Raw genomic sequence first — 229,571 nt, forward strand, 5'->3', positions numbered from 1 at the left:
TCCGTCTGATCTTCATGGGCACGCCCGATTTCGCGGTGCCGACGCTGCTGGAACTGGTGGCCCATGGCCATGAGGTCGTGGCCGTGTACACCCGCGCGCCGAAGCCGGGCGGGCGGCGCGGCCTGCAGTTGCAGCCGACGCCGGTCGAGCAGGAGGCGCGCCGCCTCGGCATTCCCGTGCTGACGCCGAAGACGCTGAAGACGCCGGAGGCGCTCGAGGAATTTCGCGCGCATGACGCGGATGCCGCCGTCGTGGTCGCCTATGGCATGATCCTGCCGCAAGCCATCCTCGATGCACCCAGGCTCGGCTGCTTCAACCTGCATGCTTCGCTATTGCCGCGCTGGCGCGGCGCCGCGCCGATCAACCGCGCCATCATGGCGGGCGACGCCGAAAGCGGCGTGATGGTGATGAAGATGGATGTCGGCCTCGACACCGGCGACGTCGCGATGGCCGAGCGGCTGTCGATCTCGGACAGCATGACGGCATCCGACCTGCACGACGCGCTGGCGCCGCTCGGCGCCGATTTGATGGTGCGCGCGATGGGCGCGCTGCAGCGTGGCGGGTTGCAGCTGACGAAGCAGAGCGAAGACGGCGTCACCTACGCCGCCAAGATCGAGAAGGCCGAGGCGCGGATCGACTGGAAGCAGCCGGCGCATGCGGTGCTGCGGCACATTCACGGGCTTTCGCCGTTCCCCGGCGCCTGGTGCGAGCTCTCAGGCGAGGGCGAGCCGGTGCGGCTGAAAATCCTGCGCTGCGAACTGGCGAAAGGTGCGGGCGAACCGGGCGACGTGCTCGACGACAATCTTGCGATCGTCTGCGGCGATGGCGCAATCCGGATCCTCGAATTGCAGCGCGCCGGCAAGGCGCCGATGAAGGCGGCGGATTTTCTGCGCGGCACGCCGCTGAAGCCGCCGGCGCGGCTCGCCTGATGCCGCGCTACAAGCTCACCATCGAATATGACGGCACGCCGTTTTCCGGCTGGCAGATCCAGGACAATGCACCGACCGTGCAGGGCGCGCTGGAGACGGCGGTCAAGGCGATCTGCGGCGAGTACGTGCGCGTCCATGGCGCAGGGCGTACCGATGCCGGCGTGCATGCGCGCGGCCAGGTCGCGCATTGCGACATCGCCAAGCATTTTCCGCCCGGCCGTTTCCGCGACGGGCTGAACGCGCATCTGCGGCCCAATCCGATCGGCGTGCTCGCAGCTGACATCGTGCCCGACGATTTCGAGGCGCGCTTCTCGGCGATCAAGCGGCACTATCTCTATCGCATCACCAACACCCGCGCGAACCTCGCGCTCGACGTCAGTCGCGTCTGGCGCGTGCCGCGCGCGCTCGATGCTGACGCGATGCACAGCGCCGCGCAACGGCTGCTCGGCAAGCACGATTTCACCACCTTCCGCGACACCGAGTGCCAGGCGAAGTCGCCGGAGAAGACGCTCGATCAGCTCGACGTCAAGCGCGAGGGCGATGCGATCAACATCGTGACGTCGGCGCGCTCGTTCCTGCACAGCCAGGTGCGCTCGATGGTCGGCTCGCTGGTCTGGGTCGGCGAGGGCCGCTGGAGCGCGGACGATCTCTTTGGCGCGCTGGCCGCCCGCAACCGTGCCGCCTGCGGCCCCGTCGCGCCGCCTGAGGGGCTATATCTGGTGCGGGTGGACTACTAGCGGCCCCAATCCCTACTGTGCATGGGGTTGTTTTCGATGTTCTTGTCCAGCCGAGCGGCTGGATCACGCGAAATACCTGTCCAGCACGCCCCGATAGATCCGCGTCAGCTTCTCCAGATCGGCCACCGGCGTGCGCTCGTCGATCTGGTGCATGGTCTGGCCGACCAGGCCGAATTCGATCACCGGGCAATAGCTCGAGATGAAGCGCGCATCCGAGGTGCCGCCGGAGGTGGACAGCTCCGGCTTGCGGCCGGTGACCTCCTCGATCGCGGCGACCGCGAGGTCGGTGAACGGCCCGGGCTGGGTGACGAACACGTTGGAGTTCGACGGTTGCCAGTCGATATGGGCGCGGATGCGGTTGCCGCAGGCCTTCGCCAGTCGCGCGTCGACCAGCTGCCGAAGGCTCTCCTGGGTGTGGTTGTCGTTGTAGCGGATGTTGAACTTCGCCCGCGCCTGGCCGGGGATCACATTGCCCGCGGTGTTGCCGACATCGACCGTGGTGAATTCGAGGTTGCTGGCCTGGAATTGCGCGCTGCCGTGATCGAGCGGCTCGTCGCTCAGCGCGACGATCAACCGCGAGATATCAGGCACCGGGTTCGAGGCGCGGTGCGGATAGGCGACGTGGCCCTGCACGCCATCGACGATGAGCGTACCGGATTGCGAGCCGCGCCGGCCGATCTTGATCATGTCGCCGAGCACCTCGACATTGGAGGGCTCGCCGAGCACGCAATGATCGAATTTTTCGCCGCGCTCGGCGCACCATTTCAACAGCTTGACGGTGCCGTTGATCGAGACGTCTTCCTCGTCGCCGGTGATCAGGAAGGAGATCGAGCCGTTTGCCTTGCCGGCATGATCCTGCAGATATTGCAGCACCGCGGCGACGCTGCAGGCGATGCCGCCCTTCATGTCGACGGCGCCGCGGCCGTAGAGATAGCCATCCTTGACCTCGCCGGAGAACGCACCGAGCGTCCACGCCGCTTCATCGCCGGGCGGCACCACGTCGGTGTGGCCGGCGAAGGTGATGTGCGGCGCCGAAGAGCCGATGCGGGCATAGAGGTTGTCGACATCGGCGGTGCCGGGCTCGGAGAAGGTCACGCGATGGACCTCGAAGCCCGCGGTTTTCAACAAATTTTCCAGAACGCCAAGCGCGCCGGCGTCGGCCGGGGTGACGGAGGGACAGCGAACCAGATCGCGGGCAATCGAGACAGCATCACTCATGCGCCTCGCTTAACACGTCGCACCGCGGGTGGACCAGCTTTGTGCGGCATCATTCGAGCTCGCTCTGCCGATCCCAGCCCTGCCTGGAGCGCGACCCACTGTCGCGGTCGCCACGTCTCCGCACATGAATTTTTCCAAGCGGATTGGGACCATAGCGATTGGGGTAGCGAGTGCCAGGCAGAAAGGCGAGCGCGATGAAGCCCCAGAGATAGAGCACGGAGACGACCGCGCCCGCGGCCATCACCCAGTAGGAATCATTGGCGTCAGATGGAATTTGGTTCGATCAGTCCCGCAGCAGCTCGTTGATGCTGGTCTTGGCGCGGGTACGCTCGTCGACGCGCTTGACGATCACGGCGCAGGCGGTGGCAGGGCCCGGCTGGCCGTTCTTCAGCGGCTTGGCCGGCAGGGTGCCGGGAACGACGACGGCATATTCCGGGACCTCGCCGACGAAGATTTCGCCGGTCTCGCGGTCGACGATCTTGGTGGAGGCGCCGAGGAACACGCCCATCGACAGCACCGCGCCCTTGCGCACGATCACGCCTTCGGCGACCTCGCTGCGCGCGCCGATGAAGCAGTCGTCCTCGACGATCACGGGCTCGGCCTGCAGCGGCTCGAGCACGCCGCCGATGCCGACGCCGCCGGAGATGTGCACGCGCTTGCCGATCTGGGCGCAGGAGCCGACCGTCGACCAGGTGTCGATCATGGTGGCTTCATCGACATAGGCGCCGAGATTGACGAAGGAGGGCATCAGCACGACGTTGCGGGCGATGAAGGCGGAGCGGCGCACGATCGCGCCCGGCACGGCGCGGAAGCCGGCGTCGCGGAAGCGGTTCTCGCCCCAGCCCTCGAACTTCGAGGGCACCTTGTCCCACCACGATGCCGTGCCCGGGCCGCCCGCGATCTGTCCCATGTCGTTGAGGCGGAACGAGAGCAGCACCGCCTTCTTCAGCCACTGATTGACCTTCCACTTGCCGCTGGCCTCGCGCTCGGCGACGCGGGCCTCGCCCTTGTCGAGCAGCTCCAGCGCGTGGTCGACAGCCTCGCGGACCTCGCCCTTGGTCGAGGTCGAAATGCCTTCGCGGGCGTCGAACGCGGTGTTGACGGTGGTTTCGAGGGCGGACAGCGACATCGGGACAATCCTTGGGCGTATCGGGGATATGACGGGAATTTTGCAGGGCTTTTTCGGAATTTGGGGCCATGGAGTCAAGGCAAACCCCACCGTCGTCCCGGCTCCCGTGCGCAATTGCGCACCAGGCCGGGACGACACCCGTTGAGAGACTATGGCTTCCGATCGAGCCGCTGCAAGAACCCGGTGAGATCGTCCGTGACGTGGTCGACATAAGCGGCGTCGCGGCCTTCGAGCTCCCAGGTCTCGCGCACCACCTCCTGGCTGCCGTCGGGCACGACCAGCACGGTGGTCATGCCGAGTTCATGCGGCACCACCAAATTGCGCGCGAGGTCCTCGAACATCGCAGCCTTCGCCGGGTCGACGTCGTGGAGCCTGAGGAACTTCTGATAGGTCTGCGGCGCAGGTTTCGGCTCGAGATCGGCGGCGATGATGTCGAACACGCCGTCGAAATGGTGGCCGATGCCGAGCCGGCCCAGCACCGCATCGACATGGTCGACCGAGCCGTTGGTCAGGATCAGCTTGCGCCCCGGCAGCTTGGCGATCGCAGCGCCCATCGCCGGATTCGGCTGCAGCGGCGAGTGGTCGATCTTGTGCACATAGGCGAGATAGTCGTCCGCCTGCACGCCATGCTCGGTCATCATGCCGCGCATGGTGGTGCCGTAGCGCAGGTAATAGTCCTTCTGCAGCCGCCGTGCCTCCTCGGGCGAGATCTTCAGCCAGTTGCCGACGAACTCGCCGATCCGCGCATCGACCTGCTGCCACAGATTGACGTGATGCGGGTACAGCGTGTTGTCGAGGTCGAACACCCAGGTCTCGACATGGCCGAAGCTGCGGGGAGTTTTAGTCATGGCTCTCTCAACGCGTCGTCCCGGCGCAGGACGGACCCATACGCCGCGGCGGTAATCGGGGCCGGGGTGCGCGTTGCCTTTCGTTTTGGGGTTATCGCCGGTGAACAACACGTGGCGTAGTGGTTATGGGTCCCGGCCTGCGCCGGGACGACATCGATATTTGCAGCGTGAGCATCTTCATCACGGCATCGCAAAGCGCAGCGTCTTGCCGCCGCTGGTCATGTCGACGGTGGTGAAGCCGAGCGCGGTGAGGCCGCGGGTGGCGCAGTCGCCCTGCTCGTTGACCTCGAACTTGCTTTCGCGGGTGCAGAGCTGGACCGCGCCGCCCCAGTTCAGCGGCTTGTCCTTGACGCGGATGGCGCGGTTGTCGCCGTCGACGGCCTCCGCGAAGGAATAGATCTGCTTCGGCGTGCCCGACACGTCGGGATGCAGGCACTTGCCGGGGTCGATCCGATACCAGCCGCGGCTGGTCACCATCTTGCCGTCGTCGGTCGCAACCGCGGCCATCACCTTGTGCGGCGTGTCGTTGCACCAGGTCAGCCCCGTCGGCGAGGGCTTCTGCACGGCATCGACCATGGTGGCGAAGAAGTTCGGCGACTGTACGATGTCGCTGCCGAGCCCGCGGCTCCTGAGGAATGCCGACAGCGCGCTCTGGGTCTTCGGCCCGTCGACGCCGTCGATCGGCGCCGCATCGTAGCCCGCGATCACCAAGAGGCGCTGGATGCCGGCGAGCCGCGCCTGCTCGTCGTCATACTCGCTGTCTTCGGCGAGATAGGCAACGAGGTTGCCGTCATCGGTCTGCGTCGGCGTGATCTGGGTGAACTGGGCCGGTGTCTGGCCGGAGCGGCATTGGCGCGCGGCGGCGATCACGAAATTGTCCTGCGCGACGCAGAGCGTGTCGGTGCCGTTCTGCGGGATCGGCGACGCGCCGTAGACGCCGAGGGCGCGGGCATTGAGCAGCACGCGGTCCGCGGTGAGCGCGCCCTGCACCACGACCCGGCAGGTCGCGGGATCGATCCGGAACCAGCCGCGGGTCGCCGTCGCGGCCTTGTCGTCGATGCCGATCGCGGCCTCGATCACATAGCTCATGCGATTGCACAGCTTGAGATCGGCATGCGCCGGCGCCGCTGAGAACAGGAACGACACCAGCGCGGCCGGCAGCGACATCGCGAGCCGCGCCGGCGGCGTTCGGCGAGCTATCCTCGCCGCGCGTCCCGCGATGACGACCTCGTCCGCCATTACTTATGGATCAGCGTGCCGGTGCCCTGGTTGGTGAAGAGCTCGAGCAGCACGGCGTGCTGCGTCTTGCCGTCGATGATGACGACGCCCTGCACGCCCTGTTCGAGCGCATAGATGCAGGTCTCGACCTTCGGGATCATGCCGCCGGAGATCGTGCCGTCGGCGATCAGCTTGCGGGCTTCCTTGATCGACAGGTCCGGAATCAGCTTCTTGGACTTGTCGAGCACGCCGGGCACGTCGGTCAGCAGCAGCAGGCGCTTGGCTTTCAGCGCGCCCGCGATCGCGCCGGCAAAGGTGTCGGCGTTGACGTTCAGCGTCAGGCCGTCCTGCGAGGTCGCCAGCGGCGCCAGCACCGGGATCAGCTCATAGCCGATCAGCTGATTGAGTAGCGTGAGATCGACCTTCTCGGGGTCGCCGACGAAGCCGAGATCGACCGCCTTCTCGATGTTGGAATCGGGATCGACCATGGTGCGCGTCGTCTTCGACGCCTTCACCATGTTGCCGTCCTTGCCGGAGAGGCCGACGGCCTTGCCGCCGGCTTCGTTGATGTAGCCGACGATCTGCTTGTTGACCGAGCCCGCCAGCACCATCTCGACGATCTCGATGGTCGCGGCATCGGTGATGCGCAGGCCGGCCGCGAATTCCGACTGGATGCCGAGGCGCTTCAGCATGGTCGCGATCTGCGGCCCGCCGCCGTGCACGACCACCGGATTGATCGCAGTCTGCTCGAGCAGCACGATGTCGCGCGCGAACGCCTTGGCGGTGTCCTCGGCGCCCATGGCATGGCCGCCATATTTGATGACGATGGTTTCCTCGTCATATTCCTGCATGTGCGGCAGCGCCTCGGACAGGATCCGGGCCTGATCGAGCGGGCTGATGTGCTGGTCGGTCATGGAGCTGGTCTCACGTCAGCGGAGGGACGGGCGCGGTTCTATCTGATTGCCGGGCAGGGCGCAAAGCGGGAGAGGTATTCCGGGCGACGGATCAACGCTTCGGCCACATGGCCGAAACCGCCAGCACCAGCCAGCTCAGGATCAGCAGCGTTCCGCCTGATGGAGCCGCCATCGGAAACAGGCCATGGCCGCCATATTGGCGCAGCACCAGGTCGCCCGCGAACAATGACGCCGCGATGACGAAGCCTGCCGCCGCCACGATGCCGAGCTTTGCATGGATGATCGCGCGCTCCGCGACCGCAATGGTCGCGATGGTGGCGGTGGCATGGAACAGCAGCATCGAGGATGCCGCCGCCAGCCGCGATGCGTCCGGCAGATGGGCCGCGGCCGCCGCCAATATCACGCCGCACGCGCCCATGATGGCGGCAAGGCCGATCAGGAGACGGGATGCGCCGTTCATCGGCGCCGCTCCTCGATCAGGCGCACCATGGCGGCACGCAGCTCCGGCATGCCGTCGCCGGTGCGCGACGAGGTCACCAGCACTTCGGGGAACGCGGCGGGATGTTTTGCGAGCGTCGCGATGGTTTCGGCGGTGACGGTCTTGAGTTCGCCGGCCTTGACCTGGTCGGCCTTGGTCAGCACGACCTGGTAGCTGACCGCGGACTTGTCCAGCGTCTTCAGCACGTCGAGATCAACGTCCTTGATGCCGTGGCGGGCGTCGATCAACACATAGACCCGCGCCAGCGTCGCGCGCCCGAGCAGGAATTTGTGGATCAGCGCCGTCCATGACGCCACCTTGGTCTTTGGCGCCGAGGCGTAGCCGTAACCGGGCATGTCGACGAGACGAATGTCCGCGTTTTCCGGGCCCTCGAAGAAGATCAGTTCCTGGGTGCGGCCCGGCGTATGCGAGGTGCGAGCTAGCGCATTGCGGCCGGTCAGCGCGTTGATCAGGCTCGACTTGCCGACATTGGAGCGGCCGGCAAAGGCGACCTCGAGGCCGGCCATCGGCGGCAGCGTCTCGATCGAGGGCGAGGCCCAGATGAAGCGCCAGTCGCCGGCGAACAGCTTTCGCCCCTGCTCGATCAGCTCCGCATCAGGTTCGGCGGTCATGCGAAGGATCCCATTTTATCGTGGCCAGGCGAAAGCCCCGGGCGCAGCTTTGGCGTAAGACGACCCGGCCATCCCCGTCAACGTTTTGCCGGCCGCCAAATATGTCGATGCCCGGCACGAGGCCGGGCATGACGCAGTGATAGAGCGGGCGCAGGAAGCTACGTCGCCTTCTTTGTCTCAGTCGTCACGCTTTTTTTTTGAAACGTCGACTTCAGATTGTCGAATAACTCCACCTTGACGCCGTTCTTGCGCATGATGAAGCTCTGCTGCAGCACGGAGAGCGTGTTGTTCCAGGCCCAGTAGATCACGAGACCCGCCGGGAAGCCGGCCAGCATGAAGGTGAAGATCAGCGGCATCCAGTCGAAGATCATCTTCTGGGTCGGATCCGGCGGCGCCGGGTTGAGCTTCATCTGCACCCACATCGTGATGCCCATGATGATCGGCCAGATGCCCATCACCAGATAGGCGCCGAAATGCGGTCCGAGCAGCGCGATCGGATCGAACGGGATCAGCCCGAACAGCGTGAACAGATTGGTCGGATCGGGCGCGGAGAGGTCCTTGATCCAGCCGAAGAACGGCGCGTGCCGCATTTCGATGGTGATGAACAGCACCTTGTAGAGCGAGAAGAACACCGGGATCTGCAAGGCGACGGGAAGACAACCGGCGATCGGGTTGATCTTCTCCTTCTTGTAGATCTCCATCATCTCCTGCTGCTGCTTCACGCGGTCGTCAGGATAGCGTTCCTTCAGCGCGGCCAGCTGCGGCTGCACCGACTTCATCTTCGCCATCGAGGCGTAGGACTTGTTGGCGAGCGGGAAGAACAGCAGCTTCACGATCACGGTCACGAGCAGGATAGCGATGCCGAAATTGCCGACCAGGCGATAGAACCAGTCGAGCGCCAGGAACATCGGCTTGGTGATGAAGTAGAAGTGGCCCCAGTCGATCAGAAGATCGAAATGGTTGAGGCCGAGCTGCTTGTTGTAGCCGCCGAAGCCGACCAGCGGGAAATTGAGGCCGACCGTGGCGGCCTCCTTCGCGCCGGCGAACAGCCGCGCGTTGGCAACGCCGGTGCCGCCGATCGGAATGGTCTGCGCGCCGAGCATGTAGTCGGCCTGGTAGCGCTTGTCGCCGGTGGTGAAGCGGGCGGTGTCCAGCGTCGCATTGGTTTCCGGCAGCAGCGCGGTGGCCCAGTATTTGTCGGTGATGCCGAGCCAGCCGTCGGTGACCTTCGAGAACACGATGCCGCGCGAGTTTCCGCCGGTCGGGGTCTTGGCCTCGTCGAGGTTCTTGTAGGTGAATTGCTGCAGGCCCTGTTCGCCGAGATAGCCGATCGGGCCTTCGTGCAGGATCGCGTAGCCGGAGACCGGCGGCTTGCCGCCGCGCGAGATCAGGCCGAACGGATACAGCGTCACCGGCGCGCTGCCGAGATTGTTGACCTCATCCTTGATGCTGATGAGGTAGCGATCGTCGATCGAGATGGTGCGACGGAAGGTCAGGCCCTGGCCGTTGTCATATTTCAGCGTCACCGGGGTACTTGGCGACAGGCTGTTCGAACCCTCCTGCTGCCAGACGGTTTCGGCGTTCGGTGTCTTCACCGACGAGCCGTTGGCGGTCAGCCACAGGAACTCGGCATAATATGGCTCGGCGGTGCCCGACGGCGACAGCAGCACGACGGCCGGAGATGTGGGGTCGACCGTCTCGCGGAACTGGACCAGCGCCAGATCGTCGATCCGGGCGCCCTTCAGCGCGATGCTGCCGATGATGCGCGGGCTCTCGATCTTGATGCGCGGGCCGGCCGCGAGCACCGTCTCGCGGCTCGCCACTGGAGCGTCGGCAGCGGGCACCGCGGCTGTCGGTGACGGCGTCGCGGAGCTTCCGGGAGCGGCGCCGGGAGCAGCACCAGGGGTCGCCTGCGGTGCCGGCTTCAACGGCTCGGCCTGGCGCTGCGCCTCGCGCTGCTTCTCCATCTGCGGCACGTTATAGAAATATTGCCAGGCGATCAGGACGAGGCCCGACAGAATGACGGCGATGATCGTATTGCGGTTGTCGGACATCTCTTAAGGTCTCGTCATTCCATTCGGATTGGGAGCGCTCTTGTTACCCGCCTTGTTGGTACCCGTCCTGGGCGCGGGCCGGTCGAGGCGGCGCAGCGCCGACCGCAGGTCGTCAATCATGGTCGCAAAGTCGCGGGTCAGCGTGTCACGACGGCCGACTAGCACATAATCATGGTGCGGCCGCATGAATACGGCATCGACCCGTCTTATCACTTCGCGAAGCCGGCGGCGGATGCGATTGCGCTCGGTCGCGGTGCCGTTCTTCTTGGTGACGGTATAGCCGACGCGGATCGGGCCCTGATCGTCGCGACGGCGGCCCTGCAGCACAAAAGCTCCGGTATTCGCCCGTGCGCCATTGGCAACGGCGAGGAAATCCGCCCGCTGCCTCAGCCGATCCATAATGGGTATCTCCGGAGAGGAGACGTCCGGGCTCAGGCGCTCAGGCGCTTGCGGCCACGCGCGCGGCGCGCAGCGAGGACCTTTCGGCCGCCGGCCGTGGCGAGACGGGCGCGGAAGCCGTGACGGCGCTTGCGCACCAGTTTGCTGGGTTGATAAGTCCGCTTCACGGGTAATTCTCCGCTGACCGGGCAATTTGCCGTTGTATTGAGATGGAGTCCGATGATGCTGGCAGGCCCAAGCGAGCCGATTACGGCCCCAAATGAGCCGCCCCCGGTCAAGAACCGGGCCATCGCGGACAGTTGGCGCGGCTTATAAGGGAGCGCCCTGTTTTCGTCAATGTCACAGGGCGTCGCAAAGAGGCTTCTTTGAAACGTCGCAATTGGGGCGAATATAACTGTTTTCACGGGGTTTTTGACGGTGAGGAGCGCTTTGGGGCGTTCGGGGAACCGCCGACATTAGCGATCCGTAATTTGACCGGCTTGGGGGCCGGACCGCATCTTCCGACCCCCAAGCCAAACAAGGCCTTATCTTGTGGCTCTAACTGACGATCAGGCGACTGCGCAGAAGCAGCGGCCCAAGCCGCCCCTTCGGCTCGGGCTGTCCGGCAAGCTGTTGCTGCTGACGATCCCCCTGGTGATGATCGCCGGGCTCCTGATCTACGTGCCGGCCATCGCCAACTTCCGGATGAACCGGCTCAATGACCGCCTGGCCGCCGCCAACACCGCGGCGCTGGTGCTCGATGCCGCCCCCTCCGGCCTGGTGCCGGATTCGCTGGCGCGGCAGATCCTGACCAGCATCGGCGCCCGCGCCGTCGCCATCAAGCTCGGGCAGCAGCGCCGCCTGCTCGCCAGCGCCGACCTGCCAGCCGCGATCGACCATGATGTCGACATGCGGGCCATGACGGTGTGGTCGGCGATCGTCGATGCCTTCGAGATCATGCTCGAACACGGCGACCAGACCATCCGCGTGGTCGGACCCGCGCCGGGCCAGGCGCAATTCATCGAGGTCGTGATCGACGAGAAGCCGCTGCGGCAGGCGATGTACCGCTTCTCGCGCAACGTTCTGGTCGTCGCGCTCCTGATCGCCGGCCTGACCGCCGGCCTAGTCTACCTGGCGCTGCATTATCTGTTCGTGCGCCCGATGCGGCGGCTGACCGCTAGCCTGGTCGGCTTCCACGAGAATCCGGAGAGTTCGGCGCGAATCATCGTGCCCAGCCAGCGCGGCGACGAGATCGGCGTTGCCGAGCGCGAGCTGTCGGACATGCAGCGCGACCTCGTCTCGATGCTGCATCAGAAGAGCCGGCTTGCCGCGCTCGGGCTCGCCGTCTCCAAGATCAATCACGATCTGCGCAACCTGCTGGCGTCCTCGCAACTGCTGTCGGACCAGCTCGCCAGCGTGCCCGATCCGCGGGTGCAGCGCTTCGCGCCGAAGCTGCTGCGCTCGTTGGAGCGCGCCATCGCCTTCTGCCAGTCGACATTGTCCTATGGCCGCGCGCAGGAGGCGGCGCCCGACCGCCGTGTGATCATGGTGGAGCCTGCGGTTGCCGAGGTGCGCGAGTCTGCCGGGCTTGCAACCGATGTCTCGATCACCTGGATCAGCGCGATCGAGCGCGGCCTCACCATCGACGCCGATCCGGACCAGCTGTTCCGCGTGCTGCTCAATTTGGTGCGCAACGCGACCCAAGCCCTGGAAACCCGGCAGGACAGCGATGGCGGTGCCCAGCAGATCCGCATCACCGGCCGCCGCGAGGGGACGGTTGCGATCATCGAGGTCTCCGACACCGGCCCCGGCGTTCCGGCCAAGGCGCGCGAGCATCTGTTCGAGGCGTTCCAGACCTCGGGCCGTCCCGGCGGCAGCGGGCTCGGCCTTGCGATCGCCGCCGAGCTGATCCGCGCCCATGGCGGCCATATCCATCTGGTCGAGGGCACCATCGGCGCCACCTTCCGGATCTCGATCCCGGATCGCCCGGTGGAACTGCTGTCGGTCCGCAGCGAGCGGGCGAGGGCCTGAGGCTGTCCCGGTATTCCGGGGCGGCTGAAACCGCCGCCGAAATTGGCGTTTCCAGAGCTTGCCAACTGGACCGGGAGCCTGTAGCTAGAGCGCTCTTTCGCGACGTTCCGGGGCTCCCGGAGCCGTGCGGGCTTAAGCCTGACCCGCGAAAATGCGCCCGTAGCTCAGCTGGATAGAGCATCAGACTACGAATCTGAGGGTCGGACGTTCGAATCGTTCCGGGCGCGCCATTCGCCTTTGTTTTCATTGAAGTTTCGCGTCGCATGCCGCGCTGGTCGAAGCGACAGCTACGCCATTGATCGCCAACGTCGGGCTTGGCGCGACGATCAAATGCTTGTGCGGCGCAATATACTTTATTGCAATGCAGCAAAATGCAAATACGTGTGCTGCTCGAGTCCTTATCGAGGAGCCTTCAAGTGATCAAGATCTCTCTCTCCATCATAGCCGCTACCCTTGCGATCGCGAGCGCGACGGTCGCATCCGCTGCGGAGCGTCCGACTTTCGAAGCCGCGGGCCTGCCGATCTCGCCGGTGCAGGCTGGTGTGCTTGGCGGCGCCAACGTCCACGAGCAGGCGCCGGTAGCCGCGACGTCGGCCACTCCACATCAGCTCAATGTTCTGACGCCGCGAAGCAAGATCACGACCGCGCGGGCTTCCGTCCGGACGGACCGCTCGTTGCACTGACTGTCATAACCGGTCCGCCGCCAGAAAGCCCGCGACAACGTCGCGGGCTTTCTCATATGCGAGCTTGCGAAACGCTGCAGACGTCGCCGGCGCGGGTGATGGTGCGGGGCACTGCCCCGTAAAAACCCTGCTTGCGCTCGTCGGACCGTTGAGAAAAAATAAGGTCTTTCAGCCTATAAGCGGCAGAACGTCTTTATTTATTTTGTCTGTCCATTTGAACCGGCGGGTCATCCGTCATGTCGAGCGAGATCTCAAACGCCGTCTTGTTAGCGGCGATATTTCTGGGGGTCATCTACGGCAGTCGCATCCTCGAAAAGAGGTGGCCCATTGCCGATGTTTCCCGCGCCGAGTTTCGCGATGATTGGCTAGCCGTTATCGTAAGCGTCGGGTTGGAGCACATGCTGGCCCCGATCGCGGCGATCAGCGCGGGTGCAATAGCGAGCTACGCCGGGGTCGGTTGGATCAAGCTGCCGACCGAAGGTTACTGGTGGTACGCCTCCCTCGCAATCGTCGTGGTGGCGCTCGATCTCTACAAATACACATTCCATCGCCTCCAACATGCGATCCCCTTTCTTTGGGCGATGCACTCGTTCCACCACAGCGCGAACGGCATTACCTTCATTACCGGCGCCCGGCATTTCTGGTTGGAGAGGGTGCTGTCTGACGCCTTTCTTCCTATTCTGGCGATCCTGTTTCGGATCCCGCCGGATATGGCCATTGCCGCGGGATTTATCTTCTTCGTCCCCGATGCGTGTGCGCATCTCAACGTCCGCATCCCGCTCGGTCGGTTTGTGACTTGGATCAACAATCCGCAATGGCACCGGATTCATCATTCGATCCATCCCGAGCATCGGGACAAGAATTTTGCTGCCTTCCTTCCACTCCTGGACATTCTGTTCGGCACGGCGTGGGTGCCAAAGCCGGACGAGTATCCTGCGACAGGACTTGTGCCTGCTGAACGGGTGGACATCATCAATAGCGTGATCTGGCCGATCCGGCATCTTCGGCATGGAGAGTCAAAGAATGAACTGGGTTAAAGGTCTGTTGCTGTTCTTTGCCTTGCTCCTGGGGTACGCCGACCTCGTGTCGACGAATGTGATTTTGACTCTCGGCTTGGGCGAGTTGAACCCGTTCATGCATCTGGCCCAGACATGGTTCGGCGCATGGTGGCTGGTCCCCAAGCTCGGTCTCACGTTTGTCCTGACGTGGTTACTTTGGCGCAGCAACAACGTCTACAACATCGCTCTCGTCGTCGCCTTCTGCTGTACGCCCGTCCTGAATAATCTCGTCATCATCGCGGGTACGAACTGAGCCGGCCACTTCGTCTCGTTGCCGGAACCGGCGAAGCGCTCGTCCGTCGCATCTTGCTGCAAGCACAATCAAACAGAACCGCGCGCGGCGCGGGAAGATCCACTCGCTCAGGCAGCACGATGATGACAGCGAAATCCGCCGGCGTTGCTCGCCCCGGCGTTGCGGTGGTATGGTTCGGGCATTTTAGAACAATAAGAGCTTTTCCATGGGTAATATTGACGGGGTGCAACCTTGTGCGCCCGGCTTGGTTTCAGTGCTGGCCGCACGCGCGTTCCCTCACCGATATTCTGAAGCCGCAGAAGCCAAGAGCCTCTGGATCGTCATCGCCACGCTCACCGGAGTTGCCGCCGCCGGGCTCGTTCTGTCGGGACTTCGGGTCTCATTTAACCCTGCGATCGTCGTCGGCTTCCTGGCATTGGTCGGCCTCAATGTGGTCTACACCAGGATCAGGCCCAACAGACGCATCGCGTCATTTGCCCTCACCTCCGCGCAGCTGGTTGCGTTCACCAATGTCGGAACTGTTCTCAGCTATCTTGCTGCGTCCGCCGGATTTCCTCTGGTCGACAACGCTCTCGCGGCGACCGATTCCGCGATCGGCTTTGATTGGCTCGCATACTTCAACTGGGTGAAACTGGCGCATCCCAACATCGGCTGGTCGCTCGATATCATCTACGATACGCTCTTCATTCAGTTCGGCATCCTGCTGGTCGTGCTGAACACAATTGGAAAGCTCGAAAGGGCAAGACAACTCACCTGGCTCTTCGTGCTCACGCTGCTGATGATCCTACCGCTGTCGATGCTGCTGCCCGCGGAGGGAGCCTGGGCGCATTACGGTGTGTCGCATTTGACAAGCGCCTATTACCTTGCTGACTTCTATGCGATCCGCGACGGATCCATGAGAGTCATCGATCTGTCCAGGATCAACGGCATCATTCAATTTCCTTCGTTCCATGCAGCGCTTGCACTGATCCTCATCCTGTCGAGTCGGGGCACTTTACTGTTCGCCGTCTTTCTCCCGCTCAACGTTCTCATCATCGTATCAGCGCTGACCGCCGGCGGTCACCATCTGAGCGATATTGTAGTCGGGCTGTCCACCGTGCCCGCGGCCATGCTCGTGTTGCGAGCCCGAAAACTATCGTTCTAGAGCATGATCCGGAAAAGTGCGAAGCGGTTTTCCGAAAAGATCATGCTCAAACAACAAGCTAAAGCGCGATGACGATTCAACCCAATCTCATCGCGCTTCAGCCCTCAATGGATCGCCGCGTACATGATCTTCTCCTCGGTCGCCTCGACCGCGGAGAATTCCTCGACCACCTTGCCCTGGCGCGAGACCAGGATGCGGTCGGAGAGGGCCATGATCTCGGGCAGATAGGATGAGATCACCACCACTGCCTTGCCTTCGTCGGCGAGCTGGCTGATCAGCTCGTGGATCTCGACAATGGCGCCGACGTCGACGCCGCGGGTCGGCTCGTCGAAGATGATCAGCTCGGGCTCCTGCACCAGCGACTTGGCGATCACCACCTTCTGCTGGTTGCCGCCTGAAAGCTCGACCACCTTGGCCTCGTCGCCGATGGCACGGACCTTCAGCCGCTGCGTCCAGGTCTTGCCCACCGTGTTGGTTTCGCGCCGCGACAGCAGCATTCGGCCGGCGGGAAACTTCGAGAGCAGGCCGAGATAGATGTTGCGGGCGATCGAGGCGGTCTCGAAGAAGCCCTCGACCTTGCGATCCTCGGTGACATAGGCGATGCCGGCCTTCACCGCCGGCGCCGGAACCCGGTAGCGCACCGGCTTGTCGTGCAGCAGGATCTCGCCGCCGTGGAAGAAGTCGCGCTTCAACACGCCGGATACGATCTTGAAGGTTTCGGTGCGGCCTGCGCCGACCAGGCCGAACACGCCGGTGATCTGCCCGGCAAACACCGACAGCGAATTGTTCTTCACCATCGGCGCCATCTTGAGGTTCTGCACCGTGAGCACGCGCGCGCCGGCGGGCCGGACGCTGGCCTTCCTGGCGCCATACAGCGTGTTGGAGAGGTCGCGTCCGACCATCGACTGCACGATCGCGGCCCGATCGAACTTCGCCGCATCGTCGGTGACGACGTGCTTGCCGTCACGCAGCACGGTGATCCGGTCGGCGAGCAGCAGGGCCTCTTCCAGCGCATGCGAGATGAAGATGATCGAGACGCCGCGTTTCTTGAGGTCACGGACGAGGTCGAAGAAATACTTCTTCTCTTCAGGTGTCAGCGATGCGGTCGGTTCGTCGAAGATGATGACCTTGGCCTTGTGCAGGACCGCGCGCGCGATCTCCACCATCTGCTTCTTGGCCGCGCCGAGCCCGCTCACGGTCGCAGTCGGCGTCACGTCGAAATTCAGCGACTGCAGGAATTGCTGGGCGGCGATGTAGATGCCGCGCAGCCGGTTGTAGAATTTCTCCTGCCCGAGAAACAGGTTCTGCGCCACGGTCATGGTCGGCACCAGGCTGTTCTCCTGGAACACCATGGCGATGCCGAGATTGCGGGCCTCGAGCGGCGTGCGCGGCGCGACGTCGGAGCCGTCGACCGTCATGCTGCCCGACGTCAATGTCACGACGCCGGCCATCACCTTGGTCAGCGTCGACTTGCCGGCGCCGTTCTCGCCGACCAGCGCATGGATCTCGCCGCGGCGAAGGTCGAAGTCCACGCCCTCGATGGCGGGCACGCCGGCGTAAAGCTTGGTGGCCTTGCGCAGCGAAAGCACGGTGTCGCTCATGAGCCGACCTCCTCGGCAAGCCCGGCGAGGGGCAGTTTCAGCACGCGGCCCGGTCCCTTGGCGATCAGTACGAGGTCGCTGCCCAGCTCGAGCGCCGCGACGACGCCGTGATTGCTGCCGTCGACCCGGCTGTGCAGCGAATAGAGCGGCTTGCCGTCTTCGCCCAGCCGGATCACGAGGCCGTAGGAACGCGGCGGCGCCCACGGCTTGATGACGCCCATCGTCTTGATGTGCGCGCCCTGCATCGGCTCCTTGAACGAGAAGCCCGAGCGCAGCCGCGGCGCCACCCAATAGGCGGGATCGATCTCGGCCATCATGCGGCGCCGGTAGGCCGGCTCGCGCAGCACGAATTCGATCAGCTGGGTGCGTGCGGTGAACGCCGTGAGCCAATAGCCGCCGCCGGTGGCCTTCGACAGCCGCGACGGATAGACCGGCAGGTGGCCGAGCACGACCTGCGGCGGCCTGCCATCCGCAACAAGCACGAGGCGATGCCGCCAGCTCTCGCTGACCAGGACGCCATCGCCGCGCGCGCAGGCGCCGAAAGCGTAGCCGAGCTTCGAGGCCAGCGGCTTCACCGATCGGGTCCTGGGATCGAGCCGGAACACGCGGCCGCTCCGGTTGAGCTCCATCAGGTCGCGCGCCCAATCGTCGACGCCGCAAGTTGTCGAGCCGTCGGTCGCGATCAAGGCTCCGTCGTCCGCCAGCGTCAGCGCATTGATCGCATTGAAGGCGGCGTCGCTGAACGTCACGCTTGGCTCGCCCGATGAGGGATTGGCGTAGAGGCGCACCTCGCGGCCGCCGAGCGCGACCGCGAGGCCGCCGTCGGCGAGCGCACAGAGCGCCGAAATCGGTCGCTCGAAGCTGCGCAACTCGGTCGCAGCGCTGCCGTCGAGGCGCAGCAGGCGCCGGCCGTCGGCGACATAAAGGTTGCGGCTGTCGGTTGCGAGGTCCTCGGGCGCCTCGCACTCCAGCAAGGTGGTCGCGGCTTCCAGTTTCTGGTTCGGCTTGAGCGCGCCGTCGAATGACGGCACGGTGATGGTGGCCTCGCCGCGGCCGAGAAAGCGGTTGGCGAATTCCCTGACGGCCGCGATCACGACGCTTTCCCCCAGCGCTTGTCATACTGCACGAAGTTCGGGTCCGCGTTAGTCAGCTTGTAGCGGCCGATCCGGTTGTTCATGATGCCGCCGAGATAGAGGTAGCCGCGATGCTCGCGCATCGAGGTGATCATCGGATGGTTCTCGCCGCGCAGGTCCCAGAACGATTCGAGGATCTTGCCCCGCTCGTTGAACTTGACGACGCAGCCGGTGTTGATGTTCGGGAACAGCCATTCGTCGACCGGGACGCGCTTGGCCATGCGGCGGCGGAAGCCCGGCATCTTCCAGGCGAGGTCGAGCGAGGGGCTGCGCATGCCGACCAGCGCCAGCCAGTAATTGCCGTCGGAGGCGAGGTTGATGTTGTCGGGATAGCCCGGCAGATTGTCCATCACCACCTCGACCTGGCCCTTCTTCGGTCCCGCGAACCACAGCCGCTTGATCGAGCAGCCGAAGGTTTCGGCGAACAGGATCGACTGGCCGTCGCTGGCGACGCAGATGCCGTTGGGGAATTTAAGGCCGCGCAACGCCGTATGGGTGGTGCCGGTCTTGGTGTCGTAGCAGATGATGCGGCCGTTGCCGCGCGCCTCGAGGCCGTCGATCGGCCATTCGTCCATCTCATAGCGCACGGTGGCTTCCGAGAAGAAGATCAGGCCGTCGTCGGTGATGTCGAGGTCGTCGGCCAGCCGCAGCCGGCTGTCGTCGTTCACCGAATGCATGCTGCGATTGGTCTCGTCGGTCGCCTTCTCCACGGTGCCGTCGGGCGTGATCCGGTACAGGCCCATGCCGCCGATGCAGACATAGAGATTGTCCTGGCGGTCGAACGCCATGCCGAGCGGCTGGCCGCCGATATGGGCGAACACTTCCATGCGCTGATAGTCGGGCGCGAAGAAGCGCATGATGTCGCCGTGGCGCGAGCCGGCGTAGAGATTGTCGTTGCGATCGAGGATCACGTCCTCCGGCGCCTCGATGCGGCCGAGACCGATCAATTCGACGTCGCGCAGCTTGTCGTTCTGCTCGAACGGGCCGCCCTGGCCGATTTCGGTGGCCGGGGGCGGCGGCAACGCGTGATAGGTCGGCGCGACATAGACCTTGCTGATGATGCGGGTGCGGTTCTTCTGCCAGCGGATGTCGACCATCGCGGCGATCAGCAGGATGCCTGCGAGCGCCATGCGGTTGATGCCGCCGCGGGCATTGAGCGTGGTCAGGCCGTTGGTGATCAGGAGCACGATCAGAACGCCGACCAGCGATTTGGCGACCGAGCCCTTGCCACCGCCGAGCGTGATGCCGCCGAGCACGGTCGCGGTCAGCACGATCACCTCGAGGCCGACGCCGATGTCGCCGCCGACGGTGCCGAGCCTTGCCGCGAAAAACAGCGCGGCGATGCTGGTGAGCACGCCGCTCGCGACATAGCACAGCGCGATGGTGCGGCGAACCGGAATACCGGAATTGTAGGCCGAACGGCGCGAGCCGCCGATCGCGGTGATGTGCCAGCCCGGGCGCAGCCGCGTCATGAAGATATGGCCGAAGATCGCGATCGCGATGTAGACCAGCGCGACGCTCGGAATCCCGAACACGTCGCCGCCGCCGATGAAATTCCAGGACGGGATGTCGGGAAAGGCCGCGGCGATCGAATTGGAGTAGCGCTGGATCAGGAGATCGAACGCCGAACGGTAGATGATCAAGGTGATCAGCGTGGTGATGAAGGCACGTAACCGAAGGTATCCGATCAGGACGCCGTTGACGGCGCCGAGCAGCGCGCCGCAGAGCAGGGTGGCGACCACCACTGCAGGCACCGGCCAGTTCAGCACGTCGAGCAGATAGAGCGCGCAGAAATCCGTCAGCGCGAAGATCGAGCCGACCGACAGATCGATGCCGCCGACGATGACCACCAGCGCCATGCCGAGCCCGATGAAGCCGATCTCGCCGGCCTGCCGCGCGGTGTCGGCAAGGCTCGCCGGCGACAGGAAGTGATCGATGGAGCGGCTGAGCGCGAAGCCGACGATCAAGAGCAGGATCACCGGAATGGCGGTCTCGGTCCAACGCTTGGACAGGATCTCGCCGAGGAGATGATCCGGCCAATAGCGGTAACGCAGGCTCGTCAGGGTATCGCGCATCGGCATTCCAGCAGGGCGTTGGATTTTGGGAGATCGACGTCCCAGGCGGAGCGCGCCCGGGACGTCAAGCGGACGTGGCCGGGCTATTTCTTCAGGTCGCTGAGATTCCAGCACGCGGTCTGGCTGTCCGCGTTCTCCTTGGTGATCGGAATCAGGGTGGTGTATTCCGAACCCTTGATCGAGCCGGCCTTCGCACCGGACGACAGCAGCCATTTGATGGTGCCTGCCATCTGCGCGGCCTGGGTCGGCACGTCGTAGCTCAGGTTGAGATCGAAGGCGCCGGACTTCACGAGTTCGCAGGCGCCCTTGCGCTCGCCGCCGCCGGAGGTGGCGACGAACACCTTGCCGGTCAGGCCGGCTTCCTTCACAGCCGCCGCGGTGCCGATGTCCATGCCGTCCCAGAAGCCGACGATCCCGCAAAGATCGGGATTCTGCTTCAGCACCGTCTGGGTGATCGCCTTGGCCTTTGCCGCATCCCAGTCGGCCGCCTGGCTCGAGACCACCTTGACCTCGGGATGCTTGGCGAGCACGTTCTCGACGCCCTTGAGCGTATAGGCGCTGGCCGCCGCCGACAGCGCGCCCTGCACGATGGCGATCTTGTTCGACTTGCCCTGGCAGGCCTTGACCACGGCTTCAGTGTCTTTCTCGCCGATCTCGATCCAGTTGGCGCCGACGAAGGCCGAAGAGCGATAGGCCGATCCCATGTTGATCTGGATGACGTAGATGCCTTCGTTCTCGGCCCGCTGCAGCAGCTTGGCGTAGGTCTGCACGTCCGGATTGTGGATCACCATCACGGCCGGCTTCTCCGAGATCAGCGAGGTCACCGCCTGCGCGCCGGCATTGGTGTTCCAGTTGGGATCGCGGATCTCGAACTTGACGCCGTAAGGCTCGAGCTCCTTCTTCATGCCGGCGTACCAGCCTTCGGTGAGGTCGAAGTTCATGGCGACCGGAACGTAGGCCACCGTCTTGCCGGCGAGCGCCTCCTTGAACGGCTTCTGGAACGGCTCGTCCAGGCCCTGCTGGGCCAAAGCGGGTGCGGCGATGGCCGCTAGCCCGAGCGCTGCGGCGATCACCTTGGCAGTCCTGACAGCGTATTTCATTGCTTCCTCCTTGGTCGTGATTGATCGTTCTTTGACTTGGTTCAGATATCGCCCTGCTGTGCGGTTTCTTCGTTGCGCGGATTCAGGAATGAATCCGTGATGACGGCGAGCAGCAGGACGACGCCCTTGACGAGGTTTTGTCCGGCGTAGGAAATGTCCATGATGGTCATGCCGTTCAGCATCGTGCCGATCAGCAGCGTTCCGATGATGACGTTGAGCACGCCGCCGCGGCCGCCCGACAGCCCGATGCCGCCGAGCACGACGACCAGAATGACGTCGTAGATCAGGGTCGAATTGAAGACGCGGGTCGGCATCGAGTTGACCGACGCCGCCATCACCAGACCGGCAAAGCAGCCGATCAAGGCCGCGACGACATATTGCAGCACGATGATCGGCCGCGAGGGGATGCCGGTGACGCGGGCCGCATAGGGATTGTCGCCGATCGCGTAGATATAGGCGCCCCAGCGGGTCTGGCGCAGCAGGAAGGCGACCACTATGCAGGCGATCGCGAACATCACGATCGAGGTCGGGATACCGAGGATGGTACCTTGTCCGAGCCGCTCGAAGCCTTGCATGCCGTCGCTCCACTGCACGACGTCGAGTTGAAACAGCGCGGCCTGTCCGAGGCCGGCGAGCAGCAGTCCGGTCGCCAGCGTCGCAAACAGCGAAGGGACCTCGGCGTAGGCGATCAGCCAGCCATTGACCAGGCCGAAGGCGATCGTGAGCAGCACGGCCGTCAGCAGCGAGGCCGGCAGCGAGTGGCCGTTCTGCACCATCTGCAGCACGAGCCCCGGAGGGACCGCGAGGGCTGCGATCAGCGAGATGTCGATGCCGCGCCCGATCACGACCAGCGCCATGGCGAGCCCGAGGATGCCGAGCACGGCCACGTTCTGCAGCAGCGTCAGCATGTTCTCGGGCGTCAGAAAGCCGCGCAGGAAAATCGAGAACGCCAGGAAGAGCACGGCGAATACGGCGAAGACGATCTCCTGTTGATTGAATCGCAATCGCTTCATTGCCTCGTCCTTCCTGCTGCTATGGCCGCGCCGTCGGCCTGGATCTCGTGCGGGAGCCGGTCGCGACGCGGCTGAGCCGCGTCCGGCCGGCGACCGCGGCATCGACGAAGGTGCCGACGGCGTTGATGTAGGCCTCGATCGAGGTGCCGCGTCTGCGGTACTTCGCGCGCTTGACGTACCAGTCCTGCAGCAGCGGCTTGATCAGCGAGGCCGTCAGCGTGACCTGGTCGATGGCGAACACGCCGCTGGCGACGCCTTGTTTGAGGACGTCGGCGATGATCTTCTCGGTCATCACCTCCATCTCGATGGCGCGCTGGCGCTCCGCGGGCGGAAACGACTTCGCTTCCATGAAGGAGAACACGAACCAGGGTTGCATCGCCTCGCTCATGCGAACGTGGGTGGCGATGATCCAATGCAGGTGCTTGCGTGCGTCCTGCTGCACGCTGGCGGGCGGTGCGGTGAGGACCTCGGCGGCCGTTTCGGCGACCTCGCCGAGGATCATCGACAGCAGTGTCGGCTTGCTGTCGAAATAGGTATAGAGGCCGCCCATGCTGAGGCCGGACGCCTCCGCGAGTTGGCGCAGCGTGGTGGCGTGAAAGCCGTGCTTGTTGGACAGGGTGAGCGTCGCGCCGATGATGCGCGTGAGGTTCGGAACGGCGAGATGCGACTTCTGGACCCGGATGGAATCGCGATGACGTTCGAGAATGCGTGCGCAAAGCACGTCCATCGCGAACGCATTCGTCCCCGGCCGCTGACGCGCGAGACCCACGTTGCCTCCCTGGCTATGTCCCCGGATCATTTCATTTGGTTGCCGATCCGGGCCGGGCTTTGCGCCCTTGCTCAATTCCTAGCCCACGAACCGGCGTTCGGAAAAGGGGGATGATCAATTTTTCTGAGAGAGCGCTCGCTCGTTTTTTGGCCCGCGCCGCGTCGCTTGCCTGGAGCCCGGCGCCGCTCCGGCGCTATTCGGGAACTTTTCGCGCTGAAAGGTCAGCACAAATTCCGGCACTCCAGCCGATCATGTTGCCGGTTAGAAGGCCGTCACATTCCAGATATAAAGAACGCAGGCTCGCCGGCCCGGAAGGTCAACCCGCACAGACTGGCCGAATTTCACCCACGATCACTTTGGGCCGAAGCAAGGTTATGACGGCAGTTGGATCATATGGTGCGCGCGGCGGCGCTGCGATCGGCGCTGACGCTCCGAGGGCCTCCGCAACGTCGCGGTATCTGCTCGGGATTTGTGCTGCGCTGCTGATCGGCAGCATCTGCGCGGTTGCCGCGCAGCAGCGCGACACCATCACGGCATCCGCAGCGATCGAATTCAATATCCCGTCCCAGCAGCTTGCGAGCGCGCTGCAGGCTTACGGCGAACGCACCGGCGTGCAGGTGCTTTACGAGAGCAACTCGGCAACCGGCCGGAAGTCGGCGCCGGTCGAAGGGACTCTCACGCCTGAGGAAGCATTGAACCTGCTTCTGAAGGGAACCGATCTGAAGGTCCAGTACATTCGTCCGGATGCCATCACGCTTGCTTCGCGCGCCGCGCGCGCCGACCATCCGCCGGCGAGCCCGCTTGCGACCGCGGATCTGTCGCTCGGCACGCTGCAGGTGCGTGCGACCAGTGACGGCAACGACACCGGCGCGCTGCGCGACTACAGCGAAAGCCTGCAGCTCGACCTTCAGAAGGCGTTGCAGAAAAATATCGGGTCCCGCGGCGGCAGCTATCAGCTCGTTGTCGATCTGTGGATCGATCCAACGCGCACGATCCAGCGAACCCAGCTGTTGCGATCGACCGGCGATCAGAACCGTGATGCCGCCGTGACCGCGGCGCTGCAAGGATTGACCGTCAGCCGAACGACGCCTGCGAATGCGCCGCAGCCGGTGCGGATCGCCATCCGGGTGAAATCGTTCCAATGAGTGAGAACGACACCGGCGGAGCGGATGGCGTGCGGGGCTTGAGGCCGATGATGCTGCTGTTTCATCCCGAGGATCCGAGCGCGTGGACCCCGGGCGAGGTGCTGCGTCTGCTCCTGGTGCCGGCGATCGCAGCCCTGTTGTTCGTCGGGGGAATTTACTGGATCCGGTTGCAGCCGCCGGCTGGACCGGCAAGCCGGGAGCAGAGCTCGATCGTCCAGGTTCGGTTGCTGCCGAGCCCATCGCCTGCGCCGATTCCGGTTGCGCCCGTGTCGCAGCCGCAAACCGCGACGCTCGCGAGCCGGACCGAGGTGTCGCTGGACAGCCCCGATCCGCCGCTCGACAACCTGACCGCGGCCCCGGCGCGGGAGCCGATGCCGGCGGAGCCGGCCGTGCCGAGCCTGCGCCCGACGCCGTCGTCCGCCGATCCGCAGCCCCGCCGACTATATCTTCCGTATCGCGATCAACATCGCCCGGGATCGCCAGAAGGCGCAGAATCTCCGCGTCAGCGCGGCCGAAATCGATTCATTGCTCGACGTCAGCGACGACGGACCGAGCCCGGCGAGAATCGTCGAGGCCCGCTCCGATATTGATGCTTTCAAGCGGGCGCTGGCCGAATTGCCGGAGCGGCCGCGCGATGTGCTTTATAGTATTACGATCGAGGGACGGACGCCCAGCGATGTGGCAACCCGCCTCGGTGTCAGCGTGCGAACGGTGGAAAGCGATTTGAAGTTGGCCCTGAGCCATTGTGCCGATTGCCTCGATTATACTCTGATCCGTCGTCTCGGCGGTCCTCGTCCCCGTACGTGATCCTGCCGCGGCCGCGACGCGCGTCGTCACGCGGAGCCGGCCGTCGAGATTTGTTGCCGGAACTATTTCCAACAACTGCAGGCGCTTGACCTGAAATCAGGGGGCACAAGCTGCAGGATTTTCAACCTCTGTTCTGCGGGATAGCGGGCTTTCCGTCGTCTATAGGGTAGAGAGCGATCTCATAAGGACCGTTTGGGTGCCTGGGAAAGGTTCGCCGGAAGTGTTGCGCCGCTTGAAAACACGTGCAGACTTGATCGGCCTGGCATGCGATCGCCGCGCGGCCTCCCGGCGCGCGATGGGGCGCAAGCTGCGATTACCGGATGTTTCTGCTTGCATTGTGCGCAACGGCCGATTGCGGCAGCCCTGCTGCCGTCGGAATCGTCTATATAGCCACCTTCGCTATGTGCTCGACGCGATCGGGAGGTTGAGGTTGGCGAGCAGGGTGATGAGCAATCCGTCGTGACCGAGCCGACCCGCACTTCCGGGCCCGATCCGTTGCTGGATGAGGCGCTTGACTGGGTTGTTCGGCTGAAGGCCGGCGCGCCGACCCGCGCCGACGTCGACGCGTTGCAACGCTGGCGCGCGCAAAGTCCCGACCACGAGGATGCTTTCAGGGCGGCTGCCCGGCTGCTCCGCAGCGCCAGCGCCGCGGCAAAGGAACTCGCCGATGAGCAGGCCGCCGCGGCCCCCGTGGCGGCGTTGCCGCCCCGGCCGTCACGCCTCTTGACACGCCGCATCGTGTTCGGCGGTGCGATCGCAGCCGCAGCCGGCTACGTGATGATCCGCCCGCCACTCGACATGTGGCCGTCGATCGAGGAACTCTCGGCCGACTACCGGACCGCAAAGGGCGAACAGCGCAAGGTGATGCTGGCGCCGGACATTTCGGCTGAATTGAACACCCAGACCAGCCTGGCGCTGCGACCCACGCCGAACGAGACTCGGGTCGAGTTGATTTCGGGCGAGGCCTCGGTGGTCGCGCGAAGGTCGTCGTCGACGCCGCTGGTGATGCTGGCGCGCGACGGGCGCGTCAGCGCGCTGCAGGCCGATTTCAACGCGCGCTGCCTCGATGGCGTGGTTTCGGTGACGTGCCTCGACGGCATCGTCACCGTCGAGCAGGACAGCCGTTCCGTGCAGCTTCGCAGGGCCGAACAGGTCACCTATTCGCGCGCGGGCCTGCAGGCATCGCTTCCGGTCGACGCCAAGCAGGTCGCGGCCTGGCAGACCGGATTGTTGATCTTCCGCGACCGGCCGCTGGCGAGTGTCGTCGACGAAGTGAACCGGTACCGCGCCGGAAAGATCATCATTACCAACGCGGAACTGAAACGCCGGTTGGTCAACGGCACTTTCCAGGTCGACAAGCTCGACAATTTCGTCGCTCAGGTCGAGCAACTGTTCGGCGCGCGGATCACATCGCTGCCCGGCGGTGTGGTGCTGATGAGTTGACCTGGAGCGTTTTCGAACGAAGCCTGTCCCGCACTTGATGTAGGATGGATTCCGGTTCGCGTGAAGAAGACGCATCAGAAAGTGCATTAGTCCCGTTCGCTGCAATCGAAGCGCGGTTAAAGTCGAACGAATCGGCGCCGTGCCGTTCGATCTCCTAACAAAACAAAAATTTCTTTTGCGCCGCCGCAGATTCTTTTGCGGGTTTGCGTTCGCCCAATCGTCTTCTGAGTAAGGCGTCGTCATCGCGGCCTTCCTGTCGCGATGGCGCGCGTCTGCGCGAAGTAAGTGGGACGTCTGTGCGTAGTCGAAGAGATCATCGGGTTTTCGGGCATCGTCAGCGATGTCGGATCGGGTTGCGGGTGTCGGCTGCGGCGCTCACCGTGGTTGGCTCCGTGGCAGCCATCGTTCCGGCGCGTGCGGCAAAGGAAGCAGCGAAAGATGCGGCTACGGCCGCAGCGCCGGCGGCGGACAAGCAGCCGGCGCAGGCGAATACACCGGCGCAAAAGCCGTCGGCGCCGCTGCAGCGCTTCGACATCGACGACTTCGCCGTGCAGGGAGCCGATAGGCTGCCGCAGGTCGAGATCGAGGAGGCGATCTATCCCTTCCTCGGTCCGGGCAAGACCTCGGAGGACGTCGAGAAGGCGCGGGCCGCGCTGGAGAAGGCGTATCACGACAAGGGCTTCCAGACCGTCAGCGTCGCGGTCCCGCAGCAGAACGTGACGGGCGGTGTGGTCACCCTCAAGGTGACCGAGCTGAAGGTCGGGCGGCTGCGGGTGAAGAATTCGCGCTATTTCGATCTCGACCGGATCAAGGACAGCGCGCCTTCGCTGAAGGAGGGCACCGTTCCCAATTTCGGTGACGTCACCAAGGACATCGTGTCGCTCAACCAGTGGCCGGATCGCCGCGTGACCCCGGCGCTGCGCGCCGGCGTGGCGCCGGGCACCGTCGACGTCGATCTCAATGTCGAGGACAAGGCGCCGTTCCACGCCAGCGTCGAAGCCAACAACCGGCAATCGCCGTCCACCACGGCGAGCCGCGTCTCCGCCACCGTGCACTACGACAACCTGTGGCAGCTCGGGCATTCCCTGAGCTTCACCTATCAGGTCGCGCCGGAGCGCCCGAGCGATGCCGAGGTGTTCTCCGGCTCCTACATGGCGCGGATACCGAAGGCCGATTGGCTCAGTCTGCTATTCTACAGCGTCAAGTCGAACAGCAATGTCGCGACGATCGGCGGCACCAACGTGGTCGGTCCCGGCACGATCATCGGCGAGCGCGCCGTGATCACGCTGCCGACACGCGAGGGTCTCTTCCATACGCTGTCGGTCGGCATGGATTACAAGCATTTCGACCAGACCGTGAAGCTCGGCACCGACGGGTTCTCGTCACCAGTCACTTATTATCCCGTCGTCGCGACTTACGGGGCGACGTTCCAGGAAGAGAAGTTCACGACGCAGTTCAATGCCGGCGTCACCTACAACATCCGGACGCTGAGCAGCCCGTGGGACGAGTTCGACGCGAAGCGCTTCAAGGCTTCGCCGAGCTTCACCCACCTCAACCTCGACGTCTCGCATACCCAGGAGCTGCCGGAAGGGTTCCAGCTCTACGGCAAGGTGCAGGGCCAGATTGCCGACGGCCCGCTGGTCTCGAGCGAGCAGTTCAGCCTCGGCGGTCTCGATACCGTTCGCGGCTACCTCGAATCCGAGGTGCTCGGCGACAACGGCGCGGTCGCCAATTTCGAGCTGCGCACGCCCAATGTCGGCGGCATGCTGCAAGGCGAGCTCAGGAGCGAAACCGGCGACGGCAAGCCGCGCTTCATCACCTTCAACGATTGGCGCTTCTTCACGTTCTTCGATGCCGGCTACGCGTCGATCCAGCAGCCGCTGCCTGATCAGCAATCGTCATTCGTCGCATGGAGCTACGGCCTCGGCACCCGATTCAAGACCTTCGAATATTTCAACGGCATGGTCGCGCTTTCGGTGCCTGGGGTCGCTCAACAATACACGCACGCAAACAGTCCGCGCGTGAACTTCCGAATCTGGGGTGAATTCTGATGGGGATGGGTCTTACTCTCGAGCGGGGCATGCTCCGGCCGGCGCTGCGCCGAGGCATTGCGAACGCCGCGACGGCATTGTTGTTCGGGCTCGTCGCCCTGGTGGCGTCGCTCGCGCCCGCCAATGCGTGGTGGAACGACGAATGGTCGCTGCGCAAGAAGATCACGATCGATGCCAGCGCGTCGGGCGCCAACGTCACCGATCCGATCGGCGGGGCGGCGGTGCTGGTGCGGCTGCATGTCGGCAACTTCCGCTTCAGCTCGGCGAAGGACGACGGCAGCGATCTGCGGTTCGTCGCCGGTGACGACAAGACGCCGCTGAAGCATCACATCGAGAAGTTCGATTCGCTGCTTGGCGAAGGCCTGGTCTGGGTCGCGGTGCCGAACATCGCGCCGGGCGCGCGGACCGATATCTGGCTCTATTACGGCAACAAGAAAGCGCTCGCGACCAGCGATCCGAAGGGCACCTACGATCCGGATACCCTGACGGTCTATCACTTCAACGAGCGCGGTACGCCGGCGATCGATTCCTCGGTATGGGCCAACAACGCCCAAAGCGTCGGCCAGCCGGCGGACGGCTCGCTGATCGGGACCGGCTTGCGGCTCGACGGCCGCGCGCCGGTAACCGTGCCGGCCTCGCCGTCGCTCGCGTGGCCGGATGGTGCTGCGCTGACCTGGTCGGCCTGGATCAAGCCGGCCGCCTTGCAGCCCAACGCCGCGCTGTTCAGCCGGCGTGACGGCGCCAACGCGCTGGTGGTCGGTGTCGACAACGGCAGCCCGTTTGTCGAAGTCACCAATGCGGGCTCCGTGCAGCGCTCGAGCGCCGGAGCGCCGGTGGCGGCCGGCAGCTGGCATCATGTCGCCGTCGTTGCCGGAAACGGCCAGGTCACGCTCTATCTCGACGGCGTATCCTATGCCGCGCTCAGCGCGAGCCTGCCCGCCCTCAATACCGTTGGCCTGATCGGAGGAGACTTGTCGACCTCCAGTGCCTCTCCGATCGCGCCTGCGACGGCCCCGTCCGCAGCAACACCATCAGTGCCCCCTGATGCGCCGGCTGCGGACGGTAGCGCCGCGCCCGCGGCGACGCCGGATGCGGCGGCAACGCCGGCACCGGCGCCTGTAGCCGCCGCGATGGCCGGCTTCGTCGGCGATATCGACGAACTGCAGATCAGCAAGGTCGCGCGGCCCGCCGGACTCATCAAGGTGATGGCGATCGGGCAGGGGCCCGACCAGGCCAAGCTGATGGCCTTCAGCGTCGACGAGGAAACCACAAGCTGGCTGTCCGGCTACTTCGCGGTGATCCTGAAGTCGGTGACGCTCGACGGCTGGGTGGTGATCGGCATTCTCTTGATCATGGCCGCGGTCAGCTGGGTGGTGATGTTCGACAGAGCCTCGTATCTCAGCAAGCAGGCCAAGGCGAATGCCCAGTTCATGAAGGGGTTCCGCGAGATCGCGGCCGATCTCACCATGCTGGATCGCGGCGATGCCGACGACATCTCGACGTTGGGCGGACGCCTCACCGAGGCCGACGCCAAGATGATGCGCTCGTCCTCGCTCTACCGCATCTACCACATCGGCGCCGCGGAAATCCGCCACCGCTTCAGCAACTCGCAGCGCGCGCCGGTGCTGTCGGCGGTCTCGATCGCGGCGATCCGTGCGGCGCTTGACTCCGGCGTCGTCAAGGAGATGCAGCGCCTCAACCGCCTGATGGTGGTGCTGACCATCGCGATCTCCGGCGGACCGTTCCTCGGCCTGCTCGGCACCGTGGTCGGCGTCATGATCACCTTCGCGGCGATCGCGGCGAGCGGTGACGTCAACGTCAACGCGATCGCGCCCGGCATCGCCGCGGCGCTGGTCGCAACCGTCGCCGGTCTCGGCGTCGCGATCCCGGCTCTGTTCGGCTACAACTACCTGATCTCCCGGATCAAGGACCTGACCAACGATATTCAGGTCTTCGTCGACGAGTTCGTGACCAAGATGGCGGAATTCTATTCCGCCGACCGGCCGGACCCGAGCGAACACCGCATCGCTGCGGAGTAACGGCCATGCAGATCCAGGCCGACTCCAAGCCCTATGACGACATCAACATCACGCCGATGCTGGACCTCGCCTACGTGCTGCTGGTGATCTTCATCATCATGACGACGGCGACCGTGCAGGGCCAGAAGGTCAATCTGCCGAAGGCTTCGGCGGCGCCGAGCCTTGCGACCCAAACCACCAAGGCGATCACGGTCGCCAATGACGGCAAGATCTTCCTCGACACCATACCGGTGACCCTGGCCGAGCTCGAGCAGCGGCTGATTCAGCAGAAGGCGCTGACGCCGGAATTTCCGGTGGTGCTGCGCGGCGATGCGCAGGCGCAGTACCAGAGCGTGATGGACGTGTTCGATCTGCTCAGCCGTATCGGCCTGAGCCAGGTCGGGCTCGCCACCAAGCCGCTCGTGAAGTGAGCCAGTCGGGAAGCGACGCCATGATCACGCAGCCATCACCTTTCCCGCTGACCGAGCGCAGGACGCTGCGGTCGTGGCTGAGCGGCATGATGCGATCATTCGATCACGGCTGCGGTGCCGCGGACGTCACGCGCGCCGAGCCCGTTTCACAGGTGTCGATCCGCGCCGGTATTGGCGCGGAGCTCCCCGTGTTGCCGGTCGCCCCGGTTGGGCGCGAAAAGCCGCGCGGAGAGGTGGTGGCATTTCCCGTTCATGGCGAGGCCCTGCTGGTCAAGCTCGCGGATGTGCTGCGCCGGCACGTCGCAGGCCGTGGGCCCGCCGACAACCCGCTGCGGCTGACGATCTCGCGATGCCCGTGGGCCCGCCTGTCGATCGACGCGATGGCCTATGTCGACTATTTGAGCGAGGTCGAGACCTTTCACGCAGCGATCGAAGCAGGCCCCGACACCAAGGTCATCCTGAAGACCACGGACTTCGACGCGCTTGCCAACTTCGTCATGCAATACGTCAATGACAGGCTGCTCGACCGCGCCTCGGTGGAGGCCGCGCCATGAACGCGCCGATGCGGGACCAGAACGCGCGTGCCGCGCCGCCAGTTGACGATCACGATGTGGCCGTCGCGCCGGCAACAGCCGCGGCGTCGCCGACCGCTGCCCGCAACACGGCCGCCCGGAAAGGCGAGCGCAGTGCACTGCTGCGCTACGGCGCGGTGGTGGCGGTGGTCGCGCTGTTCCTTGGCGGCATCGTCTATTTCCTTTTCGGTCACGACGATCTGCCGCCGCCGCGTCAGGTGCGCGATCTCACCATCGTCAATGTGACGCTGCCGCCGCCACCTCCGCCTCCGCCGCCACAGCCGCAGCCCGAGCAGAAGATGATCGAGCAGCCCAAGATGGCGGAGCCCGAGTTCAAGGAAGAGAAGCCGGTCGACAAGCCGAAGGACGAACCGGCCAAGGACGCCAAGAGCGACGAGCCGCCCGGTCCGCTGTCGCTCGATGCCAAGCCGACGGGACCCGGCGATCTGTTCAATCTCGGCGGCAAGCCCGGCGGCAACCCGTATGGCGGAGGCGGCGGCGGTGGCAGCCGCTGGGGTTGGTACACCACGATCATCACCTCGCAGGTCGAGGCGGCGATCCGTGCCAAGCCGAAGACCCGCAACATGGCGACGCAAATCCAGGTGCGGCTGTGGGTGGATGGCTCCGGCCACGTCACCCGCGTCGTCCTGACGCCGTCCTCCGGCAATCCGGAGATCGATGCGGCGCTTCGCAACGAGGTGATCGGCAGCCTGACGCTGCGCGAGCCGCCACCCAAGGACATGCCGATGCCGGTGGTCACGCGCGTCACCGCGCGACGGCCGAGCTGACGAGACCGACTGACGAACGACCAACCTTCGAAATTCAATGTGCGAGTGAGAACTGGGGGACTGATGTTTAAGAAACGAGCTCACGCAGAATGGCGCGCGTTGCCGCTTGCGGTGTCGCTGAGCGCGCTCGCCTGCGCAACGCCGGCCGTGGGCCAGACCGCGGACCAGGCTGCCGAGCAGGGTCCCGCCGCCGCGGCGAAGCGGACCGATGCAAAGAAGCCGAAGGTATCGAGCGCCAAGCCGACATCGTCGAATGCCACCGTCAACCTCGTCAATCTGCTGGTGCAGCAGGGCGTCCTCAAGGAGGAGCAGGCCCAGGCACCGATCAAGCAGGCCGAGGACGAGGCCTATGTCTCCCGCCAGGCCGCCAAGGACGCCACGACCAAGGCCGACGACGCCACCAAGGCCGCAACCGCCGCCGCAGCAGCGGCACAGCCGCCCGGCACGCGGCACGTCACCTACGTTCCCGAAGTCGTCAAAAGACAGTTACGGGAAGAGATTAAGCAGGAGGTGATGGCCAAGGCGCAGAAGGAAAACTGGGCGTCGCCCGGAACCTACCCGGAATGGGCGCAACGCATCCGCTTCTACGGCGATGCGCGCGTGCGCTATCAGGGCAATTACTTCCCGGCCGGCAACGACCAGGCCGGCGCGGCCAACTACAACGCGATCAATACCGGGCCGCCGTATGACATTTCGAGCACTGCGTTTGGTCCGACCTACGACGCCACGCAGGATCGCAACCAGTTCCGCTTCCGCGGCCGGCTCGGCATGGAAGCGGACCTGCTGTACGGGTTCACTGCCGGCCTGCGCATCGCGACCGGAGAGAACAGCTCGCCGGTGTCGACCAACCAGACCCTTGGCGGCGGTGGCGGCAACTTCTCGAAGTATGGCGTCTGGCTCGATCGCGGCTACATCAACTGGCAGACCTGGGGCGACGACCTGAGGATCTCGGCGGGTCGCATCGACAATCCGTTCTGGTCGCCGACCGATCTGGTCTGGTACAAGGAGCTCGGCTTCGACGGTTTTGCCGTTCAGGCCAAGCACGAGGTTTGGGAAGGCTTCACGCCGTTTGCGGTGGGCGGTGCGTTCCCGATTTATAACACCGATTTCAATGCCGGCAGCAATCTACCGGCCGATCCGAGCAACCTGAACTCGCCGCCCAGCAAGTTTGCCAGCCACGACAAGTGGCTGTTCGGAGGCCAGGTTGGCTTCAATGCCCGGTTCAGCCCGGAATACTCATTCCGGTTCGGCGTTGCCTTCTACGACTTCGACAATGTTCAGGGCCAGTTCTCGAGCCCCTGCAGGGTCTCGTCCGCATCCGACGTCTGCGACACCGACCTGACCCGGCCGTCCTTCGCGCAGAAGGGCAATACCTATTTCCCGCTGCGTAACATCATCGCCGATCCTCCGGGCACCGGTAACAATGGCGGCACGATCAACCAGTTCGAATATTTCGGATTGGTCAGCCAATATCGGCCGGTCGTTGTCAGCGGACAGCTCGATCTCGGACAATTCCATCCGACCCACATCGTGCTCGACGGCGAGTATGTCTACAACACCGCGTTCAGCCGCTCCTTCATGAACGCGGCCGCGGCAACCTACGGGGTGCTGATGAACAACCGCGGGCCGAGCCCGGATAGCGGCACCACGCCCGGCCCGTTCAACGGCGGCAATCAGGGCTGGCTCGGCCGGGTCACCGTCGGCAACAGGGAGATCAAGCATCTCTGGGATTGGAACGTCCACGCCGGCTACAAATACCTCGAATCCGACGCCACCATCGACGCGTTCGCGGACTCCGACTTCGGCCTCGGCGGCACCAACCTCAAGGGCTATTTCGTCGGCGGCAATGTCGGTCTCGGCGAGAATGTCTGGGCGACCTTGCGCGGGATGAGCGCCAACAGCATCGCCGGCAGCCCCTATGCCGTCGACGTCCTGCAAGTCGACCTCAACGCGAAGTTCTGACCATGCGCATCGCACTCTTCGTCCTGATGATGATCGGAGCATTGAGCTCCGGCACCGCGTTCGCCCAGTCCGAGACCGACCGCCTGCGCGACGCCTTGCGCAGCGCGACGGCGCAGACCCGTGCGCTGGAAGACCAGCGCACGGCGTTGCAGGCCAAGGTCGCCGACGCCGATCGCGAGAAGGCGGCGGCCAAGAAGGAGGTCGACGACCTCAAGGCGCAGCTGAAGAAAGCCGACAAGGAGCATCGCGACGCCGTCGACGAGTTCAATCAACGGCTCGCCGAACGCGATGAGACGCTGGAGAAGTGGAAGTCGGCTTACGAAGAAGCTGCCACGGTCGCCCGCACCAAGGACGCCGAGCGGGCCAAGTTCGAAGGTGAAGCCACCGCCTACAAGGCCAGCACCAAGAGCTGCATTGCCAAGAACACCCAGCTGATCAAGGCCGGCAAGGAGATGGTGCAGCGCTACAAGGACCTGACCATCGGCGAGATCGTGGTCTCGCGTGAGCCGATGATCCAGCAGCGCCGCGTCGAAATCCAGAATCAGCTGCAGGAAAGCCAGGACAAGTTCCTCGATCAGAAGGTGAATCCATGACGACCGCCCTTACTGTGAAGCCGCTCCGGTCGATCGGTCTCGCCGTCGCCGTCGCAGCTTTCGTTGCGCCGCTCGATGTCTCGGCGCAGACCCAGGCTCCCGCGCCGCGCGCCGTGCAGGCTCCGGTCAGGAAGCCGCAGCCACAGCCCGCCGCGCAGGCGCAAGCCGCCGCCACGCCCGCGCCGGTCGCGGCTGCGCCGAAGCCCGCCGCGCCCGAGAATGTCATCGCGCGGGTCGGCGAGACCAACATCTCGGCCGATGATCTCCGCAGCTATGTCGCAGCCCTCGCGCCGCGCGAGCAGGCTGCGCTGGCCAAGGATCCGGCCATGCTCAGCCAGGCGGTCCGGCTGCTGCTCGCCAACCGCCTCGTGCTGCAGGAGGCGGTGGCGAAGAAGTGGGATCAGCAACCCGCCGTCGCCGCGCAGCTCGACCGGGCACGCGAGGGCGCGGTGGTCGAGCTCTACCTGCAATCGGTGTCGACGCCGCCGGCCAATTTCCCGAGCGAGGACGATTTGCAGAAGGTCTATGAGGCCAATCGCGCCGCATTCCTGATGCCGCGGCAATTCCAGCTCGCGCAGATCTTCGTTGCCGCTCCGAAGGAGGGCGACAAGGCCGCCGAGGACAAGGCGAAGCAGGAGCTCGACGACGTGCAGCGCAAGCTGAAGGCGCCGGGAATCGACTTCGCGGCGATCGCGCGCGGCGACAACAACGCCGCCAAGGATGCCGGCGACCTCGGCTGGGTTGCCGAGAGCCAGATCCGTCCGGAGATCCGCAACCAGGTGATGGGGCTCGCCAAGAACAGCGTGTCCGAGCCGATCAAGCTCGACGACGGCTGGCACATCATCAAGCTGCTCGACACCAAGGCGTCCTATACCCGCACCTTGCCGGAAGTGCGCGACCAGCTGGTGCTGCAGATCCGCTCCGAGCGGTCGAACATGATGCGGCGGGCCTATCTCGCCGAGCTGCTGAAGCAGCATCCGCCCGTCCTCAACGAGCTTGCACTGTCGAGCCTGCTCGACGCGTCGAAAAAGTAATACGGAGATAAAGATGTCCGGGATCATCACCAAGCTCACCATCGACGGATTGCGCGACAGCTTCCAGAATGTCGGCTATCGCGTCGAAACGCTGACCGATCCGGTCGCCAACACGACCTATCTGCGCTCGGCGACGGCGGGGCTCGGCTTCGAGATCCGTCCAGGAAACCAGATCGTCGGCGAGGAGCAGAGTTTTGTCGACGCCACGCTGGTCACCACGCTTCAGGTGCAGGGCGAGCTGCCGCTCGACCTCGTCAATCGCTGGAACACGACGCGGCGGTTCGGGCGGCTGCAGTTCAGCCAGCCATTCCTGATGTTCTGCCTCGATGTCTCCGTGGCCGGCGGCGTGGCGCCGAACTTTGTGCGGGCGCAGATCGAGGTCTGGGACCGGCTGGTTCAGGAGCTGATCGCCTATCTGCGCGAGGAGCTGCCGAAGATCGCCGCCCGCAATGGCGCGGCGGCTGGCCCGCAGCCGGGTGCGCCGACCCAGCAGCCGGCGCATGAGCACGCCGCGGAAGCGGGGGCAGTTCCCACCATCCAGTAGGCCGCGCGCACGGCTAGCATCAGGGCCGCAATCGATCCATGAATGACGGTGCCTCAACAATGAAGGAGGGCAGCAGCCGATGGCGGAAGTTGCTTGATCCTGCTCGTCACCGGGGCAGCCGCCTCGCAGCCGGCGGTCTTGTGCTCGCGCTTTGTCTTGTCCAGCCCGCCCATGCCGAGGGAGAGAGGCCGGCGTCGTCATTCAGCACGCGCTTTGCCGCTGTCGAGTCGGCGGACCCTTCAGCCGACGCCACGGCGAAGCCGCCGGCCGAGGCGACGGCGAAGCCGGCCGCGCCTGCCAAAGATGCGGCGAAGGACGCCGGCGGGAAGACACTCCTGCCTCCGTCCGTGGGCCAGCCCGCGGTGTCGGACGCGCGCATGCGCTATCGCGCGCTGATCGAGAAGGAGGCGGCGGGAAGCGGGCTCGCGCCCGAGATCGCCGAGGCGGTGATGGGCGTGGAGAGCGGCTACAATCCCGACGTGATCGGCGGCGTCGGCGAAATCGGGCTCATGCAGCTGCTACCGTCGACCGCGCGCATGCTCGGCTTTTCCGGCTCGCTTGCCGAACTCGCGATTCCCGAAAACAACATTCACTTGGGCGTCATGTATCTTGCGCAGGCATGGCGCCTTGCCGGCGGCGACCTGTGCACCGCGGTTATGAAGTACCGCGCCGGTCATGGCGAGACTCGCTTCTCCTATCTGTCGGTGAATTATTGCGTGGCGGTGCGCGCCCGGCTGTTTGCCCGCGGCTTTCGGGTGATCGGCACCGTACCGGTCGCGACCTTCGGCGAACCGGGCCGTGCCGGCGGCGGTGGCGGCGGATGTGGCCGCAAATGCCTCGGCGGTGGCGGACGCAGCGGGCGCGTCGATCTCGTCGCGCTCAACACGCGGCTCAACGCGCTTGTGATCCAGGCCCGGGGAGGGAAATAGCAAGGCTGTGCCGCCCGAATTCATATCGCTACCTTGATATCCTCGCTTGATATCTGTCCTTGATATCCGCCCTTGGCTTCCTATCGTTTGAAACAATTCTGGTTCTGCAAGGAGCAGTACCGATGAAAGTGATCATGTTGGCGATCGCCGTTGCCGGATTGTCGGCGATGCAGGCGCAGGCGCAGACGCAGCAGCACACACCGCTGCCGGAAATTGTCGTCGGCACACCGCCGCCGGCGCTCAACCTTAACCGCGACACCAGTGGCGGCATCGGCCGGGCTGCGGCAAGAGGTAGCGGCGCCGGCGCGCCCGCCGAGCGCTGCGGCGATGCGGCCTCGCTTGGCTGCATCAACGAGCGGTTGAAGAAGCAGGTCGATCAGGTCAATCCGCCCGTCACCAACACGCCGCCGATCGACGCGAAATCGCAGGACCTCAAGGTGGGCGTGGTCAACGTCCCGGCGGTGCAGCAGCAATATGGCCGCAACTTCGGGGTCTCGGCGTTTCCCTATCGCCCGCCGGCACCCGTTTACAGCCATCGATAACGTCAGCGAAGACACCGTCCGTTTCGCACAGATCGTGACGCCGTCACATTTCTGACGATGGGCATATGGAAAATAGAGAGAGCAACGGTTTGCTGATTCCATGCGAAAATCTGACGTGACGTGCCCCCATTGCCAGGCCGGCTATCGCCGGATCGAATTGACGTCGAAGGGCGGCATCGCCGGCGAGTTTCGATGCCTGGTGTGTGACCAGTTGATCGAGCTGATGGACGGTTCGACCGACGTCGCCTTTCGGCTGACCGTGCAGCCGGGCAAGACGTCCTACGCGTATTAGATCCTTTTCCGCTCCGGATGGATCGGAGCGGGGCTCGAGATTCTTGTTTGCTGCTGGCCACACGTCCTGGGGGGCCCTTATTCCGCCCGCGGCAGGCTGCCATGGCCGGCTTCGGCGGTTGTCCGCGACAGCATGCCGAGGGCCACGATCGCGGCGGCAAAGCCGGCGGCGGCGCCGACGCCGAGTGCCCAGCGCGGGCCGAGGTGATCGGCGACCCAGCCGACGATCGGTGCGCCGATCGGCGTGCCGCCCAGCGCCACGCCGAGCCGCAGCGCCATCACCCGTCCGCGCATCGCAGGCTCGGTCGAGAGCTGCATCAGCGCGTTCGAGGTGTTGGTGACGGTCAGCGCGGCGACGCCGATCACGACGAGCGCGGCGGCGAACAGCCAATAGCTCGGCGCCAGTGCGGCGAGCGTGCAGCCGAGGCCAAAGATCGCAGAGCCCAGCATCAGGGAAGAGAATCGTGGCTGGTCGCGGCTCGCGGCGAGCAGCGCGCCCGACATCGTGCCGAGCGCCATCACCGAGGACAGCAGCCCGAAGCCGCGCGCATCGGTGTGGAACACGCCGACCGCCATGGTGGAGATGAAGATCGGAAAGTTCAGTCCGAAGGTCCCGATCAGGAATAGCATGATCAGCGTCGCCCGCAGATCGGGGCGGGACCACACGTAGTGGAAGCCCTGCATGACGCTGCCCTTGGTCGGATGGGCGCGCGCGTTCGGACGCAGCTCGGAGGTGCGCAGCAGGGTCAGCGAGGTCAGCACCGCCAGGAACGATGCGCCGTTGAACAGGAACGCCCAGCCGGTGCCGACGGAGGCGATGATGAGGCCGGCGACGGCAGGGCCGATCATGCGCGCGGCATTGAACGAGGTCGAATTCAGCGCGATCGCGTTCGACAGGTTCGTGTCGCTGACCAGCTCGGCCACGAAGGTCTGGCGCACCGGCGCGTCGAGCGCTGCCGCGCAGCCGAACAGGAATGCGAACACATAGACGTGCCAGAGCTGCACCAGTCCGGTGACGGTGAGAAGTCCGAGGACCAGCGCGAGCGCGCCCATCGTCGCTTGGGTCGCCATCAGCAGCTTGCGCTGGTTGAAATGATCGGCGGCAAAGCCGCTCCACGGCATCAGCAATAGCTGCGGGCCGAATTGCAACGCCATCACGATGCCGACGGCGGATGCGCTATGCTGCGTCAGCTGGGTGAGGACGAGCCAGTCCTGGGCGGCGCGCTGCATCCAGGTGCCGATGTTGGACACCAGCGCGCCGGCCGCCCAGACACGGTAATTGAAGCTTGTGAGCGATCGAAAGACGCGTCTCATGGTCTCTGTGGTTCATTTCCGCCGTGAAACCGTCCGAACCGCCGCGCCAGCAACAGGCCGATCAGCAGGCCGCCGAGACCGAGCGCTGCGGCGTCGCTTGTCGTTCTCAAGCCGAAGTCGCCGACGCGGCAGACCAGGAGATATCCGACGGCGAGGTTGAAGAAGCCCCACACGATGTTGACGGTTGATGACGACAGGCCCTCGCCGGGCGGCTTCGCGAACGGGCTCTGGAACGGTTCGCCCATCATGCCGGCGACGACGTGGGGGATCGCGTTGGTGAGGAAGGCGCCGCCGAAGAAGTAGGCGACGAGGTCAAGCCAGTTCATGCGCATTGGTCCTTTCAAGCAGATCGATGATCGCCTGCGTCGAGCCGGTTTCGCCGAGCCGCGGGAACACCTGTTCGATGCTGTAGTCATGTGCGTTCGGCCGCGCATCGGTCATGGCGTCGATCGCAAGCGTGACGTTGAAGCCGGCCTCATAGGCCTGCCGTGCCGTGGATTCGACGCCGGTGCCGGTCGCAACGCCGGCGACCACGACCTGCGTGACGCCGCGGGCGCGCAGCTGCTTCTCAATATCGGTGCTGGCGAACGCACCCCACGTTCGCTTGGTCACGACGATGTCGCCCGGCTGCCGGTCGAGCTCCGGAATCAGATCGGTCCAGCCGTCGGGAAGTTGTCCGCTGTGGCGCGGCCGCTCGGTTCGTCCGGGTGCCGTGCCGTCGACATTGACCAGCGCGATCGGCAGTCCATGCCGTCGAAACGCATTGACGAGGGCGCAGGCGCGAACCACGACGTCTCCGAACGGATGCACGAACGGTGCGCCGACGAGCCCTGATTGCAGATCGACGACAATGAGGGCGGTGATCGGATCGAGCGTCGTGAGAGCCATGATCGCTTCCTGTTTCCACAATTGCGCGGCGCGGCCGGCATCAATCCGCGACCAGCCGCTTCAGCAGGCCGACGGCGGCGGCGAGTTCATCCTGCTCCCGTGCCGATAGCCGCGTGGCGATGGTGCGCGACAGCCAGTCCTGCCGCGCGGCGCGGCCGGTGCGCAGCCGCTCGCGGCAGGTATCGGTGAGCGACATGATGGTTTGCCGGCCGTCGTCCGGATCGGGCGCGCCGCGCACCAGACCCGCGGCCTCGAGCGCTGATATCGCGGAGCTCATCGACTGCGGACGCATCCCTTCCGACCGGGCCAGGCTGGACACGGTCGCGGGGCCGTCCCTTTCGAGGCGCAGCAGGACCGCGACCTGGGACGGCGGAAGATCCTCACGCTGCCCCTGCTCACGCAGCCGGCGCTTCAGCGTTCCAATCAACAAACGAAGATCCTCGGCGAGCGCCGATGTGCGCGCTGATCCGTTAGGGGCCGCTGAATTGTTCATGCCGGTCACGCTGCCATGTATGAAGGTAAACTGTAAAGATTGTCTTCGCAGATTACCTTCATATTCCCGTGATCGTCAGCGCGTGGCAGAGCATTGTTGGACGATGTTTCAAACTCTGAACCGCAGCTGAACTCGGTTCTGGTGCGCATCACATTGGATTTGGTTGCCATGTTGCGCGCGTTTGTCGATGACTGCGCCGGCGCTCACGACGCGGCGTCTCGTTCCCGCGGTGGTTCGCGGAGTTCTTTGGAATGAAGTTTGATGTTCGTTTAACGGCGATTGGCGTATCGATCGTCCTTGCTTGCCTCGCGCAGCCGGCGGCGGCCCGGACATGCGAGGCTCCACCGGCGCTGACATCGGTCGATCCGCCCGGCTTCTACCGGGATGCAGGCGGTTACGCGGAAGCCATCAAGCCGCTGCATGCGTTCATTGCGCATGTCAACAAGGCCGCCGATGAACGCGATCTGGATTGCGTCATGGACTTGCTCGCAGGCTGGGCCAGGGCAAGTGCGCTGCTGACGATCGGCGCGAATTATCAGGGCGATTTCGAGCGCTCCTGGGCCGGGACCGATTTCGCGCTCGCGTTGCTGCGCTTCCCCAACGCGTCGACCAAGGCCGATCATCGTTTCCAGCAGATCAAGCCGTGGCTGATCCGGATTGCCGAGGAAACCCGCGATGCCGATCGCATCGACCACCTTGGCAACAATCTGGTCTATTGGGCCGGGCTCGATCTGATGTCGATCGGCACCCTGACGGATCGCGGTGATCTGGTCGATGCCGGCATTTCCCGGGCGCGCCAGGGCATCAGGGACATCGGCGCCCACGGCGAATTGGAACGTGAGTTGAAGCGTGGCGAGCGCGCACTGCACTACCACAACTTTGCGCTGATTCCGCTGGTGTTCTGCGCCGAACTCGCAAGCCGCCGGAAGGTCGACCTCTATGCTGAGAACAACGGAGCGATCCGTCGGCTCGCCGACCTGATCGTTCGCGCGGTGCAGGACGAGCGCAGCTTCGGCGCTCTCACCAACGTTCCGCAGCAGCTTTTCCCCTGGACGTTCCAGGGAGACCTTGCCTGGATGGAGCCGTATTACGCCCGGTTTCACGATCCGCGCCTGCCGGCAATTCTCAGCTCGAGAAGGCCTTTGAATAATCCGAGGCTTGGTGGCAACGTGACGGCGACCTGGGGCGCGCCCCTGCCGGGCTAGGTTCGGTCGGAGGTGCGCCGTACCCCAATGACGCGTGCTATTCGCTCTCGCTGACCGCCGGCGCCGCGTACATGTCCCGTGCGCGCTTGGTCACCGCCGCATAGCGCGCGGTCGCGCTGAGGGTCATCAGGCCGGCGCGCACCAGTCCCAGGATGGCGCGGCGTGAATGGAACGGGCCGGTCTTGCTCGCGGCATATCCGCGCGGGTAGAGCTGCAGGCGGCCGGCGAGCGCTTCCTGCAACGCCACCTTCTGGGTCGCGCTCAGGCGCCGGCGCCGCGCAGGTTTTTCCGCTTCCGCCAACATGAGCTCGATACCCAACGATTTCCGTGGCGCGGTCTTCATTGTCAGCTCACACTCCGGCCGACTGGCGTGACCTTCCGCGAGGCGCGGCGCCCGGCCGGCATCGCCATGGACGCCGGCATGTGGCACATCATGGCTTGCGCTGTTGCTCATTCGTAAGACAGAACCGCATTTCGAGCGGCGGCGGCATCTGACGAAAGTCAGGATCAGTTATGACGAAAGTCATATTCGTTTACGGCCGCTGCCGGCTTACGCCAGAGTGGGCTGCTCGCTGAGTTGATGGGCAACGCATGATCGATTTGAGCGTGGATTTGCTTGCGGCCGCAGGAGCCGACGTCATCGGTCTCGCCGTCATCGGTGCCGACCGAAGCATGCAGCGGAAGATCGGGCGGCTGGTCGAATGGCTTCCCGCGATCGGCGTCGATTGTTGTGAATGCATGCTGCTGGTCGGCATGGAGGCCGAGCTGGCGGCGCTTGCCGCAGGCCAGCGGGACATGATCGCACTGGCCGGTGTCCGCGGTGCCTCGCCTGACATCGCGCAGCCGATGACGGCGGTCGTGCTGTGGAACGGCGCGCAGTCGCATTACTTCGTCATCGCCATGCCGGACTTCGCGGGGCGTCAGGTCGAAACGCTGCTCGGCAGCGAGCGCCGGGCCCGCCGCCTGATGGAGCAGCAGCTCGAGGCGGCGAGCGCGGAAGTGCGTTTTGCCTCGCTGGCGCGGACGCGGCTGCGGCTGGCGCGCGACCTGCACGATACGCTGGTGCATTCGATCGTGGCGCTGCTGACCCAGATCAGGCTGATCAGGCATTATCGGTCGGCCGACCCGGCGCGCGTTGCGGACAGCCTTGCAACAGCCGAAGACGCAGCCGCGAGCGGCCTCTCGCGTGCCCGCGAGGCCATCGATCGCCTGCGCACGCCCGACGATTTGAAGCTTGATCCCGATGTCGAGGGACTGCTCAGCGACTTCGCCGCGCGCAGCGGCGTCAGGGTGTCGATCCAGATCGACGAAGAGGCGCGTCCCGGCTTGCGCGATTGCGGCTTGACGGTTCAACGCATCCTCAGCGAGGCATTGCGCAATGTTCAGGCGCATGCGCAGGCGCGCCGAGTCTCCTTTCACGCCTTCGAAGCGCCGGCCGCGGTCGGTCGCAAGCTCGTTGTCGAGATCCGCGACGACGGTCGCGGCTTCGATCTCGCGGTGCCTACTCCCGGACATTTCGGATTGATCGGGATGGCCGAATTTGCTGAACTCGTCGGCGGAAGCTGCGCGGTGGAGAGCGCGCCCGGACAGGGAACGCTGGTCCGGATATCGCTCCCCGTGGCGGTGCCGCCGGCAGCGTCTGCCGGCCTGCTGGCCGATTGATGTCGTTGCCGCCAATTCAAGACCTTCGAGAGGATGACTGAAGCCCGTGAGCAGAATTGAGAAGGTGCGGGTGCTGATCGCCGAGGATCAGACCCTGATCAGGGAAGGTATCGCCACACTGCTTGCCCAGCAGAACGACGATTTCGAGATCCTTCCCGGTGCGTCCGACGGCGAGCAGGCCATCGAATTCGCGCGGCGCTATCGGCCGGACGTCATCCTGATGGACCTGCAGATGCCGCGTGTCGACGGCATCGCGGCGACCCAGCGGATCCTGCGCGAGCTGCCGCAGACCCATATCGTCGTGCTGACGACGTTCGAGACCAACGATCTGATCTTCGAGGCGGTCAGCGCGGGCGCCAAGGCGTATCTCCTCAAGGACGCCAGGATGGAGGAGATCGCATCGACCATCCGCGCGGTGATCAACGGCCAGTCCGGGCTTTCGCCCAGCGTCGCCGCCCGCATCCTCGACGAGTTCAAGCGGCTGCGCGGCCCGCGCGTCTCGGCGAAACTGCCGGTCCGCGACGGGCTGACGGCGCGGGAAAATGAAATTCTCACGCTGATCGTCGAGGGCAAGAGCAACACCGAGATCGGCGAGCGGCTGCATTTGGCCGAGGGCACGGTGAAGAACTATGTCAGCACCATCCTGGAGAAATGCCAGGTCAAGAACCGTACAGAACTGGCAATAAAGGCAATAACTTACTAGAAATAATTGCCCCCAATCACGCACCACGCGGTTGATCGGGCTGAGATTGCTCGCGTTTCTCTGGGCCGCGCCGACAAAATTGGCTATAGGATTGTTCCGGATTTGCTTTTTGACACGGCAGGTCCGGACTACGCGGCTTTGACTAAACAGGGAATGACCATGAAGGGTATCGAGCGCCAGACCAAGGATACGGATGGACTGGCAAACGCGGCGGCCGGCAACGGCGCGGATGCCGCGGCGCATGGCATGGCGGCGATCGATCAGGTCCGCGATCTCCTGTTCGGCGGCGCGCAACGCTCGATTGAGACCAATCTCTCGGGTCTGCGCGAGGAGATGCAGGCATCGCTGAAGCAGATGCAGGCGGACTTCAACAACGAGCTCACCGCGCTGCAGGCGCGGCTCTCCGACCTCGAACGCGATACCGAGCAGAAGCGCCTCGACTCGCTGAAGGATGTCGGTGCGGCCATCACCCAGCTCGGCGCTGCGATCAGCGGATTGGGATCCGGCCGCACGGGCAAATAGTATGGCAGCCGCTGCCGGCAAGAACCGCGAGATCGAGCAGCTCAAGACATTGCTGTTTCAGCCCGAAGCGACGCGTCTGACGTCGCTGGAGGCCGACCTCGACTCGCTGCAGCGCTATGTCGGCAACGCCGATCGCCTGGAGACGGCCACCGCCGGCATTCTGGTCGAGGCGCTGGAGCGCGCCGAAGTCAACCGGCCGCGCGAACTCGCCACCGCGATTGCGCCGGTCGTGGTCTCCGCGATCCGCAGCGAGATCAAGAATTCGCGCGAGCAGATGATCGAGGCGCTCTATCCGATCGTCGGCCGGCTGGTCAGCGCCGCGGTCGCGAACGCGTTCCGGGAACTGGTTGCCTCGCTCGAGCAGCGCATCAATGCGCTGACCTCGGCGCAATTGTGGGTCGGGCGGGTCAAGTCGCTGGTGACGGGACGTCCGATCAGCGAGTTCGTGCTCGCCGACAGTCCGCCGCAGATCAACCGGCTCCTGATCATCGAACGCGGCAATGGCCGCCTGATCGCCGACTGGAAGCGCGAGGCGACCGTAGACGAGCGCGCCGACCTGCTCAGCGCCATGGTTGCGGCGATCCTCGAATTCTCCGTGCAGGCGCTGGCCGGCGAAGGCAATCTGCAGACGCTCGATTTCGGCGGACGGCAGCTCGCGCTGCGCGCCTCGCCCCGCTTCATCCTGGCGGCGGAGTGCCTGGGACCGCTACGCCCCGCCGACAATGCCAGGATCAATTCGCTGTTCTTCGATGCGATCGAGCGCATCGACCGCGGCGCGGATTGTGATGCGCCGATGCTCGCCTCGCTCGCAACCGCGATCGAGACCGACGACACGCCGCGGCGGATCGCGAGCCGGCGCGGCAAGGTGATCCTGTTTGCCGTGCTCGCCGCTGTAGCCGCGCTATTGCTCTATTTTGCCGCGACCACGGTGACGCGCGCTCTTTTGGAGCGGCGGACCCATGCCGCACTGGAGCAGCTCGCCGCGAAGCAGCCCTTGCTCGTCACCTTCCCGCTGCGGCTCGACTTCGATCACGGCAGCCGAAGTGTGGCCGTCTCGGGCATCGAGCCGAGCCGGTTGGAAACCGCGCCGTTGATCGACGCGCTCGCTGCGGCCGCGGCACCCTACAAGGTGGTCGACCGCATCGGACTGGTGTCCACGCCGGAGCAGGCGGCGGCATCGCAGGCCGGCATTGCAGGCCTGCAGCAGAGCCTGACGCGCCTGCAGGCGAGCCTCGACCAGACGCTCGAGGCGATGGGCGCGCAGGCGAAGTCGGGCGACCAGAGATATGCCGCGCTGACCGCGCAATATGACAAGCTCGGCGAGCAGTACGCGAGGTTGAGCGAGCAAGCTGCGAAGCTGCAATCCGTGGCCGACGGTCCGGCGGCGCGGCTCGACCGCTTCATCGCCTCGACCGCGATCTTCTTCGTCAACAATTCAGACGAATTCCTCGACAACGACCAGGCCGAGCAGCAGCTGCGCGAGCTCGCCGGGCTGCTGACGAATAATGATCTCAGGCTGCGGATCGTCGGCTACGCCGATCAGAGCGGCACCGAAGGCACCAACAAGACGCTGGGGCGCAAGCGGGCGGAGCAGGTGCAGCGCAAGCTGACCGCGCTTGGGGTCGATCCGTCGCGGCTGATTTTGGTTTCGCGCGCTGCGACGATGCCGATCACCGACCGGCTCGACGCGACCGTCGGCGGCAACCGCCGCGTGGCGTTCGAGACGGTCTACCGAGGCGAAGTGGCCCGCTGATGCTCACCGCAAAAGTCATGCTGCTCGGCGATATGGGGGTCGGCAAGACGTCGATCCTCTATCGGCTGATCTACAACCGGTTCGAGGGCCAGTATAAATCCACGCTGGGCGTCGAGATTCTGAGCCATGACGTGGTGCCGGCGGACGGCAGCGATCCGATGCGCCTCGTGCTGTGGGACACCGACGGCGATTTCGGTACGCAGATTTTCGACACCGTCTATGTCACCGGTGCATCCGCTGCCATCATCGTGTCCGATGTCACGCGGCCGCAGACCGTGACCCGCATGGTCGAGCTGGTCCGCGGTTTCGAGGAGCGATTCCCGGGCCGGCCCTACCGGGCACTGCTCAACAAGATCGACTTGCCGGAGGCCGCCGGCAGCGCCGGCGCGATCGCCGGGCTCGCCAAGTCGAGCGTCAAACCGGTCAGCGCCAAGACCGGCGTCGGCATTGCCGAAAGCTTCGTCGAGCTGGCCCAGACCATTCGCCGCCGTCAGCTCTAGATTGTTGTTTTGACGCGTTTTCTTCACGCGAACTGGTGTCCACTTCGCTCGAAAACGCTCTAGTTCACATAACTCCGCACACGTTTGTGTCAGCCGCCCCGACTTCTCGGGGCTGGCGAATCGGGCCGGGACGGCTGACTTCATCGCACGTGGGGCGTACGATGAAACGCGCTCGACGTGCGGTGCAGGACCGCACGATTCTCTCTCCAACTGCACCACGCCGTCCCACACTCCGATAGTGACGATGGTCATCTTCCGCTCGGTCAATGGCCTGCCTATCGTTCACTCGTCACTGGAACCAGTCACGGGACCAACGGTGTCCCGGGCGCACGGAGTGAGAGATCATGAGCATTTTTGGAAGCATCATGGGTGCAATCTTCGGCCACGGCGCCCAGGCCAAAACCGTTGATACGACAGCGACGGCAGCACCCGGTGCCGCACCGGCATCGACGTCGACGTCTGCATCTGCATCGCCGGCAGCCGGCACATCAGCGGCGCAGACGGTCGACGTCGCGGCGATCGTCGACAAGGCGGCGGCTGCCACCGGCGAGAAGCTCGACTGGCGCACCTCGATCGTCGACCTGATGAAGGCGCTCGGCCTCGACAGCAGCCTTGCTGCGCGCAAGGAACTCGCCAAGGAGCTGCACTACACCGGCGATACCAACAACACCGCCACCATGAATGTCTGGCTGCATCAGCAGGTGATGGCCAAGCTCGCCGCCAATGGCGGCAAGCTGCCGGCCGACATCAAGACCTGATCACCGTCTTGAGCCGTGCGCGGCGTTCGCGTCGCGCTCGGTTCCGAACGATGCGTACCGCGTGAGGAGCAGTTGCGATGACCTCATCTCATCTTGCCGTCCTGAACAGGTTGCGGACCGGCGTCGTTGCCGCTTCGATCGGCGCGGGACTCGGCCTTGCGGCAATGGCGCTGGGCATCACCGTCGCCCGCGCCGACAACGCCGGCGACGAGCCGCAGCCGGTGCACGCGAATGCCAGTGTGCAGCGCGCCGCGCAGACCCTGCCGCCGGCGCGGGTCATCCTGCCGGCGCCATGGGCGCAGGCCGCACCCGCGCAGCCGGTCGCAACGTCAGCGAAGCCGTCGGACCACAAATAATTTCGCACCTTCGTTGCGGCCGGCAATCCACGCATTGCGTGACGGTCGCGGCGAGTGGCCCGCACACCGCCCGGCTCTGGAGCCTCACCATGCCAGAACAGGTCAAGCTGCCCCGAAAATTGTCGCAAGAGCCCAGCGCTCCGCCGTCGTTGCGGCCGAGCCACCGGCGGATCATCGAGGAGCTCGATCGCTGGGCCAACAGCCCCGGCCTGCAGCCGCCGAGTGACGGAGAACAGCAAGCCGCCGACAAGCGCCCGCGCAAGTGAGCGTGCCGCTTCATGGACCCGCATCGCCGAGGATGCGGGCCCAGTGGGGCCGTCTTCAATCAGTTGAACGGCACGCGCGCCCTGGCCGAGAACGTCCAGATCCGGGCCGTGCCGCCGAGCCCGCCATACTCCGCGCCGAGACCGAGCATCATGCCGCCCGCGAGCCTGGCGTTCAGCCCGCCGGTGACGCGAGCTGACCAGCCCTCCAGCACCAGCGTCGGATTGACCGGGATGCCGCTCACGGCCAGTGCCGCGGCATCGTCCCTGCTGAAATAGTAGTCGCCATAAACGCCGAGATAGGGCGAGAGCACCGCGGCGTCGGTCGTTGCCAGCGGATAGCTCAGCTTGACGCCGCCGGATGCGCGGCCGGTGACAAAGTCACGCGCCGTCTGCAGCGTGCCGAGCGTGTCGACATAGGCGTTCTCATGCTCCCACAGAGTGTAGAGGCGCGCGGACGGCTCGATCAGCAGGTTGCTCATCTTGTAGCTGGCAGTGAGCCCGGTCGCGAACATCCAGCGGTCGCCGTTGAAACTGCCCTGCGCCGTTCCGGCCACGCCATTGTAGCCGATCTGGGAGAAGGTCACGGCGGCGTCGTAGCGCAGCGTCGGCGTGATCATCCAGCCGAGATAGGTCCCTGCGGTCCAGCCGTCGCCGGTGAGCTTTCCGTTGATGTCCTGGGCCGTGTAGTTGAACGTCTCATAGCCGGCGACCGCGCCGACCAGGAGGTTCGGCATCGCCCGGTAGGTCAGTCCCATCAGGGCATTGAGCTGGTTGCCGTAGATCGACGAACCTGTTGTCCCGATGCCCGGCGAGGTCGGCGACGACGAGCGGTCGATGCCGCTGCCCCTGACATCGATCCAGAACAGCCAGTCGCGCGGTTCACGATTGATCGTCGTTTGGGTTTTGGGCGCCGCCTTGGTCGGCCTCTGCCGATCGATCGCCGCAAAGGCATTGTCGATTCGCGAATTGCCGCCGCTGCGCGCGCCCGAATTGCGATCCGAGGCGTAGGCACCACGATTCTCCGTGTCCGTCTGCGCCACGCCGTTCTCCGGATCGGCTGCAAAGTTGAAGCGCATGCCGGCGCCGCTCGGCGTCATGAAGCTGCCGCCTTCGCTGAACCCTTCCGAGATCGCGTTGTCGATCGCGCCCGAGATTGCCTGCCCGGAGTTCTGCGCCACCAGCTTGGTGATGTCGATCTGCAATGCACGCAGCTTCACGCTGTCGGCCGGGACGTTCACGCTCTGCGCCAGCGCCGGCGAGGTGTTGGCGTTGAAGGCGCCGCTGCCGGCATAGCTCGCCGTGATGATATGGCTGCCGATCTTGAGGGTCGAGATCGAGAAGCTCGCGGTGCCTGCGGCGAGCGTCGCGGTCCCGATCGGCGATCCATTGTCGCTGAAGGTCACTGTGCCGGTCGGCGTTCCTGCTAAGGCGGTGACGTTTGCCGTGAAGGTCACCGATTGGCCAAAACTGCTCGGATTCTGCGACGAGGTCAGCGCGGTCTGGGTCGTCGTTGCGGCTGCGAAGGTGAAGCGGTCCGCCGCTGATGTCGCTGATGTCCCGACTGCCGTCGTCACCGTGATATCCACCGCGCCGCTGCCTGCAGGCGAGATCGCGGTGATCGACGTTGCCGAATTGACCGTGAAGCTTGCCGCATTGGTCGCGCCGAACTTCACCGCTGTTGCGCCGGTCAGGTTGGTGCCGGTGATGTTGACCGTCGTCCCGCCGCTGGTCGGGCCTGCGGTCGGCAAGATCGACGTTACCATCGGCGCGGACGCGATATAGGTGTATTGATCCACGGGAGACGTTGATGATGTCCCTGACGGGTTGGTCACGGTGACATCGACCGTGCCGGTCCCTGCCGGCGCGACTGCGGTGATCCGCTCGCTCGAGTTGACGACAAAGCTCGTTGCGTTGACGGCGCCGAAGCGCACCGCGGTGGCAGTGCTGAAGCTGCCGCCCGAGATGATGACCGTGGTGCCGCCCGCGGCGGGACCTGATGTCGGGGAGATCGAGGCCACCGCCGGTGTTTGCGCGCTGGCCGCGGCGACCGAGCCGAACAACGCGGCGGCGATCAGGACGAGGCAGCGTCCGGCGCGTTGCGCGATCGCCGTCGACGGCAGTCCGTTGCGATGTTCGGACGCAAGACGCGAGGTGACGAAGCGGAAACGAGTCCGCGCAAAGTTTGCAATCGGGAACAAAGGCAACCCCCGTCGCGCCGGCCTGCAGCAGGCGGCGCACATCCCAAAAAATACGGGTTTGTTGTAGTACGCGGCTCGCGGAGCACGTCGCGGAATCTCCGCGCGCATCTGCTTTTGGTGACGCGCCGTTGCCGGGCCGCTACGTCATTGCACAATTTGAGAAGGAAGTAGCGCGCGAGGTTGCCGCGATCAGGCGATCAATCGGCGGATCATTCTCATTCAGCGCGTGCAAGGTGGGCGATCCATTAAGCATGCGCGTTGATCGCTGGTCGAGGCGTGACGGTTGCTGCCGGAGCGGCGGCTACGGCCGCCGCGCCGTTGCGATCAGTGCGGTCGAGGGAATCGCGAAGGTGTCTCCGACCCGCCCTCGCTCGATCTCGCTCCGGAATGCGCGCGCAACGGCGGCGCTCTGCTCTGGATCGAGCCCGCTCCAATGCGGCATGAACTCGAACAGTTTGTCGACGTCGGCAGGATTGGCGACGTTGAGCTTGAAGTCGTGGGTGATCTCGGCGACGATAGGATCGCAGAAGCCGGCCGCGACGACCGCCGCACTGAGGCGGCCGGGATCGGCGAGTTCGGCGAGGCCCGTGCACGGCATCGGCGTGACGTTATCGGGATAGAGTCGCCGGATGATCTGCGAGAGCAGGAGATACACGGCGGCGCCGTCGGCGCTCTTCCAGACCGCAATCGCCGCCGATCCGCCCGGGTGCGTCACCCGCGCCATCTCACGTAGTCCGGCGCGCCAATCCGGAAACAGCATCACGCCGAAAACGGACACCGCTGCATCGAAGGCCGCATCCGGCAAATCGAGCGCCTGCCCGTCCATCTGTCGCGCCGCGATATTCGCCACATCATGCGCGCGGACCCGTGCCACCATGCCGGCCGAGAAGTCGATCGCGGTGACGTCGGCGCCCCTGCGCGCGGCCGCAAGCGCCGCGGCACCCGTACCGGTGGCGACGTCGAGCACCTTCGATGACGGGCCGATCGGGAGCATCGCGACCGCGGCCTCGGCGAAGTGTGTCGTGAACGGCTGGGACTGCGCCTCGTAGGTCGCGACCATCTTGTCCCAGTGCGCGGGATCGTTGAACGGAAGGCGGCTCGCCTGTTCACTTTGCTGCATGAATCTGGTCCTCGAGGCTTTGCTTGTGTTTGGCAAGCCGGCGCTTGAAATCCTTCGCGAGCGCGTCGAGCGTCACCGCGCCGAGCCGCTTCAGGAAGATCGCCTCGACCTCGCGAAACGTGCCTGACAGCGCGTCGTTGACGGCCTGTTCGACCAGGCAGCCGGGATTTTCCGAGCGATGGCCGATCGCGACGATCGTGGGTGCGCCGACCGCGCGATAGATGTCGGCGAGCGTGATGTCGGCGGCATCGCGCGCGAGCGTCCAGCCGCCGCCATGGCCCTTCTCGGAGCGGACCAGTCCTTGCTCGCGCAGGCCGGCCATCACGCGGCGGACGACCACCGGGTTGGTGGCCATCGCGTGTGCAAGTTGCTCCGACGTGACCGGTTCGCCCGCTCCGATCATGTGGAGCAGGCCATGCAGGACACCGGATAGACGGCTATCGCGTATCATGTAACTTCATATGTTACATGATAGGTCAGGCGTCAAGAGGGGCGATGGCGGGCGTCATCGCTCCTGGTCGCCCTTCCACCTCCCCTTGAAAAGGGGAGGTCGCTTTGCTCGGCAGAGCAAAGCGGGTGGGGATCAACTCTCTCCGAGAGCAGCGGTGCGTGTGGCTGACCCTCATCCCGACCTTCCCCCTTCGGGGGGAAGGAGAAAAGATCAGGGCCTGCACCCGGGTCATGCTTCTTCAATCGGGATTCGCGTGCCGGAATTCGCTACGCCGCCCGTTTAATCCCCATCGGGGTCTTGACAGGCGAGGGCGGTATCGTGGGCAGTGTGGCTGTTGATCGGATGTTGCTGGATGCGGTGGCGCATTATGGTGCGGGCCGCGCGACGGAGGCCGGCATGCTGTGCGGCGACATCCTCACCGCCGATCCCGACCATGTTCCGGCGCTGCATCTGTCCGCCGTCATTGCCTTCGTGACCGATCGCGCCGCGGAAGGCGCGGTGCTGCTGAACCGGGTGTTCAGCCTCGATCCGCATCACGGACCGGCGTTCGCCACGCTCGGCGATGCGCTCGCCGTGAAGGGCGAGCACGAGGGCGCGGTGGCGGCGTTCCAGCGCGGCATCACATTGCGGCCGAAGGATGCCGGCCTGCACATCAAGCTCGGCGTTGCGCTGTGCGAGCTGTCGCGCTTCGACGAGGCCGAGGCGGCGTTTCGCCGCGCGATCGCACTCGATGGCGGCCTGACGCGGGCGCGGTTCAACCTGGCCGTTGCGCTGGCCGGGCAGCAGCGCCCGGTCGAGGCGGAGCAGGCCTATCGCGAGGTGATCGCGCGCGATCCCGCCTATCGCGGTGTCTGGCTCAACCTTGGCAATGCGTTGACCGATCAGAAGAAGCACGACGCCGCCGCCACCGCCTATCGCCGCGGGCTCGCCGCGGATCCCGATCATCCCGGGCTGCATAGCGGCCTCGGCGCGGCGCTCTACCGCCTGGGCCGGCTGGAGGACGCGGTCCTGCACTATCGCCGCGCGATCGCGCTCGACCCCGACAATTTCGCGCCCCGGCGCCTGCTGGCCATGGTGCTGCACGAACTGGGCGAGCGCGAGGAGGCGGTCCGCGTCTATCGGCAGGTCTCGGCCCGCGATCCGTCCGATCACGTCATCCTCAACAATCTCGGCGCCTGCCTGTTCGAGCTCGGACAGGTCGATGACGCCATCGCCTGCGCCGAGCTGGCGCTGGCGCTGGCGCCGGACTATGCCGCCGCGCACACCAATCTTGGAATCATCTTCGAGGCGCAGAACCTGGTCGAGGCCGCGGTCGCGGCGCATCGGCGCGCCATCGAGCTCGAACCCAATTACGCCAAGGGCCATGCCAATCTCGCGGTCGCGCTGCGCAATGCCGGCGAGATCGATGCCGCGCTGGTGGCCTCGCGCCGGGCCATCGCGCTCGATCCCGAACAGCCGCTGGCGCATTACAACCACGCGCATTTCCTCCTGATGAACGGCGAGTTCGAGGAGGGTTTTGAAGAATATCAGTGGCGCCGCAAGACCAAGATGCTGAGCGAAGGCGATCCCGTGTTCGACGAGCCGGAATGGCAGGGAGAGCCGCTGGCGGGACGCACGCTGCTGTTGTTTGCCGAATACGGGCTCGGCGACGCCATCAATTTCGTCCGCTACGTGCCGATGCTGGCGGGCAAAGGCGGCCGGATCATTCTGCAGGTGCAGCCGGCGCTGGTCTCGCTGCTGCGGCCGATGCTGCCCGATGTCGCGGTGTTCGCCCGCGGCGAGCCCTTGCCGCCATTCGACCTGCAACTGCCGCTGCTGAGCCTGCCGCGGATCTTCCGCACCACCGTCGAGACCATTCCATCGGCGGTCTCCTACCTGCAGGCCGACGCCATCAAGCTCGCGCGCTGGCGCGAGGCGCTCGCCGGCGTGTCCGCGCTGAAGGTCGGCGTGGTCTGGGCCGGCAATGCCAGGCACAAGGGCGACCGCCAGCGCTCGCTGCCGGCCGATGCCGTGCTGCCGCGGCTGGTCACACCTGGCGTCCAGCTCTACAGCCTGCAGAAGGAGCCGCGGCCGGACGATGCCCCGGTGCTGCGGCGTCTTGGTGCCGATATTGTCGACCTCGCGCCGACGCTCGGCGATTTTGCCGACACCGCCGCGGCCGTCTGTGCGCTCGATCTCGTCATCGCCGTCGACACCTCGGTGGCGCATCTCGCCGGCGCGCTGGGCCGCCCGGTCTGGATGCTGTGCCCCTATGCGCTCGACTGGCGCTGGCTGCGCGATCGCGCCGACACGCCCTGGTATCCGACCATGCGGCTGTTCCGCCAGGACAGACCGCAGGCCTGGGAGGGCGTGCTGACGCGGATGGCCGACGAGCTCGCGCGCGTCGCACGGGGGGAGCGGCACCTGCTGCTGCCGCCGGCGACGCACCGCTGACGACGAGCCGAGCCTCCCGGCCAGTCACCCCGCGCTCATCCCCTGCGCGCCGCCGAGCAGCTTGGCATTCAGCTGCCCGCCGTCGAACAGCATTTCACTGACCGCGCCGTCGAGGTCGGAAGTGGTGACCGCACCGCCACCGTTGCTGACGATGCTGGCCTGGGCGAGACGGCGCATCAGCTCCTTGATGAAGGCGGCGCTGACGCCTTCGGTGCGTCGCACGGCCTCGTCGATGACGGGCTGTCCGAGCGGCAGGCCCTTGCCATAGAGCCGGATCAGCTTGCCGCGTCCGGTCTCGTCGGGCAGCGGCACCTCGATCGCCTGGTCGATGCGGCCGGGTCGGCCGGCGAGTGCACTCTCGAGCTCTTCGGGGCGGTTGGTGGTCAGCAGGAACAGGATGTCGCAATCCTCCTTCAGGCCGTCCATCTCGTTGAGCAGCTTGTTGAGCAGGGATTCCTCGCACGGCCCGCCCATGTCCTCGCGGTCGCGCGCGATCAGGTCGACATCCTCGATCACGACCATGGTCGGCTGCAGAAGGCGCGCGAGGTTCATATAGGCGCCGAGCAGGCCGACCTGTTCGGCGGTGATGATCAGCGTGGTGTGATCAGGCAGGTTGGTGGCGAGATAGCGAATGGTGTGGGTCTTGCCGGTGCCGGGTGGGCCATAGAGCAGGATGCCCTTGCGGGTCGACTGCCCGAGCTTGCGCAGCAGATCGCGGTTTTCGACAAAGCCGAGCACGTTGCGATCGAGCAGCCGCAGCGTCCGTTCCGGCAGGATCACATCATCGCGTGCAACCGTCGGCAGGCGATGCACGGTGACGCCGCGCGAACGGCCGCGATAATCCGAGCCCCCCTCGAGCGAGAGTATCTTGCCGCGATAGGATCGCGCTGCATGTACGGCAGCTTCCAGCGCGGCAAAGGTCGGCTGCACGAAGGCATCGCCGGCCGTGCCCGCCGGCAATGCGATCTCGATCCGGACTGCGGGCTCGCGGTCATATTCACGATGATAGGTCAGCAGCACGGCGTAGCGTAACGTGCCGGACCGGCACAGCCACAAACCGTTGACGAGACATTTCACCGGCTCGGGCTCGCCGATATCGACGTCCTGATACTGCGGCGGCGCGATCGCCGGCGCATTGCGGCTGTCCTTCATCAAGGACGCAAATCCAATCGTCTCGTAACGATATTCCTCGTGGATGCCGAAGAAGTGGATCGGGTCGGCGAGCAGTCTGTCGATCGCGACCTGAACGTCGGCACGCATGTGGCCCGGAAACTGGCGTGCCCGCGTTACGATCAGGTTGCGCGGCACGCCGGCGAAATGCCAGTCGAGCGCAACAAAGGCGTATCGAAACTCTTCGCTCGGCAATTCTTCCGAGCTGCGTCGCGCGGCGAGCAGGCAGTCCCTGCACAGCGAGGCCGTCGTGCCGGAGAGAATAATCTCCGTCACGGCCTTCGGGGCTTCGCAGAGGTCGCAGGGGCGGCTGGCATCGGCGGATTCGCTCGTGATCATCAACGGGTGGCCGTTGGAGCGGATCAGCCACTTGGCGCTGTTGAACATGGCCCGTGCGACGGCGCCCGGATACGGGCCGCACGGAATGGCGCCCCTGGTCTCGATCAAGGCGGCGGTCGCGATGGCTTCCTGTTGGGACTTCCCGAAAACCGTGCGCAGGAGGTCCTGCACGAATTCCAGCGGCGTCTCGCCGTCGTCGTGGATGAAGAGCTGGACCGGACCGTCATCGGCAAAGACGTCGTGCATAGGACCTCCGAAACGCAACTGGGACCGAAAGAACAAAATAAGAACATCATGGCGCGCCCTGCACGTCAAGCGAAAGATTGTCCCGCCTCAGCCCTGGCGTGTAGCGCGCAGATCGGCCCGCTCGGCCGAGAACGACCTCCATGCGTAAACGCCGCTCAACACCTGTGACGATCGTGTTGCGGCAAATGCCAAGAGATGGTCGTCGCGGCGGCAAACTTCCGACACATCATCAAGGCGAAAAGGGCTATCCGACATGGCGCGAGCGCGAGAGCAGAGTCCTCCCGGGGATCTGCGGTCGCGCAATTATTTTAATAAGAGGCCCTCGTGTCGCACAAACTTCGCTTTGCGCTTCTCCTCATCCTCGCCCTGTTCGTCTCGCCCGCGCTCGCGCAGCCGGTCGCCAAGCCGGCGCCGCCGCAACCCAGTACCAGCGACGCATTGACGCCGGAGCAGGCGAAGCGTGCGCTCGAGACGCTGCAGGACGACAAGAAGCGCGGCGAGATCATCAACACGCTGCGCGCCATCGCCAATGCCTCGCCGCAGGCGGCCGCGCAGCCGGCGCCCGAGCAGCATTCGCGGATCCCGCTCAGTGCGGACAGCCTCGGCGCGCAGCTTCTGCTGATGGTCTCGGAGCAGGTTGGCGAGATGTCGCGCGAGGTCGCCGACGTGGCGCGCACGCTGACGCACTTTCCGGCGTTCTATTACTGGTTCCTGCGCACCGCCAACGATCCGGCCGCCTATGGCCTCATGATCGACATCGCCTGGAAGCTGGCGCTGGTGCTCGGCTGCGCGCTGGCAGCCGAATGGGTGGTGTTCCGTTTGATCAAGCGGCCGGTTGCGTTCCTCGAAGCGCGGCTGCCGCAGACCGCGCGCGTGCCGGTGCAGGCGCTCGCCAGCGCCGATCCGCCGTCGTCGGTTGCCGACGTCACGCCGGAGGGCGATCTGTATCGCCGCCGGCTCAGCCTGGCGCGGGCCTGGCAGTCGCTGGTCCGGCTGCCTTTCGTGCTCGGGCGCCTCGTGCTCGAGCTGCTGCCGGTGGTCGTGTTTCTCAGCGTGGCCGCCGCGCTGCTCAGCACCGAGATCGGCAATCAGTCGACCACGCGGCTCGTGATCCTCGCGGTGATCAACGCCTATGCCTTCTCGCGCGCGCTGATCTGCGCGGTGCGCGCGCTGGCCGGCCCGTTCGGCCTGGTCCGCGTCCGTGCCGAGACCGCGGCCTATATCGAGATATGGGCGCGGCGCATCGTCGCCGTCGGGGTCTCAGGAATCTGCCTAGCCAATGTCGCATTGCTGCTTGGGCTGTCCCACGCCGGCTACGCCGCGCTGCTCCGGCTTGTGATACTGGTGGTGCATCTCTTCATCGTCGTCATCATCCTGCAATGCCGCCGGCAGGTCGCCGACGTCATCCGCGCGCCGGCCGATCGCACCGGCCTCGCGGCGCGGACGCGCAATCGCCTCGGTTCGCTGTGGCATGTGCTGGCGATCGCGCTCGATCTCGCGCTGTGGGCGGTGTGGGCGCTCAACATCCGCAACGGCTATTCGCTGCTGCTGCAATATTTCGTCGGCACCGTCGCGGTGCTGCTGGTCATCCGGCTCGTCACCATGGTGGTGCTGAGCCTGATCGACCGCGGCTTCCGCATCAGCCCGGACCTGATGCAGCGCTTCCCGGGGCTGGAGACCCGCGCCAACCGCTATCTGCCGCTGCTGCGCAAGGTGGTCACGGCGGTGATCGCCCTGGTCGGCTTCGTCGCGCTGCTCGAGGTCTGGGGTGTCGATGCCATCGTCTGGTTCTATGGCGGCCAGATCGGCTCTCGCCTGATCTCGGCGCTGATGACGATCGGCATTGCCGCGCTCGCCGCGGCGGTGATCTGGGAAGTCGCCAATGCGCTGATGGACCGGCAGATCGACACGCTGTCGCGCGAGGGGCATTTCGCCCGCGCCGCGCGCCTGCGCACCTTCCAGCCGATGCTGCGCACCGTGCTGTTCTGCATGATCGTCGCGGTGGTCGGGCTCACCGCGCTCAGCGAGATCGGCGTCAACGTCGCGCCGTTGCTCGCCGGCGCCGGCATCGTCGGCATCGCGATCGGCTTCGGTTCGCAGAAGCTGGTGCAGGATCTGATCACCGGGCTGTTCCTGCTTCTCGAGAACACCGTGCAGGTCGGCGACACCGTCACGGTGTCGGGCCTGTCGGGCGTGGTCGAGAATGTCTCGATCCGCACCATGCGGCTGCGCGCCGGCGACGGCTCGGTGCATATCGTGCCGTTCAGCGCGGTGACGACGATCACCAATGCCAGCCGCGGCGCCGGCAATGCCGCGGTCAGCGTCAACGTGTCCTACAAGGAGGACACCGACCGCGCCGGCGAGGTGCTGAAGGACATCGTCGCCGGGATGCGTCAGGAGACGGCGTATCGCGCGCTGATCCGCGGCGATCTCGAATTGTGGGGCGTCGACAAGGTCGACGGGTCGGTCGTGACCATCGTCGGCCAGATCCGCTGCACCGACGGCGGCCGCTGGTCGGTGCAGCGCGAGTTCAACCGCCGCATGAAGCGGCGCTTCCAGGAGGAAGGCATCGAGATCGCCTCGATGGGCCAGACCATCCTGATGCAGCTTCCCGCGCCCTCCGAGCCGGATTCCAACAAGCTGCCGCGCCGCGCGGCGGGCTGATTTGCGACACCGCGTTGCGTCTCATCGTTGCGACACTGTCTCGCGACGGTGAGACGGCAAGGGCCTCGCCGGGCCCGAGGCATGGCTTGCACCTGACCGAAAACGCCGCCTTTCTCCTCCTCTCCCGCGATTTCCACGGCTGGCACAGCGCTTGCTCAATGCATCTTCGAATGCGCGGCAAGACGCATTGCATGACTGAATCTCAAGCGAAAAGGAAACGCACATGGAGCTTGGCTACTTCACCATGCCCTCGCACCCGCCGGAGTGCGGACTGAAAGAGGGCCACGACTGGGACCTGCAGACGCTGCGCTGGCTCGACGAGCTCGGCTATCAGGAGGCCTGGATCGGCGAGCATCACACCGCGCCGTGGGAGCCGCACCCGTCACCCGACCTGCTGGTCGCACAGGCACTGCTGCAGACCAAGAACATCCGCATCGGGCCCGGCGGCTTCCTGCTGCCGTATCATCACCCGGCCGAACTCGCCAATCGCGTGGCGATGCTCGACCATCTCTCGAACGGGCGGCTGAACTTCGGCGTCGCCGCCTCGGGCCTGCCGAGCGACTGGGCGATGTTCAATGTCGACGGCATGTCCGGGCAGAACCGCGACATGACCCGCGAGGCGCTCGAGATCATCCTGAAGATGTGGTCAGAGCCCGCACCCTGGACGCACAAGGGCAAGTACTGGACGGTGTCGAAGCCGGACACGATGTTCGACTTTCTCAAGCCGCACATCAAGCCCCAGCAGGCACCGCATCCGCCGATCGGCGTCGCCGGCCTGTCGAAGAATTCCGACACGCTCAAGCTCGCCGGCGAGCGCGGCTTCATCCCGATGAGCCTCAACCTCAACCCGGCCTATGTCGGCAGCCACTGGGACTCGGTGGAAGCCGGCGCGGCCAAGACCGGCCGCAAGCCGAGCCGCAAGGATTGGCGGCTGGTGCGCGAGGTGTTCGTAGCTGATACCGATGAGGAGGCGTGGAGGCTGTCGACCGGCGACATGATGGGCCGGATGATGGGCGAGTATTTCCTGCCGCTGCTCGGCCACTTTGGTTTCAAGGACTATCTGAAGCACGCGCCCGACGTGCCCGACAGCGACGTCACCGTCGAATATTGCGCGCGCCGGAATTGGATCGTCGGTTCGCCCGCGACGGTCACCGAGAAGATCGAGAAGATCTACCGGGAGGTCGGCGGCTTCGGCGTGCTCTGCGTGTTCGGCTTCGACTACAAGCACAAGCCGGAAGCCTGGCGGCACTCGCTGGACCTGCTCAAGAACGAGGTGATGCCGCGGCTCAAGCATCTCGGCGCCGAGTTCGAGAAGGCTGCATGACAGATAGGCGGGGTGCGGGGCTTGCCTCGCACCCTGCCTCGCATATGTTTGAGGAAATTGTTTCGGTTCAGGGTCAGGGCATGACGGTCGACGCACAGAGTTTCAAGCAGGCGATGCGGCATTGCGCAGGCGCAGTGGCGCTGGTGACGGTCGGCCGCGAGCCGGGGCAGCGCACCGGCCTGACGGTGACCTCGGCCTGCTCGTTGTCGGACAATCCGCCCTCGGTGCTGGTCTGCGTTAACCGTAATGCCAGCGCGCATGAGCGCATCCGCGCCGAGCGCCATTTCGTCATCAACTTCCTGAACGAGGACCACGCGCTGCTGGCGCTGACCTTCTCCGGCCAGAAGGGCGTCAACGGCGACGACCGCTTTGGCTTCGGCCGCTGGACCACCGGCGCCACCGGCGCCCCGGTGCTGGAGGATGCCGTCGCGGCGTTCGATTGCGTCCTGGCGCAGGAGCTCGAGACCAAGACCCATTCGATCTTCATCGGCGAAGTCCAGCATGTGCGCGCCGTGACCACGGTCGATCCGCTGATCTATCTGCGCTCTGGCTTCCAGAGCGTGCGCAACATCCATGACCCGGTCGTGCTCGGCGACCTCGACGCGCGTCGGGTCAGCTGGAACGAGTTTTCCTGAAGCCGCGACGAGCGGCATGGCTCCCGAGTCAATCAGCACTGCTGACCAATCCTGATCAATTTGACGAACGCGCCATCAACGCGAGCGGCATGATATAATTGCCGTCGCGCATGCAAGAGCGATCGATACGGCGGCTCGAGTTCTTCAACTCTCCTCGTCAGCTGCACGTCCGCGCGATCTCGCTTTGCGAGCCCGCAACGTTCGTCGATATGTCGATCAACCGCTGCGCTCGTAGCGCTTGCCGCCGGCAAGCTTGAAGCACAAGTTCGTCCCGAGATCGCCAGATCTCTGGTCATCGACAAGGGAGACCAAATCATGAAGATCGTTGTGATCGGCGGCACCGGACTGATCGGCTCCAGGACCGTTGCCATTCTGCGGCAACGCGGCCACGACGTTGTCGCCGCCTCGCCGAAGAGCGGCGTCAACACCATCACCGGCGAGGGGCTCAAGGAGGCACTGGCCGGCACGGCTGTCGTGATCGACCTGGCCAATTCTCCGTCATTCGAGGACAAGGCGGTGATGGCATTCTTCGAGACTTCCGGCCGCAACCTGCTGGCGGCGGAGAAGCCGGCCGGCGTCAAGCACCATGTCGCGCTGTCGATCGTCGGAACCGACCGCACGCCCGAGAACGGATACTTCCGCGCCAAGGTCGCCCAGGAGAAACTCATCGAGGCGTCCGGCATTCCCTACACCATCATCCGTGCGACGCAGTTCATGGAATTCATCGGAGCCATCGCCGATGCGGGTGCAGTTGGAAACACCATCAGGCTCTCGCCCGGCCTATTCCAGCCGATCGCGGCGGAGGATGTGTCCGCCCTTGTGGCCGATGTGGCGCTCGAGGCGCCGCACAACGGCATCGTTGAGATTGCCGGACCGGAACGCGCGCCGTTCAACGAAATCGTCGCCCGCTACCTGAAGACGATCGGCGACCCGCGTCAGGTGGTGCGAGACCCTGATGCCCTCTACTGGGGCGGCCGGGTCGAGGAGCACTCGCTGGTGCCGTTGGGCGAGGCGCGCCTCGGCCGCATCGATCTGAACGAATGGCTGCGCCGCTCGCGGCCGACAGCCTGACGGCAACTTCTATTTGAGCCACACCAGCAGCGGGACGGGCGCGCGGCCCTTGCAGGACAGCGTGCCCTCGTAATTGTGCGTCTTGCGGGCGCTGTAGGTGCAGGGCGCGCCGTCCAGCACCAGTTCGGCCGTGACCTGCGAATCCGTGCCTGTGAATTGCAGCTGGATCTCGCCGGCGCGTTCCTCCGGTCCGTCCTGCGTGCAGATTCCGACATGCTTCATCTTCAGCGGCCCGGAGAATTGCCTGGGCGTCCCCGGCGCGCTTTCGGTGAGATGCCCGGTCAGCTCCCATTCGCCGAGCACGCCCGCCTGGCCGAGGATCTCCATCGCGCCAAGCGACAGCACGTGGCAAAGAGACAGCGCAACGGCGCCGAGCAGCGCCGCTCCACCGTTGCGCCATGTCGTCAGCGCCATCACAGCTTGCTCCCGGTTGTCTGGCGCAATTCGATCAGCTCCGGCCTCGACAGATCCGCATCCGCAGTGAGCCGGGCGATGTGATCAGCACATTCCCGGGTCTTGGCCTGATCGCCGGTCGCCCTGGCGCTCTTGATCATCCCGACATAGGCCGCCAGCCGATTAGGCTCCTTCTTGAGCACGGCCTCGTAGGCGGCGAGCGCGTCGGGGGCCTTGCCGCGATCGAGCAGCATCGCGGCGTAGAGCTCGCGCGCGGGCGCGAGCGGTCCCGGGGTGACGGGATGCTTCTCGGTATTGTCTTCCGCCTCCGCGGCGGCATTCATCGCGCCGAGCGCCTCGTCGTATTTGCCTTCGGCGTACAGCACCCAGGCGCTCGAGATCTGCTGCTGGATGTCGACGATGTTGGACCAGTAGGCGTCCTTCGCGTCTTTCAGCTTGTCGCGCAGCTCGGCGAGCTTGGCGACATCGGCCTTGGCGGCTGCCGGATCACCGGAGCGTGCGGCGCCGACCGCCCGCGCGAAATAGGTGATGGCGTCGGCATAGGCGTATTTGGTCGGACGCACTTCAAGCGCGGCGGCTCCCTTCCAGTCGCCGCGTTCGAACACATAGCGGGCCTGGCTTGCCGCCACCGCGTAAGGCCCGGCGAACCGATCTTGCTTGAACTCGATCTTGCCGAGCTCGTCGACCACCGCGCGGGCCTCCTTGTCCTGGCCCAGTTGCAGGTAGGCGTAGACCAGATAGTCCATCGCGTGCGCCTGGTCTTGCTGTTCGCCGTCTTCCTTGGCGATGCGCGCGGATTCCTTGTTCGAGGCGATCGACTCCTTCCAGTAGCCGACGCGCGTGAAGATGTGCGACGGCATGTGCTGTGCATGCGGCGCGCGTTCGGCGATCTTGGCATAGCGCATCGCCGCGGGGAGGCCCTTCTCCGCGAGCGCCGGATAGTCGTAGAGATGGATCAGATAGTGGGCGATGCCGGGGTGCTCGGGCTGGCGCTTGAAGATCGGCTCGAGCAGCGCCGCGCCCTTCAGCTGGTTGGCATAAGTCTTGTCGGTAGGGGATGCCGCGACGTTGAGCGTGATCGCATAGGCGATCTGGGCCTCGTCATCGTCGGCATAGTGCGTCGCGACCTGCTCTTCGGCCGCGAGGAATCTCTGCACGCGCGTGCGGTGATCGACCTTGTCATAGTCGACATACATCGCGGCGATCGCGTCGACGTATTCTCGCTCGCGCGGGGTGTTCGCACCCAGCGCTTGGCCTTTCTTCACGGCTTCGAGGCCGAGCGGAAGGTTCTCCGGCGGCGGCGGCCCGTGCGGATTGTAGAGATAGCTGAGCGCGATCCCCCAATAGGCGATGGCGCATTGCGGGTCGGCCTCGAGCACCTCCTCGAAGGTGCGTCGCGATGCGCTGTACCAGAACGAATGCTGATACAGCATGGCGCGATCGAACGCCTCCTGCGCTTCCGGTTTGCAGGATGTTGCAAAATGGACCTTGCCCAATCGTTGTTCAGTAGAATCCGAGGCGGCAGGCTGCGAAATGGTCGCGGCAACCAGGCCAACGACCACAGCGAAGGGAAACCGTGTCATGGGACCCGCTCCGTGGCGTTGAATGAAAGGCGTACGATAACACCGTTCCCGCGCGGCCGGAACAGGAGGTGCGCTTCCGGTCTAGCTGTCCAGCTCGATCCCTAACGCCTTGATCTTCCGGTACAACGTCGCGCGGCTGAGCCCGAGCGCCTTGGCAGCGTCCGTCACTCTTCCGTCATTGGTGTGCAATGCCTCGACGATCGCGGCGCGATCGGCCGCCGCGTGATCGGCCCCCACGTTGCGTGCGCCGAACGGCGGCAGGTCGAGATCGGCCTCGGTGATGACGCCGCCCTCGGCGGTGGCACCTGCGAGCCGCAGCACGTGGCGGAGTTGGCGCATGTTGCCGGGGAACGGATAGGCCGCCAGCTGGGTCCAGGCATCCGGCGCGATGCGGCAGTGCGGCGCCTCTTCGTCGGCGATCTGCGCGATGATGTCCCTGCGGTCGGCGCGTTCGCGCAGGGCGGGCAGCCGGATCTCCATGCCGCGCAGCCGATAATACAGGTCGGAGCGGAAGCTGCCGCCCTCCGCCATCCGCGCGAGGTCGCGATGGGTGGCGCTGATCAGGCGGATGTCGACGGCGACCGGCTTCAGTGCACCGAGCGGCCAGACCTCGCGGTTTTCCAGCACGCGGAGCAGTCGCGTCTGTAGCGCAAGCGGCATGTCGCCGATCTCGTCGAGGAACAGCGTACCGCCAGAGGCCTGCACGATCAGCCCCTTCGATCCCTCGCGCCGAGCGCCGGTGAAGGCGCCGGCCTCGTAGCCGAACAGCTCGGCGTCGATCAGGCTCTCCGGCATCGCCGCGCAGTTCAGCGCGACATAGTTGCGACCGGCGCGGTTGCTCGCCGCGTGGATGGCGCGCGCGAACACGTCCTTGCCGGCGCCGGTCTCGCCCCGCAGCAGGATCGGCAGATCGAGATTGCCGACCGTCATCAGCCGCTTCACGCCCTTGATCAGCACGGGATCGCGGCCGGCGAGCCGGTGCAGGCCGGAAAACTGTCCGGCCGGCGTTTCGCGCGATGGTGTCGGCAGCGGGCGGGAGACACGCGCGCGCACCGGCGGCGCCACGCGGCCGCGGCCCCATGGCGTGCCGTCGGCCCGGCGCAGCGTGACCGGTTCGTCCGCGGCCCGCGTCGCGCGATCGTCCAGTTGAATCAGATGCGACAGGTCGATGCCGTCATCGATCATCGCATCGGTCAGCCCGAACTCGCCGCGCGCGGTGCGACAGGCGCCGACGACGCGGCGGTCGTCGTCATAGGCGAGCATGCCATGGCCATCGCCGGGCAGCGTCGCGATCCATGAGGCGCGGTAGCGCCGGCGGAAGAACGACTGCTCGATCCGCCGCGTCGCCTCCGCGGTGACGGCGAGCGCCAGTTCATGCGCGCTTCGGCCGAGATCGCTGCGGCAGGAGGAGATGTTGACGGCGCCGGCGAGCCGGCCGGCATGGTCGAACAGCGGCGACACCGCGCAGGTGAACATGTGCCACTGCTCGCGGAAATGCTCGTCGCCATGCACGATGATCGGCCGCTGCTCGGCGAGCGCGGTGCCGAGCCCGTTGGTGCCCTCGAAGGTCTCGGCGAAGTTCGAGCCGGTGTAGATCTTCCACTCCAGGAACATCCGCGCGTAGTCGCCTCCAGGCAGGCGGCTCACCAGCATCGTGGCGTTTGGATCGGCGAGGTTGACGCAGTAGCCGGAGTCGTGGAGTACGCGGGCAAGGTCCTCGAGCTCCGGGATCGCGACCTGGATCAAATCCTCCATCGGTTCGGCGATGTGCCGGACCTCGGCTTCGGTCAGGGTCTGCGGCGGTCCGCGCCGGGCCGGATCGAGGTTGTGATTGACCACGCAGCGCCGCCAGGACGCGGCAATCCGCGCCTCGGTGTCGACGCCGGCCACCTGATTGGCCGCCGATAAAACACGGGCGACGTGATTTGAGGCCGAAAGATTGGCCATCCAGAGGTCTCCACCCCTAATTTTCCGTGAAGTCTCGCACCCCGACAGCGAATGTCAATTGGCCGACGGGGTCGCGGGGAGGGGGCCTTGGGGTGGGAATATCAGCCGAAAATGCGGTGCCTGGACGGACAGGCGCGCGGCGCGGTCAATGATTGGGACTGGCACAGCCCGGCAGGCGACCTCCTGCCGGGCTGTGCCATCGGCGCACCCGAGGGCAGATCGGGCCGCTCAATGATCGGTGATCGCAGCCGCCTCGAGATGCGATTGCAATGGAAACTGGATCGATGGAGGGAGCGCATCCCGGCAGAAGCGGGCGAAGGGCTGGCGCCTCTAGATGTAACGGAGCCTCGACCAGGCCAGGTCGATCAGCGTCGCGATCTGCCTGGATTGATCCAGCAGAGCCTTCCGGCTCTCCGAGTTTTCAATCCTTTCAATCATCGTGCACGTGCGTGCGTGATTGATCTGCAGAGCGAAAACAACCTCCTGGAGCGCTTCGCGGGTCTGCTGCGCTTTCGAGGCCCATCGCTCGGGCGAGGACGCCTCCACAGTCAGGGCGATCGCAGGTTGGGTGTGTAGTTCGACGCCGCGCGTTCGACGCTTGTGCGTTTGAAAGCTTACGATGTTCGACATTCTGCCAGCTCCGGAATGAAATCATCGGTCATCGGAAAACGATCTAACCGGTCCGGCCCTAACCGTTTGGTCAACCGACCTATCGGAATTCAGTAAGATCGAAAGACTTTAATGTTGGCTCGATCGGCAGCCCGTGCCTTGCGCAATCGGGGGTGCGGAGGACCTCAAAAGCCAAAGTCTGCTCCTGGGTCTTTCACCATCGCTGCCTTGAACGCTTCAGCGTTTCAGACGGCAGTTCTCCGATCACGCGCAAATACTCCGAAGCAAAGCGACCCGGACTCTGGAATCCGCACTTCAAGGCGACGCCGGTAACACTCGTCTGCTCGTTCGGCCATCTCAGAAACTCGGCCGCGCGCTGAAGTCGCACGTGCTTGGCAAACTGCCCCGGCGATGCACGACCTGCCAGGGCGAACTCGCGAAACATCGTCCTGACACTGACATTGGCCAGCCGGGCGAGGCTCTCGATGTCGATGGGCTTGTCCCAATTGGCTTCGATGAACGCCTCGACCATGTCGACAACTGCGCGGTTGGCACTCGACGGTTGACGTTGCAATTGGTCCGAAAAATTATGTCTGTGAGCGAGCAAGAACTTGAGGATGAGGTTTCGCTCCATCTCGCAGAGGACGACAGAAGAGTAATCGGCGCCGAACCGCTCAAGCTCCTCTGCAAATCTGAAAACGTCGTGGCGAAGGAACGACATGTGCGCAGGGTCCGGGTTGTCGCCGGCAAAGACCAATTTCCGGTCGCTTGCATCGCCCAGAAGGTTCTTGAGCGAGCGCTCAAGCGCCCCTGCATCAATCCTGATGACGAGTTGCCTGTAGCCAGGGGAGAAGTCGAGCCTCAGCCGTGATTCCGCCGAGATGAACGGACTCCATGCGCCAATCGGCTCGCTCGCGTTCGCTGTGCTGAAATTGGCGGACCCCTGAATGGAAAAGAACTGACGCAGCAGATCCGCCTCGGGAAACGATAGCGACGCCGCACAATCGTAGGAACAGAAGGCCGCGCCGATGGACGTCAGGCGCACGTAGTTGGCGTGGATTCCGAAATCGTGGTCACGGCAATCGAAGCCGGTTGCACCAAAGGCCGTGAAAAGCCGATCGCGCGCAAACTCGCTGTCACGCGACCTCACCACTGGATATCGTTCAAGATACGCAGCGCCAGCCAATTCGAATCCCTCGTCCGGACGAGCAAGTTTACGACAGACTCTCGATTATATCACTAACTATCGAAGGGGCCGGAATCTCGGCTGAAAGTACATCCAGTGCCACGATAGCCGGAAATTGCCATCCGGGGGTCTTGCGAGTTGGCACTACCCGGACAAACCAGTGAGCAACTCCATTGTCCCTCATCAAAGGCCAAGCGACCAACGCTCGGGGGCATGATCGATTGTGGTCAGGGCGGAACAAGAAGCTAAAGCGCGATGACGATTCAACCTGATCTCATCGCGCTTTAGAGGCGGTCATCCGGCGTCGATGCGGCTGGCAAGAATCGTACTAAAGGCGGATTAAGCCCGTTTGCGTATCTCTCGCGCCATGTACGCGGAGCTTCAGCTCATGTCGCTATGCAGATATCCATGGAAGCCGGGCTAGGAGGCTACGATGCCTGTCCGTTGGCTGACCCCATCACCGATCCTGTGCGTCGAGCGCTTCGGCAGCTTCGACGAATTTCGTCCCAACGATGTGCTTGGCAGGATCAACAGTACTCCGCTGCATTCGGAGCCGATTTCGGTTTCGCGCAGTGTTCTGGCGCTTCCAGACTGCCTTCTGGTGATGCAACGGTCGTTCGCCCGGCGGATGGAAGGCAACCTGGGAGCCGGTCGCGGCGTGGGGCTCGTCGTTCCGCTGGCATTCCATGCAACGATGAACGGGAGCGAGGTCGGCGATACCACGATTGGCGTCATTCGTGGCCAGGCGCCCGCGGATGTCGTCGAACGGCACGCAAACACCTATCTGATGCTCCGCTTCGGGTCCGATATGAGAAATCGCGGCTGGGCCGACTTCGATGACGGAATCGAGCTGTTCAGGCTGGCGCCGGGGAAGATGCTGGCGCTGCGGTCGGCAATTCTGGACATGTTCTGCCTGGCGTCGGACTGCCGGGATCTCCGGCAATTCGAACTGCTGAGCGGACACATCCAGGAGACGCTGATCGCCGGGCTCGACAGCGTTTTCGTCCAGGACAGCGTCAGGCAGGCGCTGCCCGGTTCGTTCGACCGGCATCGGAAGCTTGTCGAGCGCCTTGATGAACTGGTGGCCGTGGCCGGCGAGGCCGATCTCTACAGCAGCAGCCTCGCACAGACGCTCGGCGTCTCCGTTCGGACGCTCCAGACCGCTGTGCAGCACGTCTGTGGTGTGAGCCTGCATCAACACCTGCGGTCGAAGCGCATGTGGTCCGTCCGCAAGCTGCTGGTCAAAGGCAGCCCGCTTCTCACCGTGACGGCCGCTGCGCATGCCAACGGGTTCTGGCATATGAGCGACTTCGCCAGATGCTACGGCAAGGCCTATGGCGAGATGCCGTCGGAAACCCTCGCGCGGGCGCGCGGCTTCTAGTCAACGGACGCTGCCGCCGGCGTTCGGCCTATCTTCGCTTGATCGCTTCACCTCACCCGCCGTGAGCAGCACGAACGAACGGCCGGCCACCTTGCAGGTGCTGTCGAACGCGAACTGCGCGCCCGCCGGTTGCTCCGGCGCATTGGTATCCACGAGCAGCGACCACTGCTGGCCGGCGGACGTCGGCGGCAGCTTGAAGTCGACCTCGCCCTCGTAGCTGTTGAGGATCACAAGCACGGTGTCGTCCTCGCCCGCGCGCGCGATCGCGGTCTTGCGGGCGCGGCCGTCGAGCACGACGCCGAAGCATTTGATCCAACCGGTGGTCCAGTCGGCCTGCGTCATCTCCACGCCCGAGCTGTTGATCCAGACCACGTCGCGGATCTCGAGCTGGGAATCGCGATCGCCGGAGAGGAAGCGGCTGCGGCGCAGGATCGGATAGTCACGCCGCAGCTTGATCATCCGCTTGGTGAAGGCGAGCAGTTTGTTGGCGTCGTCGGAAAAATTCCAGTCGAACCAGGAGATGTCGTTGTCCTGGCAATAGGCGTTGTTGTTGCCGCGCTGGGTGCGGCCGAACTCGTCGCCGCCGAGCAGCATCGGCGTGCCCTGCGAGGTCAGCAGGGTCGCCAGCATGTTGCGCTTCTGGCGTTCGCGCAAAGCCCGGATATCGGGGTCGTCGGTCGGGCCCTCGGCGCCGCAATTCCAGGAGTGGTTGTCGGACGAGCCGTCATTGTTGTTCTCGCCGTTGGCCTCGTTGTGCTTGTTGTTGTAGCTCGCCCAGTCGTTCAGCGTGAAGCCGTCATGGGCGGTGATGAAGTTGACGCTGGCCCAGGTGCGGCGACCCTCGCGGTTGAACAGGTCGTGCGAGCCGAGCAGCCGCGGCGCCAGCGCGCCGGGCGCCGCCTCGCCGCGCCAGAAATTGCGCACGGTGTTGCGGTACTTGTCGTTCCACTCCGCCCAGCCGGGCGGAAAGCCGCCGACCTGGTAGCCGCCGGGGCCGCAGTCCCAGGGCTCGGCGATCAGCTTGACGGTTGCGAGCAGCGGGTCCTGGTTTACAGCCTTCAGGAAGCCGGACTGCTCGTCGAAGCCATAGACCTCGCGCGCCAGGATGGTGCCGAGATCGAAGCGGAAGCCGTCGACATGCATGTGGCCGGCCCAGTAGCGCAGGCTGTCCATCACCAGCTGGATCACCCGCGGATGCGACAGGTTCACCGTGTTGCCGGTGCCGGTGTCGTTGATGTAGTAGCGCCTCTTGTCGGGCAGCAGCCGGTAATAGCTCGCATTGTCGATGCCCTTGAATGACAGCGTCGGGCCGCGTTCATTGCCTTCGGCGGTGTGGTTGTAGACGACATCCAGAATGACTTCGAGGCCGGCGCCATGCAGCCGCGACACCATCTCCTTGAATTCGCGCAGGCTGTTCGGCACGTCGGCGGCGTAGCGGGGGTCCGGCGCGAAGAAGCCGATCGTGTTGTAGCCCCAATAATTGGTGAGGTGCTTTTCCAGCAGGTTGCTGTCGTTGATGAAGGAATGCACCGGCAGCAGCTCGACCGAGGTGATGCCGAGCGCCTTCAGATGATCGATCGCCGCGTTCGTGCCGAAGCCCGCGTAGGTGCCGCGCAGGTTTTCAGGGATGCCCGGATGCTGCCCGGTAAAGCCCTTGACGTGGGTCTCGTAGACGACGGTCTCGTCCCAGTGCACGTCCTGCCGCTGCGCCTCCTGGACCCAGTCGAAGTTGGGATCGACCACCACGCATTTCGGCATGAACGGCGCGCTGTCGCGCTCGTCGAAGGTGAGATCGTCGCCGGTTTCCATCTTGTAGCCGAACACCGCCGGATTCCAGGTAAGGCTGCCGGCATGGGCACAGGCATAGGGATCGAGCAGCAGCTTGTTCGGATTGAACCTGTGGCCGCCGTCGGGCTGGTAGGGGCCATACACGCGATAGCCGTAGAACGTGCCGGGCTGTACGCCGTTGATGAAGCCGTGAAACACCTGGTCGGTATATTCCGGCAGCTCGAAGCGATGGGTCTCGCGCTCGCCGTCGAACAGGCAGATCTCGACCTTGGTGGCGTTGGCGGAAAACACCGCGAAGTTGGTGCCGTGGCCGCTCCAATGGGCGCCCAGCGGATAGGGCAGCCCTTCCTCGATCACGAAATCGGACATCGGTCCCCCCAAGCCCTGGAACTGACAAATCAACCTGCAACAAACGCCGCCGCGCGGAAAACGTTGCATTGGCCAGTTTAGCGGCAGTTGTCATGGATCGTGTGACGCAAGGCAGGGCCTCAGCCTGGTGGCGCTGGGCGTTTCGCAGCGGTTGGATCTTTTGCGATGCCGCCTGCGTGCGGCCCGCCTGTCCTTCTTTAACGGCGTCACGCGCGATCGCGTCGATCTCATCGGACGCGAGAATCGCGCTGGGACCTTTCGACATGATCGGCTTCTCCGTGTCGACGCTTCGGTTGAGAGGGAATGGGTGACCGTCTCAACGAGCGAGACTACATCAATTTCATGCCCTTGAAGCTCGCATGCCCGTTCTTGCCGACGATGATGTGATCATGCACGGCGATCCCGAGCGGTTTTGCGATCTCGACGATTGCTTTCGTCATCTGGATATCGGCCTGCGACGGGGTCGGGTCGCCGGAGGGATGGTTGTGCACCAGGATCAGCGCGGTTGCCGACAATTCCAGCGCGCGCTTGATCACCTCGCGGGGGTAGACCGGGGTGTGATCGACGGTGCCGGTCTGCTGCACCTCGTCGGCGATCAGCTGGTTGCGCTTGTCGAGGAACAGCAGGCGGAACTGCTCCTTGTCGGCGAACGCCATGCTGGTGCGGCAATAGTCGATGACGTCGTTCCAGGACGACAGCGCGATGCTGCGCTTGATCTCGCCCTTGGCGATCCGGCCCGCTGCCGCGGCGAGCAGCTTGAGTTGATGGATCGAGGCATCCTTGACACCGTCGACCTCGCGCAGCCGCGCCACCGGCGCATGCACGACCTCGGCGAAGGAGCCGAACTTCTTCAACAGCGCCTTGGCCAAGGGCTTGGTGTCGCGGCGCGGGATCGCGGCGAACAGCGCCATCTCCAAGAGCTCATAGTCGGTCAGCGCGTCCGGCCCGGCGGCGTAGAAGCGCTCGCGCAGCCGTTCGCGATGGCCGTGATAATGCGGCGTCTCACTGGTGTCGTCGTTGCTGGCGTCGGGTTTGGCGGGCATCGGCCACAACCATGCCGTGCCTGCCGCGTTTTGCAAGGGGCGATGCAATGTCCCGGTTTGCCACCGTGCGGCGGGCGAATTACCGTTACCTGCAACGTTCAGGATCGAAGAGGGGGAGGGCGGCGTGACATCATTCAAGGTGATCCGCTCGCGCGCCGAGAAGCGCAAGGGCGGGCCGAAGGCGCTCGAGAAACTGCTGCGGCCGCCGGCGGGCGCCAAGGCGCTGGCAAAGCTCGGCGACGACCGCGTGCTGGCCGAGATGACCAGGCGCGTGTTCTGCGCGGGCTTCGCCTGGAGCGTGATCGACGCCAAATGGCCTGGCTTCGAGGACGCCTTTCTCGGCTTCCAGCCCGCCAAGCTCGCATTCAAGCCCGACGAATATTGGGAGAAGCTGACTGGTGACACCAGGATCGTGCGCAACGGCGCCAAGATCATGTCGGTGCGCGACAATGGCCGCTTCGTGCAGGAGATCGCGCGCGAGCACGGCAGCTTCGGCAAATTCCTCGCAGCGTGGCCGTCATCGGACGAGATCGGGCTGCTGGATCTGCTGACCAAGCGCGGCAGCCGGCTCGGCGGCAACACCGGGCAGATGCTGCTGCGCTTCCTCGGCTGGGACGGCTTCGTCACCTCGCGCGATGTCGTCGCCTGTCTGCGCGATGCGGGCCTCGATATTGCCGAGGAAGTCAAGTCGAAGCGCGATCTCGCCAAGGTGCAGGCGCAGTTCAACGCCTGGGCGGAGGAGACCGGGCTGTCCTATCTGCATCTGTCGCGGATCTGCGCGATGTCGATCGGAGAAAACCATCCGCCCGAGGAGATTGAGAGGCGTACGCGGAGCGATTATTGATCAGGATGCTGCCGGTTTCTGGGTTGCAATAGATTTGGTGGCTTCGATCCCTGGTTCGAAGTCCAAATATTCAGGCGGACGGTGGGCTAATCGAGCACGTTTGATTCCTGCCTTAACGAACTCTTCGATATGTGCCGGGACGAGGTGGAGGCGTCCCAGATCTCGGCTCAGGGTTTGTTGCAGGCGCCGTCGCGTCAGTTCGTCGTTCACCCCGAACCGATCGAGATAGAGGTCGAGAATGCGCTGCTTGTCGGCTTCACTTGGATAACCCATCCGGATATGCGCATCGAACCGTCCCGCACGCTTGGCCAGAGCTTCGTCGATGGCTTCCGGATGGTTTGTCGTGGCGATCGTGACGATGTCGTCGTAAGCGGAGCCTCCCGACAGCACCTGAAGCAGTTCGCCAGTGAGATCGTCCTTGCTTGTCGCTGCGTAGGAGTAGGGATTTTGTCGGCTCTTGGTCATCAAGTCGAGGTCTTCGAGGATCACGACAGCCGGCGCCAATGTTTGAGCGAGGTGGTATACCGCCCGAATGTGTTCGACCGCCTCCACGATGAGCACGGTGGCTTCACCGGCGATATCGTTGACAAAGCACTCGATCGCCGTGGATTTACCGTCACCGGGCGGTCCGGACAGCAGAAGTCCACGCTTGATGGTCAGGCCTTCGGCCTTCAGCATCTCGCGATTGCGGATCGACGCAGCGATGAAATCGAGTTCGGCGCGAACGTGTTCGTGCGGAACGACATCGTTCCAGGAGCGGTCGGACATTTTCGAACGGACAGTCCGCAGGTCACGGTTGATCAGCACAACCCGGTCCTTGAAGGGATTGGACTCCAGCAGCAACTGGCGAACGGTCGCGACGACAGCACTCTCGTCTTCCTCGCGATAGACCAATCCGACGCTGTCGAGCGGGGCTTGACCGAGCCTGCGCTCGCCCATCTGGACCACCAGCATGAACTGCGCGCCGGTTTCGGGAACCGTACCTCGAAACACGGTCCGTGGCCGGATCACCTGCAACTCGCCGTCGATGGTGAGTGTCACCTTGTTTGCCCGCCAAGCGGGGATGACGGCGCTCCGCTCTGCGGAGCCAAGGCCCGGAAGTTCGCTGAGCCACATCCATCCTGGCAAATCCGACAGTTTTCGCGTCAGAATCGCAATCGTCGCGTCGTTTGTCGACAAAGAGAGCGTGTTGGCATCGCTACTGCCGCAGAAAATGCGAAACAGCGTCGAGTAACCGATCTGCGGCGTGGCCGCGCGCTTGATCTGCTTATGCTGGGCAACAATGTAGCCCAGCGCGGCGGACATCGTGGCGAAGCCCTTGATCGTGTCTTCCGGGATATCGGCGAGCAGCTGATCCTTTAGCGTCAGCGAGGCCGCCGCCGATTCGGCAAACAGTCGCCTGATTAGTGGGCTGGTGGCGACGGCTGCGCCTTCCGAGACTTCATAAACGCCGTGAACGAATTCACCGTCGGCATCGGTGCCGTAAACCGTCGCAGTGACATTCAGCGTCGAGGCCAGGATTTCCGCGGTCTTGCGTGCTTCTGTCGTGCCCTTGGCGGATCGCTCCTCCACGACCGGCTTGCCAGCGATCTCGGAGTTACATCTGACGACGTATTTCTGTCCGACCGACGACCGCTTTTGCTCAACCTTGAACCACATGCCCCGACCAGCCCCCGACGCGCCAGCCATACCCGGCACACGCAGTTTTTGTATCAGGCAACCGCTGCGTGTTCTAGGTCGTGTGGACACTTACCGCATCCAAAGGACGATGGCTGCGAGAGTGACGACGGCGCGATAATTTCGGGCGGTCTTTTCGAAGCGGGTTGCGACGCGGCGGAACTGCTTGAGCTTTGAGAAGCAGCATTCGACGAGGTGACGCTGGGCATAGAGGTGCTTGTCCAGCGGGTATTTGAGTGCGCGTGACGGGTTGTTGGGGATGACGGCGAGCGCGCCCTTGGCGGCGATGGCTTGGCGCAAATGATCGGCGTCATAGGCCGTATCGGCCATGACGACCTCGGCAGGTAGTCCCTCGATCAATGCGGCAGCTTGCGGTGCATCGCCCTGCTGGCCTGCGGTCAGCGCGAACCGTACGGGACATCCCAAGCCACGAACGGCCATATGTATCTTGGTGCTCAGCCCCCCGCGCGAGCGGCCGATCGCCTGATCTTCAGACCCCCTTTTTTGGCGCCGGCGGCGTGCTGATGCGCCCGGACGATGGTGGAATCGACGATCAGATATTCGAAGTCCGGATCATCGGACATCGCCTCGAAGATCCGCCACCAGACGCCCTTGATGCTCCATCGACTGAAGCGCCGGAACACGCTGTTCCAATCCCCGAACGCCTCCGGGAGATCACGCCAGGGAGAGCCCGTGCGAACAATCCAAAGTACACCTTCCACGAACATCCGATTGTCGCGCCCAGTGGAGCCCTTCTGGTCGGGGCGACCTATGATCAGCGGCGCCATCCGCTCCCAAGCCGCGTCGCTCAATACCAAACGGTCCATCACACCCAAGACTGCCTCCCCAAAAGCAGTCTTGAATCTGATTTGCGCCTAAAAGGGAATCCTTAGAGTCCACACCACCTAGCTCGGGTGGTTTGCTCGGGGCCTCAATGAGGGCGTTAAACCTGAACCCAGGGCTTCTCGCCATGGCGCTCGGACAGCGTGAAGATCTCGACGCCGTCGGCGGTGACGCCGACCGAGTGCTCGAACTGCGCCGACAGCGAACGGTCGCGGGTCACCGCGGTCCAGCCGTCGGACAGGATCTTCACATGCGGCTTGCCGAGATTGATCATCGGCTCGATGGTGAAGAACATGCCGGGCTTCAGCGGAGCGCCTTCGCCGGGGCGGCCGATATGGATGATGTTCGGCTCGTCGTGGAACAGGCGGCCGAGGCCGTGGCCGCAGAAGTCGCGCACCACGCTCATGCCCTGCGGTTCGACGAAGCTCTGGATGGCATGGCCGATATCGCCGGTGGTGGCGCCGGGCTTGACGGCGGCAATGCCGCGCATCATCGCCTCATAGGTCACCTCGATCAGCCGCTCGGCCTTCCGCGCGATGGCGCCGATCGCATACATGCGGCTGGAATCGCCGTACCAGCCGTCGACGATGAAGGTGACATCGACATTGACGATGTCGCCTTCCTTCAGCGGGCGGTCGCCCGGCATGCCGTGGCAGACCACGTGATTGATCGAGGTGCAGGTCGAATAGCGATAGCCGCGATACATCAGCGTCGCCGGATAGGCGCCGTGGTCGAAGGCGAACTTGCGGACGAAGTCGTCGATCACGGAGGTCGGGACGCCGGGCTTGACGATGTCGGTGAGTGCGTCGAGGCATTTCGACACCAGGGCGCCGGCCTTGCGCATGCCGGCAAAGCCGCTCGGTCCGTGCAGCTTGATCTGGCCGGTCTTGCGAAGCGAGGTGTCGGTGGCGTCGATATAGCTCATGGTCGGGATGTTTCTGCGGGCAAGGGGCTGATTTCAGGCCCTAATTTAATGATCGCCGCGCCCGGCGCAAGCCAAGGTTGGGCATGGGGACAATGCTCAAACGGCTTGATTTTCCGGGCCAAATCCGGAACAGCCGCGGCCGCTTGTCCGAAAAGGCCGTCCTGAAGCGCTAGCTGGAGACCTCGACCGCGCTCTCGACCGGCAGCGCGCCGCCGCGGATCCGGAGTTCCCGCACCGGGTAGGGCACCTTGATGCCCTGCTGCTTGAAGGCGTCCCACAGCGACAGCATGACGTCGCTCTTCACACCGTCCATTCCGTCGGGATCGGCGATCCAGAAGGTCAGCGAGAACTTCATGCCGAGCTCGGCGAATTCGGTCAGGATGCAGTTCGGCGGCTTGCCCTTGAGCGCGCGGGCGTGGGCCGTAGCGGTATTGATCGCGAGCTTGCAGACCAGCCTCGGATCGGCGTCGTAATTGGCGGCGAAAGCGATCTTCACCAGCGTGTTCTTGTCGGTGTAGGTCCAGTTGGTGACCTTCTGCGTCACCAGGTCCTCGTTCGGGATCAGGAACTCGCGGCCGTCGCCGGCGGCGACCGAGATGTAGCGGGTCTTCATCGCGCTGATGCGGCCCTGGCTGTCGCCGATGGTGACGAGGTCGCCCGGCTTCACCGATTTGTCGACCAGCAGGATGATGCCCGAGATGAAGTTGGCGACGATCTTCTGCAGGCCGAAACCGATGCCGACGCCGACGGCGCCGGACAGCACCGCAAGCGCCGACAGGTTGATCCCGACGGCGCTCAAGGCGATAGCGACCGCGATCACCATCAGGCCGATGCGAATGATCTTGACCAGCAGCACCTGGATCGACGGGGTCAGGTCGGTCGAGCGGGTGATCTGGCCGTCGATGAAATTGCTGGCGATATTGCTCAGCCACAGCGCCAGGATCAGCACCGCGCCGGCCTTGATCAGCAGCAGCGGCGTCAGCCGCAGACCGCCCACGACGACGGCGAACGAATCCAGCGTATCGGCCGCCCAGTCGAGCTGGCCGACGATGCTGAGGGCGGCGACCACCCAGGCCGCGATCGAGACCAGTTTGACGATGAAGGCGTTGTCGATCACCGAGGTCACGAGGCGGATCACGAGCCAGGCCAGCGCCAGCTTGGCGGAGACCGCGATCAAATAGCTGCGGCTCGGCCAGGTCGCGTGCCACATCACGATGCGCGAGATCACCATCAGGATCGCGAACACGGCGGTGGAGGCGCTCGATACCATCACGCGGGCAAAGTGCCGGAGCGGCAACGGCCAGCGGCTCGCCAGCGACGACATGTTGACCCGCGCATGAATGGCGGTATCGGCGGCGTAAGCGAGGCCCGCGGCGGCGAGGATGATGCCGAACTGCAGGTAGAACCAGGGCGAGGCGATCTCGGCGCCGACCGAGTGCGCCGCCATTTGGATCGATTCCAGGACGTCCTTCCAGCTCATGTCCATCGGCAAAATCTCAACTTGAAGCGCGGGTCAGGCAAATGTGATTCGAAGGTACGGCGAGAATCCCACAAAGGCGCGCACGCGACCATCGATACACCACAGTGTGGAGGCGACCTAGAGCTCACGAGACCGGGCACATTGCCGCTTAGGACAGAAATCGGTTGGCGTCCCAGTGTGGCGACGATAAGGATGCAATTGCAAGTATTTGAGACCTCCAAAGGCGCATGGCATCCCTCGACTCCGTCAGTATAGCGATCCTGCTCGGTGCGGTGCTGGTGATGGCCGGCATCCTGTCCAGCCTGCTGGCGCTGCGGTTCGGCGCCCCCTTGCTGCTGGTGTTCTTGCTGGTCGGCATGCTGGCGGGCGACTCCGGCCCCGGGCGGCTGCAGTTCGACGACGTCCGCACCACCTATCTGGTCGGCTCGGTGGCGCTCGCGCTGATCCTGTTCGACGGCGGACTGAAGACGCGGTTTGCCAGCATCCGCACGGTGCTTGCGCCCTCGATGATGCTGGCGACCGCCGGCGTGCTGCTGACCGCGCTGATCACGGCGCCGGTCGCCCGCTATGTGCTCGACCTCAACTGGACCGAGTCATTGCTGGTCGGTGCCGTCGTGGCCTCGACCGACGCCGCGGCGGTGTTCCTCCTGGTGCACACCCAGGGCCTGCGCCTGCGCCCGCGCGTCGGCGCGACGCTGGAGGCGGAATCCGGCACCAACGACCCGTTCGCGATCTTCCTCACTTTGATGCTGGTCGAGTTCATCTCGGTCGGCCAGAGCTCGGCTTCGCACATCGCGATGGAGTTCATCCAGGAAGCCGTGCTCGGCGCCATCATCGGGGTGATCGGCGGCCGGCTGGTGGTGATCGCGCTGAATCGTGTCGCGCTGCCGCAGGGCCTGCATGCGCCGTTCGTCACGACCGCGGCGCTGGTGATCTTCGGCGGCTCCCAGATCGTGCATGCCTCGGGATTCCTCGCGGTCTATCTCGCCGGTATCATCATCGGCAACCGGCCGACCCGCGCGCATAATTCGGTGGTGACGTTCCTCGACGCCGCGACCTGGCTGGCCCAGATCGTGATGTTCGTGCTGCTCGGCCTCTTGGTGTCGCCGCATCGCCTGCTCTCCAGCGCCGGCGGCGCGGTGCTGGTGGCATTCGCGCTGATGCTGGTGGCGCGGCCGCTGGCGGTGCTGATCTGTCTCGCGCCGTTCAAGTTCAACTGGCGGGAGAAGGTCTTCATCGCCTGGACCGGGTTACGCGGCGCGGTCGCGATCTTCCTGGCCTCGATCCCGATGCTGGTCGGCCTCTCGAAGGCCTATCTCTATTTCGACGTCGCCTTCGTCGTCGTCATCATCTCGCTGCTGCTGCAGGGCTGGACGCTGGCGCCGGCGGCACGGCGGCTGCACGTCGCGCTGCCGCGCGCCGAACGCGGCCCGCGCCGCGTCGAACTGGATCTGCCCGGGCAGCTCGAGCAGCAGCTGGTCGGCTATCCAGTGCGGCCGAAGAGCCTGTATTTCCGCCGCGGCCTGATCCCGTCCTGGTCGAAGCCGACGCTGGTGATCCGCGACGAGCGGATCCTGACGCCTGTCGAGGCCGATCCGGTCGCGCCCGGCGACTACATCTACCTGCTGGCGCCGCCGGAGCGCGCCGAGGCACTCGATCGCTTCTTCGTCGACATGGCGCCGTCGAGCGCGCCCGATCCGCATCTGCTCGGCGACTTCATGGTGTCCGGCGAGCATACGCTCGGTGAGCTCGCCGAGATCTACGGCGTCAAGGTCGACGAGCACCAGGCCAGGCTGACACTGGCGGATTATTTCGACATCAATCTCGACCGCGCGCCGAAGGAAGGTGCCGAGCTCGCGCTCGACGAGATCGTGCTGGTGGCGCGCAGCATCAGCGGCGGCCGCGTCAATGTCGTCGGTCTGCGCCTGCCGGAGGAAGAGGAGGAGGTCGCACCACAGACGCGGATGCAGACCGTCCGGCGCAAGCTCGCCGATATCTGGGCATCGGTCGCCGGCGTCTGAGCCGCGCCGGTCACTGCTTGCGCAGGAAGCTCGAATCCGGTGCGAACTTCTCGATCATGTCGGACAGGACGTCGTCCGCCGGCGAGCCCGGCGGGGCCTTGGACGCAGCGTCCGGCTTCGGCTCGTCCTTGAACTTCTGGCCGGAAATCTCGGCCAGCGCCGCGAGCAGTGTCTCGTCGAGATTGTCGGCCGGTGTTTTTGCCGGCAGCGTGTTGGCGGGCGGTGGCGCAACGGGCTTCGGCGGGGCGACGGCGCGGATCTCGGGCTCGCGCTGCGGCGGCGTTGGTTCCGGCTCCGGCTTGAACGTGTCCGCCCGTCTGGCGGCGGTCTCGCTGACCGCGGCGATCAACGATGCTTCGAGGTCGGCGGGCGTCTCGGTCGGGACCGGGGGCGGCTCGGCGGGCTTCGCGTCCCGGCGTGCACGACCGAACAGCGGTTCCCGCTGGCTCGCCGGCGACGGCCGGCTGTCGGTGGCGTTGCCCGGCTCCTTACCGAGCTCCCTGGCAGGCTTGAAGAGACCGGCGCGTTCGGCCGCGATCCTGGCGGAAGCCTGCTCGACCGTGGCGAGCAGGGACGCTTCCAGCGCATCGGCGGAATTGCTCGGCGAAGCCGCTGGCTTGGCGGCAGGGGCGGCCACCTGCTCTGGCTCCGGCCGGGGCGGCAGCGGCGGTGGCCGCGATCCTTCGACCGGCGTGGGTGGCGGCGCCGGCTGGCCGTCGCGGGCGTGCGCGATGATGCCGTCGACGATCGCGCCCAGGCGGCTCTTGTCGGGGGCGGCGAGATAGCTGGCCGCGAGCTCATCGACATATTGCGGGCCGTAATCGGCCAGCACCTTGGCAAGCTGGGCGAGATCGGGATCGCTCTCGACCAGCCGGCGCCAGGCCTGCCGGTCATAGGGCGCGTCGCCGTTCTTGTCGGGCCAGGCCACCCGGCGCGGCTGGCGCTGCGGCCCGGTGTCCCGACCGGTGTCCCGACCGGTGTCTTGGCCAGTGCCTTGGCTGACCGGCTCGAGGGTCGGCGGCTGCAGCCCGGCACTGAGGCGCGGCGGAGTAAATCCGCCGGCCCCGGCCGGCACGGCGTCATCGCCGGGGCGTCGGCGGCGCTCGGCGACCTGCAGCGAGATCAGGCCGATGCCCATCAGCAGGAAGCCGAGCGCGGCCCACGAAATCGTGGCGCACAGCAGCCCGCCGATCACCAGCAATACCCAGCCAGTCAGTCGCAAAGTGCACCTTTCCCCATGCCCGATCGGATGTCCCGATCCGAGCCTAGCAGACAAGATGGGCTATCTTATGCCGACTTTCGGAAAAACGGCCAGCTACGCGCCGCCCGTCAACACCTTAACACCGCCGAACGCGGTGACCTGGCCGCGGCGCAGCATCACGATCTGGGTGGCGAGCTGGCGAAGCTCGGCGGCGTCGTGGCTGACATAGACCATCGGGACGCCGGCCTCGTCGCGCAGCCGCACCAGGTAGGGCAGGATCTCGAGCTTGCGGCTCTCGTCGAGCGCGCCCAGCGGCTCATCCAGCAGCAATAGCCTCGGCTTGGACAGCAGCGCCCGGCCGAGCGCGACGCGCTGCCGCTCGCCGCCGGAGAGCTTTCCGGGGCGCCGGTCGAGCAGGGCGCCGATGTCGAGCAGGTCGACGACGCGCTTGTGTAGCGCAGGATCCTCGGTGAGGCCGTTCATGCGGCGGCCGTAATCGAGGTTCTGCCTGATATCGAGATGCGGAAACAGCCGCGCGTCCTGGAACACGTAGCCGATGCGGCGGCGCCAGGTCGGGACGTGAATGCCGGCTGCGGTGTCGTCGACCGTCTCGCCGTCGATCACGATGGTGCCGCGATCAGGACGAACCAGCCCGGCGATCATGTTGATCAGCGACGTCTTGCCGGCGCCGGACGCGCCGAACAGGCCTGTGACGCGGCCCTCGCTGCTGAACGACGCCGCGAGCGAGAACTCTCCGAGCTGCTTGGTGATGTCGACGCGCAGCATCGCTATTGTCCGTGCAGGCGCGCGGTGGCGCGGCGTGCGAACACTTCGGCTGCGACCAACGCACCGACCGCGAGCACCACCGAGATGATCACGAGCCGCGCTGCGGCCGTGTCGCCGTCGGGCGTCTGGATCAGCGAATAGATCGCCGATGAAATGGTCTGGGTCTCGCCGGGGATGTTGGAGACGAAGGTGATGGTCGCGCCGAACTCGCCGATCGCCTTGGCGAAGCCGAGCACCATGCCGGCCAGCACGCCCGGCAGCGCGAGCGGCAGCGTCACCGTTGCGAACACCCGCCAGGGCGCGGCGCCGAGCGTCTCGGCGGCCTGCTCGAGGCGGCGGTCGACCGCCTCGATCGAAAGCCGGATCGGGCGCACCAGGAGCGGAAACGACATCACGCCGCAAGCGAGCGCAGCGCCGGTCCAGCGGAACGCGAATACGATGCCGAGATGATCGGCGAGCCAGCCGCCGACCAGTCCGCGCTTGCCGAAGGTCAGCAGCAGCAGATAGCCGGTGACGACGGGCGGCAGCACCAGCGGCAGATGCACGGCGGCATCGAGCAGCGACTTGCCCCAGAAATCGCGCCGCGCCAGCAGCCAGGCGACCGCTATGCCGAACGGGGTCGCCACCAGCGTTGCGATCACGGCGACCCGCAGCGACAGCAGGATCGCCGTCCATTCGGTCGGCGAGATCTCCAGCACGTGCTTACGTCGTCGGGCTGATCAGGAACTTGAAGCCGTACCTCTCGAGGATCGTCTTCGCCGCGGAAGAACGCAGGAAGGCGAGATAGTCAGCGGTCTCGGGCTTGGCGGTCGTGGTCGCCGCAACCGGATAGATGATCGCGGGATGGGTGTCGGCCGGGAAGGTGCCGACGATCTTGACGCTCGGCTCGACCTTGGCGTCGGTCGAATAGACGATGCCGAGCACGGCTTCGCCGCGCGCCACCAGCGTCAGTGCCGCGCGCACGCTCTCGGCCATCGCGAATTTCGGCTCTGCGGCCTGCCAGGCGCCGAGCTTTTCGAGCGCGGCCTTGGCGTACTTGCCGACCGGCACCGCCTTGACGTCGCCGGTTGCGATCTTGCCGTCGCCGGCGAGCTTGGCGAGATCGAAGCCCGGGCCGATGCTGACATTGCCGATCATGGAATCCTTCGGCGCGATCAGCACGATCGAGTTGCCGAGCAGGTTGACCCGCGTCGGCTCATTGATGGTCTTCTGCTTGATCGCATAGTCCATCCAGTCGGTGTCGGCGGAGACGAACACGTCGGCCGGCGCGCCCTGCTCGATCTGTCTTGCCAATGCCGAGCTCGCGGCATAGCTGGCGCTGATCTTGACGCCGGTCTTGGCGGTGTAGGCCGCATCGATCTCGTCGAGCGCGTTCTTCATCGAGGCGGCGGCAAAGACGGTGAGCGTCTTGTCTTCGGCGCTCGCGGGCGAATGGATCGCGCCGAGCAGGATGACGAAGGCAGTGAAAAGTCCGGCAAGTCGTGACATGGAAGCGCTCCGTGCGAGCTCGCGCGCAAACGGGCGCGCGCGAATCAGGCGTTGGGTGGGTTCTGGGCGCGACGGACGGAAGCGCTGTTCCGCGGGTCTCCGAAGGACTTACGGTCCTCAGGGATATCGCGCTGCAAACATAGCAGGCTGGGACTTACGGTAAAGGCGACCGTTTGTCTAACCGGTCGTCCTATTCGTCCGACGGCTGGATCGCGATCGACAGCGAGTTCTCTTTTGAGCCGCTGACCTGCAGCACGAAGGGGCTGGCAGCGAGGTCATATTTCATGGTCTTGCGGATGCCGTCGCAGTCGGTCGCGCCGCTGAACGCCTTGGGCTTCAGGAAATGGCCGTCCTGCACCAGGTCGACCCAGGCCCCGGCCGACAGGCTGACGGTGTAGAGCCCGGCCTTCGGTGCGGCCTTGAAGCTGGCGAACCCGGCGAAGGTGCCATCCTTCGGTGCACGCTCCGGCGGGCTCGGCAGTTTGGCGTCGCCGGGCGCGACAAGCGCCAGCGTGATGGCGGTCGACGGCAGCGCGGCCTGTTCGCTGCCCGAGGCAAGCCTGGCGCGATCGGGCGCGGCGAGCGCGGCGCGTGCGCGGTCGATCGACCATTTGAACTTGTCGCAGCCGCTCGGCTCTTCCGCCGCGAAGGCGGGAACTGAGGCAAGCAGGAGCGCGATGCGGCGAGGAGCGATTTGCGCATGACTGGTCCAGTGCAATTGTGACGGATGAAACTAGATCAGCGGCCCCGATCCATCGCTCGAACGCGCTTACGGCGCGACGACGCGAGATCATAACGCAGTTCAAGCCGGCCGGAAAAGCCGCCTGACAAAGATGTTATTGCTCTGAATATTACTGCCTGGCGTCGGCTGCGTTCAGCACCGTCTTGCAGGCCGCCGGCATCTGCGCCAGCGTCATCGGCGGGCGCGGTTTCGGCGGCTTCGGCGGAGGCTTTGGATGCAGCACCGAGTCCTTGAACCAGAAGGCGAGATCGGACGGCTTGCAGCCTTCGCCCTCCGATTGCGGCTTCTGCCCCTCGCATGCGGGGCTGCCGGACGGACACCGCATGCGGATGTGGAAGTGGTAGTCGTGGCCCCACCACGGCCGGATCTTCGACAGCCAGCTGCGGTCGCCCTTGGCCTCGCGGCACAGCGCCTTCTTGATTGCGGGATTGACGAAGATGCGCTGCACCGCCGGCTCCCGCGCCGCGTCGCGGAGGACCAGAACATGACCGGGCGTGAAGACGCGCGGATCGATATCGAGCCGGTCGTCGCGCACCATCATCACCGCCGACATCTCCTCGCGGTCCTCGCGCGACAATTTGCGATCCGGCATCGGCGTCAGCCAGATGTCGGCGTCGAGCCCGATCTGGTGGCTGGCATGACCGGAGAGCGCGGGACCGCCGCGCGGCTGGCCGATATCGCCGACCAGGATGCCCGGCCAGCCGGCGTCTTTGTGCGCGTGAGCCGCCAGCCGCTTCAACAGCGCGATCATGTCGGGATGACCCCAATAGCGGTTGCGCGACAGGCGCATCACCTGCCAGGTGTCGCCGTTGAGCGGCATCTGCGCGGCGCCGGCGAGACAGCCCTTGGTGTAGCCGCCGATCGATTGGGTCGGCAGCGCCGCCGGCAACACCTTGCGCGCGAACAGCTGCTTCGCCCCGATCTTCGGATCGTCAGGGCTGGCGAGCGGCGGCAATGGCTGCGGATTGAGCGAGCCCTTGTCCTGCGCACGTGCGGAGATGGTGCAGGCGACGAGGGCGGAGATCAGGAGCGGGATCAGACGCAGGCGGGATGTCATTCGGATCACTCTGTCTGCGCAAGGCTAACATGGATTCGAGGCAGGCCAACCGCGCTTTCATCCCATTTGCTTGATCGCCCACAAGGCGGGTCCAAGATGACCCGCGGCTTGCCGGCTCGCATGTGATCCACGCCACTTTACAAGCGCGCCGCTCGCGGCATCATGCGCGCATAATTTCAGGGCAGGCGTGATGACGACGAGCGTATGTTGCGTACGGCTGGCATGTGCCGCCGTGATTGCCGCGTCGACATTGGCACTCTCTCCGGCGCAAGCCGACATCGTCGTTCACATCGATAAATCAGCAGCGCATGGCGGTCAGCGTCGACGGCGCGATGCGCTATAACTGGCCGGTGTCGACCGGGCGCCGCGGCTACGGCACGCGGATCGAGATCACCAACTGGTGTCGCAGCACGGCGTGAATCCGGTCGCGCCTTTACCGCGTGATAACCCTGTCACACGCTGGCAAACATTGATGCGCTTGCCGCGGTTTCGGCGCATTCACTGTGCAGGCCGATGTTGGTTTACCCTTCCTTCACCACGCTCCGGCGCTTCCACGCTGCAAATCTGCGCGCAGCGACGCTTGCGCAGCATCAGCCCCTCGCGTTTGGCGTGAACTCGCCCGCAAAGCAGGCAGTTACGGCTTTCTCAGGCAGCGCAGCTATTCGCCGAGAGATACCAATTTTTCAGACACTTATCGCAGAAGTGTCGTCGAACTGGAATGCGCGTGGGGCGTGCGATACCGATGATGCGGCCGAAAAAGATCAAGAAGCCGAAACAGGCCAAACTGTCCGGTCCTCGTGGCCGCCGGGTGAGGCCGATGCCGACGATGTCCGGCAGTTCGCGCCGCACCGCCGTCGAGATCGGCGAACTGGTGCGCCAGCGCGCGCAGGCCGATGCCGCGATCGCCGAGGCCCGGAAGTCCAATGCGCGGCTGCGTGAGGCGATCGACATCCTGCCGCAAGGCATCGTGTTCCTGGACGCGGAAGGCCGCTACACCCTCTGGAACAAGAAATACTCGGAAATCTACAAGCGCAGTTCCGACCTGTTCGAGCAGGGTGCGCGCCTGGAAGACACCATCCGCGTCGGCGTCGCGCGCGGCGACTATCCCGAGGCCGCCGGGCGCGAGGAAGAGTGGATCGCCGAGCGGCTCGAGAGGATGTACCGGCCGGGCGAGCGGCACGAGCAGGTGCTGGCCGATGGCCGCGTGGTGCTGATCGAGGAGCGGCTGACCTCGGATGGCGGCATCGTCGGCCTGCGCATCGACATCACCGAACTGAAACAGCGCGAGGCCTCGTTCCGCCTGCTGTTCGACGGCAACCCGGTGCCGATGATCCTGTGCGCGCTCGACGGCGAAAAGATCCTCGCGGTCAACGACGCCGCGATCGCGCATTACGGCTATGTCCGCGCCGAATTCGAGAAGATGACGATCAGGAGCCTGCAGGCCTTCGACGCCGAGCTGCCTTGGGCCGCAGGGCGCAGCAGCGACGAGCAGGCGGCGCGGACCTGGAAGCATGTGCGCGCGGACGGCACGCTGATCGACCTGGCGATCTATTCGCGCCAGCTGATGCATGGCGACCAGCCGGCGATGCTGCTCGCGCTGATGGACATCACCGAGCGCAAGCGCGCCGAGGCGCGGCTGGCCTTCATGGCCCAGCACGACAGCCTGACCGGCCTGCCGAACCGCAATCTGCTGCGCCAGCAGATGGAGGACATGCTGCAGCACACCCGCCGCTCGACCGACAAGGTCGCGGTGCTGATGCTCGGGCTCGACAATTTCAAGGCGGTCAACGACACGCTCGGCCACGGCATCGGCGACAAGCTGTTGCGCGGGGTCGCCAAGCGGCTGCGCTCGACGCTGCGCGAGGAAGACGCGCTGGCCCGGCTCAACTCCGACGAATTCACCATCGTGCAGGGCGGCGTGATGCGGCCCGAGGACGCGGTGCTGCTGGCGCGGCGGATCCTGGATGCGATCGGCGAGCCCTATCTGCTCGATGGCCATTCGGTGGTGGTCGGCGCCAGCATCGGGATCGCCATGTCGCCCGGCGACGGCGAGGATTCCGAGAAACTATTGAAGAGCGCCGACATGGCGCTGTCGCGCGCCAAGAGCGAATTCCGCGGCACCTTCTCCTTCTTCGAGGCCGAGATGGATGCGCGCGCGCAGAGCCGCCGCAAGATCGAGATCGATCTGCGCGGCGCGATCCAGAATGAAGGCCTGCGGCCCCATTACCAGCCGCTGGTCGATCTCACCAGCGGACGCATCACCGGCTTCGAGGCCCTGGTGCGCTGGCCGCATCCGGAGCGCGGCATGATCTCGCCCGGCGAGTTCATCCCGGTGGCCGAGGAGACCGGCCTGATCAATCCGCTGGGCGCGCTGATGCTGCGTCGCGCCTGCATGGACGCGGCGCAATGGCCCGACGACGTCCGCGTCGCGGTCAATCTGTCGCCGCTGCAATTCCGCACCGGCAACCTGCTGGCGCTGGTCACCGACGCGCTGCGGCAATCCGGCCTGCCGGCGCGCCGGCTCGAACTCGAGATCACCGAGACGCTGCTGCTCGAGAAGAGCAGCCAGGTGCTGGCGACGCTGCATGCACTCCGTGCGCTCGGGGTGCGGATGTCGATGGACGATTTCGGCACCGGCTATTCGAGCCTGAGCTATCTGCGCAGCTTTCCGTTCGACAAGATCAAGATCGACCAGTCGTTCGTGCGCGACCTCGGCGCGAACCCGGACGCGCAGGCGATCGTGCGCTCGATCGTCAGCCTCGGCGTCGGGCTCGGCGTCACCATCACCGCGGAGGGCGTCGAGACCGAGGCGGAGCTGAGCTGCCTGCGCGCCGAAGGCTGCCACGAGGGCCAGGGTTTTCTGTTCAGCCGTGCCCGGCCGAACGCCGAAGTCATCAGCCTGCTGAAGGCGCAGCGCGTCGCGACGGCGGCGTAGCGAAGTCGCCGCCACCGCGTCATTGCAATGAGCAGGAACGGCGTCGAAAGTTCACCTCTCCCTTGGGAGAGGTCGATTTGCGCAGCAAACCGGGTAAGGGGTTACGGTCTATCGAAAGAGCAAGAGCCCTCACCCGGATTGCACCGAACGATGCTTCGCATCGCCGAGAGCAACCCGACCTCTCCCCGACGGGGAGAGGTGAACCGAAATCGCGGCAAGCCGATTCAACCAAAATTCATCCCGCTCTAGTTCGACGCGCCTGTCTTCCGCCTCAAGTGATAGGTCAGCGCGAGCGCCACGCAGTGGCGCAGCGCCGCCTCCGGAAGCTTGCCCGCGACGTCGAGCAGGATCGCGCGGTTGCCGCTGTAGCTGAGCTCGGGATAGAGCTCGCGGAAGGTCTCGACCAGATTGGTCTGGCAATGGAAGTAGACCGCGACCTGGTCGGCGGCGGGCTTCACCTGATCGATCCGGATCGTGCTGCCGCTGCCGGTCTCCGGCGTGAGGTAGCTCGGCTGCCCCCATTTCAGCGTCTCTTCCAGCGCGCCGACGCCCCCCGTGGCCTTCGCGGTGTCGAAGATCAGCCGGCGCAGCGCCAGCAGCTTGGCCTTGATCGGGGCAGGGTATGCGTCGAACAGCGCATCCGCCGCTTTCGCTTGCGGTCGTCGTGAAGCCTTGCTGGTCGATGTTGCCGGCTTGCGCATGGAGGGCTCCGCGAGGACGACGTCTCGCGTCAATCTACCATAGCGCCTTGAAAGTCACGTGGCCCGCCGCTCAGGCCGCGTTGCGCAGACCGGCGAGGAACGTGTCGACGCTGTGCGACAGCGCGGAGGCGTGATCGCCGAGCTGGCTGGAGGTATCCAGCACGTTGCCGGTGAGGGCGCGGGACTGGCCGGCGGCTCCGCTGGCGCCCGCGATATTGGCGGAGACCTCGACGGTGCCGGAGGATGCCTGCTGCACGCTGCGGGCGATCTCCCGCGTCGCCGAGTCCTGCTGCTCGACTGCGGCCGCGATCGCGGTGGCGATGCCCGAAATCTCGCGGATGGTGCCGCTGATGTCGCCGATCGCGCTGACGCAGTTGCCGGTGGCGGACTGGATCGCGCCGACCTGGCCGGCGATCTCGTCGGTCGCCTTCGCGGTCTGGCTCGCCAGTTCCTTCACCTCGGCGGCGACCACGGCAAAGCCGCGGCCGGCCTCGCCGGCGCGCGCCGCCTCGATGGTGGCATTGAGCGCCAGCAGATTGGTCTGGCTCGCGATCGCGCTGATCAGGCGCAGCACGTCGCCGATCTTCTCCGCGGAGGCGGCAAGGCTCGTCACCATCTCGGTGGTCTCCATCGCCTTGGCCACGGCATTGTCGGCGACGCGGCTGGAATGGGTTACCTGGCGGCCGATCTCGGTGATCGAGGAGGCCAGCTCTTCGGTGGCGGCTGCGACCGCATTGACGCTGGCCGACGCCTCCTCGGACGCGGCGGCTGCCGCTGCGGTCCGTTCGGAGGTGCCGTTGACGCTGGTGGTGATCTCGCCCGCGACGCGCTGCATGGCGCTCGACGACTGCGCGACGGCGGCGACCATGCCCTTGACGTCGGCTTCGAAGCGGTCGGCCATCTGCCGCTGCAGCGCCTGCTTGTCGGCCTCCTGTGCATCGCGCAGCGAGGAGGTTTCGAGCATGCCGCGGCGGAACACGTCGACCGCCTTGGCCATCGTGCCGAGCTCGTCGCGCCGCTCGCTGCCGGGGATCGTGACGCTGGTGTCGCCGCTGGACAGCCGGTTCATGACCGCGGTGATCGCGGTCAGCGGCCGTGACAGGCCGCGGCCGAGCAGGAACGCGAGCAACACGGCCGCGGCCAGGATCGCGACGGTGCCGAGGATCAGATTGCGCTGCGCGCTCGCCGCGGCGGCTTCATAGTCGCTGGTGTCCTTGATGATCTCGAGCACGGCGACCGGCTCGCCGGCATAGTTTTTGATCTGCCCGAGATAGAGCTCCACCGCATGGCCGTCGAGCTTCGCATCGCGCAGCAGGGCTGCGCCGTTCATCACGCCCTTGAGCTCGTCCTGGGTCGCGACCACGGTGTCGCCGAAGGTCGAGGACAGCCGCCTGAAGCCCTTGCCGTCGAAGGAATGCACGGCGAGGTCGATCCCGAAGCGCTTCTTGGCGCGGTCGACGAATTCCTTGCCGAAGGCGGCGCCGACGTCGACATTGGCGATGCTCTTGCCGTCGCGGATGATCGGGGTCATGCCGAAGATGCCGAGTGCCTCGCGGCCAGGCTCGACGCCGACGATCGATCGGCCGCTCCTGATTGCCTCGACCACGGTCGTGCGGCGCCCGGATACGTCGTCGCCGAAGACCTTGGGCGCGTGCACGCGATAGAACGACAGCGCCGGGGGTGTCTGGAAGGTAATCAGCGGGATGCCCTGCGCGATCAGTGCCTTGTTGGCATCCCCGAGCAGCGCCGCAAGGGCGTCGCGATCGTTCCTGACGATCGCGTCGCCGACCGGCGGTAGCGCCGCGATGGCGGAACTGACGGCCAATGCCGCGCGACCTTCGTACTCGATCGCTGCAATCACGCTGTCATATTGCAGCTTGAGCTGCTGATCGAGCGCGAGCCGCGTCAGCGTGCGCTGCTGGCTGATGCAGAAGCCGCCGAGGATGGCGCAGGCGACTGCGACGGTCAGCGAAATCGCCAGGATCAGGCGGGCGGCAATCGATCGAAGCTTGAACATGGTACCGGTGGAACTCCAGGCATTAGCGGCGGGCGGAAAGTCTCAGAAAAAGCTTAACAACCGGATGTTGTTGCCGCCGGTATTCGTGCCGCGATCATTGCGGGCGGTGCGACTTTCGTACTGTCCGGCTAAAGCGCAATGAGATTGGGTTGAAGCAGTCGGACCGCAGACTCGCTTCGCCTCTCCCGCTTGCGGGGGCGGTCGAGACCAGCGAAGCTCGCTCTTAGGCCGACGCGCCCCGAGCGACGCGGAGCGTCGTCCGGAGCGCGGCGGGTGGGGCTCTCTCCACGATGGCATTCGCGGCGCTACCCCCAACCCCAGCCCTCCACGAGCGAGAGAGGAGCGCATCGTCCTCGCGGTCGTTAGGGCGCGTACTCATAAACGCCAGCGGGCCGATGTCCGCTTCCGGAGAATAAGCAGACACCGCGAAGCCACCTTGAAATCGGTCGAGAATGACCCAAGGCGGAAGTCGCAATCGCTTCACTCAAAATTGAGCACTCGCGCTAACGGTTGACGACGCAGTCTGTTGCAACCTAATGCTACCTATCGATGCTTGCGCCGTACACAGGTTACTCATGAGCTTGGCTCGTAACGTAGTTCTTACCGCGGTTCTTCTCGCCATGAGCGCAGCGGCAATATTGTTGTTCTTTACTCCTCCGGCTGCATGTCCCGGATGGCATTTGCGAGATGCAGTCCAGACGTCACTTTGGCTTATGTTGGCTGGGGTGGACCGGTCCGACGCTGGCGTTCGCGTGCTTCATCGTTCTTCGCTGGGACTGGTGCATAGAAAAGTCCCTAGAAAGAACGACTAAGACGAACGAACAGTTCTTGGTGCCCGTACCGTACATTCTGACATGTATGTGTATTCTTTCCGCCGTGGTCGCTCAGCTTCCTCTATTTCAGATCATTGATTGTGCGACCAGATGAGCGGTCTCCTGTCAGTCCGCTATTGGCCCTTCTCGGAAGTGCCGCGCTGGCTATTAAAGGTCCGGTGCCGGGAGTGAAGCGGACGTCGCGATCGCGCGTTCCGACTTCCGAATTTGACCCATATGCGACATCAGCCCAAAGCGGAAATGCGGTCTGAATTACCTACTGCTTTGGGACAGCTTCATTCGGTGTCCGACGACAATTCCCAAAATAATGCTCGCAAGCAAGAACAGCGGTGAAGCGAGCACCACCAGAAAGAGGGAGTCCGGGGAACTGTTGTAATCCGTTCCAAGGGTACCGTAGCTAAAGTACACCGCCAAAGTAGCCAACAGCACCATCGCGGCGAACGACACGACTGTAGTCCCGCATCCTACGGCAACTCTCATCAACCAAGTCGGCATGCAACACCTTCAAAAAGGCTGCCTCAGTTGGCGGCCTCTTTCATATCAGGTCAAGCCCGCGATGTCGCATGTGGCCCATAGCTGACGGTCTGAATGACCTTCGAGAACGTCCGCTCTCCGAAGTGAACCGAAGTCCCTGGATTCGGTCGCGATCGACGGCTTTTGACCTAAAGCAGGCTTCCTTCTCAATGCGGCTAGCCGCAATCAGTCCTTCGCGATTTGCGTGTGAACGAGCCTCGAACATTGACCTCTCTATCGTTCGTGGGATCAATTCCTTGACGCGTAGATCGGCCTTGAGACCCCGCGCCGACCACCGTAGAGTTGAAGATCTGCAAACCAGCGACGAGTTGCGAGCTCAGCGTAGGGGAAATTACTGCGTCTAAAACTGAGAATAGCTCTTCCTGTTGGCTCCTCGCATAGGTGACATCGTCATGAGCATGGGTCTAGACCGCAAACCGCGGGTACGCCGGACGACGCCGCCGTCGGAAAGTGTCGTTGCGAGCTGGTACGGGAACGCCAGTTTACTCGATAGCTACAGCATCGACCTGGGTGCATCGGAACAGCCGAGCATGCGCGAACTAGCGACGCGGACACTCGTCAATCCACCCGCGTGGCAAAAGGGGTTGATCGCGCTGCGCGACGCCATGGTTACGCCCTTTGGCATCAAAACCTCCGATACCGTCAGGACGTTCCCGGACAGCCATGAACGGGTGGACTTCTTCCCGGTGCACTGGGAGGGCAAGGACGAAATTGTGCTCGGTACGGATGATCGACACCTGGACTTCCGGCTATCGCTGCTCCGGCGCCATTCTCCAACAGGCACGTTGCTCATCGCGACAACCGTTGTGCACACCCACAATGCCCTGGGCTTCACCTATCTCAACGCGATCAGGCCTTTTCATCACCTCGTGGTCAGGGCCAACCTGGCGCGCTGTGCACAAACATAAATGCAGTAGAGCTGTATGGCGGATTCATGAGCACACGCCCGGGTTCAATCTGACGTCATCCCGCTCTAGGTCGTGTGGACTCTAGGGATTCCCTTTTAGGAGCAAATCAGATTCAAGGCTGCCTTTGGGGAGGCAGTCTTGGGTGTGCTGGACCGTTTGGTTTTGAGCGATGCGGCATGGGAACGAATGGCGCCTCTGATTATAGGTCGGCCTGACCAGAAAGGCTCGACCGGGCGCGACAATCGGATGCTCGTGGAAGGCGTGCTTTGGATCGTTCGTACGGGCGCTCCCTGGCGTGATCTGCCTGAAGCATTCGGGGACTGGAACAGCGTCTTCCGTCGCTTCAGTCGTTGGAGCCTCAAGGGAGTTTGGTGGCGGATCTTCGAGGTGATGTCCGATGATCCGGACTTCGAATATCTGATCGTCGATTCCACCATCGTCCGAGCCCACCAGCACGCTGCCGGGGCCAAAAAAGGGGGTCTGAAGATCAGGCGATCGGCCGCTCGCGCGGTGGTCTGAGCACCAAGATTCACATGGCCGTTCGGGGCTTGGGATGTCCCGTACGGTTCACGCTGAGCGCAGGTCAGAAGGGCGATGCGCCACAAGCGGCTGCTTTGCTCGAGGGATTACCAGCCGAGGTCGTCATGGCCGATACAGCCTATGACGCCGATCATTTGCGCCAAGCCATCGCCGCCAAGGGAGCACTCGCCGTCATCCCCAACAATCCGTCACGGGCACTCAAATATCCGCTCGACAAGCATCTCTATGCCCAGCGTCATCTCGTGGAGTGCTGCTTCTCAAAACTCAAGCAATTCCGCCGCGTCGCAACCCGCTTCGAAAAGACCGCCCGAAATTACCTTGCCGTCGTTACCATCGCAGCCACCGTCCTATGGATGCGGTAAGTGTCCACACGACCTAGCGCGTCGTCGGCGGAGCGGAGAGATTGCCCGAAAGGATCGCCTTGCCGGCGTCCTCATACTGGGTGTCGCGGGCCTGGATCTGCTGCGCGATCGCATGCATGTCACGAAACCGTCGCTCGAACGGATTCTTCGCAAACACCGCCGTGGCCCCCGACATGTGATAGGTGATGTCGACCACCGCGGCGGACTGGTGGATGGTCCAGGTCGAGGCGATGCGGATCGCGATGCGATGTGCCTCGCTGATCGGATCGCCGCGGGCGAGATCGCTCCAGACATCGTGGGCGGTCGCATACAGATAGGCGCGCGCGGCGCGCAGGCTCGCCTCGGTGCGGCCGATCTGGCCCTGCACGGCGTTGTTGTCGCGCATCGCCTTGAGGCCCTGCGGGGTCTTAGCCCGCGCGAGCTCGGTCGCCGCATCCAGCATGGCGCGGGCGACGCCGAGCGAGGTGGCGGCAAAGCCCATGCTGAACACCATGTTGGTCGAGAGCTTGTAGAGCGGCCCCGGCTCGCGGCACGCGGCCGGGTCGTCGCGCAACGCGGCGAACTTTTCCGGAATGAAGAGGTCGTCGACCGAATAGGAATCGGTGCCGGTGCCCTTCAGGCCGATCACGTCCCAGACGTCGTACATCACAGCCTGCGATACCGGAAACAGGATGGTGCGGATTTCCGGCGAGCCGTCGGCCTTCTTGCGCGGTGAGCCGTCGGCCTCGACGACGCGGACATGGGCGCCGAGCCAGCTTGCCTGCCGCGAGCCGGAGGCGAAATCCCAGCGCGCACTGGCGCGGTAGCCGCCGGGCTCGGCGCGCACCTCATGGGCGATCGCGCCCCAGGCCAGGATGCCGGGCGCGGTGTTGAAGATCGCGTTGGCGGCGTCGGGCTCGAGATAGGCTGCGGTCATGGCGCAGACGCTGCACTGGCCGAGGCACCAGGCCGTTGAGGCATCGGCCTTGGCGATCTCCTCCTGCATCTGCATGAACGCGTCCAGCGTCGCCTCGGCGCCGCCGAAGCGCTTCGGCAGCAGCGCGCGATAGAGCCCGTTCTCGACCAGGGCCGCGGTGACGGAAGGCGTCAGCCGCCGCGTCCGTTCGATCTCGTCGGCTTCGCTCATGATCAGCGGCGCCAGCGCGCGCGCCCGCTCGACAAGGTCTACTCCCTGCGGCTTGTTCATGCGTGTCCTCGGCGCCCCTTCTGACGTTCTTGTTGGGCGGGGCAGGCGATGGTGGCCCATCCGGCAGGAGAGGGCAAGGCGGGGCGGCGCTGGCGCAGATCAGCTATCCATCGCGGCCGCGCGCGCGATCGACCCATGCATCCGCGCTCAGGCGGCGGCGCGGCCGAGATCGAGCGACGGCTGGCGCTTGGTCGAGAAACTCAGCGCCACCGCGACCGCGGCAAGGCCGATCGCGAAGGAACCGGCGTGCAGCCACGTGTAGCCATGGAACGTGTCGAACACGTATCCGCCGGCCCACGGCCCGAGCGCCATGCCGAGGCTCGCAAAGGCCGACACCGCGCCGAACACGGTGCCCATGATGCGCGCGCCGAAGAACTCGCGCACCAGCACGGCATAGAGCGGCATCACGCCGCCATAGGCGAGGCCGAACACCACCGACAGCGCGTAGAACTCGCCTAGCTGCGCCACTGCGAGATAGGTCGCGATCGACAGCGCCTGCACCAGAAGGCCGCCGACCAAAACCGGCTTGGCGCCGAGCCGGTCGGCCAGCACCCCGAGCAGCAGGCGTCCGCCGAGCCCGGAGAAGCCGGCGAGGCTGTAGACCGTGACCGCGGTGAGCGGCGCGATGCCGCACACCATGGCGTAGGACACCATGTGGAAGATCGGGCCCGAATGCGCCGCGCAGCAGGCGAAATGGGCCAGTGCGAGCGTGATGAATTGCGGCGTGCGCAGCGCCTGCGCCACGCTCCATTCCGCTTGCGGTGGATTGCCAGCCGTTGGGATCGCGACGGTCGTTCCCTGCGGCGCCGGGCGCACCAGGAACGAGGCGGGAATCAATAACGCCCACGCGGCGATGCCGATGACGAGCATCGCGAAGCGCCAGTCATAGGCCGTGATCAGCCAGCTGGCGGATGGTGCGACCGTCAGCGGCGAGACACCCATGCCGGCCGACACCAGCGCGACGGCGAGGCTGCGATGATTGTCGATCCAGGCGCTCGCGAGCGCCATCATCGGCGCATAGAAGCTGCCGGCGGCGATCCCGATCAGCACGCCGAAGCAGAGCTGGAATTGCCACAGGCTCTGCGCCTGGCTTGCCGTCACGAGGCCAAGCCCGAGCAGCAGGCTGCCCGCCAGCACCACGATGCGGGTGCCGAAGCGGTCGGACAGCGCGCCCCAGGCGAACGCCGCAAAACCCATGCAGAGGAAATCCAGCGTCGCGGCGGCCGATACGCCGGCACGCGACCAGCCCATCGCATCCGAGATCGGCTGCAGGAACACCGCGAGCGACAGCATGGTGCCGAAGCCGACGCAGGTCATCAGCGCGCCCGCGCCGACGACGACCCAGCCATAGTCGAACCGAGCGTCCTTGCTCATGCGCTTCCCCGTCTGCGCGGTTCTTGTTGGTCCACGCTTGCCGGGATGGTGGCGCATCCGTCCGCCGCGGGCAAGCTCGCTTGCTCGTGAGCGGATGTCGCGCCGCGCATGGCTCGAAGCTGTGCGCGCGCAGGTCAGCCAGGGTTTGGGGTCTGACGGAGAGGGCCGGCGGTCAGGCTAGCCGCAGTTCCAGGCGCGTCCGATCGGCGTCCAGCTCCAGCACGGGCCGTAGCTGCCACCATTGTAGCGCCCGCCGCCATGGAAGCCGGGCCGGCCGAAATAGTGCCAATCGCCGCCATACCAATATTGCGGCGAAAAGTCCGGGTAGCCGCGGGCGGCGCCGCGCGGACCGAGCACCGGAATGGTCTGGTTGGGCGGCTGCCGGTAGCCGGGCAGGAAGCCATAGCCATGCCAGCGGGCGGTCTGCCGCTTCTTCGAGGAGGCGGCAGAACTCAGGTCCGGCTGCAGCAACGCGAGGATGACGATCGAGAGAGACAGGATGCGCAACATGATGGGAGCTTAGTCGGGCCGCTGCGCCGTGGCGATTCAAATCATGGTGCGTTTTGTTGCCGGGACAAGAATGGGCAACAAGCGCGCCTGCGACAGCGTGTCAGCTATCGGGCTACTTTGCATGGGGTTGTTTTCGAGATTTTCGATTAGGGCCGGGCCGGCGTGGTTGTCGTCAAGCCGGCGACAGTCCGTGTCGTCGCCTCAGCTGTCCACCTTGAGCGCGGCGATGAAGGCTTCCTGCGGGATGTCGACCTTGCCGAACTGCCGCATCTTCTTCTTGCCTTCCTTCTGCTTCTCCAGAAGCTTGCGTTTGCGCGTGATGTCGCCGCCGTAGCACTTCGCGGTGACGTCCTTGCGCAGCGCGCGGACGGTTTCGCGCGCGATCACCTTGCCGCCGATCGCCGCCTGGATCGGGATCTGGAACATGTGCGGCGGGATCAGCTCCTTCATCTTCTCGACCATGGCGCGGCCGCGGCCCTCGGCGCGGGTCCGATGCACCAGCATCGACAGCGCGTCGACCGGCTCGGCGTTGACCAGGATCTGCATCTTAACCAGGTCGGCCGGCTTGTAGTCGGTCAGATGATAGTCGAACGAGGCGTAGCCTTTGGAGACCGACTTCAGGCGATCGTAGAAATCGAACACCACCTCGTTGAGCGGCAGGTCGTATTTCACCATCGCGCGGGAGCCGACATAGGTGAGCTCCTTCTGCGCGCCGCGGCGGTCCTGGCACAGCTTCAGCACGCTGCCGAGATATTCGTCGGGCGTGAGGATGGTGGCCTCGATCCACGGCTCCTCGATCTCGGCGATCTTGACCACGTCGGGCATGTCGACCGGGTTGTGGATCTCGAGCTCGGTGCCGTCGGTCAGCTTCATCTTGTAGATGACGCTCGGCGCGGTCGCGATCAAATTGAGGTCGAACTCACGCGACAGCCGCTCCTGGATGATCTCCAGATGCAACAGCCCGAGGAAGCCGCAGCGGAAGCCGAAGCCGAGCGCAGCGGAGGTTTCCATCTCGAAGGAGAAGCTGGCGTCGTTCAGCCTGAGCTTGCCCATCGCCGCGCGCAGCGTCTCGAAATCGTCGGCGTCGACCGGGAACAGGCCGCAGAACACGACCGGGATCGCCGGCTTGAAGCCCGGCAGCATGTCGGTGACCGGCTTCCTGTCGTCGGTGATGGTGTCGCCCACTCTCGTGTCGGCGACTTCCTTGATCGCCGCGGTGATGAAGCCGATCTCCCCGGGGCCGAGCTCCTCGACCTGCTGCATCTTCGGCGTGAAGAAGCCGACGCGCTCGATGTCATAGGCAGCGCCAGTGCCCATCATTCGGATGCGGCTGCCCTTCTTCATCACGCCGTCGACGACGCGGATCAGGACGACCACGCCGAGATAGACGTCGTACCAGCTGTCGACCAGCAGCGCCTTCAAGGTCGCGTCGCGGTCGCCCTTCGGCGGCGGCAGGCGGGTGACGACGGCCTCCAGCACGTCGGGCACGCCGAGGCCGGTCTTGGCCGAGATCATCACGGCGTCGGAGGCGTCGATGCCGATCACGTCCTCGATCTGCTGCTTGACCTTCTCGGGCTCGGCCGCGGGCAGGTCGACCTTGTTCAGGACCGGCACGATCTCGTGACCGGCGTCCAGCGCATGGTAGACGTTGGCGAGCGTCTGCGCCTCGACGCCCTGGCTGGCGTCGACCACGAGCAGGGAACCCTCGCAGGCCGCCAGCGACCGCGAGACCTCGTAGGCGAAATCGACATGGCCGGGCGTGTCCATCAAATTGAAGATGTAATCCTTGCCGTCCTTGGCGCGGTAGTTCAGCCGGACGGTCTGCGCCTTGATGGTGATGCCGCGCTCGCGCTCGATATCCATCGAATCGAGCACCTGCTCCTTGCCCGCCATTTCGCGATCCGACAGGCCGCCCGTCATCTGGATCAGGCGGTCGGCAAGGGTCGATTTGCCATGGTCGATATGGGCGACGATGGAGAAGTTGCGGATGTTCGAAATCGGGGCAGTTGTCATGGGGCGCGGGATAGCATCCGCACCCCCGCGCGGGCAACCATATTGCGGTATTTTGCAGGGGTGTGACGGCGAATCACGGCCGTGTTTCAGTCAGATCCGCCATGATCGATTTTAGGGCACGTTTCTGCTAGGTCTTTCGGCCCAAAACCGTGGACCTGACGATGCGCTGGACCCTTCTCGCCGTCGGATTGCTCGCCGTGTTGTTCGCAGCGCCGGCGGCCGCCGACAAGCGTGTCGCGCTGGTCGTCGGCAATTCGACCTATCAGAACGTGTCGCGGTTGCAGAATCCGAAGGACGATGCAGAGCTCCTGGCCGACACGCTGCAGCGGCTGGGCTTTGCGCTGGTCGGCGGGCAAGCCCAGGTCGATCTGGACAAGGCCGGTTTCGATGCCGCGATCCAGCGCTTCGGCAGCCAGCTGATGGGCGCGGACGTCGCGCTGTTCTATTACGCCGGCCACGGCATCCAGGTGCGCGGAACGAATTATCTGGTGCCGGTCTCGGCGAACCCTGTGCGCGAGGTCGATGTCGATTTCCAGATGGTCGATGTCGGCCTGGTGCTGCGGCAGATGGAAGGCGCGGGCACGCGTCTCAACATCGTCATCCTGGACGCCTGCCGGAACAATCCGTTCGGCGGGCGCGGCTTGCGCGCCGCCGACGGCGGCCTTGCCCAGATCCGCGCGCCGGAGGGCACGCTGTTGTCCTACGCGACCCAGCCGGGCAACGTCGCGCTCGACGGCGATGACGGCCACAGCCCCTACACGCGCGCCCTCGTCGACACCATGCAGAAGCCCGGGCTCGACGTGCTGCAGGCGTTCAATCAGGTCGGCCTCGTCGTCAAGCGCGCGACCGGCAGCGCGCAGCAGCCCTGGGTATCGACCTCGCCGATCGACGGCTCGTTCTATTTCGCCGGCAACGCGCCGGCTCAGGTTGCAACCGTCGATCCGCCGGCAACGGCGATCCGGCCGCAGCAAAGCCTGCCGCCGCAAAACGTGCCGCCATCGGCACCGCCGGTGGTACGAACGCAATCGGACTTCATCATTGCGGATTCCGACAGCCGCCTGCTGTCGGAGAGCGATCTCAGGCTGCTCAGCGCGATCTGCGGATCGCGCGCAATGACATCTTCGCGCGGCGCGGGCGCTACTTCAACGCGCCCGACCTGACCGCGCGATTCAGCAGGTTCGTATGGTACGTGCCCCGCTCATGGGATCCGCCGCTCAATGCGATCGAGAGCGCGAACGTCGCGCTGATCGATCGCTTCGAATCCGGTGCTGGCGCTGCGCCGAGCGGATTCATCTTCCCGGATTCCGACCGGCGTCTGCTGACCCCTGCCGATCTGCGGCGTTTGTCGCGGGATGAGTTGCGGATCGCGCGCAACGAGATCTTCGCCCGCAGGGGACGCTATTTCGATTCCGCCGATCTCAAGGCGTATTTTGCGCGCTTCCCTTGGTATGCGCCGAACAGCTGGAATCCGAAGCTGAACGCGATCGAGGAGGCCAATATCGCGCTGATCGATCAGGCTGGAAAGCGCTGAATGGCCGCGCGCGGCACGGCCTGCATCGTTGCCTTGCTGGCGCTGCTGACGCCGTTTGCGCACGCGCAGAGCAAAAGCGAATTGCTCGACCGCCTGGTGCGCGCCTATCCGGACGCGCTGTCCGGCCATGACGACACCACGATCACCTGGCGCGACGGCACGGTGATGCCGGTCGACGACGGCGTCGCCGGCAAGCCGTTCGATCAGATGCTGCGCAATGCCTCGATCCTCGACCAGATGCGGCAGTCCTATCCGTCCGGGCCAGCAGCGCCGCCGGCCCCGAACGTCGATCCCGGCCGCTTCCGCAACGAGGCCTTCTTCAAGAAGATGTACGGCGACTGTCATACGGCGGAGGTTAGGCGGAACCTGGTGACGATCACCTGGCTGCCGCGGTCCTGGGGCAAGCCGGTTCAGGTCACGCGGGTCAACGGCGTGGCCGAGCGCCTCAAGCAGGTCTCCGCCGAGATCGACGCGCTCGATCCGGCGCTGCGCGCCGCGGCCTTTCCGATCGCGGGTGTGCTATCTTGTCGCGCCGTCGCCGATACCGGGCGGATGAGCATGCATGGCTATGCGGCCGCGATCGACCTCAACCTGAAAGTCTCGGATTACTGGCTGTGGGCGGGCAAGGGCAAAACCATCCCCTACAAGAACCGGATGCCGCGCGAGATCGTCGACATTTTCGAGCGCCATGGCTTCATCTGGGGCGGCAAGTGGTATCACTACGATACCATGCATTTCGAGTACCGGCCCGAGCTTCTCGAAAAATGAACCGGCCGGCTGGAGGCATTCTCACGCCAAGCTGATTACACTGGCCACAAAAACGCGCTAAAGCGCGATGAAATGCTGGTGAGCACTCACTCATCGCTCCTTCCGCTTCCATTCGGCATGATCCTTCCGGGAAACCGCTTTCCACGTTTCCGGGTCATGCCTCAGGCACAGGCCATGTCGACCGCCACCACCCTCCCTGCCGCAAGGCGTACGACCCGCAGACTGACGATCCGGCGGATCGCCGCCTGGATTGCCTCGCGCGCCACCGATCCCAAGACCAGCCTGTGGCTGGTGATCGGCTTCGCATTGGTTCACGCGGTGCTGTGGACCCTGATCCTGGTCAAGCTCAAGGCTGCGCAGGACGTCCATATGGACGTCGCGGAGGCCTATGCCTGGGGCCAGCGCTTCCTGCTCGGCTATGGCAAGCATCCGCCGCTGTCGGGCTGGATCGCGGGGGTCTGGTTCAGGATCTTCCCCGTCACCAACTGGTCGACCTACGCGCTCGCGATGGCAACCGTCAGCTTCGCGCTGGTGGTGTGCTGGCTGATTGCGCTGCGCGTCGTCGATCGCCGCCGTGCGTTCTTCATGGTGGTGATGCTCGCGCTCTACCCGATCTTCAATTTCAAGGGCTTCAAATACAACGCCGACCTCGCGCAGCTGGTGCCGCTGCCGCTGTTGGTGCTGGCCTATCTGAACGCGTTCGAGAAGCGCAGCTTCAAATCGGGGCTCTGGCTCGGCTTTGCCGGCATGCTGGCGCTGATGACCAAATACTGGGTGGTGACGATGATCGGCGCCGTCGGGCTTGCCGCGCTGATCCATCCGCAGCGGATGCAATTCCTGCGCTCGCCGGCGCCATGGGTTGCGATCGGCACGATGATCGTGACGATGATCCCGCATCTGGTGTGGCTGGAGGAGGTGAACTTCGTGCCGTTCACCTATGCCGGCGACGTCTACGCGCTGTCGAGCCGCGAGCTCAATGTCCAGCTCGTGATCGGCTACATCGTGCACAATCTCGGTCTGCTCGCGATTCCGACCGTACTGGGCCTTGTGGCGCTGCTGCTGGGGTCGGTGCCATGGCGGCCTTCGGACGTGCTGGCGCGGATCTGGTCGCGCGGACCCAATCCGGCCGTCAATCTTCCGCAGGCGCTCAACATCTGGATCATCCAGCTGATCGTCGCGATCGGGCCGCCGCTCGGCGCACTGGCATTCACCGTCTATATCAAGACCGATTGGGGCATCCCGCTGTTCTTCCTGGTGCCGCTTGCGCTGGTTGCGATCCCCTCGTTGCGTTTCCCCCGGATGGCGCTGTTCTCGATCACGGCAGTCTGGTTCGTGGCCACGATCATCACGCTGATCGCCGCGCCCAGCATCGCCACGCAGGAGATCGCGTCCAACCGTGTCGGTGGCTCGACCTACGCCGCGCGCTCTGAATTGGCGCGCGAGCTCACCCAGACCTGGCAGGACAGATTCCATTCGCGCTGGGCGGTGGTTGTCGCACGCTCCGACATCGGCGAGCCGATGACGTTCTACAGTCCGGATCATCCTGCCTCGCTGGTGCCGGGCGAAGCGTGGTCGTCGGGGCTGACGTCGCTCGACGAAGCCAAGCGCCTCGGCTTCATCGGCGTCTGCGACACGACCGATCCGGTGTTCCTGCAGCCATGCGAGGCATGGATGGCGGAGCATGCCAAGGATGCCGAGCCGCTGGTGATGAACACCATGCGCTTCTTCAACGGCCATCCCGGCCCGTCGACGGTGTGGAAGGTCTATCTGGTGCCGCCGGCGAAGTAGCCATTTCCAGGCATCGGTGCCGTGCCGTTTCCCGTCATCCTGAGGTGGCCGCTTCTTCAGCGGCCCTCGAAGGATCGACGGCCACTGGCGGGCCGTGCATCCTTCGAGGCTCGCTCCGCTCGCACCTTAGGATGACGGAGAGAGTAGCGGCGAAGGATCGTCTTACGTGCCTTCTTCGTTGAACTTGCTGGCGACGAGCTCGGCGATCGCGTCGAGTGCCTGCTGCGCCTCGTCGCCTTTCGCGGAGACCACGACCGTGGTGCCGGGCCCTGCGGCCAGCATCATCAAGCCCATGATCGAGGTGCCGCCGACGGTTTCGCCGCCGCGCGTCACCCAGATCTCGGCGTTGAAGCGCTCGACCAGCTGGACGAACTTGGCCGATGCCCTCGCATGCAAGCCGCGCTTGTTGACGATCAGGAGTTCGCGCGAGATGGCGCCCGCTGGCACGCCCGGGCCGACATGGTTTTCGCCCGGGGCCTCGCCGCTCATTTGCCTGCGAGAACGCGGCTGGCGATGGTGACGTATTTGCGGCCGGCTTCCTGCGCCATCGCGATCGCGTCGGGCAGCGAGCGCTCCTCGCGAACCTTGGCAAGCTTGACCAGCATGGGAAGATTGATGCCCGCGAGCACTTCCACCTTCGGGCGGCTCATGCAGGAGATCGCAAGGTTCGACGGCGTGCCGCCGAACATGTCGGTGAGGATTGCGACGCCGTCGCCGCTATCGACGCGATTCACCGCCTCGATGATGTCGCTTCGACAGAGATCGGAATCGTCCTCGGCCCCGATCGTAATCGCTTCAATTTGTTTCTGCGGACCCATGACGTGTTCGAGCGCGGCTCTGAACTCGTCAGCAAGGCGCCCATGGGTCACCAGCACTAGACCAATCATCGGAAACTCCTCGCGGGCGCCCTTTGGTGCACCGCACGAACGCGCCACTTTGACCATCCAGAGGCCCTGCGCAAGAGGGCATCTTGGCTAGTCTCCCGGTTCCTGGCGGTAGAGAGGGGAGGCTGCGCCGGCAAAATCCGACGCGATAGTGGATGTGATATGGTTACCAATTCCCTTCCCACAATTGGCCGCAAGATTACGGGAGGATGAACTTTCAGGTTGTCGTCAGCGCAGCGACAACCAGCGGCAGGGGTTGGAAGCCGGCCGGCACAGGAATTCGCGGTATTAAAACACCATTAAGGCGGGTCTTGAGCGCCTCGGGCGGCGCTAGCCGCTCGGCATCGTCGGCGGCAAGGTCGACGATCAGGCCGACCACGGCCTCACCTGCGAACGGACAATGGCGGATTCCGAGGCCTCGGATCTCGATCAGACCGGCCAATTGCTGTGCCGGGCGAACCCACAATTGTTCGCCGGCTGTGTCGAGATGGACACGGTCATCCCCCACTAAAATGGCCGGCGGAAGCGCTCCGGTGCGTCCAGCGAGAATCAGATCGAAGGCCAGGCGCGACTTGCCGGCGCCCGACGGACCCCGGATCAGCACCGCACGCTCGCCGACAAGAACGGCGGATGCGTGCACGCTTGAATTGTCGCTCATAGTGTCGGCAGCCTGACCACGAAACGAGCGCCGGCGACCGTGGGCTTGCCGTCTTCGTCCGCAGGGCCCGGACGGTTCTCGGCCCAGATGCGCCCGCCATGCGCTTCGATGATCTGCTTGGAGATCGAGAGCCCAAGGCCGGAGTTCTGGCCGAAGCCCTGGTGCGGCCGGTCGGTGTAGAAGCGCTCGAAGATCCGCTCCAGCGCGTCCTCGCCGATGCCGGGCCCGTCATCGTCGACCACGATCTCGACCTCGCCGCGGGTGCGGCGGCAGACGATGCGCACCTTGTCGCCCGGCTTGGAGAACGATTGCGCGTTCGACAGCAGGTTCGAGATCACCTGGCCGAGCCGGGAATCATGGCCGGGCACCGAGAGCGTGTCGGTCGGTCCACGGCCTTCGAAGCGGACTTCGACGGCGACGTCGTGGCCGAGCCGGGTCTCGTTGGCGACGCTGGTCAACGTGGTCAGCAGCCGGCGCAGATCGACGGGCGCCATGTCCTGGCGCTGCAATTCGGCGTCGAGCCGGCTCGCGTCGGAGATGTCGGAGATCAGGCGGTCGAGCCGCTTGACGTCGTGCTCGATCACGGCGAGCAGCCGCGCGCGGCTGTTCTCGTTGCGCGCCAAGGGTAGCGTCTCGACTGCGGAGCGCAGCGAGGTCAGCGGATTCTTCAGCTCATGGGCGACATCGGCGGCGAACATCTCGATCGCCTCGATGCGGCTGTAGAGCGCGTTGGTCATGTCGCGCAGCGCGCCCGAGAGATGCCCGATCTCGTCGCGGCGTCCGGTGAAGTCGGGAATCTCGACGCGGGTCTGGATGCGGTGGCGGACGCGCTCGGCGCCGTCGGCGAGCCGCCGCACCGGCCCCGCGATCGTGCTCGCCAGCAACAGCGACAGCATGATCATGACGGTCGATGCGACCCCGCCGATCTTGAGGATGGCGAGGCGCTCGGACATCACCAGCTGGTCGATGTCGTCGCCCTGGGTGGTCAGCATCAATGCGCCGCGCACGGCGCGGAAATGCTGCACCGGAACGGCAACCGAGACGATGATCGCGCCGCGCTCGGTGACGCGCACCGCGCTGCCCTTCATGCCCTCGAGCGATTGCGCGACCTCGGAATAGCCCTTGCCGCCTTCGGGGCCGAGTTCGCGGTAGATCGGCAGGTCGCCGCGGTTGAGCCAGGTCTTGATCGTGGCCTTGGTCTTCTCATACAGCGACGGCTTCTCCGACGGCGGCGGCAGCTCCATGCGCAGCACGTCGCCGCGCGCGAACAGGTTGCGGCTGTCGAGGATCAGGCCGCCGTCGCGGTCGAAGATGCGGGCCCGCGTCTTGGTCGGCGCGATCAGGCGGCGCAGGGTCGGCGCGACGCGCTCGGGGTTGATCGGGAAATCCGCCGATTCATCCGGCTGGCCGAAGCTCTCGCCGGGCTTGAGGTCGAGCAGCCGGTCGGGATCGATGGTGACGGTATTGCCTTCGACGGTCGCAGACGCCGCGATCGCCTCCGAAATGATCTCGGCATAGACCAGAAGGCTCTGCGTGCGCGCCTCGATCAGGCCGGCGCGGAATTGCGAGAGATAGAGGATGCTGGCGACCAGCGCGACGAGGCCGGCCAGGTTGAGCGAGACGATGCGGCGCGTCAGGCTCGAGAACGACAGCGCGAAGAAGAACTGTCCGGCGCGGCGCACCCAGCCGAGCGGACGGCGCCAGCCTTTGTCCCGCGCCAAATCGTCGGCCACGGCCTCTTGATCGAGGAGCTGTGACGCGTCCTCGGTGTTCAGTCCCTGCTCGAGCTGCGTTCGATCAAGCACTGGCAAAGCTGCCGGTTGGTATGGATGTCGTCCCGCGAAGCAGGTCCTCGCCCAAGCTTACCCCAGCCGTGCGGGGCCTGTCAGTTAACAAGCCGCTCCGGAAGCGCAGATCAGGCTTCCTTGAAGCGATAGCCGACGCCGTACAGCGTCTCGATCATCTCGAAGTCGTCGTCGACCACCTTGAACTTCTTGCGCAGCCGCTTGATGTGGCTGTCGATGGTACGGTCGTCGACATAGACCTGGTCGTCATAGGCCGCGTCCATCAGCGCGTTGCGGCTCTTCACGACGCCGGGACGGGTGGCGAGCGCCTGCAGGATCAGGAATTCGGTCACGGTGAGCGTCACCGGCTCGTTCTTCCAGGTGCAGGTGTGGCGTTCCGGATCCATCCGCAGCAGGCCGCGGTCGAGCGCGCGGGCGTCTGGCTCCTTCGGTGCCGCGGTCGGATCCTTCGGCTGGCCGCGGCGGAGCACGGCCTTGACGCGTTCGACCAGCAGGCGCTGGGAGAACGGCTTGCGGATAAAATCGTCGGCGCCCATCTTCAGGCCGAACAATTCGTCGATCTCCTCATCCTTAGAGGTAAGGAAGATCACCGGCAGGTCGGACTTCTGGCGCAGCCGGCGCAGCGTTTCCATGCCGTCCATGCGCGGCATCTTGATATCGAGGATCGCAAGATCGGGCGGTGACGTGCGAAACCCATCCAGCGCTGACGCACCGTCCGTGTAGGTCATGATGCGATAGCCTTCGGCTTCGAGCGCGATCGAGACCGACGTGAGAATGTTGCGGTCGTCGTCGACCAAGGCGATTGTGGGCATGAGCTGCTTTCACAATGAGAGTGGCTTAGACGGCGGGCACTCTGGCGACTCGCCGTAGAATATGGGCTCGAACGCGGTCAACGAGCAATGCAAGCTGGGCTGAAGTGTGACCGAGTTCCGCAAAAAACGCTCTGCGACCCACGCGTTGGACCCCCATATAGCACCCTGAGACCGTGAGAAAAGGCTCTTTTTTCAACGGGAACCGGCCCGATTCGCCTCCAAAATGACCCGATAGGCCCATGCAACCGACCGCCGACTTCGACCCCGCCCACCTTGCCCGCTCCCTGCTCCGCCGCAGCCGTCAAGGCGCGCTCGCCACGCTGATGGCCGGTTCTGGCGATCCCTATTGCTCGCTGGTCAATCTGGCCAGCCACCCCGACGGCTCGCCGATCCTGCTGATTTCCCGGCTGGCGCTGCACACCAGAAATATCCTGGCCGACAACCGCGTGTCGCTAATGCTGGACGAGCGCGCCGAGGGCGATCCGCTGGAGGGGGCCCGGATCATGCTGGCCGGCCGGGCGGAGGAGGTCGCGGAGGCCGAGCGGGAGCTTGTCCGGCGGCGCTACCTTGGCGCCCATCCCTCGGCGGAAGCCTTTGTAGAGTTTAAGGATTTCTCGTTTTTCGTGATCCGGCCGGGCGGCGCCCATCTGGTGGCCGGGTTCGGCCGGATCGTCGACCTCGAGCCTGCCCAGTTTCTGACCGACCTCAGTGGAGCCGAAGCGCTGCTGGAGGCCGAGCCGGGCGCGGTGGCGCATATGAACGAGGATCACCGCGAGGCCATGAACCTCTACGCCACGCGGCTGCTGGCTGCGGAAAGTGCCGACTGGCTGTGCACCGGCTGCGACCCCGACGGCATGGACATGCAGGCCGGCCGCGACACGCTGCGGCTCGATTTCCCCGAGCGGGTCAGCAACGGCACCGAGCTGCGCAAGATGCTGGTGCGGCTCGCCGGCGAGGCGCGCGCCAAGGGATAGAGGAGGGATAGGGAGCACGGCCTGTCGGCACCGAGCGGCGGTGCTGGTGCGCGACGAGGCATGGTGTCGCACGGTGCGGCTCCGCGCGCGTTGGCCGAGGCCGGGTGCAGCGTCTCTGACAGCGCGATCATTTCGTGCCTACGCTGATATCATCGCCGATGGGCGTGATGCGGGTTGCGAGAACTCCTGGCTCTGCTGCTCCGGAAAATCGTTCGGATCGCGAGGTTCAACCGCGCTGACGCGCACGTGAACGCGGTGATTGCGTTACCATCGATCGTTGCGGTCAGTGATCGTGTTGCCGCCGAACGCAGCCCGCGTTGCGGAACATTCGCTACTGCCGGGCATTGCAATCATCCAGCTTCGACGACGGGATGTTGAGCTCTATCGAGTGCAGCTCAATGCCGACCAAGTGGTGCTATCCGCGTGCAACACGATGGTGGACGACATGCCTGGCACTGCAGCGCGGCGTCAACTCGCGGCGGTCCATCGCAACGATACATCCTCAGCGCGAAACGCATGCCCGGCATTCTCCGCGCCTGCTGCGTCGCCCGGCGCGGATACACGCCAGTCGCTGGCACTCTTTGTGCATCGCAACGCCTTGCTCGCAGCGGGAAAGGCGACGAAACATCGCCCGATCGCCGCGAAAACAACGAGAAAGCGAAAGCGTTTCGCGCTGCGGTATTTGCGCACGATGATGTGCCCGCCTTGGAATAAACCAAAAGCCATTCGACTGGCTTGGCAAGCCCGGCGATCCCCACTATTAGGTCGCCGGACCGGGGCCGAGAGGCTATATTATTCTGATGACGGTCACCGCGGCGGAGCGCGACTAGCGATGTTCGCGCGAACAAGGATACGCGGGTTCGAGGAGGTTCTTCGTGCAAGAGACGGGCGTGCATAACGGTGCCTTCGGCGCCGACAAATTCGGCTTAAAAAATCTCAAGGGCGTGCATTGGAACTATGTTGCGCCGCAGCTCTACGAGCACTCGTTGCGATCAGGCGAAGCGGTGCTCTCGGCCGATGGCGCGCTTTGCGCGGATACCGGCGTGTTCACCGGCCGTAGCCCGAAGGACAAGTTCACGGTCCGCGACGGTCTGACCGACAAGAGCATGTGGTGGGCTGGCAACCAGTCGATCACCTCGGAGCAGTTCGCGACGCTGCATGCCGACTTCCTCAAGCATGCCGAAGGCATGACGCTGTTCGCGCAGGATCTCTATGGCGGCGCCGATCCGAAGCATCGCATCAAGACGCGTGTCTTCACCGAGCTTGCCTGGCACTCGCTGTTCATCCGCACGCTGCTCATTCGCCCCGAGACGTCGGAGCTCGCGAGCTTCGTGCCCGAACTCACGATCATCGATTTGCCGAGCTTCCGCGCCGATCCGAAGCGCCACGGCTGCAAGTCGGAAAACGTCGTCGCCATCGATTTCGCCCGCAAGATCGTCCTGATCGGCGGCTCGCAATATGCCGGCGAGATGAAGAAGAGCGTGTTCACCACGCTGAACTATTACCTGCCCGAGAAGGGCGTGATGCCGATGCACTGCTCGGCCAATGTCGGCCCCGATGGCGACACAGCGATCTTCTTCGGCCTGTCCGGCACCGGCAAGACCACGCTGTCGGCCGATCCCAAGCGCACTCTGATCGGCGATGACGAGCATGGCTGGAGCGAGGACGGCGTCTTCAATTTCGAAGGCGGCTGCTACGCCAAGTGCATCAAGCTCTCAGGCGAAGCCGAGCCGGAAATCTATGCCGCCAGCAAGCGCTTCGGTGCGGTGCTGGAAAACGTCGTGCTCGGTGCCAATGATCGCGTGCCCGATTTCGACGACGGCTCGAAGACCGAGAACACCCGCTCGGCCTATCCGCTCGATTTCATTCCGAACGCCTCGCGCACCGGCTGCGCGCCGCATCCGAAGAACGTGGTGATGCTCGCCGCCGACGCCTTCGGCGTGATGCCGCCGATCGCCAAGCTGACGCCGGCGCAGGCGATGTATCACTTCCTGTCCGGCTACACCGCCAAGGTTGCCGGCACCGAGCGCGGCCTCGGCAACGAGCCGCAGCCGGAGTTCTCCACCTGCTTCGGTTCGCCGTTCCTGCCGCGCGATCCGTCGGTCTACGGCAACATGCTGCGCGAGCTGATCGCCAAGCACAATGTCGATTGCTGGCTGGTCAACACCGGCTGGACCGGCGGCAAATACGGCACCGGCCGCCGCATGCCGATCAAGGTGACCCGCGCGCTGCTCACCGCGGCGCTGAACGGCTCGCTGCGCAGCGCCGACTTCCGCACCGACAAGTATTTCGGCTTCGCGGTGCCGACCTCGCTGCCGGGCGTCGAGCCGCACATTCTCGATCCGATCAAGACCTGGGCGGACAAGGCCGAGTTTGACAAGACCGCGCGTGCGCTGGTCGGCATGTTCCAGAAGAACTTTGCCAAGTTCGAAGCGCAGGTCGACGCCGAAGTCCGCGCCGCCGCGCCGGAAGTGAAGCTCGCGGCGGAGTAGTTCGCGCAAGCGATTTCGCGATTTGAAAGGGCGGCCCTCGTGGCCGCCTTTTTGTTGCAGTCTCGCTTCCTCTATCCGCGCGACACTCCCTCAATCCGTCACCCTGAGGAGGCCGCGAAGCGGCCGTCTCGAAGGGTCGACGGCCACCAGCCGGGCCGTGCATCCTTCGAGGCTCGCTCCGCTCGCACCTCAGGATGACGGGATTGGGACTACTCCCCCATCTCCGGCAGCATCGCATTGCTCGGCGTCTGTCTGTCGGTAATCTGCAGGCCGAAGAGGCTGCCGATCAATTCGACCGCGACGCGCGCGGTGCGGCCGCGCTCATCGAGGAATGGATTGAGCTCGACGATATCGAGCGAGCGCACCAGTCCGGAATCGTTCAGCAGCTCCATGATGAGATGGGCTTCCCGATAGGTCGCGCCGCCCGGCACGGTGGTGCCGACGCCGGGTGCGACTTCCGGATCGAGGAAGTCGACGTCGAACGAGACATGCAGCACGCCGTTCTTCGCCCGCACGCGCTCGATGACGCGGCGGGTGAGCACGGCGACGCCGAACTCGTCGATCTGGCGCATGTCCGCGATCGAGACGTTGCGCTGCCGCAGCAGCTTGCGCTCCAGCGGATCGACCGAGCGGGTGCCGATCAGGTCGAGCTGATCCGGCGGGATCGAGGCGCGCGGCAGCCCGCCGAGCAAGTCGTCGAGACCAGGCTCGCCGCACAGGAAGGCGGCCGACATGCCGTGCATGTTGCCGGTGATGGTGGTGGCCGGCGTGTTGTAGTCGGCATGGGCGTCGACCCACAGTGCGAACAACGGCCGGCCTTTTTCCTGCCAGTAGCGTGCGACGCCGTTGATCGACCCCATCGACAGTGAGTGATCGCCGCCCATGAAGATCGGGATCGCGCCGGAATGCGCCAGCCAATAGGCGCGCTCCGAGAGGGCGCGGGTCCAGGTCTTCACCTCGTCGTAGAACTTGGTATTCGCCGGCGTCGGACCGTCGGCGACCACAGCCGGGATCGCAAGGTTGCCATGGTCGTCAACGTGGAAGTCGAGCTGCTCGAGCAGGCGCGCGATGCCTGCGGTGCGCAGCGCGTCCGGGCCCATCAGCGGGCCGGGCTGCGATGCGCCGATCTCGATGGGAACACCGAGCAGGGCGATGCGCGATGGTCTGGAATTGTCGGCTTCGGACATGCGGCAGGGCTCCCAAAGGCGTGGAACAGAAGCGACGCGCCACTGTTCCCTCAACCCTTGAAATAGGCAACCCGGTCCAATCCGGCCATGTGGATAGTTGAGCCGCGCTTATGCCTTGAAATAGGCGATCTGCGTCGTGGTGGCGAGCAGGCGGCCGGACGGCGACCACAATTCGCCGTGCTGGTCGCCGTAGCTCTTGTGGAAGATCTTGGCATCGGCGGTGGCGAGCACGCGGGTGGTATCCTCCGCATCCATGTCGGCACCATCGGCGTGGAAATAGGTCGTCAGCGATACCGTGCCGAACGGCACCAGCTCGTGCCGCGCGTGGAACACGCGGCCGAAGAATGCGTCCGACATCGACATCAGCGACAGCGCATCGAGCTTGCGCGGCACGCGGTCGGCGATCCAGAGTTTTGAATAGGGGCTCGACGGCTGCTTCGCGGCGCCGCCGCCGAGCTTCGGTTCGCCCTCGGCGAAGCGGAAATCATACTGGTTGGCCCAGGTCATCGCGAGCTTCGGATAGGGCCGCAGTTCCTCGAACGGCACCGCGCCGGGAAACTCGGCGGGCTGGTGCGACCACGATGGTCGGCGCTCGGCAAACACCGCGGTCGCCAGCGTCCTGACCTCGCCGCCGCCTTGCGTCATCTCGACCGACCAGTGCTGGCTCGAGCGATTGGCACGGACCAGGCGGACGTCGAGATCGAACACGCCCTCGGCGACCGGCGCGCAGTAATTGACCGTCAGCGCCAGCGGATCGCCCGCGCGCTGCGGATGCTGCATCAGGGCGCGCAGGATCGTCGCGGCGGTGCAGCCGCCGAACGGGCCGACGAACGCCCAGTAATCCGGGCTGGTCCGTCCCTGCCAGCGGCTGTCGCCGGCAGTCACAGCGGTCGCTTCATCGAAAAGGTGCGGAGCCTTGGTGAGCATGCAATTCCTCAAGTGCGGTTCGTGCCGCCGTCATTGCTTCGCTAACGCTCGCTATGACGGCGTCTGCGGCGCCTTCAGTATCGCGGCAACTGTGCCGGATTCAATGATGCCGGACGTAATCGATCTTCGCCTCCCGGGATTACCCCTTCGCCTCGCGCTGGTTGCCGAGCTGCGGCGAGGCGCTCGGGTGCACCGGCACGTGCCAGATGTCCTCGGCATATTCGCGGATGGTGCGGTCGGAGGAGAACCACGCCATGCGCGCCACGTTGAGGATCGAAGCCCGGGTCCAGGCCGGCACCACCTGCCAGCGCGCGTCGATGCCGCGTTGCGCGTCGTAGTAGGAGTCGAAATCGGCCGAGACCATGTAGTGGTCGAGGTAGCGCAGCGCGTGCCCGATCGAGGCGAAGCGCGCGGGATCGCCCGGCGAGAACTCGCCGCTCTCGATGGCGCGGATTGCGCGCTCGAGCCGCGGCGATTTGCCGATCACGTCGCTGGCATCGAGCCCCTGCTTGCGGCGGACCATGACGTCGCCGGCCTCGAGGCCGAAGATCGCGATGTTCTCCTCGCCGACATTGTCGCGGATTTCGATATTGGCGCCGTCGAGCGTGCCGATGGTCAGCGCGCCGTTCAGCGCGAGCTTCATGTTGCCGGTGCCCGAGGCCTCCATGCCGGCGGTCGAGATCTGCTCGGAGAGATCGGCGGCGGGGATAATCACCTCGGCGAGGCTGACATTGTAGTCGGCGAGGAATGCGACCTTCAGCCTGCCGCCGAGCGAAGCGTCGTTGTTGACGATTTCGGCGACGTCGCTGATCAGCTTGATGATCAGCTTGGCGTAGCGGTAGCTCGCCGCCGCTTTGCCGGCGAAGATCTTCACGCGCGGCACCCAGTCGCGCTGCGGCTCGTCCTTCATCGCGTGGTAGAGCGCGATCGTCTCCAGGATGTTGAGCAGCTGCCGCTTGTATTCGTGGATGCGCTTGATCTGCACGTCGAACAGCGCCGACGGGTCGACCTTGATGTGGTTGCGCTCGCCGATCAGCCGCGCCAGCGCCAGCTTGTTGTGATGCTTGACGTCGCGGAAGCGCTTCTGGAATTCCAGATCGCTCGAGTGGGGCTCGAGCCGTTCGAGCAGCGAGAAGTCGTCGAGCACGGCCTCGCCGCAGGTCTCGCGCAGCAGTGCGGTCAGCCGCGGGTTGGCCAGCATCAGCCAGCGGCGGAAGGTGATGCCGTTGGTCTTGTTGGTGATGCGCTGGGGATAGAGATGATGAAGGTCGTGGAACACGGTTTCCTTCATCAGGTCGGAATGCATCGCGGAGACGCCGTTGATGCGGTGCGAGCCGACGAAGGCGAGCTGGCCCATCCGCACGCGGCGGCCGCTGCGCTCGTCGATCAGCGAGACCGAGGCGCGGTATTCGATGTCGCCGGGGAAGCGCTCTTCGGCCAGCGCGAGATGCGCCACGTTGATGCGGTAGATGATCTCGAGATGCCGCGGCAAGAGCCGCTCGAACAATTCGACCGGCCAGGTCTCGAGCGCCTCCGGCAGCAGCGTGTGATTGGTGTAGGACAGGGTCGCGACCGTGATCTTCCAGGCCTCGTCCCAGCGGAAACTGTGCAGGTCGACCAGGATGCGCATCAGCTCGGTGACCGCAAGGCTCGGATGGGTGTCGTTGAGCTGCACGGCGGCCTTCTGCGCGAGGTTGCGCAGGCCGCCGTCGGAGGCGAGATGCCGGTTCACGAGATCCTGCAACGAGGCCGAGACGAAGAAATATTCCTGGCGCAGCCGCAGCTCGCGGCCCGCCGCGCTCTCGTCGTTCGGATAGAGGAACTTGCAGATCGCCTCCGCGCGCGCCTGCTCGGCGCTCGCCGAGACGTAGTCGCCGGTGTTGAAGACGTCGAGCTTGAGCGGATCGGGCGCGTGCGCCGACCACAGCCGAAGCGCGTTGACGTGCTGGCCGCGCCAGCCGACGATCGGCGTGTCGTAGGCCATCGCCTCGACGGTTTCCGCCGGATGCCAGGTGGCGCGGTCGCGGCCGCGCTCGTCGGCATGCTCCACATGGCCGCCGAAGTGGACGTTGTAGACCACCTCAGGCCGCTGGAATTCCCAGGGGTTGCCGAAGGCGAGCCATTCGTCGGGATATTCCTGCTGCCAGCCCTGGTTCATGATCTGGCGGAACAGGCCGAAATCGTAGCGGATGCCGTAGCCGGTCGCGGGGATCGCCAGCGTCGCCATGCTCTCCATGAAGCAGGCCGCGAGCCGCCCGAGGCCGCCATTGCCGAGCGCCGCGTCGGGCTCGCATTTGCGCAGGTCGGAGAGATCGACGCCGAGGTCGCCGAGCGCGGCCTCGAACAGCGGCAGCAATCCCATATTGTTCAGCGCGTCGGTGAACAGGCGGCCGATCAGGAATTCGAGCGAGAGATAATAGACGCGCTTGGAGCCGGCGTCGTAGGTCTGCTTCTCGGCCGTCAGCCAGTGGTGCACGATGCGGTCGCGCAGCGCCAGCGCCGCCGCCTTGTACCAGTCGCGCCTGGTCGCCATGCCGGCGTCCTTGCCGATCGCCAGCCGCAGCTTGGCGAGGATCGCCCCCTTGATCTCGGTCAGCGCCAGTTCGTCGATCGGCTGGTTCAATGCCGGGTAGTTTGTTTGTTCGTGCAAAGCGCTCAATCCCTGCCGTTCAGACTCCGGATCATGATGCGATCATATTGTCCGGATCATGCCCCAAGTCGATGATACGCGCGTTGCACGGCAATCGAAACCGCCCGAAGCGTTTGCCGTGCCTGGCGCTGCCGACATTTTATGCAAGGACCGGGCCGATCGAGGGGCCTTCGGAACCGTCGTAGCCGGTGCTACGATCGGCCGTGAAAGCCGGGATTTTGCGGCAATTCGGCGGAGGATGCATGATGAGACTCTTGATCGAGATCGCGGCCGCGGCGTTGCTCATGGTGTGCATCACCGCCACAAGCGCAGCCTATGCGGCGGGCAAACCTGGCCGCAGCGCCGACGGCCTGAGCTGCAGCTTCAGCGTGACCCAGAACGCTTCGCCTGCCGCGCGCTGCGCCGCCATCAAGCGGCAATGCGGCGGCAAGTTTTACGCGAATGCCTGCGGCGACAAATTGCTGTCCGCAGCGAATTAGATGGCCGCACAACGCGCCGTCACGCGCGATCGGGAACACCGGAGTGATACGGATTTCCAAGACTTAACGAGTTCTTTACAAACACAGCTGTCGCGCGTGGGGCGGGCACATTTTCCAGCTTCGACGCATTTCATTCCGAACCAATTTTTCAACGGGCCGCTGACTTAGTCAGCGGCCCGAATTGCTTTTGGGACAGGCATACGCGTGACAGAGCGATGATGTTCGCTCGCGCCACATCGTCGTCCTGGCGAAAGCCAGGGCTGGCAACGCTCGTAGAGCTTCTTACCGCTCCAAGTGGGTCACGATTGGTCGTTCTCGACGACGTTTATTCCCTCCTCGCTCAGTGCCTGCATGACCGCCTCGATGTCATCGGGCGTTGTCGTCGTTGACGGCAGCAGGTCGTTGAGTTGGTCGAATGTGATGGCTCCCGTCGAGCGGGCAAGCTCTACGGCCATCCGGATCGCATCTTGCAGTCTCATTCCTCGGCTCTCCAAAATCGCTGCCCCTACCAAATGGCGAGAGTCTCGGTGTATTCGGATCGGCGAGGGAACGAATTAAGAACACTTTAGCAAGCCTTTGATATATCATTGTGATTCGGCGCCTGCGCCGACACAATATCTATGGTCTCTCAGTCTCCGCGAGGGCTACATGTCCACCATCGCCTTTGACCAATTCGCTCTGACCCGGATTGCCGATTTCGCGCGGTCGCTGTCGCGGCTGCATCAGGCCTCGCGGCGCCAGCCGATCGACGACGACCAGCTCGACCGCGAGTTCAATGCGGTCTGCATGTCGATCTGGGGCTACACCACGGATGATTTCAGCGACGAGCTGTTCTCGAACGAGGATCACGCCTGGCTCGATACGCTCGATGAGGCGCATGCGCGGATCTTCGCCGGCGAGCAGGGTTACGACCTCGTCGACGATCACGGCATGCTGACGGACTGGTGGGGCTATTGCTGGATGATCCTCGCCGAGAAGCGCGGCCTCCTCAACCCCGAGAACCGCGCCGCCGCGCGGGCCGCGATCGAGGAGAAGTACATGGCCGCGCCGAACGTGATCGGCGTGATTGTGGCGCGCTGAGTGGCGCAGCTCGAAGCCGTCAATTCGCCTCGGCCCGCTTGGCGGGCTTTGCGGCATTGCCCTTCGGCACTACAGACGTCGGTGTCGACGGTGCGACATCGCGGCTGGTTTCCGGCAGCGGCGCGTCGCTGGCGATCTCGGCGCTGACGGGAGCAACCTTCATTTCGCCAAGCCGCGCGCGAACCGCCGCGGTCAATCCGGGATAGGAAGCGATCGGCGTGAAGTCGAAGGACTGCTCGTTGCCGACACGGACGCCGGTGTAAGCGACGAGGCCGTCGGTGGTCGCGATCACGTCGCCGGCCTTCAGCGAGGCATCGAGCGCGAGGTCGACCGGCGCGAGCCCGGCGGGGTCGCGGCCATTGCAGGTGCAGTCGGCGCGCAGCGCCTTGCGATAGGCGAAGGCGTTCTCGCTGTCGGCGTAGCGCTCACCCGTAGCCGAGGCGGAGCTGTCGATATGGCTGCCGTAATAGACCTTGATCGCGCTCGCGGGACAGAACGCCTGGCAGAGCTGCGCCGGCGTCGCGTTGCCGCGCATCGTCAGCGGGAAATACTTGCCGTCGCAGCTGCGCACGCAGTACGCCGGTCCGGAACCGGCCACGCGCGCCGCCGAGACCGGTGCGGACGTCTGCCGTTCCGGCTGCTGGTTGAGGCCGAACGGATCGGCGAAGAAATTGGCTTGCGGCGGGGCCTGCCGGCCCTGCTGCTTCTGGGAACCGCCGAAGAAGAAATCGAACAGCCCTTCGGCCGAGACGGGAGCGGGCAAGACCAGGACGGAACCCGCAAACGCAGCGGCAAGCATCACGCGGCGCCGCATGCGCCGATCACTCAACTCTGTACGCAACGCCAACTCCACCCGACGCGCCTCGCCGCGGCGACAAGGTGCCCCGGCGGATTCACCATAGTGCGTGATGGTAAACGGGCGATTGATTGGGGGGGACGGCGTCAAAGGAAGGCGAGATGGCGCGGACCTTCTTCACCTCGCCCCGCCTGCGGGGAGAGCATAGGCCGCCTCCGGCGGCCGTCCTCAAGAACGCCGAAGCAAGGCTTCGGCTATGTCGCTTCGTAAGATGCGATCCGGGTTGAGGGGGTACACGTCTCACCGCGTTCACGGCTCGTGGAAGCAGCCCCTCACCCCGACCCTCTCCCCGCAAGAGCGGGGCGAGGGAGAAGAGAGACCGTCAGTCCTTCAGGAACTCGCCGGCCTTGTACAGCGCGCGGAACGGCAAGCCGGCTTCGGCAAACGTCTCGGTCGCGCCTTCCTCGCGGTCGACCATGGTGAACACCAGCGCGATCTCGCCGCCGGCCTCGCGCACGGCTTCCACAGCCTTCAGCGCGGAGCCGCCTGTGGTGGTGACGTCCTCGACGATCACGATGCGCTTGCCCGCCAGTGTCTCACCCTTGGCGAGCCCTTCGACGGCAAGCCGCGCGCCGTGCTCCTTCGGCTTCTTGCGTACGAAAAACGCCGCGATCGGATGACCCTTCAGCCATGACAGCTGTGCGATGGCGCCGGCGAGCGGCACCGCGCCCATCTCGAGCCCGCCGACGAAGTCGAGCCGGTCGTCCTTCAGCGCCTCATAGGTGAGCTCGGCGAGCAGCGCCGCGCCTTCGGGATCGAGCATCGTCGGCTTCAGGTTGAAATAGAAATCGCTCTTGCGGCCCGACGCCAAGGTGATCTCGCCGCGGCCGAACGAGCGCTTGCGGATGATCTCGGCGAGGCGGGCACGGGAGGCTGACTTGGACAAAGGCTTTTCCCTTGGGAGTTCTTTGAGGCTTCTGAAGCGGCCGGCAATCTATCGGCGGTCTCCCGCACATTCCAGCGAGTAAATCCCGCCGTCAACAGTGCCCGCGCCGCCATTTTCAGCGCAGCCGTGTGCGGAAAGCGCGGTTGTGCGGCCGTTACAATCCCCGTAAGCAGGCGCGAAACACTCGGCCAAACACTTGCACGGGAAGCGGAAATGACCATCGAGCTGCACACCTGGAACACCCCTAACGGCCGCAAGATCTCGGTGGCGCTGGAGGAAATGGGTCTGCCCTACAAGGTGATCCCGGTGAATATCGGCAAGGGCGAGCAGATGGCGCCCGCGTTCCTCGCGATCAGCCCGAACAACAAGATCCCGGCGATCGTCGATCCCGATGGTCCCGGCGGCAAGCCGGTCAGCATCTTCGAGTCCGGCGCGATCCTGCTCTATCTCGGCGAAAAGACCGGCAAGTTCCTGCCGAAGCCGCTGGCGGAGCGGATCCCCGTCTATGAGTGGCTGATGTGGCAGATGGGCGGTTTCGGCCCGATGCCGGGCCAGGTGCACCATTTCATCGCGCTGGAGAACGAGCAGGACCGCGCCTATGGCCTGAAGCGCTACATGGCCGAGACGCGGCGGCTCTACGGCGTGCTGGATCGCCGGCTGGATGGCCGCGAGTTCGTCGCCGGCGATCTCTCGGTGGCCGATTTCGCCATCCTCGGCTGGGCCTGGCGCCATCCGCGCCACAAGGTCGATCTGGCCGACTTCCGCAACGTCAAGCGCTGGTACGATGCGCTGATGGCCCGCCCGGCGACGAAGCGGGGCATGGAGGCGAAGCTGGATTGAGGGCGGTGTCATTGCCGGGCTTGACCCGGCAATCCATCCTCTTCGCAATGGCGCTTCAGTTGCCGCCCGCTTGGGCGGGCGATGGATGCGCGGGGCAAGCCCGCGCATCACGAGTTGGGCTCACGCCCGCCGCGCCTCGAGCGCCATCTTCATCGCGAGTCCCGCGAGCACCGTGCCCATCAGCCAGCGCTGCACCAGCAGCCAGGTCGGGCGGGTGCCGAGGAACACCGCGATCGAGCCGGCGGCGAGCGCGATCATCGCATTGACGCTGACGCTGATCACGATCTGGATCGAGCCGAGCGCGAGCGACTGCGTCAGCACGCTGCCGCCGGTGGGCTCGATGAACTGCGGCAGCAGCGCCAGATAGAGCATCGCGATCTTCGGGTTGAGCAGGTTGGTAATGAAGCCCATCGCGAACAGTTTGCGCGGGCCGTCGACCTTCAGCGCCCTGACCTGGAACGGCAAGCGGCCGCCGGGCCTCACGGCCTGCCACGCCAGCCAGAGCAGATAGGCGGCGCCGGCAAAGCGCAGCGCGTCATAGGCGTAGGGAATTGCAAACAGCAGCGCGGTGATGCCGAACGCCGCGCACAGCATGTAGAACACGAAGCCGAGCGCAACGCCGCCGAGCGAGACGATGCCGGCCGCCGGCCCCTGGGTGATCGAGCGCGAGATCAGGTACATCATGTTCGGCCCGGGAGTCAGCACCATGCCGAGGCAGACGAGCGCAAAGCCGAGCAACGCGGATGTATGGGGCATGACAGGTCTCGCAACGGGACAGACACGCTTCTAGCGTGTCAACCGCCGCGCGGCCATGTTGGAATTGCTCTCGGAGCAATGTCGCTCTGCTCCCTCGCCCCGCGCTTGCGGGGAGGGGTGGGGTGAGGGGCTGCTTCCGCAAAGACGGTGAGAGTGAGTTCGCGGAGATTCCCCCTCACCCGGATCGCACCCCGCTTCGCTGCATGCGATCCGACCTCTCCCCGCAGGCGGGGCGAGGTGGAGTCTAATGCGCCTCGTCCCAATTGTTTGCTGCGCGGGCATCGACCTGCAGCGGCAGCGACAGGATCACGGCCGGGAACGGTGCATCCTGCATCACCTTCTGCACCACCGGCAGCGTCGCCGCGACTTCGGCGTCAGGCACCTCGAAGATCAGTTCGTCATGCACCTGCAGCAGCATCTGCGCCGAGAGCTTCTTCTCGGCGAGTGCGCCCTCGACCCGGATCATGGCGCGGCGGATGATGTCGGCCGCGGTGCCCTGCAGGCGCGCGTTGATCGCGGCGCGTTCGTTGAAGGCGCGCACCGAGGCGTTGGATGCCTTGATGTCGGGGTAGTAGCACTTGCGGCCGAACAGCGTCGTCACATAGCCGTTGCGTCGGCAGAAGTCCTTGGTCTCGTCCATGTAGGCGCGGATGCCGGGGAAGCGCTCGAAATACTTCTTGATGTAGGCAGAAGCTTCCTCGCGCGCGATGCCGAGCTGGTTCGCAAGGCCGAACGCCGAGATGCCGTAGATGATGCCGAAATTGATCGCCTTGGCGCGGCGGCGCACCTCGCTCGGCATGTCCTTGATCGGCACGCCGAACATTTCGGAAGCCGTCATGGCGTGAATGTCGAGCCCGTCGCGGAACGCCTGGCGCAGCACCGGCACGTCGGCGATCTCGGCGAGCAGCCGCAGCTCGATCTGGGAGTAATCGGCCGACACCAGCTTGTGGCCGGGTGTCGCGATGAAGGCGCGGCGAATCTTGCGGCCGTCCTCGGTGCGCACCGGGATGTTCTGCAAATTCGGCTCGTTCGACGACAACCGTCCCGTGGTGGTCGCGGCCAGCGCGTAGGTCGTGTGCACGCGATGGGTCTGCGGATTGACGTAGGTCGGCAGCGCGTCGGTGTAGGTCGATTTCAGCTTCGAGACCTGGCGCCACTCCAGAATCTTCCTCGGGAATTCGTGGCCCTGCTCGGCGAGCTCGTCGAGCACCTGCGCGGTGGTCGACCACGCGCCGGTCTTGGTCTTGGTGCCGCCGGGCAATCCCATCTTGCCGAAGATGATGTCGCCGATCTGCTTCGGACTGCCGACATTGACCGGCTCGCCGGCGATCTCCTGGATCTCGGCCTCTACCCGCGCCGCGGTCTGGGCGAAATCGCCCGACAGCCGCGACAGCACCTGGCGGTCGATCGAGATGCCGCGCCGCTCCATCCGCGCCAGCACCGACACCAGCGGTCGCTCCAGCGTCTCGTAGACCGTCGTCATCCGTTCGGCGACGAGACGGGGCTTCAGCACCCGCCACAGCCGCAGGATCAGGTCGGCGCTTTCGGCCGCATATTCGGTGGCCTTGTCGATCGTGACCTGATCGAAGGTCAACTTGCCCTTGCCGCTGCCGACGAGGCCGCCATAGCTGACGACGGCATGCCCGAACCAGCGCTCGGCGAGCGCCTCCAGCGCATGCGAGCCGCGGCCGGCATCGAGCGCGTAGGACATCAGCTGCGCGTCATCGATGTTGCGCAGCGTGACCCCGTGCTGCGCCAAGGTCACCGAGGTGAACTTGACGTTGAAGCCGACCTTCTGGATGCCTGCGGACTCCAGCAGCGGCTTCAGCGCCTTCAGTGCATCGGCAGTCTTGATCTGGCCGGGCGCGAGGCCGGCATCGAACAGCCCCGCGCCGCCACCGGCCTGCCGGTGGCTGAGCGGGATGTAGCAGGCGTCGTTGGGCGCCACCGCGAGCGCCAGTCCCGACAATTCGGCCTGCATCGGGTCGATCGATTCCGACATCGCCTCAATCGCGATGTAACCGGTGTCGTGCGCGCGCGCGACAAAGGCGCTGAGCTGGTCGAGACTGCCGATCGCCTGGTAGGCCTTGCGATCGAAGCCGATCTTGCGGATCGCCTCGCCACGGGCCTCGGCCAGCGTTGCCGGCGTGCCCTTCAGGCTGGAGTTCTTGTCGTCGCGTGCGCCGGTCGGCTTGGCCCTCGCAGGTGGTGCTGCGGCTGATGTCGGAGCGCCTCCCGGCGCCGGCGTCACGTCCGACGGCGGCAGCGGCGAGAACACGCTGGCGCCGCTCTTGTTGCCGGGATCGGCATCGACATCGGCCGGGTCGATCTGCGCATACTCGGCGACGCGGCGGGTGAGGGTGGAGAACTCCATCGCCTTGAGGAAGGCGACGAGCCGGCGCGAGTCGGGCTCGTGGACGGCGAGGTCGTCGAGCGGCACCTCGAGATCGACCTTGTCGTCGAGCAGCACGAGCTGGCGCGAGATGCGCGCCTTCTCGGCGTTCTCGAGCAGCGCCTCGCGCCGCTTCGGCTGCTTGATCTCGCCGGCGCGGAACAGCAGCTGATCGAGATCGCCATATTCGATGATCAGCTGCGCGGCGGTCTTGATGCCGATGCCGGGCACGCCCGGCACGTTGTCGGTGGAATCGCCGGCCAGCGCCTGCACCTCGACCACCTTTTCGGGCGGCACGCCGAATTTCTCGATCACCTCGTCGCGGCCGATGCGGCGATCCTTCATCGTGTCGTACATCACGACCTTGTCGTTGACGAGCTGCATCAGATCCTTGTCCGACGACACGATCGTCGTGGTCGCGCCGCGCTCGGTCGCGAGCCGCGCATAGGTCGCGATCAGATCGTCGGCCTCGAAGCCGGCCTGCTCGAGGCAGGGCAGCTCGAAGGCGCGCACCGCCTCGCGGATCAGGGCGAATTGCGGGATCAGATCGTCGGGCGCCGGCGGCCGGTGCGCCTTGTAGTCGGGATAGAGCTTGTTGCGGAACGTGATCTCCGACTTGTCGAACACGATTGCCAGATGCGTCGGTCGATGATCGTCCGGCATGTCGCGCAACAGCTTCCACAGCATGTTGCAGAAGCCGAGCACGGCGTTGACCTGCAGCCCATCGGACTTGCGGTTCAGCGGCGGCAGCGCGTGATAGGCGCGGAAGATGTAGGACGAACCATCGACCAGGAAGACGTGGTCTCCCTTCGCCGCGGCCTTGGTAGTAACGGGCTTGGCGGCGACGGGCTTGGCTGCGGTCTGCGGGGCTGATTTGGCGGGGTCTTTGGAGGCTGTTTTCGGCATGGCCGAAACTTAGGGATTTTTGCGGAGATTGACAGCCTTAGCGTCATAGAATCCGCTCTTGCCACACAACCAAAATCGTCGTCCCGGCGAAGGCCGGGACCCATAACCACAGCCGTTTGCTATTGGAGCTCGCTGTGGCCCCATCGTCGTCTCACCACAGACAGTCGGGGTAATGGTCCCGGCCTTCGCCGGGACGACGATCAAATGGCGGACGACGCCGAGAAGCTACGCCTTGTCCCCGGTCGGCGAGAACAGATAGCCGCCGCCGCGGATGGTCCGGATCACCGACGGCTTGGTAGGGTCGAATTCGATCTTGCGGCGGATGCGCATGATGCGCAGGTCGACGGCGCGGTCGAAGGCTTCCGCGTCGCGCGCATTGGCCAGTTCCAGCAGGCGTTCGCGTGACAAAACCCGCTTCGGATTGGCCGCGAACACCTTCAACAGGCCGAATTCGGAGGCCGTCAGCGGGTGCTCATTGCCCTCGTCGTCGCGCAGCGCCTGGGCCTCGAGATCGAGCCATTTGGTGCCGAACCGCACCAGCTGCTCCTTTTCGGCCTTGGCGCTCGCAGGTTCCGGCGCGGCTGCTTTCGCCGGCCCGCTCCGCCGCAGCACCGAGCGGATGCGCGCCATCAGCTCGCGCAGCTCGCAGGGCTTGGCCACGTAATCGTCGGCGCCGAGCTCGAGGCCGACCACGCGGTCGATCGGGCTGGCAGTAGCTGTCAGCATGATGACGGGGACGTTGATCTTGCTCTTGAGGTCGCGAATGATCGACAGACCATCCTCCTCCGGCATGTTGAGGTCCAGCACCACGAGATCGGGCGTGCTGCTCTCGATCTCCTTGCGCAGGCTCTTACCGCCATCGCACAGCGTCACGCCGAAGCCGTGCATCTTGAGGTAATCGCCGACCATCTCGCGGGCCGGCGCCTCATCGTCGACGATGAAGATATGCGGGTTCTGGTTCATGATGTCTCTGTCGCCGGCAGTGTAACCGTAAAGGTCGACCCCTGTCCGGGGCCCGGGCTCTGTGCGGTCACATGGCCGCCATGCATGTCGATGATGCGCTTGACGATGGAAAGGCCGAGGCCGGTCGAGCTTTCGCCCGCGGTCGGCTTGGCCGACAGCCGCTGGAACCGGCCGAACAGCCGGCCGAGATCCTCGGGGCTGAGGCCGGGGCCCTGGTCGGAGATCCGGATCACCGTGTCGTCACCCTCGTGGCTGACGGTGACCGTGATCTTGCCGCCGATCGGCGAATACTTGATGGCGTTGCTGACGAGGTTGTCGATCGCCTCGCGGATCCGGTCGCCATCGCACATCGTGACGAAGTGCTGCGGCCCCGAGACCGAGATGCTCTGCTGCTTGTTGACGGCCGAGGGCAAATTGGCCTCGGTGACCTCGTTGACAAGGGCCGCGACGTCGACCGGCTCGCGGCGGATGGTGATGTCGAAGGCGTCGGCCATCGCATCCGAGATCAGGTGGTCGACCATCGAGGTCAGCCGCTTGGTGGCGTCCCTGATGTGCTCGACCTGGGCGGTGACGTTCTCCTTCGGCGAGCTCGCACCGATCAATTCGGTCAGCATCTCGGTGCGGCCGAGGATCACGCCGAGCGGATTCTTCAGATCGTGGGCGACGGTGCCGAGGATTTCGTTCTTGAAGCCGTTGGCGCGCTGCAGCCGCAGCCATTGCGCCGACAGCCGCCGGTTGGCCTGCATCAGCGCGCGGGTGCGCTGCGCGACGCGGTCCTCGAGCTGGGTGTTGGCCTCTTGAAGTTGCTGGTAGAGGATCACGTTGTCGAACGCGATCGACAGCCGGCTCGAGAAGATCTCGACCAGCGCGCGGTCGGTGTCGGAGAGCTGGCGCTCGGCCTGCAGCAGCACCACGACCTCGCGGCCGCTGCCGGTGCGCGAATAGAGCACGCTGCGGTGGTCGGCGAACTCGTTCTTGCGGCGCTGGAAGGCTTCCTCCACCATGTGCCGCAGGTCGGGATCGAGCGCCTTCGAGGACGTCGTGCCGATGAAGCGGCTGTAGCAGCCCGAGCAGGCCAGCACCGAGAAATCGGCGGCGGCGGAATTGCCGTCGTCGCGCAGCACCAGGATGCCGGCGCAGTCGACATTGAGCAGCGAGGCGAGCTGCGTCAGCACGCCCTCGGCCAGCCGCTGCATCGACTTGAAGTCGTACAGCGTCGAGGCCGCATCGATGATGATCTCGAGCCCGCGCCTTGTCTGCACCATGCGCTCGAGCTGCTGGTAGCTGCGCAGCGCGGCGGTCAGCGAGGTGAACAGCTTGTCGGCGGTGAGCTCGGTCTTCGCCTTGTAGTCGTTGATGTCGTATTGCACGATGACGCGCCGCTCCGGCGCCTGGCCGGGTTGGCCGGTGCGCAGGATGATGCGGACGGTCTCGTTCTTGATCTCGTTGCGGATGTATTCGACGAGCTCGAGGCCGGCGATGTCGGTCTCCATGATGACGTCGAGCAGCACGGCTGCGATGTCGGGGTTGTCCCGCATCAGCGTGCGGCCTTCGGCCGCGGAGTAGGCTGACAGGATCTCCAGCGTCGCGCCGTTCAGGTTGTAATCGCTGAGCGCAAAACGGGTGCCTTCGTGGACGGCGTGATCGTCGTCGATCACGGCGATCTTCCACTTCCGTACCGGCGAGTCCTCCGGGGGGCTCTCGGTGTCGTCGATCAGTTGGAGGACATCGTCCTGTTCGGCCATTGACTGGTTCCGTCGGCTGCTGCGTCAGTGATCGTGGGCTGTCCCTTGGCGATCCTGGGCATGATAATGCGAAAAGTGGTGCCTTGTCCTACCCTTGACTCCAGCATCATGCGTCCGCCGAGCTGCTGGGTGACGAGGTTATAGACGATATGGAGGCCGAGGCCCGTACCACCTTCGTTGCGGCGCGTCGTAAAGAACGGGTCGAACGCCTGTCGCTGCACGTCCGGCGTCATGCCGGCCCCGTCGTCCGCAAAGATGATCTCGACATCATCGGTGCCGCGACCGCGCGCCGAGATCGTGATGTTGCCGGAGCGGCCGTCGGCGAAGGCATGATTGACGGCGTTGAGGAAAAGATTGGTTAAGATCTGCCCATAGGCGCCGGGATAGCCGTCGATCAGGAGCCCATCGGGCACGTCGGCGGACAGCGCGACCTGGGCCTTCTTCAGCACCGGCCGCAGGCTCGCCACGATCTGGTCGGTCGCTTCGCTCAAGGCAAACTGGCGGCGTTCGGCATGCGAGCGATCGACCGCGACCTGCTTGAACGACTGGATCAGTTCGCCGGCGCGCTGCAGATTCGCGACCAGTTGCTGCGATGCGTCACGCGAGGCGCGCACGAATTCGTCGAGCCTGGAGCGGCGCAGCGGCTCGGTCTTCAGGTCGTTCTCGAACATCTCGCTGCGGCGGGCAAAGCTCGAGGCGACCGTCAGGCTGATGCCGATCGGATTGTTGACCTCGTGGGCGACGCCGGCAACGAGGCCGCCGAGCGCGGCGAGGCGCTCGGCATCGATCAGGTTCTGCTGCGCGGCGTTGAGCTCGAGCAGCGCGCTCTCGGCCTTCTCCTTGGCGCTGCGCAGCTCGTCCTCGGTCTTGCGCTTGGCGATCGCGTTTTCGCGGAACACCTCGACCGCACGCGCCATCGCGCCGACCTCGTCCTTGGCCGAGGTGCCCTGCACCGGCCGGTCGAGGTCGCCCGAGGTGATGGTGCGCATCGCCGCCATGATCTGCGCCAGCGGCAGCCGGATCGACAATGCGATCATGACGCCGGCCGACATGATGACGCCGAGGAAGATCACGGCGATCGACAGCACCCGGCGCGAGATCGACGTCAGCGTCTTGTCGAACGTCTCCTGCGCCTTCTGCTCGCGCTGGCGCATCTTCACCGAGAGCTCGTCGATCGCGCCGATCGCGTCGGCCTGGCTGGCGTCGATCGAGTTGCGCAACAGATCGGTGCGGTTGGTGAGCTGTTCGCTGAGCTTGCCGAGCCCGTCGCGCAGTTCGGCGGTCTTGACCTTGAGCCGCGCCAGCGCCATGCGCTGCAGATCGTTCTCGGCCAGATCGGTCATGACTGGGATCGTCTTCTCGATCGTATCGATGTTGCGGCGGGCTTCCTCGGCCGACGAGGAGGCAAGCGAAAGGTAGTAGGCGTTGGCGGCGACCAAGAGCGAGGTGAAGGCTTCGCGCGATTTGCCGAGCGCGGGCCAGATCAGCGCGTCGCGATGGCCGGTGGCGCCCTCGATGATCGAATAGAGCCCGGCCATGTCCTTGGTCGGCGACAGCACCTCTTCGTCATAGGTCTTGGAGATCTTGGTCTGCACGGTGCGCAACTCGCCGAAGCCGTCGAGGAAGCGGCTGGTGACGCGCTCCAGCTGCTCGACCGAGCCCGACAGCATCGGGTCGGTCGAGGCCCGGTTGGTCAGCGTGCCGAGCACGGCCTCGCGCAGCAGCAGGATTTCCGCGAACAGGTCCGGGCTCGGCTGGTTGATGTAGCGATGGATCAGGTTCTGCAGACGGCTGGTCTCGCTTTCGAGCCTGGCCAGGATCTTGTCGGATTCCCGCACCTGGCGGACATCGTCCCAGGCCGAGCCGAGCACCTTCGAGCCGTTCCAGATCAGCACCGCGAGCACGACCACGACGGCGGAATTGAGCAGCGCGATCGAAAGAATGCGCCAGCGGATCGGCACCGCACGCAGCAACTGGACGATGCGGAAGCGGCCCTGCGGCCCAAAGGCCGCCCGAGGTCGCATCGTCCCGTCCTGTCTGGGTGCGTCCAAGATCCGGTCACTCCATGTTGCGGATGCGTTCGATCAGCCCAGCTATCGCCGGATCGCGCTCCGCGTTGGCATAGATGCCGGCCATCGCCGCGTCGAACGGCTTGCGGTCGAAATCGGTCACAACCTTGACGCCGGCCTGCTCCGCCTGCTTGCGCGAGCGCTCCTCGAGCTCACGCCACTTCTCGCGCATGTAGATGCTGGAGCGCTGCGCGGCTTCGCGGAAGATGATCTGTTCATCCGGCGTGAGGCTGGCCCAGGCCTTGCGCGACATCACCAGCACTTCGGGGCTCACGGTGTGTCGGGTCAGGGTATAGTAGCCGGCGTATTTGTAGTGGCCGGTGGTGACGAAGGACGGCCAGTTGTTCTCCGCGCCGTCGATCAGCCGGTTGGCGAGCCCGGTCAGCACCTGGCCGTAGGCCATCTGGACCGGCTGGGCGCCAAGCGCGCGGATCATGTCCGACATCTGTTCGGATTGCTGTACCCGCAGCCGCAGCCCCTTGAGGTCGTCGAGCGAGCGCACCGGGCGGACGCTGTTATAGATCGAGCGCGCGCCGGAATCGTAGAAGGTCAGCCCGACGAAGCCGTGGGCTTCGAGGCTGTTCAGGATCTCGCTGCCGATCGGTCCATCCAGCACATGCTGCAGATGCTCAAGGGATCGGAACAGGAACGGCATCGCCAGCACATTCACCGAAGGCACCATGGTTCCGATCAGCGCGACATTGGTCCGGTTCAGATCGATGGCGCCCACCCGGGTCTGCTCCAGCGTCTCCCTTTCCTCGCCGAGCTGGCGGGAATGGAAGACCACGATGTGGTGCCTGCCGCCGGTGCGTTCGGCGATCAGGCGGTCCATGTAATTCAGCGCCTGGACCGTCGGATAGTCTTCATTCTGGGTATCGGCAGTGCGGAATTCGCGCGCAGAAGCGCTCGCCAAGACCGCTGTCCATAGCAGCGCGACGGCAAGCGTTATTATCCGCGAAAGGCCGGCGCGGCGGTACACAGGCAACAATTCCCCTTGTGATTTGTGTCTGGGGCGGGAGGAAAAGGTTCAACGCTTTTAGCAGAATGGCGGTGGTTCGCCCATCCGCCATACATTAAAACCGAGCTGCAACCTGCGGTGTCGATTGAATTTGTGGTTGTAGCGCCTTATGACCGCGTGTTGGCATCCGGAAACGGCTCGTTGTGAAGTTCGCCTTGAAGCTCTTTAACCTCGCCCTGTACCTCGTCGTCGCGGCCCTTCTGCTTGTGGCACCGGCACAAGCGGCGACCGAGATCATGTGGTGGCACGCGATGTCGGGCGAGCTCGGCAAGCAGCTCGAGAAGCTCGCCGCCGACTTCAACGCCTCGCAGTCCGACTACCGGATCGTGCCCGCCTACAAGGGCAACTACACCGAGACCGTCACGGCGGCGATCTTCGCGTTCCGCTCCCGCAGCCAGCCGGCGATCGTTCAGGTCAACGAGATTGCCACCGCAACCATGATGGCGGCGCGCGGCGCGATCTATCCGGTGTTCGAGCTGATGCGCGATCAATCGGAGGCGTTCGCTCCGTCGGCCTATCTACCCGCGGTGGCGGGCTACTATGCCGATGTCGACGGCAACATGCTGTCGTTCCCGTTCAACGCCTCGACGCCGATCCTTTACTACAACAAGGATATGTTCCGGTCGGCCGGGCTCGATCCGAGCGAGCCTCCGAAGACCTGGCCGGAGCTCGGCATCGTGGCCAAGCGGCTGCGTGCCGCGGGTGCGATGTGCGGCGTGACCACGTCATGGCCGTCCTGGATCAATGTCGAGAATTTCTCCGCCTTTCACAATCTGCCGATCGCGACCAAGGCCAACGGCTTTGCCGGGCTCGACGCGCAGCTGATCTTCAACAATCCGATGGTGGTGCGCCACATCGCGCAGCTCGCGCAGTGGCAGGCCGACAAGACCTTCGACTATAGCGGCCGCGGCCAGACCGCCGAGCCGCGCTTTCAGAAGGGAGAGTGCGGCATCTTCATCGGCTCGTCGGGCACGCGTGCCGACATCAAGGCCAATTCGAAATTCGAGGTCGGCTACGGCATGATGCCGTTTGATCCCGACGTGCAGGGCGCGCCGCAGAACTCGATCATCGGCGGTGCGACGCTGTGGGTGCTGCGCGACCGGCCGCGCGCCGAATATGCCGGGGTGGCGAAATTCTTCGCCTATCTGTCGCGGCCCGAGGTGCAGGCCGCCTGGCACCAGAACACCGGCTACCTGCCGATCACCCGCGCCGCATTCGATCTGAGTCGCACGCAGGGATTCTACGAGCGCAATCCCGGCGCCTCGATCTCGATCGAGGAGGTCACGCTGAAGCCGCCGACCGACAATTCCAGGGGCATCCGCCTCGGCTCGTTCGTCCTGATCCGCGACGTGATCGAGGAGGAGCTCGAGCAGGTGTTCGCCGGCAAGCGTTCGGCGCAGTCCGCGATGGACAACGCCGTCGAACGCGGCAACCGTCTGCTGCGCCAGTTCGAGCGCGCCAATCCGGATCGATGAGGGGCTGTGCGTTGTCTTAACCTCCCCTTGAAAAGGGGAGGTCGCTTTGCTCGCCAGAGCAAAGCGGGTGGGGATCTGCTCTCACCGCTTGCACTGTCGCCTGCGGCAGACTCCCCCATCCCGACCTTCCCCCTTTCAGGGGGAAGGAGAAGAGTTCGCAGTCCGGATGAACTTCCGTCATTGCGAGGAGCGAAGCGACGAAGCAATCCATTCGGGCTACAAGCGGCGCCATGGTTCGCTCGCAATGACGGCTGACACATGATCGCTCAGCTTCCACCCATCACCGACTACGACACCTATCGCGCCTGGCGTGGCGACACGTCGCGCTGGTTGCCCATCGCGCGCGACATTGCCGATGGCCACGGGCTGTCGTGGGGCGCGCCGCACGTGTTCTCGACCGGCACCAACCTCGTCGTCGGGCTCGACGGTGAGCTGGTCCTGAAACTGTTTCCGCCGTTTCTGCGCCCGCAATTCGTGTCCGAACGCGGCGCGCTCGCACAACTGCGCGGACGGCTCGGCATTCCGATCCCTGATCTCGTCGCGGAGGGCGAGCGCGACGGCTGGCCGTATCTCGTCATCACGCACCTCGCCGGCACCGTCGGTTCGGAGGTGTGGCCATCGCTGTCGGAACCCGAGCGCGAGCGCGTGCTCGCCGAGATCGGCGCCGTGATCGCCGAGGTGCAGCGCGTGCCGCCCGGCAGCCTGCTGGCGATCGAGCCGCGCTGGGAGGCCTTCATGTGCGGCCAGATCGCGCAGTGCCGGGCGCGGCACGAGCGGCTCGGCCTGCCGGCGAAATTGCTCACCTCGCTCGACGATCTCCTGGGTGACGCGGCCGAATTGATCCCGATGAACGCGCCGCCGGTGATCCTGACCGGCGAGTACATCCCGGAGAATTTCCTGCTGGGCCGCCGGGCCGACGGCTGGCATGTCGCCGGCCTGTTCGATTTCGGCGACGTCCGGACCGGATGGGGCGAGTACGACCTGCTCGGTCCCAGCGCCTTCATGGCCGCCGGGCATCCGCGCCGGGTGCGCAGCCTGTTCGACGGCTACGGCACCCGGCGCAGCGAGGTGACGTTCGCGCTGAAGCGGCGGTTGATGGCGCTCTTGATGCTGCACTCGGCCAGCGATCCGCTCCGGCACATCTGCGTCGCGGGCTGGCCGGACCGGGTCGACGATCTCGTGCAGTTGCAGGAGTTGGTCTGGCCGGATTAGCGGTGACAGTCATGCCGATCTGGGGAGCCGCATCCGCCAGGCGATCCAGCCAACGGCCATTGACAGTGTCGCCACAATAGTCGGCGGCACCCCGTGCCCGTATTCGCCGTGGAGGGTGACGGTCGCGAGCGCCGCCAACATCACGGCACAGCCGAGTGCCGAGCCCCACAGCCGCGTCCGTGCCTGCGCCAGCAGGACGGCGGTCGTGAGTTCGAGCAATCCGGTGACGAAATGGAACCAGTGCGGGTATCCCCACCGCAGATATTCCTCGTAGATTGACCAAGGCGCGAAGATGTTGCTGAGCGATCCCACGGCGAAGAAAGCTGCAAGTCCGAAGGCCGAGACTTCGGGCCAGGAAATCTTTGACATTTGTCCAACCTTTTCTGACGTGGCGCGGCGGATGACCCGTGTGGTCGGCGGCCGGCCGCCACGCATTCATTCCGAGGGAGATGCGAATTTCTGGAGCTGGCCCGAAGGTCGCATCTCATTGCTGATGCGCAGAACCTACGCCGAGGCGGCCTTCTGGGCCGCCGCGAAGACATCGCGCGGAGGCGTTGTGCCGGCGACGTGCTCCGTACCCGCGACGCCGAGGTCCATCCCTCCGGCGTTAACGGCCTCATACATCGCCTCGGCTGGGCCAGACCGGCCCTTTGGAATGCCGAACTGTTCGAATGCGCCCGGCCAATCGGCCCGCGGGACGGCAACGGCTCTAACGTCGAGCTTCATCACTTCACCCAATTGCGCCGCGACTTCATCCGGACTCACCATCGAGCCGAGTTCGATGACCCGATGCCCCGACCATGCCGGCCCGCTCAGAAGCGCTGCGATCTCGGAGCCGATGTCGTCGGTCGCGACCATGGTCGATTTCCGATTTGTGGGGTCGTAGAAGACGGGCAATGCGCCGCCGTGGGCGACGTGCAAGCCGTAAAGGAAGTTCTCGAAAAACCCGCCGGCTCGCACATATGCGATCGGCAATTTCAGGTTGCGAAAGCCCTGCTCCAGAAGTGATAGGGCTGTGATCAGCCCCATCCCGCTGGTTCTGTTCGCGCCCATCGACGAAAGCGCGACGACCCGCGGTGCCGGCGCTTTGGTGAGCGCCTCGACGTAGTTCGCAATGACGCCCTTGGCTTCCATGAAATCCGGCGCGGGGGCCCAGATGGGAGGCAACATGACGAACGCGCCGTCGACGCCGTGGAGCGCCCGCTCGATGGCGGACGCATCGTTCCAGTCCCCGTCGACCAGTTCGACGCCCTGGTCGCTCCAACTCGCCGCCTTTGCGCGGTCGCGGACCAGCGCGCGTACCTTCTTGCCTTGCGCCAGCAAATGTCTTGCCGTCGCGCCGCCAGCTTTTCCCGTAATTCCCATCACTAAAAACATCGGTTTTCTCCTGGCCCTGTCTGGTCTATGTTTGAGGGTAGGTCTCACATAAAGACCTTCGGCCTGCTCCGTAAGGAGGCAGTTTTTTGTAACCAGGAGAGAAAAAGGGGACCCGGCATGAGCGACGCATTGAGCGCGATCGAGCGATTCAGCCGATATCAATCGGACGACGCCCGGTCAGTAAAACCCGTCCATTGCCCGGTGCGCGATGTGCTCGACTGTATCGGCGACAAATGGAGCATACTCATGATCATGACCCTCGCGACGCGACCGCAGCGCTTCAGCGAGCTTCATCGCGCCATACGCGACATCTCCAAACGCATGCTCACCCAGACGCTGCGAGACTTGGAACGCGACGGACTGATCACCCGTCATGTCTTTCCGACCAAGCCGCCGAGCGTTGAATATTGCCTTTCCCCGCTGGGCCAATCCCTGCTGGAGCCGATGGCGAGCCTCATCGACTGGGCCGACCGTCGCTATTCCGATATCCATGCCGCGCGCGTCCGCTTTGACGGAGCGCCCTGTGAAATCCAGCGCCAGTGATTGGGACTGAAGTTCGCTTTGCCGCAAGAGTGAGGCTTGGCGATGGTAGGGTCGGCCAGAAAACAAGCATCGTTCGCGATTTGCTTATTCTTTGAGCGGATATCCCTTCTTTGTATGCAATTTGAGCGCGCCCATCAAGATGCCTTTGACGGTTTGTATCACTTTTTCAGACAGTTAGCGTCTCATAAGCTTTCGTTAAGGGTTGGCACAATCCTTGCGATCTGAGTTCCAAGGCCGTTCTCAAGGGCGTTGGAGCATCACATGAAGCGTCGCGATTTCCTCAAATCGGTGTCCGGACTGGCAGCGGGGGCGCTAGCGCCGACCGCGCCCGCGATCTGGTCGCCGGCCAAGGCCGACGCGCGCTCCGAGACGCTGCTGATCGTCTCCGAAGGTGGTCCCAACAATCTCGATATCCACGGCGTGGGCACCAACGTGCCCGGCTATGAGGTGTCGTGGAATTGCTACGACCGGTTGATCAGCCACGAGATGAAGAGCGGACCGGGCGGCGTGCCCTATTACGACCGCGACAAGTTCAAGCCCGAGCTCGCCGAGGACTTCAACATCGGCGACATGTCGGTCACCTTCAAGCTGCGCAAGAACGCCAAATTCCATGACGGCACGCCGGTCGCGGCGAAGGACGTCAAATGGTCGCTCGACCGCGCCGTCAGCGTCGGCGGCTTCCCGACCTTCCAGATGAGCGCGGGCTCGCTGACCAAGCCCGAGCAGTTCGTCGTCGTCGATGACCACACGGTGCGCGTCGACTTCCTCAAGAAGGACAGACTGACGATCCCCGACCTCGCGGTCATCGTGCCCTGTGTCGTCAACTCCGAGCTGGTGAAGAAGAACGCCAGCGAGAAGGATCCGTGGGGTCTCGAATTCACCAAGCAGCAGACAGCGGGCTCCGGCGCCTACAAGGTGACCAAATGGACCGCCGGCACCGAAGTCATCATGGAGCGCAACGACGATTGGGTCTCTGGCCCGATGCCGAAGATCAAGCGCGTGATCTGGCGCATGGTGCCGCAGGCCGGCAACCGCCGTGCGCTGCTCGAACGCGGCGATGCCGATATCTCCTACGAACTGCCGTTCAAGGACTTCCAGGAGATGAAGACGAACGGCAAGCTCAACGTGGTCTCGCTGCCGTTCTCCAACGGCATCCAGTACATCGGCATGAACGTCACCAAGCCGCCGTTCGACAATCCCAAGGTGCGGCAGGCGATGGCCTATGCGATGCCGTACCAGAAGATCATGGATGCGGTGTTGTTCGGCCTCGCCAACCCGATGTTCGGCGCACCGAAGGACAAGCCGACCGAGGTCGCCTGGCCGCAGCCGACCAAATATTTCACAGACATGGAGAAGGCCAAGGCGCTGCTCGCGGAAGCCGGCTACGCCAACGGCTTCGAGACCACGATCTCGTTCGACCTGAATTTCGCGGGCGTCAACGAGCCGCTCTGCGTGCTGGTGCAGGAGAGCCTCGCGCAGCTCGGCATCAAGACCACCATCAACAAGGTGCCCGGCGCCAATTGGCGCACCGAGCTCACCAAGAAGGAAATGCCGCTGTTCACCAACGTGTTCTCGGGCTGGCTCGATTACCCCGAGTACTTCTTCTACTGGTGCTATCACGGCAACAATTCGATCTTCAACACCATGAGCTACAAGTCGCCGGAGATGGACAAGCTCATCGACGGCGCGCGCATCGCCGCCGCCAATGGCGACACCGCGACCTACGACGCCGACGTGAAGGGCTTCGTCGATCTCGCCTTCGCCGACATCCCACGCATCCCGCTCTACCAGCCATTCGTCAACGTCGCGATGCAAAAGAACATCTCGGGCTACGAGTACTGGTTCCACCGCCGCCTCGACTACCGCGCGATGGCGAAGGGGTGAGGCGGTGATGCTGTCTCTGATCGGCAAGCGGCTGCTGTTCGCGATCCCGTCGCTGATCGGGGTCGTGATCGTGACGTTCCTCTTGACGCGTGCGCTGCCGGGCGATCCCGCGGCGTATTTTGCAGGGCCCGCGGCGACCAAAGAGGCGGTCGACCAGATCAGGAAGAAGCTCGGCTTCGACAAGCCGCTCATCGAGCAGTTCGTCCGCTACACCAACGATCTCGCCCACGGCGATCTCGGCACCTCGCTGACCACGGGGCAGCCGGTCGCCGCCGAGCTGCGCAACCGCCTGCCGGCATCGGCCGAGCTCACTCTGCTCGGCCTCGTCGTCTCGATCGTGATCGCTATACCGCTCGGCGTGCTGGCGGCGACGCGGCCGGGCTCCTGGATCGACCACCTCTGCCGCGTCACCACGACGGCCGGCGTGTCGCTGCCGGTGTTCTTCACCGGGCTGGTGCTGGTCTACGTGTTCTATTTCCGGCTCGGCTGGTCGCCGGCGCCGCTCGGCCGGCTCGACGTGTTCTATAGCGCACCGCCGACCGTCACCGGCTTCTACCTCATCGATGCCTTGATCGCGCGGGATTTCGAGGCATTCCGTTCGGCGTTCAGCCAATTGATCCTGCCGGCGGTGACGCTCGCGATCTTTTCGCTGGCGCCGATCGCGCGCATGACGCGCGCCTCGATGCTGGCGGTGCTGGCGTCCGATTTCGTCCGCACCGCGCGCGCCAGCGGCCTGTCGCCCGGCAAGGTGATCGTGACCTACGCCTTCCGTAACGCGATGCTGCCGGTCATCACCACGCTCAGCATGGTGTTCTCCTTCCTGTTAGGAGCCAATGTGCTGGTGGAGAAGGTGTTCGCCTGGCCCGGCATCGGCTCCTACGCGGTCGAGGCGCTGATCGCGTCCGATTTCGCACCGGTACAGGGCTTCGTGCTGACCATGGCGGTCATGTACGTGCTGCTCAATCTTCTGATCGACATCCTCTATGGCGTGATCGATCCGCGCGTCAGGCTGGAAGGTTAGGGAGGGGCGTATGAGCAGCGTTGCACCGACCGTCGAACCCGCAGGTCCCGCCCGCACCTCCGGGCTTGCCGCAGTCTTCGAGCAGACCCGCTATGTGCTGGGCGAGAACAAGGTCACCGGCTTTGCCTTCGCGCTCTTGGTCCTGATCATGTTTGCCGCGCTGTTCGGGCCCTACGTGGTGCCTTATGATCCACTCACTTCGGATACCGCGGCTGCATTGAAGCCGCCGTCGGCCGCGCACTGGTTCGGCACCGATCAGCTCGGCCGCGACATCTTCAGCCGTGTCATCGTTGCAACGCGGCTCGACACCTTCATCGCGGTCGCTTCCGTCGTGCTGGTTTTCCTGATGGGCGGGCTGGCCGGCATCGCCGCAGGCTATTTCGGCGGCTGGACCGATCGCATCGTCGGCCGCATCGCCGACACCATCATGGCGTTTCCGCTGTTCGTGCTGGCGATGGGAATCGTCGCGGCGCTCGGCAACACCGTGCAGAACATCATCATCGCGACCGCGATCGTGAACTTTCCGCTCTACGCCCGCGTCGCACGCGCCGAAGCAAACGTCCGCCGCAACGCCGGCTTCGTGCAGGCGGCGCGGCTCTCCGGCAACGGCGAGTACCGCATCCTGCTCGGGCACATCCTGCCGAACATCATGCCGATCATGATCGTGCAGATGTCGCTGACCATGGGTTATGCGATCCTCAATGCCGCAGGCCTCTCGTTCATCGGGCTCGGTGTCCGACCGCCGACCGCGGAGTGGGGCATCATGGTTGCCGAGGGCGCGGGCTTCATGGTGTCCGGCGAATGGTGGATCGCGCTGTTCCCGGGCCTTGCACTGATGATCGCGGTGTTCTGCTTCAACCTGCTCGGCGACGGCCTGCGCGACATCGTCGACCCGCAGCGGAGGACCTGATGATTGTCTCGGCGCGGTATCTGGATGCCATTCCGTTGCTTTGCATGGGGTTGTTTTGCCGGTTTTTGGATGACGCATCGCATGAGGGGCGGCGCACATGACCACCCAGCCCCTGCTCGACGTCAGCGACCTCACGGTCGAGTTCACGACGCGTCGCGGCATCGTCAAGGCGGTGCAGCACGTCAACATATCCGTGGCTAAGGGCGAGACCGTCGGTATCGTCGGCGAGTCCGGCTCCGGCAAGTCGGTGACGTCCTATGCGGTGATGCGGATTCTCGACCGGGCCGGCCGGATCGCCGAAGGCTCGGTGATGTTTTCCGGCATCGACGTCAAGGCCGCGACCGAGAGCCAGATGCGTGATCTGCGCGGCCGCGAAGTCTCGATGATCTTCCAGAATCCGCGCGCCGCCCTCAATCCGATCCGCAAGGTCGGGCATCAGATCGAGGACGTGCTGCGCCAGCATGTCCAGCAGGCACAGGTCACCGACCGCGGCGAGAAGGCGATCGAGGCGCTAGAGCAGGTCAAGATCGCGCGTCCGCGCGAGCGCTATCACGCCTATCCGTTCGAGCTGTCCGGCGGCATGTGCCAGCGCGTCGTCATCGCGCTCGCGTTGGCCTGCAACCCGCAGCTTCTGATCGCGGACGAGCCGACCACCGGCCTCGACGTCACCACCCAGAAGGCGGTGATGGACCTGATCGTGGAGCTGACCCGGCGCCGATCGATGTCGACGATCCTGATCACGCACGATCTCGGCCTCGCTGCCGCCTATTGCGATCGCGTCGTGGTGATGGAGAAGGGCCGCGTGGTCGAAACCGCAAAGTCGGCCGACATCTTCGCCGCGCCCCAGCACGACTATACGAAGAAGCTGATGCGCGCGACGCCGCGGATCGGGGTGTCATTGCGGGATCTGCTGCCGGAGGAGGAGGCGAAGTCTCCGCAGCAACTGTCTGTCATGGCCGGGCTTGACCCGGCCATCCATCAATCTTCGCAAGAGATGTCTTCCTCGATGGCCCCCCGGGTCAAGCCCGGGGGTGACGAGAGAAAAGAACCCATCCTGCTCGTCGAAAAGCTCGTCAAGGAATATCCCCGCCAGGGTGCAGGCTCGATGCTCACAAAACTGTTCGGCCGCAAGCCGCCGGTCGAGGAGGAAATCTTCCGCGCCGTCGACGGCATCAGCTTCTCGATCGACCATGGCGAGAGCGTCGGGCTGGTCGGCGAATCCGGCTGCGGCAAGTCGACGACGTCGATGATGGTGATGCGGCTGCTCGACCAGACCTCTGGCCGCATCGTGTTCGATGGCGAGGACATCGGCGGCATCATGCCGCAATCCTTCGCGCGGCTGCCGCGACGCAGCCAGATCCAGATGGTGTTCCAGGATCCGACCGACAGCCTCAATCCGCGCTTCACCGCGGCGCGCGCGATCGCGGACCCGATCATGCAGCTCGGCGATATCAGGGGGCGCGACGCGCTCCGCGACCGCTGCGAGGAGCTCGCACGGCTGGTCGGCCTGCCGGTCAATCTCCTGGATCGGTTTCCGCATCAGCTTTCCGGCGGCCAGAAGGCCCGTGTCGGTATCGCGCGTGCGATCGCTCTGCACCCGAAGCTCGTCATCCTCGACGAGCCGACCGCGGCACTCGACGTCTCGGTGCAGGCGGTGGTGCTCAATTTGCTGCAGGACCTCAAGCAGTCGATGGGTATGAGCTATCTGTTCGTGTCGCACGATCTCAACGTGGTGCGCCTGCTGTGTGATCGCGTCATCGTGATGCGCGCCGGTCGCATCGTCGAGCAGGGCGCATCCGAACACGTCTTGGGCGATCCGCAGGATGCCTATACAAGGGAGCTGCTCACGGCGATCCCGCATCCGCCGTTGCCGGTGTCTTGAAAAACTCATTGGGAGCGAAATGGACGATCATCTCGACGATTACATGAACGCCGTCGCCCGGACGATGGCGTTGCCGCTGGAAGACGCCTGGCGTCCGGCGGTGCGCGCAAATCTCGAGGTCGCGCTGCGGCTGGCGCGGCTGGTCGATGACTTCCCGCTGCCTGACGACCTCGCGTCAGCCGCCGTCTATTCGACCTGAGATCGCGATGTCAGAAACTCCCACCGCCATGTCGGCCGCCGAAATCGCGCAGGCCGTATCGAGCCGCAAGATCACGGCGCTCGCCGCGACCGAGGCGGCGCTCGCGCGCATCGCGGCGCACGACAACGTCCTCAACGCCTTCACCGACGTCACCGCAGATCGCGCGCGGGCCAGGGCCAGGGCGGTCGATGCCGCGATCGCGGCGGGCCAACCGGCCGGCCCGCTTGCCGGCGTGCCCTTCGCGGTGAAGAACCTGTTCGACGTGCAGGGCCTCTCGACCCGCGCCGGCTCCAAGATCAATCGCGACCTGCCGCCGTCGCCGCGCGATGCCACGCTGATCGAGCGGATGGAAGCGGCCGGTGCCGTGCTGGTCGGCGCGCTCAACATGGGCGAATACGCCTACGACTTCACCGGCGAGAACGCCCACGACGGTCCCTCGCGCAATCCGCATGATCCGACGCGGATGGCCGGCGGCTCCTCGGGCGGCTCCGGCAGCGCCGTCGGCGGCGCACTGGTGCCGATCGCGCTCGGCTCCGATACCAACGGCTCGATCCGGGTGCCGTCGTCGTTCTGCGGCATATTCGGCCTGAAGCCGACCTATGGCCGGCTATCTCGCGCGCGATCCTTTCCGTTCGTCGCAAGCCTTGATCACCTCGGTCCGTTTGCGCGCAGCGTGAAAGATCTCGCGCTGGCCTATGACGTCATGCAGGGGCCTGATGCCGACGATCCCGCCTGCATCGTGCAATCGGTCGAACCGACCGTGCCGTTGCTTGCCAACGATGTCAGCCGGCTGCGCGTTGCGATTGCCGGCGGTTATTTCCAGCAGAATTTGTTGCCGGAGGCCATCGAAGCGGTCGCGCGCGTGGCAAAGGCGCTCGGCGCCACCCAGACCGTGGAGCTGCCGGAAGCGGCGCGCGCCCGCGCTGCCGCCTTCATCATGACGACGACCGAGGGCGCCGCGCTGCACCTCGATCGGCTGCGCAAGCGGCCCAACGACTTTGACCCGCCGGTGCGCGACCGCCTGATCGCGGGCGCGATGATCCCGGCGGTCTATGTCGACAAGGCGCAGAAATTCCGCCGCTGGTACCGCGCCAAGGTGTTGGAGCTGTTCCAGTCGGTTGACGTGATCCTGGCGCCGGCAACGCCGTGCACCGCGCCGAAGATCGGTCAGGCCACCTTTACGCTTGACGGGGTCGAGCTTCCGGTGCGTCCCAATATCGGTATCCACACCCAGCCGATCTCCTTCATCGGCCTGCCGGTGGCCGCCGTGCCGGTGCCGCTTGAACCGATGCCGATCGGCGTGCAGATCATTGCCGCGCCCTGGCGCGAGGACATCGCGCTGCGGGTCGCCTACGCGCTGGAACAGATGGGTGTCGCCACGGCTCCCGCGCCAAGAGGAATCTGAAATGGAGATCGACCTTCCCGACGTGCTCGCCGAGGTCACCGCGCAGTTCGAGCGTTACGAGAAGGCGCTGGTCTCGAACGATGTCGCCGTGCTCGACGAGATGTTCCGCAAGGACAGCCGAACGCTGCGCTATGGCATCGGCGAGAACCTTTATGGCCACGCCGAGATCGCGGCGTTTCGCGCAGGGCGAGCGGCGGCCGGGCTGATGCGCAGGATCGACCGCACCGTGATCACGACCTATGGCCGCGACACCGCGATCGCCTCGACGCTGTTCTATCGGGACAGCGCACCCGGGCGGGTGGGCCGGCAGATGCAGACATGGATTCGCTTCGCCGAGGGCTGGAGAATCGTCGCCGCCCATGTCAGCGTCATCGACGAGCCCAAAGGTGTTTGAACAAGGGGGCTTGACCAGGGTGATTGAAAGGGCGTTTCAGCCATGAGCCTGGACGATCTTCCGACCCGCGCGCCGCAGCCGCACGGCACCGAGCCGGAGCCACTCGTGCGGCGCGTCGATCGTGCGGCGTCGCTGGTCGACAAGACCACCCGCGCCGAAGAACTCCGGCTGCAGCTCGCCGACGAGATCGTGCGCGGCACGCTGCCGCCGGGCGCCGGGCTCGATGAAACCGATCTGGCGCGCCGCTTCAAGGTCTCGCGCACGCCGGTGCGTGAGGCGCTACGGCAGCTGGCTGCCAGCGGCCTGATCGACGCGCGCGCGCATCGCGGCGCGGTGGTGGCGCGGCCTTCGCTCGAGCGGCTCACCGGCATGTTCGAGGCGATGGCCGAGCTCGAGGCGATGTGCGCCGGCCTTGCCGCCGAGCGGATGACGCCGGCGGAGCGCCACGCGCTGGAGGCGGTCCATGAGGAGCTGCGGGTGCTGAGCTACACCGGCAATCCCGAGCGCTTCCACGAGGTCAATGAGCGCTTCCACAACGCGATCTACGCCGGATCGCAGAATGCCTATATTGCCGAGATCACCCTGGCGACACGGGTGCGCGTGCAGCCGTTCCGCCGCGCCCAGTTCCGCAACCTCGGGCGGCTGGCAAAATCCCACGCCGAGCACGACCGCGTCGTCGTCGCCATCCTGCGCGGCGACAAGCCAGGCGCCGCCGCTGCGATGCGCGCCCATATCCAGCAGGTGCGCGGGGAATACGAGACCTACGCGGTGTCGGTGTAGGTCCTGCTACCTCTCCCCGCTTGCGGGGCGAGGGAGTGCACTTCCGCTGCGGCTAGGCCTTCGCCCTCTCCGCCATAAACGCCCGCCAGCCGCCATAGGTCGAGATATCCTTCGCGCCGGCGATCGCGGCGGGCTCGACGATGAAGCCCTTGGCTTGCCGTCCGTCGGCGAGCCTGATCGTGCCGATCGACAGCGGCGGCGGGATCGCGGCGACGAATGTACCGAACGAGGCCGGCGACATCGCCCACAGCTCGAGCTTGATCGCATGACCCGCGCCCGCCTCGATGCGCAGCATGCCGGGCTTCGGTGGCGTGGTGTCGAGCGCGTAGAGCTTGTAGTCGGCTGCGGTAGCGGTTTCCTCCAGCAGCCGTGCATCCAGCGTGGTCAGTTCATGATTCAGCGCCATGCCGGAGAGATGCGCGCCGACCACCGCGATCGCGATCTCGTCGGCGCCGGCATGCGCCGGTACTGCGGCCAGCGGCGGCTGCGGCACTGCCTTGGCGCCAAGCGCCAGTCCGGTGTTGGCATGGAATACGCGGCCGATGCCGGCAAGCGCGGCGTCGCGGCCGGCAGGGGCGAGCAGCGTGATGCCGAACGGCGCGCCGTCAGGCCGTATCGCCGCCGGCAGCGCCAGGCCGCACAGATCGAGCAGGTTGACGAAATTGGTGTAGGTGCCGAGCCGCGAATTGAGCTCGATCGGGTTGGCCAGCACGTCAGCGGTGGAATAGACCGTCGGTGCCGTCGGCAGCACGATCGCATCGCACTGTGCGAAGGTGCGCTCGGCGACGCGGCGCAGCGCCTGGAGGCGATAGAGCGCGGAGAAGGTATCCGCCGCGGTGGGCCGCGCGCCGCCGATCGTGATCTCGCGGGTCACCGGATGAATCGCGTCCGGCGATGACGCCAGGAGATCGCGGATCACGAGATAGCGCTCGGCGACCCAGGGGCCTTCATAGAGCAGCCGCGCCGTCTCGTAGAACGGCTCGAGATCGAATTCGACGAGATCGGCGCCCAGCGCCTGCCAGCGCTTGCAGGCTTCGCCATAGGCTTTCTCGGCCTCGCGATCGCCGAAGAAGATCAGCTGGCCGCTCTTGGGAATACCGAGCTTGAGCCTGGCCGGAAACGCCGCGAGAGCTGCCAGCGGCCGGTCGCGCGAGAACGGATCGGCGTCATCCGGCCCGGCCATCACGGCAAGCGCCGCCAGCGCATCGTCGACGGTGAGCGAGAACACCGAGATGCAGTCGAGCGTACGGCAGGCCGGCACCAGCCCCGCGTTCGAGATCAGCCCGAGGCTCGGCTTGAGCCCGACGATGTTGTTGAGCATCGCCGGCACGCGGCCGCTGCCCGCAGTATCGGTGCCGAGCGACAGCGGCACGAGGCCCACCGAGACCGCGACCGCGGAGCCCGAGCTCGACCCACCTGGCACGAGATCGCCGCGCACCGGATTTTTGGGAATGCCATAGGGCGAGCGCACGCCGACCAGGCCGGTGGCGAACTGGTCGAGATTGGTCTTGCCGATGATGATGGCGCCGGCCGCACGCAGTCTCGCAACCGCCGTCGAATCCTGCGCCGGCAGGTAGGCGAACGCCGGGCAGGCGGCGGTGGTCGGCAGGCCCTTGACGTCGATATTGTCCTTCACCGCGACCGGCACGCCATAGAGCGGCAGCGTCGGATCTGTGAGCTGCGCGGCCTCGGCGAGCGCCTCCTTCTCGTCGCGCAGGCTGATGAAGATGGCGGGATCGTTGTGCTCGCGGATGCGCTGGTAACTGCGCGCCACCGTTTGCGCCGGCGTCATGGTCCCGGCGCGGTGTGCGGCAACGATCGCGGCGACAGTTTCAGTCACGTGGTTGGCCTCGTCTCTGGCGCGGTGAGGCATCGGATGCCCGCCGCGAGGGAATTGCAGCGTGATCGAAGCAAGCAATGTGCCATTGTGTACAATTTACCTGCACCTGCGGCACCACAGATTATTGCACAATATCAGTTGCTTGAAATGGTCGCGGGGAGCTGAAGCGGGCTCGCTTGAGAGCGTGTCTGCTCAATTCTAAGGCAGTCGTGACCAGTCCGAAGTCCGGTCGATCGATCAGGTAAAACAGGCGAGGATCTGCAGCAGTTGCTCGCGGTTTTCCTTGCCGATCTTCTCGGCGACATGTCGCTCGTGCTCGGCGGCGAGCCGCTTGAATCGAGCCAGCGCGGTCTTGCCGCGCTTGGTCAAATGCAGCGCGTGGGAGCGACGGTCGGTGGCGGAAGGGATCCGGCTGACGAAGTCGCGTTCCTCCAGGCTGTCGAGCAGGTGCACCAGCCGCGCGCGTTCGATCCCGAGCCGCTTTGCGACCGCCATCTGGCTGAGGCCCGGATTGGCCCAGATCACGGTCATGACCGAATATTGGGTCGGACGGATAGCGACCGTCGCCAGCGTCTTGATGAAGTCCTGGAAGATCCAGAGTTGGAAGCGCCGCACCGCATAGCCCGCGTGGCCGATCAGCGCGTCGAGACCGATGTCATCGGCAGTGTCACCGCCAGTCGTCCCGCCATTCGCCGCGCGCGCCTGAGGGCGGCGGATTGCCGCTGCCTTTCCTGCCGCCTTGCGCGACGTCTGTTGCTTGCTTGCCATGCCCAAGGCTAGCGCGCCCGGGACGGGAGGGGAAGATTGTTGTTGACGACAACAATTGATGTCCGCAACATTATGGCAAAGAGCCCGACCGGGACCGCGATGTCGCACCATGTTGCGGCGCGATCCCGCAAGACACGGGCGAGGAGGAAACCATGACGACGGCCGCCGCCAGCGGAGACGATCCGCACCGCCTGTTCGCCACGCCCGCGATCGTTGCCATCAGCCGCGACGACGGCAGCATCCTGGTCCGCTCCACCGTGCCCTTGAAGGAAAGTGCCCGCTGCGTCGGCGACTGGCTGGAGCACTGGGCACAGCAGGCGCCCGATCGCATCTTCCTCGGCGAACGCGCCAGCGCCGAAGCGCCCTGGAGCACCGTCAGCTATCGCGATGCGCTCGGAATCGTGCGGCGGGCCGCGTCGTGGATCCTGGCGCAAGGGCTGAGCACTGAACGGCCGCTGGTCATCCTCTCCGACAACGGCATCGACCACGCGCTGTTCGCGCTTGCCGCCCAGCATGTCGGCGTGCCTTCGGCCGCGGTCTCGCCGGCCTACTCGCTGATCTCAAAGGACTTCGACAAGCTGAAGAGCATGATCGCGCTGCTCGATCCCGGCGCGATCTATGTCACGAGCACGAAGCCATTCGCGGCGGCGCTAACCGCGATCCGGCCGCTGCATCGCGCAGCCACCGTCAGCGGCAATCCCGACGATACCGATGCGCTGCCATTCCGTTCCATTGTCGCGACGCCGGAAGCATCAGAGGTCGCCACGGCCTTTGCCGCGGTGACGCCGGACACGATCGCAAAATTCCTGTTCACCTCGGGATCGACAGGCACGCCGAAAGCCGTGATCAACACCCAGCGCATGCTGACCTCGAGCCAGCAGGCCAAGGCGCAGACCTGGACGTTCCTGGAGCAGGCCGGCGAGGAACTGATCATATTGGACTGGCTGCCCTGGAGCCACACCTTCGGCGCCAACCACAATTTCAATCTGGTGCTGCGTAACGGCGGCACGCTCTATATCGACGGCGGCAAGCCGGCGCCCGGCCTGTTCGCAACCTCGCTCGCCAATCTGCGCAGTGTGGTACCGACGGTCTATTTCAACGTGCCGCGCGGCTTCGACATGCTGATCGCGGCACTCCGCACCGACGAGGAACTGCGCCGCAAGTTCTTCGAGGGCACCAAATTCGCCTTCTATGCCGGCGCGGCGCTGCCGCAGAATTTGTGGGACGCGCTGGAGGAATTGTCGCTGCAGACGGTCGGCCGCAGGCTGCCGATGGTGTCGGCCTGGGGATCGACCGAGACCTCGCCGCTGGCGACCGATTGCCACTTCCTTGCCAAACGCTCCGGAAATATCGGCGTGCCGATTCCCGGCACCGAGCTCAAGCTCGTGCCGTCGGGCGACAAGCTCGAGGTCCGCGTGCGCGGGCCTAATGTCACGCCGGGTTACTGGAAGGCGCCACAGCTCACCGCCGAGGCCTTCGATGACGAGGGCTTTTACAAGATCGGCGACGCCGTCACCTTTGCCGATCCCGACCGGCCCGATCTCGGCCTGTTCTTCGACGGCCGCGTGGCCGAGGACTTCAAGCTCAATTCCGGCACCTGGGTCAGCGTCGGCACCCTGCGCGTCGCCGGCATCGCGGTGCTGGCGCCGCTTGCGCAGGATATCGTCGTCGCGGGCCACGGCCGCGACGAGGTCCGTTTCCTGGTGTTCCCGAACCTCGCCGCCTGCCGTTCGCTCGCGGGACTGCCCGAGAGCGCTGGCGCGCAGGAGGTCATCGCCCATCCGGCGGTCCGTTCCGCGATTGGGCAAGGGCTGGCACGGCTGAAGGCGCAGGGCGGCCATTCTTCCGGCCATGCCACCCGCGCGCTGCTGCTCGCCGAGCCCGCCTCGGTCGATGGCGGGGAAATCACCGACAAGGGCTACATCAACCAGCGCACCGTGCTGACGCGCCGCACCGCAGCGGTTGGGGTGCTGGAGGACGACGCGTCGTCCGAGCCGATCGCCTGTGCGGGGTCGTGACGTGATTTGTACCGGCGCCGAGTTGGGAGGACGCCACGCACACCGCCGTCGTCCCTGCGAAAGCAGGGACCCATACTCCGCGGCCGACGTTGTGTATAAACGTCGTCGTTCCGCTGGTGTGCAATAATTAGCATTGGTGGTTATGGGTCCCGGCTCGGAGGCCGGGACGACACCGAGTTTGTGGCACGTTTGGCGGGCCATTCACTTGAGCCCTCTGCACCGGTTCCTTGGGGCCTTGCTCCGCACACGCTCGTGTTTTTAGTTGCTATAGCAACTAAGCTGTGCGAGTTTCCGCACCCATAGGGACAGGGCCGGTCAACGGTCACGCTTTTGGGAGGACGATGTTGCGCAGCATGGCGCGAACGGCACGCATTGACACGCGGACAAATAAAGCGGTGGCACAGGGCGCCACCCGTGGCCTTGCCGCACGGTCAGCTCGTGCTTGGCCCGGTCACGGCGCCGAGATTCTCATGCAGCCGGCGCAGCAGGTCGATCAGCACTTCGCGCTCGTCCCTTTTCAGGCACGACAGCAGCCGCCGCTCGCGCTCGAGCGCCGCGACGATGACCTTGTCGTGGATGGCGCGGCCGCGCGCGGTCAAGGTGATCGAATGGGTGCGGCCGTCGTCGGGTGCGGTGCGGATCGTCAGCAGGCCGCGCTTCTGCAGCGCCGCGAGGTTGCGGCTGACCGGGCCCTTGTCGAAGCCGATCACCTGGCAGATCCGGGAGGCGGGAATGCCCGGCTCGATCGCCAGCTGCGAGATGATTCGCCACTCGGTGACGTTGACGCCGAAATTCTTCTGGTAAAACGCGGTGGCGCTGTTCGACAGCTTGTTGCCGATGAAGGTGATGAACGCCGGTACATAGCGATTGAGGTCCAGCAGCGGGCCATCGGTGGCATCTGCGGGATCGGCCGGTTTTGGCCGGCGGGGCTTTCGGGGGAGGGGCTGGCTGCTCATTTCCCAAATCATCGCTGCGAAACTGTTCGGGAGCAAGTGACATGCGGCCCGTGTTGACAAGTTCAAACCTCGGGAGGTCCCGATGACTGCAACAGAAGGTGCGTCCGTCCCGCATCTCGACGTCGATCCGTTCGCGCTCGAATTCTTCGCCGACCCGTTCCCGACCCACGAGCGGCTGCGCGAGGCCGGGCCGGTGGTCTATCTCGACAAGTGGAATGTGTATGGCGTAGCGCGCTACGCCGAGGTCCATGCGGTGCTGAACGATCCCGAGACGTTCTGCTCCAGCCGCGGCGTCGGCCTCAGCGACTTCTCCAAGGAGAAGCCGTGGCGGCCGCCGAGCCTGATCCTGGAGGCCGACCCGCCGGCGCACACCCGCACCCGCACTGTGCTGAGCACGGTGCTGTCCGCGACCGTGATGAAGCAGCTTCGCGGGCGATTTGCCGCCGCCGCGGAGGCCCGGATCGACGCGCTGCTGGAGAAGCGCAGTTTCGACGCGATCGAGGATCTGGCGGAGGCCTATCCGCTGTCGATCTTCCCGGATGCGCTGGGCTTGCGGCCGGAGGGCCGCGAGCATCTGCTGCCTTACGCAAGCCTGGTGTTCAACGCCTTCGGGCCGCCGAACGAGCTGCGCAAGCAGGCGATCGAGCGCTCCGCGCCGCACCAGGCCTATATCGCCGAGCAGTGCCAGCGCGACAATCTCACCCCGGGCGGCATCGGCGCCTGCATCCACGCCCATGTCGATAGCGGTGCCATTACCGCGACCGAGGCCCCGCTCCTGGTGCGCTCGCTGCTATCGGCCGGTCTCGACACGACCGTCAACGGCATCGGCGCCGCCGTCTACTGCCTTGCCCGCTTCCCCGACCAGTTCCAGAAACTCCGCGGCGATCCGACGCTGGCGCGCAACGCCTTCGAGGAAGCGGTGCGGTTCGAAAGCCCGGTCCAGACTTTCTTCCGCACCACGACCCGCGACGTCGAGCTCAGCGGGGCCAGCATCCCCGAAGGCGAGAAGGTGCTGATGTTCCTGGCTGCGGCCAATCGTGATCCGCGCCGTTGGGAAGCGCCCGATAGCTACGACATCACGCGTCGCACGTCGGGCCATGTCGGCTACGGTTCGGGCATCCATATGTGTGTCGGCCAACTCGTCGCCCGCCTCGAAGGCGAAGTGATGATGGCGGCGCTGGCGCGTCGTGTCGCCAGGATTGAAATCGCCGGCGAGCCAAAGCGCCTTTTCAACAACACGCTGCGCGGGCTGAGCAGCCTGCCGGTCGAGATCACGCCGGCCTGACGAGAAGCTCAATCCCGGCAAAAAGGCCGGTTGAGGAAACATGGGAGGGGAGACGATGCGGGGCTTTGGGATTGGGCGATTTGGGATTGGACTTGCGCTGGCACTGGCCTGCGCCGCGGGCAACGCACGCGCGGAGATTTCCGACAATGTCGTGCGCGTCGGCGTGCTCAACGATATTTCCGGCATCTTCCAGGATACCAACGGTATGGGCTCGGTGGAGGCCGCGCGGATGGCCGCGGAGGATTTCAACGGCGGCGGCAAGGGCATCAAGGTCGAGATCGTCTATGCCGATCACCAGAACAAGGCCGACGTGGGATCCGCGATCGCGCGCAAATGGCTCGATGTCGAGGGTGTCGACGCCATTGTCGACGTGCCGAACTCGGCGGTCGGCCTTGCGATCAACACCGTGCTGCGCGACAGCCGGATGACGTTCCTGGCGTCGTCGACCGCAAGCTCCGATCTCACCGGCAAGGCCTGCTCGCCCAACACCATTCAATGGGTCAACGACGCCTGGGCGACCGGCAACACCACGGCGGCCGCGATGATGCAGCGTGGCGGCAAGGACTGGTATTTTGTGACCGTCGACTACGCACTCGGCAAAGGCATTGAAGCCGAGGCGACCAACTACATCGAGAAGCACGGCGGCAAGGTGCTGGGATCGAGCAAGCATCCGCTCGGCACCTCCGACTTCGCCTCCTTCCTGCTGCAGGCACAGAACTCGAAAGCAAAGGTGATCGGGCTCGCCAATGCCGGCGGCGACACCATCAACGCGGTGAAGCAGGCGGCCGAGTTCGGGATCCAGCAGGGCGGCCAGACCATGGTCGCGTTCCTGCTGTTCGTGAACGACGTCCACGGCATGGGCCTGAAGGTCGCGCAGGGCCTGCAGCTGCTCGAGGCCTTCTACTGGGACATGAACGACGACACCCGCGCATTCGCAAAGCGCTTCGCCGCGCGTCCCGGCATGAACGGCAAGATGCCGAGCGGCAACCAGGCCGGCGTATACGCCTCGACGCTCGCCTATCTCAACGCCGTCGCCGCAACCGGCAGCGACGACGCCAAGGTCGTGGTGCCGCAGATGAAGACCTTCAAGGGCAAGGACAAGCTGTTCGGCGAGACCACGATCCGTCAGGACGGCCGCGTCATCCATCCGATGTACCTGTTCGAGGTGAAGAAGCCCGAGGAGTCGAAATACCCCTACGACTATTACAGGCTGATCGCGACCATCCCGGCCGAGCAGGCGTTCCGGCCACCGGCGGATGGCGGGTGCTCGCTGGTGAAGTGAGGTTGCTGATGAAGTCAGCTCTTCGCCGCGCACTCCATCCTCCCCTGGAGGGCCCTGGAGGGGGAGGATCGGTTCGCATGAAAATGCGAACCGAGGTGGGGTGAAGGTCTCTCCGTTGAAACGGTGCCCGAGTGGAGAGAGATCACCCCACCCCGAAGCGCATATCGCTGCGCTCCATGCACTCCGACCCTCCCCCTCCAGGTCCCTCCAGGGGAGGGTGAAGGGGGAGCATCTGCGCTGAGATCGAACTTCGCTACGCAGCCTTTGCGCTTGCGGCCTTCACCCGCCCCAGCATCTCGCTGGCCGTCATCACGTGCGCCGTGGAGAATGCCAGGATCGTCAGCGTGGCGCGATGCACCTCTTCGGCGGACAGGGCGCCCTGGCCGACATCGGGATAGTCGAACGTGCCTGTGGCGTCCGACAGGAAGACGACCTTGTAATTGTGGAACATGGCGTCGCGCGCAGTGGCGTGGCAGCAGTTCTCGGTGGTCGTTCCCGAGATGATCACCGTCGTGATGCCCCATTCGCGCAGGATGAGGTCGAGGTCGGTGGCGAAGAACGCGCTGTAGCGGTGCTTCTTGATGACGTGCTCGCCCGGTGCGGGCGCGAGGTCGTTGAAGATCTCGACACCCTCGGTGCCGTCGACCAGCGACGACCGGTCGGCGATCGGCGAATAGAGATCGTCATAGAGCCCCATGTCGCTGCCGTCGCGGCGATGCACATGCGCGGTGTAGATGACGCGGATGCCCTGGTCGCGGCAGGCCTTCAGCGTCTGCGCCAGCCGCAGCACCATGGCGGCGGCCTGCGCCGAACGCAGCATGGCGCCCTCGGCCACGAAATCGTTCTGCATGTCGACAACGATCATGACGGTTCGCGCCGGGTCGATGATTTCGCACTGGTAGCCCATGTAGTGTCTCCTTTCCTGAAGGGAGACATCTTCTACATCCACGGCGGCAGGCGTTCTTGGCTGCGCCGGCCAGTTGCTGGACTCTGCTTGCCAGAAGCGGGGGCCGGACGCAGAATATCCCCCTGCCGGGTTGGGCGGGAGCAAGGTCCGATGCAGATCCCAGATCATACAGTCATCGCGCAAACGCTTGTTGCGCCGGGTGACAGTTTCGACCGCTGGCATCACGTCACCTGCCGCGAATTCTCGCTGACCGAATGCCGCCGCGTCGCCGATGAGGCGTTTGCCGCGTCGATCTCGATCCGCCATTTCGGCCCGCTTGCGATCAACGACATCTGGTCGTCGACGCCGGCCGCCGACCGCATTCGGGTGATGCGCAGTGCGAGCGACGTCCGTCGCGACCCGCGCGATTATTTCATGCTGTGGCTCACGCTGCGCGGCGAGGTCAGCTTCGCGCAGGGCGGCCGCGAGGTGCGGATGCGCCGGGGCGATCTCATGCTGCATGACCAGGCGCAGCCGTTCACGCTCGAATTCGCGCCGAGCGCGCGTTCGATCATGGTGTCGATCCCGCGGCCGCTGCTGCTCGCGCGCCTGCCGGATGCGCAGCGGCTGACGGCACGGCGGGTCGGCAACGCGTCGAAAGTGGGCGCGCTGGCGGGATCGTTGATCCGCCGGCTGACGCGGCTCGATGACGAGGCCGGGCCTGCGGCGATAAGGCTTGGCGCCTCGGTGCTCGATATTTTCGCGACGACGCTCCAGACCGAGCTGACGGATGATGTGCCGCAGCGCGGCGACGAACGGCTGGCGCGGGTCAAGGCCTATATCCTGGCCAATCTCGACGATCCCGAACTCGATCTCGATACGATCGCCATGGCGCAGAACATGGCGCCGCGCACGCTCAATCGCCTGTTTGCGCGCGAAGGCACGACGCCGATCCGCTGGCTCTGGCAGCAGCGCCTCGCCGGCGCCTATCAGGCACTGGCCGAGCGGCGCTTCAGCCACGTCACCGATGCGGCGCTCAGCTTCGGCTTTAGCGACGTCTCGCATTTCAGCCGCGCCTTCAAGGCCGCGTTCGGCCGCTCGCCGCATCAGGTGATGGGGTGACGCGCCGGGCGACCTCTCGTCACGGCGCGCAAACGAAACTCGCTGCCGCGGTGACCGGTCCTGCCTTGTAGTGCGGCCAGGTCGGCCAGCGGCACAATGGCAGCGCGCGGAGGGTGTCGAAGGCCGGCGCCTCGGTCTTCTGCTCGCGCACTTCGAGATCGCCGGGCGCCTTGCCGTTCTCGACCCAGTCGACCAGCACGGCCAGCATGTCGACATTGGCGGGTGCGCCGGAGCCGACATGATCGACGCCGGGCGCAGTGTAGAGCCGGGCGAACTCCGCGACCTTGTCCTTGCCGAGCGTCTTCTCGACGTTCCCGAAGTAGCGGATGCCGGCATAGGGGCTTTGCGCGTAGTCGGACATGTGTTCGAGGATCACGAGCTTGCCGCCGTGGGCGTGGAAGCGACTGAGGTCCGGATCGGTGGAATCCATCAGTGCGGAGACTTCCAGCACGCGCGCCTTGTGGTCCTCGGGTTTGTAGGTCGTGACGTCGAGCTTCGGATCGCGGGCGAAGACATATTGAATGCCGCCGGCGCCGTAGATCCAGGCGATGCCGTTGGTCGGAGCCGGTGGTTGCGTCGGCGCCGTGGTGCCGAGCCACCAGGCCTTCCAGCCGCCGGTCGGGCCGAACGCCGGCGTATTCTCGCCCGACACGCCCCAGCCTGGATAGTCGTCGAGGCCGTTGGCGAGCGGGAATGAGAATCTGTACGGCGCATGCAGCGTTTCGATCGCGGCGACCTGCTTGTCGGTCAGGCAGTCGTCGCCGCTGTGGCCCGCGGCGCATGCCAGCGTGGCCGGCTTGAACGCGGCCTTGCAGCCGACGGGATCCTGCACCAGTGCGTCATCGGAGCCGTCCTGCATGTCGCAGACCTTCAGCACGGCGTCGGCCACGAGCTTGACCTGCGCCGGCCTGATCCAGCCGTCGCCCATGGTCACGAGGCCGGAGCGGGTGCCGGCATGCTGCAACCCGACCCAGTTGATCACCGGAACGCGCGCGAAGATGCCGTCGAAATCGTCGGGATAGCGCTGCGCCATGGTCAGCGCTTCACGGCCGCCTTCGGACGATCCCATGAAATACATCTCAGCCGGCGGGTTGCCATAGGCGCGGACCGTCAGCGCCCGCGCGGCGTCGCGCACCTTCTTGTAGGCCTTGTGCGAAAAATTCTCGAACGCCTCGTCGTTGAGCGCGAACAGCTGCGGCGGCTCGCCGGGCTTTTGCTCGTGGCCGGAGTCGGTGCCGACGGTGACGAAGCCGAGCGCCAGCGGCGAGGCCTTGTCGAACGGATAGGCCGGCGGCAGGCCGAGGCCGGTAATCAGCACGCCGTTGAAGCCGCCGCCGCCATATTGCAGTGAGCGGCCGTTCCACTCCACTGGAAGGTTGACCTCGAATTTGATCGGCGGCGCCGTGGGATCGGCGGGATCGATATGGGCGAGCACCTTGCAGAAGGCGGGATTGGCCGGGATGATACGCGCCGCCGGCGTCGGCGCCTTCTCGGCGACCGAGAGCGGCGTCGGCGTTTGCAGCGTTGCCGTGTCGATCTTGACGGCGTCGTCGGCGGGACCGGCAAGGCCGCTGCAGGTTGCCGCGGGATCGCCGGTCATCCCCGTCGCGAATGCGGCCGAAGTGCCTGACATCAACGTCACAAGCGAAGCCGCGAACGCCCATGCGCGCGCATCGATCTGCATTGCTTCCTCCCCATGCAAACATTGTTGCTATGGCAAGTATTTCATGCGGGATGTCGGCGCGCAATGGCACGCGCCATTCCATCTCCGTCATCCTGAGGAGCGCGTAGCGCGTCTCGAAGGATCGACGGCCTGAACGGCGCCGCGCGACGATCATGAATGGCACTATCTGGGCCGTGCATCCTTCGAGACGCGGCCAACAGGCCGCTCCTCAGGATGACGGGGCTAGGGTTGCGCGCGTGGAAGCGCGCCTACTGCGCGACCTTGCTGCTGCCTTGGGTGATCAGCCGTGCGGCACGCTGGTCGCGGGTGTGGATCCAGAGCCAGTTCATCGCCACCGCAATCCGATGGCGCACGCCGATCAGGAAGTAGATGTGGGCGAGGCCCCAAATCCACCATGCCAGTGAGCCGCGCAGCTTGAGCCAGCCGAAATCGATCACCGCCTTCTTCTTGCCGATCTGCGCGAGGCTGCCGGCATGCTTGTAGCGGAACGGCGGCAGCGTCTTGCCGTCGAGCCGGGCCTTGATCAATGCGGCGACGTAGCGTCCTTCCTGTTTGGCGGCCGGTGCGATGCCGGGCACCGGATTGCCGTCGGGGCCCTTGATCGTGACGGTGTCGCCGACGGCGAAGATGTCGGGATGACCGGGCACGGTCAGATCCGGCTCGACCTGCAGCCGATGGGCGCGATCGGCCGGCGCGTTCAGCCATTCGGCGGCGCGCGAGGCGCGCACGCCGGCGGCCCAGACGATGGTGCGCGCTTCCAGCCTCTTGCCGCCGAACACCACGCCGTCGGCCGAGCATTCGGTGACCGGCTCGCCCAGCATCACCTCGACGCCGAGTTTCTCCAGCGACGCTTGCGCATAGGCCGAGAGATCGTCGGGAAATCCTGCCAGCACGCGCGAGCCGGCCTCGATCAGCACCACGCGCGCCTTGCGCGTGTCGATGTGACGGAAGTCCTGCGGCAGAGTGTCCTTGGCGAGGTCGGCGATGGTGCCGGCCATCTCGACGCCGGTCGGCCCGGCGCCGATGATGACGAAGGTCAGCAGCGCCGCACGCTTGTCCGGATCGGTCTCGCGCTCGGCGCGCTCGAAGGCGACCAGGATGCGCCGCCTGAGCGTCGTCGCGTCCTCCAGCGTCTTCAGGCCGGGCGCGAACGGCTCCCATTCGTCATGGCCGAAATAGGCGTGGCGCGCGCCGGTGGCGAGGATCAGCGTGTCATAGGGAATGCTGCCGCCGTCGTCGAGCTGCACTTGCTTCGCCGCTGCATCGACGCCGCAGACATTGGCGAACAGCGTCGTCACCTCGGGACGGTCGCGCAAGAGATAGCGGATCGGCCAGGCGATCTCGCTGGTCGCAAGCGACGCGGTCGCGACCTGATAGAGCAACGGCTGGAACAGATGATGGTTGCGGCGGTCGATCAGCGTGATCTCGACCGGCGCGCCCGCCAGACCGAAGGCGGCTTCCAGTCCGCCGAAGCCGGCGCCGACGATCACCACGCGATGAGGTTTGGCCGGCGCTTGCGTCATCTGATGTCGCCCTCGGTTTCGAACGGCTTCGTCAGTTCATTATGTAGTCATTCGCAGCCTCATTCCAACACGAAATGCCCGATCACCCGATAGCGAAACCCAATCGCGGCAAGCCTCACGCATCCTGCCGCGCGGCCGTGGCGACAACTCGTCGCCGCATCGGCAGGAACAGCCCCGCGACGGCTCCCGCGAATGACAGCGTTGCCGCAAGGCTCATCGCTGCAGCAAATCCATTGGTGAAATGTCCGGACGAATCGGCCCCGCCATTTGCGGAAAAACTTGCCACCAGCGCCGCGATGCCGAACATGCCGCCGAGGAAGCGGCCCATGTTGAACACGCCCGACGCCTTGCCCATCTCGCTGACGGCGACCGCGCTCAGCACCGCGTTCTGTACGGCCGGCATCGCCATCGATACGCCGACGCCGGCGAGCATCAGTGGCGCGACCAGCGCGGAGTAGGGCATCGACGGGGTGACGATCTCGCCGACCCAGCCGAGACCGATCGCCTGCATCAGGAGTCCGGTGACGACGAGCGTGCGTTCGCCGAACCGGTTGACCACGGCGCCGGCGATCGGCGCCGTGACGAACAGCGTCGCCGTCCACGGCAACAGCCGTAGCCCGGCGCCGAAGGGGTCGAAGCCGAGCGCGATCTGCAGGAATTGCGGCAGCAGGAACAGCACGCCATACATCGCGGCATAGAACAGCACGCTTGCAGCCATGCCGGATGCGAACGGTCGTACCGCGAACAGCCGCATCGGCACCATCGGGCTCGTCGCACGCAGCTCCCACAGCACGAACATCGCTGCCAGCGCGGCGCCGGCGATCAGCGCGCCCGTCACTTCTGCGCTCGCCCATCCGGCGCTGTTGCCGCGCAACAGGCCCCAGACCAGCGCCAGCGCTGCGAGCGCGACCAGTGACAGTCCGGTGATGTCGAGCGGCGCAGCCGGACCAAAACTTTCGCGCAGGCGCGCCAGCACGAGGGCAATCGCGACGAGGCCGATCGGCAGGTTGATCCAGAAAATCCAGCGCCAGCCGAGATGTTCGGTGATGAAGCCGCCGATCGCGGGTCCGATGATCAGCGCGCATCCGGTGATGCCGCTGAAGATGCCGAGCGCGCGGGCGCGCTCCTCGCGGCCGAACGCACCGCTCAGGATCGCCATCGCCAGCGGCATCACCAGCGCCGCACCTGCGCCCTGCAAAGCGCGCGCGGCGATCAGTGCCGCGGCATCGCCGGCCAGCGCGCAGGCCGCCGAGGCCACGACGAACAGGCCGATCCCGGCTGCGAACATCCTGCGCCGTCCGAAGCGGTCGCCGAGCGCCGCGCCGGTCAAGAGCAGCACCGCGAAGGTCAGATTGAAGGCGTTGACGGTCCATTGCAGCGTCTCCACGGCGCTGCCGAAATCGGCGCGGATGGTGGCGAAGGCCGTGGTCATGATCATGGCGTCCAACGCCATCATGAAGGATGCCAGCGCGGTGAGGCCGAGCACCCAGCGCTGTTCGGCGCGCTCTCGAGGGGTCTGCATGGTCGTTCTCCGTTGGCGTGCCGCAGGCTTGCGGCGCGCTTCGCAGGCCAGGACGAACCGGAGCGGGCAAAGGATGCGGCAAAGAACTATTTTTGAATTATTTTTGCCGGACCGCATCCTTTCGCCGCCGGCAAACGTCCTTGGATATGACGCGGCCGGTTCGGGCCGCAGAACCAGGCCAAGGAGGCTGCGATGAGACGGACCCTGATCAGGTACAAGACCAAGCCGGAAATGGCGGACAAGAATGCCGCGCTGGTTGCGGCGGTGTTCGCCGAGCTGAAGGCGGCCAACCCGGATGGCGTGCGCTATCTGACCCTGCGGCTGGAGGACGACACCTTCATCCATATGGTCGAGACCGCGGCCGATGACGGCTCGAGCCCGATCCCGAAGCTGACGGCCTTCCAGGCCTTTCAGGACGGCATCCGCGATCGTTGCGCCGAGCCGCCGCTGGTTCGCAGTGCTGTGATTGTCGGAAATTATCGTATGCTGGATGCGCCGTGAACCGACGGGCCTTGAGCCGACTTGCCTTGAAGCGATCTGGCGGAGCCATCATGACGTCATCACCCCAGGCGCCGGCCGCGACCGATGTCGACGCGCTGCTGGCGGCGATGCGGACTAGGCTGCATCGCTACTGCGCCCGCATGGTTGGATCGGTCATCGACGGCGAGGATGTGCTGCAGGACGCGCTGATCAAGGCGATGGAAGCCTTCGCGTCCGCAGCCCCGATCCAGCATCCGGAAGCCTGGCTGTTCCGGATCGCGCACAACACTGCGCTCGATTTCCTCAGGCGGCGCAACCGCCGGGACGCGCTCCACGCGCTGGAGGAGGTGGACATGATGGCCGGAGAGCTTGACGACGTCGACCGCCGCGAGGTCGCGGCAAGCAGCCTGCGCACCTTCATGCGGCTGCCGGTCGCGCAGCGCTCCAGCGTGATCCTGATGGACGTGCTCGGCTGCTCGTTGCAGGAAGTCTGCGGCATCATGGATTTCAGCCTGCCCGCGGTGAAGGCCGCGCTGCATCGCGGACGCACGCAACTGCGCCAATTCGCCCGCGAGCCCGACGATGCGCCACGGCCCGGCCTGTCGCCGGCTGATCGCCTCAGGCTGAACGCCTATGTCGGCCGCTTCAACGCCCGCGACTTCGATGCCATCCGCGCCATGATCGCCGATGACATCAGGCTCGAGCTCGTCAACAAGACACGTCTGAACGGCAAGGCCGAGGTGTCGCGCTACTTCGGCAATTATTCGAAGATCGACGACTGGCACCTGGTGACCGGACAGGTCGAGGGCCGTCCCGCGATCCTGGTGTTCGATCCGAACGCACGGGGCGCCCCGCCGCGATCGTTCATGGTGCTCGACTGGTCGGCCGACAAGGTCGCGACGATCCGGGATTTCCGCCACGCGCCCTATGCGATCGACGGCGCCGAATGGGCGGTGGATCAAGGGTGATCGGCTTTCAGCGCGTGGCGCCGTGACAGCGCCACAAACTCCGTGTCGTCCCGGACAAGCGAAGCGCGATCCGGGACCCATAACCACGAATGACAGTTGGTGCGCGATGCTGGAGCCACAGCTCGCTTCGCAAAGCAAGGCGGTGGTTATGGCTCCCTCCATCTCCCTGCTTTCGCAGGGACGACAGTAGCGTGTGGGCCCGCTAGCGCGTCTTGCCGCCGAATTCGCCGTTGGCGATGCGCGCGACGCGGCTGCCGGCTGCGGCGGGTGCGCTGCTTCTTTCAAACAGCCCGTCGCCGCTGGTCTCGCGCGGCAACGGCGGCGCTTCTTCGGAGCCACCGCCCGGCCAGAACGTCAGGACGAGGTTCATCGCGGCATTGGCGAGCGCACCGACCACCGTTCCGGTGTGCTGGTAGGTCAGCGCGTATTCGGGAAATCGTCCGGCAATGGCCCTGTCGAGCACGATGAGGGCGATCCATGCGGCCATCACGCAGACCGGATCCCATCCGATGTCACGCACCCGCATCGACTGCAGCATGAAGCAGACAACGAGCAGGCCATAGAAGGCGATGATCAATGCGGGGCTGTTCGATGCCTGCGCCAGCAGCACGTCCGTCCTGCCACGCGGCATATTGCCGGTGATCCCGTAGACCAGCATCACAAAGCCGAGGCCCGCCACCAAGGTGCAGAAGAAGAAGGCCAACCGGCCCATCCGGGCGTTGAAGCCGAAGATGTAGTTCAACATGCGATGCATCCCTTTGGACCCAGCCTCGCCCGGTGATGCTTTCAAGACCATGAAGCCCGCAGCGCCTTTGCCGACCCGTGGTTTCCGGGTGCTTTACCGGATCGTTAAAGTCTGCAGCTGTTCTCCTCGGCCTAGATCGGGCCCTGCGACAATCGTTGCCTACGCAACCGGCATTATATTTCTTGCAATGGTCGATTTGGACGAATTATGATGCAAGGTGCTGGGGTATGCGCCGAAGGTTCTAATCGAGTGCCGTCGGTTCATGCTTGCTGCACACTTGCGATATCGCGCACAAAACACGTCACAGAACGGCGCGCGCAAAGCGTGACCCCCGGGCCCTCGTGATCAAGCCTGGCGGGATCTTTGGTTGAGGAGGGGAGTGAATATGAAAAAGGCATTCTGGCTGGCAGGCGCCATGAGTCTAGGCCTGGCTCTGGCGCTCGCGCAGCCCGCGACGGCGGCTGACAGCGTCAAGATCGGCTTTGTCTCGACCTTCAGCGGTCCGACCGCCGTGATCGGCAACGACATGCGCAATTCGTTCGAGCTCGCGCTCGATCACCTTGGCCGCAAGATCGATGGTAAGCCGGTCGAGGTGATCTACGAGGACGACCAGCAGAAGCCCGACGTCGGCAAGCAGAAGACCGAGAAGCTGGTGCAGTCCGACAAGGTCGACTTCATCGTCGGCTACATCTGGTCGAATGTGCTGCTGGCGTCGCTGAAGACCGCGGTTGATTCGAAGACCTTCCTGATCTCGGCCAATGCGGGTCCGTCGCAGCTCGCCGGCGAATTGTGCTCGCCTTACGTGTTCTCGACCTCCTGGCAGAACGACCAGACGCCCGCCGCGATGGGCCTGTACATGAATCAGAAGGGCGTCAAGTCGGTGTTCCTGATCGGCCCGAACTACGCCGCCGGCAAGGACATGCTCGCGGGCGTGAAGAGCACCTTCAAGGGCGAGGTGGTCGGTGAGGAGTACACGGTGTGGCCGAGCCAGCTCGACTTCTCCGCCGAACTGACCAAGGCGCGCAACTCCAAGGCCGAGTCGATCTTCGTGTTCTATCCGGGCGCCGCCGGCGTCCAGTTCCTGAACCAGTACGCCCAGGCCGGCATCAAGGCGCAGATCCCGCTCTATACCGCCTTCACCGTCGACGAATTGTCGCTGCCGCTGCAGAAGGACAACGCCATCGGCATTCCTGGCGCGCAGGAATGGGTCAACGACCTGCCGAACGCCGAGAACAAGAAGTTCGTCGAGGACTATCGCAAGAAGTATCCCGGCCTGCGCCCGACCTATTACGGCGCCCAGGCCTATGACGCCGCCCAGCTGATCAACAGCGCCGTCGTCGCGGTGAAGGGCGACCTCACCAAGAAGGACGCCATGAAGGCGGAGATGGAGAAGGCCAACTTCAAGTCGCTGCGCGGCCCGTTCAAGTATGGCAACAACCACATCCCGATCCAGAACTTCTACCTGCAGGACGTGGTCAAGGACGCCGACGGCCAGCTCTCGCTGAAGACGGTCGCGACCATCGTCAAGGACGACCAGGATAAATTCCACGACAAGTGTTCGATGAAGTGAGGGGCGGGCGCCTTTTGGCGCGCGGCTTGCTTTCTTCACCTCGCCCCGCGTGCGGGGAGAGGTCGGCGCGTAGCGCCGGGTGAGGGGGACTCTCCACGAACCGAGTCTGCGGAGCTGCCCCTCACCCCGCCCCTCTCCCCGCGCAGAGCGGGGCGAGGGAGTTCACGTGGCGGCGGCGCATGCGCGCTGCCGCTGTTTTGTTTCAGCCCGTAGTGAAGGATCTATGTATCTCGTCGTCGAACAACTGCTGAACGGCCTGCAATTCGGCCTGCTGCTGTTCCTGCTGGCGGCCGGACTGACACTGGTGTTCGGCATCATGGATTTCGTCAATCTGGCGCACGGCTCGCTCTACATGATGGGTGCCTATTTCGCGGCGACCTTCGTGGCCTGGACCGGCAGTTTTGTGCTCGGCGCGCTGCTGGCGCTGGGCGCGACGCTATTGCTCGGTATCGTGCTGGAATATGTCGCGCTCCGGCATCTCTACGGCCGCGACCATCTCGACCAGGTGCTGGCGACGTTCGGCCTGATCCTGTTCTTCAACGACGCCGTCCGGCTGATCTGGGGCCCGGCCGGCCTCGCGCTGCCGCTGCCGGCCTGGCTCACCGTGCCGGTGCAGATCATTCCCGGCGTGTACTATCCGGCCTACCGGCTGATGATCATCGCGGTCGCGCTGGCGGTCGCCGCGATGCTCTATCTCGTCGTGATGCGCACCCGCGTCGGCATGCTGATCCGCGCCGGCGCCTCCAACCGCGAGATGATCGGAGCGCTCGGCATCAACATCAAGCTGCTGTTCACGCTGGTGTTCGGCCTGGGGGCTGCGCTCGCCGGCCTTGCCGGGCTGATGCAGGCGCCGATCCTCACGGTGCAGATCGGGATGGGCGAGAACATCCTGATCCTCGCTTTCGTGATCATCGTGATCGGCGGCATCGGCTCGATCCGCGGCGCCTTCATGGCCGCGATCTTCGTCGGCATCATCGACACGATGGGCCGGGCCTTCCTGCCCGACCTGCTGCGCAAGGTGCTGAGCGGGGCGGCGGCCTCGACCGCGGCGCCGGCGCTGTCCTCGATGCTGATCTATCTCCTGATGGCGATCATCCTTGTGCTGCGGCCCGAGGGGCTGTTCCCGGCGGCCAGACGATGATGCCCAAGCTCAACGCCTCCAATGCAGTTGCGGCGCTGCTGTGCGCCGCGCTGGTCCTGCTGCCGGTCTATTCGGCTGTGACAGGCAACATCTTCATCCTCACGCTGTTCACCCGCATTGCGATCTATGCTCTGGCGGCTGCGAGCCTCAATCTGATCATGGGCTATGGCGGCATGATGAGCTTTGGCCATGCCGCTTATCTCGGCATCGGCGGCTATGCCGTCGGCATCCTCGCCGCCGAGGGCATCGGCTCCGGCTTCATCCAATGGCCGGTGGCGCTCGCGGTCTCGGCACTGTTTGCGCTGTTGATCGGCGCGCTCAGCTTGCGCACCCGCGGCGTCTATTTCATCATGATCACGCTGGCCTTTGCGCAGATGGCCTACTACGTCGCCTCCGCGCTGTCGCGCTACGGCGGCGACGACGGATTGACCGTCTACAAGCGCAGCGACTTCGCCGGCCTGATCAATTTGTCGGACCGCAACCAGTTCTATTATCTCTGCCTCGCCTGCCTGTTCGGTGGCCTCTATCTGATCTGGCGCATCGTCAATTCGCGCTTTGGCCTCGTGGTGCAGGGCGTCCGCTCCAATGAGCAGCGCATGCAGGCGATCGGCTTCCATGCCAACCGCTACCGCCTCGTCTGTTTCGTCATTGCTGGCACGATCTGCGGCCTGGCCGGCGCGCTGCTCGCCAACAACACCGACTTCGTCAGCCCCGCCGTGATGTACTGGACCCGCTCCGGCGACCTGATGGTGATGGTGATCCTCGGCGGCATGGGCTCGCTGTTCGGCCCTGTCGTCGGCGCGACCGTCTATCTGCTGCTCGAGGAGCTGCTCTCGCAGTTCACCGAATATTCGGGACTGATCCTCGGCCCGGTGCTGCTGTTGATCGTGCTGTTCGCGCGCGGCGGCATCATGGGCCTGCTCGGGAGGATGAGCCGTGGTTGATCCCTTGCTCCGCGTCGACAATCTGGTCCGCCGCTTCGGCGGCATCACCGCGACCGACAACCTCTCGATGGAGGTTTTGCCGGGCGAACTGCACGCCATCATCGGCCCCAACGGCGCCGGCAAGACCACGCTGATCAGCCAGCTCACCGGGCAGGTGATGCCGAATTCCGGCACCATCCGCTTTGCCGGCCGCGACGTCACGAGCCTGCCGTCCTATAAGCGCAGTCGGCTTGGGCTGGCGCGCTCGTTCCAGATCACCTCGCTACTGAAGGACTTTTCGGCCATCGACAATGTGGCGCTCGCGGCGCAAGCGCATGACGGCCACTCGTTCCGCTTCTGGGGCAATGCGCGCAAGGAGCGGCACCTGCGCGCCACCGCCCGCGCGGCGCTGGAGCGCGTCGGCCTCGGCCAGCGCGCCGATATCGTGGTGTCGCAACTGAGCCATGGCGAGCAGCGCGAGCTCGAGCTCGCGGTCGCGCTTGCCACCAAGCCGCAGCTTCTGCTGCTCGACGAGCCGATGGCCGGGCTCGGCGTCACCGAATCCGCGCGGATGGTCGCGTTGCTGAAGGAGCTGCGTAAGGAAGTCACCATCGTGCTGGTCGAGCACGACATGGAGGCGGTGTTCGCGCTCGCCGACCGCATCACGGTCCTGGTCTATGGTCGCGTCATCGCCTGCGACGTGCCGGACGCGATCCGCAAGGACGAAGAGGTCAAGCGTGCCTATCTCGGCGAACAGCATGCGGTGACGCGCCATGGCTGATACCAAAATGGCTGACACCAAATCCACTGAAACCCTGCTCGAAGTCGATGCGATCGAGACCTGCTACGGGTTGAGCCAGGTGCTGTTCGGCCTGTCGCTCAAGATCAAGGCGGGAGAGATGGTCGCGCTGATGGGCCGCAACGGCATGGGCAAGACCACGACCATCCGCTCGATCATGGGCCTGACGCCCGCGCGATCAGGCGCCATCCGCTTCGCCGGCGAGGCGGTGCGCGGCCTGCCGTCGTACAAGATCGCAAAGCTCGGCATCGGCCTCGTGCCGGAGGGCCGCCAGATATTTCCGAACCTCACGGTGCGAGAAAATCTCGTCGCAGCATCCGGCAATCGCCTCAACGCCTCCGATCCGTGGACGATCGACAAGATCCATGCGCTGTTCCCGCGGCTCGCCGAACGCACCAGCAATATGGGCGTCACGCTGTCCGGCGGCGAGCAGCAGATGCTCGCGATCGGCCGCGCGCTGATGACCAATCCGAGGCTCCTGATCCTCGACGAGGCCACCGAAGGCCTGGCGCCGTTGATCCGCGACGAGATCTGGAGCTGCCTGTCGATGCTGAAGGGACGCGGGCAGTCGGTGCTGGTGATCGACAAGAACGTCGGAAACCTCAGCCGCATCGCCGACCGCCACTACATCATCGAGCGTGGCAAGACGGTGTGGAGTGGGACGAGCGAGCAGCTGATTGCCGAGCCGGAGCTGCAGCACAAGTATCTCGGGATTTGAGCAGGACACCGCTTTCGCGCCATACTCCACGTCGTCCCGGCGAAGGCCGGGACCCATAACCCCAAATGCTGTTTGTTGCGCGATGTTGGAACGACGAGTCCCGTTCACAATATCCGCCGCGGCGTATCGGTCCCGGCCTTCGCCGGGACGACGAGAAAAGTGAGCCTCAAAACATCTCGAAATATTCGCGCTGCTCCCAGTCCGACACCTCGGCCTGGAAACGCTCGATCTCGGCGTTCTTGATGAAGACGTAATAGTCGACGAACTCCGGCCCGAGCGCTTGGCGGAAGAACGGATCGTCTTGAAGCGCGAACACCGCTTCGCGCAGCGACTTCGGTAGTAGCGCAGCCTTGGTCTCGTAGGGCGTGTCGGCGGACGGGCCGGGATCGAGCTCGCGGTCGACGCCGTCGAGGCCGGAGAGGATTTGCGAAGCCATGTAGAGATAGGGATTGGCGGCCGGTTCGCCGATCCGGTTTTCCAGCCGCGTCGCCGGATCATTCGTGCCGCCGAGCATCCGGATCATGACACCGCGGTTGTCGCGGCCCCAGATCGCGCGGTCGGGTGCCAGCGAATAGGAGCGGTAGCGCTTGTAGCCGTTGATGGTCGGCGTCGTGAACACGGTCGAGGCGCGCGCATGCTCGATCAGGCCGGCCAGCCAGGCGCGGCCGAGCGCGCTGAGCGGTTCGCCGGTCTCCTTCGCCATGAAGACATTCTCGCCGTTGGCCCGCGACACCAGCGACTGGTGCAGGTGCCAGCCGCTCGCGAACACGTTCGGCAGTTTCGGCCGGCACATGAAGGTCGCGTGATAGCCGTGGCGGCGCGCGATCTGCTTCACCGCCGAACGAAACAGCACCATGTTGTCGGCGGGCGCGAGACCCACGGTCGGCGCGAAGGTGAATTCGCACTGGCTCGGGCCGAACTCGACCTCGACCGAGCGCAGCGGCAGGCCGAGCGCGAGGATGTCGCGGCGGATGATCTCGAGCGCCGGCTCCATCTGATCGTAGCGCTGCTCGGTGAGATACTGGTAGCCGTGCGACAGCAGGCTGACCGACGGCGGCCGGCCGGGCTGGCCGGCGTCCTCCGGCGCCATGTGGGCGTCGTCGAGCTTGAACAGATGGAATTCCACCTCGAGGCCGGCGACGAAATCGTAGCCGCGGTCTCCGAGCTGATCGAGCACCTTGCGATAGAGGTTGCGGGTCGCGAACGGCACCGGCCGTCCGTCGCTGAAGTAGAGATCGCAGAGCACCCAGCCGGTGTTCTCCGCCCAGGGCAGCACGCGGAACGTGGTGGGATCGGCGACCATCAGCACGTCGGCCGCGCCCTCCATCTCCTTCATGCCGAAGCCGCCGCCTGATGTGAACACCGGAAACACAGTCTTGTGCGAGGTGTCCTTGGCGAGCATCGTCGTGGTGATGGAGCAGCCGCCTTCCAGCGATCGCGCCGCTTCGCTGGCGATCAGCGTCTTGCCGCGCAGGATGCCGTGCTGGTCCGGAAATGACAGCCTGACGACTTCGAGGTTCTTCTCCTCGACGATGCGGCGGAGGCGGTTCGCGGCCTCCTTCTGCTCATCCGACCACAGGCCGTGACGCTCGACGAAGCTCACCGCGTCACTCCGCCGCCGTCAGGTGATGCACCTTGCCGGCGATCTCGCGCGGCACGGGAGCTGCCCACGGCGCGCCGCGGCGGCGCTTGACGTCGACCTCCATCCAGTAGAGCTCCCAGCCTTGGGTCGGCCCGATGCCGTCCATCGTCGCCGGGCCCTGGATGCTGCGCGCCGAGGCGTCGTCGAGGAACAGCATCGGCTTCTCGCCGCCGCCGACCTTCTCGATCTCCTGCCGCAGCAGGCGGCGATATTGCACGATCGCCTTGTCGCTCTGGCCGAGATGCTCGTTGGTGCGATCCTGGATCGCGCCCATCGATTCCACCGCCCACTGGTCGTGGACGTTGATGTCGGTGCCCATGCCGGTATAGGTCGCGGTCGCCTGCTCGTGCGGATCGAAGCCGTAATCGTTGCTGCGGTTCTTGCGCGACTTGTAGTCGGGCAGCGTATAGAGCTCGAGCCGCTGGTCGCGCATCTTCTGCTTGTCGACCGGCGCCGCGTAGCTGGTGAAGATCGCATACCAGTAGCAGTTCTCGTCGTCGACCGGCACGTGCCACTGCGTGATCGTCATCTCGGTCGACATCGGGATGACGAAGCCGTGCGGGAACAGCTGGTTGGTGACGCGCACATGGGTGCGCTCCTCGTCGAGCTCGCGCAGCGCGATCAGGCGCAGGCCGTATTCGGTGTGCTCGACATTGATGATCGGCCGGTCATATTCGCGCAGGATTTTCGTCATCGGCATGTCGCTGCCGGCGGAGGCGCCGCGGAATTGCTTGCCGTAGGCGGCCGAGGTGTCCTCGTCCTCGAAGAAGCGATGCAGGAAGGAGGCGTGCGCCGGGTCGATGCCGACCTCGAGCGCCTGCAACCAGTTGCAGTTCATGTGGCCCTTGAACGCGAAGGTGTGGCTTCCGGGTGCGACGAAGCAGTCGAGCTCCGGAAAAGCCGGCGGGGCGCCTTCGCCGAGATACGCCCACAGGATGCCGCTCTTCTCCACCACCGGATAGGAGCGCTGTTTGATGCCCTTGCACAGCTGCGATCCGACAGGCTCTGCCGGAGTCTCGATGCACTGGCCACTGGTGTCGAACAGCCAGCCGTGGAAGGCGCAGCGCAGCCCGCCATTCTCGAGCCGGCCGAAGGCGAGGTCGGCGCCGCGATGCGCGCAGTGACGATCGATCAGCCCGTAGCTTCCGTCCTCGCCGCGAAACAGCACCAGGTTTTCGCCGAGCAGCCGCACCGGCCGAACCGGGCGCGGCCCGTCCAATTCATCGACCAGCGCCGCCGGCTGCCAGTACATCCGCATCAGCCTGCCGCAGGGGTCCTTAGCCCCGGTGCGGGTGATCAGATCGTTCGCTTCCTGGCTCATCATGGCGGCGTCTCCCGAGTTTGGATTTGTTCGCCTATTGAACGAATGTGCGAATTATGCCATGTCTGTTTTGGACAGCAAGCGCAATTTTTGAACCGTTCAAAGCCCATGCCCAAGCTGAAGCGGACCGATCGGGACGAGCGCGCGACGGATTTCGTCGAGGCGCTCGATCGCGGCCTGCGCCTGTTGCAGGTGTTCGGCACCGTCTCGGGTCCTGCGACCTTGAGCGATCTGGCGCGCGCCGCCGACCTGCCGCGTGCCACGGCGCGGCGCATCCTGTTCACGCTCGCGCACAGCGGTTTCGTCGCCACCGACGGCAAGCTGTTCACGCTGACCCCGCATGTGCTGACGCTGGCAGGCTCCTTCCTGCAATCCAACCAGGTGGTGACGGTGCTGCAGCCGGTGCTCGATCGCATCGCGACCGCAGCGCAGGAGATCGCCTCGCTCGCACTGCTCGACCGCGACGACGTCGTGTTCGTGGCGCGCTCGAGCCCGACGCGGGTATTCTCTGCCGGTCTCGATATCGGCTACCGGCTGCCGGCGTTCTGCACGTCTGTGGGCCGCGCCATGCTCGGCCGGCTCGGCGATGCCGAGCTCGCGGCTCGCCTGAAGGCGATGCGCCGCGATCCGGTGACGCCGCAGACCACGACCGATCCGAAGAAGCTGCTCGCCACCATCATCGCCGATCGCGCGCAGGGCTACTCACTGGTCGACCGCGAGGCGGAGCCGCATTTCCGCTCGATCTCGGTGCCGGTGCGCCGCTACGACGGCACCATCGTCGCCGCCATCAACATGGGCGCGCATGTCGATCGCGTGCCGGCCAAGGAATTGATCGATCGCTTCCTGCCGCTGCTGCGCGACGGCGCTGAGGATGTGAAGAGCAGGCTGCTTTGACGGCGCCACCAAGTCTCAGACTTTCACGACGGCTGTCCCAGCGAGTCTGTCGTAGATCGGATCCGTCTTCCGTGCGATCTGGGCGATCAGCACGATCGTCCAGATGCAGCCGAACAATCCCGCATAGGTGAACCATCGGAAAAATTCGCCAGTGAACATCGCATCCGCGATGCCGTGTTGTGTGACCAATTGGAAGATCAAGAGGGCAAACGCCGGTACGGCGCCAATTATCATCGCCAGGTAGCGGCCAATCGCCTTCAGCAGCGGAACGCCCGGTGCATCGGAATTCGCCGTGTCGATCACCCTCACGCCGACGACGCGTGCGCCTACGGTTCTGCCAGTTTTCCAGATCGTGGCTATGAGATAGATGACAAAGGCAAGCTGGACGATCCAGTCGATGGATACGCCGTGGATTGGCGTTCCGTCCTTGTCCAGCAAGTAGCCCTGGCTGACCGTTCGCGTCGCATTTCCTTCTCGCGTAAAGCGTCCGACGGCCATGGTCGCCCCGGTTGTCGCCCCGAAGAACGAGACGCGGCACACCCTTACGAAGTTCGAATCGTGCGGTGGTGGTGGATCGAGCGTCTGCGGGATGGTCTTCCCGGCTTCGCACGTACTGAAGAGGCCGCTCTCCATTTGAATCATGCCGGCCGTCATGGCGAACAACACAGCAGCCAGCATTTGAAAGGGTACGACTACGATAAGTCCGTCGATGATCGTTGCCAGCCATCGCCGCCAAAATCCGGCCCGAGGGAGCTCAACGGGCGTTTCCACGCCTGCCGCGTCAACATTCATGAGGGATACTTTGAGGTAGTTCGAGGTGAGATACGCAATCATATGTTTATTGCGTTTCGCGCGTCAATTGTCGCTTCGCCGTTTGCTTTCGGATGGACAAAAAGGGACAGGGCGCTACAGCGCCACGCTGCGCAGCCCGAACGAGCGCGCCTCGTTCTGCAGCACCGGCCGCACCGAATCGATCAGCCGCGCCGCGGCGGCATCGACGGATAGCCCAGCAGTGTCGACCACGGCCGATGCGCGCGCATAGAGCGGCTCGCGGCTGACCAGGATGTTGCGCAATTCGGCCATCGCCGAGCGGTCGTCGGCCATCGGGCGCAGGTCGCCCTGCCGGCGGACGCGGGCCATGTGCTCTTCCGGCTCGGCCTTCAGCCAGATCGTGTAGAACGACGACAGGATCAGGTCGAACGTCAGCGCCTCGGAGACGATGCCGCCGCCGGTCGCCAGCACCATCAATTCCTTGCGCGCGAGCAGCTGCGTTAGCGCGGCCTGCTCCATGCGGCGAAAGCCTTCCTGGCCGTACAGCGCGATGATCTCGGCGACCGACAGGCCGTTCTGCGCCTCGATCTCCTTGTTGAGCTCGACGAAGCTCCAGCCGATCTTCTTAGCCAGCATCCGGCCAAGCGTGGTCTTGCCGGCGCCGCGCAGGCCGATCAGCGCGATGCCGGAGAACGAGGTGCCGCGCGGCGCCAGCGGGCTGCTGCCGGCGAGCACGTCCTTGGCCTGCGCGATCTGGTTCGGCGACGCCTTGCGCAAGAGATCGCGGATCACGGCCCAGTCCGGAACGGGCTCGCTCGAGGGGATCAGATCCTCGAGATGCGCGCCCATCGCGCCTGCGACGCGGCGCAGCAGCACGATCGAGACATTGCCTTTGCCGCTTTCGAGCTGGGCGATGTAGCGTTCGGAAATGCCGGAGACCTTGGCGAGCACCTTGCGCGACATGCCGCGGAGCGCGCGCATGGTGCGCACGCGCTGGCCGAGCTGTTCGAGGAAGTCGGTTTCCGGATCGTTGGCTGCGGTCATGATCCCCGTGCGACGCGCGGTCCTGACTGAATCAGGTCCAATGGTCTAGGAAACATAATGCCGACGAGGATTGACAGCAAGCCGATGTGGTGGCTTTGTATGAATTATAATTCTTAAATCTTGACGGGAGAGGGCAGGCGCGACGCGCCTGTGCCTGAGGAGCGGGCCATGACCACCAACGCAGTGCCTTACAATGCTGTGTCCTGGCTGCTCGACCGCAACGTCGATGAGGGCCGCGGAGACAAGGTCGTGTTCGACGATACGGTGTCGCAAATCACCTACGGCCAGTTGCAGCAGCAGACCCGCCGCGTCGGCAACACGCTGCGCCGGCTCGGCGTCCGCCGCGAGGAGCGGGTCGCCATGATCATGCTGGATACGATCGATTTCCCGATCGTGTTCCTGGGCGCGATCCGCGCCGGCGTGGTGCCGGTGCCGCTCAACACGCTGCTGACCGCGGAGCAGTACGCCTACATCCTCGGCGACTGCCGCGCGCGCGTGCTGTTCGTCTCCGAGGCGCTGCTGCCGGTCGTGAAGGATATCATCGCGCGCATGCCCGACCTCGAGCATGTCGTGGTCTCCGGCAAGGACGCGCACGGCCACAAGAAACTGTCGGACGAGATCGCGCGCGAGAGCGACGTTTTCGCCACCGCGCCGACGCATGCCGACGAGCCGGCGTTCTGGCTCTATTCGTCGGGCTCGACCGGCATGCCGAAGGGCGTGCGGCATCTGCATTCCAATCTCGCGGCGACGGCGGAGACCTATGCGAAACAGGTGCTCGGTATCCGCGAGGACGATGTCGGGCTCTCGGCGGCAAAGCTGTTCTTCGCCTATGGGCTCGGCAACGCGCTCACCTTCCCGATGTCGGTCGGCGCCACCACGGTGCTCAATTCGGAGCGTCCGACGCCGGCGGTGATGTTCGCGCTGATGAACAAATATCATCCCAGCATCTTCTTCGGCGTGCCGACCCTGTTCGCGTCGATGCTGAACGACGAGGCGATGAAGACGCAAGCCGCGGGCAATCGCCTGCGGGTCTGCACCTCGGCCGGCGAGGCGTTGCCGGAATCGGTCGGCAATGCGTGGCGCGCGCGGTTCGGCGTCGACATCCTCGACGGCGTCGGCTCGACCGAGCTGTTGCACATCTTCCTGTCGAATGCGCCTGGCGATATCAAATACGGCTCCTCGGGGCGTCCGGTGCCCGGCTACAAGGTGCGGCTGGTCAACGAGCAAGGGGCCGATGTCGCCGATGGCGAGGTCGGCGAACTGCTGGTCGATGCGCCCTCGGCCGGCGAGAGCTACTGGAATCAGCGCGCCAAGAGCCGCGCCACGTTCGAGGGCGCGTGGACCCGCACCGGCGACAGATACACGCGCGATGCCGACGGCCGTTACACCTTCTGCGGCCGCGCCGACGACATGTTCAAGGTCTCCGGCATCTGGGTCTCGCCGTTCGAGGTCGAGAGCGCGCTGATCACCCATCCCGCGGTGCTCGAAGCCGCCGTCGTGCCGGAGCCCGATCCGGAAGGCCTGCTGAAGCCGAAGGCCTATGTGGTGCTGCGGCCCGAGAGCTCGGCCGACGGTTTGCACGAGGCACTGAAGGAACACGTCAAGCAGAAGATCGGGCCGTGGAAATATCCGCGCTGGATCGATGTGGTCGACAATCTGCCGAAGACGGCGACCGGGAAGATCCAGCGATTCAAGTTGCGGGAACACGAGCACTAACTCCCCACGTCGTCCCGGCGAAAGCCGGGACCCATAACCACAGGCTTTGGTTGTTGCGCAAAAGCCGTCGGACACCATTTCTCAAAACAGCGGCCGCGGCGTATGGGTCCCGGCTTTCGCCGGGGCGACGATCATGCAGAATTTGAACCCCACAGGCTTCCTCACCATCGACGGCGCCGAGCTCGAATACCGGATGATCGGTCCGTCACCCGAGACAGCGCCGACCCTCGTGATGCTGCATGAAGGTCTCGGCTGCGTCGGGCTGTGGGGCGATTTTCCCGAGAAGCTGCAGGCGGCGACCGGTGCCGGCGTGTTCGCCTATTCGCGCGCGGGTTATGGCTCCTCGTCGCCGGCAAAGCTGCCGCGTCCGGTCGACTACATGCATCGCGAAGCGCTCGACGTGCTGCCGAAGCTGCTCGACCGGATCGGTTTCCGGCGCGGCCTCCTGGTCGGTCACTCCGACGGCGCGTCGATCGCGGCGATCTATGCCGGCGCGCATCAGGATCATCGCCTGAACGGGCTGGCGCTGATCGCGCCGCACTTCATCGTCGAGGACATCTCGGTGAAGTCGATCGCCGAGATCAAGACGACGTATGAGACCACCAATCTGAAGGAGAAGCTCGCGCGCTGGCACAAGGATGTCGACAACGCGTTCCATGGCTGGAACGACGCCTGGCTCGATCCGGCTTTCCGCGACTGGGATATCTCCGAATATCTCGCCTATATCCGCGTGCCGGTGCTCATCGTGCAGGGTGCGGACGATCAATACGGCACGATGCGCCAGGTCGAGATCGCCCAGGACGAGTGCTACTGCCCGGTCGATGTCGCGGCCATCGCAGGCGCCGGCCACTCGCCGCATCGCGAGGCGCCTGCGGCGACACTGGAAGCGGTCACCGAATTCGCCAAAGCGGCGCTGCGGGACGACCCGGCACTGGCGGCCTGACTTTTGGTGCCGGTGCCAGGCCATTGGCCCAATGGGTGAATTCTTGCACATGAAACAAAATGCATGTTTTTGCGTTTTGAACTAGACCAGATCGAAAACATGCATTATTGTGCATGCTAACCACGACGACGAACCTTCAAACGAACAACAGATAAGGGTGGCCCATGGCTGGTGACGATCGCGTCCTTGCAGGCGGGGCGAAGTACATCGACTTCCAGACCAACCCGTCGCGCTACCGGCACTGGAAGCTCGACATCGCGGGCGACGTCGCGACGCTGACCATGGACGTCGACGAGAACGCCGGCCTGTTCGAGGGCTATCAGCTCAAGCTGAACTCCTACGATCTCGGCGTCGACATCGAGCTGGCCGACGCCGTGCAGCGGCTGCGCTTCGAGCATCCCGAGGTGAAGGTCGTGGTGATGCGCTCGGGCAAGAACCGCGTGTTCTGCGCCGGCGCCAACATCCGCATGCTGGCGGGCTCCACCCACGCCCACAAGGTCAACTTCTGCAAGTTCACCAACGAGACCCGCAACGGCCTGGAAGACTCCAGCGAGAATTCCGGCCAGAGCTTCATCACCGTCGTCAACGGCACCGCGGCCGGCGGCGGTTATGAGCTGGCGCTCGCAACCGATCACATCATGATGGCCGACGACGGCGCCGCCGCGGTCGCGCTGCCGGAAGTGCCGCTGCTTGCGGTGCTGCCGGGCACCGGCGGCCTGACCCGCGTCGTCGACAAGCGCAAGGTGCGCCGCGACCACGCCGACTTCTTCTGCACCATCGAGGAAGGCATCAAGGGCAAGCGCGCGGTGCAGTGGCGGCTGGTCGACGAGATCGCGCCGAACTCCAAGCTCGAGGGCAAGCTCGCCGAGCGCGTCAAGGAATTCGCCGCCAGGTCGAAGCGCAACGGGGCGGGCAAAGGCATCGCACTGGCGCCACTGACGCGCACCATCGACGACAGCGCGATCCGCTACGGCTTCGTCAGCGTCGACATCGATCGCGCCGCGCGCATCGCCACCATCTCGATCAAGGCGCCGGAAACCACAGCGCCTGCCGACATCGACGGCATGATCGCGCAGGGCGCTTCGTTCTGGCCGCTGCAGGTCGCCCGCGAGCTCGACGATGCGATCCTGCATCTGCGCATCAACGAGCTCGAGACCGCGATGCTGGTGTTCAAGAGCCATGGCGACCGCGCCAACGTCGTGTCCTATGATGCGTTCCTGGAGGCCAACAAGGCGCACTGGCTGGTCAATGAGGTCAGGCATTACTGGAAGCGCGTGCTCAAGCGCATCGACGTCACCTCGCGCACGCTGGTGACACTGGTCGAGCCCGGCTCCTGCTTCGTCGGCACCCTGGCCGAGCTCGTGTTCGCCGCCGACCGCTCCTACATGCTGATCGGCCAGAAGCAGGGCGACAACCGCCCGCCGCCGGCGATCGAACTGACGGCGATGAACTTCGGGCCCTATCCGATGAGCCACGGTCTGACCCGGCTGCAATCGCGCTTCCAGGCCGACCCGATGGATCTGGAGCGGGCGCAGGCCTCGATCGGCAAGGCGCTCGATGCGGAGGAGGCCGAGGAGCTCGGCCTCGTCACCTTCGCGCTCGACGACATCGACTGGGACGACGAGGTCCGCGTGTTCTTCGAGGAGCGCACCTCGTTCTCGCCCGACGGCCTCACCGGCATGGAAGCCAATCTGCGCTTCGTCGGTCCCGAGACCATGGAATCGAAGATCTTCTCGCGCCTGACGGCGTGGCAGAACTGGATCTTCCAGCGGCCCAACGCGGTCGGCGAAGACGGCGCACTGCGCCGCTACGGCACCGGCCAGAAGGCGCAATTCGACATGACGCGAGTTTGAGGCAAATGACGCCGTCATCCTGAGGTGCGAGCGTGAGCGAGCCTCGAAGGATGATTGGGAGCAAGCCAGCATCCTTCGAGACGCGGCGAAGACGCCGCTCCTCAGGATGACGGTTGAGCAAGACACGATAGACGTCGAACCGATACCAAGGAGCACGGCCATGAACATCATGAACGTCGATTACTCGACCAAGATTCCAAACAACGTGAATCTCGCCGAAGACCGCCAGGTGCTGAAGGCGTTGGAGGGCTGGCACCCCGGCTACATGGATTGGTGGAGCGACATGGGGCCGGAAGGATTCCAGGAATCGCTGGTCTATCTGCGCACCGCCTATTCGGTCGATCCGCGCGGCTGGGCCAAGTTCGACTATGTGCGGATGCCCGAATATCGCTGGGGCATTTTGCTCGCACCGCAGGAAGAGAACCGGGTCATCCCGTTTGGCGAAGACTACGGCAAGCCGGCCTGGCAGGAAGTCCCCGGCGAGCATCGTGCGATGCTGCGCCGCCTGATCGTGATCCAGGGTGACACCGAGCCCGCCTCGGTCGAGCAGCAGCGCCATCTCGGCAAGACCGCGCCCTCGCTCTACGACATGCGCAATCTGTTCCAGGTCAATGTCGAGGAAGGCCGCCATCTCTGGGCGATGGTCTATTTGCTGCAGAAGTATTTCGGCCGCGACGGCCGCGAGGAGGCCGACGATTTGCTGCGTCGCCGCTCGGGCGACGCGGATTCGCCGCGCATGCTCGGCGCCTTCAACGAGGCGACGCCGGACTGGCTGTCGTTCTTCATGTTTACCTACTTCACCGACCGCGACGGCAAGATGCAGCTGCACTCGCTGGCGCAGTCGGGCTTCGATCCGCTGTCACGCACCTGCCGCTTCATGCTGACCGAGGAAGCCCATCACATGTTCGTCGGCGAGACCGGCATCACCCGCGTCGTGCAGCGCACCTGCGATGCGATGACGGAAGCCGGCATCACCGATCCGAACGACATCGCCAGGGTCCGTGCGCTCGGCGTGATCGATTTGCCGACCATCCAGAAGAAGCTGAACCTGCACTATTCGCTGTCGCTCGACCTGTTCGGCTCCGAAGTGTCGACCAATGCGGCCAATGCCTTCAACGCCGGCATCAAGGGCCGCTACAAGGAAACCACGATCGACGACGATCACCAGCTGAAGAGCTCGACCTATCCGGTCATGAAGATGGTGGACGGCCAGATCAAGATGGTCGACGAGCCGGCGCTGACCGCGCTCAACATGCGGCTGCGCGACGACTACACGCAGGATTGCGTCAAGGGCATGCTGCGCTGGAACAAGGTGATCTCCACTGCCGGCATCGACTACAAGCTCGCGGTGCCGAACACTGCCTTCCACCGCCAGATCGGCGAGTTCAAGGACGTCCATGCGACGCCCGATGGCCTCTTGATCGACGACGCCACCTGGGCCAAGCGCAAGAACGACTGGCTGCCGTCGACCGCGGACGGCGACTTCATCGCCTCGCTGATGAAGCCGGTGACCGAGCCCGGCGAGTTCGCTTCCTGGATCTCGCCGCCCAAGGTCGGCATCGACAACAAGCCCGGCGACTTCGAGTACGTCAGGATCGAGAGCTGATTGTCAGCTAGCAGTTCCTCTCCTCCCGGAGGGGCCGAAAAGGGGTAAGCCGAGAAGGTCCTGGCTTGCCCCTTTTCTTTTTCTGAGACGCGCGTTCGCTCACGCGCGATGAAGCGCTGGGGCTTCCCGGCTTGACAAGCGCGATGCCTTCGCGCGGAGATCACACACAGCTTCAACACATCAACCGCAATGACGGCTTCAGCCGCTTGCCGCGGTTCGAAATTTCGGCGGGGCCATCATGAGTGAAGAGATTTTTCCGGGGCCGACCCTGCGTCCGCTCAAGCTCCAGTTCGGTGAGCAGACGATCGCGGGCTTCGAGAGCGCGGGTACCGGCCGCGACATCTTGCTGATCCACGGCAATTCGTCGTCGTCCCGAATCTGGCAGAAGCAACTCCAGGGGCCGCTTGGCGCCAAATACCGGCTGGTCGCAATCGATCTTCCCGGCCATGGCGGCTCATCGCCTGCGACCGATCCGGAGCATGGTTATTCGGGTGCAGGCTACGCCGGCTGCATTGCGGCGGCCGCAAAAGAGCTCGGCCTGAAGGATGCAGTGGTGGTGGGCTGGAGTCTCGGCGGACACGCCGTGCTCAACGCGGCCCAGTCTTTGCCGATGGCGGCCGGGCTCATGATTTTCGGCACGCCGCCGATCGCCAAGACGCCGGACGGGTTCTCCGGGTTCAAAGGGCTGTCGGCCACCACGTTCACGCCGGCGCCCAGCGATGTCGAGATCGAGGCCTGGCTGAAAACGGTGTTCGCGCCGGACTATGCGCCGTTGCCCGCGTTCGTCGATACCGATTTCCGCCGCACCGACGGCAATGCGCGCGGCTATCTCGGCGCCAGCGTGCAGGCCGGCCGCTTCGCGGATGAGGTCGAGATCGTGCGCGGCCTCGGGATTCCGCTGGCGATCGTGCATGGCAGCGAGGAGCAGATGGTCGAACTCGGCTATCTGCAACGGCTGCCCGCGCCGACGCTATGGCGCGGCCAGGTTCAGGTGGTCGACGGCGCCGGCCACGCCACGCAGTGGGAACGAGCCGCCGCGTTCGACCGGCTCGTCGACGCGTTCGCGTCGGGCCTTTGAACGACGAATAGAGGGTCGCTCCTCGCCGTTCGTCGCTTAGCCGGCTTTAATCGTCATTTGCAAGTTCGTCGGGCCACATCTGCGCGCCGTGAAGCACGCGCAAGATGCGAACGGTCTCGCCGTCGACAAGGTACGCTGCGACATAAGGTGTGCGCGGGATGACTAACTCCCGCGTGCCGGCGACACGCCCGGGCCGGCCACTGTCAGGAAAGTCGAGCAGGCGCCGCGCGGCATCGGCGATCTGTTCATCGACATGAACCGCGGCACGGGGATTCTCGGCCTCGATGTAGCTGAAAATGTCGTCGCGATCGGACAGTGCGAAGCGCGTCCAGACGAGCTTCACCGTTTGCGTTCCGCCGCTTTTCGAAGTGCGGCGGCACGACGTTGCGCGAAATGCGCGTCGACTTCGGAATCATCGAGACTGGGCCGTGTATCCGCCAGCGCTTGGCGCACCTTCTCGCGAAACCAGCTGTCGTAAGCTTGGCTGTTGCTGACGAGCTCCAGTGGAAGCGTCCCTTCATTGGCCGTGCGCGTCAGCAATATCCGCACCGCGTCCGACACCGTGAGACCCATGTTTTCCAGAACCGCGGTGGCCTTCTCTTTTACGTCCGCATCGATGCGGGTTTGGACCAGGGCATTCGAAGCCATAGCGATCTCCTTGCTCACGTTCAATGTAATGCATCTGAATGACATGCGCCAGAGGCGTCACAGCCGCAACTGGGGGTGACCACAGTGACGAAAGTGGCCTCGCGTCTTGGCGAGGCCCAGTGCCATCGGGCTCCATGCGAGAAAGGGCGCCTCGCTGCGAGCGAGGCGCCCTTTGTGTATCACCAGTCTCGCTGCCAAGCGCCGCGTGGCGATGTTCTAATGCGCGTGAGCTACGCGGTCGCTTATCCCGCGATCTCCAGCCCCGCGGTCGCATAGACCACGCCGCCATCGACCGCGATGGTGTTGCCCACGACATAGTCGCCGGCGCGCGAGGCGAGATAGATCGCGGTGCCCGCCATGTCCTCGTCGCTGCCCACGCGCCGCGACGGAACGCGCTGTGCAACCTCGTCGGCGTGGTCGCGCGCGGCCCGGTTCATGTCCGACTTGAACGCGCCGGGCGCGATCGCGGTGACGTTGATGTTGTCCTTGATCAGGCGGGTCGCCATCCGGCGCGTCAGATGGATCACCGCGGCCTTGCTGGCGGCATAGGAATAGGTCTCCATCGGGTTGACGAAGATGCCGTCGATCGAGGCGATGTTGATCACCTTGCCGGGCTTGTCATGGGAGGCTGCGGCGCGCAGCGGCTTGGCCAGCGCCTTGGTCAGGAAGAAGATCGACTTGACGTTGAGGTTCATCACCTTGTCCCAGCCGCTCTCCGGGAATTCGTCGAAGTCCGCGCCCCATGCTGCGCCGGCATTGTTGACCAGGATGTCGAGCTTCGGCTCGCGCTTGATGATCTCGCTCGCGAGCTTGTCGCAGCCCTCGACGGTCGAGATGTCGATCGGCAGCGCGATGCATTCACCGTCATAGGCGGCGGTGAGCTCTTGCGCGGTGGCCTCGCAGGGACCTGCCTTGCGCGCGGTGATGTAGACCTTCGCGGCACCCTGCGCGAGGAAGCCGGCCGCGATCATCTTGCCGATGCCACGCGATCCCCCGGTCACCAGTGCGACGCGGCCCTTCAGTGAGAACAGATCCTTGAGCATGTTGCCTCCTTAGCTATGCCAAGCGTTCTGGCCGGGTTGATGGAGCTAGTCAAGGAACCGCCGCGGCAGGCGAACGCGCGACCTGCTCGATCTCTGGCGATCTTCTGATCAGTTTACCCGCGAAGGGCGGCCGTCGAGTCGATCAAGCTTTCTTGAGATGTGATGCAGTGCACAAACTGGTCAGCCGGTTTTGCCGCATCATGCGCGAGGGGTGGAATTCCAGATCAAGGAGTTCCAATAATGAAGCACATTTCATTGCCGGTGGCCGGTGTGATGCCTGTCACCCCCATTCAGTTTCGCCGAAGGCGGAAAGGACTGTTCGCAGCGATCGTCGGCGCAATTCACTATTCGCGGCGGATTCAGGCGCGACGCGTTCTCAAGCAATATCAGCATCTGATCGACCGTGCCGACCGGCATCGCGCCAATTTGGAGGGCGGCCGCAATGTCCGTTACTGAACGGTCGTCGACGCGCAAATCGGTCATCCGGCTTCCGGAGGTCAGCGAGATCACGCTGCTTGTTGCCATCGCAATCGGATTTTTTGTGCTGCACTTCCTCACTGCGACGTTGCTGATGCCAGCGGCAACGGCCGATGCGGCCGCGCCGCAAGAGGCGAGGACGGTTCACACCGACTAGCGCTCTCGCGATCCATCCATCATCGCTGTCGTCAACGGAGGTCCATTCATGGCCGACGTCATGTCATTTATTGTGCTCAGCGCCGCGGTGTTCTGCGGCGCCTTTGTGTCCGGTCTCGCCGGCTTTGCCTTTTCCGCGATCGCTGGCGCCATCCTGCTGCATGCGATGCCGCCAACCGAGGCGGTGCCGCTGATGATGGCCTGCAGCGTCGGCGTGCAGGCGGCCAACCTGTGGGCGCTTCGGCACAACATCCAGTGGAAACAGAGCCTGTCGCTGATCGTCGGCGGACTGCTGGGCGTCCCGCTTGCGCTCTGGCTGCTGCACAACATCGACAGCCGGACGTTCCGCGAAGGCTTTGGGATCATGGTCGCGCTCTATGCCGGCTACATGCTGTTCAGGCCCGCGATCGGCTACGGCCGTTTGCCCGAGGGCCGCAACGCGCTGGTCGGGTTTGGCGGCGGCCTGATCGGCGGGTTGACCGCGATGCCTACCATCTGGTGCGATATCCATGGTGTGCCAAAGCAGCAGCAGCGCGGCCTCGTGCAGCCCTTCATCGCCGCGATGCAGATTTCGGCGCTCGTCATGATGCTGCTGCATCGCGACCTCTCGATGAAGGTCGCCTATGACGTCGTGCTCGGCGCTCCGGCGCTGCTTGCCGGTTCGTGGCTCGGCATCTTTGCCTTTCGCAACATCGACGAGGCCAACTTCAGGCGGGTGATCCTCGGCCTGTTGCTGGTGTCGGGACTGCTGCTGGTGGTTTAGGGCGTTGCTCGATCACGCAGCGTCGATGCGGCGAAAACCGTTCCACACCGCGGTGGCGGCGCCGGATGTCAGCACCGGCAAGAGCCGCGCGTCCTGGTAATTGCCGTTCAGCGAGACCCGCTGCAACGCGGTCAGATGGTCGGCGCTTTCGGGAAACAGCATGCCCGGCCGCGTCGTCACCGCGGTTCGAAAGCCGATCGATCTGGCGAGCGCGAATTCGCGCGGCCCGGCGGCGATCCGGTCGCCATAGGGATAGGCAAGATGCAGCGCCGGACGCTGCAGCGTCTCCTCGATCCGCGCCCGGCTGGTGGCGAGCTCGAACGATGCGATGGTCTCGCTCTGCTTGGCGAGATTGCAATGGGTGATGGTGTGGGCGCCGATGGTGACCAGCGGATCGTCGGCAAAGCCGCGCAATTCGTCCCAGGACATGCAGAGCTCGCGCGCGATGCCGGTCTCGTCGACGCTGTGGCGGGCGCACAGCGCGGAGATCTCGGCCTGCATCTCCTTCTCGCCCGGCAGCGAACGCAACCAGTCGTGCATGCGGCCGAACGCTGTGCGCTTGGCTTGCGGCGTCGCGGTATCGATCCGCGTCATGACGCCAGCGATCGGCACCTCGATCGCCGATGCTGCCGCGATGATCCGCTCCAGCGCGATCCACCACAATTTGCCGCAGCCCTCGGCGAAATCGCTCGCGACAAAGACCGTGAACGGCGCGCCGAACTCGCGCATCACAGGCAGCGCGAAATCGCGGTTGTCGCGATAGCCGTCGTCGCAGGTGAAGCAGGCGAAGCGCCGCGCGAAATTCCGTTCGGTGAGGCGGCGATGCGCCTCGTCCATGCTGACGACATCGACGTCGAGCACGCGCAGATGCGTCAGCATCGCACGCAGGAAGTCCGGCGTGACCTCGAGGTGATGGTTGGGCTGGAACGCGTCGGCGCGCCGCGGGCGGACATGGTGCAGCATGAAGATGGCGCCGACGCCGGCAAAGATCGGCCGCAGCAGGACATGCGCACCCGAGAAATACAACGCCTCCATCCCGGCACGGATCACGGTGTTGCGGAGTTGTTTCATGAGGGGCACGGGCCGGCCGATTTGCATTCCGTCGCAAACTTAGCGAAAGAGCACTGAAGAAACTGTTATCCCGATCCAATATGGCGCCCCCGCCATGGCCTTTGATTTGGGGTTTGACAGTCGGCCAAGGGTTTGATTTCTCTCTGGTTCCAGACCCGCAGGACGCTGAATGCACGGACTTTTCAAGTGGAGTAGCAAGTGGTGGCCGGGGGTGATTCCACTGGTCGTCCTGTGGGGCATCGCGGCCTGGACCAGCACAGGAACGGTCGAGGCCGATCTTGCTGCGCGCTCTAATGCCGCACTCAAGGACACCGTGCTCGACAAGCGCCGCATCAGCGTCGACGGCCGCGACGTGACGTTTGCGGCCAATGCCTTCTCCGAGGACGGCCGTCTCAGCGCGGTTGCGTCGGTCGAGGCCGTGCCGGGCGTGCGGCTGGTCAACGACGAGACCCGCCTCGTTCCCGAAGCCAAGCCCTTTGTGTGGTCAGCCGAGCGCGACGTGGTGCGGGTCACGCTTGGCGGCAATGCGCCGCTGCCTTCGAGCAAGAGCAAGCTGACCGAGGCCGCCAAGGCCAGTCTCGGCGGTGTCGAGGTGGTGGATCAGATGGCGCTCGCCCGCGGCGCGCCGTCGCGGTTCGACCCGGCGGCGCTGTTGCTGCTCGACCAGATCGGCAAGCTGAAGGAAGGCAAGATCACGCTGACCGACAACAAGGTTGCTCTTGCCGGCATGGCGCGCGAGCTCGGCGGACGCGAGGCGGTCGCGGCGGCGCTGAAGAACCTGCCGGAAGGCTATTCGATCGCCGCCAACGACATCAAGGCGCCGCCTTACGTGTTCCAGGCCTACAAGGATCCGGTCGCGGTGACGCTGACGCTGACCGGCTACGTGCCCGACAACAACGTGCATGCCGCGCTGGTCGCCGCCGCCGGCCGCAAGTTCTTCAGCGAGAAGGTGGTCGACAATCTCAAGGCCAGCATCGGCGCTCCCTCGGGATTTGCGGCGGCGGTGGTGCCTGCGCTCGGCGCGCTGTCGCGACTGTCGACCGGGACGCTCGTGGTGTCGGACCGCGAGGTCAAGCTGTCGGGCGATGCGCTCTATGATGCCGCGGCCGGCCAGATCCGCGACGGGCTCGGCAAGGATTTTCCGCAGGGCTGGCAGTACAAGGCCGAGGTCACGGTGAAGCCGGCGGCGGCGCCGGTCGATCCGACGGTGTGTCAGCAGCTGTTTTCCGAGATCCTCTCCAAGGGCAAGATCCGCTTCGAGTCCGGCAAGGCCGACATCGTCCCTGACTCCGCAGGTCTGCTCGACCGCCTGATCGAGACCGCGATGCGCTGTCCCAATGCGACGATCGAAGTCGCCGGCCATACCGACAGCGACGGTGAGGAGGCGGCCAACCAGGCCTTGTCGGAGCGCCGCGCGCGGGCCGTGGTCGATTACCTCGTGCGCGCCGGACTGCCTGCCAACCGCTTCACGCCGATCGGCTACGGCAGCACGCAGCCGCTCGCCGGCAACGAGAATGAAGATGGCAAGGCGCAGAACCGTCGCATCGAATTCGTGGTGAAGTAGCGATGACCGTGCTCGCGACATTCGTCTGGGGTTGGCTGCTCGGCGCGGCGCTGCTCGGCTTCGGCATGGGCTGGATCGCGGTGGTGCATCGGGCGCAGGGCGTCTCGAAGGTCTGGATCCGCTGGCTCGCGCTGCTTGCCGCCGCGCTGGTCGCGGCATCGTTTGCGCGGGTCGTGCCCGGCCGTTTCGGCTACTGGCTCGATCTCTTCCTGGTCATGTTCGCGCTCTATCTCGTCGGTAGCGCGATCGGCTCCTGGCTGCGCGACTGGGTGGTTTCGCGCAGCAGGCCAGCGAGCTGACCCCTAAACCCTTAACCCAGCAGGACTGAGTGGCGTCGCCAAGCACGGAGCGAGCCGCACGCCTTTTGTCGCTTGACGTCAATACGTACGTACGTATTAGATGGCCTCATGCCAAAACCCTCTCTGCGCGATGCCATCCTCGACGCCGGCCTGAAGGAAATGTTCCGGACCGGCTATCACGGCACCAGCGTGCGCGACGTCACCGCGGCTGCCGGCGCACCGCAGGGCTCGTTTACCAACCATTTCCGCTCGAAGGAGCTGTTCGCGTCGGAAGTGCTCGACCGCTACTTCCTCTATGTGCGCGGCCTCGTCGCCGAAGCGCTCGGCGACACGACGCTGCCGCCGCGCGACAGGCTCCGGCGCTATCTCGATCTGATCACCGGCAAGCTTGCGCATGACGGCTTCACCCGCGGCTGCCTGATCGGCGACTTCAGCCTCGAGGCGTCGGGCTCGAGCGAGATGCTGCGCGAGCAGCTCGACGAGATCTTCCGGGAATGGCGCGCGCCGTTCGCCGCCTGCATCGCCGAAGCCCAGGCCAAGCGCGAAATCGCGTCCGACTTCGATGCCGATGAGCTGGCCGATTTCCTGCTCGCATCCTGGCAGGGCGCGATGCTGCGCATGAAGGTCGAACGTAGCGCGGCTGCGCTCGAACGTTTCAAGACGATCGCATTCCAAACCGTGTTCAAGGAGTTGTCATGACGATGTCCGACGAGATCAGCCTGCATCACCGGCCCGTGCTCGCCTCCACGATGGCCTATCGCGAGACCGGGCGCAGCGACGCGCCGCACGTGCTGTTCCTGCACGGCAATCCGACATCGTCCTACATCTGGCGCAACATCATGCCGCTGGTGGCGCCGGTCGGGCACTGCATCGCGCCCGACCTGATCGGCTACGGTCAGTCCGGCAAGCCCGATATCGCCTACCGCTTCTTCGACCAGGCTGACTATCTCGACGCGCTGATCGACGAACTCGGCATCACCTCGGCGTATCTCGTCGCCCAGGATTGGGGCACGGCGCTCGCGTTCCATCTCGCGGCGCGCCGGCCGCAACTCGTGCGTGGGCTGGCTTTCATGGAGTTCATCCGCCCGATGCGGGACTGGTCCGACTTCCACCAGCACCAGGCCGCCCGGGAGACGTTCCGCAAATTCCGCACGCCGGGCGTCGGCGAAGCGATGGTCCTCGACAACAATGCGTTCGTCGAGCGCGTGCTGCCCGGCTCGATCCTGCGCACGCTCAGCGACGAGGAAATGGAAGCCTACCGCGCGCCGTTTGCGACGCGCGAGAGCCGCAAGCCGACCTTGATGCTGCCGCGCGAGCTGCCGATTGCGGGCGAGCCAGCCGACGTCTATCAGGCGCTGACCGCGGCACACGCGGCGCTTGCAGCATCGACCTATCCGAAGCTGTTGTTCACCGGCTCGCCCGGCGCGTTGGTGTCGCCGGCCTTTGCCGCCGATTTCGCGGCGCGGCTGCAGCATTGCGCGGTCATCCAGCTCGGCGCCGGTGCGCACTACCTGCAGGAGGATCATCCGGAAGCGATCGGTCGCTCGGTCGCCGGCTGGATCGCCGGCATCGAGGCCGCGAGCGCCCAGCACCTTGCAGCCTGAGCGGATGGGAGAACGCGCCATGACCGATCTCTCGATCACCTATTGCCGTCCCTGCGGCTACGAGAAGCGCGCCAGGGAGGCCGCCGCGCTGCTGCGCGAACGCCTTGGGCTCGATGCAGAGCTGGTGCCCGGCAAGGGCGGCGTCTTCGAGGTCAAGCTTGACGGCAAAGTGATCGCCAAGCGCGCCAAGGGGCATTTCCCGGATGCCGCCGAAATCGTCACCGCAGTGGCTGCGGGACGGGCATAAAAATCTACGCAGGCTTGTCTCATCGCCGTCGCGGCGGCGATTTTCGCTGCGCAGGCGCTGCGGCGTCGCTCTCGCTCCCCGTAGTTTCCCGGATGGCCTTGCGTAGCCGTTCGCCGGACTAACTGCCGCACGTCGCTGTCAAGTCTTGTCGAAGGTGGCGAGAAACGCGCATATTTGTGCACCCGCTGTCATGAATCATCCCTAATATCTTGAAGATGCGCGTTTTATTGTCGTTTGACGAATTCCACTCCGGCTTAAAACGCGCTACATGGGTCGGGGCACAGCGAAGCGCCGGCGGGGTTCGCCCGGGAGCCGTCGTCGCGGGATCGCAATTCGAGGTCTAGATGCTGGAAGCAATACGCAGGGCGATGGCGTTTCTGCGCCAGAAGCAAATCCTGCATCGGCTGGGTGTTGTCGTCAGCATCGCCGTCATCGGCATCGCCTGCTACGTCCTGTATCACATGCTGCGCGGCATCGACACCAATGAGGTGCTCGAGGCCATCAAGAGCACCGAGCCGCGACAAATCGCGCTAGCGGGACTGTTCGTCGCAGCCGGCTACTTCACGCTGACCTTCTACGATCTGTTCGCGGTGCGCGCGATCGGTCACGCCCACGTGCCCTATCGCATCAATGCGCTCGCGGCATTTACCTCCTATTCGATCGGGCACAATGTCGGCGCCAGCGTCTTCACCGGCGGCGCGGTGCGCTACCGGATCTATTCGGCCTGGGGATTGAACGCGATCGACGTCGCCAAGATTTGCTTTCTCGCCGGCCTGACCTTCTGGCTCGGCAATGCCGCGGTGCTCGGGCTCGGCATCGCCTATCATCCGGAAGCGGCAGCCAACATCGACCAGCTGCCGCCCTGGCTCAACCGCGCGCTGGCGCTCGGCATCATCATTGCGCTGGTCGCCTATGTGGTCTGGGTCTGGACCCAGCCCCGGGTGGTCGGCCGCGGTCCCTGGACGGTGACCCTGCCGGGCGGCCCATTGACGCTGCTGCAGATCGCGATCGGCATCGTCGACCTCGGCTTCTGCGCGCTGGCGATGTACGTGCTGGTGCCGGACGAGCCCAATCTCGGCTTCGTCGTGGTCGCGGTGATCTTCGTGTCGGCGACCCTGCTCGGCTTCGCCAGCCACTCCCCCGGCGGGCTCGGGGTGTTCGACGCCGCCATGCTGGTCGGCCTCTGGCAGATGGACCGCGAGGACCTGCTCGGCGGCATGCTGCTGTTCCGGCTGCTCTACTATATTGCGCCGTTCGTCATATCTGTAATCTTGCTGACGTTTCGGGAGGTTATCGTCGGCGCCCGACTCAAACGGCTGCCGCAGACTGATTCGGGGCCCCGCACTGAGCCGCACCACGAGGCGGTTCTGGTTCGCAAGCGCGGTGACTCCGGGGTCTGATGACGCGGCCCGATGCCTCCCGAGGGACGGTCGATCTGACCGCGCCTGGGCGAGACATGAACCGACGGGAAGAAAGCCGCCGCGATGGCCATTGACGATACGCCGCATTCGATCTTCTCGCCCTGGCCCGACCGCTTGCGCCATTCCGCGCTGATCCTGCTTGCCGCAGCGCTGGCATTGAGCGTGGTGGTCGCGCTCGGCGAGTTGTCGCTGGTGCGCGCCTGCGCTGTGTTCGTCTGCATCGCGGCTGCGGCGCTGGTGCCATGGCGGCTGCATGATGCCGGCACCTCGCGCGAGGATGTCCGCCACGGCAATCCGGTCGAGGCGACCGCCGTCAGCGCGGTCGTCGCCGGCATGCCGGACCCGGCCGTGCTGCTCGACCGCGCCGGCCGCGTCATCCATCTCAACGCCGCCGCGGCCCAGCTGGCGCCGGCCCTGCGCAAGAACGAGTTGGCGCAATTTGCCCTGCGTTCGCCGGAGATTATCACTGCGTTGCGCGAGGCGATCGCGACCACCGAGCCGCGCCGCGCCACCTACTCCGACCACGTTCCGGTCGATCGCTGGATGGAACTGGTGATTACGCCGGTGCCGGTGCCGACCCAGTTCGGCGGCACCGAGAAATGCATGCTGATGACCTTCCACGATCTGACGCCGCTGCGCCGGGTCGAGGAGATGCGCGCCGATTTCGTCGCCAATGCCAGCCATGAGTTGCGCACGCCGCTCGCCGCCTTGTCCGGCTTCATCGACACGCTGCAGGGGCCGGCGCGCGAGGACGCCCGGGCGCGCGAGCGCTTCCTCGGCATCATGCACACCCAGGCCACCCGCATGGCGCGGCTGATCGACGACCTGCTGTCGCTGTCGCGGGTCGAGTTGTCGGCCCATGTGCGGCCCGAGGCGTCGATCGATATCGTGCCGATCATCCGCCAGGTGGCCGACGGGCTCGAGGTGCTGGCCAGCGAGCGCCAGGTCGAGATCGACGTCGACCTGCCGGCGACCCCGGTCACGATCGCCGGCGACCGCGAGGAACTGCTCCGCCTGTTCGAGAACCTGATCGAGAATGCCCTCAAATACGGCGCCTCGGGCGGCCGCGTCATAGTGTCGCTCAATCAGACCGTTTCGAGCGCATCGGGTGAGGGGAGCCCCGAAATCCGTGTCATGGTACGGGATTTCGGCCCCGGCATCGCCCCGGAGCACCTGCCGCGGCTGACCGAGCGGTTCTACCGGGTGGACGTCGGCGACAGCCGTAACCAGGGCGGAACCGGCCTCGGATTATCGCTGGTGAAACATATTCTTAACCGTCATCGCGGGCGTCTTCTGATCGAGAGCGTGCCGAACAATGGCGCGACCTTTACCGCCTGTTTTCCCCGGCCGAAGACCCCGTTACCGACCCAAAGCTAAGCGTTTTCAGTCGCTTAGTGCTGTCATCCAACTGTCATCCAACCTTCGTAAAAGCGGCACCGACCGCTCCTAGATGGACCGGTGTGAGCGCGATCGGGCGCAATTGGCGCTTCGCTCACAAGATGGAGACCACCCCATGAATTTCATCAAAGCTATCGTCGCTGCCGGCCTGGTCGCCGCTTCGGCGTCGGCCTTCGCTGCCGATATTACCGGCGCGGGCGCAACGTTCCCGTTCCCGATTTATTCGAAGTGGGCTGACGCCTACAAGAAGGACACCGGCAATGGCCTGAACTATCAGTCCATCGGCTCCGGCGGCGGCATCAAGCAGATCCAGGCCAAGACGGTCACCTTTGGCGCGACCGACATGCCGCTCAAGGCCGAGCAGCTCGAGAAGGACGGCCTCGTCCAATGGCCGATGGTGATGGGCGCGATCGTTCCGGTGGTGAATCTCGAGGGCGTGAAGCCCGGCGACATGGTGTTCGACGGCGAGACGCTCGCCAACATCTACCTCGGCAAGATCACCAAGTGGGACGATCCGGCGATCAAGAAGCTCAATCCGAATGTGAAGCTTCCCTCGGACGCGATCACGGTGGTTCGCCGCTCGGATGGTTCCGGCACCACCTTCAACTTCACGAATTATCTCTCCAAGGTGAGCCCTGACTGGAAGAGCAAGGTCGGCGAAGGCACCGCGGTGGAATGGCCGACCGGCGTCGGCGCCAAGGGCAACGAGGGCGTCTCCGGCAACATCGGCCAGACCAAAAACTCGATCGGATATGTCGAGTATGCCTACGCCAAGCAGAACAAGCTGACTTACACCGGCATGGTCAACAAGGGTGGCAAGACGGTTCAGCCGACGGTCGAAGCGTTCCAGGCGGCCGCTTCCAACGCTGACTGGGCTCATGCGCCCGGCTATTACGTGATCCTGACCGACCAGCCCGGCGACAAGTCCTGGCCGATCACCGCGTCGACCTTTATCCTGATGCACAAGGAAGCGACGGATAAGGCGGCCTCCCAGGAAGCTCTCAAGTTCTTCCGCTGGGCGTTCAAGAACGGCGCCAAGATGGCCGAAGAGCTCGACTACATCCCGATGCCGGACAATGTCATCCAGCAGATCGAGAAGACCTGGTCCTCGGACATCAAGAGCTAAGTCTAACGATTTCGAACAAGGCCTGTGCCGCCTGCCGGCGGCACAGGTTGATCAATAGAGACCCGGGCTCCCTCACCGCGGCAAGACGCGCGGGTGGGGCCCCGGCTTCGCGCCCCGGAGGCGCAAGCCGGAACGACGCCCGGCCAAATGCGTCAGTAGAGATCGCTTCGGGGCGTAGCGGTTTGCGTTGCTTTCACATAGTAATGAGGGGATTGGCGTGGCAGACATGGCTGTTCAGAGCGATGTGATGGAAGCCGCGGGACCGTACGATCGCGCCAAGGCCCTCAGCGCCTTCAAGCTGGGTGATCTCACCTTCTATTGGATCACCCGTATCTCGGCGATTTCGGTTCTGTTGATCCTCGGCGGCATCATCCTGTCGCTGATCGTCGGCGCTTGGCCGGCGATGAAGGAGTACGGCTTAGCCTTCATCTGGACGCAGCGCTGGGCGCCCTCGGCAGATCCGCCGGTGCTCGGCGCACTCGGCCCGATCTACGGCACCCTGATCACCTCGGTTATCGCGATGATGATCGCGATTCCGGTCGGTCTTGGCATCGCCATCTTCCTCACCGAGCTGTGCCCGCAAATGCTGCGCCGCCCGATCGGCATCGCCATTGAGCTGCTCGCCGGCATCCCCTCGATCATATACGGCATGTGGGGCTTCTTCGTGCTGGGCCCGTTCCTGGCCAACACGTTCCAGCCCTTCATGATCCGAATGTTCGAGGGCGTCCCGGTGCTGGGCGCGGTGTTCGCAGGGCCGCCGTCCTATCTCAGCCTGTTCAACGCCGCGCTGATCCTTGCCATCATGGTGCTGCCCTTCATCACCGCGATCTCGGTCGACGTGTTCAAGACCGTGCCGCCGGTGCTGAAAGAGGCCGCCTACGGCATGGGCTGCACCACCTGGGAAGTCGTCCGCAGCGTCGTGATCCCCTACACCCGGGTCGGCGTGATCGGCGGCATCATGCTGGCGCTCGGCCGCGCACTCGGCGAGACCATGGCTGTGACCTTCATCATCGGCAACTCGTTCCGCATCTCGTCGTCGATCTTCGCGCCGGGCACCACGATCTCGGCGGCGATCGCCTCCGAATTCGCCGAGAGCGACGGCCTGCACCAGTCCGGCCTGATCCTGCTCGGCCTCCTGCTGTTCGTCCTGACCTTCTTCGTGCTCGCCGGCGCCCGGCTGATGCTGATGCGGCTTGAAACGAAAGCGGGGAAATAGCGTTATGAACCCGATCTACAAATCCCGCCGCCGCAGCGACATCGTCATTCGCGCACTCTGTGTCTGCGCGGCGCTGTTCGGCGTCACCTGGCTGGCGCTGATCCTGTTCACTCTGGTCTACAACGGTCTTGCCGGCCTCAGCGTGCAGCTGTTCACCCAGAACACGCCGCCGCCGGGCTCGACCGAAGGCGGCCTGCTCAATGCCATCGTCGGCTCCGTCATCATGACGGTGATCGGCGTCGGCATCGGCGCGCCGCTCGGCCTGTTCGCCGGCACCTACCTCGCCGAATACGGCAAGCACGACAAGCTCACCTCGGTGATCCGCTTCATCAACGACATCCTGCTCAGCGCGCCCTCGATCATCATCGGCCTGTTCATCTACGGCGCGGTGGTGGTGCCGATGCGCGGCTTCTCGGCGATCGCAGGCAGTCTCGCGCTCGCCGTGATCGTGATCCCGGTCGTGCTGCGCACCACCGAGGACATGCTGCTGCTGGTGCCCAATCCGCTGCGCGAGGCGGCCTCCGCGCTCGGCCTGCCGCGCTCGCTGGTGATCAAGCGGATCGCTTATCGTGCTGCGCGTAGCGGCTTGATCACCGGCGTGCTGCTGGCGACCGCCCGCGTCGCCGGCGAGACCGCGCCGCTGCTGTTCACCGCGCTGTCGAACCAGTTTTTCAGTTGGGACTTGACCAAGACGATGGCCAACCTGCCAGTCACCATCAACAACTTCGTGCAGAGCCCCTACGCCTACTGGAAAGAGCTGGCGTGGAGCGGCGCACTGCTGATCACATTCACCGTGCTCGCGCTGAATATCGGCGCGCGTATCCTTGGTGCCGAAAGGGCCGCAAAATGACCGAGCTCTCCGTTTCAACCAGTAACCCGAGCCACGTTGCACCGCATACGCCGCTGCCGGAAGCGCCGCCGAAAGTCACGGTGCGCAACCTCAATTTCTATTACGGCGAGCACCACGCGCTGAAGAACATCAACCTGACGCTGGGCACCAACCGCGTCACGGCGTTCATCGGTCCGTCGGGCTGCGGCAAGTCGACCCTGCTGCGGATCTTCAACCGGATGTATGACCTTTATCCGGGCCAGCGCGCTACCGGTCAGCTGATGCTGGACCAGACCAACATTCTCGATCCCAAGCTCGACCTCAATCTGCTGCGCGCGCGGGTCGGCATGGTGTTTCAGAAGCCGACGCCGTTCCCGATGACGATCTACGAGAACATCGCCTTCGGCATCCGCCTCTACGAGAAGATCTCGAAGTCCGAGATGGACGACCGGGTCGAGAAGGCGCTGCGCGGCGGCGCGCTGTGGAACGAGGTCAAGGACAAGCTGAACGCCTCCGGCCTGTCGCTTTCCGGCGGCCAGCAGCAGCGCTTGTGCATCGCGCGCACCGTGGCGGTGCGGCCCGAGGTGATCCTGTTCGACGAGCCGTGCTCGGCGCTCGATCCGATCTCGACCGCCAAGGTCGAGGAGCTGATCCAGGAGCTCTCCGAGGACTACACGATCGCGATCGTCACCCACAACATGCAGCAGGCGGCGCGCGTCTCCGACAAGACCGCGTTCATGTATCTCGGTGAGCTGATCGAGTTCGACGACACCAACAAGATCTTCACCTCGCCGAGCGATCGACGCACCCAGGACTACATCACCGGCCGGTTCGGCTAGAGCATGATCCGGAAAAGTGGGCACCGGTTTTCCGATCGGATCATGCGAAACTGAGGACACCAAATCATGATCCTCGGGATCATGAGGGAGACAAGCGATGGCTTCTGAACATACCGCCAAGGCATTCGACAGCGACCTGCAGGAGTTGACCCGCCTGGTCGCCGAGATGGGCGGCCTCGTCGAGCGGATGATTACCGAGTCGGTCGACGCGCTGATCCGTCGCGACGTCGCGCTTGGCAAGCGCGTGGTCGCCGCCGACATCGAGATCGACAATCTGCAGCGCGTCATCGAAGAGCGCGCGGTGCTGACGATCGCCCGCCGCCAGCCGATGGCGATCGACCTGCGTGAAATCGTCAGCGCGATGCGCGTGGCCACCGACCTCGAGCGGATCGGCGACCTCGCCAAGAATATGGGCAAGCGCGTCGCGGCGCTGGAAAGCGATTTCCAGCCGCTGAAGCTGATCCGCGGCCTGGAGCACATGACCGACCTCGTGCTGTCGCAGGTCAAGTCGGTGCTCGACGCCTATGCCGCGCACGATCTGCCGGCGGCGATGAACGTCTGGAAGGGCGACGAGGAGGTCGATGCGATCTGCACCTCGCTGTTCCGCGAGCTGCTGACCTACATGATGGAGGATCCGCGCAACATCTCGTTCTGCATACATCTGATGTTCTGCGCCAAGAACATCGAGCGGATCGGGGATCACGCCACCAATATCGCCGAGACCGTGTTCTACATGATCGAGGGCCAGCAGATCACCGACAAGCGCCCGAAGGGCGACATGACCAATTTTGCCACCACTGTGCCGGGTACCTAGGACATGATCCGCGAGCGCGGAGCCGGATTGTCTTCACGACAAGTCGTTTCCGCGGGGATTATGCTCAGGAAAGTAAGCGTTTCGGTTTGCGTCTGGGCAACGGATCACCACAGAGAGAGAACTTGAACCGATGAGCGCACGCATTCTGGTAGTCGAAGACGAGGAAGCGCTGACGACACTGTTGCGCTACAACCTCGATGCGGAAGGCTACGATGTCGAAACGGTCGGGCGCGGCGACGATGCCGACACCCGCCTGAAGGAGCGCGTTCCCGACCTCGTGGTACTGGACTGGATGCTGCCGGGCCTGTCCGGCATCGAGCTGTGCCGCCGCCTGCGGGCGCGGCCCGAGACCAAGCAGCTTCCGATCATCATGCTGACCGCGCGCGGCGAGGAGAGCGAGCGCGTGCGCGGGCTTGCCACCGGCGCCGACGATTACATCGTCAAGCCGTTCTCGGTGCCGGAATTGCTGGCACGGGTGAAGGGCCTGCTGCGCCGCGCGAGCCCGGAGCGGCTTGCGACCGTGCTGACCTATGGCGACATCGAGCTCGACCGCGAGAAGCGCCGCGTGGCGCGCTCGGGACGTCCGATCGATCTCGGTCCGACCGAGTATCGGCTGCTCGAATTCTTCCTCGAGCATCCCGGCCGCGTGTTCAGCCGCGAGCAGCTGCTCGACAGCGTCTGGGGCCGCGACATCTATATCGATGAGCGTACCGTCGACGTGCACATCGGCCGCCTGCGCAAGCTGCTCAATCCGGGCCGCGAGCAGGATCCGATCCGCACCGTGCGCGGCGCCGGCTATGCGCTCGACGACCGCTTCGCGAAGGCCGAGCCGCAGCCGTAAGGCCTGCATGGCAACCTCAAGCCGCAACACGGCGTCGTCCCGGCGAAAGCCGGGACCCATACGCCGCGGCCGCCGCAATGGGCACGCGGCCAGACGGCTTTCTAACAATACGCATTCGGGGTTACGGGTCCCGGCTTTCGCCGGGACGACGCTGGTGGATAGTTCCGCGCTACGATCACACAAACAAATCCCCGCTTTCGCGGGGATTTGTTTTTGCAGTCCAGGCAGTTTCCCGAGTGCTTACTTGATCTGTGGCTTGGCCGACGGCCGGCGGCGATCGGCGGCGGGCTGGTAGGCGACGCGCGAGTGATGCGCGCAATAGGGCAGGCCGGCGAGCGCCTTGCCGCCGCAGAAGAAGAATTCCGGGCTTGAGGGATCGCCGACCGGCCAGTGGCAGGTGGCCTCGTTGAGCTCGAGCAGCGACAGCCGCTGGCTCATCGGCACCACGTTGTCGAAGGAGATCGGATCGGGCTCCATCTCGACCTCGAAGGCGTGCGCCAGCGCGGTGTTGCCGCGCGACACCGGGCGCGCCACCCGCATCATGTGCTGGGCGGGACGGGCCTTGCGCTGCCGCGGCGCAGCCGTGGAGGGGGCCTTGGCGCGGCCGGAGAGGCCGAGCCGATGTACTTTGCCGATCACGGCGTTTCGCGTCACATTGCCAAGTTCCGCCGCGATCTGGCTGGCCGAGAGGCCGGATTCCCAGAGCTTCTTCAGCTGCTCGACGCGATCGTCGGACCAGGTCAATACAGTCATCGCATTCTTCCTTTCGCATGGCGCCGGCCACTCATCGGAGCGGCGCTGCGAGCCAATCTGGACAAATATCCCTGCGGCCAGAATCCCTTAGCCCTCGCCGGGCACGGTGTTGCGCCCGAACGTTTACGCGTGACACGAAGGCTACTTAGAGGGTCCAGTACTGCCGCACGAGATGTCGTACCCGACAGGCCAAACGCTACAATATGGCGTGACTCTGGCGCAAGAGTCCGCGGCCGTGCGTCCACATGTTCCCGCAAAGTTAAGCATTGCTGTGAGGCTTTTCCACCGCTCCGGATTGCGCTGGTTTCGCATTGCAGGAAGGCCAGCAAAGGCCGGCTCCTGGCGATTGACACTTACCGGCCGCCGCATAGAATGTCCCGCACGTGCCGCCCGCAAAGGCGGCCGTTTTGTTTTCCGAAGCTGGCGGTTGCTGCGTAGGCGTCAAGGCGCGCGGCGATTGACGGTTTCAAACCGGCAGTGAACGCCATGACCAACGCCTCGTCGCATCTGCTCCCCGTCTTCGCCCGGGTCGATCTCGGCTTCGAGCGCGGCGAGGGCGCCTGGCTGATCGCAACCAACGGCGACCGCTATCTCGACTTCACCTCGGGCGTCGCGGTGAACGCGCTCGGGCATGCGCACCCGCATCTGGTCAAGGCGCTGCAGGAGCAGGCGACCAAGCTCTGGCACATGTCGAACCTGTTCAAGAGCCCGGACGGCGAGGTGCTTGCCGCGCGGCTGTGCGAGCAGAGCTTTGCCGACTTCGTGTTCTTCTGCAATTCCGGCGCCGAAGCGATGGAGGGGGTGATCAAGCTGGTGCGGCACCACCACTTCTCCAAGGGCCATCCCGAACGCTACCGCATCATCACCTTCGAAGGCGCCTTCCATGGCCGCACGCTGGGCACGCTGGCTGCGACCGGCTCGGCGAAATACCTCGAAGGTTTCGGCCCGCCGATGGACGGCTTCGACCAGGTGCCGCACGGCGACATCGAGGCGGTCAAGAAGGCGATCGGCCCGCACACCGCCGGCATCCTGATCGAGCCGGTGCAGGGCGAGGGCGGCGTGCGCTCGGCGCCGCAGGCGTTCTTCAAGGCGCTCCGCGCGCTGTGTGACGAGCATGGCCTGCTGCTGGCGTTCGACGAGGTGCAGACCGGCATGGGCCGCACCGGCGAGCTGTTCGCCTACAAGCGCACCGGCGTCACGCCGGACGTGATGTCTCTGGCGAAGGCGCTCGGCGGTGGGTTCCCGATCGGCGCGGTGCTGGCGACCGCGGACGCTGCGGCCGGCATGGCGCCGGGCTCGCACGGCTCGACTTTCGGCGGTAATCCGCTCGCGGTCGCCGCCGCCAATGCCGTGCTCGACGTCATGCTCAAGCCCGGCTTCTTCGAGCACGTGCAGAAGATGTCGCTGCTGCTCAAGCAGAAGCTCGCTTCCGTCGTGGACCGCTATCCCGGCGTGCTGTCGGAGGTGCGCGGCGAGGGCCTGTTGATCGGCGTCAAGGCGGTGGTGCCGTCGGGCGATCTGATCGCCGCGCTGCGCAACGAGAAGCTGCTCACCGTCGGCGCCGGCGACAATGTGGTGCGGTTCCTGGCGCCCCTGATCGTGACCGAGGCCGAGATCGACCAGTCGATCACGGCGCTCGAGCGTGCCTGCTCTGTGCTATCGGCGCCGCAGCCGAAGAAGGCGGCTGGATAATGAGCAAGCCGGTCCGTCACTTCCTCGACATCAACGAGCTGCCGCTCGCCGAACTGCGCAACATGCTCGAAGCCGGAGCCGCCATGAAGGCGAAGCTGAAGGCGCATGAGAAGGGCAGGAAGCCGCTCGAAGGCAAGACGCTGGCGATGATCTTCGAGCGCCCGTCGACCCGCACAAGGGTGTCGTTCGACGTCGGCATGCGCCAGCTCGGCGGTGAATCGATCATGCTGACCGGCGCCGAGATGCAGCTCGGCCGCGGCGAGACCATCGCCGACACCGCGCGCGTGCTGTCGCGTTATGTCGATGCGATCATGATCCGCATCCTCAACCATGACGCGCTGCTCGAGCTCGCCGCCCACGCCACCGTGCCCGTCATCAACGGCCTGACCCGGCGTTCGCATCCCTGCCAGGTGATGGCCGACCTCATGACCTATGAGGAAAACCGTGGCTCGATCGAAGGCAAGACGGTGGCCTGGACCGGCGACGACAACAACGTGTTGGCCTCCTGGGCGCACGCTGCCGAGCGGTTCAAGTTCAATCTCAACATCGCCACGCCGCCCGAGCTATCGCCCAAGAAGCCGATGCGGGACTGGATCAAGGCCACCGGCGCGCCGATCATGCTCGGCACCGATCCGGAAGCCGCCGTGCGCGGCGCCGACTGCGTCGTCACCGACACCTGGGTGTCGATGGGCGACAAGGAGGGCGAGCGCCGCCACAACGTGCTGAAGCCCTATCAGGTCAATGCCAAGCTGATGTCGCTCGCCAAGCCGGACGCGCTGTTCATGCACTGCCTGCCCGCGCATCGCGGCGAGGAGGTCACCGACGAGGTGATCGACGGCCCGCAATCCGTGGTGTTCGACGAGGCGGAAAACCGCCTGCATGCACAGAAGGGCATTCTGGCCTGGTGTTTCGACACGGTCGCGTAGCCGACGACATCAATGCCGTCGTCCCTGCGAAAGCAGGGACCCATACGCCGCGGCCTGCGAAAAAGGCACATGGGCAGACACCTCGTGCCGCGACAAAATCCTGTGGTTATGGGTCCCTGCTTTCGCAGGGGCGACGTCGATTCCCGGTATGCTGAACCCCTTTATTTCATGGTCCGAGACCCCAGATAGAGCGCCATGGTTTCACAATCCCCCGACATCAAAATCCAGGCCGAGACGCCCATTCGCGCGCCCTCGGCGGTTCCTGTCGACGATGCCGTGCTCGCCTTCGAGGTCGGCGCGCTGGACTTGCGCGGCCGGCTGACCCGGCTCGGCCCCGCGCTCGACGAGATCCTGCACAAGCACGATTATCCGCCGGCGGTCGGCAAGCTGCTCGGCGAGGCCATCGTGCTCACCACGCTGCTCGGCTCCTCCGTCAAGTTCGAGGGCCGCTTCATCCTGCAGACCCGGACCGACGGTCCGGTCTCGCTCCTGATCGTCGATTTCCAGGCGCCCGACCGGCTGCGTGCGTATGCGCGCTACGATGTGACGCGCCTCAGGGAGGGGCAGAGCTCGGGTGAGCTGCTCGGCAAGGGCCACCTTGCGATGACCATCGATCAGGGCGCGAACACCAGCCGCTACCAGGGCCTGGTCGCGCTCGACGGCGGCGGCCTGGAAGAGGCGGCCCACGAATATTTCCTGCGCTCGGAGCAGATTCCGACGCGGGTGCGGCTCGCGGTCGGCGAGGAGATGCGCGGCGGCGAAGGCGGCAAGATGCACTGGCGCGCCGGCGGCATCCTGCTGCAATTCCTGCCCAAGGCCCCCGAACGCGCCAAGCAGGCCGATCTGCATCCCGGCGATGCGCCGGAGGGCACGGCCACGCACAGCGTGCCGGACGACGATGCCTGGGTCGAGGGGCAGTCGCTGATCTCCACCGTCGAGGATGTCGAACTGATCGATCCCGATCTCTCCGGCGAGCGGCTGTTGTACCGTCTGTTCCACGAACGCGGCGTGCGCGTCTTCAACCCGCAAACGCTGCGCGCGCAGTGCTCCTGCTCGCGCGATGCGGTGTCATCGATGCTGAAGAGCTTTGCGCCGAACGATCGCGCCGAGATGGTCAAGGACGGCAAGGTGGTCGTGACCTGCGAGTTCTGCTCTTCGGTCTACGAATTCACGCCGCAGCAAGCCGGCGTCGAGTAGGCGGAAAACCGACCACGAGGCATGGTAACCAGGCCTGTCAGCTCAGCAAGGTGCGGGTCTTGCCGGCGGCGTCATAGATTTCGATCTGAAGCATCGGATAAGCTGCCTTCAGTTGTCGGCCAGACGTTTCAGCAGCCTCGGCGGTGTCGAACTCCGACTTGAAGTGTTTGTCGACAATGATCACGAAGCCTTCGGTGGGAGGCCGGTCGGCGCGCAGTGGCTTCTTCGGCTCTGTTTCTTGAACGGAGTGCAGGGTTTTCTTCGTCATGGGAATCCTCCTGGATCGATCTCAACTCAATCGGTGAAACGCGGGCGGCAGGGTCTCGCGCACGAGTCCGCTCAGATTCAAGGTCTCCCCGCTGTCGGTGATATCCGAGAACAGTACCTCGACATAGGGATGCTGGCGGTTGAACGCAGCACCGCGTTGGTATTTCGCACTGACGATCCGCTCGATCGCCGCCAGGTTCAGCCTGCCAAGCGCGTTGTATTGATCGCGGAACAGACTTTGATGGCCGCCGCGGTGCTCGACAGACTCGGCCCAGACGTCCATCACCTTGCGGCCGATGAATGCCTCGACCCGTTCATTTCCATCGCGGGCGAGAAGTCGCAGCCCGTCCATGCTGTGGTGTCCGTCATCGACGCAAAATTGGGTAAGTGACATGGTGAATCTCCTGTTGTCGTCGTTGGCTCACATCGGCAGTCCATCGGGGACCGCGCCTCCTTCATTGTCCCATCGCGACAAAGCCGCAGCGCCCGATCTCGCGTCCTGACGCGCCTCCAGGCCCTTGTCGCGACCGGCATCATCCTTGTGCTTGTGCAGGAAGCGCGCGATCTGCCCGCGGAGCGCCGACGTCTCCAACAATTTTCCGACCGATCCGGCGGTGTCGAAGATTTCCCGCTGCAGCGCCTTCGGCAGCACGTTCCATTGCATGATGATGGCCGCGCCGAGACAGCGCAGAACGTACTCCTCTTCGGCGGCCAGGGCGGCGCCGCGAGAGCGGTCCTGCTCCGCGACGTTTATTGCGTTATCGAAATTGTCCGCCAATTCTTGCTCGTTATCCGCGAGCGAAGCGAGGCGGTCTTGATGCTCTTGAAACTTGCGGCTTTCGCCCTGACTGCTCGAACGCTTGATCAGTTCGCCGTATGCGGCTGCCTTGGTGCGGTACTGCTGAGATTTGAACATGGCGGGCCCTTTCCTTGGAGGTCTCCGCGCATTCCGACCAATCTCGATGGCTGACGAGGATTGATTTGTATATGGGAGGCAAAGGGTCGAATAACGAGCACCGAGGCCACAAATTACAGGGCGCAATCCAATCGGATGACGCGCGTGAATATCTGCACCGCGACAACGTTCACCGCGGTCGCCAGTTCCTGAGGCACAGTTGGAAGCGATGTCGAAGCCGTCGCTTGGTGAGAGGCGACCGGAGGCCAGGCCCCAGTGGCATCGGAAGAATGGCGGCCTCAGCCGGCCCCGTACTGGGGCTTTCTCCTTAAGATCGGCAGTCAGCTCGGCGTTCGCAGGCCGGGAGATGTCAGCCAATCATTGATGTGCGAGGCCGTTTCGACCAGCCGGGCCTTGCGAAGCGTCGCGTCGCGCTGAAGGCCGGACAGGAATGGCTTCGCAGCATCTCCTATCCTCGCGGCTTCCAACGCCGGCAGATCATGAGGCGGCGGTTCAGGCTGGCTGTGTTGAGCAATCGGCATAAAGCTCTCCTGGTTACTGGCGGGAGCTTGCAGCACTCTCAGTCACCGGTATCGGCCAGATGCGGAGCAGTGATCATCGCAGTAGATACCCCTTGCGTCCGGTAGTCGACTCAATTCGCAGTCGGGGGGAGCATATCCAGAATTTGGCGTGCGTTCGGGACGTCGGCTATGCGGTTGACGAAGTAAGAGAAGCCAATGGTGCGTCGAATGTGTACACGAAACCGGTGGGCTCATAGCTTAGCTGCACGTCGCCGCGCAGCTGCCTGCCGAGCGTTTCGATCAACCGTGTCCCGAAACTGCGCCGTTCCGGAGGGTGGACTGCCGGACCGTTCTTCTCGGTCCATGTCAGATGCAAGCGCTGTGTTGGTTGATCCAGCGTCCAACTGATGTCGATCCGCCCCTGTGGGGCGGACAGGGCGCCGAACTTCGTGGTGTTCGTGCAGAGCTCGTTGAGCGTCATTGCGATGGCAATGACGGCGCCCGACGTCATGCGAATACCGGGTCCTGAAATCGAGAATTTCGGCTCATCCGGATTGTTGAAGGCTTCGGTGGCGCCGCGGACGACCGTACCGAGATCCGCGCTGCTCCATCTTGCCTGCAGCAGGAGATCGTGCGCCCGCCCGAGCGCCAGCAACCGGCCCTCGATGGCGTGCTGCGCATGTTCGACCCCTTCCAGGTTGCGCAGGCTCTGGGAGACAATGGCACCAGCGGTTGCGATCGTGTTCTTGATGCGGTGGTGCAGCTCCTCGAGGATCACCTTCTTCAGCTTGTCGGCCGCTTCGCGCTCCCTGGCGTCAAGGCCGGCCGCGGTCAGCAGAGTCTGGGCATCGACCGCGGCCTGCGCGAGCAGAAGCCGAAGGCTGATATTCTCTTCCGCCACAATGTCCTGCAGCGGTGCCAAGCTGCTTGCAGCACGCGGGTCTGGGCGGAGGTCGGCTGGAGACATCACCGACCGTATCATCATAAGCTGGCCCTTCGGCGAATGTTTTCTGCGCAATCGGTCGAATCTGGACGTATCCGGCACGAAAAACGCGAGCGATTGCCCCGATACGTGCCGAGTGGGCTTGTCATTCGATAGCGGAGTAGCCACCTGATCAGCAGCGCAACTGTATTGTTACAGCATCCCCCTTGCGGAAGCGCGAAGCCTTAGCTGCCAAATCTTGTGACAGATCGACCAAACGTCACGTCGCTTCAATGCGCGTGTCACGGATCACGACAAGCTGTGGCAACAACCTGATAGGCCTTAACCCATGATTGAATTTCCAAATCATAGTCGTTCATACGACCGAACGCGGCGCGCCGTGCGGTTTTGGGGATATGACAGCGCTATTGAGGCATCGTTCTTCGTCACCGAAGGCGCATTGAAGCGACTTCAATCGGATGCCTACCTCGACGAGCCGGGCCTTCTGCACGCCTTCGATGCCAACCGCGATCGGATATGCGCCGCTGCGGCCAGGGTCTATGTCCGCGGAAGCAGGGGGTCTTACGATCTGGTCGCCGCGAATTTCTGAAACCGGCGGCTTCGATGGTGACGCGCGAGAATTGGGCGCGTCAGTCGCACACCACCCTTGCAAGCGATCAAAAGGAGGATGTCATGGATACCAGCTTCCTACAGACTTTCCTGGCGTGCGGAGCAATTTTCGTTCTCTCGTTCGTTGCGATCGGGGCTTTCTGGCTCCTGGAGCGCATGCGAGGCGCCGGTGCCCCTCACTTGTGAAGGTCCGCGCGTCAGGCAAATCAGAAAATCCGAAGCTATTTCCATTATTCAGAAATGTGACGGCCCGCATTCGCTGGGGCTGCGTGGGACGCGGCGAGACTGACGGGCTAGTTCAACACCCGTTTCCCGTCCGGGCTCGGGCTATCCAGCGAGAAAGTCGGCACGTCGATGTCGAAGCGTTCGCCGGCTTCGGTGACCATCTGGTAGCTGCCGGTCATGAAGCCGGAGGCGGTCGGCAGCGGCACGCCTGAGGTGTATTCGAAGCGTTCGCCGGGCGCGAGCACCGGCTGCTCGCCGACCACGCCCTCGCCGCGCACCTCCTGACGGCGGCCGGTGGCGTCGGTGATGATCCAGTGCCGCGTCCGCAGCTGCACGGTTTCCGGGCCCGAATTGACGATCACGATCCTGTACGACCAGAAATATTCGCGCCGGTCGATCGACGAGCGCTCCGGCATGAAATTCGGCTCGACGGTGACTTCGATTTGGCGGGTAATGGCGCGGTACATACGGCTCAATCCGATGATCTCGGCGCAAAATCCGCTTTCGGCCGGATCATGCGCAAACAGGCGCCCATCATAGCCAATTGGTCAGCCGGAACCAATCGCCGGGCAGGCCGTGAAGAGCCGGTCCCGGGGCCCGGCTGTTCATCGTGGTTTCAACATAGTTCCGCTCTAAAGCGCGGCCGCATCTCGCCGCACTCTGTGCTTTGTCGGCAAGTTGTGGACCGATATTATCTTTTCAGCACGGCCTGCGGGCGTCCGCAGCTGACACGGTGTTTGATGAGCTCGATTGCCGATCCCATAGCCGGTTCGCCGGTGGCTGACGCCAAAACCGGGGCAAAGGCCGATGCCGAGGTCAGGGCAAAAGCCGTGGCGGCGGCGCCCGCGATCACGCTACCGGCGACCGGCGAGCGCGAGCTCCGCCTCGATCTGTTCCGCGGGCTCGCGCTGTGGCTGATCTTCATCGATCATCTGCCGACCAATCTTCTGACCTGGCTGACGATCCGAAATTACGGCTTCTCCGACGCCACCGAGATCTTCATCTTCATCTCCGGCTACACCGCCGCCTTCGTCTATGGCCGCGCGATGCTGGAAGGCGGCTTTGTGATCGCGACCGCGCGCATCCTGCGCCGGGTCTGGCAGATCTATGTCGCGCATGTCTTCCTGTTCACGATCTTTCTCGCCGAGATCTCCTATGTCGCGACCTCGTTCGAGAACCCGCTCTACAGCGAAGAAATGGGGATCATGGATTTCCTCAAGCAGCCCGACGTCACCATCGTGCAGGCGCTGCTGCTGCGCTTCCGCCCCGTGAACATGGACGTGTTGCCGCTTTACATCGTGCTGATGCTGTTCCTGCCGCTGATCCTGTGGCTGATGAAGTGGAAGCCCGATGTCACGCTCGGCCTGTCGGTCCTGCTCTACGCGCTGACCTGGCAGTTCGATCTCTATCTCTCGGCCTATCCGAACGGCTTCTGGGCGTTCAACCCGTTCGCCTGGCAATTGCTGTTCGTGTTCGGCGCCTGGTGCGCGCTCGGCGGCGCGCGGCGGATGTCGCGCATCCTGTCGTCGAACATCACGATGTGGATCTGCATCGTCTATCTGGTCGCCGCGTTCTTCGTGACCCTGACCTGGTACGTGCCGCAGCTCGGCCACATCATGCCGAAGATGATCGAGCAATGGATGTATCCGATCAACAAGACCGACCTGGACGTGTTGCGGTTCGCGCATTTCCTGGCGCTCGCCGCACTCACCGTGCGCTTCCTGCCGAGGGACTGGCCGGGCCTGAAATCGCCCTGGCTGCGACCATTGATCCTGTGTGGCCAGCATTCGCTTGAGATATTCTGCCTCGGGGTCTTCCTCGCCTTTGCCGGTCACTTCGTGCTTGCCGAAGTGTCTGGCGGTGCCGCACTGCACGCCTTGATCAGCGTCTGCGGCATCCTCATCATGTGCGGCATGGCGTGGATTATTTCGTGGTATAAGCACTCCGCCGACAAAGGCGCCTCGAAAAAAGGCGCCGGCGGCAACGCCGATCTGGCGGGAGGGGGAGCATGAAGTCCGCATGGACGATGCTGGGCCTGACGCTGCTGGCAGCCTGTTTGGCGGCCGCGCCCGTCCGCGCCGGCGATACCGTCGAGCCGGCGCCGCCCTGCGACGTGCCGGCCTATCTCTTGGCGAGCGAGAGTTCGCTGCCGAAGGTCACCGATGCGGTGAAGGCCAACAAGCCGCTCAGCGTGCTGGTGGTGGGCAGCCGCTCCTCGACCATCCCAGGCAACGAGGCGAGCGCCTATCCGGCCACGCTGCAGGCTGCGCTGAAGGAGGCATTTCCGGCGGCCACAATCGATCTATCCGTAGAATTACAGGGAAAGAGCACCGCCGAGGAGACCGCGGGAACCCTTGTTAAGCTTGTTGACGCAAAAAAGCCTACTTTGGTTATCTGGCAGACCGGGACGGTCGATGCTATGCGAGCCGTCGATCCTGACGATTTCCGCACCGCCATCGATGACGGCGTCGTTGCGTTGCGGGGCGCCGGGGCCGACGTGGTGCTGGTCAATCTGCAATACAGCCCGCGTACGGAAACGATGATCTCTGCGCCGCCATATCTCGACAATATGAAGATGGTTGCGCAGCAGCACGACGTTCCGTTGTTCGACCGGTTCGCGATTATGAAGCAGTGGAGCGACGCCGGATATTTTGACCTGTTCAGCACCTCGCATGGTGTCGACCTGGCCAAGAAGGTTCACGCCTGTCTCGGCCGCGCACTGGCGAAATTCGTGATCGATGCGGCCCATCTGGGCCCGGTGCAGCAGAATTAGAGGAAGCCGAGTTGATGCGTTTTGCCTTCCCTTTTCGCCTCAAAGCAGGGCGGATCCTGCGCGCCACTGCGGCGCTCGTGTTGCTTGCGCCGCTCTCGGCCGTGCCGTTGTGCGCGCAGACCGGCCAGGCGGACCAGCATGCGGCGTTGTCATCGGAAGCGAAGGCTGAAGCAACCAGGGCGGATGCTGCGAAGCCCGCCGCGGTCGAAGCCGACGCGGCCAATCCGCCGCCGCAACCGGGCGTCGCCGCAAAGGCGCTCGACAAGGTGAAGCAGGTCGCGAAATCCGCCAGCGACATCTTCCACCGTGTGCCCTGTCATCAGCCCACCGGCGTGCCGAACAGCACCGGCTCGCTGCCGCATGTCGCAGCCAAGCTCGCCGCCGGCAAGCCGGTCGTCATCGTCGCGTTCGGCTCGTCTTCGACCCAGGGCTACGGTTCGTCGTCGCCGGAATTCACCTATCCGAGCCGGCTCTCCGCGCAGCTGCGCCGGCAGTATCCGTCGGTCGACATCAGCGTGCTCAATCGCGGCAAGGGCGGCGAGGATGCACCCGAAATGATGAGGCGGCTGCAGACCGAAGTGATCGACGTGCATCCCGACATGGTGATCTGGCAGGTCGGTACCAACGCGGTGCTGCGCAACCTCGATCCGTCGGAGACCGCCAAGCAGGTCGAGGACGGCGTCGCGCGCATCCAGGCCAACGGCGCCGATGTCGTGCTGGTCGATCCGCAATATTCGCCGCGCGTCACCGAGCGCCCCGAAAGCGCGCGCGGCATGGTGAAGCTGCTCGGCCGGATCGCCGCGCTGCGCCATGTCGGCATCTTCCCGCGCTTCGAGGTGATGCGCGACTGGCACGAGAGGCAGGCGATCCCGATCGACGATTTCGTCACCGCCGATGGCCTGCACATGAACGACTGGGGCTATGCCTGCTTCGCCCAGCTGCTCGGCGACGACATCATCCGCTCCGTCGGCGCGATCAAGATCGGCGTCAACGTCCCCGGCGACGTGCGGACCTACCGGCCGATGTGATCGGCGCCGCTGCTTCTCTCCCAGCATCGAGTCTGTCACCGTCACCCTGAGGAGGCCGCGTAGCGGCCGTCTCGAAGGGTCGACGGCCCGACTGTGGCCGTGCATCCTTCGAGACGCGCTTCGCGCTCCTCAGGATGACGGGATTGATACCGTGGCGGGGCTTGCCTCGACCATCCCGCCACACGCACCAGCAATCTTGACCTCGCCGCGGTAATCCGCTCCCTTGGCGCCTGTTACGATGCCTTAAGGGAAACGCTCATGTCTTTCGTGCTGGCCATCGATCAGGGCACCACATCGTCGCGCGCTATGGTGTTTCGCGGCGACATCTCCATCGCCGCGGTCGCGCAGCAGGAGTTTCCGCAACATTTCCCGGCCTCCGGCTGGGTTGAGCATGAGCCGGAGGACATCTGGACCTCGACCGTGATGGTGTGCCGCGAGGCGCTGGACAAGGCCGGCCTCAAAGCGCGGGACATCGCCGCGATCGGCATCACCAACCAGCGCGAGACCACCGTGGTGTGGGACCGCGCCACCGGACAGGCCGTGCACCGCGCCATCGTCTGGCAGGACCGCCGCACCGCCGACATCTGCGCGAAGCTCAAGGCCGAAGGTCATGAGCCGGCGATCTCGGCCAAGACCGGTCTCATTATCGACCCCTATTTCTCCGGCACGAAAGTCGCCTGGATACTCGATCACGTGCCGGGCGCGCGCGAACGCGCCGAGCGCGGCGAACTCCTGTTCGGCACGGTCGACTGCTATCTGTTATGGCGGCTCACCGGCGGGCGGGTGCACGCCACCGACGCCACCAACGCCTCGCGCACGCTGCTGTTCAACATCCACACCGGGGCGTGGGACGACGACCTCATCAAGCTCTTGCGCGTGCCGCGCTCGATGCTCCCTGAGGTGAAGGATTCCTCCGCCCGGTTCGGCGAGAGCACCGCGGATCTGTTCGGCGGCCCGATCGCGATCTCCGGCATCGCCGGCGACCAGCAGGCCGCGACCATCGGCCAGGCCTGCTTCGAGCCCGGCATGATGAAGTCGACCTACGGCACCGGCTGCTTCGCGCTGCTCAACACCGGCACCACGCCGGTCGCCTCGAAGAACAAGCTGCTCACCACGATCGCCTATCAGCTCAATGGCCAGCGCACCTACGCGCTCGAGGGCTCGATCTTCGTCGCCGGCAGCGCGGTGCAATGGCTGCGCGACGGGCTCGGCATCATCAAGCACGCCGCCGAGACCGGGCCGCTCGCCGACAAATCCGACTCGATGCAGAGCGTCTACCTTGTGCCGGCCTTCGTCGGCATGGGTGCACCGTACTGGAATCCGCGGGTGCGCGGCGCGCTGTTCGGGCTGACCCGCAACACCGGCCCGGCCGAGCTCGCGCATGCGACCCTGGAAAGCGTCTGCTACCAGACCTTCGACCTGTGGGCCGCGATGCGCACCGACTGGCCGGAGGCCAACGCTGCCAACACCGTGCTGCGCGTCGACGGCGGCATGACCGCATCCGACTGGACCATGCAGCGCCTCGCAGATCTGCTCAACGCTCCGGTCGACCGCCCGATGATCCAGGAGACCACGGCGCTCGGCGCCGCCTATCTCGCCGGCCTCGAGGCCGGCGTCTATCCGGAGCCCGCGAAGTTCGCCGACAACTGGCGGCTCGAACACCGCTTCAGGCCGGCGATGAGCGAGGCGACGCGCGAGCGCAAGCTCGCCGGCTGGGCCCGCGCGGTGAAGGGCGTGCTGGCGAGCGACGAGGGGGAGTAGGGCCGGAAGAAAAGTTCCGGCTCAGGTCTCGCAACCAAAAATAACAACCATCGGAGAACAACATGAACACGGATCTCAACCGCGTCGCGAAACTACTCACCGCCGCGCTTTGCGCCGCAACGTTGGCCGCACCCGCCGCCGCGCGCGAGAAGCCGAGCCCGCTCGTCGCGGCGCGCGAGGTCAAGACCGACGTCGCCGGGCTGAAGGCGCCCGGCCAGATCCTGGTCGACGTCTGGGGCATCCCGCACATCTATGCCGGCAACGAGCACGACCTGTTCTTCCTGCAGGGCTTCAACGCCGCGCGCGACCGGCTCTGGCAGATCGACCTCTGGCGCAAGCGCGGGCTTGGCCTGCTGGCAAAGGATTTCGGTCCCGCCTATGCCGAGCAGGACAAGGCGCTGCGCCTGTTCCTCTATCGCGGCGACATGAACGCGGAATGGGCGGCCTATGGTCCGAAGGCGAAGACCTATGCGGAGGCCTTCGTCGCCGGCGTCAACGCCTACGTGGCCGACGTCAAGGCGGGCAAGCGGCCGCTGCCGATCGAGTTCAGGATCGCGGGTACGATGCCGGACCTTTGGTCGGCAGAGGATGTCGTGCGCATCCGCAGCCATGGTCTCACGCGCAACGTCGCCTCCGAGGTGAAGCGTTCGCTGGTCGCCTGCGCCGCCGGCCTCGATGCCGATCGCTTCCGCGTCAAGTTGGAGCCGGCCTGGACCACGAAGATTCCCGATGGGCTCGACCCCTGCAGCGTGCCGAAGGGCGTGCTCGCGGCCTATGACCTCGCCACGCGCCCGGTCAAGTTCGCTGCGCCGAAGGACCAGAAGGCCGCGCTGGCGCACGATCCCGACACGTACCTCGCCGAGGCCGACCAGCAGCGCGACACCATCGGCTCCAACAATTGGGTGATCGCCGCATCGCGCACCGCGACGGGGCGTCCGATCCTCGCCAACGATCCGCATCGCGAGCACTCGGTGCCGTCGCTGCGCTACATCGTCGGCCTCAACGCGCCCGGCATCTCCGTGATCGGCGCCGGCGAGCCGGCGCTGCCGGGCATCTCGATCGGCCACAACGACACCATCGCGTTCGGCCTCACCATCTTCAACGTCGACCAGGAAGACCTCTACGTCTACGAGCTCAACCCGGACAATCCGAACCAGTATCGCTACGGCACCGGCTGGGAAGACATGCGTATCGTGCATGAGAAGGAGGCGGTGAAGGGCGAGGCCGATCGCGACCTCGAGCTGAAGTTCACCCGCCACGGACCTGTGCTCCTTGTCGACGCCGACAAGAAGCATGCGTTCGCCGTGCGCTCGATCTGGTTCGAGCCGGGCACCTCGGCCTATTTCGGTTCCTCCGACTATATGACCGCGAAGACGTGGGGCGGCTTCCTCGACGCGATGCGGCGCTGGGGCGCACCGTCGGAGAACCAGGTTTATGCCGACACGTCAGGCAATATCGGCTGGGTCGCCGCAGGCAAGACGCCACGCCGCACCGGCTTTGACGGTCTGATGCCGGTGCCGGGCGACGGCCGCTACGAGTGGCAGGGCTTTCTGTCGCTCGACGAGTTGCCGAAGCAGTACCAGCCGAAGCAGGGCTTCATCGCCACTGCCAACCAGATGAACCTGCCGGCGGACTATCCGGTGGGTGAGCGCAGGGTCGGCTTCGAATGGTCCGACAGCGCGCGCTGGGAGCGCATCGTCGAGGTGCTGCAGGCCAACAGCAAGGTGACGCTGGCGGACGCGATGGCGCTGCAGAACGACGACACCGGCATGCTGGCGCGGCGCCTCGTCGCCCTGCTGAAGCCGCTGTCATCCGACGATGCCAATGTGAAGAAGGGCCTCGATCTGTTGAAGGCGTGGGACGCGCGCGACGCGGCGGACAGCGCGGCGGCCGCGGTCTACGAGGTCTGGATCGCGAACCATCTCGGCCCGGTGCTGCTCAAGACCACGGCGCCGAAGGCAGCCGAACTGATCGCGCCGGAAGCCTCCAGCATCTCCGCCATCGTCGGCTATCTCGAAAAGCCCGACTCCGCCCTCGGCAGCGATCCCGCCGGCGAACGTGACCGCGTGCTGCGCGACAGCCTCGGTGCGGCCGTCGCCGACGTTGCCGACAAGCTCGGTGGCGATGCATCGACCTGGCGCTGGGGCCGTCTGCATGTCGCCAAGTTCGATCACGCGCTGATGCCGCTCGCCGACAAGGCGACCGCGGCGCAGATGTCGATCGGCCCGCTCGCCTATGGCGGCGCCGCCAACGTGCCGCGCGCCGCCACCTATCGCCGCTCCGACTATCATCTCACCGCGGGCGCCTCGTTCCGCATGGTGCTCGATGTCGGCAATTGGGACGCGAGCCGCACCATCAACACGCCGGGCCAATCCGGCGATCCCTTCAGCGGCCACTACCGCGACCTCGCACCGCTCTGGGCCACCGGCCAATATGTCCCGCTGCTCTACAGCCGCCCGGCGGTGGAAGCCGCAACCGCCGAGGCGATCACGCTGACGCCAAGGTGAGGGGAGGCGGTGGTGGCCCAAACCTCCGCTGTCGTCCCGGGCAAGCGAAGCGCGACCCGGGACCCATAACCACAAATGCCGACTGCTTTGCGGTGCTGGGGCCACAGCGATCGCAACAACAAGCCGCGGTGGTTATGGGTCCCTGCTCCGGTGCGCAATTGCGCACCAGGCCGGGACGACAGCGAGTGTGTGGTGCGCACCTCCGGCTACTTCGCATCCTTCTCCTGTACCTCCAACATTGCGCGCAGCGTGTCGTCGCTGAGCTTGCCGTTCGGTGACGGCACGCGTCGCTCGACGGTCTCGACCGGCCGCGCATGCTGCGGAAGCACCGGCGCGCTGCGAACCGCTGCGCCATCCGCAATGTCGGCGGACTCATCGGCAGCGCTCGCACCATAGGCGTGACCGATGCCGCGCCGGCGCCGCACGGGCTTCGGCTTCGGGGGCGGCGGCGTAGTGATGATCGGCGGCAGCGTGTGATGGCGCGACACGGTCGTTGCTCCGGTAGCCTCTCCACATCGAGCGCCTGATTCGCGCAAATCCCCACTGACAAATCGGTAACTTTGTTACGCAGCGTTGAATTGCATCAGCCGCGACATGCGGATATTCCCCGCCGGAACATGATCCGGAAAAGTGTGAAGCGGTTTTCCGAAGAAGATCATGCTCAAACGAGAGAGCGCGCGATGCTGCTGCCCGACGGTTATTCCGACATCCCTCACGGCAAGGTCGCCGCCGTCGTCACACATCTGGAAATGACCGAGCGTCCGCCGCTGCGTGACGATCCGCCGGGCGCATGGCGCCTGCGCAAGGTCGAGCCGCCTGCGCTCGAATGGTATCGCGATCTCTACCGCCGCGTCGGCGAGGAGTGGCTGTGGTTCACCCGCACGGGGCTCGATGACGCCGATCTCGCGGGTCGGATTCACGCGGCCGGCGTCGAGCTCTACGGGCTGGTCGTCGATGGCCGGGATGAAGGGCTGCTCGAACTCGATTTCAGCGAGCCCGGTGAGTGCCAGCTGCTCTATTTCGGCGTCACCGCAAAATTCATCGGCACCGGCGCCGCGCGCTTCCTGATGAATCGCGCGCTCGACATCGCCTGGTCGCGCGACGTTGCCCGCGTCTGGGTGCACACCTGCACCTTCGATCACCCCTCCGCGGTCGCGTTCTACCAGCGCTCCGGCTTCCGTGCGTTCAAGCGGCAGATCGAGGTAGCGGATGATCCCCGGCTCGACGGCAAACTGCCGCCCGATGCGGCGAGGCATGTGCCGGTGATCGGATAGCCAGACCGATCACGATCCGGTTGCAACGCGGCGAGAGCCATCTAGGATGGTGCAAAGCGCAACCTCTGACCCCGGCGTGGCCGCCACCCTTCGAAAGCCGGGCTTTCGAGGTACGGCCTGCCGCGGCATGACCGACGAGATGACAGATGTTCCTGATCGGCCAGTACGACTCGCCCTTTGTCCGCCGCACCGCGATCGCGTTGCGGCTCTATGGACTGCCGTTCGAGCACAGGCCGTGGTCGACCTTCGGCGATGCGGAGAAGGTTGCGGCCTACAATCCGGTGCGGCGGGTGCCGACGCTGGTGCTCGATGACGGCGAGGCGCTGATCGAGAGCGGTGCGATCCTGGATTATCTCGACGAGCTGGTCGGGCCGGAGCGGGCGATGATTGCACGCTCGGGGCCCGAGCGACGCAGGCATCTGCGCATTATGGCGCTGGCGACCGGGCTCGCCGACAAGGCGGTGAGCCTGATCTACGAGCGGGTGTTGCGCAAGGAGCAGCTGAAGCTCTGGGTCGAGCGTTGCGAGGCGCAGATTTCGGGCGTGCTCGCGGTGCTGGAGCAGGAGCGTGCGGCGGTCGAGACGCCGTACTGGCTGGGGAATCGCATCGGGCACGCCGACATCGCAGTGGCCTGCGCGCTGCGCTTCACCGGCGAGGCGCATCCGCATCTGTTCGACGCGCGCTATCCGGCGCTCAAGGCCCACGCCGCGCGCTGCGAAGCGTTGCCGCCGTTCCAGGAGATCGTGCAGCCGCTGGCGCCGCCGAGCGGTTAGGGCGCGTATCGTCATCTCTCTCCGCCGTCCTTATCGTCGTCCCGGCGCAGGCCGGGACCCATAACCACGAATGCCGATTGTTACGCATCGCTGGAACGGCGAGTCCCGTTAACGACGCCTGCTGCGGCGTATGGGTCCCGGCCTGCGCCGGGACGACGGCCGAACTTGAGACGCGCAGCGTGCCTCAGGCTTTCGCCAGGACGACGGTTGTGAATGAGGCGCTGGCGGTGGGTCGCGGGCAATGCCCCACACCACTCCGCACGACCCCGAGGCGCGCGCTTCGGGCTACCCATTGCCGGTCCGATCTTCTATGGTGAACCACATCGGGTCGCATGCGGCGAACTCGATAAATCCATGATATCAAAGGCTTAAGGCTCGGATCGAAGCCTTTGGAGGGCGGTTTGACGCGGTATATTTCGACCCGGGGTGAGGCCCCGGCGCTTGGCTTCTGCGATGTGATGCTGACCGGGCTTGCCCGTGACGGCGGGCTTTACGTGCCCGAGACGTGGCCCCAATTGTCGCCCGAGACCATCGCTGCCTTCTTCGGCCGTCCCTATTGGGAGGTCGCGGTCGAGATCATCCGGCCGTTTGCCGCCGGCGAGATTTCCGACGCCGAGCTCGGCCGCATGGCGAACGAGGCCTATGCCACATTCCGCCATCCCGCCGTGGTGCCGCTCGACCAGATCGGCCCGAACCAGTTCCTGCTCGAGCTGTTCCACGGGCCGACACTGGCGTTCAAGGACGTCGCGATGCAGCTGATCTCGCGGCTGATGGATCACGTGCTGGCCAAGCGCGCGCAGCGTACCACCATCGTGGTCGCGACCTCGGGCGATACCGGCGGCGCCGCGGTCGAAGCGTTTGCCAATCTCGACAATGTCGACCTCGTGGTGCTGTTTCCGAACGGGCGCATCTCCGAGGTGCAGCGCCGCATGATGACGACGACCGGCGCCGCCAATGTCCATGCGCTGGCGATCGAAGGCACGTTCGACGATTGCCAGGCGCTGGTGAAGGAGATGTTCAACAACCATCGCTTCCGCGACCAGGTGGCGCTGTCGGGCGTCAACTCGATCAATTGGGCGCGCATCGTGGCGCAGGTGGTCTATTACTTCACCTCGGCGGTCGCGCTCGGCGCGCCGCAGCGGACGGTGGATTTCACGGTGCCGACCGGCAATTTCGGCGACATCTTCGCCGGCTATGTCGCGAAGCGGATGGGGCTGCCGATCCGCTGGTTGCGGATTGCCGCCAACGTCAACGACATCCTGCCGCGCACGCTGAAGACCGGCAATTACGAGGTGCGCGAGGTGCACGCGACGGCGTCGCCGTCGATGGACATCCAGGTGTCCTCGAATTTCGAGCGGCTATTGTTCGAGGCCAGCGGCCGCGACGCCGATCAGGTTCGCCGCCTGATGGCCTCGCTGAAGCAGTCCGGCCGCTTCGTGCTGCCGGATGCGACGCTGGCCGCGGTGCGCCGCGATTTCGACGCCGGCCGCGCAGACGAAACCGAGACCGCAGCCGCGATCCGTGCCGCCTGGCGCGAGGCGGGCGATCTCGTCGATCCCCACACCGCGGTGGCGCTCGCGGTCGCCGACCGCGACACCTCGGACTCCAAGATCCCGAACATCGTGCTGTCGACCGCGCATGCGGCAAAATTCCCCGACGCGGTCGAGGCGGCCTGCGGGGTGCGTCCGCAACTGCCGGCCTGGCTCGGAAGCCTGATGACCAAGTCCGAACAGATGACTGTGATGAAGAACGATTCCGTCGAGGTCGAGCGCTTCGTGCTGTCGGTCAGCCGTGCCGCCAAGCAGGGAGTTGCCTGATGAGCGTTGAAATCACCAAGCTGCCGAGCGGCCTGACCGTCGTCACCGACACCATGCCGCATCTGGAGACCGCGGCGCTCGGGGTCTGGGCCGGCGTCGGCGGGCGCGACGAAAAGCCGAACGAGCACGGCATCTCGCATCTCTTGGAACACATGGCGTTCAAGGGCACCGCGCGGCGTTCCTCGCGCGAGATCGTCGAGGAGATCGAGGCGGTCGGCGGCGATCTCAATGCAGGGACCTCGACCGAGACCACGGCCTATTATGCGCGGGTGATGAAGGCCGACGTGCCGCTGGCGCTCGACGTGCTCTCCGACATCCTCGCCAATCCGTCGTTCGTGCCGGACGAGCTGGAGCGCGAGAAGAGCGTCATCGTGCAGGAGATCGGCGCGGCGCAGGATACGCCCGACGACGTCGTGTTCGAGCATCTCAACGAGCTCTGCTATCCGGACCAGCCGATGGGCCGCTCCCTGCTCGGCACCGCCAAGACGCTGAAGGCCTTCAACCGCGACACGTTGCGTGGCTATCTGTCGACGCATTACCGTGCCCCGGACATGGTGGTCGCCGCCGCCGGCGCCGTCGATCACAAGCGCGTCGTCGAGGACGTCGCCGAGAAATTCGCGAGCTTCGACGCCACGCCGGCGCCGAAGCCGCAGGCTGCGTTGTTCGGCAAGGGCGGCTCGCGGGTGGTGCATCGCGATCTCGAGCAGGCGCATCTGACGCTGGCGCTCGAAGGCGTGCCGCAGACCGACCTGTCCCTGTTCTCGCTGCAGGTCTTCACCAACACGCTCGGCGGCGGGATGTCGTCGCGGCTGTTCCAGGAGGTGCGCGAGAAGCGCGGGCTGTGCTACTCGATCTACACCTTCCACGCCCCCTACACCGACACCGGCTTCTTCGGGCTCTACACCGGGACCGATCCGGCCGACGCGCCGGAAATGATGGAAGTCATCGTCGACGTCATCAATGACGCGGTCGAGACCCTGACCGAGGCCGAGGTCGCCCGCGCCAAGGCGCAGATGAAGGCCGGCCTGTTGATGGCGCTGGAAAGCTGTTCATCCCGGGCCGAGCAGCTGGCACGCCATGTGCTAGCCTATGGCCGGCCGCAGACGGTGGAAGAGCTGGTGGCGCGAATCGACGCGGTCTCGGTCGAATCGAGCCGCAACGCCGCCCGCGCGCTGCTGTCGCGCAGCCGGCCCGCCGTCGTTGCACTCGGCAGCGGCAGGGGTCTGGACACGGCGGTGTCTTTTGCGGAAGGATTGACGAAGTCGAAGGCAAAGACACTGCTGCACTAAGAATTCTGCCTACCTCGCCCGCTTGCGGGGGAGAGCAGAGGCCGCCTACCGGCGGCCGTCGACGGACATACGCCGAGGCGGAGCCTCGGCTATGGCCGAAGGCTTCGGGTGAGGGAGGCTATCCGCAGGCCGAGTTTGCGGAAACGGCCCCTCACCCCGACCCTCTCCCCGCAAGGGCGGGGCGAGGGAGAAGTCGGGGGAGTGTTGGGCCATGGCCCTGTTTCGTTTGCCGTCCGGTGGACCGGCTGCACTGATGCCGCGGGGGCACGGGCTTTTGCTGCGTGCGCCGCAAATGTCGGATTTCCCGCAGTGGGCGCAATTGCGCGAGTCCAGCCGCGCCTACCTCACGCCATGGGAGCCGATCTGGCCCTCCGACGACCTGACCCGCGCCGGCTTCCGCCGCCGGTTGCGCCGCTACAGCGAGGATATCGCCGCCGACCGCTCCTATCCGTTCATCATCTTCCGCGAATCGGACGGGGTGATGATCGGCGGTATCACGCTCGCCAATGTCCGCCGCGGCATCGTGCAGGCCGGCACGATCGGCTATTGGGTCGGCCTGCCGCACGCCCATCGCGGCTACATGACGACGGCGCTGCGAGTGCTGCTGCCCTCGCTGTTCGGCGAGCTCAACCTGCATCGCATCGAGGCGGCCTGCATTCCCTCCAATGCGTCGTCGATCCGCGTGCTGGAGAAGTGCGGCTTCACCCGCGAGGGCCTGGCGCGGCGCTATCTCTGCATCAACGGGATCTGGCAGGACCACCTGCTGTTCGGCCTGCTGCATGAGGATTTCCGCGGTTGAATCTTAAGCCTGTTGGCTGATGGCGGGCCCTATCCGAGCCATTTCAGGATGCTTTCAACATGCCTTTGCAGCATGCCGTTTCAACATGCCTTGGGTTCGCCGCCATTGGCTTGCTATAACGCCCGCGAAACGGGGAACTCTGGTTTGGAGGCTTTGGGGATATCACATGGGTGACAGGGTGATCAGGTTCGCGCTCGCGGCGGCGGTATCGATCGGTCTCGGTGCCACCCTGCTGCCGGAGGCCAGCTCGGCGCAGTCGTTGAGCGACCGCTTCAAGAGCCTGTTCGGCGGCGGTTCGTCGGATTCGAAGCCGGCGACGCCGGCGGCGCCGCAGCCGCTCAACGACGCCGACGCCGAACTGACCTGCCCGCCGGTGCAGATCCGCTCCGGGGCCTCGACCTATTCGGTGGCAGTGGACGGCAAGGAGGCGGTCGGCAACGACGTCAAGTTCCTGGCCTCGATCACCCGCACGGCGCGGCAATGCAATCTGAACAGCGGCCAGATCACGGCCAAGATCGGTATCCAGGGGCGGGTCATCGTCGGCCCCTCGGGCGCGCCGCCGACCATCCAGGTGCCGCTGCGCGTCGCCGTGGTGAAGGGCGGCGTCGGCGAGAGGACGATTGCGACCAAGGCCTACACCACCACGGTGCAGATGGACGACACCGGCAGCGTCCCGTTCAGCCTGGTCGCCGAGGATGTCGTCTATCCGGCGCCGTCGCCCGCGGACAACGAAGATTACATCTTCTATATCGGCTTCGATCCGCAGGCGCTGAAGCCGGAGCCCAAGCCCCGCGCACCGCACAAGAAGAAGTAGCGGCGGCGGCCGTGACGGGGCTGGTGGAGTAAGAAGCAGCAGAAACAAAGAAAAAGGCCGGCGCGATCAGCTCGCGCCGGCCTTTTTCTTGAAGGCGTTGTGATCGCGTCAGTTCAGCTTGGAGCGGACTTCGGCGATGCCCTTGCCGACGAGGTCGTCGGCAACCGAGCCCTTGACCGACTGCGACAGGATGGTCGAGGCGGCGGTCACGGCGGCGTTGGCCGCGGCGGCGCGCACATCGGCCACGGCCTGCGCCTCGGCCTGGGCGATCTTGCCCTCTGCGGTCTTGGTCCGCCGGGCGACAAAATCTTCCATCTTGGCCCTGGCTTCAGCCGCGATCCGTTCGGCTTCGGCCTTGGCGTTGGAGATGATGTCGGCGGCCTCGCGCTCCGCGCTGGCGCGGCGCGCCTTGTACTCGCCGAGCAGCTTGTTGGCCTCGTCCTTCAGACGGCGTGCGTCATCCAGCTCGGCCTTGATGCGCTCGGCACGATGATCCAGCGCCGTCAGCAGGGTGCGATGGACGCCGAGGTAACCGAACACGACCAGCAGAATGACGAAGGCGATCGCAACCCAGGTTTCCGGTTCGTAAAACATCGTCTATCCCTTCAGCGACGCGTCGACGGCGCTGTTGACCGCATTCGCGTCCGGCGTGACGCCGGCGAGTTGCTGGACGATGGCGCCGGCCGCATCCGCCGCGATGCCGCGGACGTTGCTCATGGCGTTGGTCCGGGTCGTTGCAATCTGCTTCTCGGCGTCGGCGAGCTTTGCCGCCAGCTTCTCTTCCAGCGCCTTGCGCTCGACTTCCGAGGCCGCGTTCAGCTTCTCGCGAGTCTCGTTGCCGATCGCCTGCGCGTTGGAACGCGCATTCGCGAGCTCGGTTTCATAGGCCTTCAGCGCCGCGTCGGACTCGTCCTTCAGCTTCTGCGCCTCGGCCAGATCGCCCTCGATCTTGTTCTGACGTGCATCGATCGTCCCGCCGACGCGCGGCAGGGCGATACGCGACACGATCAGGTAGAGCGCGACAAATGCAATCGCCAGCGACACCAGCTGCGAGGCGTAGTTGGAGGAATCGAACGGCGGAAAGGTTCCGCCGTGATGTCCGCCATCGGCCTCGGTGTGGGCGCCGGCATTCTGGCCTTTTGCCTCGCCATGACTCTCAGCCACGGTGTTCTCCTGTTGCTGTCATGCGCGCCGCCCTTGAGATGACCTTTGGGCGGCGCGACGGGTTGCCGCTAAAGCGGAACCGGGGTGCCGCTCAGAGCGGAACGAACAGCAGAAGCAGCGCGATCAGCAGCGAGAAGATGCCGAGCGCTTCGGTCACGGCGAAGCCGAAGATCAGGTTGCCGAACTGGCCCTGAGCGGCCGAGGGGTTACGCACCGCAGCGGCGAGGTAGTTGCCGAAGATGATGCCCACGCCGACGCCCGCACCGCCCATGCCGATGCACGCGATGCCCGCGCCGATAAGTTTTGCTGCTGCCGGTTCCATTTGTAGCTCCTTGAGAAAGATAGACAGATTGGTGGGTGGAGATTCCCCGGACCGCTTAGTGTCCCGGATGAATGGCGTCGTTGAGGTAGATGCAGGTCAGGATCGCGAACACGTAGGCCTGCAGGAACGCGACCAGCAGTTCGAGGGCGTACAGCGCGACCGTGAGCGCCAGCGGCAGCACGCCGCCGAACCAGCCGAGCGCGCCCAGCGAGAAGCCGAGCATCGCGACGAAGCCCGCGAACACCTTCAGCGCGATGTGGCCGGCCAGCATGTTGGCGAACAGACGAACGCTGTGCGAGACCGGCCGCAGGAAGAACGACAGGATCTCGATGAACATGACCAGCGGCAGGATGTACATCGGAACGCCGGAGGGGACGAAGATGCTGAAGAATTTCAGGCCGTTCTTGTAGACGCCGTAGAACAGGACGGTGAAGAACACCAGGAGCGCAAGGGCCGCGGTGACGATCAGGTGGCTCGCGATCGTGAAGGTGTAGGGGATGATGCCCACGAGGTTCGAGACGCAGATGAACATGAAGAGCGAGAAGATCAGCGGGAAGAACTTCATGCCTTCCGCACCGGCGTTGCCGCGAACCGTGCTGGCGACGAACTCGTAGGAGATTTCGGCGACCGACTGCAGCCGTCCCGGAACCAGTTCCCGGCCGCTCGCCAGCATCAGCAGCGCAATCAGCAGCACCGCGACGAACATGTAGAGCGACGAATTGGTAAAGGCGATCGTATGATTGCCGATGTGGCCGAGCGTGAAGAGGGGCTCGATATTGAACTGGTGGATCGGGTCGATTTTCATCCGCGCGGCTCTTGGTCCACCGGCCATCGTGCCGGTAATCGAATTTCAAATGTCGTGACTTCCCGCCAGCGCTCAGCGCTTGCCCGAGGCCACGCCCGCGGACCTCACCACGTTGAACACGCCGGCGACGAAGCCGAGCAGCGTTAACACGATGAAGCCGAATGGCGACGTCGACAGCAAACGGTCGAATCCCCAGCCAATCGCCGCTCCGACGGCAACGCCCGCGATCAGCTCCGAGGAAAGACGAAAACCGAGCGCCATCGCCGAAGCTCTGGCGGCACTGTCCCCGCTTTCAGTACCGGATTGATCAGTCTTGCTCCTGCGGCTGTCGCGAATTTCTGACAACCGATGATCGAGACTTCCGAGCCTTGCGGAAAGCGCAGCTTCGTCAGGAGGCGATTGATCGCGACTTCCACCTGCGCCGTCGTTGGTGTTCTCAGCCATGCTGCGAACACTAACCGAAGCCGCGGATGATGGAAATTGCGCCCGTCCCCGTCAAAAGCCGCGCGGACCATACTTACCGCGTCTAATCAAGTCAAGATTGCGTCGTAACCAGTTATTGCTTTGATTCTGCTGGATTTATTTGGAGATATTCAAGGTCAGAGTGACGCAGTGTTCGCAGTGCAACAGCTTGTATGCTTTGAAGCGCTGTTGCCTGGCATTTCCGGCTCTGCTGGGATCGCCGAAAGTCCTTATCCTCATGCAGTCAAGGTTCCGCATGTCACGCCAGATCGATTACTACTTCTCGCTGCAATCGCCCTGGGCCTATATCGGTCACAAGCCCTTCGTGCGGCTCGTAAGCACTTACGATCTCAAGGTAAATTACCGGCCCGTGCTGCTGGTCGATTTGTTCTCGGAGACCGGCGGGCTGCCGCTCGCCCAGCGCCACCCGGTGCGGCAGCGCTACCGGATGATCGAGTTGCAACGCTGGCGCGACAAGCGCGGACTGAATTTTCACCTGCAGCCGGCCAATTGGCCGTTCAATGGGCGGCTTGCCGATGGCGTCGTGATTGCGCTGCTCGAGGCCGGCCTCGACCCCGAGCCATTCTTGCAAGGCGCCTATCCCGCGGTGTGGGAGCTCGAGCTCAATCTTGCCGATGCTGCGACGCTGGTGAAGCTCGCCGACGATGCAGGCTTGCCGGGTCGGCAACTGGTGGAGCGCTCGGGCTCCGATGCGATCAGCGCGGCCTATGAGCAGAATCGCCAGAATGCATTGGACGCCGGCGTGTTCGGCTCGCCCGGCTATGTGCTCGATGGCGAGTTGTTCTGGGGGCAGGACCGGATCGAATTGCTCGAGGACGCGTTGAAGTCAGGCCGCAAGCCCTATAGCTCTGTGGTTGAGGGGCAGGAATCAGGTTGAGGCGGAGCAAGCCATGCCCATCGCGATGTCGTCCTCGAAATTGTCCATCGCAATCGTTGCCATCCTGATCTCAAGCGGCGCCGCGCTCGCGCAAACCGCGCCCGATACCGAGAACGGCCGCTACGCGTTGTCGCCGGCCGGCGATGGCTTCCTGCGGCTCGACACCCGCACCGGCGCGGTGTCGACCTGCACCAATTCCAGCGCCGGCTGGGCCTGTTACATGGTGCCCGACGAGCGGTCGGCACTGGATGCCGAGATCGGCCGCCTGCAGGCCGACAATGACAAGCTGAAAGGCGAGCTCGCCGCGCGCGCACCATCGGCCAAGACCGACGAGGCGTTGCCGAAATCGGATTCGTTGAAGAAGGCTGAGCCGAAGGTCGCCGAGGGCGAGCGCAAGATCGAGATTCCGCTGCCGAGCGACCGCGACATGGATCGCATGATGTCGTTCGTCGAGCGGGCCTGGCGGCGGCTGATCGAGATGGCCAACCGCGTGCAGCGCGACGTCAATGGCGGCAAGATTTGAGGTTGCTTGCACAATGTCGTCCCGACGCAAGCCGGGACCCATACGCCGCGGCCTCTCGATTTCGACGACTCGGAGTCGATTCTCCCGGCCCCCGTGCGCAATTGCGCACCAGGCCGGCACGACGGTCTAGAGGATAGATGAGTTCATCGAAGCAAATGTCGCGCTCGGCGCCATCCTCCGTCGCCGTCGCCAGCATCGTGTCGTCGTGCCTGACGGTCGAAACGTCCGGCGCCGGCTTCACGGACATCACGCGCGAGGTCGCAAAATTCCTGCGCGAGGTGCGCGCCGGCGAGGGTGCGGTGACGCTGTTCATCCGTCACACCTCGGCCTCGCTGACGATCCAGGAGAATGCCGATCCCACGGTGCTGGTCGATCTGATGACGGCGCTCGATCGCGCGGCGCCCGAAGACGGCGGCTGGCGTCACGATACCGAAGGGCCCGATGACATGCCGGCGCACATCAAGACCATGCTGACGGCGACCTCGCTGCAGGTCCCGGTGCTCGATGGCGAGATGGCGCTCGGCACCTGGCAGGGCATCTATCTGATCGAGCATCGTGCCCACCCGCACCGGCGCGAGATCGTGCTGCAATTCATCGGTGCCACGCGCTGACGGATTGAACCTCGCTCCAAGGCCCGGCTTCCAAGACGACATCGGCCGCGGATCGCTCCGCGGCCGATGCAGTTTGATAGCGATGTCGACTGGTCAGGTCTTGGTGATGTCGACGTCCTTGGTTTCCGGAATGAACAGCGCGCCGACCACGACGGTGATTGCCGCGAAGATGATCGGATACCAGAGACCGGAGTAGATATCGCCGGTCGAGGCGGTGATCGCGAACGCGGTCGCCGGGAGCAGGCCGCCGAACCAGCCGTTGCCGATGTGATAGGGCAGCGACATCGAGGTGTAGCGGATGCGGGTCGGGAACAACTCGACCAGCATCGCGGCGATCGGGCCGTAGACCATGGTGACGTAGAGCACCAGGATGAACAACAGCCCGATGATCGCAGCCACCTGCGGACGGAAGATGTCGAATGGATTCGACATCTTCACGATGGCGGCGTCGCCCGGCTTCGGATAGCCCGCCGCCTGCACCGCCGCGATGATCGCGGGGTTCGACGTCTTGGCGTCCGTGTACGGCACGTCCTTGTCGTTGACGGTGACCTTCACCGGCGAGCCGGCCGGGCCCGGCACGGTGGAGTATTTCACCGACGACTGGGCGAGGAAGGCGCGGGCGGTATCGCAAGGCGCCGTGAAGACGCGGGTGCCGACCGGGTTGAACAGATCGCCGCAACCTGCGGGATCCGCCACGACCTGGACCTTCACCGTCTCATAGGCCTTTTCCAGCGCCGGGTTGGCGTTGGTCGTGATCATGCGGAAGATCGGGAACAAAGTGAGTGCGCCGATCAGGCAGCCTGCCAGGATGATCGGCTTGCGGCCGATCTTGTCCGACAGCGCGCCGAACACCAGGAAGAAACCGGTGCCGAGCAACAGCGACCAGGCGATCAGCAGGTTGGCGGTGTAGCCGTCGACCTTCAGGATCGATTGCAGGAAGAACAGCGCGTAGAACTGGCCCGTGTACCAGATCACCGCCTGGCCCATGGTCAGGCCGAACAAGGCGAGGATCACGATCTTGGCGTTGCTCCAGGTCGCGAAGGCTTCGGTCAGCGGTGCCTTGGAAGCCTTGCCCTCGTCCTTCATGCGCTGGAACACTGGCGATTCGTTCAACCGCAGACGGATCCAGACGGAGATGCCGAGCAGCAGCACCGACACCAGGAACGGAACACGCCAGCCCCAATCCGCGAAGTCCTTTTCGCCGATGATGCTGCGCGTGAACAGGATCACCAGCAGCGACAGGAACAGTCCGAGCGTTGCGGTGGTCTGGATGAACGAGGTGTAGTAGCCGCGCTTGCCTTGTGGCGCATGCTCGGCGACGTAGGTCGCCGCACCGCCATACTCACCGCCGAGCGCGAGGCCCTGCAACAGGCGCAGCGAGATCAGGATGATCGGCGCCGCGATGCCGATGGTCTTGGCGCTGGGCAAGAGGCCGACGATGAAGGTCGACAGGCCCATGATCAGGATGGTGACGAGGAAGGTGTATTTGCGGCCGACGATGTCGCCGACCCGGCCGAACACGATGGCGCCGAACGGACGCACCAGGAAGCCCGCGGCAAAGGCCAGCAACGCGAAGATGTCGCGTGTCGCCGGCGGATAGTCGGAGAAGAACTGCGCACCGATGATGCCGGCCAGTGAACCGTAGAGATAGAAGTCGTACCACTCGAACACGGTGCCGAGCGACGACGCCAGGATGACGAAACGCTCATCCTTCGTCATGCCGGCGCGCCGCGCCGAAGTTGCAGTCATTGTGGACATCTGGATTGCTCCCCCCGAATTATTGCTGCCATGCTCGCCCCCGGCGGGCGGGTTGGACCCGAATGGGCCTTAGGCTTAAGTCGACGGTAACATCGCAGTGAAACCCGTCCCAATAAGACTTTTGGCTTTTGCACGCTTGAACTTATCTTTGGAGGCGTGAGTTGGATGGAACGTCCCCGCGTGCGTCTGTTGCGGTGCACAAGCTCGGCGGGTTAACTGCGTTGGCATCTGGTATTATCAAAGGCTTGCGTGATACTGCCACGCGGGCGACAACCGTACGGCGCGGGCTTGCCGAAGCCCGCTTGTGGGACTGAGATGACTGCTGCTGCCAATACTCATCTTGTCATCGCCGACGACCATCCGCTGTTCCGCGATGCGTTGCGTCAGGCGGTGTCCAGTGTCGTGAGTTCGGCCACGATCAGCGAGGCCGGATCGTTCGAGGACCTGACCGCGCTGTTGGAACGGGACTCCGAGGTCGACCTGATCCTGCTCGATTTGAGCATGCCGGGGATCAGCGGCTTCTCCGGCCTGATCTATCTGCGGGCGCAGTATCCGGCGATTCCGGTGGTCATCGTCTCCGCCAGTGACGATGCCGGAACCATCCGCCGCTCGCTCGATTTCGGCGCCTCCGGTTTCATCCCCAAGCGCTTCGGCGTCGAGACGTTGCGTGACGCCGTCATGAAGGTGATGGAGGGCGACGTCTGGGTTCCGCCGGACACCGATCTCTCGGCGGCCGGCGATCCCGACATGACGCGGCTGCGCGACCGTCTGGTGACGCTGACCCCGCAGCAGGTGCGGGTGCTGATGATGCTGTCCGAGGGACTGCTCAACAAGCAGATCGCCTACGAGCTAGGCGTCTCCGAAGCGACCATCAAGGCCCATGTCTCGGCCATCCTGCAAAAGCTCGGCGTCGAAAGCCGCACCCAGGCCGTGATCGCCGCCGCCAAGATCGCGGGCGGCCAGTGGCGCCAGGGCACGCCGTCGAGTTGACTCACGCGGCCGGCATCACCCGGTACGCGCAGCGCCGCGCACCGGCCAGAATGTGATCGACGCGCTCGACCACGACGTCGCTCCCTAGCACAGCGCGAAACACCGCAAGTTCGGAGCGGCAGAGGCCCTGACAGGCTGCCGCCGCCGCGCAGATCGGGCAGTGGTTCTCGATCAGCAGGAAGCCGCCGGCGTCCTTGACCACGCTCGCCATATAGCCTTCCCGGCTCCGGATCCGTGCGAGCGCCGTGAGTCGCTGTCGGAGTGAGCCCTCGGTTCCGACCACCTTCCGGTAGTCGGCAATGCCGGCGCGTTCGCGATGCGCGATCAGCGTCTCCAGGCCGCGCTCGCCGAACACTTCGTGCATCGACCGCAGCAGATCCAGCGTGAGGTCGGAGTGGCGGTCGGGGAAGCGCGCGTGGCCGCGCTCCGTCAGACGCCAATACTTCCGCGGCCGCCCGCGCCCTTCGCGTTCATCGCCGCTTTCGACAAGGTCCGCCGCTTCGAGCTTCAGCAGATGCTGGCGCGCACCGGCAGGCGTCATGTCGAGGCGCTCGCCGACGCCGGCGGCCGTCTGCGGGCCGCGCGTCTTCAGTTCGAACAGGATGCGATCCTGGCTGCGCGTGTCGTCTTGACTCATTGGCTTATTTTAGAAACAAGATGCTATCTAAAATAACCGGAAATCGCCGCCGTGTGCAACTGCCTTGGCGCCAGTCCGGAAGGAGAAACTCCGACATGGAGCAACAAGAAGTCCGCGAGGGGTGGCGATCGCTCCTCAAGCGCGAATGGATCCCGACACTGGCTATCCTGCTCGGCGGTGTGCTGCTGCAATCCATGAATGTGCTGATGCTGACGACGGTGCTGCCGTCGATCGTCGGCGAACTCGGCGGCGTCGCCATGCTGAGCTGACCGACCACCGCCTATCTGGCGTCCTCCATCGTCGCGGCGAGCTGCGTCGGCGTGCTCTCCACCGCGCTCGGCGCCCGGCAAGTCTACTGCGTGGGCGTTGCGATCTTCGGCGTCGGCGCCGTGCTGTGTTCGCTCGCCCCCGCGATGGGCTGGATCGTGGCCGGCCGGCTGATCCAGGGATTCGGCGGCGGACTCGAGGCTGCCGTCGCCTACGTGCTGGTGCGCGGCACGTTTCCCGAGCATATGTGGTCGCGAACCATCGCGCTGATGTCGACGAGTTGGAGCATGTCGGTGCTGATCGGCCCGCTGGTCGGCGGGATGTTCGCGCATTTCGCGAGCTGGCGCGGCGCCTTTGTCGCCAGCGCCGCAACGGCCGTCGTGCTGGTGATCGCCGCCTTCTTCGTCCTGTCGCCAGTCACGGCGGCGCGGCGCTCGTCGTCGGCGCGCGTGCCGCTCGGTCGTGTCGCACTGATCTGCCTTGCCATCGCCGCGACCTCGGCCACCTCCGCCGCCGGATCGCCCTTCCTGAAGCTCGGCCTGATCGTCACGGCGATCTTCTCGTTTGTCGCGATGTTGCGGCTCGATCGTCTGGCGTCACCCCGGCTGCTGCCCAGCGACGCGTTCTCCTGGCGCACCGGCACCGGCGTCGGGCTGTGGCTCGCGCTGCTGCTCTGCATCACTTTCAGTCCGTTGCAGATCTACGTGCCGATGTTCCCGCAACAGCTGCATGGCTTCGATCCGCTCTCGGCCGGCTTCACCGTCGCCTGCGCTTCGCTGGGCTGGAGCGCCGCCTCGCTGCTGACGGCCGGCGTGTCGGCCCGCCGGGCTGACCGCCTGATGCTGATCGGGCCTGCGATCATGGCAGCGAGCCTTGCCGCGATCGGGTGGCTGGGTCCGGACGGCGCGGCGTCCATCATCCTGCTGGTCGTGGCGATCGCGATGCTGGGAGCCGGTATCGGCCAGTGCTGGCCGCTCGTCGCACATCGCATCATGGACAGTGCCAAGGCGGGCGACGAGGTGGTCGCAGCCTCGTCGGTGCCCACCATTCAGCAGATGGGCTTTGCGTTCGGCGCGGCGATCGCGGGGCTGATCGCGAATGCCAGCGGACTGTCGGCTGCGATTGCCGACGCGACGATGGCGCGCGCCTCCTTCTGGGTACCGGCGAGCTTCGTGGTGCCGGCTATGCTCGCCGTTGCGGCCGGACTTCGCCTGCGGTCGCTGCGCAGGCCTCAGGCCAGCCCGTCGTAAGGCTACTCCGCCGCCACCATCTGCTGGGTGCGCCATTGTCCGAGCAGGGCGCGCAGCGAGGCCGGCTTGACCGGCTTGTTCAGCACCGCGATGTTTTCCTCGCGAGCGGCCAAGCGCACCGCGGGGCTGCGGTCGGCGGTGATCAGGATCGCCGGAATGCCGTCGCCGAAGCGGCGGCGGATCTCGCGGATTGCAGCGACGCCATTGCCACGGTCCAGATGATAGTCGACCAGCACGCCGGTGACGCGGCCGCCGGCGGCCTCGATCGCGCTGATCGCGCCATCGGCATCGAGCACCGCGATCACCTCGGCGTCCCAGGCCGTCAGCAGCGTCTTCATGCCGTCGAGAATGGCGGGATCGTTCTCGATGCAAACGATCAGGGAGCCGCTCATCGGCGTCTTCGACAGCGGCGTGGCGGTGGTGACGGCCGCGGTATGGTTGACGGCGGTCGCGACCGGCACGGTGACCGAGAACGCCGAGCCGCCGCTCACATTGGCCGAAATCGCGATGCGGTGGTTGAGCACGCGCGCCAGCCGCTCGACGATCGACAGGCCGAGACCGAGGCCGCGGGCGATCCGGGCGCCCTGTTCGAGGCGGTGGAATTCCTTGAAGATCTCGCCGCGCTTCTGCACGGGAATGCCGACGCCGGTGTCGAAGATGCTGATCTGGAGCGCGTTGCCGCGGCGGCGGCAGCCGATCAGCACGCGGCCGCGCGGGGTATATTTGATCGCGTTGGAGATGAAGTTCTGCAACAGCCGGCGCAGCAGCGAGCGGTCGGATTCGACCGGCAGCGAGCAGGCCACGAAGCGCAGATCGAGGCCCTTGTCGCGGGCGATCGGCATGAACTCGATCTCCAGCGAGCGCATCAAATCGGCCATCCGGAAGCTCGTGATCGCCGGCGTCATGGCGCCGGCATCAAGCCTCGAGATATCGAGCAGTGCGCCCAGGATGTCCTCGATTGCCTCGAGCGAGTCGTCGATGTTCTCGACCAGCCGCGAATCCTCGCCGCCGTTCTGGCGCTCGACGAGGCTCGTGACATAGAGGCGCGCCGCATTGAGCGGTTGCAGGATGTCGTGGCTGGCCGCCGCCAGGAAGCGGGTCTTGGAGGCGTTGGCGTCTTCCGCGATGCCCTTGGCCAGCGCGAGCTCCGAGTTCAGCCGCGTCAGCTCCTCGGTGCGGTCGCGGACGCGCTTTTCCAGGGTCGCATTGGCGCGCTCCAGCGCCTCCGCGGCCTCGAAGCTCGGCGTGACGTCGGAGAAGGTGATGACGAGCCCGCCACCGGGCATGCGGTTAGCGCGGACCTCGATCACCAGATGGCGGTCGGTGAAGCGTTCCAGGTAGGGCTCGCCCTCGGTGGTGTAGGCGCGCAACCGCAATTGCAGCAGGTTGTCGCTGTCGCCGGCCGGCGGCGGACTGATCGCGCCCATGAATTCGAGGATCTCGGGCAAGGGGATGCCGAGCTGCACCAGATGCGGCGGCAGCGCGAGCAATTCGGAGAACTGGCGGTTGGAGCAGATCAGCTGCAAATCGGCGTCGAACACCGCGATGCCCTGGCGCACGTGATTGAGCGCGGTCTGCAGGATCTCGCGGTTGAAATGCAGCGCGGCGTGCGAGTCGTCGAGCAGCTTCAGCGCGGCCTTGGCCGACACCGTCCGCCGCTGCAGCAGCAGCGACATCACGAGGCGCGAGGACGCCGCCCCGATCGAGGACGCGATCAGGCGCTCGGCGTGCTGCAGTAGCTCGAAATCGGCCGGCGCCGAGGCCAGCAGCACGATATTGCGGTCGACGGCGAACGCGGCGAACGCCTCGCGGGTGCGGTCGGGACCGAGATATTGCGTCACCGTGCTCTCGATGTCCTGCACCGTCACCGTGGTGCGCCAGCGCCGGAAGCTCGGCGCGATCGGGGCCAGCGCGTTAGGCACGAACACGTCGGCCTGCAACAGCTCGATCGCGGACGGCGCGCGCGCCAGCGAGAACACGACGTAACTGAGGATGTTGAGGGCAAGGCTCCACAGCACGCCGTGCAGCAGCGGCGGCAAATCGGCGCCGAACAGCGCCTGCGGCCGCAGCGCCTCGATCCCGAACGGTCCATGCTGCAGCAGCATC

The 229,571-nt window shown here is 65.0% G+C and carries 213 protein-coding genes, 1 tRNA gene and 1 pseudogene (2 of these 215 cut by a window edge); 115 read left to right on the forward strand and 100 right to left on the reverse strand.

Features of this window, described 5'->3' with window-relative positions:
• Positions 1-929: the 3' portion of a methionyl-tRNA formyltransferase gene (gene fmt / locus HAP47_RS04045; protein ID WP_173639336.1), read on the forward strand. The gene continues 7 nt to the left of window position 1, outside the view; only the last 929 of its 936 coding nucleotides appear in the window; its start codon lies off the left edge, out of view; its stop codon occupies positions 927-929.
• Entirely contained in the window at positions 929-1,666 is a 738-nt protein-coding gene (gene truA, locus HAP47_RS04050; protein WP_173639335.1) for a tRNA pseudouridine(38-40) synthase TruA, read from the forward strand. Before fmt ends, truA begins: the two co-directional genes overlap by 1 nt.
• A 63-nt stretch (positions 1,667-1,729) precedes the next feature.
• Here the strand turns inward: truA and dapE are convergent, their stop codons facing one another.
• From dapE to rpmH, 10 genes are all read right to left on the reverse strand, one after another.
• On the reverse strand, positions 1,730-2,884 hold the full coding sequence (gene dapE, locus HAP47_RS04055; protein WP_173639334.1) for a succinyl-diaminopimelate desuccinylase: 1,155 nt from the start codon (positions 2,882-2,884) through the stop codon (positions 1,730-1,732).
• Between the two features lie 283 nt (positions 2,885-3,167).
• Positions 3,168-4,013: a 2,3,4,5-tetrahydropyridine-2,6-dicarboxylate N-succinyltransferase gene (dapD, locus tag HAP47_RS04060; protein ID WP_173639333.1), complete on the reverse strand. Its 846-nt coding sequence runs from the start codon at positions 4,011-4,013 to the stop codon at positions 3,168-3,170.
• A 149-nt stretch (positions 4,014-4,162) separates the two neighbouring features.
• Positions 4,163-4,861: a pyrimidine 5'-nucleotidase gene (locus HAP47_RS04065; protein ID WP_173639332.1), complete on the reverse strand. Its 699-nt coding sequence runs from the start codon at positions 4,859-4,861 to the stop codon at positions 4,163-4,165.
• Between the two features lie 180 nt (positions 4,862-5,041).
• On the reverse strand, positions 5,042-6,028 hold the full coding sequence (locus tag HAP47_RS04070) for a DUF1036 domain-containing protein (RefSeq protein ID WP_173640673.1): 987 nt from the start codon (positions 6,026-6,028) through the stop codon (positions 5,042-5,044).
• A 71-nt stretch (positions 6,029-6,099) separates the two neighbouring features.
• Positions 6,100-6,993, reverse strand: coding sequence for an acetylglutamate kinase (argB, locus tag HAP47_RS04075; RefSeq protein ID WP_092122647.1), 894 nt, complete (start codon positions 6,991-6,993; stop codon positions 6,100-6,102).
• A gap of 91 nt (positions 6,994-7,084) precedes the next feature.
• The gene (locus HAP47_RS04080; RefSeq protein WP_173639331.1) at positions 7,085-7,453 is read right to left on the reverse strand and encodes a DUF423 domain-containing protein; all 369 of its coding nucleotides are present in this window, start codon (positions 7,451-7,453) and stop codon (positions 7,085-7,087) included.
• Positions 7,450-8,103 (reverse strand): ribosome biogenesis GTP-binding protein YihA/YsxC, encoded by a 654-nt coding sequence (yihA, locus tag HAP47_RS04085; protein ID WP_173639330.1) that lies wholly within the window; start codon positions 8,101-8,103, stop codon positions 7,450-7,452. Before yihA ends, HAP47_RS04080 begins: the two co-directional genes overlap by 4 nt.
• Before the next feature lie 158 nt (positions 8,104-8,261).
• Entirely contained in the window at positions 8,262-10,157 is a 1,896-nt protein-coding gene (gene yidC / locus HAP47_RS04090) for a membrane protein insertase YidC (protein ID WP_173639329.1), read from the reverse strand.
• Between the two features lie 3 nt (positions 10,158-10,160).
• Entirely contained in the window at positions 10,161-10,556 is a 396-nt protein-coding gene (rnpA, locus tag HAP47_RS04095; RefSeq protein ID WP_173639328.1) for a ribonuclease P protein component, read from the reverse strand.
• Between the two features lie 32 nt (positions 10,557-10,588).
• The gene (gene rpmH, locus HAP47_RS04100) at positions 10,589-10,723 is read right to left on the reverse strand and encodes a 50S ribosomal protein L34 (RefSeq protein ID WP_008542748.1); all 135 of its coding nucleotides are present in this window, start codon (positions 10,721-10,723) and stop codon (positions 10,589-10,591) included.
• Positions 10,724-11,087: 364 nt separating this feature from the next.
• Between rpmH and HAP47_RS04105 the strand changes: the two genes are divergently transcribed.
• The 6 genes from HAP47_RS04105 to HAP47_RS04130 all read left to right on the forward strand — a co-directional run bounded on the left by HAP47_RS04105 (position 11,088) and on the right by HAP47_RS04130 (position 15,704).
• The gene (locus tag HAP47_RS04105) at positions 11,088-12,566 is read left to right on the forward strand and encodes a sensor histidine kinase (RefSeq protein ID WP_173639327.1); all 1,479 of its coding nucleotides are present in this window, start codon (positions 11,088-11,090) and stop codon (positions 12,564-12,566) included.
• Positions 12,567-12,719: 153 nt separating this feature from the next.
• Positions 12,720-12,796, forward strand: a tRNA-Arg gene (locus HAP47_RS04110).
• A gap of 186 nt (positions 12,797-12,982) precedes the next feature.
• Complete coding sequence (locus HAP47_RS04115; RefSeq protein WP_173639326.1) at positions 12,983-13,249, forward strand: hypothetical protein; 267 nt, start codon at positions 12,983-12,985, stop codon at positions 13,247-13,249.
• A 236-nt stretch (positions 13,250-13,485) separates the two neighbouring features.
• On the forward strand, positions 13,486-14,286 hold the full coding sequence (locus HAP47_RS04120; protein WP_173639325.1) for a sterol desaturase family protein: 801 nt from the start codon (positions 13,486-13,488) through the stop codon (positions 14,284-14,286).
• Positions 14,273-14,560, forward strand: coding sequence for a DUF5658 family protein (locus HAP47_RS04125; RefSeq protein ID WP_231168740.1), 288 nt, complete (start codon positions 14,273-14,275; stop codon positions 14,558-14,560). The genes HAP47_RS04120 and HAP47_RS04125 overlap by 14 nt, the downstream gene beginning before the upstream one ends.
• A gap of 205 nt (positions 14,561-14,765) precedes the next feature.
• A complete protein-coding gene (locus HAP47_RS04130; protein ID WP_173639324.1) occupies positions 14,766-15,704 on the forward strand; it encodes a phosphatase PAP2 family protein in 939 nt (312 codons plus the stop codon).
• A 104-nt stretch (positions 15,705-15,808) separates the two neighbouring features.
• Here the strand turns inward: HAP47_RS04130 and HAP47_RS04135 are convergent, their stop codons facing one another.
• From HAP47_RS04135 to HAP47_RS04160, 6 genes are all read right to left on the reverse strand, one after another.
• Entirely contained in the window at positions 15,809-17,305 is a 1,497-nt protein-coding gene (locus tag HAP47_RS04135) for a sugar ABC transporter ATP-binding protein (protein ID WP_173639323.1), read from the reverse strand.
• Positions 17,302-18,399, reverse strand: a complete 1,098-nt coding sequence (locus tag HAP47_RS04140) for a hypothetical protein (RefSeq protein ID WP_173639322.1) — start codon at positions 18,397-18,399, stop codon at positions 17,302-17,304. The genes HAP47_RS04135 and HAP47_RS04140 overlap by 4 nt, the downstream gene beginning before the upstream one ends.
• Positions 18,396-20,519, reverse strand: a complete 2,124-nt coding sequence (locus tag HAP47_RS04145; protein WP_173639321.1) for an ABC transporter permease — start codon at positions 20,517-20,519, stop codon at positions 18,396-18,398. The genes HAP47_RS04140 and HAP47_RS04145 overlap by 4 nt, the downstream gene beginning before the upstream one ends.
• 77 nt (positions 20,520-20,596) lie before the next feature.
• On the reverse strand, positions 20,597-21,613 hold the full coding sequence (locus HAP47_RS04150) for a sugar ABC transporter substrate-binding protein (RefSeq protein WP_173639320.1): 1,017 nt from the start codon (positions 21,611-21,613) through the stop codon (positions 20,597-20,599).
• 41 nt (positions 21,614-21,654) lie between these two features.
• The gene (locus HAP47_RS04155) at positions 21,655-22,626 is read right to left on the reverse strand and encodes an ABC transporter permease (RefSeq protein ID WP_173639319.1); all 972 of its coding nucleotides are present in this window, start codon (positions 22,624-22,626) and stop codon (positions 21,655-21,657) included.
• 19 nt (positions 22,627-22,645) lie between these two features.
• On the reverse strand, positions 22,646-23,353 hold the full coding sequence (locus HAP47_RS04160; RefSeq protein WP_173640671.1) for a TetR/AcrR family transcriptional regulator: 708 nt from the start codon (positions 23,351-23,353) through the stop codon (positions 22,646-22,648).
• 77 nt (positions 23,354-23,430) lie between these two features.
• Between HAP47_RS04160 and HAP47_RS04165 the strand changes: the two genes are divergently transcribed.
• From HAP47_RS04165 to HAP47_RS04235, 15 genes are all read left to right on the forward strand, one after another.
• A complete protein-coding gene (locus HAP47_RS04165) occupies positions 23,431-24,540 on the forward strand; it encodes an STN domain-containing protein (protein WP_231168741.1) in 1,110 nt (369 codons plus the stop codon).
• Between the two features lie 465 nt (positions 24,541-25,005).
• Entirely contained in the window at positions 25,006-25,347 is a 342-nt protein-coding gene (locus HAP47_RS04170; RefSeq protein WP_231168942.1) for an RNA polymerase sigma factor, read from the forward strand.
• A 459-nt stretch (positions 25,348-25,806) separates the two neighbouring features.
• Positions 25,807-26,790: a FecR family protein gene (locus HAP47_RS04175; RefSeq protein WP_173639318.1), complete on the forward strand. Its 984-nt coding sequence runs from the start codon at positions 25,807-25,809 to the stop codon at positions 26,788-26,790.
• Positions 26,791-27,182: 392 nt separating this feature from the next.
• A complete protein-coding gene (locus tag HAP47_RS04180; RefSeq protein WP_231168742.1) occupies positions 27,183-28,841 on the forward strand; it encodes a ShlB/FhaC/HecB family hemolysin secretion/activation protein in 1,659 nt (552 codons plus the stop codon).
• Positions 28,842-28,870: 29 nt separating this feature from the next.
• Positions 28,871-30,880, forward strand: coding sequence for a DUF2341 domain-containing protein (locus HAP47_RS04185; RefSeq protein WP_231168743.1), 2,010 nt, complete (start codon positions 28,871-28,873; stop codon positions 30,878-30,880).
• Positions 30,881-30,885: 5 nt separating this feature from the next.
• On the forward strand, positions 30,886-31,290 hold the full coding sequence (locus HAP47_RS04190; protein ID WP_092122695.1) for an ExbD/TolR family protein: 405 nt from the start codon (positions 30,886-30,888) through the stop codon (positions 31,288-31,290).
• Between the two features lie 20 nt (positions 31,291-31,310).
• Entirely contained in the window at positions 31,311-31,844 is a 534-nt protein-coding gene (locus tag HAP47_RS04195) for a hypothetical protein (protein WP_231168744.1), read from the forward strand.
• On the forward strand, positions 31,841-32,650 hold the full coding sequence (locus HAP47_RS04200) for a TonB C-terminal domain-containing protein (protein WP_231168745.1): 810 nt from the start codon (positions 31,841-31,843) through the stop codon (positions 32,648-32,650). Before HAP47_RS04195 ends, HAP47_RS04200 begins: the two co-directional genes overlap by 4 nt.
• 63 nt (positions 32,651-32,713) lie before the next feature.
• Positions 32,714-34,612 (forward strand): putative porin, encoded by a 1,899-nt coding sequence (locus HAP47_RS04205; protein WP_173639315.1) that lies wholly within the window; start codon positions 32,714-32,716, stop codon positions 34,610-34,612.
• A gap of 2 nt (positions 34,613-34,614) precedes the next feature.
• Positions 34,615-35,205, forward strand: coding sequence for a hypothetical protein (locus tag HAP47_RS04210; protein WP_173639314.1), 591 nt, complete (start codon positions 34,615-34,617; stop codon positions 35,203-35,205).
• Positions 35,202-36,239 carry a peptidylprolyl isomerase gene (locus HAP47_RS04215; RefSeq protein ID WP_173639313.1) on the forward strand — a complete coding sequence of 346 codons (1,038 nt, stop codon included), beginning with the start codon at positions 35,202-35,204 and terminating at the stop codon, positions 36,237-36,239. The genes HAP47_RS04210 and HAP47_RS04215 overlap by 4 nt, the downstream gene beginning before the upstream one ends.
• 13 nt (positions 36,240-36,252) lie before the next feature.
• Positions 36,253-36,783 carry a YbjN domain-containing protein gene (locus HAP47_RS04220; RefSeq protein ID WP_173639312.1) on the forward strand — a complete coding sequence of 177 codons (531 nt, stop codon included), beginning with the start codon at positions 36,253-36,255 and terminating at the stop codon, positions 36,781-36,783.
• A gap of 89 nt (positions 36,784-36,872) precedes the next feature.
• Entirely contained in the window at positions 36,873-37,712 is an 840-nt protein-coding gene (locus tag HAP47_RS04225) for a lytic transglycosylase domain-containing protein (RefSeq protein WP_231168746.1), read from the forward strand.
• Between the two features lie 122 nt (positions 37,713-37,834).
• The gene (locus tag HAP47_RS04230) at positions 37,835-38,254 is read left to right on the forward strand and encodes a hypothetical protein (RefSeq protein ID WP_231168747.1); all 420 of its coding nucleotides are present in this window, start codon (positions 37,835-37,837) and stop codon (positions 38,252-38,254) included.
• Positions 38,255-38,369: 115 nt separating this feature from the next.
• Positions 38,370-38,546 carry a hypothetical protein gene (locus tag HAP47_RS04235; RefSeq protein ID WP_224924689.1) on the forward strand — a complete coding sequence of 59 codons (177 nt, stop codon included), beginning with the start codon at positions 38,370-38,372 and terminating at the stop codon, positions 38,544-38,546.
• A 77-nt stretch (positions 38,547-38,623) separates the two neighbouring features.
• Here HAP47_RS04235 and HAP47_RS04240 read toward each other — a convergent pair whose 3' ends face one another.
• Genes HAP47_RS04240 through HAP47_RS04255 form a run of 4 tightly spaced genes read right to left on the reverse strand, consistent with a single transcriptional unit; the run spans position 38,624 to position 41,240 of the window.
• Positions 38,624-39,859 carry an MFS transporter gene (locus HAP47_RS04240; RefSeq protein ID WP_173639310.1) on the reverse strand — a complete coding sequence of 412 codons (1,236 nt, stop codon included), beginning with the start codon at positions 39,857-39,859 and terminating at the stop codon, positions 38,624-38,626.
• Positions 39,856-40,185: a hypothetical protein gene (locus HAP47_RS04245; protein ID WP_173639309.1), complete on the reverse strand. Its 330-nt coding sequence runs from the start codon at positions 40,183-40,185 to the stop codon at positions 39,856-39,858. The genes HAP47_RS04240 and HAP47_RS04245 overlap by 4 nt, the downstream gene beginning before the upstream one ends.
• A complete protein-coding gene (locus HAP47_RS04250) occupies positions 40,172-40,747 on the reverse strand; it encodes an isochorismatase family protein (RefSeq protein ID WP_173639308.1) in 576 nt (191 codons plus the stop codon). The genes HAP47_RS04245 and HAP47_RS04250 overlap by 14 nt, the downstream gene beginning before the upstream one ends.
• Before the next feature lie 40 nt (positions 40,748-40,787).
• The gene (locus tag HAP47_RS04255; protein ID WP_173639307.1) at positions 40,788-41,240 is read right to left on the reverse strand and encodes a MarR family winged helix-turn-helix transcriptional regulator; all 453 of its coding nucleotides are present in this window, start codon (positions 41,238-41,240) and stop codon (positions 40,788-40,790) included.
• 251 nt (positions 41,241-41,491) lie between these two features.
• Between HAP47_RS04255 and HAP47_RS04260 the strand changes: the two genes are divergently transcribed.
• On the forward strand, positions 41,492-42,445 hold the full coding sequence (locus HAP47_RS04260) for an alginate lyase family protein (RefSeq protein ID WP_173639306.1): 954 nt from the start codon (positions 41,492-41,494) through the stop codon (positions 42,443-42,445).
• 37 nt (positions 42,446-42,482) lie between these two features.
• Here HAP47_RS04260 and HAP47_RS04265 read toward each other — a convergent pair whose 3' ends face one another.
• Complete coding sequence (locus tag HAP47_RS04265) at positions 42,483-42,788, reverse strand: hypothetical protein (RefSeq protein ID WP_231168748.1); 306 nt, start codon at positions 42,786-42,788, stop codon at positions 42,483-42,485.
• A gap of 248 nt (positions 42,789-43,036) precedes the next feature.
• Between HAP47_RS04265 and HAP47_RS04270 the strand changes: the two genes are divergently transcribed.
• The 8 genes from HAP47_RS04270 to HAP47_RS04305 all read left to right on the forward strand — a co-directional run bounded on the left by HAP47_RS04270 (position 43,037) and on the right by HAP47_RS04305 (position 48,965).
• A complete protein-coding gene (locus HAP47_RS04270; protein ID WP_173639304.1) occupies positions 43,037-44,107 on the forward strand; it encodes a sensor histidine kinase in 1,071 nt (356 codons plus the stop codon).
• Between the two features lie 46 nt (positions 44,108-44,153).
• Entirely contained in the window at positions 44,154-44,810 is a 657-nt protein-coding gene (locus tag HAP47_RS04275) for a response regulator transcription factor (RefSeq protein WP_050406118.1), read from the forward strand.
• 159 nt (positions 44,811-44,969) lie between these two features.
• Complete coding sequence (locus HAP47_RS04280; RefSeq protein WP_231168749.1) at positions 44,970-45,332, forward strand: hypothetical protein; 363 nt, start codon at positions 44,970-44,972, stop codon at positions 45,330-45,332.
• A 1-nt stretch (position 45,333) separates the two neighbouring features.
• Positions 45,334-47,085, forward strand: coding sequence for an OmpA family protein (locus HAP47_RS04285; protein WP_173639302.1), 1,752 nt, complete (start codon positions 45,334-45,336; stop codon positions 47,083-47,085).
• Positions 47,085-47,585: a GTP-binding protein gene (locus HAP47_RS04290; RefSeq protein ID WP_173639301.1), complete on the forward strand. Its 501-nt coding sequence runs from the start codon at positions 47,085-47,087 to the stop codon at positions 47,583-47,585. The genes HAP47_RS04285 and HAP47_RS04290 overlap by 1 nt, the downstream gene beginning before the upstream one ends.
• A gap of 344 nt (positions 47,586-47,929) precedes the next feature.
• Entirely contained in the window at positions 47,930-48,343 is a 414-nt protein-coding gene (locus tag HAP47_RS04295; protein ID WP_173639300.1) for a DUF3597 domain-containing protein, read from the forward strand.
• A 77-nt stretch (positions 48,344-48,420) separates the two neighbouring features.
• Entirely contained in the window at positions 48,421-48,699 is a 279-nt protein-coding gene (locus HAP47_RS04300) for a hypothetical protein (RefSeq protein ID WP_173639299.1), read from the forward strand.
• Positions 48,700-48,788: 89 nt separating this feature from the next.
• Positions 48,789-48,965 carry a hypothetical protein gene (locus tag HAP47_RS04305; protein WP_173639298.1) on the forward strand — a complete coding sequence of 59 codons (177 nt, stop codon included), beginning with the start codon at positions 48,789-48,791 and terminating at the stop codon, positions 48,963-48,965.
• 59 nt (positions 48,966-49,024) lie between these two features.
• Here HAP47_RS04305 and HAP47_RS04310 read toward each other — a convergent pair whose 3' ends face one another.
• The 3 genes from HAP47_RS04310 to HAP47_RS04320 form a co-directional block, all read right to left on the reverse strand.
• Positions 49,025-51,163, reverse strand: a complete 2,139-nt coding sequence (locus HAP47_RS04310; RefSeq protein ID WP_231168750.1) for an Ig-like domain repeat protein — start codon at positions 51,161-51,163, stop codon at positions 49,025-49,027.
• Between the two features lie 301 nt (positions 51,164-51,464).
• Positions 51,465-52,283 (reverse strand): class I SAM-dependent methyltransferase, encoded by an 819-nt coding sequence (locus HAP47_RS04315; RefSeq protein WP_231168751.1) that lies wholly within the window; start codon positions 52,281-52,283, stop codon positions 51,465-51,467.
• Entirely contained in the window at positions 52,270-52,734 is a 465-nt protein-coding gene (locus tag HAP47_RS04320) for an Rrf2 family transcriptional regulator (RefSeq protein WP_173639296.1), read from the reverse strand. Before HAP47_RS04320 ends, HAP47_RS04315 begins: the two co-directional genes overlap by 14 nt.
• Before the next feature lie 342 nt (positions 52,735-53,076).
• Here HAP47_RS04320 and HAP47_RS04325 point away from each other — a divergent pair, with 342 nt between their 5' ends.
• The gene (locus HAP47_RS04325) at positions 53,077-55,167 is read left to right on the forward strand and encodes a tetratricopeptide repeat protein (protein WP_173640665.1); all 2,091 of its coding nucleotides are present in this window, start codon (positions 53,077-53,079) and stop codon (positions 55,165-55,167) included.
• 24 nt (positions 55,168-55,191) lie between these two features.
• Here HAP47_RS04325 and HAP47_RS04330 read toward each other — a convergent pair whose 3' ends face one another.
• Positions 55,192-56,922, reverse strand: coding sequence for an ATP-dependent Clp protease adaptor ClpS (locus HAP47_RS04330; protein WP_173639295.1), 1,731 nt, complete (start codon positions 56,920-56,922; stop codon positions 55,192-55,194).
• 324 nt (positions 56,923-57,246) lie between these two features.
• On the opposite strand from HAP47_RS04330, the gene HAP47_RS04335 reads away from it, so the two are divergent.
• The 4 genes from HAP47_RS04335 to HAP47_RS04350 all read left to right on the forward strand — a co-directional run bounded on the left by HAP47_RS04335 (position 57,247) and on the right by HAP47_RS04350 (position 62,616).
• Positions 57,247-59,586: a mechanosensitive ion channel family protein gene (locus HAP47_RS04335; RefSeq protein WP_173639294.1), complete on the forward strand. Its 2,340-nt coding sequence runs from the start codon at positions 57,247-57,249 to the stop codon at positions 59,584-59,586.
• A gap of 223 nt (positions 59,587-59,809) precedes the next feature.
• Positions 59,810-60,910, forward strand: coding sequence for an LLM class flavin-dependent oxidoreductase (locus HAP47_RS04340; protein WP_173639293.1), 1,101 nt, complete (start codon positions 59,810-59,812; stop codon positions 60,908-60,910).
• Between the two features lie 80 nt (positions 60,911-60,990).
• Positions 60,991-61,545, forward strand: coding sequence for a flavin reductase family protein (locus HAP47_RS04345; protein ID WP_173639292.1), 555 nt, complete (start codon positions 60,991-60,993; stop codon positions 61,543-61,545).
• A gap of 315 nt (positions 61,546-61,860) precedes the next feature.
• The gene (locus tag HAP47_RS04350; protein WP_173639291.1) at positions 61,861-62,616 is read left to right on the forward strand and encodes an SDR family oxidoreductase; all 756 of its coding nucleotides are present in this window, start codon (positions 61,861-61,863) and stop codon (positions 62,614-62,616) included.
• A gap of 9 nt (positions 62,617-62,625) precedes the next feature.
• Here the strand turns inward: HAP47_RS04350 and HAP47_RS04355 are convergent, their stop codons facing one another.
• From HAP47_RS04355 to HAP47_RS04375, 5 genes are all read right to left on the reverse strand, one after another.
• On the reverse strand, positions 62,626-63,030 hold the full coding sequence (locus HAP47_RS04355) for a hypothetical protein (protein WP_173639290.1): 405 nt from the start codon (positions 63,028-63,030) through the stop codon (positions 62,626-62,628).
• Positions 63,030-64,613 carry a hypothetical protein gene (locus HAP47_RS04360; RefSeq protein WP_231168752.1) on the reverse strand — a complete coding sequence of 528 codons (1,584 nt, stop codon included), beginning with the start codon at positions 64,611-64,613 and terminating at the stop codon, positions 63,030-63,032. Before HAP47_RS04360 ends, HAP47_RS04355 begins: the two co-directional genes overlap by 1 nt.
• A gap of 81 nt (positions 64,614-64,694) precedes the next feature.
• Entirely contained in the window at positions 64,695-66,560 is a 1,866-nt protein-coding gene (locus HAP47_RS04365; RefSeq protein WP_173639289.1) for a sigma-54-dependent Fis family transcriptional regulator, read from the reverse strand.
• Positions 66,561-66,890: 330 nt separating this feature from the next.
• The gene (locus HAP47_RS04370) at positions 66,891-67,190 is read right to left on the reverse strand and encodes a hypothetical protein (RefSeq protein ID WP_173639288.1); all 300 of its coding nucleotides are present in this window, start codon (positions 67,188-67,190) and stop codon (positions 66,891-66,893) included.
• Between the two features lie 193 nt (positions 67,191-67,383).
• Positions 67,384-68,319 carry a helix-turn-helix domain-containing protein gene (locus HAP47_RS04375; protein ID WP_231168753.1) on the reverse strand — a complete coding sequence of 312 codons (936 nt, stop codon included), beginning with the start codon at positions 68,317-68,319 and terminating at the stop codon, positions 67,384-67,386.
• A gap of 469 nt (positions 68,320-68,788) precedes the next feature.
• Between HAP47_RS04375 and HAP47_RS04380 the strand changes: the two genes are divergently transcribed.
• Positions 68,789-69,736 carry an AraC family transcriptional regulator gene (locus HAP47_RS04380; protein ID WP_173639286.1) on the forward strand — a complete coding sequence of 316 codons (948 nt, stop codon included), beginning with the start codon at positions 68,789-68,791 and terminating at the stop codon, positions 69,734-69,736.
• Here HAP47_RS04380 and glgX read toward each other — a convergent pair whose 3' ends face one another.
• Together glgX and radC are read right to left on the reverse strand one after the other, a co-directional pair.
• Entirely contained in the window at positions 69,737-71,893 is a 2,157-nt protein-coding gene (gene glgX, locus HAP47_RS04385) for a glycogen debranching protein GlgX (RefSeq protein WP_173639285.1), read from the reverse strand.
• 329 nt (positions 71,894-72,222) lie between these two features.
• On the reverse strand, positions 72,223-72,936 hold the full coding sequence (radC, locus tag HAP47_RS04390) for a RadC family protein (protein ID WP_173639284.1): 714 nt from the start codon (positions 72,934-72,936) through the stop codon (positions 72,223-72,225).
• A gap of 124 nt (positions 72,937-73,060) precedes the next feature.
• Here radC and HAP47_RS04395 point away from each other — a divergent pair, with 124 nt between their 5' ends.
• Entirely contained in the window at positions 73,061-73,780 is a 720-nt protein-coding gene (locus HAP47_RS04395; RefSeq protein WP_173639283.1) for a DNA-3-methyladenine glycosylase I, read from the forward strand.
• On the opposite strand, the gene HAP47_RS04400 is transcribed toward HAP47_RS04395, so the two are convergent.
• The 4 genes from HAP47_RS04400 to HAP47_RS04415 form a co-directional block, all read right to left on the reverse strand.
• Positions 73,781-75,439, reverse strand: coding sequence for an ATP-binding protein (locus tag HAP47_RS04400; RefSeq protein WP_173639282.1), 1,659 nt, complete (start codon positions 75,437-75,439; stop codon positions 73,781-73,783).
• Positions 75,440-75,529: 90 nt separating this feature from the next.
• Positions 75,530-76,293 (reverse strand): IS5 family transposase gene (locus tag HAP47_RS04405; RefSeq protein ID WP_173637509.1). Its coding sequence is split into 2 segments (ribosomal slippage): positions 75,530-75,955 and positions 75,958-76,293, totalling 762 coding nucleotides; the frame shifts between segments, so codons are not numbered across the junction.
• A 107-nt stretch (positions 76,294-76,400) separates the two neighbouring features.
• Positions 76,401-77,225: a type I methionyl aminopeptidase gene (gene map, locus HAP47_RS04410; protein ID WP_092122802.1), complete on the reverse strand. Its 825-nt coding sequence runs from the start codon at positions 77,223-77,225 to the stop codon at positions 76,401-76,403.
• Positions 77,226-77,394: 169 nt separating this feature from the next.
• Entirely contained in the window at positions 77,395-78,711 is a 1,317-nt protein-coding gene (locus HAP47_RS04415; protein WP_173639281.1) for a mechanosensitive ion channel family protein, read from the reverse strand.
• Between the two features lie 221 nt (positions 78,712-78,932).
• Between HAP47_RS04415 and HAP47_RS04420 the strand changes: the two genes are divergently transcribed.
• Entirely contained in the window at positions 78,933-80,726 is a 1,794-nt protein-coding gene (locus tag HAP47_RS04420; RefSeq protein ID WP_173639280.1) for a potassium/proton antiporter, read from the forward strand.
• A 10-nt stretch (positions 80,727-80,736) separates the two neighbouring features.
• On the opposite strand, the gene HAP47_RS04425 is transcribed toward HAP47_RS04420, so the two are convergent.
• From HAP47_RS04425 to mepA, 6 genes are all read right to left on the reverse strand, one after another.
• Positions 80,737-81,948 carry a hypothetical protein gene (locus HAP47_RS04425; protein WP_173639279.1) on the reverse strand — a complete coding sequence of 404 codons (1,212 nt, stop codon included), beginning with the start codon at positions 81,946-81,948 and terminating at the stop codon, positions 80,737-80,739.
• A 93-nt stretch (positions 81,949-82,041) separates the two neighbouring features.
• Positions 82,042-82,713, reverse strand: a complete 672-nt coding sequence (gene modC, locus HAP47_RS04430) for a molybdenum ABC transporter ATP-binding protein (RefSeq protein WP_173639278.1) — start codon at positions 82,711-82,713, stop codon at positions 82,042-82,044.
• 2 nt (positions 82,714-82,715) lie between these two features.
• A complete protein-coding gene (gene modB / locus HAP47_RS04435; RefSeq protein ID WP_173639277.1) occupies positions 82,716-83,411 on the reverse strand; it encodes a molybdate ABC transporter permease subunit in 696 nt (231 codons plus the stop codon).
• 4 nt (positions 83,412-83,415) lie between these two features.
• Positions 83,416-84,201, reverse strand: coding sequence for a molybdate ABC transporter substrate-binding protein (gene modA / locus HAP47_RS04440; RefSeq protein WP_173639276.1), 786 nt, complete (start codon positions 84,199-84,201; stop codon positions 83,416-83,418).
• 190 nt (positions 84,202-84,391) lie between these two features.
• Positions 84,392-84,895 carry a hypothetical protein gene (locus HAP47_RS04445; RefSeq protein WP_173640663.1) on the reverse strand — a complete coding sequence of 168 codons (504 nt, stop codon included), beginning with the start codon at positions 84,893-84,895 and terminating at the stop codon, positions 84,392-84,394.
• 157 nt (positions 84,896-85,052) lie between these two features.
• The gene (gene mepA / locus HAP47_RS04450; RefSeq protein WP_173639275.1) at positions 85,053-86,000 is read right to left on the reverse strand and encodes a penicillin-insensitive murein endopeptidase; all 948 of its coding nucleotides are present in this window, start codon (positions 85,998-86,000) and stop codon (positions 85,053-85,055) included.
• 826 nt (positions 86,001-86,826) lie between these two features.
• Between mepA and HAP47_RS04455 the strand changes: the two genes are divergently transcribed.
• Positions 86,827-88,935 carry a putative bifunctional diguanylate cyclase/phosphodiesterase gene (locus HAP47_RS04455; protein ID WP_231168943.1) on the forward strand — a complete coding sequence of 703 codons (2,109 nt, stop codon included), beginning with the start codon at positions 86,827-86,829 and terminating at the stop codon, positions 88,933-88,935.
• 245 nt (positions 88,936-89,180) lie between these two features.
• Here HAP47_RS04455 and HAP47_RS04460 read toward each other — a convergent pair whose 3' ends face one another.
• Both HAP47_RS04460 and HAP47_RS04465 read right to left on the reverse strand, forming a co-directional pair.
• Positions 89,181-89,636 carry a DUF1801 domain-containing protein gene (locus HAP47_RS04460; protein ID WP_173639273.1) on the reverse strand — a complete coding sequence of 152 codons (456 nt, stop codon included), beginning with the start codon at positions 89,634-89,636 and terminating at the stop codon, positions 89,181-89,183.
• Between the two features lie 70 nt (positions 89,637-89,706).
• A complete protein-coding gene (locus HAP47_RS04465; RefSeq protein ID WP_173639272.1) occupies positions 89,707-91,653 on the reverse strand; it encodes a methyl-accepting chemotaxis protein in 1,947 nt (648 codons plus the stop codon).
• Between the two features lie 1,759 nt (positions 91,654-93,412).
• Between HAP47_RS04465 and HAP47_RS04470 the strand changes: the two genes are divergently transcribed.
• Positions 93,413-93,928, forward strand: coding sequence for a DUF2867 domain-containing protein (locus HAP47_RS04470; RefSeq protein WP_173639271.1), 516 nt, complete (start codon positions 93,413-93,415; stop codon positions 93,926-93,928).
• A gap of 186 nt (positions 93,929-94,114) precedes the next feature.
• A pseudogene (locus HAP47_RS04475) lies at positions 94,115-94,830 on the forward strand (IS5 family transposase).
• Positions 94,831-94,843: 13 nt separating this feature from the next.
• Here the strand turns inward: HAP47_RS04475 and HAP47_RS04480 are convergent.
• The 4 genes from HAP47_RS04480 to lepA form a co-directional block, all read right to left on the reverse strand.
• The gene (locus tag HAP47_RS04480; RefSeq protein WP_173639269.1) at positions 94,844-96,016 is read right to left on the reverse strand and encodes an acyl-CoA dehydrogenase family protein; all 1,173 of its coding nucleotides are present in this window, start codon (positions 96,014-96,016) and stop codon (positions 94,844-94,846) included.
• Between the two features lie 147 nt (positions 96,017-96,163).
• On the reverse strand, positions 96,164-97,390 hold the full coding sequence (locus tag HAP47_RS04485; RefSeq protein ID WP_173639268.1) for an MFS transporter: 1,227 nt from the start codon (positions 97,388-97,390) through the stop codon (positions 96,164-96,166).
• Between the two features lie 177 nt (positions 97,391-97,567).
• Entirely contained in the window at positions 97,568-97,900 is a 333-nt protein-coding gene (locus HAP47_RS04490) for a hypothetical protein (protein WP_173639267.1), read from the reverse strand.
• Positions 97,901-98,101: 201 nt separating this feature from the next.
• Positions 98,102-99,913 (reverse strand): translation elongation factor 4, encoded by a 1,812-nt coding sequence (gene lepA, locus HAP47_RS04495; protein ID WP_173639266.1) that lies wholly within the window; start codon positions 99,911-99,913, stop codon positions 98,102-98,104.
• A gap of 161 nt (positions 99,914-100,074) precedes the next feature.
• On the opposite strand from lepA, the gene HAP47_RS04500 reads away from it, so the two are divergent.
• From HAP47_RS04500 to HAP47_RS04510, 4 genes are all read left to right on the forward strand, one after another.
• Positions 100,075-101,073, forward strand: a complete 999-nt coding sequence (locus tag HAP47_RS04500; RefSeq protein WP_173639265.1) for a caspase family protein — start codon at positions 100,075-100,077, stop codon at positions 101,071-101,073.
• Positions 101,031-101,444 (forward strand): YARHG domain-containing protein, encoded by a 414-nt coding sequence (locus tag HAP47_RS41520; protein WP_371821797.1) that lies wholly within the window; start codon positions 101,031-101,033, stop codon positions 101,442-101,444. The genes HAP47_RS04500 and HAP47_RS41520 overlap by 43 nt, the downstream gene beginning before the upstream one ends.
• A complete protein-coding gene (locus HAP47_RS04505; protein ID WP_173639263.1) occupies positions 101,445-102,212 on the forward strand; it encodes a M15 family metallopeptidase in 768 nt (255 codons plus the stop codon).
• 174 nt (positions 102,213-102,386) lie between these two features.
• Positions 102,387-104,000, forward strand: a complete 1,614-nt coding sequence (locus HAP47_RS04510) for a glycosyltransferase family 39 protein (RefSeq protein ID WP_173639262.1) — start codon at positions 102,387-102,389, stop codon at positions 103,998-104,000.
• Between the two features lie 162 nt (positions 104,001-104,162).
• On the opposite strand, the gene HAP47_RS04515 is transcribed toward HAP47_RS04510, so the two are convergent.
• The 5 genes from HAP47_RS04515 to HAP47_RS04535 all read right to left on the reverse strand — a co-directional run bounded on the left by HAP47_RS04515 (position 104,163) and on the right by HAP47_RS04535 (position 108,159).
• Positions 104,163-104,489 carry an HPr family phosphocarrier protein gene (locus tag HAP47_RS04515; RefSeq protein WP_173639261.1) on the reverse strand — a complete coding sequence of 109 codons (327 nt, stop codon included), beginning with the start codon at positions 104,487-104,489 and terminating at the stop codon, positions 104,163-104,165.
• On the reverse strand, positions 104,486-104,887 hold the full coding sequence (locus tag HAP47_RS04520; RefSeq protein WP_021076632.1) for a PTS sugar transporter subunit IIA: 402 nt from the start codon (positions 104,885-104,887) through the stop codon (positions 104,486-104,488). Before HAP47_RS04520 ends, HAP47_RS04515 begins: the two co-directional genes overlap by 4 nt.
• A 214-nt stretch (positions 104,888-105,101) precedes the next feature.
• The gene (locus tag HAP47_RS04525; protein WP_173639260.1) at positions 105,102-105,542 is read right to left on the reverse strand and encodes an HPr kinase/phosphorylase; all 441 of its coding nucleotides are present in this window, start codon (positions 105,540-105,542) and stop codon (positions 105,102-105,104) included.
• Positions 105,539-107,347 (reverse strand): sensor histidine kinase, encoded by a 1,809-nt coding sequence (locus HAP47_RS04530; RefSeq protein ID WP_173639259.1) that lies wholly within the window; start codon positions 107,345-107,347, stop codon positions 105,539-105,541. The genes HAP47_RS04525 and HAP47_RS04530 overlap by 4 nt, the downstream gene beginning before the upstream one ends.
• 110 nt (positions 107,348-107,457) lie before the next feature.
• Positions 107,458-108,159 carry a response regulator transcription factor gene (locus HAP47_RS04535; RefSeq protein ID WP_016843287.1) on the reverse strand — a complete coding sequence of 234 codons (702 nt, stop codon included), beginning with the start codon at positions 108,157-108,159 and terminating at the stop codon, positions 107,458-107,460.
• Positions 108,160-108,398: 239 nt separating this feature from the next.
• Between HAP47_RS04535 and HAP47_RS04540 the strand changes: the two genes are divergently transcribed.
• Positions 108,399-109,133, forward strand: coding sequence for a HugZ family pyridoxamine 5'-phosphate oxidase (locus tag HAP47_RS04540; RefSeq protein WP_173639258.1), 735 nt, complete (start codon positions 108,399-108,401; stop codon positions 109,131-109,133).
• 468 nt (positions 109,134-109,601) lie between these two features.
• On the opposite strand, the gene HAP47_RS04545 is transcribed toward HAP47_RS04540, so the two are convergent.
• Complete coding sequence (locus tag HAP47_RS04545; RefSeq protein WP_173639257.1) at positions 109,602-109,859, reverse strand: hypothetical protein; 258 nt, start codon at positions 109,857-109,859, stop codon at positions 109,602-109,604.
• A gap of 149 nt (positions 109,860-110,008) precedes the next feature.
• Between HAP47_RS04545 and HAP47_RS04550 the strand changes: the two genes are divergently transcribed.
• Positions 110,009-111,625 carry a phosphoenolpyruvate carboxykinase gene (locus HAP47_RS04550; RefSeq protein WP_173639256.1) on the forward strand — a complete coding sequence of 539 codons (1,617 nt, stop codon included), beginning with the start codon at positions 110,009-110,011 and terminating at the stop codon, positions 111,623-111,625.
• 209 nt (positions 111,626-111,834) lie between these two features.
• Here the strand turns inward: HAP47_RS04550 and rocF are convergent, their stop codons facing one another.
• The 3 genes from rocF to HAP47_RS04565 all read right to left on the reverse strand — a co-directional run bounded on the left by rocF (position 111,835) and on the right by HAP47_RS04565 (position 116,389).
• Positions 111,835-112,812, reverse strand: a complete 978-nt coding sequence (gene rocF / locus HAP47_RS04555; protein ID WP_173639255.1) for an arginase — start codon at positions 112,810-112,812, stop codon at positions 111,835-111,837.
• A gap of 108 nt (positions 112,813-112,920) precedes the next feature.
• Complete coding sequence (locus tag HAP47_RS04560; RefSeq protein ID WP_173639254.1) at positions 112,921-113,739, reverse strand: acyl-CoA thioesterase; 819 nt, start codon at positions 113,737-113,739, stop codon at positions 112,921-112,923.
• A 139-nt stretch (positions 113,740-113,878) separates the two neighbouring features.
• Complete coding sequence (locus HAP47_RS04565; protein ID WP_371821739.1) at positions 113,879-116,389, reverse strand: glycogen/starch/alpha-glucan phosphorylase; 2,511 nt, start codon at positions 116,387-116,389, stop codon at positions 113,879-113,881.
• A 245-nt stretch (positions 116,390-116,634) separates the two neighbouring features.
• Here HAP47_RS04565 and HAP47_RS04570 point away from each other — a divergent pair, with 245 nt between their 5' ends.
• The gene (locus HAP47_RS04570) at positions 116,635-116,868 is read left to right on the forward strand and encodes a hypothetical protein (protein ID WP_173640662.1); all 234 of its coding nucleotides are present in this window, start codon (positions 116,635-116,637) and stop codon (positions 116,866-116,868) included.
• Between the two features lie 299 nt (positions 116,869-117,167).
• Here HAP47_RS04570 and HAP47_RS04575 read toward each other — a convergent pair whose 3' ends face one another.
• Positions 117,168-117,347: an RNA polymerase sigma factor region1.1 domain-containing protein gene (locus HAP47_RS04575; RefSeq protein ID WP_173639252.1), complete on the reverse strand. Its 180-nt coding sequence runs from the start codon at positions 117,345-117,347 to the stop codon at positions 117,168-117,170.
• Positions 117,348-117,516: 169 nt separating this feature from the next.
• On the opposite strand from HAP47_RS04575, the gene HAP47_RS04580 reads away from it, so the two are divergent.
• Positions 117,517-117,948 (forward strand): hypothetical protein, encoded by a 432-nt coding sequence (locus tag HAP47_RS04580; RefSeq protein ID WP_173639251.1) that lies wholly within the window; start codon positions 117,517-117,519, stop codon positions 117,946-117,948.
• Between the two features lie 19 nt (positions 117,949-117,967).
• Here the strand turns inward: HAP47_RS04580 and HAP47_RS04585 are convergent, their stop codons facing one another.
• Both HAP47_RS04585 and pyrE read right to left on the reverse strand, forming a co-directional pair.
• Positions 117,968-118,762, reverse strand: a complete 795-nt coding sequence (locus tag HAP47_RS04585; protein ID WP_173639250.1) for a DUF2865 domain-containing protein — start codon at positions 118,760-118,762, stop codon at positions 117,968-117,970.
• 364 nt (positions 118,763-119,126) lie between these two features.
• Positions 119,127-119,690, reverse strand: a complete 564-nt coding sequence (pyrE, locus tag HAP47_RS04590) for an orotate phosphoribosyltransferase (protein ID WP_173639249.1) — start codon at positions 119,688-119,690, stop codon at positions 119,127-119,129.
• Positions 119,691-119,903: 213 nt separating this feature from the next.
• Here pyrE and HAP47_RS04595 point away from each other — a divergent pair, with 213 nt between their 5' ends.
• Entirely contained in the window at positions 119,904-120,530 is a 627-nt protein-coding gene (locus tag HAP47_RS04595; protein ID WP_173639248.1) for a glutathione S-transferase family protein, read from the forward strand.
• A 120-nt stretch (positions 120,531-120,650) separates the two neighbouring features.
• Here HAP47_RS04595 and HAP47_RS04600 read toward each other — a convergent pair whose 3' ends face one another.
• The 6 genes from HAP47_RS04600 to HAP47_RS04625 all read right to left on the reverse strand — a co-directional run bounded on the left by HAP47_RS04600 (position 120,651) and on the right by HAP47_RS04625 (position 130,346).
• Positions 120,651-121,286: a LysE family translocator gene (locus HAP47_RS04600; protein WP_173639247.1), complete on the reverse strand. Its 636-nt coding sequence runs from the start codon at positions 121,284-121,286 to the stop codon at positions 120,651-120,653.
• Positions 121,287-121,530: 244 nt separating this feature from the next.
• Positions 121,531-124,584 carry a DNA polymerase I gene (gene polA, locus HAP47_RS04605; RefSeq protein WP_173639246.1) on the reverse strand — a complete coding sequence of 1,018 codons (3,054 nt, stop codon included), beginning with the start codon at positions 124,582-124,584 and terminating at the stop codon, positions 121,531-121,533.
• 225 nt (positions 124,585-124,809) lie between these two features.
• Positions 124,810-125,547: a response regulator gene (locus HAP47_RS04610; RefSeq protein WP_173639245.1), complete on the reverse strand. Its 738-nt coding sequence runs from the start codon at positions 125,545-125,547 to the stop codon at positions 124,810-124,812.
• Complete coding sequence (locus tag HAP47_RS04615) at positions 125,544-127,292, reverse strand: ATP-binding response regulator (RefSeq protein ID WP_173639244.1); 1,749 nt, start codon at positions 127,290-127,292, stop codon at positions 125,544-125,546. The genes HAP47_RS04610 and HAP47_RS04615 overlap by 4 nt, the downstream gene beginning before the upstream one ends.
• Complete coding sequence (locus HAP47_RS04620; RefSeq protein ID WP_173639243.1) at positions 127,262-129,316, reverse strand: sensor histidine kinase; 2,055 nt, start codon at positions 129,314-129,316, stop codon at positions 127,262-127,264. The genes HAP47_RS04615 and HAP47_RS04620 overlap by 31 nt, the downstream gene beginning before the upstream one ends.
• Before the next feature lie 34 nt (positions 129,317-129,350).
• On the reverse strand, positions 129,351-130,346 hold the full coding sequence (locus HAP47_RS04625) for a TRAP transporter substrate-binding protein (RefSeq protein ID WP_173639242.1): 996 nt from the start codon (positions 130,344-130,346) through the stop codon (positions 129,351-129,353).
• Between the two features lie 269 nt (positions 130,347-130,615).
• Here HAP47_RS04625 and ugpB point away from each other — a divergent pair, with 269 nt between their 5' ends.
• Both ugpB and HAP47_RS04635 read left to right on the forward strand, forming a co-directional pair.
• Positions 130,616-131,854, forward strand: a complete 1,239-nt coding sequence (gene ugpB, locus HAP47_RS04630; RefSeq protein ID WP_231168944.1) for a sn-glycerol-3-phosphate ABC transporter substrate-binding protein UgpB — start codon at positions 130,616-130,618, stop codon at positions 131,852-131,854.
• A gap of 258 nt (positions 131,855-132,112) precedes the next feature.
• Complete coding sequence (locus HAP47_RS04635; protein WP_173639240.1) at positions 132,113-133,066, forward strand: aminoglycoside phosphotransferase family protein; 954 nt, start codon at positions 132,113-132,115, stop codon at positions 133,064-133,066.
• Positions 133,067-133,075: 9 nt separating this feature from the next.
• Here the strand turns inward: HAP47_RS04635 and HAP47_RS04640 are convergent, their stop codons facing one another.
• Entirely contained in the window at positions 133,076-133,435 is a 360-nt protein-coding gene (locus tag HAP47_RS04640) for a DoxX family protein (protein ID WP_173639239.1), read from the reverse strand.
• Between the two features lie 135 nt (positions 133,436-133,570).
• A complete protein-coding gene (locus HAP47_RS04645) occupies positions 133,571-134,389 on the reverse strand; it encodes an NmrA family NAD(P)-binding protein (RefSeq protein ID WP_231168755.1) in 819 nt (272 codons plus the stop codon).
• A 171-nt stretch (positions 134,390-134,560) separates the two neighbouring features.
• Between HAP47_RS04645 and HAP47_RS04650 the strand changes: the two genes are divergently transcribed.
• The 9 genes from HAP47_RS04650 (at position 134,561) to HAP47_RS04690 (ending at position 143,461) form a co-directional block, all read left to right on the forward strand.
• Positions 134,561-134,986: a winged helix-turn-helix transcriptional regulator gene (locus HAP47_RS04650; protein WP_173639238.1), complete on the forward strand. Its 426-nt coding sequence runs from the start codon at positions 134,561-134,563 to the stop codon at positions 134,984-134,986.
• Between the two features lie 261 nt (positions 134,987-135,247).
• Positions 135,248-136,870: an ABC transporter substrate-binding protein gene (locus tag HAP47_RS04655; RefSeq protein WP_173639237.1), complete on the forward strand. Its 1,623-nt coding sequence runs from the start codon at positions 135,248-135,250 to the stop codon at positions 136,868-136,870.
• A 7-nt stretch (positions 136,871-136,877) separates the two neighbouring features.
• The gene (locus HAP47_RS04660) at positions 136,878-137,891 is read left to right on the forward strand and encodes an ABC transporter permease (RefSeq protein WP_173639236.1); all 1,014 of its coding nucleotides are present in this window, start codon (positions 136,878-136,880) and stop codon (positions 137,889-137,891) included.
• Between the two features lie 10 nt (positions 137,892-137,901).
• Positions 137,902-138,801, forward strand: a complete 900-nt coding sequence (locus HAP47_RS04665) for an ABC transporter permease (protein ID WP_173639235.1) — start codon at positions 137,902-137,904, stop codon at positions 138,799-138,801.
• A 97-nt stretch (positions 138,802-138,898) separates the two neighbouring features.
• A complete protein-coding gene (locus HAP47_RS04670; RefSeq protein ID WP_173639234.1) occupies positions 138,899-140,683 on the forward strand; it encodes a dipeptide ABC transporter ATP-binding protein in 1,785 nt (594 codons plus the stop codon).
• A gap of 19 nt (positions 140,684-140,702) precedes the next feature.
• Entirely contained in the window at positions 140,703-140,882 is a 180-nt protein-coding gene (locus HAP47_RS04675; RefSeq protein ID WP_173639233.1) for a DUF4089 domain-containing protein, read from the forward strand.
• Between the two features lie 7 nt (positions 140,883-140,889).
• Entirely contained in the window at positions 140,890-142,287 is a 1,398-nt protein-coding gene (locus HAP47_RS04680) for an AtzE family amidohydrolase (protein ID WP_231168756.1), read from the forward strand.
• 1 nt (position 142,288) lies between these two features.
• Entirely contained in the window at positions 142,289-142,681 is a 393-nt protein-coding gene (gene hpxZ / locus HAP47_RS04685) for an oxalurate catabolism protein HpxZ (RefSeq protein WP_173639232.1), read from the forward strand.
• Between the two features lie 42 nt (positions 142,682-142,723).
• Positions 142,724-143,461: a GntR family transcriptional regulator gene (locus HAP47_RS04690; protein ID WP_173639231.1), complete on the forward strand. Its 738-nt coding sequence runs from the start codon at positions 142,724-142,726 to the stop codon at positions 143,459-143,461.
• A gap of 52 nt (positions 143,462-143,513) precedes the next feature.
• On the opposite strand, the gene atzF is transcribed toward HAP47_RS04690, so the two are convergent.
• Complete coding sequence (gene atzF, locus HAP47_RS04695; protein ID WP_173639230.1) at positions 143,514-145,334, reverse strand: allophanate hydrolase; 1,821 nt, start codon at positions 145,332-145,334, stop codon at positions 143,514-143,516.
• Between the two features lie 204 nt (positions 145,335-145,538).
• Positions 145,539-146,180, reverse strand: a complete 642-nt coding sequence (locus HAP47_RS04700) for a MarR family winged helix-turn-helix transcriptional regulator (protein ID WP_231168757.1) — start codon at positions 146,178-146,180, stop codon at positions 145,539-145,541.
• Positions 146,181-146,221: 41 nt separating this feature from the next.
• Between HAP47_RS04700 and HAP47_RS04705 the strand changes: the two genes are divergently transcribed.
• Positions 146,222-148,087: a feruloyl-CoA synthase gene (locus tag HAP47_RS04705; RefSeq protein ID WP_173639229.1), complete on the forward strand. Its 1,866-nt coding sequence runs from the start codon at positions 146,222-146,224 to the stop codon at positions 148,085-148,087.
• A gap of 431 nt (positions 148,088-148,518) precedes the next feature.
• On the opposite strand, the gene HAP47_RS04710 is transcribed toward HAP47_RS04705, so the two are convergent.
• Positions 148,519-149,043, reverse strand: coding sequence for a MarR family winged helix-turn-helix transcriptional regulator (locus HAP47_RS04710; RefSeq protein WP_231168758.1), 525 nt, complete (start codon positions 149,041-149,043; stop codon positions 148,519-148,521).
• Positions 149,044-149,125: 82 nt separating this feature from the next.
• Here HAP47_RS04710 and HAP47_RS04715 point away from each other — a divergent pair, with 82 nt between their 5' ends.
• Together HAP47_RS04715 and HAP47_RS04720 are read left to right on the forward strand one after the other, a co-directional pair.
• A complete protein-coding gene (locus HAP47_RS04715) occupies positions 149,126-150,328 on the forward strand; it encodes a cytochrome P450 (RefSeq protein WP_173639228.1) in 1,203 nt (400 codons plus the stop codon).
• A 55-nt stretch (positions 150,329-150,383) separates the two neighbouring features.
• Entirely contained in the window at positions 150,384-151,610 is a 1,227-nt protein-coding gene (locus HAP47_RS04720) for an ABC transporter substrate-binding protein (protein ID WP_231168759.1), read from the forward strand.
• A 253-nt stretch (positions 151,611-151,863) separates the two neighbouring features.
• On the opposite strand, the gene HAP47_RS04725 is transcribed toward HAP47_RS04720, so the two are convergent.
• Positions 151,864-152,517, reverse strand: a complete 654-nt coding sequence (locus HAP47_RS04725) for an isochorismatase family protein (protein WP_173639227.1) — start codon at positions 152,515-152,517, stop codon at positions 151,864-151,866.
• A gap of 150 nt (positions 152,518-152,667) precedes the next feature.
• Here HAP47_RS04725 and HAP47_RS04730 point away from each other — a divergent pair, with 150 nt between their 5' ends.
• Complete coding sequence (locus tag HAP47_RS04730; protein WP_173639226.1) at positions 152,668-153,618, forward strand: helix-turn-helix domain-containing protein; 951 nt, start codon at positions 152,668-152,670, stop codon at positions 153,616-153,618.
• Positions 153,619-153,637: 19 nt separating this feature from the next.
• Here HAP47_RS04730 and HAP47_RS04735 read toward each other — a convergent pair whose 3' ends face one another.
• The 3 genes from HAP47_RS04735 to HAP47_RS04745 all read right to left on the reverse strand — a co-directional run bounded on the left by HAP47_RS04735 (position 153,638) and on the right by HAP47_RS04745 (position 158,347).
• Positions 153,638-155,251, reverse strand: coding sequence for a tannase/feruloyl esterase family alpha/beta hydrolase (locus tag HAP47_RS04735; RefSeq protein ID WP_371821798.1), 1,614 nt, complete (start codon positions 155,249-155,251; stop codon positions 153,638-153,640).
• A 299-nt stretch (positions 155,252-155,550) separates the two neighbouring features.
• The gene (locus tag HAP47_RS04740; protein WP_173639224.1) at positions 155,551-156,825 is read right to left on the reverse strand and encodes an NAD(P)/FAD-dependent oxidoreductase; all 1,275 of its coding nucleotides are present in this window, start codon (positions 156,823-156,825) and stop codon (positions 155,551-155,553) included.
• Between the two features lie 115 nt (positions 156,826-156,940).
• Positions 156,941-158,347 (reverse strand): MFS transporter, encoded by a 1,407-nt coding sequence (locus tag HAP47_RS04745; RefSeq protein ID WP_176396236.1) that lies wholly within the window; start codon positions 158,345-158,347, stop codon positions 156,941-156,943.
• A 192-nt stretch (positions 158,348-158,539) separates the two neighbouring features.
• Between HAP47_RS04745 and HAP47_RS04750 the strand changes: the two genes are divergently transcribed.
• Both HAP47_RS04750 and HAP47_RS04755 read left to right on the forward strand, forming a co-directional pair.
• Positions 158,540-158,848, forward strand: a complete 309-nt coding sequence (locus HAP47_RS04750) for a hypothetical protein (protein ID WP_173639223.1) — start codon at positions 158,540-158,542, stop codon at positions 158,846-158,848.
• Between the two features lie 50 nt (positions 158,849-158,898).
• Positions 158,899-159,795, forward strand: coding sequence for a sigma-70 family RNA polymerase sigma factor (locus HAP47_RS04755; RefSeq protein ID WP_173639222.1), 897 nt, complete (start codon positions 158,899-158,901; stop codon positions 159,793-159,795).
• 202 nt (positions 159,796-159,997) lie between these two features.
• Here HAP47_RS04755 and HAP47_RS04760 read toward each other — a convergent pair whose 3' ends face one another.
• Complete coding sequence (locus HAP47_RS04760; RefSeq protein WP_173639221.1) at positions 159,998-160,540, reverse strand: DUF805 domain-containing protein; 543 nt, start codon at positions 160,538-160,540, stop codon at positions 159,998-160,000.
• Positions 160,541-160,925: 385 nt separating this feature from the next.
• Here HAP47_RS04760 and HAP47_RS04765 point away from each other — a divergent pair, with 385 nt between their 5' ends.
• The 5 genes from HAP47_RS04765 to HAP47_RS04785 all read left to right on the forward strand — a co-directional run bounded on the left by HAP47_RS04765 (position 160,926) and on the right by HAP47_RS04785 (position 165,691).
• A complete protein-coding gene (locus HAP47_RS04765; RefSeq protein WP_173639220.1) occupies positions 160,926-162,110 on the forward strand; it encodes an ABC transporter substrate-binding protein in 1,185 nt (394 codons plus the stop codon).
• 223 nt (positions 162,111-162,333) lie between these two features.
• On the forward strand, positions 162,334-163,251 hold the full coding sequence (locus HAP47_RS04770) for a branched-chain amino acid ABC transporter permease (protein WP_173639219.1): 918 nt from the start codon (positions 162,334-162,336) through the stop codon (positions 163,249-163,251).
• The gene (locus HAP47_RS04775; protein WP_173639218.1) at positions 163,248-164,195 is read left to right on the forward strand and encodes a branched-chain amino acid ABC transporter permease; all 948 of its coding nucleotides are present in this window, start codon (positions 163,248-163,250) and stop codon (positions 164,193-164,195) included. The genes HAP47_RS04770 and HAP47_RS04775 overlap by 4 nt, the downstream gene beginning before the upstream one ends.
• Positions 164,188-164,955: an ABC transporter ATP-binding protein gene (locus HAP47_RS04780; protein WP_173639217.1), complete on the forward strand. Its 768-nt coding sequence runs from the start codon at positions 164,188-164,190 to the stop codon at positions 164,953-164,955. The genes HAP47_RS04775 and HAP47_RS04780 overlap by 8 nt, the downstream gene beginning before the upstream one ends.
• A complete protein-coding gene (locus HAP47_RS04785) occupies positions 164,948-165,691 on the forward strand; it encodes an ABC transporter ATP-binding protein (RefSeq protein WP_231168760.1) in 744 nt (247 codons plus the stop codon). The genes HAP47_RS04780 and HAP47_RS04785 overlap by 8 nt, the downstream gene beginning before the upstream one ends.
• Positions 165,692-165,857: 166 nt before the next feature.
• On the opposite strand, the gene HAP47_RS04790 is transcribed toward HAP47_RS04785, so the two are convergent.
• Positions 165,858-167,294 (reverse strand): glutamine synthetase family protein, encoded by a 1,437-nt coding sequence (locus tag HAP47_RS04790; protein ID WP_173639216.1) that lies wholly within the window; start codon positions 167,292-167,294, stop codon positions 165,858-165,860.
• 4 nt (positions 167,295-167,298) lie between these two features.
• Positions 167,299-168,657, reverse strand: coding sequence for an aromatic ring-hydroxylating dioxygenase subunit alpha (locus tag HAP47_RS04795; RefSeq protein WP_173639215.1), 1,359 nt, complete (start codon positions 168,655-168,657; stop codon positions 167,299-167,301).
• Positions 168,658-168,762: 105 nt separating this feature from the next.
• Here HAP47_RS04795 and HAP47_RS04800 point away from each other — a divergent pair, with 105 nt between their 5' ends.
• A complete protein-coding gene (locus HAP47_RS04800) occupies positions 168,763-169,548 on the forward strand; it encodes an IclR family transcriptional regulator domain-containing protein (RefSeq protein ID WP_173639214.1) in 786 nt (261 codons plus the stop codon).
• 15 nt (positions 169,549-169,563) lie between these two features.
• Here HAP47_RS04800 and HAP47_RS04805 read toward each other — a convergent pair whose 3' ends face one another.
• Positions 169,564-170,382 carry an RDD family protein gene (locus HAP47_RS04805; protein ID WP_173639213.1) on the reverse strand — a complete coding sequence of 273 codons (819 nt, stop codon included), beginning with the start codon at positions 170,380-170,382 and terminating at the stop codon, positions 169,564-169,566.
• 72 nt (positions 170,383-170,454) lie between these two features.
• Entirely contained in the window at positions 170,455-171,363 is a 909-nt protein-coding gene (locus tag HAP47_RS04810; protein ID WP_173639212.1) for a helix-turn-helix transcriptional regulator, read from the reverse strand.
• 168 nt (positions 171,364-171,531) lie between these two features.
• Between HAP47_RS04810 and HAP47_RS04815 the strand changes: the two genes are divergently transcribed.
• The 5 genes from HAP47_RS04815 to HAP47_RS04835 all read left to right on the forward strand — a co-directional run bounded on the left by HAP47_RS04815 (position 171,532) and on the right by HAP47_RS04835 (position 178,559).
• Positions 171,532-173,079, forward strand: coding sequence for a benzoate-CoA ligase family protein (locus tag HAP47_RS04815; RefSeq protein ID WP_173639211.1), 1,548 nt, complete (start codon positions 171,532-171,534; stop codon positions 173,077-173,079).
• A gap of 133 nt (positions 173,080-173,212) precedes the next feature.
• A complete protein-coding gene (locus tag HAP47_RS04820) occupies positions 173,213-174,022 on the forward strand; it encodes an alpha/beta fold hydrolase (protein ID WP_173639210.1) in 810 nt (269 codons plus the stop codon).
• A gap of 164 nt (positions 174,023-174,186) precedes the next feature.
• Positions 174,187-175,875, forward strand: coding sequence for a 2,3-epoxybenzoyl-CoA dihydrolase (gene boxC, locus HAP47_RS04825; protein ID WP_173639209.1), 1,689 nt, complete (start codon positions 174,187-174,189; stop codon positions 175,873-175,875).
• Between the two features lie 169 nt (positions 175,876-176,044).
• Positions 176,045-177,481, forward strand: a complete 1,437-nt coding sequence (boxB, locus tag HAP47_RS04830) for a benzoyl-CoA 2,3-epoxidase subunit BoxB (RefSeq protein ID WP_173640655.1) — start codon at positions 176,045-176,047, stop codon at positions 177,479-177,481.
• 238 nt (positions 177,482-177,719) lie between these two features.
• Entirely contained in the window at positions 177,720-178,559 is an 840-nt protein-coding gene (locus HAP47_RS04835) for an alpha/beta fold hydrolase (protein WP_173639208.1), read from the forward strand.
• Positions 178,560-178,605: 46 nt separating this feature from the next.
• Here HAP47_RS04835 and HAP47_RS04840 read toward each other — a convergent pair whose 3' ends face one another.
• From HAP47_RS04840 to HAP47_RS04855, 4 genes are all read right to left on the reverse strand, one after another.
• A complete protein-coding gene (locus HAP47_RS04840) occupies positions 178,606-178,902 on the reverse strand; it encodes a type II toxin-antitoxin system RelE/ParE family toxin (RefSeq protein ID WP_173639207.1) in 297 nt (98 codons plus the stop codon).
• Positions 178,899-179,207, reverse strand: coding sequence for a type II toxin-antitoxin system RelB/DinJ family antitoxin (locus HAP47_RS04845; RefSeq protein ID WP_173639206.1), 309 nt, complete (start codon positions 179,205-179,207; stop codon positions 178,899-178,901). The genes HAP47_RS04840 and HAP47_RS04845 overlap by 4 nt, the downstream gene beginning before the upstream one ends.
• A 242-nt stretch (positions 179,208-179,449) precedes the next feature.
• Positions 179,450-180,250 carry an SDR family NAD(P)-dependent oxidoreductase gene (locus HAP47_RS04850; RefSeq protein ID WP_173639205.1) on the reverse strand — a complete coding sequence of 267 codons (801 nt, stop codon included), beginning with the start codon at positions 180,248-180,250 and terminating at the stop codon, positions 179,450-179,452.
• Positions 180,251-180,502: 252 nt separating this feature from the next.
• Positions 180,503-180,733 (reverse strand): hypothetical protein, encoded by a 231-nt coding sequence (locus HAP47_RS04855; RefSeq protein WP_173639204.1) that lies wholly within the window; start codon positions 180,731-180,733, stop codon positions 180,503-180,505.
• A gap of 199 nt (positions 180,734-180,932) precedes the next feature.
• On the opposite strand from HAP47_RS04855, the gene HAP47_RS04860 reads away from it, so the two are divergent.
• A complete protein-coding gene (locus HAP47_RS04860; protein WP_173639203.1) occupies positions 180,933-181,646 on the forward strand; it encodes a sulfite exporter TauE/SafE family protein in 714 nt (237 codons plus the stop codon).
• Positions 181,647-181,658: 12 nt separating this feature from the next.
• Here the strand turns inward: HAP47_RS04860 and HAP47_RS04865 are convergent, their stop codons facing one another.
• Positions 181,659-182,717, reverse strand: coding sequence for a polysaccharide deacetylase family protein (locus HAP47_RS04865; RefSeq protein WP_173639202.1), 1,059 nt, complete (start codon positions 182,715-182,717; stop codon positions 181,659-181,661).
• A 169-nt stretch (positions 182,718-182,886) separates the two neighbouring features.
• Between HAP47_RS04865 and HAP47_RS04870 the strand changes: the two genes are divergently transcribed.
• The 13 genes from HAP47_RS04870 to phoB all read left to right on the forward strand — a co-directional run bounded on the left by HAP47_RS04870 (position 182,887) and on the right by phoB (position 194,915).
• Complete coding sequence (locus HAP47_RS04870) at positions 182,887-184,281, forward strand: OmpA family protein (RefSeq protein WP_173639201.1); 1,395 nt, start codon at positions 182,887-182,889, stop codon at positions 184,279-184,281.
• 2 nt (positions 184,282-184,283) lie between these two features.
• A complete protein-coding gene (locus HAP47_RS04875) occupies positions 184,284-184,580 on the forward strand; it encodes a hypothetical protein (RefSeq protein ID WP_173639200.1) in 297 nt (98 codons plus the stop codon).
• Between the two features lie 108 nt (positions 184,581-184,688).
• The gene (locus tag HAP47_RS04880; RefSeq protein WP_173639199.1) at positions 184,689-185,279 is read left to right on the forward strand and encodes a TetR/AcrR family transcriptional regulator; all 591 of its coding nucleotides are present in this window, start codon (positions 184,689-184,691) and stop codon (positions 185,277-185,279) included.
• Positions 185,276-186,184 (forward strand): haloalkane dehalogenase, encoded by a 909-nt coding sequence (locus tag HAP47_RS04885; RefSeq protein WP_173639198.1) that lies wholly within the window; start codon positions 185,276-185,278, stop codon positions 186,182-186,184. The genes HAP47_RS04880 and HAP47_RS04885 overlap by 4 nt, the downstream gene beginning before the upstream one ends.
• A 19-nt stretch (positions 186,185-186,203) precedes the next feature.
• Entirely contained in the window at positions 186,204-186,431 is a 228-nt protein-coding gene (locus tag HAP47_RS04890) for a SelT/SelW/SelH family protein (protein WP_173639197.1), read from the forward strand.
• A gap of 344 nt (positions 186,432-186,775) precedes the next feature.
• Entirely contained in the window at positions 186,776-187,831 is a 1,056-nt protein-coding gene (locus HAP47_RS04895) for a lysylphosphatidylglycerol synthase domain-containing protein (protein WP_231168761.1), read from the forward strand.
• Between the two features lie 84 nt (positions 187,832-187,915).
• Positions 187,916-189,229 carry a sensor histidine kinase gene (locus tag HAP47_RS04900; RefSeq protein ID WP_173639196.1) on the forward strand — a complete coding sequence of 438 codons (1,314 nt, stop codon included), beginning with the start codon at positions 187,916-187,918 and terminating at the stop codon, positions 189,227-189,229.
• A 136-nt stretch (positions 189,230-189,365) separates the two neighbouring features.
• Entirely contained in the window at positions 189,366-190,376 is a 1,011-nt protein-coding gene (pstS, locus tag HAP47_RS04905) for a phosphate ABC transporter substrate-binding protein PstS (protein ID WP_173639195.1), read from the forward strand.
• A 226-nt stretch (positions 190,377-190,602) separates the two neighbouring features.
• Positions 190,603-191,592, forward strand: a complete 990-nt coding sequence (gene pstC, locus HAP47_RS04910; protein WP_173639194.1) for a phosphate ABC transporter permease subunit PstC — start codon at positions 190,603-190,605, stop codon at positions 191,590-191,592.
• Between the two features lie 4 nt (positions 191,593-191,596).
• Entirely contained in the window at positions 191,597-192,442 is an 846-nt protein-coding gene (pstA, locus tag HAP47_RS04915; RefSeq protein WP_173639193.1) for a phosphate ABC transporter permease PstA, read from the forward strand.
• A complete protein-coding gene (gene pstB / locus HAP47_RS04920; RefSeq protein WP_173639192.1) occupies positions 192,439-193,260 on the forward strand; it encodes a phosphate ABC transporter ATP-binding protein PstB in 822 nt (273 codons plus the stop codon). Before pstA ends, pstB begins: the two co-directional genes overlap by 4 nt.
• A gap of 97 nt (positions 193,261-193,357) precedes the next feature.
• Positions 193,358-194,074, forward strand: coding sequence for a phosphate signaling complex protein PhoU (gene phoU / locus HAP47_RS04925; protein ID WP_050403109.1), 717 nt, complete (start codon positions 193,358-193,360; stop codon positions 194,072-194,074).
• Positions 194,075-194,204: 130 nt separating this feature from the next.
• Positions 194,205-194,915, forward strand: coding sequence for a phosphate regulon transcriptional regulator PhoB (gene phoB, locus HAP47_RS04930; protein ID WP_016844067.1), 711 nt, complete (start codon positions 194,205-194,207; stop codon positions 194,913-194,915).
• Positions 194,916-195,155: 240 nt separating this feature from the next.
• On the opposite strand, the gene HAP47_RS04935 is transcribed toward phoB, so the two are convergent.
• On the reverse strand, positions 195,156-195,668 hold the full coding sequence (locus tag HAP47_RS04935) for a GcrA family cell cycle regulator (RefSeq protein ID WP_021076557.1): 513 nt from the start codon (positions 195,666-195,668) through the stop codon (positions 195,156-195,158).
• 486 nt (positions 195,669-196,154) lie between these two features.
• Here HAP47_RS04935 and HAP47_RS04940 point away from each other — a divergent pair, with 486 nt between their 5' ends.
• The 3 genes from HAP47_RS04940 (at position 196,155) to HAP47_RS04950 (ending at position 199,483) form a co-directional block, all read left to right on the forward strand.
• Complete coding sequence (locus tag HAP47_RS04940; RefSeq protein ID WP_173639191.1) at positions 196,155-197,360, forward strand: aspartate aminotransferase family protein; 1,206 nt, start codon at positions 196,155-196,157, stop codon at positions 197,358-197,360.
• Positions 197,360-198,286 (forward strand): ornithine carbamoyltransferase, encoded by a 927-nt coding sequence (gene argF, locus HAP47_RS04945; RefSeq protein WP_173639190.1) that lies wholly within the window; start codon positions 197,360-197,362, stop codon positions 198,284-198,286. The genes HAP47_RS04940 and argF overlap by 1 nt, the downstream gene beginning before the upstream one ends.
• Positions 198,287-198,481: 195 nt before the next feature.
• Complete coding sequence (locus HAP47_RS04950) at positions 198,482-199,483, forward strand: Hsp33 family molecular chaperone (protein WP_173639189.1); 1,002 nt, start codon at positions 198,482-198,484, stop codon at positions 199,481-199,483.
• 37 nt (positions 199,484-199,520) lie between these two features.
• Here the strand turns inward: HAP47_RS04950 and HAP47_RS04955 are convergent, their stop codons facing one another.
• The 4 genes from HAP47_RS04955 to HAP47_RS04975 form a co-directional block, all read right to left on the reverse strand.
• Complete coding sequence (locus HAP47_RS04955; RefSeq protein WP_173639188.1) at positions 199,521-199,751, reverse strand: hypothetical protein; 231 nt, start codon at positions 199,749-199,751, stop codon at positions 199,521-199,523.
• A gap of 21 nt (positions 199,752-199,772) precedes the next feature.
• Positions 199,773-200,144 (reverse strand): signal transduction histidine kinase, encoded by a 372-nt coding sequence (locus HAP47_RS04960; RefSeq protein ID WP_173639187.1) that lies wholly within the window; start codon positions 200,142-200,144, stop codon positions 199,773-199,775.
• Between the two features lie 27 nt (positions 200,145-200,171).
• Entirely contained in the window at positions 200,172-201,023 is an 852-nt protein-coding gene (locus HAP47_RS04965; RefSeq protein ID WP_231168762.1) for a hypothetical protein, read from the reverse strand.
• Between the two features lie 330 nt (positions 201,024-201,353).
• The gene (locus HAP47_RS04975; RefSeq protein ID WP_173639186.1) at positions 201,354-202,133 is read right to left on the reverse strand and encodes a sensor histidine kinase; all 780 of its coding nucleotides are present in this window, start codon (positions 202,131-202,133) and stop codon (positions 201,354-201,356) included.
• Positions 202,134-202,488: 355 nt separating this feature from the next.
• Here HAP47_RS04975 and HAP47_RS04980 point away from each other — a divergent pair, with 355 nt between their 5' ends.
• Positions 202,489-202,698, forward strand: a complete 210-nt coding sequence (locus HAP47_RS04980; RefSeq protein ID WP_231168763.1) for a DUF1488 family protein — start codon at positions 202,489-202,491, stop codon at positions 202,696-202,698.
• Positions 202,699-203,011: 313 nt separating this feature from the next.
• On the opposite strand, the gene apaG is transcribed toward HAP47_RS04980, so the two are convergent.
• Positions 203,012-203,410 (reverse strand): Co2+/Mg2+ efflux protein ApaG, encoded by a 399-nt coding sequence (gene apaG, locus HAP47_RS04985; RefSeq protein WP_173639185.1) that lies wholly within the window; start codon positions 203,408-203,410, stop codon positions 203,012-203,014.
• Between the two features lie 273 nt (positions 203,411-203,683).
• On the opposite strand from apaG, the gene HAP47_RS04990 reads away from it, so the two are divergent.
• From HAP47_RS04990 to HAP47_RS05010, 5 genes are all read left to right on the forward strand, one after another.
• Positions 203,684-204,955 carry an OpgC domain-containing protein gene (locus HAP47_RS04990; protein WP_210285265.1) on the forward strand — a complete coding sequence of 424 codons (1,272 nt, stop codon included), beginning with the start codon at positions 203,684-203,686 and terminating at the stop codon, positions 204,953-204,955.
• Positions 204,952-205,716 carry an SGNH/GDSL hydrolase family protein gene (locus tag HAP47_RS04995; protein ID WP_173639184.1) on the forward strand — a complete coding sequence of 255 codons (765 nt, stop codon included), beginning with the start codon at positions 204,952-204,954 and terminating at the stop codon, positions 205,714-205,716. Before HAP47_RS04990 ends, HAP47_RS04995 begins: the two co-directional genes overlap by 4 nt.
• Before the next feature lie 14 nt (positions 205,717-205,730).
• Positions 205,731-206,744, forward strand: coding sequence for an SGNH/GDSL hydrolase family protein (locus tag HAP47_RS05000; protein ID WP_231168764.1), 1,014 nt, complete (start codon positions 205,731-205,733; stop codon positions 206,742-206,744).
• A gap of 258 nt (positions 206,745-207,002) precedes the next feature.
• Entirely contained in the window at positions 207,003-208,505 is a 1,503-nt protein-coding gene (gene glpK, locus HAP47_RS05005) for a glycerol kinase GlpK (RefSeq protein ID WP_173639183.1), read from the forward strand.
• A 62-nt stretch (positions 208,506-208,567) separates the two neighbouring features.
• Positions 208,568-211,012 carry a penicillin acylase family protein gene (locus tag HAP47_RS05010; protein ID WP_173639182.1) on the forward strand — a complete coding sequence of 815 codons (2,445 nt, stop codon included), beginning with the start codon at positions 208,568-208,570 and terminating at the stop codon, positions 211,010-211,012.
• Between the two features lie 206 nt (positions 211,013-211,218).
• On the opposite strand, the gene HAP47_RS05015 is transcribed toward HAP47_RS05010, so the two are convergent.
• Positions 211,219-211,500, reverse strand: coding sequence for a hypothetical protein (locus tag HAP47_RS05015; protein ID WP_173639181.1), 282 nt, complete (start codon positions 211,498-211,500; stop codon positions 211,219-211,221).
• Positions 211,501-211,692: 192 nt separating this feature from the next.
• Here HAP47_RS05015 and HAP47_RS05020 point away from each other — a divergent pair, with 192 nt between their 5' ends.
• The 6 genes from HAP47_RS05020 to HAP47_RS05045 all read left to right on the forward strand — a co-directional run bounded on the left by HAP47_RS05020 (position 211,693) and on the right by HAP47_RS05045 (position 217,778).
• Positions 211,693-212,286, forward strand: coding sequence for a GNAT family N-acetyltransferase (locus tag HAP47_RS05020; protein ID WP_173639180.1), 594 nt, complete (start codon positions 211,693-211,695; stop codon positions 212,284-212,286).
• 146 nt (positions 212,287-212,432) lie between these two features.
• A complete protein-coding gene (locus HAP47_RS05025; protein WP_173639179.1) occupies positions 212,433-213,059 on the forward strand; it encodes a glutathione S-transferase family protein in 627 nt (208 codons plus the stop codon).
• 401 nt (positions 213,060-213,460) lie between these two features.
• On the forward strand, positions 213,461-214,876 hold the full coding sequence (gene thrC, locus HAP47_RS05030; protein ID WP_173639178.1) for a threonine synthase: 1,416 nt from the start codon (positions 213,461-213,463) through the stop codon (positions 214,874-214,876).
• Entirely contained in the window at positions 214,876-216,165 is a 1,290-nt protein-coding gene (locus tag HAP47_RS05035) for a M16 family metallopeptidase (RefSeq protein WP_173639177.1), read from the forward strand. Before thrC ends, HAP47_RS05035 begins: the two co-directional genes overlap by 1 nt.
• 211 nt (positions 216,166-216,376) lie before the next feature.
• Complete coding sequence (locus HAP47_RS05040) at positions 216,377-216,964, forward strand: GNAT family N-acetyltransferase (protein WP_092123083.1); 588 nt, start codon at positions 216,377-216,379, stop codon at positions 216,962-216,964.
• A gap of 166 nt (positions 216,965-217,130) precedes the next feature.
• Positions 217,131-217,778, forward strand: coding sequence for a hypothetical protein (locus HAP47_RS05045; RefSeq protein WP_173639176.1), 648 nt, complete (start codon positions 217,131-217,133; stop codon positions 217,776-217,778).
• Positions 217,779-217,886: 108 nt separating this feature from the next.
• Here the strand turns inward: HAP47_RS05045 and HAP47_RS05050 are convergent, their stop codons facing one another.
• From HAP47_RS05050 to HAP47_RS05070, 5 genes are all read right to left on the reverse strand, one after another.
• The gene (locus HAP47_RS05050) at positions 217,887-218,372 is read right to left on the reverse strand and encodes a F0F1 ATP synthase subunit B family protein (RefSeq protein ID WP_173639175.1); all 486 of its coding nucleotides are present in this window, start codon (positions 218,370-218,372) and stop codon (positions 217,887-217,889) included.
• A gap of 3 nt (positions 218,373-218,375) precedes the next feature.
• Entirely contained in the window at positions 218,376-218,942 is a 567-nt protein-coding gene (locus HAP47_RS05055) for a F0F1 ATP synthase subunit B (RefSeq protein ID WP_092123089.1), read from the reverse strand.
• A gap of 91 nt (positions 218,943-219,033) precedes the next feature.
• Positions 219,034-219,264 (reverse strand): F0F1 ATP synthase subunit C, encoded by a 231-nt coding sequence (locus HAP47_RS05060; RefSeq protein WP_016847054.1) that lies wholly within the window; start codon positions 219,262-219,264, stop codon positions 219,034-219,036.
• A gap of 55 nt (positions 219,265-219,319) precedes the next feature.
• Positions 219,320-220,069, reverse strand: a complete 750-nt coding sequence (locus tag HAP47_RS05065; protein ID WP_173639174.1) for a F0F1 ATP synthase subunit A — start codon at positions 220,067-220,069, stop codon at positions 219,320-219,322.
• A gap of 72 nt (positions 220,070-220,141) precedes the next feature.
• Entirely contained in the window at positions 220,142-220,513 is a 372-nt protein-coding gene (locus tag HAP47_RS05070) for an AtpZ/AtpI family protein (RefSeq protein WP_092123093.1), read from the reverse strand.
• A gap of 274 nt (positions 220,514-220,787) precedes the next feature.
• Here HAP47_RS05070 and HAP47_RS05075 point away from each other — a divergent pair, with 274 nt between their 5' ends.
• From HAP47_RS05075 to HAP47_RS05085, 3 genes are all read left to right on the forward strand, one after another.
• Entirely contained in the window at positions 220,788-221,429 is a 642-nt protein-coding gene (locus HAP47_RS05075; protein WP_173639173.1) for a 2-hydroxychromene-2-carboxylate isomerase, read from the forward strand.
• A 13-nt stretch (positions 221,430-221,442) separates the two neighbouring features.
• Positions 221,443-221,952, forward strand: a complete 510-nt coding sequence (locus tag HAP47_RS05080) for a hypothetical protein (RefSeq protein ID WP_173639172.1) — start codon at positions 221,443-221,445, stop codon at positions 221,950-221,952.
• A 137-nt stretch (positions 221,953-222,089) separates the two neighbouring features.
• The gene (locus tag HAP47_RS05085; protein ID WP_173639171.1) at positions 222,090-222,563 is read left to right on the forward strand and encodes a secondary thiamine-phosphate synthase enzyme YjbQ; all 474 of its coding nucleotides are present in this window, start codon (positions 222,090-222,092) and stop codon (positions 222,561-222,563) included.
• 93 nt (positions 222,564-222,656) lie between these two features.
• Here HAP47_RS05085 and HAP47_RS05090 read toward each other — a convergent pair whose 3' ends face one another.
• Positions 222,657-224,321, reverse strand: a complete 1,665-nt coding sequence (locus HAP47_RS05090; RefSeq protein ID WP_173639170.1) for an MFS transporter — start codon at positions 224,319-224,321, stop codon at positions 222,657-222,659.
• A gap of 315 nt (positions 224,322-224,636) precedes the next feature.
• Here HAP47_RS05090 and HAP47_RS05095 point away from each other — a divergent pair, with 315 nt between their 5' ends.
• A complete protein-coding gene (locus HAP47_RS05095) occupies positions 224,637-225,311 on the forward strand; it encodes a response regulator (protein WP_173639169.1) in 675 nt (224 codons plus the stop codon).
• A 1-nt stretch (position 225,312) separates the two neighbouring features.
• Here HAP47_RS05095 and HAP47_RS05100 read toward each other — a convergent pair whose 3' ends face one another.
• Positions 225,313-225,948, reverse strand: coding sequence for a helix-turn-helix transcriptional regulator (locus HAP47_RS05100; protein WP_173639168.1), 636 nt, complete (start codon positions 225,946-225,948; stop codon positions 225,313-225,315).
• 95 nt (positions 225,949-226,043) lie between these two features.
• Between HAP47_RS05100 and HAP47_RS05105 the strand changes: the two genes are divergently transcribed.
• A complete protein-coding gene (locus HAP47_RS05105; protein ID WP_173639167.1) occupies positions 226,044-226,217 on the forward strand; it encodes a hypothetical protein in 174 nt (57 codons plus the stop codon).
• Between the two features lie 51 nt (positions 226,218-226,268).
• Positions 226,269-227,465: an MFS transporter gene (locus tag HAP47_RS05110; RefSeq protein ID WP_231168765.1), complete on the forward strand. Its 1,197-nt coding sequence runs from the start codon at positions 226,269-226,271 to the stop codon at positions 227,463-227,465.
• 2 nt (positions 227,466-227,467) lie between these two features.
• Here the strand turns inward: HAP47_RS05110 and HAP47_RS05115 are convergent, their stop codons facing one another.
• Positions 227,468-229,571, reverse strand: partial view of a PAS domain-containing hybrid sensor histidine kinase/response regulator gene (locus HAP47_RS05115; protein ID WP_173639166.1) — the 3' portion only. The gene runs 1,406 nt beyond the window's last position; only the last 2,104 of its 3,510 coding nucleotides appear in the window; its start codon lies beyond the right edge, outside the window — the gene reads right to left on this strand; its stop codon occupies positions 227,468-227,470.

The organism is Bradyrhizobium sp. 41S5 (assembly GCF_011516665.3).
Classification (GTDB): Bacteria; Pseudomonadota; Alphaproteobacteria; order Rhizobiales; family Xanthobacteraceae; genus Bradyrhizobium; species Bradyrhizobium quebecense.

Coding starts and splice junctions, on each gene's coding strand:
- truA (WP_173639335.1), top strand. CDS start 929: ATGCCGCGCTACAAGCTCACCATCGAATATGACGGCACGCCGTTTTCC.
- dapE (WP_173639334.1), bottom strand. CDS start 2,884: ATGAGTGATGCTGTCTCGATTGCCCGCGATCTGGTTCGCTGTCCCTCC.
- dapD (WP_173639333.1), bottom strand. CDS start 4,013: ATGTCGCTGTCCGCCCTCGAAACCACCGTCAACACCGCGTTCGACGCC.
- HAP47_RS04065 (WP_173639332.1), bottom strand. CDS start 4,861: ATGACTAAAACTCCCCGCAGCTTCGGCCATGTCGAGACCTGGGTGTTC.
- HAP47_RS04070 (WP_173640673.1), bottom strand. CDS start 6,028: ATGTCGCTGCCGGCCGCGCTGGTGTCGTTCCTGTTCTCAGCGGCGCCG.
- argB (WP_092122647.1), bottom strand. CDS start 6,993: ATGACCGACCAGCACATCAGCCCGCTCGATCAGGCCCGGATCCTGTCC.
- HAP47_RS04080 (WP_173639331.1), bottom strand. CDS start 7,453: ATGAACGGCGCATCCCGTCTCCTGATCGGCCTTGCCGCCATCATGGGC.
- yihA (WP_173639330.1), bottom strand. CDS start 8,103: ATGACCGCCGAACCTGATGCGGAGCTGATCGAGCAGGGGCGAAAGCTG.
- yidC (WP_173639329.1), bottom strand. CDS start 10,157: ATGTCCGACAACCGCAATACGATCATCGCCGTCATTCTGTCGGGCCTC.
- rnpA (WP_173639328.1), bottom strand. CDS start 10,556: ATGGATCGGCTGAGGCAGCGGGCGGATTTCCTCGCCGTTGCCAATGGC.
- HAP47_RS04120 (WP_173639325.1), top strand. CDS start 13,486: ATGTCGAGCGAGATCTCAAACGCCGTCTTGTTAGCGGCGATATTTCTG.
- HAP47_RS04125 (WP_231168740.1), top strand. CDS start 14,273: ATGAACTGGGTTAAAGGTCTGTTGCTGTTCTTTGCCTTGCTCCTGGGG.
- HAP47_RS04130 (WP_173639324.1), top strand. CDS start 14,766: ATGGGTAATATTGACGGGGTGCAACCTTGTGCGCCCGGCTTGGTTTCA.
- HAP47_RS04135 (WP_173639323.1), bottom strand. CDS start 17,305: ATGAGCGACACCGTGCTTTCGCTGCGCAAGGCCACCAAGCTTTACGCC.
- HAP47_RS04145 (WP_173639321.1), bottom strand. CDS start 20,519: ATGCCGATGCGCGATACCCTGACGAGCCTGCGTTACCGCTATTGGCCG.
- HAP47_RS04150 (WP_173639320.1), bottom strand. CDS start 21,613: ATGAAATACGCTGTCAGGACTGCCAAGGTGATCGCCGCAGCGCTCGGG.
- HAP47_RS04155 (WP_173639319.1), bottom strand. CDS start 22,626: ATGAAGCGATTGCGATTCAATCAACAGGAGATCGTCTTCGCCGTATTC.
- HAP47_RS04160 (WP_173640671.1), bottom strand. CDS start 23,353: ATGGACGTGCTTTGCGCACGCATTCTCGAACGTCATCGCGATTCCATC.
- HAP47_RS04185 (WP_231168743.1), top strand. CDS start 28,871: ATGCTCCGGCCGGCGCTGCGCCGAGGCATTGCGAACGCCGCGACGGCA.
- HAP47_RS04190 (WP_092122695.1), top strand. CDS start 30,886: ATGCAGATCCAGGCCGACTCCAAGCCCTATGACGACATCAACATCACG.
- HAP47_RS04195 (WP_231168744.1), top strand. CDS start 31,311: ATGATCACGCAGCCATCACCTTTCCCGCTGACCGAGCGCAGGACGCTG.
- HAP47_RS04200 (WP_231168745.1), top strand. CDS start 31,841: ATGAACGCGCCGATGCGGGACCAGAACGCGCGTGCCGCGCCGCCAGTT.
- HAP47_RS04205 (WP_173639315.1), top strand. CDS start 32,714: ATGTTTAAGAAACGAGCTCACGCAGAATGGCGCGCGTTGCCGCTTGCG.
- HAP47_RS04210 (WP_173639314.1), top strand. CDS start 34,615: ATGCGCATCGCACTCTTCGTCCTGATGATGATCGGAGCATTGAGCTCC.
- HAP47_RS04215 (WP_173639313.1), top strand. CDS start 35,202: ATGACGACCGCCCTTACTGTGAAGCCGCTCCGGTCGATCGGTCTCGCC.
- HAP47_RS04220 (WP_173639312.1), top strand. CDS start 36,253: ATGTCCGGGATCATCACCAAGCTCACCATCGACGGATTGCGCGACAGC.
- HAP47_RS04230 (WP_231168747.1), top strand. CDS start 37,835: ATGAAAGTGATCATGTTGGCGATCGCCGTTGCCGGATTGTCGGCGATG.
- HAP47_RS04240 (WP_173639310.1), bottom strand. CDS start 39,859: ATGAGACGCGTCTTTCGATCGCTCACAAGCTTCAATTACCGTGTCTGG.
- HAP47_RS04245 (WP_173639309.1), bottom strand. CDS start 40,185: ATGAACTGGCTTGACCTCGTCGCCTACTTCTTCGGCGGCGCCTTCCTC.
- HAP47_RS04250 (WP_173639308.1), bottom strand. CDS start 40,747: ATGGCTCTCACGACGCTCGATCCGATCACCGCCCTCATTGTCGTCGAT.
- HAP47_RS04255 (WP_173639307.1), bottom strand. CDS start 41,240: ATGAACAATTCAGCGGCCCCTAACGGATCAGCGCGCACATCGGCGCTC.
- HAP47_RS04260 (WP_173639306.1), top strand. CDS start 41,492: ATGAAGTTTGATGTTCGTTTAACGGCGATTGGCGTATCGATCGTCCTT.
- HAP47_RS04265 (WP_231168748.1), bottom strand. CDS start 42,788: ATGAAGACCGCGCCACGGAAATCGTTGGGTATCGAGCTCATGTTGGCG.
- HAP47_RS04270 (WP_173639304.1), top strand. CDS start 43,037: ATGATCGATTTGAGCGTGGATTTGCTTGCGGCCGCAGGAGCCGACGTC.
- HAP47_RS04280 (WP_231168749.1), top strand. CDS start 44,970: ATGAAGGGTATCGAGCGCCAGACCAAGGATACGGATGGACTGGCAAAC.
- HAP47_RS04285 (WP_173639302.1), top strand. CDS start 45,334: ATGGCAGCCGCTGCCGGCAAGAACCGCGAGATCGAGCAGCTCAAGACA.
- HAP47_RS04290 (WP_173639301.1), top strand. CDS start 47,085: ATGCTCACCGCAAAAGTCATGCTGCTCGGCGATATGGGGGTCGGCAAG.
- HAP47_RS04295 (WP_173639300.1), top strand. CDS start 47,930: ATGAGCATTTTTGGAAGCATCATGGGTGCAATCTTCGGCCACGGCGCC.
- HAP47_RS04300 (WP_173639299.1), top strand. CDS start 48,421: ATGACCTCATCTCATCTTGCCGTCCTGAACAGGTTGCGGACCGGCGTC.
- HAP47_RS04305 (WP_173639298.1), top strand. CDS start 48,789: ATGCCAGAACAGGTCAAGCTGCCCCGAAAATTGTCGCAAGAGCCCAGC.
- HAP47_RS04315 (WP_231168751.1), bottom strand. CDS start 52,283: ATGCAGCAAAGTGAACAGGCGAGCCGCCTTCCGTTCAACGATCCCGCG.
- HAP47_RS04320 (WP_173639296.1), bottom strand. CDS start 52,734: ATGATACGCGATAGCCGTCTATCCGGTGTCCTGCATGGCCTGCTCCAC.
- HAP47_RS04325 (WP_173640665.1), top strand. CDS start 53,077: ATGTTGCTGGATGCGGTGGCGCATTATGGTGCGGGCCGCGCGACGGAG.
- HAP47_RS04330 (WP_173639295.1), bottom strand. CDS start 56,922: ATGCACGACGTCTTTGCCGATGACGGTCCGGTCCAGCTCTTCATCCAC.
- HAP47_RS04340 (WP_173639293.1), top strand. CDS start 59,810: ATGGAGCTTGGCTACTTCACCATGCCCTCGCACCCGCCGGAGTGCGGA.
- HAP47_RS04345 (WP_173639292.1), top strand. CDS start 60,991: ATGACGGTCGACGCACAGAGTTTCAAGCAGGCGATGCGGCATTGCGCA.
- HAP47_RS04350 (WP_173639291.1), top strand. CDS start 61,861: ATGAAGATCGTTGTGATCGGCGGCACCGGACTGATCGGCTCCAGGACC.
- HAP47_RS04355 (WP_173639290.1), bottom strand. CDS start 63,030: ATGGCGCTGACGACATGGCGCAACGGTGGAGCGGCGCTGCTCGGCGCC.
- HAP47_RS04360 (WP_231168752.1), bottom strand. CDS start 64,613: ATGACACGGTTTCCCTTCGCTGTGGTCGTTGGCCTGGTTGCCGCGACC.
- HAP47_RS04365 (WP_173639289.1), bottom strand. CDS start 66,560: ATGGCCAATCTTTCGGCCTCAAATCACGTCGCCCGTGTTTTATCGGCG.
- HAP47_RS04370 (WP_173639288.1), bottom strand. CDS start 67,190: ATGTCGAACATCGTAAGCTTTCAAACGCACAAGCGTCGAACGCGCGGC.
- HAP47_RS04380 (WP_173639286.1), top strand. CDS start 68,789: ATGCCTGTCCGTTGGCTGACCCCATCACCGATCCTGTGCGTCGAGCGC.
- glgX (WP_173639285.1), bottom strand. CDS start 71,893: ATGTCCGATTTCGTGATCGAGGAAGGGCTGCCCTATCCGCTGGGCGCC.
- radC (WP_173639284.1), bottom strand. CDS start 72,936: ATGCCCGCCAAACCCGACGCCAGCAACGACGACACCAGTGAGACGCCG.
- HAP47_RS04400 (WP_173639282.1), bottom strand. CDS start 75,439: ATGTGGTTCAAGGTTGAGCAAAAGCGGTCGTCGGTCGGACAGAAATAC.
- map (WP_092122802.1), bottom strand. CDS start 77,225: ATGAGCTATATCGACGCCACCGACACCTCGCTTCGCAAGACCGGCCAG.
- HAP47_RS04415 (WP_173639281.1), bottom strand. CDS start 78,711: ATGGACATGAGCTGGAAGGACGTCCTGGAATCGATCCAAATGGCGGCG.
- HAP47_RS04420 (WP_173639280.1), top strand. CDS start 78,933: ATGGCATCCCTCGACTCCGTCAGTATAGCGATCCTGCTCGGTGCGGTG.
- modC (WP_173639278.1), bottom strand. CDS start 82,713: ATGCTGCGCGTCGACATCACCAAGCAGCTCGGAGAGTTCTCGCTCGCG.
- modA (WP_173639276.1), bottom strand. CDS start 84,201: ATGTCACGACTTGCCGGACTTTTCACTGCCTTCGTCATCCTGCTCGGC.
- mepA (WP_173639275.1), bottom strand. CDS start 86,000: ATGACATCCCGCCTGCGTCTGATCCCGCTCCTGATCTCCGCCCTCGTC.
- HAP47_RS04455 (WP_231168943.1), top strand. CDS start 86,827: ATGTCCGGCAGTTCGCGCCGCACCGCCGTCGAGATCGGCGAACTGGTG.
- HAP47_RS04460 (WP_173639273.1), bottom strand. CDS start 89,636: ATGCGCAAGCCGGCAACATCGACCAGCAAGGCTTCACGACGACCGCAA.
- HAP47_RS04465 (WP_173639272.1), bottom strand. CDS start 91,653: ATGTTCAAGCTTCGATCGATTGCCGCCCGCCTGATCCTGGCGATTTCG.
- HAP47_RS04470 (WP_173639271.1), top strand. CDS start 93,413: ATGAGCATGGGTCTAGACCGCAAACCGCGGGTACGCCGGACGACGCCG.
- HAP47_RS04480 (WP_173639269.1), bottom strand. CDS start 96,016: ATGAACAAGCCGCAGGGAGTAGACCTTGTCGAGCGGGCGCGCGCGCTG.
- HAP47_RS04485 (WP_173639268.1), bottom strand. CDS start 97,390: ATGAGCAAGGACGCTCGGTTCGACTATGGCTGGGTCGTCGTCGGCGCG.
- HAP47_RS04490 (WP_173639267.1), bottom strand. CDS start 97,900: ATGTTGCGCATCCTGTCTCTCTCGATCGTCATCCTCGCGTTGCTGCAG.
- lepA (WP_173639266.1), bottom strand. CDS start 99,913: ATGACAACTGCCCCGATTTCGAACATCCGCAACTTCTCCATCGTCGCC.
- HAP47_RS04500 (WP_173639265.1), top strand. CDS start 100,075: ATGCGCTGGACCCTTCTCGCCGTCGGATTGCTCGCCGTGTTGTTCGCA.
- HAP47_RS04505 (WP_173639263.1), top strand. CDS start 101,445: ATGGCCGCGCGCGGCACGGCCTGCATCGTTGCCTTGCTGGCGCTGCTG.
- HAP47_RS04510 (WP_173639262.1), top strand. CDS start 102,387: ATGTCGACCGCCACCACCCTCCCTGCCGCAAGGCGTACGACCCGCAGA.
- HAP47_RS04515 (WP_173639261.1), bottom strand. CDS start 104,489: ATGAGCGGCGAGGCCCCGGGCGAAAACCATGTCGGCCCGGGCGTGCCA.
- HAP47_RS04520 (WP_021076632.1), bottom strand. CDS start 104,887: ATGATTGGTCTAGTGCTGGTGACCCATGGGCGCCTTGCTGACGAGTTC.
- HAP47_RS04525 (WP_173639260.1), bottom strand. CDS start 105,542: ATGAGCGACAATTCAAGCGTGCACGCATCCGCCGTTCTTGTCGGCGAG.
- HAP47_RS04535 (WP_016843287.1), bottom strand. CDS start 108,159: ATGCCCACAATCGCCTTGGTCGACGACGACCGCAACATTCTCACGTCG.
- HAP47_RS04540 (WP_173639258.1), top strand. CDS start 108,399: ATGCAACCGACCGCCGACTTCGACCCCGCCCACCTTGCCCGCTCCCTG.
- HAP47_RS04545 (WP_173639257.1), bottom strand. CDS start 109,859: ATGGCTTTTGGTTTATTCCAAGGCGGGCACATCATCGTGCGCAAATAC.
- rocF (WP_173639255.1), bottom strand. CDS start 112,812: ATGTCCGAAGCCGACAATTCCAGACCATCGCGCATCGCCCTGCTCGGT.
- HAP47_RS04560 (WP_173639254.1), bottom strand. CDS start 113,739: ATGCTCACCAAGGCTCCGCACCTTTTCGATGAAGCGACCGCTGTGACT.
- HAP47_RS04570 (WP_173640662.1), top strand. CDS start 116,635: ATGAGACTCTTGATCGAGATCGCGGCCGCGGCGTTGCTCATGGTGTGC.
- HAP47_RS04575 (WP_173639252.1), bottom strand. CDS start 117,347: ATGAGACTGCAAGATGCGATCCGGATGGCCGTAGAGCTTGCCCGCTCG.
- HAP47_RS04580 (WP_173639251.1), top strand. CDS start 117,517: ATGTCCACCATCGCCTTTGACCAATTCGCTCTGACCCGGATTGCCGAT.
- HAP47_RS04585 (WP_173639250.1), bottom strand. CDS start 118,762: ATGCGGCGCCGCGTGATGCTTGCCGCTGCGTTTGCGGGTTCCGTCCTG.
- HAP47_RS04595 (WP_173639248.1), top strand. CDS start 119,904: ATGACCATCGAGCTGCACACCTGGAACACCCCTAACGGCCGCAAGATC.
- HAP47_RS04600 (WP_173639247.1), bottom strand. CDS start 121,286: ATGCCCCATACATCCGCGTTGCTCGGCTTTGCGCTCGTCTGCCTCGGC.
- polA (WP_173639246.1), bottom strand. CDS start 124,584: ATGCCGAAAACAGCCTCCAAAGACCCCGCCAAATCAGCCCCGCAGACC.
- HAP47_RS04610 (WP_173639245.1), bottom strand. CDS start 125,547: ATGAACCAGAACCCGCATATCTTCATCGTCGACGATGAGGCGCCGGCC.
- HAP47_RS04615 (WP_173639244.1), bottom strand. CDS start 127,292: ATGGCCGAACAGGACGATGTCCTCCAACTGATCGACGACACCGAGAGC.
- HAP47_RS04620 (WP_173639243.1), bottom strand. CDS start 129,316: ATGCGACCTCGGGCGGCCTTTGGGCCGCAGGGCCGCTTCCGCATCGTC.
- ugpB (WP_231168944.1), top strand. CDS start 130,616: ATGTGGTGGCACGCGATGTCGGGCGAGCTCGGCAAGCAGCTCGAGAAG.
- HAP47_RS04635 (WP_173639240.1), top strand. CDS start 132,113: ATGATCGCTCAGCTTCCACCCATCACCGACTACGACACCTATCGCGCC.
- HAP47_RS04640 (WP_173639239.1), bottom strand. CDS start 133,435: ATGTCAAAGATTTCCTGGCCCGAAGTCTCGGCCTTCGGACTTGCAGCT.
- HAP47_RS04650 (WP_173639238.1), top strand. CDS start 134,561: ATGAGCGACGCATTGAGCGCGATCGAGCGATTCAGCCGATATCAATCG.
- HAP47_RS04655 (WP_173639237.1), top strand. CDS start 135,248: ATGAAGCGTCGCGATTTCCTCAAATCGGTGTCCGGACTGGCAGCGGGG.
- HAP47_RS04660 (WP_173639236.1), top strand. CDS start 136,878: ATGCTGTCTCTGATCGGCAAGCGGCTGCTGTTCGCGATCCCGTCGCTG.
- HAP47_RS04665 (WP_173639235.1), top strand. CDS start 137,902: ATGAGCAGCGTTGCACCGACCGTCGAACCCGCAGGTCCCGCCCGCACC.
- HAP47_RS04670 (WP_173639234.1), top strand. CDS start 138,899: ATGACCACCCAGCCCCTGCTCGACGTCAGCGACCTCACGGTCGAGTTC.
- HAP47_RS04675 (WP_173639233.1), top strand. CDS start 140,703: ATGGACGATCATCTCGACGATTACATGAACGCCGTCGCCCGGACGATG.
- HAP47_RS04680 (WP_231168756.1), top strand. CDS start 140,890: ATGTCAGAAACTCCCACCGCCATGTCGGCCGCCGAAATCGCGCAGGCC.
- hpxZ (WP_173639232.1), top strand. CDS start 142,289: ATGGAGATCGACCTTCCCGACGTGCTCGCCGAGGTCACCGCGCAGTTC.
- HAP47_RS04690 (WP_173639231.1), top strand. CDS start 142,724: ATGAGCCTGGACGATCTTCCGACCCGCGCGCCGCAGCCGCACGGCACC.
- atzF (WP_173639230.1), bottom strand. CDS start 145,334: ATGCCTCACCGCGCCAGAGACGAGGCCAACCACGTGACTGAAACTGTC.
- HAP47_RS04700 (WP_231168757.1), bottom strand. CDS start 146,180: ATGGTGCGACATCGCGGTCCCGGTCGGGCTCTTTGCCATAATGTTGCG.
- HAP47_RS04705 (WP_173639229.1), top strand. CDS start 146,222: ATGACGACGGCCGCCGCCAGCGGAGACGATCCGCACCGCCTGTTCGCC.
- HAP47_RS04710 (WP_231168758.1), bottom strand. CDS start 149,043: ATGAGCAGCCAGCCCCTCCCCCGAAAGCCCCGCCGGCCAAAACCGGCC.
- HAP47_RS04715 (WP_173639228.1), top strand. CDS start 149,126: ATGACTGCAACAGAAGGTGCGTCCGTCCCGCATCTCGACGTCGATCCG.
- HAP47_RS04720 (WP_231168759.1), top strand. CDS start 150,384: ATGCGGGGCTTTGGGATTGGGCGATTTGGGATTGGACTTGCGCTGGCA.
- HAP47_RS04725 (WP_173639227.1), bottom strand. CDS start 152,517: ATGGGCTACCAGTGCGAAATCATCGACCCGGCGCGAACCGTCATGATC.
- HAP47_RS04730 (WP_173639226.1), top strand. CDS start 152,668: ATGCAGATCCCAGATCATACAGTCATCGCGCAAACGCTTGTTGCGCCG.
- HAP47_RS04735 (WP_371821798.1), bottom strand. CDS start 155,251: ATGTCAGGCACTTCGGCCGCATTCGCGACGGGGATGACCGGCGATCCC.
- HAP47_RS04740 (WP_173639224.1), bottom strand. CDS start 156,825: ATGACGCAAGCGCCGGCCAAACCTCATCGCGTGGTGATCGTCGGCGCC.
- HAP47_RS04745 (WP_176396236.1), bottom strand. CDS start 158,347: ATGCAGACCCCTCGAGAGCGCGCCGAACAGCGCTGGGTGCTCGGCCTC.
- HAP47_RS04750 (WP_173639223.1), top strand. CDS start 158,540: ATGAGACGGACCCTGATCAGGTACAAGACCAAGCCGGAAATGGCGGAC.
- HAP47_RS04755 (WP_173639222.1), top strand. CDS start 158,899: ATGACGTCATCACCCCAGGCGCCGGCCGCGACCGATGTCGACGCGCTG.
- HAP47_RS04760 (WP_173639221.1), bottom strand. CDS start 160,540: ATGTTGAACTACATCTTCGGCTTCAACGCCCGGATGGGCCGGTTGGCC.
- HAP47_RS04765 (WP_173639220.1), top strand. CDS start 160,926: ATGAAAAAGGCATTCTGGCTGGCAGGCGCCATGAGTCTAGGCCTGGCT.
- HAP47_RS04770 (WP_173639219.1), top strand. CDS start 162,334: ATGTATCTCGTCGTCGAACAACTGCTGAACGGCCTGCAATTCGGCCTG.
- HAP47_RS04775 (WP_173639218.1), top strand. CDS start 163,248: ATGATGCCCAAGCTCAACGCCTCCAATGCAGTTGCGGCGCTGCTGTGC.
- HAP47_RS04785 (WP_231168760.1), top strand. CDS start 164,948: ATGGCTGATACCAAAATGGCTGACACCAAATCCACTGAAACCCTGCTC.
- HAP47_RS04795 (WP_173639215.1), bottom strand. CDS start 168,657: ATGATGAGCCAGGAAGCGAACGATCTGATCACCCGCACCGGGGCTAAG.
- HAP47_RS04800 (WP_173639214.1), top strand. CDS start 168,763: ATGCCCAAGCTGAAGCGGACCGATCGGGACGAGCGCGCGACGGATTTC.
- HAP47_RS04805 (WP_173639213.1), bottom strand. CDS start 170,382: ATGATTGCGTATCTCACCTCGAACTACCTCAAAGTATCCCTCATGAAT.
- HAP47_RS04810 (WP_173639212.1), bottom strand. CDS start 171,363: ATGACCGCAGCCAACGATCCGGAAACCGACTTCCTCGAACAGCTCGGC.
- HAP47_RS04815 (WP_173639211.1), top strand. CDS start 171,532: ATGACCACCAACGCAGTGCCTTACAATGCTGTGTCCTGGCTGCTCGAC.
- HAP47_RS04820 (WP_173639210.1), top strand. CDS start 173,213: ATGCAGAATTTGAACCCCACAGGCTTCCTCACCATCGACGGCGCCGAG.
- boxC (WP_173639209.1), top strand. CDS start 174,187: ATGGCTGGTGACGATCGCGTCCTTGCAGGCGGGGCGAAGTACATCGAC.
- boxB (WP_173640655.1), top strand. CDS start 176,045: ATGAACGTCGATTACTCGACCAAGATTCCAAACAACGTGAATCTCGCC.
- HAP47_RS04835 (WP_173639208.1), top strand. CDS start 177,720: ATGAGTGAAGAGATTTTTCCGGGGCCGACCCTGCGTCCGCTCAAGCTC.
- HAP47_RS04845 (WP_173639206.1), bottom strand. CDS start 179,207: ATGGCTTCGAATGCCCTGGTCCAAACCCGCATCGATGCGGACGTAAAA.
- HAP47_RS04850 (WP_173639205.1), bottom strand. CDS start 180,250: ATGCTCAAGGATCTGTTCTCACTGAAGGGCCGCGTCGCACTGGTGACC.
- HAP47_RS04855 (WP_173639204.1), bottom strand. CDS start 180,733: ATGACCGATTTGCGCGTCGACGACCGTTCAGTAACGGACATTGCGGCC.
- HAP47_RS04860 (WP_173639203.1), top strand. CDS start 180,933: ATGGCCGACGTCATGTCATTTATTGTGCTCAGCGCCGCGGTGTTCTGC.
- HAP47_RS04865 (WP_173639202.1), bottom strand. CDS start 182,717: ATGAAACAACTCCGCAACACCGTGATCCGTGCCGGGATGGAGGCGTTG.
- HAP47_RS04870 (WP_173639201.1), top strand. CDS start 182,887: ATGCACGGACTTTTCAAGTGGAGTAGCAAGTGGTGGCCGGGGGTGATT.
- HAP47_RS04875 (WP_173639200.1), top strand. CDS start 184,284: ATGACCGTGCTCGCGACATTCGTCTGGGGTTGGCTGCTCGGCGCGGCG.
- HAP47_RS04880 (WP_173639199.1), top strand. CDS start 184,689: ATGCCAAAACCCTCTCTGCGCGATGCCATCCTCGACGCCGGCCTGAAG.
- HAP47_RS04885 (WP_173639198.1), top strand. CDS start 185,276: ATGACGATGTCCGACGAGATCAGCCTGCATCACCGGCCCGTGCTCGCC.
- HAP47_RS04890 (WP_173639197.1), top strand. CDS start 186,204: ATGACCGATCTCTCGATCACCTATTGCCGTCCCTGCGGCTACGAGAAG.
- HAP47_RS04895 (WP_231168761.1), top strand. CDS start 186,776: ATGCTGGAAGCAATACGCAGGGCGATGGCGTTTCTGCGCCAGAAGCAA.
- HAP47_RS04900 (WP_173639196.1), top strand. CDS start 187,916: ATGGCCATTGACGATACGCCGCATTCGATCTTCTCGCCCTGGCCCGAC.
- pstS (WP_173639195.1), top strand. CDS start 189,366: ATGAATTTCATCAAAGCTATCGTCGCTGCCGGCCTGGTCGCCGCTTCG.
- pstC (WP_173639194.1), top strand. CDS start 190,603: ATGGCTGTTCAGAGCGATGTGATGGAAGCCGCGGGACCGTACGATCGC.
- pstA (WP_173639193.1), top strand. CDS start 191,597: ATGAACCCGATCTACAAATCCCGCCGCCGCAGCGACATCGTCATTCGC.
- pstB (WP_173639192.1), top strand. CDS start 192,439: ATGACCGAGCTCTCCGTTTCAACCAGTAACCCGAGCCACGTTGCACCG.
- phoU (WP_050403109.1), top strand. CDS start 193,358: ATGGCTTCTGAACATACCGCCAAGGCATTCGACAGCGACCTGCAGGAG.
- phoB (WP_016844067.1), top strand. CDS start 194,205: ATGAGCGCACGCATTCTGGTAGTCGAAGACGAGGAAGCGCTGACGACA.
- HAP47_RS04935 (WP_021076557.1), bottom strand. CDS start 195,668: ATGACTGTATTGACCTGGTCCGACGATCGCGTCGAGCAGCTGAAGAAG.
- HAP47_RS04940 (WP_173639191.1), top strand. CDS start 196,155: ATGACCAACGCCTCGTCGCATCTGCTCCCCGTCTTCGCCCGGGTCGAT.
- argF (WP_173639190.1), top strand. CDS start 197,360: ATGAGCAAGCCGGTCCGTCACTTCCTCGACATCAACGAGCTGCCGCTC.
- HAP47_RS04950 (WP_173639189.1), top strand. CDS start 198,482: ATGGTTTCACAATCCCCCGACATCAAAATCCAGGCCGAGACGCCCATT.
- HAP47_RS04955 (WP_173639188.1), bottom strand. CDS start 199,751: ATGACGAAGAAAACCCTGCACTCCGTTCAAGAAACAGAGCCGAAGAAG.
- HAP47_RS04960 (WP_173639187.1), bottom strand. CDS start 200,144: ATGTCACTTACCCAATTTTGCGTCGATGACGGACACCACAGCATGGAC.
- HAP47_RS04975 (WP_173639186.1), bottom strand. CDS start 202,133: ATGTCTCCAGCCGACCTCCGCCCAGACCCGCGTGCTGCAAGCAGCTTG.
- apaG (WP_173639185.1), bottom strand. CDS start 203,410: ATGTACCGCGCCATTACCCGCCAAATCGAAGTCACCGTCGAGCCGAAT.
- HAP47_RS04990 (WP_210285265.1), top strand. CDS start 203,684: ATGAGCTCGATTGCCGATCCCATAGCCGGTTCGCCGGTGGCTGACGCC.
- HAP47_RS04995 (WP_173639184.1), top strand. CDS start 204,952: ATGAAGTCCGCATGGACGATGCTGGGCCTGACGCTGCTGGCAGCCTGT.
- HAP47_RS05000 (WP_231168764.1), top strand. CDS start 205,731: ATGCGTTTTGCCTTCCCTTTTCGCCTCAAAGCAGGGCGGATCCTGCGC.
- glpK (WP_173639183.1), top strand. CDS start 207,003: ATGTCTTTCGTGCTGGCCATCGATCAGGGCACCACATCGTCGCGCGCT.
- HAP47_RS05010 (WP_173639182.1), top strand. CDS start 208,568: ATGAACACGGATCTCAACCGCGTCGCGAAACTACTCACCGCCGCGCTT.
- HAP47_RS05020 (WP_173639180.1), top strand. CDS start 211,693: ATGCTGCTGCCCGACGGTTATTCCGACATCCCTCACGGCAAGGTCGCC.
- HAP47_RS05025 (WP_173639179.1), top strand. CDS start 212,433: ATGTTCCTGATCGGCCAGTACGACTCGCCCTTTGTCCGCCGCACCGCG.
- HAP47_RS05035 (WP_173639177.1), top strand. CDS start 214,876: ATGAGCGTTGAAATCACCAAGCTGCCGAGCGGCCTGACCGTCGTCACC.
- HAP47_RS05040 (WP_092123083.1), top strand. CDS start 216,377: ATGGCCCTGTTTCGTTTGCCGTCCGGTGGACCGGCTGCACTGATGCCG.
- HAP47_RS05045 (WP_173639176.1), top strand. CDS start 217,131: ATGGGTGACAGGGTGATCAGGTTCGCGCTCGCGGCGGCGGTATCGATC.
- HAP47_RS05050 (WP_173639175.1), bottom strand. CDS start 218,372: ATGTTTTACGAACCGGAAACCTGGGTTGCGATCGCCTTCGTCATTCTG.
- HAP47_RS05060 (WP_016847054.1), bottom strand. CDS start 219,264: ATGGAACCGGCAGCAGCAAAACTTATCGGCGCGGGCATCGCGTGCATC.
- HAP47_RS05065 (WP_173639174.1), bottom strand. CDS start 220,069: ATGAAAATCGACCCGATCCACCAGTTCAATATCGAGCCCCTCTTCACG.
- HAP47_RS05070 (WP_092123093.1), bottom strand. CDS start 220,513: ATGGCTGAGAACACCAACGACGGCGCAGGTGGAAGTCGCGATCAATCG.
- HAP47_RS05075 (WP_173639173.1), top strand. CDS start 220,788: ATGTCACGCCAGATCGATTACTACTTCTCGCTGCAATCGCCCTGGGCC.
- HAP47_RS05080 (WP_173639172.1), top strand. CDS start 221,443: ATGCCCATCGCGATGTCGTCCTCGAAATTGTCCATCGCAATCGTTGCC.
- HAP47_RS05085 (WP_173639171.1), top strand. CDS start 222,090: ATGAGTTCATCGAAGCAAATGTCGCGCTCGGCGCCATCCTCCGTCGCC.
- HAP47_RS05090 (WP_173639170.1), bottom strand. CDS start 224,321: ATGTCCACAATGACTGCAACTTCGGCGCGGCGCGCCGGCATGACGAAG.
- HAP47_RS05095 (WP_173639169.1), top strand. CDS start 224,637: ATGACTGCTGCTGCCAATACTCATCTTGTCATCGCCGACGACCATCCG.
- HAP47_RS05100 (WP_173639168.1), bottom strand. CDS start 225,948: ATGAGTCAAGACGACACGCGCAGCCAGGATCGCATCCTGTTCGAACTG.
- HAP47_RS05105 (WP_173639167.1), top strand. CDS start 226,044: ATGGAGCAACAAGAAGTCCGCGAGGGGTGGCGATCGCTCCTCAAGCGC.